193 protein-coding genes, 1 tRNA gene, 1 pseudogene and 2 riboswitches (2 of these 197 only partly in view) are annotated in these 230,686 nt (G+C 37.6%); of the genes and pseudogenes, 129 read left to right on the top strand and 66 right to left on the bottom strand.

What is annotated here, in order from left to right:
- Positions 1–595 carry the 5' portion of an isopenicillin N synthase family dioxygenase gene (locus RM573_RS06005; RefSeq protein WP_311578701.1) on the bottom strand. 245 nt of this gene lie to the left of the window's left edge, so 595 of the gene's 840 nt are visible here — the first part of the coding sequence; its start codon is at positions 593–595; its stop codon lies beyond the left edge, outside the window.
- A gap of 155 nt (positions 596–750) precedes the next feature.
- Between RM573_RS06005 and RM573_RS06000 the strand changes: the two genes are divergently transcribed.
- From RM573_RS06000 to dbpA, 3 genes are all read left to right on the top strand, one after another.
- Positions 751–1,044, top strand: coding sequence for a hypothetical protein (locus RM573_RS06000; protein ID WP_311578698.1), 294 nt, complete (start codon positions 751–753; stop codon positions 1,042–1,044).
- A 97-nt stretch (positions 1,045–1,141) separates the two neighbouring features.
- The gene (locus RM573_RS05995) at positions 1,142–3,712 is read left to right on the top strand and encodes a sensor domain-containing phosphodiesterase (protein WP_311578694.1); all 2,571 of its coding nucleotides are present in this window, start codon (positions 1,142–1,144) and stop codon (positions 3,710–3,712) included.
- A gap of 110 nt (positions 3,713–3,822) precedes the next feature.
- Positions 3,823–5,211 (top strand): ATP-dependent RNA helicase DbpA, encoded by a 1,389-nt coding sequence (dbpA, locus tag RM573_RS05990; RefSeq protein WP_311578691.1) that lies wholly within the window; start codon positions 3,823–3,825, stop codon positions 5,209–5,211.
- A gap of 50 nt (positions 5,212–5,261) precedes the next feature.
- On the opposite strand, the gene RM573_RS05985 is transcribed toward dbpA, so the two are convergent.
- Complete coding sequence (locus RM573_RS05985; protein ID WP_311578689.1) at positions 5,262–6,323, bottom strand: hypothetical protein; 1,062 nt, start codon at positions 6,321–6,323, stop codon at positions 5,262–5,264.
- A gap of 165 nt (positions 6,324–6,488) precedes the next feature.
- Between RM573_RS05985 and RM573_RS05980 the strand changes: the two genes are divergently transcribed.
- Positions 6,489–8,270: an acyl-CoA dehydrogenase C-terminal domain-containing protein gene (locus tag RM573_RS05980; RefSeq protein WP_311578686.1), complete on the top strand. Its 1,782-nt coding sequence runs from the start codon at positions 6,489–6,491 to the stop codon at positions 8,268–8,270.
- Between the two features lie 109 nt (positions 8,271–8,379).
- On the opposite strand, the gene RM573_RS05975 is transcribed toward RM573_RS05980, so the two are convergent.
- Positions 8,380–9,111: a MipA/OmpV family protein gene (locus RM573_RS05975; protein WP_311578683.1), complete on the bottom strand. Its 732-nt coding sequence runs from the start codon at positions 9,109–9,111 to the stop codon at positions 8,380–8,382.
- Between the two features lie 361 nt (positions 9,112–9,472).
- Between RM573_RS05975 and RM573_RS05970 the strand changes: the two genes are divergently transcribed.
- Genes RM573_RS05970 through RM573_RS05960 form a run of 3 tightly spaced genes read left to right on the top strand, consistent with a single transcriptional unit; the run spans position 9,473 to position 10,725 of the window.
- Positions 9,473–10,189, top strand: a complete 717-nt coding sequence (locus tag RM573_RS05970) for a 1-acylglycerol-3-phosphate O-acyltransferase (RefSeq protein ID WP_311578680.1) — start codon at positions 9,473–9,475, stop codon at positions 10,187–10,189.
- Positions 10,186–10,536 carry a ribonuclease E inhibitor RraB gene (gene rraB, locus RM573_RS05965; RefSeq protein WP_311578677.1) on the top strand — a complete coding sequence of 117 codons (351 nt, stop codon included), beginning with the start codon at positions 10,186–10,188 and terminating at the stop codon, positions 10,534–10,536. The genes RM573_RS05970 and rraB overlap by 4 nt, the downstream gene beginning before the upstream one ends.
- Positions 10,537–10,563: 27 nt before the next feature.
- Positions 10,564–10,725 carry a hypothetical protein gene (locus tag RM573_RS05960; RefSeq protein WP_303454866.1) on the top strand — a complete coding sequence of 54 codons (162 nt, stop codon included), beginning with the start codon at positions 10,564–10,566 and terminating at the stop codon, positions 10,723–10,725.
- A 74-nt stretch (positions 10,726–10,799) separates the two neighbouring features.
- On the opposite strand, the gene RM573_RS05955 is transcribed toward RM573_RS05960, so the two are convergent.
- Complete coding sequence (locus RM573_RS05955) at positions 10,800–11,819, bottom strand: LacI family DNA-binding transcriptional regulator (RefSeq protein WP_311578671.1); 1,020 nt, start codon at positions 11,817–11,819, stop codon at positions 10,800–10,802.
- A 222-nt stretch (positions 11,820–12,041) separates the two neighbouring features.
- On the opposite strand from RM573_RS05955, the gene pgi reads away from it, so the two are divergent.
- The 4 genes from pgi (at position 12,042) to RM573_RS05935 (ending at position 20,455) form a co-directional block, all read left to right on the top strand.
- Positions 12,042–13,688: a glucose-6-phosphate isomerase gene (gene pgi, locus RM573_RS05950; RefSeq protein WP_311578669.1), complete on the top strand. Its 1,647-nt coding sequence runs from the start codon at positions 12,042–12,044 to the stop codon at positions 13,686–13,688.
- Positions 13,689–14,048: 360 nt separating this feature from the next.
- Positions 14,049–17,060 (top strand): TonB-dependent receptor, encoded by a 3,012-nt coding sequence (locus RM573_RS05945; RefSeq protein ID WP_311578666.1) that lies wholly within the window; start codon positions 14,049–14,051, stop codon positions 17,058–17,060.
- A 346-nt stretch (positions 17,061–17,406) separates the two neighbouring features.
- Positions 17,407–18,924 (top strand): tryptophan halogenase family protein, encoded by a 1,518-nt coding sequence (locus RM573_RS05940; RefSeq protein ID WP_311578663.1) that lies wholly within the window; start codon positions 17,407–17,409, stop codon positions 18,922–18,924.
- A gap of 16 nt (positions 18,925–18,940) precedes the next feature.
- Positions 18,941–20,455 (top strand): tryptophan halogenase family protein, encoded by a 1,515-nt coding sequence (locus RM573_RS05935; protein WP_311578660.1) that lies wholly within the window; start codon positions 18,941–18,943, stop codon positions 20,453–20,455.
- A gap of 76 nt (positions 20,456–20,531) precedes the next feature.
- Here RM573_RS05935 and RM573_RS05930 read toward each other — a convergent pair whose 3' ends face one another.
- Complete coding sequence (locus tag RM573_RS05930; RefSeq protein ID WP_311578657.1) at positions 20,532–22,049, bottom strand: tryptophan halogenase family protein; 1,518 nt, start codon at positions 22,047–22,049, stop codon at positions 20,532–20,534.
- Between the two features lie 291 nt (positions 22,050–22,340).
- On the opposite strand from RM573_RS05930, the gene RM573_RS05925 reads away from it, so the two are divergent.
- The 6 genes from RM573_RS05925 to RM573_RS05900 all read left to right on the top strand — a co-directional run bounded on the left by RM573_RS05925 (position 22,341) and on the right by RM573_RS05900 (position 30,195).
- Positions 22,341–25,019, top strand: coding sequence for a beta-N-acetylhexosaminidase (locus RM573_RS05925; protein WP_311578654.1), 2,679 nt, complete (start codon positions 22,341–22,343; stop codon positions 25,017–25,019).
- A 215-nt stretch (positions 25,020–25,234) separates the two neighbouring features.
- Positions 25,235–26,128: an N-acetylglucosamine kinase gene (gene nagK, locus RM573_RS05920; RefSeq protein WP_311578651.1), complete on the top strand. Its 894-nt coding sequence runs from the start codon at positions 25,235–25,237 to the stop codon at positions 26,126–26,128.
- A 65-nt stretch (positions 26,129–26,193) separates the two neighbouring features.
- The gene (gene nagB-II, locus RM573_RS05915; RefSeq protein WP_311578648.1) at positions 26,194–27,192 is read left to right on the top strand and encodes a glucosamine-6-phosphate deaminase NagB-II; all 999 of its coding nucleotides are present in this window, start codon (positions 26,194–26,196) and stop codon (positions 27,190–27,192) included.
- Positions 27,192–28,325 carry an N-acetylglucosamine-6-phosphate deacetylase gene (gene nagA, locus RM573_RS05910; protein WP_311578646.1) on the top strand — a complete coding sequence of 378 codons (1,134 nt, stop codon included), beginning with the start codon at positions 27,192–27,194 and terminating at the stop codon, positions 28,323–28,325. The genes nagB-II and nagA overlap by 1 nt, the downstream gene beginning before the upstream one ends.
- Positions 28,326–28,360: 35 nt before the next feature.
- Positions 28,361–29,653 (top strand): N-acetylglucosamine MFS transporter NagP, encoded by a 1,293-nt coding sequence (gene nagP, locus RM573_RS05905; protein ID WP_311578643.1) that lies wholly within the window; start codon positions 28,361–28,363, stop codon positions 29,651–29,653.
- A gap of 320 nt (positions 29,654–29,973) precedes the next feature.
- Complete coding sequence (locus tag RM573_RS05900) at positions 29,974–30,195, top strand: TIGR02922 family protein (RefSeq protein WP_311578639.1); 222 nt, start codon at positions 29,974–29,976, stop codon at positions 30,193–30,195.
- Positions 30,196–30,295: 100 nt separating this feature from the next.
- Here the strand turns inward: RM573_RS05900 and ccmE are convergent, their stop codons facing one another.
- From ccmE to ccmA, 5 genes are all read right to left on the bottom strand, one after another.
- Positions 30,296–30,781 (bottom strand): cytochrome c maturation protein CcmE, encoded by a 486-nt coding sequence (gene ccmE / locus RM573_RS05895; protein WP_311578636.1) that lies wholly within the window; start codon positions 30,779–30,781, stop codon positions 30,296–30,298.
- Entirely contained in the window at positions 30,765–31,004 is a 240-nt protein-coding gene (gene ccmD, locus RM573_RS05890; RefSeq protein ID WP_311578634.1) for a heme exporter protein CcmD, read from the bottom strand. The genes ccmE and ccmD overlap by 17 nt, the downstream gene beginning before the upstream one ends.
- Complete coding sequence (locus RM573_RS05885; protein ID WP_311578632.1) at positions 31,004–31,750, bottom strand: heme ABC transporter permease; 747 nt, start codon at positions 31,748–31,750, stop codon at positions 31,004–31,006. The genes ccmD and RM573_RS05885 overlap by 1 nt, the downstream gene beginning before the upstream one ends.
- On the bottom strand, positions 31,750–32,403 hold the full coding sequence (gene ccmB, locus RM573_RS05880; protein ID WP_432280220.1) for a heme exporter protein CcmB: 654 nt from the start codon (positions 32,401–32,403) through the stop codon (positions 31,750–31,752). Before ccmB ends, RM573_RS05885 begins: the two co-directional genes overlap by 1 nt.
- Positions 32,404–32,486: 83 nt before the next feature.
- Positions 32,487–33,128, bottom strand: a complete 642-nt coding sequence (ccmA, locus tag RM573_RS05875; RefSeq protein WP_311578629.1) for a cytochrome c biogenesis heme-transporting ATPase CcmA — start codon at positions 33,126–33,128, stop codon at positions 32,487–32,489.
- A 319-nt stretch (positions 33,129–33,447) separates the two neighbouring features.
- On the opposite strand from ccmA, the gene RM573_RS05870 reads away from it, so the two are divergent.
- From RM573_RS05870 to hemH, 5 genes are read left to right on the top strand one after another with little or no spacing between them, the layout of a single operon-like run.
- Entirely contained in the window at positions 33,448–35,448 is a 2,001-nt protein-coding gene (locus tag RM573_RS05870; protein WP_311578626.1) for a heme lyase CcmF/NrfE family subunit, read from the top strand.
- Entirely contained in the window at positions 35,449–36,000 is a 552-nt protein-coding gene (locus tag RM573_RS05865) for a DsbE family thiol:disulfide interchange protein (protein ID WP_311578624.1), read from the top strand. It begins immediately after the preceding gene.
- Positions 36,000–36,455, top strand: coding sequence for a cytochrome c-type biogenesis protein (locus RM573_RS05860; RefSeq protein ID WP_311578621.1), 456 nt, complete (start codon positions 36,000–36,002; stop codon positions 36,453–36,455). Before RM573_RS05865 ends, RM573_RS05860 begins: the two co-directional genes overlap by 1 nt.
- Before the next feature lie 3 nt (positions 36,456–36,458).
- Positions 36,459–37,712: a c-type cytochrome biogenesis protein CcmI gene (gene ccmI / locus RM573_RS05855; RefSeq protein ID WP_311578618.1), complete on the top strand. Its 1,254-nt coding sequence runs from the start codon at positions 36,459–36,461 to the stop codon at positions 37,710–37,712.
- 51 nt (positions 37,713–37,763) lie between these two features.
- Positions 37,764–38,795 (top strand): ferrochelatase, encoded by a 1,032-nt coding sequence (hemH, locus tag RM573_RS05850; protein WP_432280214.1) that lies wholly within the window; start codon positions 37,764–37,766, stop codon positions 38,793–38,795.
- 38 nt (positions 38,796–38,833) lie between these two features.
- On the opposite strand, the gene RM573_RS05845 is transcribed toward hemH, so the two are convergent.
- The 5 genes from RM573_RS05845 to pepA form a co-directional block, all read right to left on the bottom strand.
- Entirely contained in the window at positions 38,834–39,514 is a 681-nt protein-coding gene (locus RM573_RS05845; protein WP_311578615.1) for a lamin tail domain-containing protein, read from the bottom strand.
- A gap of 188 nt (positions 39,515–39,702) precedes the next feature.
- Positions 39,703–39,912, bottom strand: a complete 210-nt coding sequence (locus RM573_RS05840; RefSeq protein WP_303454427.1) for a cold-shock protein — start codon at positions 39,910–39,912, stop codon at positions 39,703–39,705.
- Positions 39,913–40,223: 311 nt separating this feature from the next.
- Positions 40,224–43,079 (bottom strand): valine--tRNA ligase, encoded by a 2,856-nt coding sequence (locus tag RM573_RS05835; protein ID WP_311578611.1) that lies wholly within the window; start codon positions 43,077–43,079, stop codon positions 40,224–40,226.
- Between the two features lie 28 nt (positions 43,080–43,107).
- Positions 43,108–43,593, bottom strand: coding sequence for a DNA polymerase III subunit chi (locus RM573_RS05830; RefSeq protein ID WP_311578608.1), 486 nt, complete (start codon positions 43,591–43,593; stop codon positions 43,108–43,110).
- 19 nt (positions 43,594–43,612) lie between these two features.
- Positions 43,613–45,121 carry a leucyl aminopeptidase gene (gene pepA, locus RM573_RS05825; protein WP_311578605.1) on the bottom strand — a complete coding sequence of 503 codons (1,509 nt, stop codon included), beginning with the start codon at positions 45,119–45,121 and terminating at the stop codon, positions 43,613–43,615.
- Between the two features lie 274 nt (positions 45,122–45,395).
- On the opposite strand from pepA, the gene lptF reads away from it, so the two are divergent.
- Entirely contained in the window at positions 45,396–46,526 is a 1,131-nt protein-coding gene (lptF, locus tag RM573_RS05820; RefSeq protein ID WP_311578602.1) for an LPS export ABC transporter permease LptF, read from the top strand.
- Positions 46,527–46,528: 2 nt separating this feature from the next.
- Positions 46,529–47,596, top strand: a complete 1,068-nt coding sequence (gene lptG / locus RM573_RS05815) for an LPS export ABC transporter permease LptG (protein WP_311578599.1) — start codon at positions 46,529–46,531, stop codon at positions 47,594–47,596.
- Between the two features lie 14 nt (positions 47,597–47,610).
- On the opposite strand, the gene RM573_RS05810 is transcribed toward lptG, so the two are convergent.
- The 3 genes from RM573_RS05810 to RM573_RS05800 form a co-directional block, all read right to left on the bottom strand.
- Positions 47,611–48,111 carry an RDD family protein gene (locus tag RM573_RS05810; protein ID WP_311578596.1) on the bottom strand — a complete coding sequence of 167 codons (501 nt, stop codon included), beginning with the start codon at positions 48,109–48,111 and terminating at the stop codon, positions 47,611–47,613.
- A gap of 507 nt (positions 48,112–48,618) precedes the next feature.
- On the bottom strand, positions 48,619–51,663 hold the full coding sequence (locus RM573_RS05805) for an efflux RND transporter permease subunit (protein ID WP_311578593.1): 3,045 nt from the start codon (positions 51,661–51,663) through the stop codon (positions 48,619–48,621).
- A gap of 10 nt (positions 51,664–51,673) precedes the next feature.
- Positions 51,674–52,774 (bottom strand): efflux RND transporter periplasmic adaptor subunit, encoded by a 1,101-nt coding sequence (locus tag RM573_RS05800; RefSeq protein ID WP_311578590.1) that lies wholly within the window; start codon positions 52,772–52,774, stop codon positions 51,674–51,676.
- A gap of 137 nt (positions 52,775–52,911) precedes the next feature.
- Between RM573_RS05800 and RM573_RS05795 the strand changes: the two genes are divergently transcribed.
- The 14 genes from RM573_RS05795 (at position 52,912) to RM573_RS05730 (ending at position 61,195) form a co-directional block, all read left to right on the top strand.
- Complete coding sequence (locus tag RM573_RS05795) at positions 52,912–53,568, top strand: TetR/AcrR family transcriptional regulator (protein WP_311578587.1); 657 nt, start codon at positions 52,912–52,914, stop codon at positions 53,566–53,568.
- Between the two features lie 84 nt (positions 53,569–53,652).
- Positions 53,653–53,737, top strand: a tRNA-Leu gene (locus RM573_RS05790).
- Positions 53,738–54,117: 380 nt separating this feature from the next.
- On the top strand, positions 54,118–54,570 hold the full coding sequence (locus tag RM573_RS05785; RefSeq protein WP_311578584.1) for a hypothetical protein: 453 nt from the start codon (positions 54,118–54,120) through the stop codon (positions 54,568–54,570).
- A gap of 121 nt (positions 54,571–54,691) precedes the next feature.
- On the top strand, positions 54,692–55,450 hold the full coding sequence (locus tag RM573_RS05780) for an abortive infection family protein (RefSeq protein WP_311578582.1): 759 nt from the start codon (positions 54,692–54,694) through the stop codon (positions 55,448–55,450).
- A 126-nt stretch (positions 55,451–55,576) separates the two neighbouring features.
- Positions 55,577–56,008: a hypothetical protein gene (locus RM573_RS05775; RefSeq protein WP_311578580.1), complete on the top strand. Its 432-nt coding sequence runs from the start codon at positions 55,577–55,579 to the stop codon at positions 56,006–56,008.
- Positions 56,009–56,125: 117 nt separating this feature from the next.
- Positions 56,126–56,533, top strand: a complete 408-nt coding sequence (locus RM573_RS05770) for a GFA family protein (RefSeq protein WP_311578578.1) — start codon at positions 56,126–56,128, stop codon at positions 56,531–56,533.
- A gap of 114 nt (positions 56,534–56,647) precedes the next feature.
- Positions 56,648–57,037, top strand: coding sequence for a RidA family protein (locus tag RM573_RS05765; protein WP_311578576.1), 390 nt, complete (start codon positions 56,648–56,650; stop codon positions 57,035–57,037).
- Positions 57,038–57,243: 206 nt separating this feature from the next.
- Positions 57,244–57,468 carry a hypothetical protein gene (locus RM573_RS05760; protein WP_311578573.1) on the top strand — a complete coding sequence of 75 codons (225 nt, stop codon included), beginning with the start codon at positions 57,244–57,246 and terminating at the stop codon, positions 57,466–57,468.
- A gap of 128 nt (positions 57,469–57,596) precedes the next feature.
- Positions 57,597–57,962: a cupin domain-containing protein gene (locus tag RM573_RS05755; protein WP_311578569.1), complete on the top strand. Its 366-nt coding sequence runs from the start codon at positions 57,597–57,599 to the stop codon at positions 57,960–57,962.
- Between the two features lie 122 nt (positions 57,963–58,084).
- Positions 58,085–58,543, top strand: a complete 459-nt coding sequence (locus tag RM573_RS05750; RefSeq protein WP_311578565.1) for an ASCH domain-containing protein — start codon at positions 58,085–58,087, stop codon at positions 58,541–58,543.
- A gap of 107 nt (positions 58,544–58,650) precedes the next feature.
- Entirely contained in the window at positions 58,651–59,031 is a 381-nt protein-coding gene (locus RM573_RS05745) for a VOC family protein (protein WP_311578561.1), read from the top strand.
- Between the two features lie 331 nt (positions 59,032–59,362).
- Positions 59,363–60,007, top strand: a complete 645-nt coding sequence (locus tag RM573_RS05740; RefSeq protein ID WP_311578558.1) for a hypothetical protein — start codon at positions 59,363–59,365, stop codon at positions 60,005–60,007.
- A 90-nt stretch (positions 60,008–60,097) separates the two neighbouring features.
- Complete coding sequence (locus tag RM573_RS05735; RefSeq protein WP_311578555.1) at positions 60,098–60,550, top strand: hypothetical protein; 453 nt, start codon at positions 60,098–60,100, stop codon at positions 60,548–60,550.
- 45 nt (positions 60,551–60,595) lie between these two features.
- Positions 60,596–61,195, top strand: a complete 600-nt coding sequence (locus RM573_RS05730; protein ID WP_311578550.1) for a hypothetical protein — start codon at positions 60,596–60,598, stop codon at positions 61,193–61,195.
- 52 nt (positions 61,196–61,247) lie between these two features.
- Here RM573_RS05730 and RM573_RS05725 read toward each other — a convergent pair whose 3' ends face one another.
- The 4 genes from RM573_RS05725 to ppc all read right to left on the bottom strand — a co-directional run bounded on the left by RM573_RS05725 (position 61,248) and on the right by ppc (position 68,446).
- On the bottom strand, positions 61,248–62,189 hold the full coding sequence (locus RM573_RS05725) for a hypothetical protein (protein ID WP_311578547.1): 942 nt from the start codon (positions 62,187–62,189) through the stop codon (positions 61,248–61,250).
- Entirely contained in the window at positions 62,189–63,877 is a 1,689-nt protein-coding gene (locus tag RM573_RS05720; protein ID WP_311578545.1) for a zinc ribbon domain-containing protein, read from the bottom strand. Before RM573_RS05720 ends, RM573_RS05725 begins: the two co-directional genes overlap by 1 nt.
- Positions 63,867–65,552: an MFS transporter gene (locus RM573_RS05715; protein ID WP_311578542.1), complete on the bottom strand. Its 1,686-nt coding sequence runs from the start codon at positions 65,550–65,552 to the stop codon at positions 63,867–63,869. Before RM573_RS05715 ends, RM573_RS05720 begins: the two co-directional genes overlap by 11 nt.
- Positions 65,553–65,884: 332 nt before the next feature.
- Positions 65,885–68,446 carry a phosphoenolpyruvate carboxylase gene (ppc, locus tag RM573_RS05710; protein WP_311578540.1) on the bottom strand — a complete coding sequence of 854 codons (2,562 nt, stop codon included), beginning with the start codon at positions 68,444–68,446 and terminating at the stop codon, positions 65,885–65,887.
- Between the two features lie 193 nt (positions 68,447–68,639).
- On the opposite strand from ppc, the gene RM573_RS05705 reads away from it, so the two are divergent.
- Positions 68,640–69,572 (top strand): LysR family transcriptional regulator, encoded by a 933-nt coding sequence (locus tag RM573_RS05705; protein ID WP_311578538.1) that lies wholly within the window; start codon positions 68,640–68,642, stop codon positions 69,570–69,572.
- A gap of 12 nt (positions 69,573–69,584) precedes the next feature.
- On the opposite strand, the gene RM573_RS05700 is transcribed toward RM573_RS05705, so the two are convergent.
- Entirely contained in the window at positions 69,585–70,505 is a 921-nt protein-coding gene (locus tag RM573_RS05700; protein ID WP_311578536.1) for a LysR family transcriptional regulator, read from the bottom strand.
- 99 nt (positions 70,506–70,604) lie between these two features.
- Here RM573_RS05700 and RM573_RS05695 point away from each other — a divergent pair, with 99 nt between their 5' ends.
- The gene (locus tag RM573_RS05695; RefSeq protein ID WP_311578533.1) at positions 70,605–72,062 is read left to right on the top strand and encodes an NAD-dependent succinate-semialdehyde dehydrogenase; all 1,458 of its coding nucleotides are present in this window, start codon (positions 70,605–70,607) and stop codon (positions 72,060–72,062) included.
- A 27-nt stretch (positions 72,063–72,089) separates the two neighbouring features.
- A complete protein-coding gene (gene gabT, locus RM573_RS05690; RefSeq protein WP_311578530.1) occupies positions 72,090–73,367 on the top strand; it encodes a 4-aminobutyrate--2-oxoglutarate transaminase in 1,278 nt (425 codons plus the stop codon).
- A 133-nt stretch (positions 73,368–73,500) separates the two neighbouring features.
- On the opposite strand, the gene RM573_RS05685 is transcribed toward gabT, so the two are convergent.
- Positions 73,501–73,851, bottom strand: a complete 351-nt coding sequence (locus tag RM573_RS05685; RefSeq protein WP_311578528.1) for a MazG nucleotide pyrophosphohydrolase domain-containing protein — start codon at positions 73,849–73,851, stop codon at positions 73,501–73,503.
- Between the two features lie 208 nt (positions 73,852–74,059).
- Between RM573_RS05685 and RM573_RS05680 the strand changes: the two genes are divergently transcribed.
- Positions 74,060–76,192 carry a TonB-dependent receptor gene (locus RM573_RS05680; protein WP_311578525.1) on the top strand — a complete coding sequence of 711 codons (2,133 nt, stop codon included), beginning with the start codon at positions 74,060–74,062 and terminating at the stop codon, positions 76,190–76,192.
- Positions 76,193–76,327: 135 nt separating this feature from the next.
- Complete coding sequence (locus tag RM573_RS05675) at positions 76,328–77,452, top strand: PepSY-associated TM helix domain-containing protein (RefSeq protein WP_311578522.1); 1,125 nt, start codon at positions 76,328–76,330, stop codon at positions 77,450–77,452.
- Here the strand turns inward: RM573_RS05675 and RM573_RS05670 are convergent.
- Positions 77,442–78,053: a LysE family translocator gene (locus RM573_RS05670; protein ID WP_311578519.1), complete on the bottom strand. Its 612-nt coding sequence runs from the start codon at positions 78,051–78,053 to the stop codon at positions 77,442–77,444. The genes RM573_RS05675 and RM573_RS05670 overlap by 11 nt on opposite strands.
- 249 nt (positions 78,054–78,302) lie before the next feature.
- Complete coding sequence (locus RM573_RS05665; RefSeq protein ID WP_311578517.1) at positions 78,303–79,415, bottom strand: DUF3083 family protein; 1,113 nt, start codon at positions 79,413–79,415, stop codon at positions 78,303–78,305.
- 246 nt (positions 79,416–79,661) lie between these two features.
- On the opposite strand from RM573_RS05665, the gene RM573_RS05660 reads away from it, so the two are divergent.
- Entirely contained in the window at positions 79,662–80,981 is a 1,320-nt protein-coding gene (locus RM573_RS05660) for an amidohydrolase (RefSeq protein WP_311578514.1), read from the top strand.
- A gap of 105 nt (positions 80,982–81,086) precedes the next feature.
- On the opposite strand, the gene RM573_RS05655 is transcribed toward RM573_RS05660, so the two are convergent.
- The 3 genes from RM573_RS05655 to RM573_RS05645 are packed head-to-tail and all read right to left on the bottom strand — an operon-like array spanning position 81,087 to position 84,546.
- On the bottom strand, positions 81,087–82,484 hold the full coding sequence (locus tag RM573_RS05655) for a sigma 54-interacting transcriptional regulator (RefSeq protein ID WP_311578512.1): 1,398 nt from the start codon (positions 82,482–82,484) through the stop codon (positions 81,087–81,089).
- Positions 82,481–83,053: a hypothetical protein gene (locus tag RM573_RS05650; protein ID WP_311578510.1), complete on the bottom strand. Its 573-nt coding sequence runs from the start codon at positions 83,051–83,053 to the stop codon at positions 82,481–82,483. The genes RM573_RS05655 and RM573_RS05650 overlap by 4 nt, the downstream gene beginning before the upstream one ends.
- A 2-nt stretch (positions 83,054–83,055) precedes the next feature.
- Complete coding sequence (locus RM573_RS05645) at positions 83,056–84,546, bottom strand: sensor histidine kinase (protein WP_311578507.1); 1,491 nt, start codon at positions 84,544–84,546, stop codon at positions 83,056–83,058.
- Between the two features lie 350 nt (positions 84,547–84,896).
- Here RM573_RS05645 and RM573_RS05640 point away from each other — a divergent pair, with 350 nt between their 5' ends.
- From RM573_RS05640 to RM573_RS05630, 3 genes are all read left to right on the top strand, one after another.
- Positions 84,897–85,244 carry an EF-hand domain-containing protein gene (locus tag RM573_RS05640; RefSeq protein WP_311578504.1) on the top strand — a complete coding sequence of 116 codons (348 nt, stop codon included), beginning with the start codon at positions 84,897–84,899 and terminating at the stop codon, positions 85,242–85,244.
- Positions 85,245–85,343: 99 nt separating this feature from the next.
- Positions 85,344–85,670, top strand: a complete 327-nt coding sequence (locus tag RM573_RS05635) for a hypothetical protein (protein ID WP_311578501.1) — start codon at positions 85,344–85,346, stop codon at positions 85,668–85,670.
- A 42-nt stretch (positions 85,671–85,712) separates the two neighbouring features.
- Entirely contained in the window at positions 85,713–86,441 is a 729-nt protein-coding gene (locus RM573_RS05630; protein WP_311578498.1) for a pseudouridine synthase, read from the top strand.
- A gap of 24 nt (positions 86,442–86,465) precedes the next feature.
- Here RM573_RS05630 and RM573_RS05625 read toward each other — a convergent pair whose 3' ends face one another.
- A complete protein-coding gene (locus RM573_RS05625) occupies positions 86,466–87,200 on the bottom strand; it encodes an AraC family transcriptional regulator (protein ID WP_311578495.1) in 735 nt (244 codons plus the stop codon).
- A 162-nt stretch (positions 87,201–87,362) separates the two neighbouring features.
- On the opposite strand from RM573_RS05625, the gene RM573_RS05620 reads away from it, so the two are divergent.
- The 21 genes from RM573_RS05620 to RM573_RS05520 all read left to right on the top strand — a co-directional run bounded on the left by RM573_RS05620 (position 87,363) and on the right by RM573_RS05520 (position 114,032).
- Positions 87,363–88,523 carry a Gfo/Idh/MocA family protein gene (locus RM573_RS05620; RefSeq protein ID WP_432280219.1) on the top strand — a complete coding sequence of 387 codons (1,161 nt, stop codon included), beginning with the start codon at positions 87,363–87,365 and terminating at the stop codon, positions 88,521–88,523.
- 1 nt (position 88,524) lies between these two features.
- Positions 88,525–89,646 carry a sugar phosphate isomerase/epimerase family protein gene (locus RM573_RS05615; RefSeq protein WP_311578492.1) on the top strand — a complete coding sequence of 374 codons (1,122 nt, stop codon included), beginning with the start codon at positions 88,525–88,527 and terminating at the stop codon, positions 89,644–89,646.
- A 41-nt stretch (positions 89,647–89,687) separates the two neighbouring features.
- On the top strand, positions 89,688–90,932 hold the full coding sequence (locus RM573_RS05610) for an MFS transporter (RefSeq protein WP_311578489.1): 1,245 nt from the start codon (positions 89,688–89,690) through the stop codon (positions 90,930–90,932).
- A 28-nt stretch (positions 90,933–90,960) separates the two neighbouring features.
- Positions 90,961–91,599, top strand: a complete 639-nt coding sequence (locus tag RM573_RS05605) for a gluconate 2-dehydrogenase subunit 3 family protein (protein WP_311578486.1) — start codon at positions 90,961–90,963, stop codon at positions 91,597–91,599.
- 28 nt (positions 91,600–91,627) lie between these two features.
- The gene (locus RM573_RS05600) at positions 91,628–93,361 is read left to right on the top strand and encodes a GMC oxidoreductase (protein WP_311578483.1); all 1,734 of its coding nucleotides are present in this window, start codon (positions 91,628–91,630) and stop codon (positions 93,359–93,361) included.
- A 49-nt stretch (positions 93,362–93,410) separates the two neighbouring features.
- Positions 93,411–94,289 carry a sugar phosphate isomerase/epimerase family protein gene (locus RM573_RS05595; protein ID WP_311578480.1) on the top strand — a complete coding sequence of 293 codons (879 nt, stop codon included), beginning with the start codon at positions 93,411–93,413 and terminating at the stop codon, positions 94,287–94,289.
- Positions 94,290–94,357: 68 nt separating this feature from the next.
- A riboswitch (cobalamin riboswitch) is annotated at positions 94,358–94,590 on the top strand.
- Between the two features lie 104 nt (positions 94,591–94,694).
- Complete coding sequence (locus tag RM573_RS05590) at positions 94,695–95,477, top strand: ABC transporter ATP-binding protein (RefSeq protein ID WP_311578477.1); 783 nt, start codon at positions 94,695–94,697, stop codon at positions 95,475–95,477.
- Positions 95,470–96,459, top strand: a complete 990-nt coding sequence (locus RM573_RS05585; RefSeq protein WP_311578474.1) for a FecCD family ABC transporter permease — start codon at positions 95,470–95,472, stop codon at positions 96,457–96,459. Before RM573_RS05590 ends, RM573_RS05585 begins: the two co-directional genes overlap by 8 nt.
- Before the next feature lie 2 nt (positions 96,460–96,461).
- Positions 96,462–97,529, top strand: coding sequence for a nicotinate-nucleotide--dimethylbenzimidazole phosphoribosyltransferase (cobT, locus tag RM573_RS05580; protein ID WP_311578471.1), 1,068 nt, complete (start codon positions 96,462–96,464; stop codon positions 97,527–97,529).
- Positions 97,530–97,540: 11 nt separating this feature from the next.
- Positions 97,541–98,356, top strand: coding sequence for an adenosylcobinamide-GDP ribazoletransferase (locus RM573_RS05575; protein ID WP_311578468.1), 816 nt, complete (start codon positions 97,541–97,543; stop codon positions 98,354–98,356).
- On the top strand, positions 98,356–98,961 hold the full coding sequence (cobU, locus tag RM573_RS05570) for a bifunctional adenosylcobinamide kinase/adenosylcobinamide-phosphate guanylyltransferase (protein ID WP_311578465.1): 606 nt from the start codon (positions 98,356–98,358) through the stop codon (positions 98,959–98,961). The genes RM573_RS05575 and cobU overlap by 1 nt, the downstream gene beginning before the upstream one ends.
- Complete coding sequence (locus RM573_RS05565; protein ID WP_311578462.1) at positions 98,954–99,691, top strand: histidine phosphatase family protein; 738 nt, start codon at positions 98,954–98,956, stop codon at positions 99,689–99,691. The genes cobU and RM573_RS05565 overlap by 8 nt, the downstream gene beginning before the upstream one ends.
- Positions 99,691–101,172, top strand: a complete 1,482-nt coding sequence (locus RM573_RS05560) for a cobyric acid synthase (RefSeq protein ID WP_311578459.1) — start codon at positions 99,691–99,693, stop codon at positions 101,170–101,172. The genes RM573_RS05565 and RM573_RS05560 overlap by 1 nt, the downstream gene beginning before the upstream one ends.
- Positions 101,169–101,771 (top strand): cob(I)yrinic acid a,c-diamide adenosyltransferase, encoded by a 603-nt coding sequence (gene cobO, locus RM573_RS05555; RefSeq protein WP_311578456.1) that lies wholly within the window; start codon positions 101,169–101,171, stop codon positions 101,769–101,771. The genes RM573_RS05560 and cobO overlap by 4 nt, the downstream gene beginning before the upstream one ends.
- A gap of 57 nt (positions 101,772–101,828) precedes the next feature.
- Complete coding sequence (locus tag RM573_RS05550; protein WP_311578454.1) at positions 101,829–102,677, top strand: cobalamin-binding protein; 849 nt, start codon at positions 101,829–101,831, stop codon at positions 102,675–102,677.
- A gap of 43 nt (positions 102,678–102,720) precedes the next feature.
- Positions 102,721–102,857, top strand: a riboswitch (cobalamin riboswitch).
- A gap of 36 nt (positions 102,858–102,893) precedes the next feature.
- Complete coding sequence (locus RM573_RS05545) at positions 102,894–104,813, top strand: TonB-dependent receptor domain-containing protein (protein ID WP_311578449.1); 1,920 nt, start codon at positions 102,894–102,896, stop codon at positions 104,811–104,813.
- A gap of 323 nt (positions 104,814–105,136) precedes the next feature.
- Positions 105,137–107,032 carry a tetratricopeptide repeat-containing diguanylate cyclase gene (locus tag RM573_RS05540; RefSeq protein ID WP_311578447.1) on the top strand — a complete coding sequence of 632 codons (1,896 nt, stop codon included), beginning with the start codon at positions 105,137–105,139 and terminating at the stop codon, positions 107,030–107,032.
- Between the two features lie 27 nt (positions 107,033–107,059).
- The gene (locus RM573_RS05535) at positions 107,060–108,256 is read left to right on the top strand and encodes a hypothetical protein (RefSeq protein ID WP_311578444.1); all 1,197 of its coding nucleotides are present in this window, start codon (positions 107,060–107,062) and stop codon (positions 108,254–108,256) included.
- 14 nt (positions 108,257–108,270) lie between these two features.
- Entirely contained in the window at positions 108,271–110,397 is a 2,127-nt protein-coding gene (gene ovoA, locus RM573_RS05530; RefSeq protein WP_311578441.1) for a 5-histidylcysteine sulfoxide synthase, read from the top strand.
- Positions 110,390–111,532, top strand: a complete 1,143-nt coding sequence (locus tag RM573_RS05525) for a pyridoxal phosphate-dependent aminotransferase (RefSeq protein ID WP_311578438.1) — start codon at positions 110,390–110,392, stop codon at positions 111,530–111,532. Before ovoA ends, RM573_RS05525 begins: the two co-directional genes overlap by 8 nt.
- Positions 111,533–111,821: 289 nt before the next feature.
- The gene (locus RM573_RS05520) at positions 111,822–114,032 is read left to right on the top strand and encodes a carbohydrate binding family 9 domain-containing protein (protein WP_311578435.1); all 2,211 of its coding nucleotides are present in this window, start codon (positions 111,822–111,824) and stop codon (positions 114,030–114,032) included.
- A gap of 24 nt (positions 114,033–114,056) precedes the next feature.
- On the opposite strand, the gene trhA is transcribed toward RM573_RS05520, so the two are convergent.
- Together trhA and RM573_RS05510 are read right to left on the bottom strand one after the other, a co-directional pair.
- Complete coding sequence (gene trhA, locus RM573_RS05515) at positions 114,057–114,692, bottom strand: PAQR family membrane homeostasis protein TrhA (RefSeq protein ID WP_311578432.1); 636 nt, start codon at positions 114,690–114,692, stop codon at positions 114,057–114,059.
- A gap of 133 nt (positions 114,693–114,825) precedes the next feature.
- The gene (locus RM573_RS05510; RefSeq protein ID WP_303449056.1) at positions 114,826–115,044 is read right to left on the bottom strand and encodes an EF-hand domain-containing protein; all 219 of its coding nucleotides are present in this window, start codon (positions 115,042–115,044) and stop codon (positions 114,826–114,828) included.
- Positions 115,045–115,496: 452 nt separating this feature from the next.
- On the opposite strand from RM573_RS05510, the gene RM573_RS05505 reads away from it, so the two are divergent.
- The 11 genes from RM573_RS05505 (at position 115,497) to ribBA (ending at position 128,572) form a co-directional block, all read left to right on the top strand.
- A complete protein-coding gene (locus RM573_RS05505) occupies positions 115,497–118,457 on the top strand; it encodes a TonB-dependent receptor (protein ID WP_311578426.1) in 2,961 nt (986 codons plus the stop codon).
- Between the two features lie 215 nt (positions 118,458–118,672).
- On the top strand, positions 118,673–120,145 hold the full coding sequence (locus RM573_RS05500; RefSeq protein ID WP_311578423.1) for an alpha/beta hydrolase: 1,473 nt from the start codon (positions 118,673–118,675) through the stop codon (positions 120,143–120,145).
- Positions 120,146–120,155: 10 nt separating this feature from the next.
- Positions 120,156–120,902 carry an ABC transporter ATP-binding protein gene (locus RM573_RS05495; protein WP_311578420.1) on the top strand — a complete coding sequence of 249 codons (747 nt, stop codon included), beginning with the start codon at positions 120,156–120,158 and terminating at the stop codon, positions 120,900–120,902.
- Positions 120,899–122,062 (top strand): ABC transporter permease, encoded by a 1,164-nt coding sequence (locus RM573_RS05490; protein WP_311578417.1) that lies wholly within the window; start codon positions 120,899–120,901, stop codon positions 122,060–122,062. The genes RM573_RS05495 and RM573_RS05490 overlap by 4 nt, the downstream gene beginning before the upstream one ends.
- A gap of 36 nt (positions 122,063–122,098) precedes the next feature.
- Positions 122,099–122,743 (top strand): RNA polymerase sigma factor, encoded by a 645-nt coding sequence (locus RM573_RS05485; protein ID WP_311578414.1) that lies wholly within the window; start codon positions 122,099–122,101, stop codon positions 122,741–122,743.
- Entirely contained in the window at positions 122,740–123,453 is a 714-nt protein-coding gene (locus RM573_RS05480) for a hypothetical protein (protein ID WP_311578411.1), read from the top strand. The genes RM573_RS05485 and RM573_RS05480 overlap by 4 nt, the downstream gene beginning before the upstream one ends.
- A 302-nt stretch (positions 123,454–123,755) precedes the next feature.
- Positions 123,756–125,012 (top strand): serine hydroxymethyltransferase, encoded by a 1,257-nt coding sequence (glyA, locus tag RM573_RS05475; protein WP_311578408.1) that lies wholly within the window; start codon positions 123,756–123,758, stop codon positions 125,010–125,012.
- A gap of 135 nt (positions 125,013–125,147) precedes the next feature.
- Complete coding sequence (gene nrdR, locus RM573_RS05470; RefSeq protein WP_311578404.1) at positions 125,148–125,603, top strand: transcriptional regulator NrdR; 456 nt, start codon at positions 125,148–125,150, stop codon at positions 125,601–125,603.
- A 27-nt stretch (positions 125,604–125,630) separates the two neighbouring features.
- A complete protein-coding gene (ribD, locus tag RM573_RS05465; protein WP_311578402.1) occupies positions 125,631–126,758 on the top strand; it encodes a bifunctional diaminohydroxyphosphoribosylaminopyrimidine deaminase/5-amino-6-(5-phosphoribosylamino)uracil reductase RibD in 1,128 nt (375 codons plus the stop codon).
- A gap of 19 nt (positions 126,759–126,777) precedes the next feature.
- A complete protein-coding gene (locus RM573_RS05460; protein ID WP_311578399.1) occupies positions 126,778–127,440 on the top strand; it encodes a riboflavin synthase in 663 nt (220 codons plus the stop codon).
- 22 nt (positions 127,441–127,462) lie between these two features.
- Positions 127,463–128,572 carry a bifunctional 3,4-dihydroxy-2-butanone-4-phosphate synthase/GTP cyclohydrolase II gene (ribBA, locus tag RM573_RS05455; RefSeq protein ID WP_311578396.1) on the top strand — a complete coding sequence of 370 codons (1,110 nt, stop codon included), beginning with the start codon at positions 127,463–127,465 and terminating at the stop codon, positions 128,570–128,572.
- Positions 128,573–128,652: 80 nt separating this feature from the next.
- Here the strand turns inward: ribBA and RM573_RS05450 are convergent, their stop codons facing one another.
- From RM573_RS05450 to RM573_RS05435, 4 genes are all read right to left on the bottom strand, one after another.
- On the bottom strand, positions 128,653–130,194 hold the full coding sequence (locus RM573_RS05450; RefSeq protein WP_311578393.1) for an amidase: 1,542 nt from the start codon (positions 130,192–130,194) through the stop codon (positions 128,653–128,655).
- Between the two features lie 320 nt (positions 130,195–130,514).
- The gene (dxs, locus tag RM573_RS05445) at positions 130,515–132,377 is read right to left on the bottom strand and encodes a 1-deoxy-D-xylulose-5-phosphate synthase (protein WP_311578390.1); all 1,863 of its coding nucleotides are present in this window, start codon (positions 132,375–132,377) and stop codon (positions 130,515–130,517) included.
- A 41-nt stretch (positions 132,378–132,418) separates the two neighbouring features.
- Positions 132,419–133,309 carry a (2E,6E)-farnesyl diphosphate synthase gene (gene ispA, locus RM573_RS05440; protein ID WP_311578387.1) on the bottom strand — a complete coding sequence of 297 codons (891 nt, stop codon included), beginning with the start codon at positions 133,307–133,309 and terminating at the stop codon, positions 132,419–132,421.
- Complete coding sequence (locus tag RM573_RS05435; protein ID WP_311578384.1) at positions 133,309–133,557, bottom strand: exodeoxyribonuclease VII small subunit; 249 nt, start codon at positions 133,555–133,557, stop codon at positions 133,309–133,311. The genes ispA and RM573_RS05435 overlap by 1 nt, the downstream gene beginning before the upstream one ends.
- Before the next feature lie 294 nt (positions 133,558–133,851).
- Between RM573_RS05435 and pomA the strand changes: the two genes are divergently transcribed.
- From pomA to thiI, 3 genes are all read left to right on the top strand, one after another.
- Positions 133,852–134,616 (top strand): flagellar motor protein PomA, encoded by a 765-nt coding sequence (gene pomA / locus RM573_RS05430; protein WP_311578381.1) that lies wholly within the window; start codon positions 133,852–133,854, stop codon positions 134,614–134,616.
- A gap of 11 nt (positions 134,617–134,627) precedes the next feature.
- The gene (locus RM573_RS05425; protein WP_311578378.1) at positions 134,628–135,578 is read left to right on the top strand and encodes a flagellar motor protein MotB; all 951 of its coding nucleotides are present in this window, start codon (positions 134,628–134,630) and stop codon (positions 135,576–135,578) included.
- Between the two features lie 141 nt (positions 135,579–135,719).
- The gene (gene thiI / locus RM573_RS05420; protein WP_311578375.1) at positions 135,720–137,174 is read left to right on the top strand and encodes a tRNA uracil 4-sulfurtransferase ThiI; all 1,455 of its coding nucleotides are present in this window, start codon (positions 135,720–135,722) and stop codon (positions 137,172–137,174) included.
- Positions 137,175–137,216: 42 nt separating this feature from the next.
- On the opposite strand, the gene RM573_RS05415 is transcribed toward thiI, so the two are convergent.
- Positions 137,217–138,134 carry a ketopantoate reductase family protein gene (locus RM573_RS05415; RefSeq protein WP_311578371.1) on the bottom strand — a complete coding sequence of 306 codons (918 nt, stop codon included), beginning with the start codon at positions 138,132–138,134 and terminating at the stop codon, positions 137,217–137,219.
- Entirely contained in the window at positions 138,131–138,487 is a 357-nt protein-coding gene (locus RM573_RS05410; protein WP_311578369.1) for a VanZ family protein, read from the bottom strand. The genes RM573_RS05415 and RM573_RS05410 overlap by 4 nt, the downstream gene beginning before the upstream one ends.
- A gap of 122 nt (positions 138,488–138,609) precedes the next feature.
- Between RM573_RS05410 and RM573_RS05405 the strand changes: the two genes are divergently transcribed.
- Positions 138,610–139,092, top strand: a complete 483-nt coding sequence (locus RM573_RS05405) for a YajQ family cyclic di-GMP-binding protein (RefSeq protein ID WP_311578366.1) — start codon at positions 138,610–138,612, stop codon at positions 139,090–139,092.
- Positions 139,093–139,288: 196 nt separating this feature from the next.
- Here RM573_RS05405 and RM573_RS05400 read toward each other — a convergent pair whose 3' ends face one another.
- From RM573_RS05400 to RM573_RS05390, 3 genes are all read right to left on the bottom strand, one after another.
- The gene (locus tag RM573_RS05400; protein ID WP_311578363.1) at positions 139,289–140,476 is read right to left on the bottom strand and encodes an esterase; all 1,188 of its coding nucleotides are present in this window, start codon (positions 140,474–140,476) and stop codon (positions 139,289–139,291) included.
- A gap of 55 nt (positions 140,477–140,531) precedes the next feature.
- Positions 140,532–142,511: a tetratricopeptide repeat-containing sulfotransferase family protein gene (locus tag RM573_RS05395; protein ID WP_311578360.1), complete on the bottom strand. Its 1,980-nt coding sequence runs from the start codon at positions 142,509–142,511 to the stop codon at positions 140,532–140,534.
- A 130-nt stretch (positions 142,512–142,641) separates the two neighbouring features.
- The gene (locus RM573_RS05390; RefSeq protein WP_311578357.1) at positions 142,642–145,302 is read right to left on the bottom strand and encodes a TonB-dependent receptor; all 2,661 of its coding nucleotides are present in this window, start codon (positions 145,300–145,302) and stop codon (positions 142,642–142,644) included.
- Between the two features lie 229 nt (positions 145,303–145,531).
- On the opposite strand from RM573_RS05390, the gene RM573_RS05385 reads away from it, so the two are divergent.
- Positions 145,532–147,481 (top strand): BCCT family transporter, encoded by a 1,950-nt coding sequence (locus RM573_RS05385; protein ID WP_311578354.1) that lies wholly within the window; start codon positions 145,532–145,534, stop codon positions 147,479–147,481.
- A gap of 388 nt (positions 147,482–147,869) precedes the next feature.
- Here the strand turns inward: RM573_RS05385 and RM573_RS05380 are convergent, their stop codons facing one another.
- The 3 genes from RM573_RS05380 to nhaD all read right to left on the bottom strand — a co-directional run bounded on the left by RM573_RS05380 (position 147,870) and on the right by nhaD (position 150,335).
- Positions 147,870–148,433, bottom strand: coding sequence for a CBS domain-containing protein (locus RM573_RS05380; protein ID WP_311578351.1), 564 nt, complete (start codon positions 148,431–148,433; stop codon positions 147,870–147,872).
- A 63-nt stretch (positions 148,434–148,496) separates the two neighbouring features.
- A complete protein-coding gene (locus RM573_RS05375; protein WP_311578348.1) occupies positions 148,497–148,796 on the bottom strand; it encodes a hypothetical protein in 300 nt (99 codons plus the stop codon).
- Between the two features lie 117 nt (positions 148,797–148,913).
- Entirely contained in the window at positions 148,914–150,335 is a 1,422-nt protein-coding gene (nhaD, locus tag RM573_RS05370) for a sodium:proton antiporter NhaD (protein WP_311578345.1), read from the bottom strand.
- An 805-nt stretch (positions 150,336–151,140) separates the two neighbouring features.
- Here nhaD and RM573_RS05365 point away from each other — a divergent pair.
- A complete protein-coding gene (locus RM573_RS05365) occupies positions 151,141–152,487 on the top strand; it encodes a sodium-dependent transporter (protein ID WP_311578342.1) in 1,347 nt (448 codons plus the stop codon).
- Between the two features lie 60 nt (positions 152,488–152,547).
- Here RM573_RS05365 and trxA read toward each other — a convergent pair whose 3' ends face one another.
- Complete coding sequence (trxA, locus tag RM573_RS05360) at positions 152,548–152,862, bottom strand: thioredoxin (protein ID WP_311578339.1); 315 nt, start codon at positions 152,860–152,862, stop codon at positions 152,548–152,550.
- Positions 152,863–152,972: 110 nt separating this feature from the next.
- Here trxA and RM573_RS05355 point away from each other — a divergent pair, with 110 nt between their 5' ends.
- Complete coding sequence (locus RM573_RS05355; protein ID WP_311578337.1) at positions 152,973–153,854, top strand: LysR family transcriptional regulator; 882 nt, start codon at positions 152,973–152,975, stop codon at positions 153,852–153,854.
- Between the two features lie 47 nt (positions 153,855–153,901).
- Here the strand turns inward: RM573_RS05355 and RM573_RS05350 are convergent, their stop codons facing one another.
- Positions 153,902–154,600 (bottom strand): TIGR01621 family pseudouridine synthase, encoded by a 699-nt coding sequence (locus RM573_RS05350; protein ID WP_311578335.1) that lies wholly within the window; start codon positions 154,598–154,600, stop codon positions 153,902–153,904.
- The gene (locus tag RM573_RS05345) at positions 154,600–155,958 is read right to left on the bottom strand and encodes a Na+/H+ antiporter NhaC family protein (protein ID WP_311578334.1); all 1,359 of its coding nucleotides are present in this window, start codon (positions 155,956–155,958) and stop codon (positions 154,600–154,602) included. The genes RM573_RS05350 and RM573_RS05345 overlap by 1 nt, the downstream gene beginning before the upstream one ends.
- A gap of 313 nt (positions 155,959–156,271) precedes the next feature.
- On the opposite strand from RM573_RS05345, the gene gshA reads away from it, so the two are divergent.
- A complete protein-coding gene (gene gshA, locus RM573_RS05340) occupies positions 156,272–157,846 on the top strand; it encodes a glutamate--cysteine ligase (protein WP_311578329.1) in 1,575 nt (524 codons plus the stop codon).
- Between the two features lie 728 nt (positions 157,847–158,574).
- The gene (locus RM573_RS05335) at positions 158,575–159,192 is read left to right on the top strand and encodes a transglycosylase SLT domain-containing protein (RefSeq protein ID WP_311578326.1); all 618 of its coding nucleotides are present in this window, start codon (positions 158,575–158,577) and stop codon (positions 159,190–159,192) included.
- Positions 159,193–159,927: 735 nt separating this feature from the next.
- Here the strand turns inward: RM573_RS05335 and RM573_RS05330 are convergent.
- The 3 genes from RM573_RS05330 to RM573_RS05320 all read right to left on the bottom strand — a co-directional run bounded on the left by RM573_RS05330 (position 159,928) and on the right by RM573_RS05320 (position 163,286).
- Positions 159,928–161,214 carry an HlyC/CorC family transporter gene (locus RM573_RS05330; RefSeq protein WP_311578323.1) on the bottom strand — a complete coding sequence of 429 codons (1,287 nt, stop codon included), beginning with the start codon at positions 161,212–161,214 and terminating at the stop codon, positions 159,928–159,930.
- A gap of 79 nt (positions 161,215–161,293) precedes the next feature.
- The gene (locus RM573_RS05325) at positions 161,294–162,091 is read right to left on the bottom strand and encodes a cytochrome C assembly family protein (protein WP_311578320.1); all 798 of its coding nucleotides are present in this window, start codon (positions 162,089–162,091) and stop codon (positions 161,294–161,296) included.
- 106 nt (positions 162,092–162,197) lie between these two features.
- The gene (locus RM573_RS05320) at positions 162,198–163,286 is read right to left on the bottom strand and encodes an SO_0444 family Cu/Zn efflux transporter (RefSeq protein WP_311578316.1); all 1,089 of its coding nucleotides are present in this window, start codon (positions 163,284–163,286) and stop codon (positions 162,198–162,200) included.
- Positions 163,287–163,485: 199 nt separating this feature from the next.
- On the opposite strand from RM573_RS05320, the gene ffh reads away from it, so the two are divergent.
- The 5 genes from ffh to rplS all read left to right on the top strand — a co-directional run bounded on the left by ffh (position 163,486) and on the right by rplS (position 167,140).
- The gene (gene ffh, locus RM573_RS05315) at positions 163,486–164,871 is read left to right on the top strand and encodes a signal recognition particle protein (RefSeq protein ID WP_311578312.1); all 1,386 of its coding nucleotides are present in this window, start codon (positions 163,486–163,488) and stop codon (positions 164,869–164,871) included.
- A 273-nt stretch (positions 164,872–165,144) separates the two neighbouring features.
- Positions 165,145–165,393, top strand: coding sequence for a 30S ribosomal protein S16 (gene rpsP / locus RM573_RS05310; RefSeq protein WP_303449102.1), 249 nt, complete (start codon positions 165,145–165,147; stop codon positions 165,391–165,393).
- A gap of 32 nt (positions 165,394–165,425) precedes the next feature.
- On the top strand, positions 165,426–165,956 hold the full coding sequence (rimM, locus tag RM573_RS05305; RefSeq protein WP_311578923.1) for a ribosome maturation factor RimM: 531 nt from the start codon (positions 165,426–165,428) through the stop codon (positions 165,954–165,956).
- Between the two features lie 40 nt (positions 165,957–165,996).
- The gene (gene trmD / locus RM573_RS05300; protein ID WP_311578919.1) at positions 165,997–166,749 is read left to right on the top strand and encodes a tRNA (guanosine(37)-N1)-methyltransferase TrmD; all 753 of its coding nucleotides are present in this window, start codon (positions 165,997–165,999) and stop codon (positions 166,747–166,749) included.
- A gap of 37 nt (positions 166,750–166,786) precedes the next feature.
- Positions 166,787–167,140 carry a 50S ribosomal protein L19 gene (rplS, locus tag RM573_RS05295; RefSeq protein ID WP_311578308.1) on the top strand — a complete coding sequence of 118 codons (354 nt, stop codon included), beginning with the start codon at positions 166,787–166,789 and terminating at the stop codon, positions 167,138–167,140.
- A gap of 94 nt (positions 167,141–167,234) precedes the next feature.
- Here rplS and RM573_RS05290 read toward each other — a convergent pair whose 3' ends face one another.
- From RM573_RS05290 to RM573_RS05280, 3 genes are all read right to left on the bottom strand, one after another.
- Complete coding sequence (locus RM573_RS05290) at positions 167,235–167,645, bottom strand: type 2 periplasmic-binding domain-containing protein (protein WP_311578304.1); 411 nt, start codon at positions 167,643–167,645, stop codon at positions 167,235–167,237.
- Positions 167,646–167,654: 9 nt separating this feature from the next.
- A complete protein-coding gene (locus RM573_RS05285) occupies positions 167,655–168,839 on the bottom strand; it encodes a hypothetical protein (RefSeq protein ID WP_311578301.1) in 1,185 nt (394 codons plus the stop codon).
- 83 nt (positions 168,840–168,922) lie between these two features.
- Positions 168,923–170,542, bottom strand: coding sequence for a methyl-accepting chemotaxis protein (locus RM573_RS05280; protein WP_311578297.1), 1,620 nt, complete (start codon positions 170,540–170,542; stop codon positions 168,923–168,925).
- Between the two features lie 423 nt (positions 170,543–170,965).
- On the opposite strand from RM573_RS05280, the gene acs reads away from it, so the two are divergent.
- The 4 genes from acs to RM573_RS05260 all read left to right on the top strand — a co-directional run bounded on the left by acs (position 170,966) and on the right by RM573_RS05260 (position 176,091).
- Positions 170,966–172,909: an acetate--CoA ligase gene (gene acs / locus RM573_RS05275; RefSeq protein ID WP_311578294.1), complete on the top strand. Its 1,944-nt coding sequence runs from the start codon at positions 170,966–170,968 to the stop codon at positions 172,907–172,909.
- Positions 172,910–173,298: 389 nt separating this feature from the next.
- A complete protein-coding gene (locus RM573_RS05270; RefSeq protein WP_311578291.1) occupies positions 173,299–174,393 on the top strand; it encodes a 3-deoxy-7-phosphoheptulonate synthase in 1,095 nt (364 codons plus the stop codon).
- Between the two features lie 48 nt (positions 174,394–174,441).
- Positions 174,442–175,569 (top strand): bifunctional chorismate mutase/prephenate dehydrogenase, encoded by a 1,128-nt coding sequence (gene tyrA, locus RM573_RS05265; protein WP_432280213.1) that lies wholly within the window; start codon positions 174,442–174,444, stop codon positions 175,567–175,569.
- Positions 175,570–175,599: 30 nt separating this feature from the next.
- Positions 175,600–176,091, top strand: coding sequence for a thioredoxin family protein (locus tag RM573_RS05260; protein ID WP_311578285.1), 492 nt, complete (start codon positions 175,600–175,602; stop codon positions 176,089–176,091).
- Between the two features lie 50 nt (positions 176,092–176,141).
- Here RM573_RS05260 and RM573_RS05255 read toward each other — a convergent pair whose 3' ends face one another.
- The 3 genes from RM573_RS05255 to RM573_RS05245 are packed head-to-tail and all read right to left on the bottom strand — an operon-like array spanning position 176,142 to position 177,751.
- The gene (locus RM573_RS05255) at positions 176,142–176,315 is read right to left on the bottom strand and encodes a DUF3012 domain-containing protein (protein WP_311578281.1); all 174 of its coding nucleotides are present in this window, start codon (positions 176,313–176,315) and stop codon (positions 176,142–176,144) included.
- A 43-nt stretch (positions 176,316–176,358) separates the two neighbouring features.
- The gene (locus RM573_RS05250; protein ID WP_311578278.1) at positions 176,359–176,958 is read right to left on the bottom strand and encodes a hypothetical protein; all 600 of its coding nucleotides are present in this window, start codon (positions 176,956–176,958) and stop codon (positions 176,359–176,361) included.
- A 43-nt stretch (positions 176,959–177,001) separates the two neighbouring features.
- Entirely contained in the window at positions 177,002–177,751 is a 750-nt protein-coding gene (locus RM573_RS05245) for a hypothetical protein (protein ID WP_311578277.1), read from the bottom strand.
- Between the two features lie 525 nt (positions 177,752–178,276).
- Here RM573_RS05245 and RM573_RS05240 point away from each other — a divergent pair.
- A complete protein-coding gene (locus tag RM573_RS05240) occupies positions 178,277–178,678 on the top strand; it encodes a hypothetical protein (RefSeq protein WP_311578273.1) in 402 nt (133 codons plus the stop codon).
- A 115-nt stretch (positions 178,679–178,793) separates the two neighbouring features.
- Here RM573_RS05240 and pheA read toward each other — a convergent pair.
- The 3 genes and pseudogenes from pheA to RM573_RS05225 form a co-directional block, all read right to left on the bottom strand.
- A pseudogene (gene pheA, locus RM573_RS05235) lies at positions 178,794–179,924 on the bottom strand (prephenate dehydratase); the annotation flags it as partial.
- Between the two features lie 289 nt (positions 179,925–180,213).
- Entirely contained in the window at positions 180,214–180,597 is a 384-nt protein-coding gene (locus RM573_RS05230; RefSeq protein WP_311578267.1) for an MAPEG family protein, read from the bottom strand.
- Positions 180,598–180,613: 16 nt separating this feature from the next.
- Positions 180,614–183,019, bottom strand: coding sequence for a penicillin acylase family protein (locus tag RM573_RS05225; protein ID WP_311578264.1), 2,406 nt, complete (start codon positions 183,017–183,019; stop codon positions 180,614–180,616).
- Between the two features lie 293 nt (positions 183,020–183,312).
- Here RM573_RS05225 and RM573_RS05220 point away from each other — a divergent pair, with 293 nt between their 5' ends.
- From RM573_RS05220 to RM573_RS05180, 9 genes are all read left to right on the top strand, one after another.
- On the top strand, positions 183,313–184,578 hold the full coding sequence (locus RM573_RS05220; RefSeq protein WP_311578261.1) for an aminotransferase class V-fold PLP-dependent enzyme: 1,266 nt from the start codon (positions 183,313–183,315) through the stop codon (positions 184,576–184,578).
- Positions 184,579–184,661: 83 nt separating this feature from the next.
- Positions 184,662–185,273 carry a nucleotidyltransferase family protein gene (locus RM573_RS05215; protein ID WP_311578258.1) on the top strand — a complete coding sequence of 204 codons (612 nt, stop codon included), beginning with the start codon at positions 184,662–184,664 and terminating at the stop codon, positions 185,271–185,273.
- A gap of 86 nt (positions 185,274–185,359) precedes the next feature.
- Positions 185,360–185,911: a DUF2058 domain-containing protein gene (locus RM573_RS05210; protein ID WP_311578255.1), complete on the top strand. Its 552-nt coding sequence runs from the start codon at positions 185,360–185,362 to the stop codon at positions 185,909–185,911.
- Positions 185,912–186,057: 146 nt separating this feature from the next.
- Complete coding sequence (locus tag RM573_RS05205) at positions 186,058–186,420, top strand: glutaredoxin family protein (RefSeq protein WP_311578252.1); 363 nt, start codon at positions 186,058–186,060, stop codon at positions 186,418–186,420.
- Positions 186,421–186,539: 119 nt separating this feature from the next.
- Entirely contained in the window at positions 186,540–187,544 is a 1,005-nt protein-coding gene (msrP, locus tag RM573_RS05200) for a protein-methionine-sulfoxide reductase catalytic subunit MsrP (RefSeq protein WP_311578249.1), read from the top strand.
- Positions 187,544–188,155: a protein-methionine-sulfoxide reductase heme-binding subunit MsrQ gene (gene msrQ / locus RM573_RS05195; RefSeq protein ID WP_311578246.1), complete on the top strand. Its 612-nt coding sequence runs from the start codon at positions 187,544–187,546 to the stop codon at positions 188,153–188,155. The genes msrP and msrQ overlap by 1 nt, the downstream gene beginning before the upstream one ends.
- Positions 188,156–188,330: 175 nt before the next feature.
- Entirely contained in the window at positions 188,331–189,713 is a 1,383-nt protein-coding gene (locus tag RM573_RS05190; protein WP_311578244.1) for an amidohydrolase, read from the top strand.
- 17 nt (positions 189,714–189,730) lie between these two features.
- Positions 189,731–190,975, top strand: coding sequence for an amidohydrolase family protein (locus tag RM573_RS05185; protein ID WP_311578240.1), 1,245 nt, complete (start codon positions 189,731–189,733; stop codon positions 190,973–190,975).
- Positions 190,976–191,318: 343 nt separating this feature from the next.
- Positions 191,319–192,203, top strand: coding sequence for a D-hexose-6-phosphate mutarotase (locus RM573_RS05180; protein ID WP_311578237.1), 885 nt, complete (start codon positions 191,319–191,321; stop codon positions 192,201–192,203).
- A 27-nt stretch (positions 192,204–192,230) separates the two neighbouring features.
- Here RM573_RS05180 and mutH read toward each other — a convergent pair whose 3' ends face one another.
- Positions 192,231–192,908 (bottom strand): DNA mismatch repair endonuclease MutH, encoded by a 678-nt coding sequence (mutH, locus tag RM573_RS05175; RefSeq protein ID WP_311578234.1) that lies wholly within the window; start codon positions 192,906–192,908, stop codon positions 192,231–192,233.
- A 185-nt stretch (positions 192,909–193,093) separates the two neighbouring features.
- Between mutH and rppH the strand changes: the two genes are divergently transcribed.
- The 4 genes from rppH (at position 193,094) to RM573_RS05155 (ending at position 197,846) form a co-directional block, all read left to right on the top strand.
- Entirely contained in the window at positions 193,094–193,597 is a 504-nt protein-coding gene (rppH, locus tag RM573_RS05170; RefSeq protein WP_311578231.1) for an RNA pyrophosphohydrolase, read from the top strand.
- A 166-nt stretch (positions 193,598–193,763) separates the two neighbouring features.
- Positions 193,764–196,040, top strand: coding sequence for a phosphoenolpyruvate--protein phosphotransferase (gene ptsP / locus RM573_RS05165; RefSeq protein ID WP_311578227.1), 2,277 nt, complete (start codon positions 193,764–193,766; stop codon positions 196,038–196,040).
- Between the two features lie 59 nt (positions 196,041–196,099).
- Complete coding sequence (locus RM573_RS05160) at positions 196,100–196,891, top strand: sulfite exporter TauE/SafE family protein (RefSeq protein ID WP_311578224.1); 792 nt, start codon at positions 196,100–196,102, stop codon at positions 196,889–196,891.
- A 121-nt stretch (positions 196,892–197,012) separates the two neighbouring features.
- The gene (locus tag RM573_RS05155; RefSeq protein ID WP_311578221.1) at positions 197,013–197,846 is read left to right on the top strand and encodes a thymidylate synthase; all 834 of its coding nucleotides are present in this window, start codon (positions 197,013–197,015) and stop codon (positions 197,844–197,846) included.
- A 50-nt stretch (positions 197,847–197,896) separates the two neighbouring features.
- Here the strand turns inward: RM573_RS05155 and RM573_RS05150 are convergent, their stop codons facing one another.
- Together RM573_RS05150 and trhP are read right to left on the bottom strand one after the other, a co-directional pair.
- Entirely contained in the window at positions 197,897–198,142 is a 246-nt protein-coding gene (locus tag RM573_RS05150) for a YfhL family 4Fe-4S dicluster ferredoxin (protein ID WP_311578218.1), read from the bottom strand.
- A complete protein-coding gene (gene trhP, locus RM573_RS05145; protein ID WP_311578214.1) occupies positions 198,142–199,512 on the bottom strand; it encodes a prephenate-dependent tRNA uridine(34) hydroxylase TrhP in 1,371 nt (456 codons plus the stop codon). Before trhP ends, RM573_RS05150 begins: the two co-directional genes overlap by 1 nt.
- A 240-nt stretch (positions 199,513–199,752) precedes the next feature.
- Between trhP and RM573_RS05140 the strand changes: the two genes are divergently transcribed.
- The gene (locus tag RM573_RS05140; protein ID WP_311578211.1) at positions 199,753–200,595 is read left to right on the top strand and encodes an HDOD domain-containing protein; all 843 of its coding nucleotides are present in this window, start codon (positions 199,753–199,755) and stop codon (positions 200,593–200,595) included.
- A gap of 76 nt (positions 200,596–200,671) precedes the next feature.
- Here RM573_RS05140 and rdgC read toward each other — a convergent pair whose 3' ends face one another.
- Both rdgC and RM573_RS05130 read right to left on the bottom strand, forming a co-directional pair.
- Complete coding sequence (gene rdgC, locus RM573_RS05135) at positions 200,672–201,592, bottom strand: recombination-associated protein RdgC (RefSeq protein WP_311578208.1); 921 nt, start codon at positions 201,590–201,592, stop codon at positions 200,672–200,674.
- Between the two features lie 104 nt (positions 201,593–201,696).
- Entirely contained in the window at positions 201,697–203,436 is a 1,740-nt protein-coding gene (locus RM573_RS05130; protein ID WP_311578205.1) for an ATP-binding protein, read from the bottom strand.
- A gap of 300 nt (positions 203,437–203,736) precedes the next feature.
- On the opposite strand from RM573_RS05130, the gene RM573_RS05125 reads away from it, so the two are divergent.
- The 13 genes from RM573_RS05125 (at position 203,737) to RM573_RS05065 (ending at position 219,240) form a co-directional block, all read left to right on the top strand.
- Positions 203,737–204,663: a porin gene (locus RM573_RS05125; protein WP_311578201.1), complete on the top strand. Its 927-nt coding sequence runs from the start codon at positions 203,737–203,739 to the stop codon at positions 204,661–204,663.
- A 171-nt stretch (positions 204,664–204,834) separates the two neighbouring features.
- Complete coding sequence (gene phoB / locus RM573_RS05120) at positions 204,835–205,536, top strand: phosphate regulon transcriptional regulator PhoB (protein ID WP_311578198.1); 702 nt, start codon at positions 204,835–204,837, stop codon at positions 205,534–205,536.
- A gap of 11 nt (positions 205,537–205,547) precedes the next feature.
- Positions 205,548–206,852, top strand: coding sequence for a phosphate regulon sensor histidine kinase PhoR (gene phoR / locus RM573_RS05115; RefSeq protein WP_311578195.1), 1,305 nt, complete (start codon positions 205,548–205,550; stop codon positions 206,850–206,852).
- 248 nt (positions 206,853–207,100) lie between these two features.
- Entirely contained in the window at positions 207,101–208,060 is a 960-nt protein-coding gene (locus RM573_RS05110) for a PstS family phosphate ABC transporter substrate-binding protein (protein ID WP_311578192.1), read from the top strand.
- Positions 208,061–208,389: 329 nt separating this feature from the next.
- Positions 208,390–209,991, top strand: coding sequence for a hypothetical protein (locus RM573_RS05105; RefSeq protein WP_311578190.1), 1,602 nt, complete (start codon positions 208,390–208,392; stop codon positions 209,989–209,991).
- Positions 209,992–210,065: 74 nt separating this feature from the next.
- Positions 210,066–212,753 carry a TonB-dependent receptor domain-containing protein gene (locus tag RM573_RS05100; protein WP_311578188.1) on the top strand — a complete coding sequence of 896 codons (2,688 nt, stop codon included), beginning with the start codon at positions 210,066–210,068 and terminating at the stop codon, positions 212,751–212,753.
- 297 nt (positions 212,754–213,050) lie between these two features.
- Positions 213,051–213,839: a DUF3450 domain-containing protein gene (locus RM573_RS05095; RefSeq protein ID WP_311578185.1), complete on the top strand. Its 789-nt coding sequence runs from the start codon at positions 213,051–213,053 to the stop codon at positions 213,837–213,839.
- A 9-nt stretch (positions 213,840–213,848) separates the two neighbouring features.
- Positions 213,849–215,225, top strand: a complete 1,377-nt coding sequence (locus RM573_RS05090) for a MotA/TolQ/ExbB proton channel family protein (protein WP_311578183.1) — start codon at positions 213,849–213,851, stop codon at positions 215,223–215,225.
- A gap of 3 nt (positions 215,226–215,228) precedes the next feature.
- Positions 215,229–215,756 (top strand): MotA/TolQ/ExbB proton channel family protein, encoded by a 528-nt coding sequence (locus tag RM573_RS05085; protein ID WP_311578181.1) that lies wholly within the window; start codon positions 215,229–215,231, stop codon positions 215,754–215,756.
- A 67-nt stretch (positions 215,757–215,823) separates the two neighbouring features.
- Positions 215,824–216,237 (top strand): ExbD/TolR family protein, encoded by a 414-nt coding sequence (locus RM573_RS05080; RefSeq protein WP_311578178.1) that lies wholly within the window; start codon positions 215,824–215,826, stop codon positions 216,235–216,237.
- Positions 216,238–216,245: 8 nt separating this feature from the next.
- Positions 216,246–216,890 (top strand): energy transducer TonB, encoded by a 645-nt coding sequence (locus tag RM573_RS05075; protein ID WP_311578175.1) that lies wholly within the window; start codon positions 216,246–216,248, stop codon positions 216,888–216,890.
- 24 nt (positions 216,891–216,914) lie between these two features.
- Positions 216,915–218,201: a tetratricopeptide repeat protein gene (locus RM573_RS05070; RefSeq protein ID WP_311578172.1), complete on the top strand. Its 1,287-nt coding sequence runs from the start codon at positions 216,915–216,917 to the stop codon at positions 218,199–218,201.
- 346 nt (positions 218,202–218,547) lie between these two features.
- Complete coding sequence (locus RM573_RS05065) at positions 218,548–219,240, top strand: PEP-CTERM sorting domain-containing protein (RefSeq protein WP_311578169.1); 693 nt, start codon at positions 218,548–218,550, stop codon at positions 219,238–219,240.
- Positions 219,241–219,455: 215 nt separating this feature from the next.
- Here the strand turns inward: RM573_RS05065 and RM573_RS05060 are convergent, their stop codons facing one another.
- A complete protein-coding gene (locus RM573_RS05060; protein WP_311578167.1) occupies positions 219,456–220,346 on the bottom strand; it encodes a hypothetical protein in 891 nt (296 codons plus the stop codon).
- Positions 220,347–221,156: 810 nt separating this feature from the next.
- Between RM573_RS05060 and RM573_RS05055 the strand changes: the two genes are divergently transcribed.
- Positions 221,157–222,041 (top strand): NAD(P)-dependent oxidoreductase, encoded by an 885-nt coding sequence (locus tag RM573_RS05055; protein ID WP_311578164.1) that lies wholly within the window; start codon positions 221,157–221,159, stop codon positions 222,039–222,041.
- A 421-nt stretch (positions 222,042–222,462) separates the two neighbouring features.
- On the opposite strand, the gene RM573_RS05050 is transcribed toward RM573_RS05055, so the two are convergent.
- Positions 222,463–223,200 (bottom strand): FadR/GntR family transcriptional regulator, encoded by a 738-nt coding sequence (locus RM573_RS05050; RefSeq protein ID WP_311578162.1) that lies wholly within the window; start codon positions 223,198–223,200, stop codon positions 222,463–222,465.
- A 312-nt stretch (positions 223,201–223,512) separates the two neighbouring features.
- Here RM573_RS05050 and RM573_RS05045 point away from each other — a divergent pair, with 312 nt between their 5' ends.
- The 3 genes from RM573_RS05045 to RM573_RS05035 all read left to right on the top strand — a co-directional run.
- A complete protein-coding gene (locus RM573_RS05045; RefSeq protein ID WP_311578159.1) occupies positions 223,513–226,812 on the top strand; it encodes a TonB-dependent receptor in 3,300 nt (1,099 codons plus the stop codon).
- Positions 226,813–226,921: 109 nt separating this feature from the next.
- On the top strand, positions 226,922–229,177 hold the full coding sequence (locus RM573_RS05040) for a polysaccharide lyase 6 family protein (RefSeq protein ID WP_311578156.1): 2,256 nt from the start codon (positions 226,922–226,924) through the stop codon (positions 229,175–229,177).
- 36 nt (positions 229,178–229,213) lie between these two features.
- Positions 229,214–230,686: the 5' portion of a heparinase II/III domain-containing protein gene (locus RM573_RS05035; protein WP_432280212.1), read on the top strand. It continues 735 nt past the right edge of the window; only the first 1,473 of its 2,208 coding nucleotides appear in the window; its start codon is at positions 229,214–229,216; its stop codon lies beyond the right edge, outside the window.

Genomic DNA, 230,686 nt, shown 5'->3' with positions numbered 1-230,686 from the left:
AAGTGCCATCTTTTTCTTGTACTTGTAGTCCAGGCTCATTTGCGGCTGGTAATATAGTTAATAAATTAATATCTTCGTGAGCTGCTGCTCTAATAGCTCCTTCTTCTTCATCACCCGTTAGTGGTGGATAATGAAGTACTCTTAATAAAGTATTAGGCGTGTCTTTAATCATATTTGATAATGGCTCAGAATAATTCTTAGCAACATCAGTGGGACTATATTTTTCAACCCAATCGAGTAATTCGGCCGCTAAATCTGAGGCTTTTTGATAGTAATCAGTAATATCTTTTTTTAATGATTCTGGAACACGGCCCCAAGGATAGATATGAAAATATTCTTTAATATCTTTTTGTTTATGGCCTTTTGCTGTTTCAGAAATTTCAGGTGCAAAGTAACCATCTTGCTTTTCTGGATCAAATGCATAGTTATGTTTATCTTCTTGGCAAAAAAATTCATACCAATCGTGATAAATCGACTCGACTAATGTTTGTTGTATAGGATGATTGGTGAGTACACCAAATCCAGTTTCTCGTAAGCTTTCAACAAAGCGTTGTCCTGCATCTGCAGAAGTATAGTCAACAACTTGAACCTTCATGAGCCTTTCCTTCATATGTCTATGTGATAGTTTACTAGTATAATGTAAATCTTGTCTAAATGGTCAAATAAATAGAGTTTACCTAAATACTATCGAGAAAGGCAATCGCTCGCTATAATCAAATCACTTATCTTTAATTAATTGAACTTATTTATATGAAAATTTCGGCTATTTTTGCAGTAACTGCTGTCAGTGTTTTATCCGCTTGTGCTACACAAGAAAATGCCTGTGAAGATGTCACGTTGGCGTCTGAGCAAATTCAAGAATGTCAGTTATTACAACGAAAAATTACCCAAGCCAAGGGAAAACCTTTAATTCGAACCGAGTTAGAAAGACGGTATCAACAAGATTGTATTGATATAAGGTATTATCGCGATGAGCACCAACAAGGTATTTGTGGTAATAAAAAAAATATCGAAGAAATAAAAAAAACCGGCATTAAACAATAAATGTTAAATCGTTGTTATAAAGGCTAGGTTACGCTGGAAATTTATCTAATTTCCAGTCATTATGCATTGACTATCATAAAGGTTTATAAGTGAAAGTATGGCGGAAGAAATAACTAATTATATGAATTCATTATCAAAAGAAGATGGTGACTTAGCGAAAGAGTCTATTCTTTTGTTGAAAAAATATCGTAAATTAGAAGAGCGTTATACGGCTTTATTTACCCTTAATCAGTTATCAAATGAATGTGCTAACCTCAACACTTTCTACCGTCAAGTTCACCAAGCTATTGCATCCATTATGAATGCAAAAAACTTTTATATCGTGCTATATGATCAAGTTTTTTCTACTTTAGAATTTGTTTATCATGTTGACGAAAAAGATAGTACCCCTCCTGGTTGTGTTGATTTTGATGATCTAAAAGGCTCAATGACCTGTCATGTTATTGAAACAGGTGAACCTTTACTAGCAACGCCAAAAGTTGCCAATGAACTCCAAGAGCAAGGCAAAATTGAAAATATGGGAACCGTGGGGACTGATTGGCTTGGCGTTCCTTTAATGAGCGGTGGTATTGTTATTGGGGTGATGGCCGTACAAAGTTATACCGATTCAACTCGCTATCAAGAAAATGACCTCGATATGTTAACGTTTACAGGACAACATATCGTTGCAGCCATGGAACGTTTACATGATAGAGAACGTTTGCAAAAAGCGGTTGATGCTAGAACTAAAGAGTTGATGAGCCAGATCCGTGAGCGAGAAAAATCAGAGTTATTACAAGAGTCGTTATTTCGAATTTCAGAGTTAACCAATGACTCGAGTATCGATATCAATAAATTTTATGACATGGTGCATAATATTGTTGGTCAATTGATTAACGCCGAAAACTTTTATATTGCCAAATATAACAAAGCGAAAGATCTCTTATCTTTTGTGTATTATTCCGAGCAAGATGAAGGTTCAGATGATATTCGTGGGAAATTTGAACCGAGAAAGTTTTCTAAAGGCTATACTGAACTGGTTATCCAAAAAGGGAAAACAATTCTTCTCAATCATGATGATATGGTGGCTTTAAGCGAACAAGGGAAAACGAATAAACCGGATGGAAAAACCAAGTCATGGTTGGGTGTCCCTTTAATGCAATCGAGCGAAGTGATTGGTGCCATGGTTATCCAAAGTTACCAGACCAATGTTATTTACACTGAGCAAGATGCTGAACTGTTAAATTTTGTTTCGCAACATGTTTCGACGGCGATTAAACGCCGTGAGCTTGCACAATTTGAGCGTAAAACCCAAGAGCTACTAGAGCAGCAAGTTAAATTGAGAACGGCGGAACTTGAAGATGAAATAAAACAGCGGAAACAAATGGAGGAGCAGCTTAAGTATACTGCCTCTCACGACAGCTTAACGGGTTTACCTAATCGCACGGTTTTTCTCGATTTATTGAATCATGCAATTGCTTGCCATAAACGCCGTCCAGATTTTAAATTTGCAGTACTTTTTTTAGACTTAGATCGTTTCAAAGTGGTTAACGATAGTTTAGGGCATCATGCCGGAGATATCTTATTAAAAAAAATTGCCAAAGAACTCTCTGTTATCGTTAGAAATAAAGATACCGTAGCTCGTTTGGGCGGAGATGAATTTGTTATTTTAATTGAAGATTTAGATACCCCGCAAGAAGCCTATGATGTTGCGCAACGTATTACCGAAATATTGTCAGCGCCTTTTATCATTCTTGAACAACCGGTATTTATTGGCACAAGTATCGGCGTGTTATTTAATGATGATCGTTATGAAAGTGCTGAAATTATGCTTCGAGACGCAGATACCGCCATGTATCATGCAAAAGACATGGGTAAAGGTCGTTATGAAGTATTTGATTCCAGTATGCATAAAAAAGTACAAAATGCTTTATTACTGGAAGCTGATATCCGTGAAGCGATTCAAGAAAAAGAGTTTGTGCCATTCTTTCAACCGATAGTGCGATTAAGTGATCATGAAATTGTGGGTTTTGAAGCGTTAGCACGTTGGGCAAGTGAAAAACGTGGTTTTGTTTATCCTAATGATTTTATTCCTTTTGCAGAAGAAACTAAACTTGTCCTCGATATTGATTTCCAGATTTTAGAAAAGTCTTGTCGACAACTAAAAAATTGGCATGTTGAATTCGACCGAGACGATTTGTACGTCAGTTGTAACTTATTTTGTGAACATTTCTTTAGTCCAAATTTAGCCAAAGATATTGCGACTATTATTAAACGAGTAGGGCTGAATGCCCGTCATTTAAGAATAGAGCTAACAGAAAGAGCGTTATTAGAAAATAGCGATATTGTGTTAGATAATATGATGGCATTAAAGAAAATGGGGGTAAGAATCTTACTTGATGATTTTGGTACAGGATATTCAAGCTTAAGTTATCTTCATCGTTTTCCAATTGATGTCTTGAAAATTGACCGCTCCTTTATTAACAATGTTCATGAGCATAATAATCATCAGGCAATTATTAAGACGATTGTTGATCTGGCAACGAATTTACAAATGGCTACCGTGGGTGAAGGCATTGAAAACCTTGCTGATGCCGAGTTATTGACACAAATGGATTGTGTTTATGGTCAAGGTTATTATTTTTATAAACCGATGCCTTCGCATGAAATGAATAATTATTTGGCTTAAAAGCGCCATTATTTTTACTTCATTTTAACTGAAGCTAAGAGAATTCTGGTTCCTTGGAAGCGAGTCCTTGCTATACTTACCCCCTCATTTATATTTAACAGACCATTATTTTGACCGAACTTGATTTTTCCAACACTAACCTAACACCTGAATTGATCGATAACCTCGCTTCTCTTGGTTATCAGCAAATGACTCCTATTCAGGCACAAAGTTTACCAGCTATTATTGCCGGTAAAGATGTTATTGCTCAAGGTAAAACTGGCTCAGGTAAAACGGCTGCATTTGGTTTAGGTTTATTGCATCATTTAAATGTAAAACGTTTTCGTGTGCAAGCTATGGTGTTATGTCCAACCAGAGAGTTAGCCGATCAAGTTGCTAAGGAAATTAGAAAACTGGCTCGTGCTATTCACAATATAAAAGTACTTACTTTGTGTGGCGGTACACCAACAGGGCCTCAAATTGGATCTTTAGAGCATGGCGCACATATTATTGTTGGTACGCCTGGACGTATTGAAGATCATTTACGAAAAGGTCGTTTAAATTTAGATGAGTTAAAGACTCTAGTGTTAGACGAAGCAGATAGAATGTTAGAGATGGGCTTTCAAGATGCATTAGAGCTTATTTTTTCACTTTGCCCAGCTAAACGCCAAAACTTATTGTTTAGTGCAACGTTCCCAAAGCAAATCAAACCAATTACCGAACATATTATGACTGAGCCATTGATGGTGAAGGTAGAGTCTAAGCACGACCATTCGTCAATTAGTCAACATTTTTATCAGGTTGATAATGACGAAGATAGAATTGCTGGCGTAGAAAAGTTATTGATGGTTAATCAACCTGAATCAGCGGTGGTTTTTTGTAATACCAAAGTGGAAACACAAGCGTTGGCCATGGCTTTACAAGAGCGTGGATTTAGCTGTGCTGCGCTAAATGGTGATTTAGAACAACGCGATAGAGATCAAACCCTGATCTGTTTTGCTAATAAAAGTGTTCATGTTTTAGTGGCAACGGATGTTGCTGCACGTGGTTTAGATGTTGATAATTTAGATATGGTAATTAATTATCAACTAGCACACGACCCTGAAATACATGTACATCGAATTGGGCGTACTGGTCGTGCTGGTGATAAAGGGATGGCGTGTACCTTAATCAGCCATAAAGAAGCTCATAAAGTGATAAAACTTGAAGAGTATTTAAATATTTCAATTTCTCCAGAAGACTTATCTGACTTAGTTGTTGAAAATTCGTCGATTAACAAAGCTAAAATGGTGACCTTGCATATTGATGGGGGTAAAAAACAAAAATTACGTCCTGGCGATATTTTAGGTGCACTGACCGGAAATAAAGCCATTAGTGGTGAGCAAATTGGCAAAATTCAAATTTCCGCTATTGCAGCTTACGTTGCTGTGAATAAAAACGTTGCCGATTTAGCCGTGAAAACGCTCACTAATGGCAAGTTAAAAGGCAAAAAATTTCGAGCGAGAAAGTTAAAACTTTAATGGTACTGCTTGAAAAACAAAGGTAGAGAGCTAGTTATTCACAAAGCTCTCTATTGTAGTAAAAACTCATCTTCATCAACTTCATCAATTGATTGCTCTTGTGCTGATTGTTGTGTGCGCACAATATCGTGAAATGTTTCTAACGTATAATGTCCATTGTAAATGGCTTGTTCTGAATCTGGCGCTATTTTTCCTAGAGCAAGCACCGCAGGGCCTGTAGGCTCTGCCAACACATAAGTAATCCCTTGATGTTCCACGGTAATATCATCATTTTGTGGAGCGACTTTTATGCCGATAAAAGCATGATTTTCAATATATATCAGTGCTAACTTTATCCTTGGCATTAATACCCGTAAAAGGGAAGCCGTTAATGTGACTTTACTGTCGCAATCGCCTTGATTTTCCCATAATAATTTTAGTGGCGGACTAAACCCTGCTCCCGAGGATGTGATCCTTGATTCCAATGTTGAATAAGGAATACTTTGGACAAAATTTAAAACATAATTTGACACGATTCGAATATTTTTAACATTTGATTTTTCTAGAATAATTTCTTTAAGAGATTTTAAATCCTTTACGGATTCTAACGCTATTCTGCCGTGATCAGGTTTAATGGCTATTGTTTGGTTTGGTGTTATAAATTGATGATAATATTTTTTGGCTAGGTACTCTTGAGTAAACGTTTGTTCAAGTTGGGCTATTTTTTCTGAAGTGTCTTGCAGTAATTGCGGATTATTACTTTTTATCTCAGCTTGAAAATTATCGTATGCCTCTTTAAAAGTCACTTGAACACCTTGAATGGGGGTTTTATTAAAATGCTTTTTTAATGACTTATTCACATATTCATGAGCGAGCTTAGGTTGATAAATTGAAAATGACCGATAACGATCAAATATTTTTTGTTGAGGAAGTGAAAAGCTGATCGCTTGTGTCTCACCCTTATAATCTCGAAATTGATAACTGAAATGATAGTTAGCGTCGATTAATTTTTTGGAAAAGTGAGTTTGCTCTGCAACAGTATAAACACTGAAGAAAAATGGCATAAAAATAAAACAGAATGCTTTTAGCGCTTCTATAATATAAGAAAGAAAACCAGTCTTTTTAATCATCATTTGAATAATAAGCGTTATGCGTTGCAATATCGAATAATTAGCTACTTTATGCAACCTGACAGTGAAGGACAAGGATTTTACTGTGAAAGACTTTACATTTACTGAAATTACGCTATATTCAAACGATTGTTTGAAATGTACGTTTGAATTTTAAGGGTTAACCACATGGCTGATTACCAAGCACCAATAAAAGATATGAATTACCTGCTATATGACGTTTTCAAAAACGATCAATTGTGGGCAACTTTACCGAATCTAGCTGAGCATGTTGATCGTGATACCTCTGAAGCGATTCTATTAGAATGTGCCAAAATTGCTGAACAGGTGATCGCTCCTTTATCGAGAGAAGGTGATGAAATAGGTGTGAGTTTTGACAATGGTAATGTCACTACGGCACCGGGCTATCAAGCTGCTTTTCAAACTTATGCTGAAGGTGGCTGGACAGCATTAGGTGGTGACGTTAATTATGGCGGCATGGGCATGCCTAAAGTGATCACTTCCTTACATGAAGAAATGCTTTGTTCTGCGGATATTTCATTTTCATTATATCCTGGTTTAACCGCCGGTGCCGGCTTGTCTTTAGCAAAACATGCTAGCGAAGAAATTAAACAACGCTACTTAACTCGAATGTATAATGGTGAATGGTCAGCCACTATGTGTTTAACAGAGTCACATGCAGGTACAGATTTAGGCATGATCCGAACAAAAGCGGTTCCTCAAGCAGATGGTAGTTACCACATAACCGGTAATAAAATTTTTATTACCGCGGGTGAACATGATTTAACTGAAAATATTATTCATTTAGTTTTAGCTAAGTTACCAGATGCACCAGCAGGACCAAAAGGAATATCACTTTTTGTAGTACCTAAATTTTTAGTCAATGATGATGAAACCATTGGCACAGCAAATCATGTATCTTGTGGTTCAATTGAACACAAAATGGGGATTCATGCTTCAGCAACTTGTGTAATGAATTTTGATGATGCAAAAGGTTATTTAGTCGGAGAAGTAAATAAAGGTTTAGCCTGTATGTTTACTATGATGAACTTTGAACGTATCGGGGTTGGTATTCAAGGTTTAGGAGCCGGTGAACGTTCTTATCAAAATGCCCTTGAATACGCCAAAGACCGAGTCCAAAGTCGCTCTCTTTCAGGCGTAAAGTCACCAGATAAATCAGCCGACTCAATTATGGTTCACGGCGATGTTCGTCGTATGTTATTAAATATGAAGGCCTTGAATGAAGGTTCGCGTGCACTCTCTTTATATATCGCAATGCAGTTAGATATTGCGACCTATGGTGAAGGAGACGCTCAAAGTAAAGCGGAGAAGTTAACTGCTTTGATGACGCCATTGGCTAAAGCCTTTTTTACCGATCTTGGACTAGAGAATACTGTTGCAGGTCAACAAGTCTTTGGCGGTCATGGATTTATTCGTGAATGGGGACAAGAGCAGTTAGTTCGTGATGTTCGCATCGCACAAATATACGAAGGCACAAACGGTATACAAGCAATGGATTTATTGGCTCGAAAAATTGCAGGGAGTAAAGGCGAGTTTATGCAAATTTTCATCGATGAGGCGAATGCGTTTATTAGTGCAACGACGGCTGAAAATATGCAAGAATTTATCGCTCCCCTTAAAGTAGCGGTAGATGACTTGCAAAAAACAACGTCAAATATTTTATCGGCTGCCTCTAATAACATTGAAGAATTAGGGACTTCTGCTAATGATTTTCTACATATCTTTGGGTATACCGCAATGGCACTTGTTTGGGCAAAAATGGCGGAAGTATCATTAGCTAAAGTAAGTGAAGATGAAGCTTTCCATCAAAGTAAATTGCATACTGCAAGATATTATTTTGCAAAATTATTACCTCGCAGATTATCGTTAATGGCAGCTATTAATGCCGGTGCTGAACCGTTGTTTAATATCCCAGATGATTTATTCTAATAGAGTGAGTCAAGTAAATTAACATTTGTATTAGCTAATGAAAAAACGCTCAACTTATATGGTTGAGCGTTTTTTTATCCAGCATATTTAATCTGCATTTATCAGATGCTTAAAAAGCGTAGCTGGTACCAATTAATGCCATATGCAGATTGTTATCTTCAACTAATGGGCTGTTTTCTATTTTGTCATCAAGCGTTGTTGAACTTAACATACCCAGTACTTTCCATCGTTTATTAATAGAATAAGTACTCACTATGCCCAGCGTTGTATTGGTTGCGTGTAACTCTTCAAAAATAGAAACATTATTTGAAAATACATCTGTGCCGAAATAGCTTTGGACATTGCTTTCATCTAATGCTTCTACTTTTGCCGTCAATGAAACATTTAATCGATGATTGTCATACAAAGTATAAGCACCTTGAAGGTAAACTTTACCGCTGGATAACAAGTTATTAGAATTTGATATCACCCCAGTTTCAGCACTAAATCGTCCTTTACTGTAAGCAAAATTAACACTACTGATCGGAGTGCTTTGGGCAGTGCTTTTGACCGAAGACAGTCGATACAGACTTGATGAATTATTGCTTGTTAGCCTATCATTATTTACGTGAGTATATGTATTGCTATGTAAGTTTACATTTGATTGTTCTGGAAGAATTAACCCCAATGACTCTGCGCTATTGTCACTGAGGTATTTCGGAATATCGAGGGCATCTAAGCCCCATTGATTAGAAAACTTTTTACTTTTGTCATCAGTAAATTGCTTCGTCAACTCAACCTCAGTAAAGGCGTAACTGTTAAAGCCAATAAGCATAATGACAAAGCATAAAAACTTTTTCATTTAGTCTTTCCTTTTATTTTCCACAGGTCAGTTCGTTATTATTTTTAATTGTGACTCGCTGGCAGTTATTCGCTAAGGGTGGATGATTATTTTAATCACAGCGATAATGTAACTATAGACCTTGAATGGAAAAAAATAAGCTTGTTTAATTGAAAATTTATAAGTCGCTGTTTTTAATTTGTATTTTTTGAGTGTTATCTTGGTAGGAATAATCACTTGAAGGTAACCATGATTGGCTCATTGATGAATATTATTATTTGACCTTAAACAGGTAGCGCTTAGGGGACGGTAAATTGAAAATTCGATCTTCTCAGAAAGATTAGTGTATACTCGCGTTTCTTTAAAAAAGTAGGATGGTAAGTTGTTAGCTTTAATTCGTATCATTTTAATGACTGCTGCCTTAGTCATTATTTGTATATTTTCTTGTCTTTATTGTTTGTTAAGACCCTTTCACCCCAATAATGTTTATATTACGGCAAAAGTCTTAGGGAAAGTGACGAAAATATTTGGATTAGACGTTGAAGTGCGTGTACCTGATTCTGTGAGAAAAATTTCTCCGGCAGTCTATATCTGTAATCATCAAAATAGTTATGACATTTTTACTGCAGCTAATGCTGTCTTGCCAAATACGGTCAGTGTTGGTAAAAAAAGTTTAAAATGGATCCCTTTTTTCGGCCAAATGTATTGGTTAACTGGTAATATTTTAATCGATCGTAAAAATACTAATAAGGCAATGAATACCATTGCATTAACAGCTAAAAAAATCAGAGAAAAGAATCTTTCAGTATGGTTATTCCCGGAAGGCACTCGCAGTAACGGTAAAGGTATCTTATCTTTTAAAACAGGGGCGTTTAGAACGGCTATGCAAGCGAATGTACCTGTAATACCTATTTGTGTCAGTAATATGCATAACAAAGTGGACCTTAACCGCTGGGATAATGGTAAAATTATTATCGAATATATGGAACCTATTTCATTAGAAGGTATTACAAAAGATAATATTCGGACCGTTGCAAATAGTACCCGAGATAAAATGATAGCTCAATTTGAGCGTTTAAATAAAGAGGCTGAACAATGATAGATGAATCGTTACAACAATGGTTTGAGCACACTGAATCACTTGTTTCTGCTTTACTTGAAGATGGCAGTAATGAAGAAGCTCACCATACCATTGAGCATCATTTTTCATCTGCTGATTTTGAGCAATTAGAAAAAGCAGCAGTATCTGCTTTTAAAATGGGCTTTGAAATTGAAGAGCCCGAAGAAGCAGAACTCGAAGATGGTTCCAAAGTTTTCGCGTTTGATATCATCACAGAGCAACCACTTGATGAAGATATTTTAAAAGATGAAACGAAATCAATGTTTGAGTTGGCGAAACAATGCAAAGTTGATTATGATGGATGGGGAACCTACTTTGAAGAATAATAATATCAAGTAAAAAAGGAGTTTATCATGGAGTGGTTAGAGCAATTATTGAAAGCTGAAACATTATCACTATTAATCCCGATAGTGGCAATTGTCGGTGCTTTTGCTGTTGCTGCTTTAAAAGCGCACCATAGGCATCAAGAACGTATTGAGAAAATTAAACAGGGTTACGATCCTGATAATCTTTAATTTTTCGGACACTTGAATCGGCTATAAAAAGTGAAGTTTACCTTCACTTTTTTTATACCCTTTAATTAATAGATTTATTGATTGATTTGACTCGTGGAGTCACGCACCACGAGTTGCGGGGTATATTCTGTGATAATATTCGAAGCTGCTTGTTTTCTTGCTTTTGCTATTAATAAGTTGGCAGCACCTTCAGCAATTTTCGGGTTAGGTTGGTTCGCCGTGGTTAAACGAGGCCAAGTTTGTCGAGAGAATGGGCTGTTCTCAAATCCTGTTATTGATAATTGCTCTGGCACAGGAATTCCCATTAATCTAGAAGCAAATAAAGCCCCCGCAGCTATTTCATCGTTACAAGAAAAAATCGCAGTTGGTCGTACGTCTCCTGCCATTAATTGTTTTGCTCCGTTTACACCAGATTCAAACGAATATTCGCCATCGATGATTAAGCGCGGATCGATTTTTATCCCATTTTCTTCTAGCGCTTGTTTATAGCCTCTTAATCGTTCAACCGTTGACATATGTTCTGATTGTCCGGCTAAAAAGCCAATATCGGTATGGCCTAAATCGATTAAATGCTGAGTGATACGCATAGATGCTTGGTGATCATTCACCATAATACAAGGGGTAAGGTCGTCAGGGGCAATGTCACCAGACATGATCCGAACGACATCTATTTCTAATGATAAAAGATGTTTAACAAATTCCGGCATTTCAGAAAGGGGCGGCGTTAAGACTAAACCAGCGATTCTTGAATGTTTTACCATATTGGTTATTTCATCAACAATGCCTTCAGAATTTGAATTACACGGATGAATAAGTAATTCAAATCCTTGCTGTTTACACGCAGACAAAATACCGTTTTGCATATCAATAACGTAATATGCATTTGGGTTATCATAAATAAAGGCAATACTATAAGCTTTAGTACCAGCAAGATTTCTTGCGGCTAAATTAGGTTTATAATTTAATTCATTAACGGCTTCCATCACTTTTTCACGGGTAGGTTGGCGAACAGAAGGCTCGTTGTTCATCACACGAGAAACTGTTTTAATAGAAACACCCGCTTGTTTGGCTACGTCGTTAATTGTTGCTTTCATCTATCCATACAGCCTTAAATTATAATTGTTATTTTGATAGTATTTTACTGAGATGGGTAGAATATTGCTTTATTGAATAAGCAGCAAGCTTTTATCATAAGCTTCACTTAACTTACATGTTAAAGTACTAAATAGCCTTTGATCATATTTATGGTTTGACAGCGCTGTCATTTTTAAATATGGTTACCTCATCAGATAATAAACTATGCATTAGGAAGAGTTATGTCAAGTCGCCAATCTTTAACTAGTTGGAAAAAATTAAGCCAATTGGCATTAAACAAAAAATCTCAACATATGAACGATTTATTTGAGCAAGATAAAGATCGCTTTAATAAATTTTCAATTGAGTTGCCAAAAATGCTTTTAGATTACTCTAAAAACTTAATTGATAGTGAAACCATGTCAACGTTATTTGAGTTAGCAAATGAATGCGAAGTGGTTGAATGGCGTACTAAAATGTTCGCGGGCGAAAAAATCAATAAAACCGAAGACCGAGCTGTATTACATACTGCTTTACGTCGTAATAGCACAGAACCTCTCATTGTCGATGGCGATAACGTCACCGAAAGCGTGCAAGCTCAATTGACAAAAATGGAAGGTTTTGTCAATCGCGTTAGAGAAGGTAAATGGAAGGGGTATTCAGGAAAACGTATCACAGACATTGTAAACATTGGTGTCGGTGGTTCAAATCTTGGCCCTCAAATGGTCACAGAAGCGTTAAAACATTATAGTGATCACAGTGTCAATGTTCATTATGTTTCCAATGTAGATGGTGCTCAAATCGTTGAAATATTGCGCCCATTAGATCCTGAAAAAGTTCTGTTTATTGTCTCGAGTAAAACATTTACGACAACTGAAACCATGACTAATGCAAAAACAGCGATAAAGTGGTTAACGGCTTCTTCATTTGATGAAAGAGCGGTTGGCAAGCACTTTGTTGCGGTGACAGCCAATAAAGAAAATGCCATGTCATTTGGTATCGAAGAAGAAAATATATTTGGTATGTGGGATTGGGTTGGCGGACGTTTTTCTCTATGGTCTGCCATCGGTTTGGCGATTGCCTTGGATTTAGGTTTTGATAAATTCAAAGCATTATTAGCCGGGGCTGATGAGATGGATCAACACTTTGTTAATGCGCCGCTGGAACAAAACCTACCTGTGGTAATGGCATTGTTAAGTGTTTGGAATACCACCTTTTTAGGCTCTAAATCACAAGCGATTCTTCCTTACGATCAAACATTACATATGCTGGCGGCTTATTTACAACAAGCCGAAATGGAAAGTAATGGTAAATCAGTTTCATGGGATGGCGAAGAAGTTGATTATGCAACGGTACCGTCAATTTGGGGGGAGTTAGGGATTAATGGCCAACATGCTTTTTATCAATATCTGCATCAAAGTAACAATGTCGTTCCTGCTGATTTTATTGGCTCAGTGGAAAGTGTGACACCGGTGCAAGGCCATCATGAAACATTAATGTCTAACTTTTTTGCACAAACACAAGCATTAATGACGGGTGTAAATGAAGAGCAAGTGCGTGCAGATTTAAAGGCGAAAGGTCGTACACCTGAATATATTGATAAAGTAGCACCGCATAAAGTTCATAAAGGCAATCGACCAACCAATACTATCTTGTTGAAACGTATCGATCCTGAAACCTTAGGTAGCCTGATCGCGGCTTATGAGCATAAGATTTTTGTACAAGGAATTATTTTACAGATATGTTCATTCGATCAGTGGGGGGTTGAGTTAGGTAAAGGGTTAGCGGCAAGCATTCAAGTAGAATTAGAGGGTGAAAGCATTTCCGATAAGCATGATTGTTCAACTGAAAACTTAATTAATTTTTATAAACAAGCTAAAAATAAATAACCTTATCGTTATTCTTTTAAAAGGAATGTTTAATCAACATTCCTTTTTTTATGCCTATAAATGTATTTTTATTCACTAAAATGTGGTTTTTATCCTAATATTTAATAAATTAATATAAAAACAATGGTTTCTTTTCGCGATATATGATTTTTTATTAAAAATAAAGTTTTTAATAAACAGTATCTTACAGAAAAATTTAGAATATATTGAGATCAAGTATAGCCATGGATAGATTTTTTGTGTATGGTTTTATCTAACCTATGACAACGCTGTCATGAATTAAAAAGACAGCGCTGTCGTTAATTAAGGTTCCATGAAAATAATTAACATATTTATAAAAACGTGTGTAAGGGAAAGTCGATGTCATCTAAAACATTTAAAAAAGGCGTATTAGCAAGCTCTATCGCTATGATCATTGCAGGTGGTGCTACACCATTAGCAATGGCAGCTGAAGGCGCTGAAAAAGAAATTGAAGTTATTGAAGTAACGGGTATCCGTGGTTCAACGAAAGCAAGTATCAACGGTAAACGTTTTGCTGATTCTCAAGTAGACGGTATAGCTGCTGAAGATATTGGTAAATTACCTGATGTTACTATTACTGATTCACTGCAACGTATTTCTGGTGTGCAAATTGAACGTGTTGCTGGTGAAGGTGGACCGGTACAAATTCGTGGTCTACCTCAAGTAGACACAACCATGAACGGTGAAACATTCTTGTCAGCAACAACTATTGATAGTTCAGGTGCTGATTTAGGTGATTTACCTGCACAATTATTTGGTGGTGTTGATGTCTATAAATCAGCAACTGCTTCAAATACTGCACAAGGTATTGCCGGTTCTATTGATCTTAAAACTCGTCGTCCATTTGATATGGATGAAGGTTGGACATTCGCAGGTGGTGTTGAAGCGACTCGCGGTTCTATTACTAAAGAAACAGATCCAACATTACATGGTTTAGCAGCATATAATAATGGCAAAATCGGTGTATTAATTTCTGCGGTTACTCAAGAAGCGACTTTAGCATCTGATTACAATGGTCATAACGATACATCAGAAAATGGTGGTTTAGGTTGGACGAACAACAACCACACATGGAGTGAGCCGGCAGAAGGTGGTGATGTATATAATATCGTTCCTCATGGTTTTACAGCCTTTAACAAAACAGAAGAGCGTGAACGTGATGCATTACAACTTTCACTTCAAGCTGATTTAGGCGAAGGATTTGTTTTAACGGCTGATTACTTCTACACCCAACAAGATCGTTTTAATGCACGTTCTGGTTTTAACAATAACAACCGCTGGCAAACATTTGCTCAATACGGTTTTGCTACTCATGCAACAGGCGATACTTTCACTGATGCTGCTGGTAATCCTTGGCAAGCTGTTGATGCATTTAAGATGCGTCCATACCGTTTACAAACATTCACTCAAGCGAACGTAAACGAAGAGAAGTCTCAAAATTTCAACTTACAATTAGACTTTGATAATGGCGGTAACTTAACAGGTACTGTCCGTGCAACTCACGCTCGTGCAACCGCTAAAATGCGTCATGCATATGGTGAAGGCGATATCATGAGTATCGACAGTGGTGCTTTAGTATTAGGACCTGGTGGTCTTAACCCTGCACAATACTGTACTAACGGCGAAGAGATCATTGGCTCTGAAGGTGGTTGTAACGCTCAATACTCTACTGGTATTCAAGATAGCGACTTCTTCTTAACGCATGATGCTTCTGGTGAATTCCCTGTGTTTGGTGGTTTCGACCAACAAGTTATGGGCGGTAAAGGCATGATGTCTGTTGCTGATTACATGGCTGATCTTGATTCATACCACATTGGTGCTTTCTCTTCGGAAGGTAACACAGATGATGTTGGTGAATTATCGACTTTCAGCACTAAGTGGAATTATGCGTTAGATGATCATGACTTCATCACAAGCGTTGATTTTGGTGTTCGTTTTAGCCAACGTAAAGTTGATCATGACCAATTTACTTACACGTCTGATTTCGGTAACGGTTGTGATATCGCACAATGGAAAGCAGTTGACCAAAACTACAACGGCGCAGCTGAAGGCACACCTTGTTATGAACAAGAAGGTACAGGTGAGTACGTAGATGGCGTGTGGACACCTTACACGTTATTAGCGCCTACAGCGCTTGATCAATACACAACGGTTTCTTGGCAGACAGATTTTGGTAATGTTCAAGGTATCCCAGGCATTTGGGTTATTGACCCAAGTAACTTCCGTGACCCTGAGCAATTCCATAAAGATACGTTTGGTAATGTTGCTCGTACAGAAAATGGTGGCGCTACCTATAATGTTGGTTTAGATGAAATTTCTTATTTCACTCAAGTTAACTTTGAATACGAAGCATTAAGCGGTAACGTTGGCCTTAAAGTGATTCAAACTGATTTATTTGTGAAACAAAACCTTGTTGGTCCTAACTTACCTCATTCAGGCTTAGGTCCAGATATTGGTGATGTTGTAACAGAGCGTAGCTTCACTGATGAATTATTATCAATGAACTTAGCTTACCAAGTTACAGATGACGTAGTTTTACGTGCTGCTTATTCTGAAAATATGCAAGCGTTGAACTTAGCTCAATGGGGCGCTGGTAAAGTTGTTGGTTCAGTATTTAACGACGAATGTGGCTGTATGCGTGTACAAAACGGTACGCTTAACGGTAATCCTGAGTTAGACCCATGGCGTTCAGAAAACTACTCACTTTCTGCTGAGTGGTATGCTGGCGATGCGTCAATGTTCTTTATCTCAACGTACGGCATTGATATTGCAAGCTTTACTGAAGGCACTATCATCATGGTTGATGAGCCTGATTCAGATGGTATCCGTCGTGGTCCTCATCCATTCAATGCAACAACTCAAGGTGTTGGTGGTGATGTATCAGGTTACGAAGTCGGCGGTAAAGTTGCTTTAAGTGATTTCTTAGGTGAAGACAGCGTTTTTGCTAACGTAGGTTTCGACTTAAACTACACATATGCTGATAGCTCACAAGAAGCTAAAGACGTACACGGCGATGACTTACCGTTTGGTGGCATGTCAAAAGATACATACAATGCTGTTGTATGGTATGAAAACGATACCTTCTCAACGCGTTTAGCATGGAACTCTCGTAGCCCTCGCTTACATACAGCAGGTAGCGCAGGTACAGGTAATCAATCACTTTATCAAGATGATTACTCACAACTTGACTTCAATGCTTCGTATAACTTTAGCGAAACAGTAAGTTTTTACGTGAACGGTTCAAATATTACCGAAGAGTATCAACAAACTTATATCGGCTTTGAAAAGCAAAAAGCATTTCAAAACGTATATGAAGCTCGTTGGACAGTGGGTGCTCGTGTAACGTTCTAATTCGTTAGAATGATATAAAGTATAACGAGTATCGTTAAAAACCGCCGCATTCAATGTGGCGGTTTTTTTATAAATATCCATTGAATAAATCGTTTAAACAGCAAGGTAAAAAATACTGGGAGCTTTGTTTTTAATAAAAATATTTAAATTAATAATCAATATGATAACGCTTTAATATGCGGTAAGAATTTTTTAGCAATATGATATGCTTTGTTAAACATGAAAAAGGTGCAGTGACACTATATAGTAAAATGACCTACTGAGATAAAGTAGTATTTTTCCATAATTTATTGGATCATTGTTCGGTATTTCATGGCTATAATAATGGAGTGTTAAGGTAAAAGTGATGAATAATAAAAACAGACAAATAAAATCAATTGTAATTGCCGGTGGTGGTACATCAGGCTGGATGACTGCAGCAGCACTTAGTCAACACTTTAAAGATATGCCCGTTGAAATTACTTTAGTTGAATCATCACAAATTGGCACAATAGGTGTTGGAGAAGCAACCATTCCTACATTACGTCGCTTTTATAGCAAATTGGGCTTAACCGATCTCGATGTGATAAAAGCAACGGCAGCTACATGTAAACTCGGTATCGAATTTAAAGATTGGTATAAAAAAGGCACATCATTTATTCATCCTTTTGGTATTTATGGTCAAGGTACGCAAGAGGTACCCTTTCATCATTATTGGATGAAAGACAAGATGAGTGGTGGTAACTCAGCATTGGCTGATTACTCATTAGGAGTACAATTAGCTCAAGAAAGTCGATTTACTCTGCCTTCTGAAAAACCTGAAAGCCAATTAGAAATTTTTGATTGGGCACTTCATTTTGACGCGACATTATTTGCTGACTTAATGCGAGAATACTCACTTAATCACGGTGTTAACATTGTTGATAATAAGATCGCGAGCGTTAAATTACTTGATGATGGCAGTATTTCATCTTTAATTTTTGAAGACAATACTAGCATTGAAGGTGAGCTTTTCATCGATTGCACAGGCTTTAGAAGCTTATTAACAAAAAAAGCGTTAAATGTTGAATTTGAAGACTGGAGTCAGTGGCTCGTGTGCGATCGAGCCGTTGCTGTACAAAGTGAAACAGTGGGAGAGCCGCTTGCAAGAACGGTTTCTCAGGCGCATGAGGCAGGTTGGCAATGGAAAATACCTTTACAACATCGCATGGGAAATGGATTAGTGTATTCAAGCCAGTTTATTGATGATGAATCGGCAGAAGCATGTTTATTAACGAACCTTGAAGGTAAGCCACTTCATACTCCCCGTAAGTTTTCATTCACTCCTGGCAGAGTGAAGCAAGCGTGGAATAAAAACTGTATTGCAGTTGGTTTATCTTCAGGATTTTTAGAGCCGCTAGAAAGCACCAGTATCGCGTTGGTCGAAACGGCCATTGAAAAAATTATATTGTCTTTTGAACAACCTCAATATAATCAACAAACTATTGATAAATTTAATGAAGTTACCATTTTAGAATATGAAAGAGTGCGCGACTTTATCATTCTTCATTATAAAGCCAATCAACGAACTGATGCTCCATTATGGGAATTTTGCCGTAATATGGAGCTACCCGAAAAGTTAGCCGAAAAATTAGCAGCGTATCAATCTCGTGGGGATGTTTTGCAATACCCTTGGGAGATTTTTGGTAAAGACAGTTGGTTAGCAATTTTTGATGGTTTTAAAATCTACCCAGATAGTTATGATAAACGAGCGGATGCGATGGAATTGGCTTATTTACAAAAGAATTTACAATACATGAAAGATAGGGTGAAACATTCTGTCGATGCTGCGCCAACGCATGGTGATTTTTTAAAAGCACACTGTCATTTTATCCCTAAAAAGTAATTGCGGTATTTAAACTATGAAAACAACTCAAGAACCCATTGAAAAAATAGTCATTGTCGGCGGCGGCACTGCCGGTTGGATTGCAGCAGCAACCATCAGTAATATTTTTAAAAATACCGATTTAACAATTGAGCTGGTCGAGTCTGACGATATTGGCATTATTGGCGTTGGCGAGGCCACTATTCCGCCTTTGATTTCTATATTAAATAGCTTAGGTATTGATTTAATAGATTTTATTAAAGAAACTCAAGCAAGTTTTAAATTAGGCATTCAATTTGAAGATTGGCACACCATAGGTGAAAAGTACTTTCATCCGTTTGGTACGGTTGGTAAAAGTATTGACGGCTATGATTTTTTTCAGTGCTGGTTAAAATCTAAAGCTGAAGGAGATAAAACCCCCTTAATGGCGCATTCTCCAGAATCTGTACTTGCTGAAAAAGGAAAGTTCTTTTTACCTTTTGCCGCTAAAAATACGCCATTAGAGCGAGCGTTTTATGCGTTACACCTTGATTCAGGGTTAGCTGGTAAGTATTTACGCAACTATGCTGAAAAGTTAGGGGTCATTCGCACTGAAGGAAAAGTTGAACAAGTTATACAAACGAAAAATGGGGAGATTGAGTCGGTTATCTTAGCGTCAGGTCAATCGATTTCAGGAGATTTTTTCATCGATTGCTCTGGATTTCGAGGGCTGTTAATTGAACAAACGTTACAATCCGGGTATGAAAGTTGGGATAAATACTTACCTTGTAATCGAGCGGTAACGGTTCAAACTAACAATGTCGGTGACACCAACCCCTATACGGTTTCTGCAGCCAAAGAAGCGGGTTGGATGTGGCGTATTCCGCTACAACATCGTACCGGCAACGGTTATGTGTTTTGTGATAAATACATCACAGACGAACAAGCAATAAACACGCTCTTAGCAAATATAAAGGGTGAGCCTATTACATCACCAAGGGTGATTCCATTTACCACCGGTTTACGTAATAAACCATGGAATAAAAATTGTTTGTCACTTGGCTTAGCGCAAGGCTTTATTGAACCGTTAGAGTCGACGGCTATTCACTTGGTCTCTAAAACAATTGCTTATTTTATTCGTATGTTTCCAACCAAGCAGCGTGATGAAGTATTAATTAATGAGTATAACCGTCGTGTTAGAGTTGATTACGAAGAAATTCGAGATTTTCTTGTGCTGCATTATTGTACTACACAACGTGAAGATACAGAGTTTTGGCGTTGGTGTAAAAATATGAAAATTCCTGCAACATTACAGAAAAAGCTAGACTTTTTTAAGGCTTCTGGCGGGCTCATCCCTGGTGCAGAAGAGCTATTTCAACCTACGAGTTGGTACGCTGTATTTAATGGTATGAAAGTCGAACCTGATCACTATAATCCCACCATGGACACCTGGGATTATCAAAAGCTAAAAGCTATTCTAGACAAAGGTAAGCAAGGTTTAATCGATATTGCCGATAAACAACCCAGTCATGACGAGTTTTTAAAACAATATTGTGCTGCACCGAAAATGTAAGAGAAGCGGTTTGATGTCAACTTAAAAAAGGCGCTTGAGCGCCTTTTTGCTTATCTTATCAAATCTCACTTTCCTGTTATTTTACTGACGTCATACTAGCTTTACAGTGCATGTCGATAAAAGTTTGATGAGAATTGACTTGTTGAGCGGCATTGTCAATGGATTGTTTCATCTGGGATAAGTTCGTCGCTAAAATATTGAGTGGTACTGTGTTCACGCGTTCATCAAAACGTAAGGGTTTAATGCCAAATGCATTGTACATAGTTAACCAACTGGCTTTTTCAAATGACTCATTTTCACGAATAATAATATGACCGCGACTTTCGAAAAGCGCTATTTTATGCGCTAATGAATCTGGAATTTCCATATCCTTACAGTGTTGCCAAAACGGAGTATCTTCCCGAGCGGTCGCTTTGTAATGGAGTATAAGAAAATCTCTGATATGTTCTAATTCTTCATTGTGTAAGCGATTTACTTCGTTAATGTCGTGCTGATTAAAAGACTTATCAGGGAAGAAAGTTAGTAGCTTGTCGATTGCTGACTGAATTAGCGAAATACTTGTCGATTCAAGAGGCTCTAAAAAACCAGAAGAAAGGCCAATTGCGACACAGTTTTTATTCCATACTTGTTTACGACGGCCGGGTTTAAACTTGAATTTTCGAACCTTGTTAATTGCATTACCTTCTATTGTTGAGCGCAATTCTTCTTCTGCATCTTCATCCGATTGGTATTGGCTAGCGAAAATATATCCATTGCCCATTCTGTGCTGTAATGGAATTCGCCATTGCCAACCATATGGTTTGGCAATGGAACGTGTATATGGTGCAGGCTCACCGACGAGTTCAGTTTGTAAGGCTAATGCGCTGTCACAAATTAACCATTGACTCCAATCTTCGTAACCTGTTTTTAATGCTTCTTCAATTAATAACCCTTTAAAACCAGAACAATCTATGAATAAATCACCTTCAATGATTTCTCCTGATTCTAATGTTACAGAAGATATAAAGCCGGTTTTTTCATCTATATTAACTTTATTGATCAGGGCATCTAGGTGTTTAACTCCCAAATTAATTGCGAAGGATTTTAGAAAGTTAGCATATAAACCAGCATCAAAATGAAAAGCATATTGATAGTCAGCCAAAGGCGTTGGCGGGTTTGGATGTGGTTGAGCAAATTTACCTTTTTTTGCCAGAACTGACGGAAAACAATAATCATTAATATCGAGGTTTAAGCCTTCTTTATTGGCTCGATTAATATAATGATGAAAATCAATATTATTGACTGGCATGCCGTAATCAGAAAAAGGATGAAAAAATTGTTCGCCAACTTTATGCCAATCTTCAAATTGAATCCCTAACTTGAAAGTGGCTTGAGTTGCTTTAATTAACTCAACTTCATCAAGCCCTAAGTTTTTGTTATAGCTAACAATATTGGGGATAGTTGCTTCACCAACCCCGACTGTGCCCATCGCCGTAGATTCAATGATAGTGACATCCGCATTTTTATCGGCTAAAAATTTTCCGAGACTTGCGGCGCTCATCCAACCGGCGGTACCACCACCAACAATTACTATTTTGTTAATTGCTTCTGACATGATTTTTTTCTCTTTTTATTAAATTCAGATGGTTACAGCTATAGCAGCCTTAATATAACAACTAATAAGACGAAACATTGCATAGTATCAAGATTGATTATTTATTAACCCATCAATAAAGATATAAAATTTATTAATAAGAGGTAATTTTTATCTGTGTAATTACTGTAAAACTACTCAGTAAATTACTATATTTTTATAAACTAAGTAAAGAAAGTTTTGACAGCGCTGTCAAAATAGGTGATGTTTACATTAATTTATTGTCTTCATTTAAAATTAAGAGTCGTTTATATGAATAAAAAACTGCTAAGTATTCTCTTTTCTGTCGGTGTGTTTATTATCGGCTGCGAAAAAGCACCTCACACACCGGTTACTTCATCGCAGTCAAAATCCGATGACCAGGTGCTTCATAAGGTACGACAATCTGATTTAGATGAATTAGCGCAACAATTAGATGTATCTTTTTCGTTAATAAGTAATGCGGTTCCCGAGAAGTGTGACAAAACAAAAACAGATGGCTTATGTTTTGAAGCAAGTATTACACTAACGCCACAAAAAACCATATTAGCAACTGACTGGCAAATCTATATTAGTCAAATCGCGCCATTGCATAATTTTGATAGCGAAGAATTTACCTTCACTCATCTCAACGGTGATTTACATACCATAACGCCAACGGAAAAATTTAAAGGATTTATTAAAGGAGAAAGTAAAACCATTGTCTTTCGGGCAAGCTTTTGGTCACTTGCTGAGTCTGACATCATGCCAAACTATATTATAAGCGGCGAAAATTTAACTGCCAGAGTAATTGACAGCACACGAGCAAAAATTGATCCTGATACTCAATTAGAATATGTACCTTATGTAAACGACTATACCGATTATCAACACCATTTTAAACGGACGAAAGACGATAAAACACCTTGGTTAGACAGTGTCGGTTTTTATCAGCGAAATAGTGCCTTAGGTGATACAGTACTAGATGTCAGCAAGGTCATTATTCCCACACCTAAAGTTGTGAAATATTCAGAAAATAACGGACTACTCGACTTATCCGAGGGGATCAATATTGATTTTGGTAATACGGATAAATCATTAGTAATAGCGGCTATTGAACGTTTAGCAATGTTTGGCATAAGTCAACATGCAAAAGGCGCAAACCTAAAGCTCAGTATAGAAGCAGATAAAACGAAAATGATTGGCAGTTATACTGCTGATATTGATTCAACGGGTATCACTATCGTCGGGGTTGACAATAATGGTGTATTTAATGGCTTACAATCACTTGCTAGCTTAGTGTCATTAGCGAAAAAGACGGTGCCTTATCTTCATGTTGAGGATGAACCATTATACGAATTTCGAGGCCTGCTCATTGATACGGCCCGCAACTTTCGCAGTAAAGCTTTTATCTTAAAGCTGCTTGATCAAATGGCGGCATATAAATTGAATAAATTGCATTTACATATGGGAGAAGACGAAGGCTGGCGTCTTGAAATTCCTGGCCTACCTGAATTAACTCAACTGAGCAGTAAACGTTGTTTAGATCTAGATGAACAATCGTGCTTAATGCCGCAATTAGGTGCTGGTGTTGATAGTAATTCTTCAGTGAATGGCTTTTATTCCGTCGCTGATTATACCGAAATTTTACAAGCGGCTACGGCAAGACATATTCAAGTATTACCTTCATTAGATATGCCAGGCCATTCTCGCGCCGCAATTAAAGCAATGGCCGCGCGTTATACTAAATACAGCCAACTGGAAGATAAAGAAAAAGCGGAGCAATATTTATTACACGATCCCAATGACACCACTAAGTATTCATCGGTACAATTTTATAACGACAATACCATTAATGCCTGTCAAGAATCGTCATATCGTTTTATCAAAAAAGTCATGACAGAAGTACAAAAAATTCATGCTGACGCAGGACAGCCGTTAACTCGATATCATATTGGTGCTGATGAAACCGCCGGTGCGTGGTTGGAGTCTGATATTTGTAAAGCGTTTATTGCCAATAATGACTATAGCGTGACAAAAATGTCGCAACTTGGTGCTTATTTTGTTGAACGTGTTTCTAATATGATATCTGACATGGGGATAGAGCCTGCAGCATGGAGTGATGGCCTAGATCATACCAATAAAGAAAATATGCCTGCGGTAGTTCAAGCGAATGCATGGGAACATTTACCTTGGGGTGGTCACATGAAAGTCAACAATCTAGCGAATAGAAATTGGCAAGTAGTTTTGTCTATTCCTGACGTTACTTACTTTGATTTTCCATACGAAGCTGATCCGAAAGAACATGGCTATTACTGGGCCTCTCGTCGAACTAACACTGAAAAAGTTTTTCAGTTTATGCCGCAAAACTTACCGGCTCATGCTGAATTTTGGTTAGATCGTCAAGATCAACCTTATATTTCAGACGATACGGTACAAACCGATGAACAGGGGAAAATAATTCACCAACCTCTTGAACAGGGTCGAAGTTTTTTGGGAATACAAGGGCAGTTATGGAGCGAAAATGTTCGCACCGATAATATCGCTGAATATAAAATATTCCCTCGAGTTATCGCACTTGCTGAGCGTGCGTGGCATAAAGCGTCATGGGCTGTACCTTATAATTATATTGGGTATAAATATAGTCAAGACAGCGACGTGTTTACTCAAGCAATGCAAACTGAACGAGATAAACAATGGCAATTATTTGCTAATGCCTTGGGACAAAAAGAATTTCCAAAGTTAGATGTTGCCGACGTGAAATATCGCTTGCCGACTGTCGGTGCTAAAATTGAAAATGGATTGTTTTCTGCCAATTCTGCTTTTCCTGGTTTAGCGATCGAATATCAAGAACAAGGTAAAGATTGGCAACGATATATCAAACCGGTGAAAGTTAACACTGAGGTGAAAACTAGAACTATGACGGTTGATCAAGCAAGAAAAGGCCGAACGGTTGTGGTTAAATACAACTAAATTGATGATTAATCACAGATTGATTTTTAATAATTTTCGTTAAAAATCAATCTGTTAAATTTTTATGAACGGTAAGTTAGAAAAAAAATGTGATTTTTATGAAAAAAACAAATGACAACGCTGTCATTTGTGGTTAGTATGAAAGCAGTTAAAAATTTTAAGTTTTGATTTTTATCAAATGACTTGTAGATAAATGTAGTAGACATGAGGTCAACATGCTTAGTAGCAGTGACAACAAAGAATTCTTTTTAGGTATTGATGGTGGTGGTAGTAAGTGCAAAGCCATACTCGTTGATGCTAGCAACAATATTTTAGGCACAGGCATTTCTGGACCTGCAAATCCGCTTCATGGCTATGAGCAAGCGATAAATTCAATTACTGAATCGGCAGAATTAGCGATTAAAGATGCGGGATTAAAAGCGGTTGAACTTAAAGATATTGTTGCGGGGGTCGGTTTAGCGGGAGTTAATTTACCGGCTTTATTCGAGCAAATGTCAAATTGGCAACATCCCTTTAAGCAAATGTTTTTAGCCACAGATTTATTGATTGCGTGTTTAGGCGCGCATAATGGTCAAGACGGCGCAGTGATGATCACAGGTACTGGCTCTTGTGGGTTTTCATATGTGAATGGTCACCCCTACACATTGGGCGGTCATGGCTTCCCTCATGGTGATAAAGGTAGCGGTGCTTGGTTTGGTTTTCAGGCGGCAAATCATGTGTTGATGTCTTTAGATGGTTTAAAAGCTGGCTCGTTGATCAATCAAAAATTATTGGCGTTATTAAAAGTGAGTGATGGCTTAGAAATGGTTGAAACTATTGCCGGTAAGCCTGCAGCCTTTTATGCAAAAATGGCCAATTTGGTGTTTGATGCCGCTGAGGAAGGTGATGAAGTTGCCCTTGAAATAGTAAAAGAAGGTGCTGGCTATATCAGTGGTATTGCTCGTCAACTTGAGAAACAAAATCCGCCGAGAATCTCCTTAATAGGGGGGTTAACTCCTCGAATTTTGCCTTGGTTAGATCAAGATGTGAAAAATAAATTAGCAGAGCCTTTATGTCCTCCAGAAGTTGGCTCAGTGATATATGCACAACAACAACTCGCATTGTTGTAAATCCGTAGATTAATGGTTGAATCAATCGATCATTACAAGATTAAAAAATTAACAAAGGTTTGAACATGACACAAACAATTATGGAACAAGAGGCTAAACAAGCACCATCTGTGGTTGAAGGCCAATTATTAGCGAATAAAGCATTAGCAGAAAAAATTGGTGTTAAATTACGTGAAATTGCTCCGAAAATGGTAATGATTATTGGCCGTGGCTCTTCGGATCATGCCGGTGTTTTTGGTAAATATTTAATTGAAATTGAAGCGGGTATTCCAACGTTTGCCGCAGCTCCATCTGTTTCGAGCGTTTATGGTAAACAACTTAAGTTAGAACAAGCATTAGTGATTGTTATCTCACAGTCGGGTCGTAGCCCAGATATTATCGCGCAGGCAGAAATGGCAAAAAAAGCAGGGGCCTATTGTGTTGCATTAGTCAATGATGAAACCTCACCGTTGAAAGATATTGTCGATGAAGTTTTACCTCTGAAAGCCGGGGCAGAAATTTCCGTTGCTGCGACTAAAAGTTATTTAGCTACTTTGTCAGCCTTATTGCAACTTACGGCATACTGGACTGAAAATAACGAGCTTATCTCAGCATTAGATACATTACCGTCTGCTATGCAAACCATTATTGATTCAGCGCCGCAATTAACTTCACAATCCATTGACGGTGTTAAAAATATGGTCGTGCTTGGTCGTGGTTTAGGTTATGCCATCACCAAAGAAATGGCATTGAAACTTAAAGAAGTAAGTTCTATTCACGCAGAAGCATTTAGTAGTGCTGAATTTTTACATGGCCCGGTCACTTTAGTTGAGCAAGGGCTAGCGATATTAAATTGTGAAGTTAACGATGAAAGTGCTCAGTCGCATCAAGAACAAATAAATGAAATGACGGAACGTGGTGCTGATTTAGTTCATTTACGTCAAACAGATCTCAGTGTACATCCTCGTTTAGCACCATTAGTGGTATTACAACGTTTTTATTTGGACGTAGCTGAAGTTTCAGTTTCAAGAGGGTTTAACCCTGATGAGCCAAAAGGCCTTAAAAAAGTGACGCGGACTTTATAATGACTCGTTTACGCATTCATGCAGATAAAATATTTGATGGCCAGCAATTTTACGAGCATCAAGTGTTAACTATTGAAGATGGAAAAGTGCTATCAATTGATGACGATACCACCTCTGTAGATGTGGTTGTTCAAGGCATGATTGCACCGGGATTTATAGATTTACAAGTTAATGGTGGTGGTGGTGTACTGTTTAATGATTCTCCCTCATTAGACAATTTAAAAACCATCATCACCGCCCATTCACAGTTTGGTACCACAGGCATGTTACCAACACTGATCACCGATAAAGTTGAGGTTATGGCTCAGGCTGCTGATGCCATGGCATTAGCTATCAAAGAAGGCGTTCCGGGGATTTTAGGTATTCATTTTGAAGGACCTCATTTATCGGTTGCGAAAAAAGGCACACACGTTCAAGAATACATTCGGGCAATTTCTGAAGCAGAATGGCAAATACTTGAGCGCAAAGACATAGGTCAAATCTTAGTAACTTTAGCACCTGAAACGGTTTCAACAGATGATATTCATCGAATGGTATCGTTAGGTATCAAGGTGTGTTTAGGGCATACCAATGCTGACTTTAAAACAGCTCAAGCGGCGATGGATGTGGGGGCAGACGGTTATACGCATTTGTTTAATGCTATGTCTTCAATTGAAAGTCGGGCGCCTGGCGTAACTGGCTGTGCGTTATTAAATGATCAAGCGAGTTGTGGCATGATTATCGATGGTCATCATGTTGATTATACAACGGCAAAATTGGCACTAAAAACTAAACCTCAAGGAAAAGTGTTTTTAGTCACCGATGCTATGTCAACCATTGGTACCGATCAAACTGAATTTTCATTTTTTGATCGTACGGTATATTTAAATGATGGACGTTTAACCTCAACCACAGGTGAATTAGCAGGTGCTGCTTTAGATATGGCGACAGCGGTTAAAAATACGCATTTAGGTATTGGGATTGTATTAGATGAAGCCATTAGAATGGCTAGTCAATATCCTGCTGATTATATCAATCAAGGAGCTATTCGGGGTAATCTATCGGTTGGAGCGCAAGCTGATTTTGTTATATTAAATGATCAGTTGGGTGTTGAGTCGACATGGATTGGTGGACAAAGAGTTTATACAAAGTAAATAACTATAATAAAAAGATTAAATTTGAGGAAACTATGGATATGACAATGTCACAAGAGAAACCGAGCATTTTGTTACCAATGACGCTGGCCGGCTCAATGTTTTTTATATTGGGTTGTATAACTTGGCTCAATGGGGCTATTACGCCATTTTTACAACAAATGCTTGAGCTGTCGCCCATTCAGGCCTCGTTTATTATTTCATCTTTTTATATTGCGGTTACCATAGCGGGAATACCATCAGCTATGTTGATCAAAAAGGTAGGTTACAAAAATGGTATGGCGATTGGTTGTGGGGTAATGGCGAGCTCTGCATTATTGTACATTCCTGCGGCTAAGCTCCAAATGATTGAGATATTTTTATTTGCCCAGTTACTGATTGGTGTTGGACAAACAATTTTACAGACAGCCGTTAACCCTTATGTAGTTAAAATGGGATCAGAAGATTCAGCGGCGGTGCGTGTTTGTATTATGGGCTTGTTGAATAAGTTTGCTGGCGTTATTGTTCCTATTATTTTTGCCATGGTTACTGTTGCCGCGGTTGCTGGTGAAGGGGCATCTTTAAGCCAAGCGCAAAAAGATACTATGGCCGATAGTCTTGTTTTACCTTATATCGCCGTATCATCGCTGATCTTTATTTTTGCCGCTTTTGCAAAATTCTCACCTTTGCCTGATTTAGTTTTTGAAGATGAAAACCCGAATGCTAAAGGTGAAGTCAGAGAAGCGCTAAAACATCCACACTTAGTACTTGGTGTTATTGGTATTGCTTTATATGTTGCTGTAGAAGTAATAGCGGCAGATACTATTGGCTCATACGCATTAGCAATTGGTGTTGCTGACTTCTCAATGATGACCTCGTATACCATGGCCTGTATGTTGATAGGTTATGCCATTGGTATCGCCCTTATCCCTAAATATATGTCACAACAAAATGCCTTAGTGATGTCGGGTATCGCGGGTATTGTGACTGTTGCCGCGGTTGTCTTTGGTAGCAATGATTCATTTTTAATTTCTAACCTTTTACTCGTCCCATTTGGTGGCCCTGAATTACCAGATCCTTTGTTGTGTATTGCTTTATTAGGTTTTGCCAACGCTATGGTGTGGCCTGCTATATGGCCTCTAGCGTTAAGTGGCTTAGGTCGATTAACCGGGACAGCTTCAGGGTTACTTATTATGGGGATTGCCGGTGGAGCGTTAGGTCCACTACTAATAGGATTAGGAAATGTTGCAGGATTGGGGGCACAAGGGGCCTATGCGCTCATGCTGCCAAGTTATTTATTTATCATTTTCTATGCCTTAAAAGGTCATAAATTAAGAAAGAAAGCCTAAAACTTTATTTCCAGAAAAGCATTTATCCTTAAGGATATCCGAACTCACTAGTTGAGGGTGCGTTAAAAAAGATCGTATTTGATCGCCCTGAGTCTTGTACTCAGGGTTTTTTTTATCTGCACAGTGCGAAAACCAAGTCACAAAATCACTTAGAAAAGTAGTTAGCAGTTTCAGAATCAAACCTAGTGTAGTAGTATCGCTTGAGTTTAAGATGGAATGAAATTAGCAATAACTTTAGGACAGAAGTAAACCATTTATAATTATAAGCCAATAAGTACCACATAGTTTGAGGCTTTATAAGATAAGCAGTAGGGTTATTTATGAGTCGTAATGAAGTTGAGCTAGTCACTATCATTTATTATTGTGACACAGCTTTAGAATTGAAACATCAGGTATGCACATTTGAAAAATCAGTGACAGGAAGAGTCATTATTCCTGAAAATTTAAAAAAAGATAAAACGATTGTTGCAGTTTGTAATGGCGATGTTGAAATTATTAATAAGCTTGGAGAGCGTATTTTACCAACTGATAAAATTGCTTAGCAGAATTTATCACCAACGACGTCAAGTATTAAAAAATAAAAGCCCTTAACTTTGATTAAGGGCTTTTCTATTTCAACGCTTTGTTAATAAGTCAGCGCTATCATCCAGTTGGTTTTAATTGCTCTTCGGTATATTTTGGCGCTTCGTGACCTTCACCTAAGGAATCAGCAATCTCTTTCGGCATATAGTTTTCATCGTGTTTTGCTAATACTTCACTTGCTTCAAGTACACGTGATTGGCTTAACTTACCGTTTGCGATTATGCCTTGACCTTCTCTGAATAAATCGGGCAGTATGCCATCATATTTTATGGTGATGACTTCGCCTTTATTGGTTAGGTCAAATTGTACTTTTAAATTATCGGCGTCGCGTTTTACGCTACCGACAACGACTAATCCACCCACTCTTATTCGTTGACCTACCTTAGGTTTAATTCCTGTATCATCTTTCCCGTGTACCACTTCGTGAGGAGTGTAGAATAAGTCGATGTTTTGGCTTAAGGCATATAAAACTAAACCACTGATAATACTTATTCCGATTAACAAAGATAAAACGATAGTTAAGCGTTTTTTACGGCGTGGATTCATGACTTACCTCTTGAGAAAAATTATCTTTTTGACGTTGTGCTGCTTGTTTGAATTTAGCTTCTCTTTGTTGATGACGCTGTATCTGGTTAATGATATCTTTATTCTTTTTGATGCTTAAAAATACTAATAATATTAATAACGTAATGCTTATCCCATAAGATAACCACACATAAAAACCATGGCCGCCCATAGCTATAAAATCAGCGAAACTCGAAAACTGCATTATTTACCCTCCGTTTTACTGACAAGATCACGTACCCAAGCTCGCATCGCGTTTCGAGCTAAAATCTCATTTCGAAAACGAAGGCATATAATCCAGGTAACAAAGCAGATAAAACCAATAAAGCATACCAAAAATGGCCAATACATACTCGAAGACATAGAAGGTGCGCCTAATTTAGAAACCGTTGAACCTTGATGTAAGGTATTCCACCATTCTACTGAATATTTAATAATAGGGATGTTGACTACCCCAACCAGCGCTAAAATTCCCGCAGCTTTGCCTGAGAGTGTTTTATCTTCAAAAGCATTGTGCAGGGCTATGACACCTAAATATAAAAATAATAAAATAAGCTCTGATGTTAAGCGGGCATCCCAGATCCACCATGTGCCCCAAGTAGGACGGCCCCAAGCAGCGCCAGTGATTAGCGCAATGGCGGTAAATACAGCACCAACTGGGGCCATGGCCGCCGCAGAAGCATCGGCTAATTTAATTTGCCAAACAAGGCTTGATAATGCTGCTATTGCCATTGCGACATAAATACTCATCGAAAGAATGGCTGCAGGTACATGTAAATAAAAGATGCGAAAACTGTTACCTTGCTGATAATCCGCAGGGACAAATAAAAGTGCCCAACTCAAACCGATAAAAAGCAAAATAAACGTTAATTTAGAAAACCACGGAATTAATCGTCCGGCGAAGTGATAAGACACTTCTGGGTTAGCATAAGGATGAAGCCATTTCCACATTAGTTGGTACTCACTTTTAGTGCGGCGCTAACCGCAAAAGGGGATAATGTTATAGAACCTATTAATAGTGCGCCAATTATAGCAAGCTGTCCGCTATAGGGTAAGCTCATTGCCGCAGTATCAATAGCACTGGTCGCAAATATTAATACTGGAATATAAAGAGGGAGTACTAATAAACTCAGTAAAACGCCGCCTTTTTTAATGCCTACAGTAAGCGCAACACCAATAGCACCTAAAAAACTAAGAATCGGTGTTCCTAACAATAAGGTTAACAGTAAAGCTGAATAACTGTTTTCGTCTAAATGCAGCAATAAACCGAGCAAAGGAGCAATAAAAATAATCGGTAAGCCTGTTAAACACCAGTGGGCAATAACTTTGCCTAGCACAATGATAAATAAAGGATGGGGACTGAGTAGCATTTGTTCTAATGAGCCATCAAGAAAATCTGATTTAAACAATCGATCCAGTGATAATAGAGTAGATAATAATGCTGCCACCCAAATAATACCGGGGGCTATCTTAGCTAGTGTGTTCGATTCTGGTCCTATTCCTAAAGGAAATAAAGTAATAACAATAATAAAAAAGAGTAACGGGTTCAAAATGTCGTCTTTATGACGAAAAGCAATAGTTAAATCACGTTTAAAAATCAACATAAAAACCTCTTTATAGGAAATAGCGGCTTTTATTTCGATGGCGATGTCATTGCGTTTATTCATTTTTTTCTTCGATATTTCATTTAAAAGAAACGATATTCTAACGTGACTTTTTTATATAAATTTTGGTCAATCGATAAGTCTTGATGCGTCGTTAAAATAACACAACCGCCATTTTGGGCGTGATTAACCATTAATTCTTCGAGTTTTTTTACACCATTTTTATCAATTGCAGTAAACGGCTCATCTAATATCCAAACAGGCGCTTTACTTTGCCATAATTTTGCTAAAGCGATACGTCGATGTTGGCCTGCGCTTAAGTGAGCCGCGAGTGCATCTTCAAAACCAAGTAAATCAACTTGATCTAATGTTTTTTCGGCCGTTAATAGATCTAAACCACTTAAACTCAAAGAAAATTCAAGGTTTTCTTGTGCAGTCATTTCGCCTTTAATTCCGGCTAAATGTCCAATATAAAGTAAGTTTTGATTGTAAATTTCACGTTCATCACCAATTGCCATATCATTGAAAAATACTTGACCTTCATAAGGTTGAGAAAGTCCGGCGAGAATTCTGAGCAAGCTTGTTTTTCCTGCGCCATTCGGTCCTTCAACTTGAATAATATCACCAGCATTTATGGTTAAATTAAGGTGTTCAAATAGAATACGTTCTTCGCGTATGCACGTTAATTGATGAGCGTTAAGTAATGAAGGTGAGTGTGTTGGCATTTATTTAAATAATGATCTGATCTAATGGCGTTATCTTAACTTTAATTTGAATCATTTTAGAGAAAAATAATTTAAATGGCTTGATCTAGATCCTACTATAGATAATGAATTTATCATACCATTACTGCACTGATACCACTTTGAGCGTTTCAAGTAGTAATTTTGTAATAAGATGTCACTCTTTGATGAAGTTTACCTATAAACAGTGCTAACATTGCTGCAAATTTTTATCGACTTGAGAATAAATCCCTCAAGACGTATTTTGATACTGACGATCACCTTCATACGTGATCAGTACCGATAACATTCGGAGATTTATATGATTCCTGAGCTAGGCCACTTTGCCTTAATCATAGGTTTGGCATTTGCAATTTGTTTGAGCGTTTTTCCGCTTATTGGCGTTTATACTGGCCAAGCTAAATTGACCAGTTACGCTAAACCTTTAACATTTGGCATGTTTGCTTTCACCTCGATTAGTTTAATTATTTTAGCTTACTCGTTTGTTATCGACGATTTTTCTGTCAAGTATATTGCCAGCCACTCTAATTCATTGTTGCCTTATTATTTTAAAATAAGTGCGGTGTGGGGGGGACATGAAGGCTCTTTGTTATTGTGGGTTTTCGCGTTAACGGCTTGGACAATGGCGGTTGCTAAATATAGTAAAGGAATGGACGAAGCTTTTATTGCAAGAGTATTAGCCGTATTAGGAATGGTAGCCGTTGGGTTTATGTTATTCACCTTACTAACCTCAAATCCATTTGATCGATTATGGCCAGTGGTGCCAGCAGAAGGGCGGGATTTAAACCCTTTATTACAAGATGTTGGATTAATTATTCACCCACCCATGTTGTATTTTGGTTATGTAGGATTTGCCGTCAGCTTTGCTTTTGCGATTGCCGCCTTAATGGTAGGGAAGTTAGATGCTGCTTGGGCTCGCTGGGCTAGACCTTGGGTCATTGCCGCTTGGATATTTTTAACACTCGGTATTGCTTTAGGTAGCTGGTGGGCATATTACGAATTAGGCTGGGGCGGTTGGTGGTTTTGGGATCCGGTAGAAAATGCATCTTTTATGCCTTGGTTAGTTGGTACCGCATTAATTCATTCATTAGCAGTAACAGAAAAGCGAGGCACGTTTAGAAACTGGACCGTATTATTAGCCATTTTTGCTTTTAGTTTAAGTTTATTAGGGACATTTTTAGTGCGCTCGGGAGTTATAACTTCAGTACATTCATTTGCTTCTGATCCGACACGAGGTGCGTTTATCTTATTACTACTGGCAATTGCCGTTGGTGGTTCTTTCACTTTGTTTGCCTTTAGGGCCTCGAATGTCGCTAGCTTTAGTCGCTTTTCACTATATTCAAGAGAAACAGCATTATTGCTCTGTAATATTATTTTAGTGGTTGCTTGTGTCACTGTGTTATTAGGCACCATTTACCCTTTAATTGTTGATGCCTTTGCTTTAGGAAAAATTTCGGTAGGCCCTCCTTATTTTAATGCGGTATTTGTACCTATTATGAGTTTGTTATTTATCATAATGGGAATTGGTCCACTGATCCGTTGGAAAAAAGCGAAAAAAGGCGAGCTACGCAAACAAATTGCTAAACCATCAATAATCAGTATTGTGATAGGTTTCATTTTCCCATTTCTATATGACGGCGAACTTAATTTATTAGCTAGCTTTGGTATTATGCTTGCCCTTTGGGTTTCGCTTGTTGTCGTTAAAGATTTAAGAAATCAGGCAAAATCTAAACAAGGTCAATACGCATTTAGTAAAGTCACCTTAAGTCAATGGGGAATGACTATTGCTCATATGGGCATTGCTATTACGATTGTCGGAGTCACTATGGTTTCAAGTTATGAAAAAGAACTTAGTGTTAAAATGTTTGTTAACGACTCCATTAATGTCTCAGGTTACGACGTTACCTTTAAGGGGATTAAGCCGGTAAAAGGACCTAATTACAGTGCTGATCAAGGACAAATTGAAATCCATCAAGCGGGGGATTTTGTTGCTTTGTTAAAACCTGAGCGTCGCACTTACTTAGTACAAACTATGGGGATGACAGAAGCAGGAATTGATCCTGGCTTATTTAGAGATGTCTATGTTGCACTCGGTGATCCACTTGAAGATGGCGCTTGGGCGATACGTGTTCATTATAAACCTTTCGTTAGGTGGATTTGGTTAGGTGCCATCTTTATGGGACTTGGTGGCTTATTTGCGATGTTAGATAAACGTTACCGTCGACGAAAAACAGCCAAATCAGAGTCTAAGCTTAATGTATCAGCTTCCTCAGCAAACACTGCGACCGAAGGAGTTTCATAGATGAATAAAATAATCCGTTTTATACCTTTAATTTTATTTATTTCACTCGGGATCATCTTGTATCGTGGCTTAGCTTTAAATCCGCAAGCACTGCCTTCGGCTTTGGTTGGACAAAAAATGCCTGAGTTTGTTCTCACGCAATTGTTAAAACCAAAGGTAATGCTCACCGAGAAGGATTTAGTTGGAGACATAAAGCTATTAAATGTTTGGGGAACGTGGTGTGTTTACTGTAAGTATGAACACCCATACCTAGTCGATATTGCCCAAAGTGGCCGTGTCGCTTTATATGGCTTGAATTATAAAGATGATCGCGATGATGCCAGACAATGGCTAAAAGATTATCAAGACCCTTACCAGTTTTCTATTTTTGATCCGCTTGGCAAGTTGGGTATTGAATTAGGCGTAACTGCAGCACCAGAAACCTTTGTTATAGATCATAAAGGCATTATCAGAATGAAGCATGTCGGGCCTATCGATGGCAAAGTGTGGCAAGAGAAATTCTTACCTTTAATTATCACGCTTGAAAACGAATTAAAGGGAGAAACATCTTAGTGAAATATCTTATTTTTATTTTACTTTTTACAGTCGCTTTTACAACCACAGCGTGGGAAACAGATACCTATGTTTTTCATGATGAAGTGACTGAAATTAGATATAAATCTTTAGTGAAAGAGTTACGATGTCCTAAATGTCAAAATCAAAATTTAGCCGATTCAAACTCTCCAATTGCTGCTGATTTACGACGTGAAGTATATCAGTTACTCGAGCAAGGAAAGTCTGACGGTGAAATTGTTGATTTTATGGTGAATCGGTATGGCGAATTTGTTTTATATCGTCCTAAAGTTTCTAGCTTGACCTATATTCTCTGGTTTGGCCCCGCGTTTTTGTTGCTGATTGGCGTGATTGTTGTTGTTCAAATATTACGTAAAAAACCAATTAAAAAAGAAACGGTTACTCTCTCCAAAGAGCAAAAAAATAAATTAGCTCAAATTTTAAAAGATAAATAATTTATGTTAGAACTTCTTGTACTTGTTGTTGCCTTTATCCTCTTGTTGCTCATTATTGTTTGGGCACATTATTTAAATCAAAATCGTCAGAATGTGAAAATTGATAATAGTTTTCGTGATGAAACCAATGTGCGTTTATATCATGAACATAAAGCTGAAATTGAGAAAGACTTTCAACAAGGTAGTTTAGATAAAGAAAGTTATGAATATTTAGTCGCTGAGCTTGAGCAAAGTTTATTACAAGATATTCAAGATAATGCTAATGAAGCCAATCAGTCAATCGACAAAAAATCTTCGCTTTCAATTGTCTGGCCAGCAACTATATCGTTATTTATTATTATTTTTAGTGTTGCCCTTTACAGCGAAAGAGGCTCGATGGAGCTTATCGCAAATACACCAAAGGAAAATGGTAGTCATCAAACACTTGATGAACAACAACAATTGATTGTTGAAATTCAAAAGTTAAAGAAAGCGACAGAGCAACAACCAAATAATTCTGATGCTTGGTATAGTTTAGGTCAAGCCTTAGTTGGTATCGGTGAGTTTGATGAAGCTTTAACTGCGTTTGATAAAGTCATTGGGATTGATGGTGAACAAGCCGATTTATTTGGCGCTAAAGCACAGGCGAGTTATTACAAAAATGCACAAAAAATAACGGAAGAAGTGCAATATTATATTGATAAAGCATTGTCGTTAGATGCAAAAGACCCCTCAACTAATATTTTGTTGGGCATGAATAACTTTATCAATAAGAACTATCAACAGGCGATTGATTATTGGCAAACGGTTGTCAATGACAATAGACCTAGTGTGAATAGTGACGCATTAAAAAGTGCAATTGTTGAAGCAAAAAACCGATTAGCATTAACGGGTGGTATGGTGGCTGATAACGCCAGTCTTGCTGGTCCTCAACTTTCTTTACATGTCAGCATCAGTGAAGAAATACTAACGCAACTGAATGCTGGTGAAGATAAGGTAGTATTCATTTATGCTATTCCTAGTGAAGGTGGTCGAATGCCATTAGCTGCGATTAAGGTACAAGCCAGCGATTTGCCATTAGATGTCGTGTTAAATGATCAACGTGCGATGACACCAGCGGCAAAATTAAGTGATGCAGAGCAGGTCAATGTTTATGCCATTATCTCTAATAATGGTGGTGTTGGCATTAAGCCGGGTGATTATAAAGCTGAAAAAACCGGTGTTCGTGTAGATACAACAGACGTTATTGAATTAGTGATTGATCGTCTCGTTGAATAACTGAAGTATTGATTATTGAAAATTTTATTAGTGATGATATAAGGAAGTTTATTGAAATCCCGTTACTTAGGTCGAGATAAGTCGATTCATGATAATCGCAACAATGACCAAAAGAAAAAAACAGCGGTACTGTTAACAAACTTAGGTACGCCTAGTGCTCCAACGGCTGCGGCCTTAAGAACATACCTTAGAGAGTTTTTATCTGACCCACGTGTAGTAGAAATTCCACGATTGTTATGGATGATTATTTTACACGGCGTAATTTTGAGAGTGCGGCCAAAAAAATCGGCAAAACTATATCAGAGCATATGGACGGATGCAGGCTCACCTTTAATGGTGATCAGTGAACAAATCAAATCAAACGTTGCCAAGAGTTTACATGCTACAAACGAAGATGTGGTTGTAGATTTAGCGATGCGCTATGGAAAGCCTGCAATATCTGATGCATTAAATAACTTTCAACAACAAGGAATAGAGAATATTGTTGTACTCCCTTTGTACCCGCAGTATGCCGGGCCAACAACGGGGTCAACATTTGATGCAGTTGTTAATGAAATCAAGAAATGGCGTTGGATCCCATCTTTACATTTTATTAGTGGTTATTATGATCACCCGTTATATATTAAGGCATTGGCCAATAGTATTCAGGAACATTTTCAAGCAAAAGGTAAACCTGAAAAATTAGTGCTTTCTTATCATGGTATGCCGAAATACTTTTTGGAAAAGGGCGATCCATATTATTGCTTTTGTCATAAAACGACTCGGCTGTTAGTTGAAGAACTTGGTTTAACCAGTGATGAATACATCATGACTTTTCAGTCTAGATTTGGCAAAGCCGAATGGCTTCAGCCATACACAGATGCCACGTTGGAAAACTTAGCAAAAGAGGGCTGTCAAAGTGTTGCAATTGTCAGCCCTGCCTTTAGTGCTGATTGTCTTGAAACTCTTGAAGAGCTTGTTCACGAAAATAAAGCGGTGTTTATTGAAGCCGGTGGCAAAGAGTATCACTATATTCCAGCATTGAATGATAGAGCTGATCATTGCCAGTTAATTACAGAACTCGTTACCAAGCAACTTCAATAAATAAGTACCTCAATTTGCATGAAGCAAACCTATTCAAGTTAGCTTGGACATTCACTATCTAAGGGGTTAAATAGGTAGTGTCTGTTGTGTTTAAATAAAACCAAGAGTAATAAGGCAAAAAGTAATAACGGGACCGTTGAAGGCTCTAAAACGGTGACATTTAGCTTAGATTTTATGGTTTGTTGGCTATTAATGGCTCCGGAAGTGTGTGCCATGGCTTGCCAGATAAAATCTTGATAAGTATTGCCTGTGCCTGTCAGTTGTAATGAAAAATGGCTTGGTGTAGAACTGCCACTTTCACTTATGCCAATATCCGTACTGGTTAACCCTGCTGCAGTACCAGAAGTGGCGGTTATAGTGCCCTCATAAGATAAAAATTGTCTGACTTGTCCTACATTATCAATCAGCGCTAGCCCATCTGGAGCACCATTTTGAATATTACTAGGTGAAAACGAGGCAAAACCAAAACCATTATTGGTGTCTGAAATAACGCCGGATAAATGTATGGTATTGCTATAAGTTGAGCCATTACTGCCATTGTACAACTCCACCTGCCAACCTGTTAGATCAGTGCCAGCCTCAGCCATTAATTCAAAAAATTCATGTTGATCAGTACCAATATTATCGTAGTGAATTTCATTGATAAAAATTATACTTGCAGAACAAATAAAAGAGCTAAATAGGGATAAGAGTACAACTAGGTTATGTATTAATTTCATGACTAAATCCTTTTAGTTAATAAACCTCACTTCATGTGAGTGATTAAATTTTAGTCAATAACGTATTTTATGCGAATTTTAATCCGTGATTTTTTCGATAAAAAGGGAAATTTAGCTAAGTGATTAATAACAAGCATAAAAAAACGGAGCAATAAATTGCTCCGTTTTACAAATTTCAATCGTTTAGCTTAAGATGCTACAACGTTTTCAGCTTCAGGACCTTTTTGGCCTTGCTTAACTGAGAAAGATACCGCTTGACCATCAGTCAAAGTACGGAAGCCGTCTCCAGAGATAGCGCTGAAGTGAACAAACACGTCAGGGCCATTTTCTTGCTCGATAAAACCGAAGCCTTTAGATTCATTAAAAAATTTTACTTTACCAGTTACTGTCTCAGACATACCAACATTTCTCGCAGGTTAGATATTAAAAAAAGCTAATTATTTAGCCAGATACGGAGTAAATGCCCTCTACCTAAAGTACAGACAGAGAAAGGTTTCCAATAACACAATTCTAAAGCGTCTAGGTAATTAATCTATTTATTTAAAAATGGATTAATCTTTCCTTCTCCCGAAACGCAAAAACTCAACGCGACAATATGCTAACACAATAGTTCAACAAGATCTTGAAAAAATGTGAAATTTACTTGACTTTTTTATGACAAAATAAAAGCCAGTATATTTACCGGCTTTTATTTTAAGTCTGAGAATGATTAAAGCGCAGCTATTTGAGCTTTTTGCTCACGCATTTTTGTCAGGGTTGATTCCGCATCAGCAAGCTTTGCTTTCTCTTTTTCGATTACCGCAGCCGGTGCCTTAGCAACAAAGTTTTCATTACTTAACTTGCCACGCACTTTTTGAGAGTCTTTCTCTATTTTTTCAATCGCTTTAGTTAAACGGGCAAGTTCAGCTTCTTTATCAATTAAACCAGCCATTGGAATTAATAACGATAAATCGCCGACAACAGCTGTTGCTGAAGCAGGGCCTTCTTCACTGTCACTTAATACTTGGATTGATTCAAGCTTAGCCAGTGCAGATAAAAACTGCTCATTTTCGGTTAAGCGGCGTTGGTCGTTGGCATTCACATTTTTAAGTAATACCGGCAATGGTTTACTTGGTGCAATATCCATCTCACCACGTATGTTACGAATAGCAACAATAAACTGTTTTACCCACTCTAAATCTTCACTTGCTTGATTATCAACAACGGTTTCGTCATATTGCGGAAAGCTTTGTAGCATGATGGTGTCACCACACTTTTCAAACTTAGTTAACGGTACAACACGTTGCCAAATTGTTTCGGTGATAAATGGCATAATCGGGTGCATTAAACGCAATAGGGTTTCTAATGTTTCCACTAAGGTTTGGCGAGTACCACGTTGTTGTGCTTCGCTACCTTTAAATAAAACAGGTTTCGTTAATTCTAAATACCAGTCACAAAATTGATTCCAAGTGAATTCGTATAATGCTTGAGAAGCAAGATCAAATCTAAATGAATCAAAGGCTTCATGCACGGTTTTAATGGTTTGCTGTAATTGGGCTTTGATCCAACGGTCGGCAAGAGAAAACTCAAGGTTTGAATTCGTTAATCCACAATCATGTTCTTCAGTATTCATTAATACGTAACGACTGGCATTCCATAATTTATTACAGAAGTTTCTATATCCGTCTAAGCGTTTCATGTCCCAGCTGATATCACGACCTGTGGAAGCAACAGAGGTTAACGTGAAACGTAAGGCATCGGTACCATGTGCTTCAATGCCATCTGGGTATTCTTTTTTCGTTAATTTTGTAATTTTCTTGGCAAGCTGAGGTTGCATCATGTTGCCAGTTCGTTTCTCTAATAAGTCGTCTAAAGAAATACCGTCAATCATGTCTAGTGGGTCAACCACATTGCCTTTAGATTTACTCATTTTATCGCCATTTTCATCGCGAATAAGGCCTGTTACATACACTTTTTTAAATGGAACTTGCGGCTTGCCATTTTCGTCTTTAATGAAGTGCATGGTCATCATGATCATGCGAGCAACCCAGAAAAAGATAATATCAAAACCTGTTACCAGAACATCGGTTGAGTGGAATTTCTTTAAGTCTTCAACATTATTTGGCCAGCCTAAGGTTGAAAAAGTCCATAACGCGGATGAAAACCATGTATCTAAAACATCATCATCTTGTTTAAGCACGATATTGTCGGCTAAGTTATTGTTGCTACGCACTTCTGCTTCGCTACGACCAACGTATACCTTGCCGCTCTCGTCATACCATGCTGGAATTCTGTGTCCCCACCATAGTTGTCGAGAAATACACCAATCTTGAATATCACGCATCCAAGCGTTGTACATGTTTTCATATTGTTTAGGTACAAACTCAATGTCGCCATTTTCAACAGCTGCAACCGCTGGCTCAGCAAGTGGTGCTGCACGTACATACCATTGGTCGGTTAAAAGTGGCTCGATAATTACCCCTGAACGATCACCGTAAGGCGCAACTAGGTCGTGATCTTTTACGCTTTCTAGCAAGCCTAACTCGTCAAATTTTTCTACGATGGCTTTTCGAGCAACAAAACGGTCTAAACCAGCAAATTCAGCAGGAAGTTCAGTACTGTATACGTCACTTGGTTCGCCGTTGTTTTGATATATTTCTGCACTGGCCAAAATTGCGGCATTTTTATCTAAAATATTAATGAGTGGTAAATTATGGCGTTTACCGACTTCGTTATCGTTAAAGTCATGGGCAGGGGTAATTTTCACACAACCTGTGCCTTTCTCCATATCGGCATGATCATCACCGATAATAGGGATAAGACGATTCACTAAAGGTAATTGAACATGTTTGCCAATTAAGTCTTTATAGCGCTCATCTTTAGGATTAACCGCTACACCCGTATCACCTAACATGGTTTCAGGTCGAGTGGTTGCCACAATTAAGTAATCTTTACCTTCTGCGGTTTTTTCGCCATTTGCTAATGGATAACGTAAGTGCCACATGTGGCCTTTTTTATCTTTGTTTTCTACTTCAAGATCTGAAATTGCCGTATGAAATTTAGGATCCCAATTCACTAAGCGTTTACCACGGTAAATCAGGTCATCTTCAAATAATCGAACAAATACTTCTTGAACGGCTTCTGACATGCCGTCATCCATGGTAAAACGTTCACGTGACCAATCAATTGAATTACCTAAACGGCGCATTTGTTGGCCGATTGTTCCGCCAGACTCTTCTTTCCATTGCCACACTTTATCGATAAAGGCGTCGCGGCCATAATCATGACGAGTTTTTTCTTCTTCAGCCGCTATTTTGCGTTCAACAACCATTTGTGTTGCGATACCTGCATGATCACAGCCCGATTGCCATAGTGTATTTTTACCTTGCATACGTTGATAACGGATTAAGGTGTCCATTATCGTTTGCTGAAAAGCGTGCCCCATGTGCAAACTACCCGTGACATTAGGCGGTGGAATGGCAATACAGTAACCATCACCTGTTCCTGTTGGGCTAAAATAACCTTGCTCTTCCCAACTTTGGTAGAGTGATTGTTCGATGTCAGCGGGATTAAATGTTTTTTCCATCAGGGTAACTACTTTATTCTTAAATGTATCAAGACGTTGTTTGTTTTGAGCTTGCAGGCTGATTACCTACCTGAAAGCCTAATTGGCGATATACTTTAAAACGTTCACGTGCGTTTTGTTTTAAATGTTCATCGCTTGGAACAAAGTCTACGATTTGTGAAAATTGATGAGCAAAGTTTGGCACTGTGCTCGTTAAATTAATTAAAACAGGACGACGATTGGTTGGTGTTTGCCAACTAATTTCAACAGCCGCACCGTTTTTTTGTCCTTCATTCACTAAATTATGTGGGACAAAACTGTCAGGTTCAAATGACCATAATAGCTCATCAACTTGATGAGCTTGGTCTTGGTCTTGACAAAAAATGAAGACACGTTGGTTTTGACGATAAAAATGCGCCGCTTGATAACAGCTATGTAACAAAGATAAATAGTGCTTATCTGGGTTACTGCTAGCTTGTTCTGCTGCATTTTCATCGTGTTCTAACAGATAGAACATTACCTGAGTATTCATCATTTAATAATTGTTAACTCTATTATTCGCCTTGTTCTGCGCCAGAACGATTCAGTAAAAACTGTGTAAGCATGCTGACAGGCCGACCCGTTGAACCTTTATCTTTACCGCCGCTGCGCCATGCAGTACCGGCAATATCAAGATGAGCCCAATGGTATTTTTTAGTAAAACGACTAAGGAAACAAGCCGCCGTTATTGTACCCGCTGCGCGACCGCCTAAGTTGGTAAAGTCAGCAAATGGGCTTTCTAATTGATCTTGATACTCTTCCCATAAAGGTAAGCGCCAAGCTCTATCACCACTTTGCTCAGAAGCATTTAATAATTCATGAGCTAGAGGATTATGAGTACTTAATAAACCCGTCGCATGTTTACCTAGTGCGACGACACAGGCACCGGTTAAAGTCGCTACATCTACCACTAATTCTGGTTCAAAGCGCTCTACGTATGTGAGGGCATCACATAACACTAATCTACCTTCTGCATCAGTATTTAATACTTCAACAGTTTGGCCTGACATTGTGGTCAGTACATCACCAGGTCGGTAGGCGTTACTACTTGGCATATTTTCACAACCGGCTAATACGCCAATAACATTGATAGGCAAATTAAGCTCAGCCAGTGCGTGCATAGCACCTAAAACACCGGCGGCTCCACCCATATCGTATTTCATTTCATCCATTGCTTCACTAGGTTTGATTGAAATACCACCACTATCAAAGGTTAAGCCTTTACCTACTAATACAATCGGGTTTGAATCATCTTTTGCACCGTTATACTTGATAACACTCATCATGGATTCATTCACTGAGCCACGACCCACAGCAAGGTAAGATCCCATACCTAATTCTGTCATTTGTTTTTCATCAACAATATCGGTAGAAACATTGTCGTAATCGTTTTCAAGAATTTTAGCTTGTTCGGCTAAGTACGCCGGATTACAAATGTTTGGTGGCATGTTTGCAACATTTTTACAGGTATTAATACCTTCTGAAATGGCAAGACCGTGAGCAATCGCACGTTCACCTAAAGGTAATTCACGACGAGTAGGCACATTAAAAACAATTTTACGTAACGGGCGACGAGGCTCTTCTTTACGCGTTTTTAAACTGTCAAAACTATATAAGCAATCTTGCGTTGCTTCTACGGCTTGACGTACTTTCCAGTAATTATCACGACCTTTAACATGTAGTTCTGATAGAAAACAAACCGCTTCCATTGAGCCGGTTTCATTTAAGGTATTAATCGTTTTACTGATAATTTGACGGTATTGACGTTCGTCTAATTCACGTTCTTTACCACACCCTACTAATAAAACTCGTTCACTTAAAATATTAGGTACATGATGTAATAACAGCATTTGCCCTGATTTACCTTCAAGATCACCACGACGTAAAAGATTACTAATGTAACCTTCACTGATCTCGTCCAGTTGCTCTGCTATTGTTGATAAACGTCTCGGCTCAAATACACCAACAACTATACAGGCACTGCGTTGCTTTTCTGGGCTGCCACTTTTTACACTAAATTCCATGGGCTCTCCTAATTTTTAGGTAAAACTGAATGATTTCTAAAAAAAATGCAGTTTAACTTGCTTAAATCTACACTTAATAGATAAGCTTACTGTAATACTTTTTCAAATAATTAATCAACTGACTTTCTATTTTATCAAGCTAAAGGCTATAATTATAGGCGGACTCAGCAATTTTATCTTAAGGCGATTAAATTATTTTACTTATGAAAACGACAAGTTTACTTAAAAATTGTCTATATGTCAGAAAAAAACTAAGTTTTTGTAGGATCTCTTTGTGATTATTTTTCGATATTTATTAAAAGAAGTCGCTAAAACGCAATTCGCCGTATTTATCGTTTTAATGACCATCTTTATTAGTAATAAGTTTGTTCGTGTTTTAGATGACGCTTCTGAGGGCGGCATCCCTGGCCAAATGGTCATGGTCTTTATTGGCTTAAAAATTCCTGATCTGGCTGGCATGATTTTACCATTAAGCTTTTTCTTAGGAATTCTGCTTGCATATGGTCGAATATATGCCGATAACGAAATGTCGATTCTTCATGCTTGTGGTGTCAGTGAATGGTATGTGGTGCGGGTCACGTTGTTACTGGCCTTTTTAACCGCAATTATCACCGGGCTTTTTACCCTTTATTTATCGCCGATGGCGGCAGAGTATGAATATCAAGTGAAAGAGCAATTAGCAGCAGACTCTGGCTTAAGTTCATTGATTGCCGGGCGTTTTCAAACCACAGGTAATGAAAAAGCAGTGGTGTTTATTCATGATAAAAATCGTGAAGATAATAGCTTAAGAAAAGTCTTTGTTGCGCAGTTGCCTGATAACGATAAAAAACATACAAATATTATTAACTCGAGCTTAGTATATGCCGCTAAGGGTGAAGTCATTGAAGATGTGACAGGCTCGCAAAAGTTAATTCTTTCTAACGGCACGCGTTATCAAAATGACGTAAAAAATGAAGAATTCCGCCAAGTATCTTTTGGTAAATATTACATTCAAATTCAAGATCAAAAAGTCGAGCACAAGAGCCGTAAACTTAAAGCGATTCCGACGGCCGATTTATTCAATGAAACTCCGGCTGAATATAAAGCAGAAATTCATTGGCGTGTTGCTTTTCCTTTGGCATGCATCATTTTAACCTTTGTTGCTGTTCCCTTAAGTGTCGTGAATCCTCGCCAAGGAAAATTTGCGAAAATGCTGCCCGCGTTATTGCTCTTTTTAAGTTATTTTTTATTATTAACCGCCGTAAAACGCGGCTTAGAAAGCGAGTCGTTACCTAGTCATATTGGTTTATGGCCTGTTCATTTTATCGCACTCTTTTTAGGTGCAAGTTTGTTAATGAAAGGGCGAAGTTTTGGGTTAAAGTTAAAAGCAAAATTGCCGCAATTCCCGCGTAAGGGAGCTGCTTAACTGTGAAAATTTTAGACCTTTATATTGGCCGAATAATCGCGTCAACAACGTTTCTAACGCTAGCTGTATTTGTAAGTTTAAGTGGCATTATTAAGTTTGTTGAGGAAATGAAAGCGGTTGGCAGGGGAAGTTATGATCTGTCTCATGCTGCTTTATATGTGCTTTATTTTATCCCGCGTGATGTAGAAATGTTTTTTCCTATGGCTGCCTTAATTGGTGGTTTGATAGGTATTGGTATGCTGGCGAGTAATTCCGAACTTGTTGTGATGCAAGCCTCTGGATTATCACGTTTAGATATAATTAAGTCGGTAATGAAATCAGCGGCAATATTAATTGTCATCAGTATGACGGTAGGAGAATGGGTTGCCCCTGTTGGCGAGTCATCAGCAAGACAAGTAAAAGCACAAGCCATTTCAGGTGGTAGTTTGATTTCAGCTTCTGGTGGAACGTGGGCAAAGGATGGTGATCTATTTGTACATATTAATGAAGTTGAAGATACTGGCTCACTAAAAGGCGTGCAAATATACCGGTTTAATGACCAGTTAAAATTAACGAGTTGGCTTGCTGCTGATAGCGCGACTTATCATGATGATGCCTGGTTATTGTCTTCAGTGGTGGATACGCAGATCAACAATGGTGAAATTAAAAGTGAAAGTTTAGCAAGCACAACTTGGCAGTCGTCTTTAACGCCTGATAAGTTAGGGGTTGTGACGGTGAAGCCTGAATCACTTTCAGTGAGAGATTTACTTGAATACTTAGATTATTTGAAAGAAAACGATCAAGACCCGAGTCGATATCAGTTAGCCTTTTGGCGAAAAGTGGTGCAACCAATCACAGTTGCAGTAATGATTTTAGTCGCGTTATCGTTTATTTTTGGTCCATTGCGTTCGGTATCAATGGGTGCCCGAATTATGATGGGGGTAGCTACCGGTATACTCTTTTTTATTACCAACCAAGTATTAGGATCATTAAGCTTGGTATATCAACTTCCGGCCATTTTTGGTGCTTTAATGCCTAGTGTTATTTTTACTAGTGTCGCGCTATATTTCATGAAAAGAAAAACACAATAAATATAAGTAGAGGGCTACAAACGCCCTCTGTTAGCTTCTAGTGTCAGTAAAACAACTTCGGTATTTGTTAACTTATCCTGCAAACTCAATTTATTTTTCCAATCGATAAACAACCATAAATTACCTAAGCCAAGAAGAGTTGGCAGCAAACGTTTTAGTCCCGTACTTTTGCTGATTAAGGTGCCATCTTGGTTTTGTACTCTTAAACGCCAGGCTTTCATCCCTAAGGTTTGGCCACTTTTTGCCCAAAAGAAAATAAAGAAATAACTTACCCAACCAATATTCCAAGAATATATCAAGGTACTGTAAAGCAAAGAGGAGCGTTGCGCGTCAATTAAATGTTGATGGCCATTCATATCAACTAAACCAAAGTAAGCAAAAACCGCAAAAATAAGAAAGCCAATAGCACCGGCAACCATATAAACGGCAATAGCGAGCAGTAGGTCATAAACCCAAGATGCAAAACGGCGAATAAAGCCCGCGCGTGGAAAACTGGTAAAATCGAAAGTAGACATAAAAAGCTCAACAAAAATTTTCGCTAGTGTAGCAGACTCGGTTAAAAGAAAAAGTGGTTTCAGTGGAAAGCATCATTTTTCAAGTGTTTTGGGGATTTTCATCAGCACTTTACTTAAGAATATAAGGCTAAAAGTGTCATAGTATTATTCATCGACTATTGAGTTATATTTAATGAGTGATCTAGCTATGCAATTGTTCACTATTCGCTCAATGCACAACAATATAACGAAATAATTTGATCGATTATTGGTTCGTTAGATAAATTGAATACATAGCTATACGTAGACTAAAAATGTTACTTTGATACTAAACGGTCATATTAAAAAAGATATTAAAACTCGATAATACAGCAATATTAATCACCTAGCTTTATAAGTTGACTTATCAGTTGGTTCAGTAAGTTTTTCCTGATAAATACCGCTCAAAATACGAGTGAATTATTGAAAGAAGCGCGAATAAACGTCTTGTTACCGCGCTTTAATTTGTTATTGAACATTCTTGTGATTTTACTTTGCTATTTTATAAAACGACGCATATAAAACAGGGACAACAGCTAAGGTTAATATCGTGCCAATAGCTAAGCCAAAAGCAATGGCGTTTGCCATCCCGTAAAACAGCGGATCTTTATTTAAAATAAGTGGTAATAAGCCCATCACAGTGGTTATTGTTGTCATGGCAATTGGGCGTAATCGTGTTAAGCAGGCATCAACCAATGCTTGGTACTGAGTCTTACCGCTGTCAATTTCAATCTTGATGCGGTCAATAAGCACAATCGCGTTGTTGATAATAATCCCCGCCAAACTATATAAGCCTAAGGTAACCATAAAACCAAAAGGCGCTTGCATCACTAGAAGGCCAATGACGGCACCAATAAAAGATAACGGCATAGTTAATGTGATAATGGCGGCTTTTCTAAACGAGTTAAATTGCGCCACCAGCAAGATTAAAATAAAACCGATCACCATAGGCATACTTGCGCTTAATGCTTTTTGTGCTGCTTTAGATTCTTTAATTGCACCACCATAAGTAATGTGATGATTAATCGGTAAATCAGCTGCTAGAGCTTGAATTTTATCATCAATAATCAATTGTAAATCTTCAGCAGCCATATTGTTATTGCGGGCTTCTACACTAATGGTTCTAAACATATCTTCATGATAAATCACTGAAAATTGATTTACAGGCGCAAACGTTGCTACTTGGAACAATGGCACCGCTTTGCCTGTTTTTTCAGAATAAACATTAAGCGTACGTAATCGGTCTAAGTTGTGACGTTCTGCTTCTTGTGCTCTTAGCACGATAGGAATGATCTCATCTTCTTCTCTAAATTCTGTAATTTGAGCGCCAGAAAAGTAGGTTTGTAAAGCATCAGCAATTTCTGTTGACGTTAAGCCCGCTCTTTTGGCTCTGTGTTGGTCCACTTGTACGTCAATTTTAACAATTAAATTTTCCCAGTTATTGCGAATATTGATGGTGTCAGGGATTTCATGAAGCAAATCCATAATTTGTTGTGCTTTATGATAAATGACATTTTTATCGGGGCCTTTCACTTGTATTTTAATGGTTTTAGCGTCGGAAGGACCTAAAAACATTTTCTTCACTCTGGCGGAAACATTCGGAAAAGTTGCTTCAAGCTGGGTATCTAACGCCATCACTTTTTCAGCGACGTTTGTTCCCTCAATTACATTTAATACTATGAATCCTTTATTTTTTGCTGGATCTTCTGGGTTAAGTGATAACACAAAACGTGGGCCATTAAAGCCAACATAGCCTGAGTAGTTTTCGATAAAAGCAAACTTTTCTTTGTTATCAAGCCATTTGAAAATCTCCTGCATTTGTCGATTAGTTTCGCGTGAAGAAGTCCCGTTTGGTAAGTCGATATACATGAGAATTTGGGTGCGATCAGACTCAGGGAAAAATTGTTTAGCGACAAATTTCATTGCCCCTATTGAAGCAATAAACGTGACCAATATGACACTTATAAAGAAAATTTTATGTTTTAAAATCCAATGCAAAAACGCTTCATAGCTCGAATACATTTTTGCTAATGTCGAGGTGTTCTCTACCGTTTGGCCAGATGGTTTAATAAAGTAATAACAAAGAATAGGGGTTACACAAAGCGCTAGAATCCAGCTGGTCATCAAAGTAATGAGAATAACTAGCGAAATTGAGCGAGTAAATTCACCGGCAACATGTTCAGCCAGCATAAGTGGCAAAAAGAATAAAATAGTTGTAATAGACGAGCTTAATAACGGTATGGCAAGCTCTTTACAGCCTTGTAACATAGCGTCATACCGGCTGATACCATCTTCTATTCTACGTTTAAAATCTTCTGCGATGACAATGCCATTATCTACTAACAAACCCAATGAAATAATTAATGTTGCTAGGCTCATTCGCTCTAATTTCATATCAAAAAATAGCATAATTGAAAGTGTGGCTAACATAACAAATGGCACAATAGCGCCAACAATCAAACCGGTGCGCACACCTAAAAATAACACCACCACTACCAAAACAATGGCTAGTGTTTGTAAAACATTGATTGAAACTCCTTGGACCGTTTTTTCGACTTGCTCCGCCTGATAAGTAGCAATATCGAGTTGATAACCTATAGGTAATGACTGGATAATTTCTTCAAATTTTGTTTTTACTCGAGGAGCATATTTTAAAATGTTGTATTGAGGCAACATGGAAATGGCAAAGAAAATAGCCGGTTTTCCATTGAAATACGCAATTTTATTTGGTGGGTCAATGTAGTCACGCTTAATGGTAACCACGTCTTTTAACGCGATAAAATCTTCCGTGTTTGGAATATTAATATAAGTATTGGCAATATCTGAAACACTGTTAAAGTTTCCCGAAGGCTCAACAATAAAGCTTTTTGCGCCAGTATCTATTTCTCCCCCCGAGCGAATAATATTTTGATTTTGCAATTCATTAATTAATGCTCGTGGAGAAATGCCCAATTGAGATAAGGTGGCATTAGAGGCTTCAAGAAAAATTCGTTCTTCTAAATGACCTAAAATTTCAATTTTTTTCGTACCTTCCACCGCATAAAGTGTATCACGAATATGCTGAGCAATATCGTACATAGCACTCATATCAAAACCGTCGGCGGTTAACGCAAGCGTTACCACAGAAACATCACCAAATTCAGTATTTACATAAGGGGTGCCTGTGCCTGAAGGCATGTTAGAGTGGGCTGCTTGCGCCTTATTTCTAACATCTTGCCAAATATCATCAAGATTAAAATATCGGTCATGAATTTTTACATGAATAGTTGAACTGCCGGTTGTAGATAACGATTTTATTTCTTTTACTTGCGGTATTTTACGTACTTCTTCTTCGAGCTTTTTAGTAATAAGTTGTTCAACTCGCTCTGGTGCCATCCCCGGAAAAGACGTTGAAATTACCGCTTCTCGAATAGTAATAGTAGGGTCTTCTTGCGCAGGTAAAGTGAAATAGGCAAAAACACCGTTTATGAGTAACAACGCAACGATTAAAAATACCGTTTTACGATATTGAAAGGCTATTTGAGTAATGTTCATTGGCCTTCCTTTAATTAAAACGTTGAATGTTTTTATCGAATAGCGTTACTTTTTGACCGTCGCGTAAAAATGCAACGCCTGCAGTGGCAATGATTTCACCATCTTGCAACCCAGATGAAAGAAAAGCGATATTATTCAGGATGTTCTCGGTTTGCACTTGTCGTTGGTTAACGACTTGTTTTTCTGGATCATAAACAAAGACATAACTTTTTTGATTGACGCCAGCTTTTAATGCAGAAAATGGCACACTGATGGTGACGCCTTGATAGCCAGTTTGGCCTATTCCTTCAAAGGTGAAATCGACTTCCGCGGTCATACCTGCTCTTAATAATGGATTCTCTTCTTGTAACACGACGGTTACCGGAAAAGCATTGGCTGTTTCTGCGCGAGTACCAATTTCTGAAATACGACCTAATATGGTTGTTTCGGTTAATACTGGAAACCTGACGGGTAAAATAGTGTCTTGTCGTAATTCCCTTATTAAAGTTTCTGGCACCATTACGTTTACTTCTAAACCGTGTTTACCTTCAATTTGAAACGCTGATTGGCCTGCCGAAATTTGCTGAGAAGGCTCAATTAATCGTTTAGTGATTACACCTTGATATGGTGCTTTTAACGTACTGTCTTGTAGGTTTTTTTGTACTATATCAAGTTGTGCTTGTGCAACACCTACAGCACTTTTACTCGATTCATAATTGGCTTTGGCATTATCGAATCCTGACTGAGCAACCAAGCCTTGTTTAATTAATTGGCTATAGCGAGTAAAGCTATTTTTCGCTTCAATCATGGCAGTTTCTGCTTTATCAAGTTGTGCTTGTGCCGATTTTAACGCGAGTTCAAAGCTGCGATGATTAAGCTGTGCCAACACTTGACCTTCGACTACTTGATCACCGAGCTTCACATCAACAGATTCTACTTTTCCCATCACTTCAAAGCTTAAACTGGTTGCTTCTACAGGGGCTACAATTCCTGATAGGGTTCGTAATTGCTGTAATTTTGTTTCTTCAACTTTGATCCAAGCTATTGGCCTCACAGCTTTTTCAGTTGTTACTGCTTGCTCACTACAACTTATTAGCACGAAAGAAGTTAAAATTATTAGTAAATAACGCATATTAATTCCATTGGTAAAAACTCACCTTTAGTTAAGGTGTTTTATGGTAAAAAGTAAATTGGTACTACCTAGTACCGTATATTTTGGTACTATGTAGTACCGAAGTCAACTCATTCTTAGAAAAGTGTTATAAAAATATGCTCAGTTGTGAAAAACTAGAAAAGCAACAACTTAGCCCGCGTGGGAAATTAATTCTTGATGCCGCTCAAAAGTTGTTTTTAAAACATGGCTTTGATGAAACCTCGTTGGAAATGATCATTACCGAATCAGGAGGCTCACGTCGGTCAATTTATAATGAGTTTGGCAATAAACAAGGTTTGCTGATGGCGGTGCTTCATCAACAAATTTCATTGCAAACTCAAACTATTGCCTCGATCAAAACAACCAAATTAGCCTATCAAGAAGCGTTAAAAGAAATGTGCTTTCGGTTTGTCAAAGGCATGGTGTCTGACACTTTGGTGTCATTGTTTCGCTTAGTGATCCAAGTTGTGCCAAAACTCCCTGAAGTGGGCAGCTTGATTTATGAAAAAGGGCCGTTAAAAGGGATGCAACCATTAACCGAATATTTAATGCAGCTCAACGAGAAGAAAATTCTAGCGATTGACGACCCTGCTTATGCCACTCAAATGTTAATTGAAATGGTAAAAGGGCGTTTACATTTGAAAGTGATCTTGCTCCCAAATAATAAAATTACTGATGAAGAAATTCATCAACATGTTGATACCGCGGTTGATTTATTCTTAAAAGCCTACCGAGTAGAAAATAAATTGAATAAAATATCAGCAAATAGTTAAGCTACCGAGAAAAACTATTGCACAAGCAAAGATATCTCGTATAATGCCAACCTCTTCAAACGCTATGTTTGTAGTCACTGTGTCGCCGGAGTGGTGGAATTGGTAGACACGACGGATTCAAAATCCGTTGCTTTCGAGCGTGACGGTTCAAGTCCGTCCTCCGGTACCATTATTAAAGCCTTATTCTTAATTGGATGGGGCTTTTTTGTTTTTAGGGTTTGAAACTTCTACGCCCGTTGTCATCGGAAACGGATCTTTGTGCTTTTCAATTAATTCCTAGCAATATCAACTTAGTTAGCCAATCACTTCATTCTTTTTTTGCAGAATATTACCGAGAATTCTCACTACAACTCGACATTAGTAACACTAAGGTGAGTAATACGCTGAAATTGATGGTGTGTTTAATGAATTGATTTATTTGAATTTCCTGCTACTTTAAAGGCAAGTTCGTAGGCGGATATTACTGAGACGTCTGCATAATAGACTGTTAGGTAACTCTCTAATTGAGTATGAGTTTTCAACTTTTTATTTTAAAGGAATTAATTAAAAGTGGACGATAATCAAAAGCATGAATATTTTTTCAATCTTTGGTGTAAATACGAAGACATAACCAACCACTTTAATGGGCTCATTTTAAAAATAAGAATTCAAGCATTGGCTCTAGTAACTACACTTATAACTTTAGTAGTTTTATTGGGACATAATGATAAAGGTGTTCAATGGGATGTAGTGTTTGTTGTCTTTCTGTTTTTATCTTTCTTCTGGGTTTCAATAGCGATTCTTGATCTTGGTTATTACAATCGCTTAATGACAAATAGTGTTAAAGAGCTAGAGAAATTAGAGAAATCACGTCCTATCGGTACTGACCTTCCTGAACCAATATTTAGTACTTCACTACATAGAAGTGTTGGTAGTACTTTGCCTGCTTATTCTTTTTATATAGTTGTATTCGTTGTCTTTATAATTTCGACAGCAGTTTCTTCTTGTAATGCATGGGGTTAAAAGTTACCTAACATGAAAATAAACAAGGACAAAAAACAGTTGGTTTTTGCTCCTTCGTCGCTTATTTTAACCAACTATTTTTTGCCTGTTATTTGGGCGTTAAGTTTCTTAAGGAGTTTCGGTGTCGGCGGAAATAGAATTCATAAATGACGACTTTGATAGAGCTGAATACCTTCAGAGCATAGTTTTAACAAAAGCTACAGGTGGTGAGGTTGAAGAACAGCATTATATTCAAATGCGTAATCACTTTATGGGTAACCCTAATTATTCAGAATTAATCCCTCGGTGGATACGTACCAATAGGAATATCGATCAATTCTGGCAATTCATTAAAAACAAGTTCCCTACTTACGCAGAGCGTAGAGTATTTTTAAATGAAGAGTTAAATCCTCTCTTAGAATATATTGAAACAAAGCAAACTTTACCTCCATCTAAAAGCATTGATGCTGTATTAAGTAAATTTGATTCTGACGGTATTCATTTCGCGTGGCAAAAAGCACTTGAGCGTAAAACACAAGATCCTGAAGGAGCAATAACCATATCAAGAACTATTCTTGAGTCTGTTTGTAAACATATTCTCCTTGCCAAAAATATCGAATTTAATGAAACTAATATAGAAATTTCAGACTTATATCGACTTACTGCTAAAGAGCTTAATCTATCGCCAGATCAACATACTGAAAAAATATTCAAACAAATATTAGGTGGGTGTTCCGGCATTATTAATGGCTTAGGCTCTCTAAGAAATAAACATGGTGATGCTCATGGTTCTAGTCCTAGAGCAGTAAAACCAAAGCCTAGACATGCAGAATTAGCTGTCAATTTAGCTGGAACAATGGCGCTGTTTTTAATATCAACGTATGAAGCAATCGAAACTTAACAAGGCACTATAGCGTGACAAGATCATAAAAAACAGCTGGCTTTAGCTCCTTCTTCGCTAATTTTAGCCAACATTTTATTGCCCAATATTAGGGCGTTAGCAATTATACAAATTATGGAGTATTAAATGAGAATAGTATTAGGAATTGTGTTTGTTTTATTAACAGGGATTACCTCTGCCAATACATTGAACAATGAAGAGTCCACTAGAGTCCTTTCAGACAAAATGATTCAGCATTTTTACAAAAAGGAGTTTCAAAAAGGAATAGATTTGGCAAAGCCATATTGGCCTTTAGCTCCTGTAGAGTTAGATAACTTGGTAAATACGATCAAAGGGCAATGGCCAGTAGTAGATCAAAGATTTGGTGAAGCTACAGGTACCGATTTCATTAAAACGGAAAAAATAGGCTCATCATTTATACGTTACTATTATTTACACAAGTTTAATAATCACGCTATTTATTGGCAAATCACATTCTATAAACCGAAAAATGAGTGGAAAGTAAATAACTTGATGTATCTTGATACATTAGATCCACTTTATGAAAGGGTTAACTAAACTGCTATTAAGAAACAGCTGGCTTTTGCTCGTTCCAAGCTAATTTCAGCCAGCGATTTTTCCGCATAACGAGGCGTTTTGTGTATTTATTCAATTTGGCATATTAGGGGGTTTTTAATGAGCATAAAACATAAAGGGTCTTGCCTTTGCGGTGAAGTAAGCTTTGAAGTAGAAGGTGAATTTGAAAGTTTTTTCATGTGCCATTGCCAATATTGTCGCAAAGATACTGGTTCGGCTCATGCATCTAACTTGTTTTCTACAGCAGCTTCTCTAACGTGGTTAACAGGCGAGAACAACGTAAAAACTTATAGTTTGCCATCTACAAGGCATGTGAAGAGTTTTTGTTCGAACTGTGGTTCTGCACTACCAAACGTTCAAATGGGAGGGGCGTTTTTAGCGGTACCTGCCGGAAGTATTGACACAAAAATTTTAAAGAGACCAAACGCGCATATTTTTGTCTCAAGCAAAGCCGATTGGGATCAAGACTTAGAACAGGTGTCTATGATAGAAGGGCTACCAGTTTAAATTGAGGAAACACGTAACAGTTGGCTGTGCTCATGCATCAGAAATTATAGCCAACTGTTACTTTTCGCCTTCTTGTGGGCGTTAGTTGCACATTAACTTAGAGGAATATTAAAAATGGCAATTGAGAAAAAAACTTATCGAAGTGGCCCGTTCAAGGATTTCATTGCACAAGGCACTCGAGTTGGAAATATTCTTTACATGGCAGGACAAGTAGGGATTGATAGTAACGGTTCGGTTCCATTAGACATTGCCGAACAAACAGCTATTGCTTATTCAAATATGAAGGATGTTTTATCACAGTTCGGGGCGGATATGAGCAATATTGTTGATGAAACTTTCTTTGTTACCAATATGGACGAATTGATGGAAAACGTTGAAGCTGTTTATGGGCAAAGGGAATCAGCATATGGCGGTATGCCCGAAGTTAGTCAAACAGTTGTACAAGTGGCGGCACTTGTTCAACCTGAACTCAAAATTGAAATTAAATGTATTGCTCATCTTTAGAATGGGCAGCTAGCAAAAAAATTAAGTGGACACTAAAATAGTTGGCTTTTTTAATTCATCAACATTTTAGCCAATTAATTTAGGCCGCTTATGGCGGCGTTATACGTAAAGGAGATATTTAATATATGGTGAGTTTTCTTCCCTTAATATTTATTTCTGTACTTCTTTTTATTCAAATTAAGATGTTCAAAAACTTGTGTGTTTATTTGTCTGAAAAATATCCTGAAGAATGGAAAAAATTAGAGAATAATCGCATGGGGGGATCTGCATGGTCGGCCGCCACTGCCAATTTTAATGAGTCGCTAAAGTCAGGTTTCTTTTCAACAATAAACGATGCCAAGATAGATCAATTTGCAAAGTTTAAATCGTTCAATTTGGCTTTAATGGGGTTGGTGATTTTTGCGCAATTGCTCTTGGCATTTTTGCAATAATTTACGTATGACAAGTCATTAAAGCAGGAACATTTACAGTTGGCTGTTTTCACTGTGTTCAACATTTTAGCCAACAATATTTTGCCTCTTAACGATGTGTTAGCAGTACTTGAATGTATGGAGTAAGAATGAAGTTTGATGCTATAAACTTTAAAGATAAGTTCTCGAAATTTACTGAGCACTGGTCCCCGCGTGTTGTTGCAGAAATGAATGACTATCAATTTAAGTTAGTGAAAGTTGAAGGCGAATTTGTTTGGCATGAGCACCCTGATACAGATGAAGTATTCATCGTTTTGGAAGGTATCCTTAATATAGAATTTCGTAACGGTATAGTAACGCTAAATTCGGGTGAAATGTTTGTCATTCCCAAAGGTGTAGAACATAAACCTGTTGCAAACAGTGAATGTAAAATCATGATTGTTGAACCTAAAGGGGTTGTTAATACCGGCGATTCAGAAAGCGAACTAACTGCTGAAAATGACGTTTGGGTGTAAAATACAGCTAAACAGAATTTAAAGCGGATCTGCTAACAGTTTACTTGGTTTCGCTTCATTACACATTTTAGCAAACTTTTTATCATCAGCCCGTAAATGGGCGTTATGTGTTTAGGAGTCTTATGCATCCGTCAATAGCAAATATTAGTCAAAAATACTTCGATAAATTCAATCTACCGAAGACAGAGCTGAGTAGTTGGCATTTTTGCGATAATGAAATTGATGCAAATGAGTGCGCTGAGTTGGTTTTGAATAATATAAAAATGGCAACTTCACCTTCACTTTGGTGGCACCAAGCGAATAATGAACCTTTACCTAAGGTCGGTGATCTCAATATAGTTACAAATTGGGAAGGCGAGGCTCAATGTATAATTGAAACGACGAATGTTTCTATAATTCTATTTAATGAAATCACAGAAGAATATGCTGAACTTGAAGGAGAAGGTGATAAAAGTTTGGCCTATTGGAAAAGAGTTCACTGGGACTATTATCATAGGGAGCTTAATGACACATCATTTACTCCAGTTGAAAATATGCCTATTGTCTGTGAGAGGTTTAAGGTCGTGTTCAGAAACAAATAATAAGTTAATTTAATAAGGAAAAAGCCGTTGGTTTTTTTCGTTCATCAACATTTTAGCCAACAGTTAATCAACCCTTTATTCGGGCTTTAGGTGCATAAGGAGGTTCGGTGAATCTTAATCAGGTTACGTTGCCAGTTAAACATATGGATGAAGCTGTTGCGTTTTACTTAACGCTAGGTTTTACTCAGATTGTAGATACACCTCATTATGCTCGCTTCGAGTGTCCTGAGGGTAACTCAACTTTTTCACTTGTACTCGAAGCTGGTGATTTCTCAAATAGTGCAGTAATCTATTTCGAACATGAAAAACTAGATCAATGGGTTTCGGAACTAAAATCTTTTGGTATAAAATTTGACCAAGAGGCAACAGATCAAAGCTACTTATGGCGTGAAGCAATACTACACGATCCTTCAGGTAATAAAATCAAACTATACTGGGCTGGTGAAAATAGGTTAAACCCACCATGGCGCGTAGATAAGCGCGCGTAACAAGCCAATTAGTCAGGACTAAAAACAGCAGACTTTTAATCGTGCATTAAGGTTCATGATTATATGATCTATATAGCCTTTGTAATAACCAACCCAGCAACCAGAGTTTTTATTGAGGTTAGGTGCCAACATGAATAAATAGTAGCGGTGCTGTCTGAATACGAGACACAGGAGTGCAATTTTTGCGAGAATGTTTTGCTTAATTATTTTACAAGTGATTGTACTTTTTGTACCTAAATTGAGTGACTTTCGTTGCTAGTAATACTTGTGAAGTAGTCTAATTTGGTTAATATTAAATCACCCTTTCAAATTTACACAATATTATTTCAAGATGAGAGAGACTTGTTCAAGTTGTCAAGAAAGCTTTTTAACTGAGCATATTCATCATTGTGAATGTGGACGTGACCTTTGTTTTCGATGTATCCAAATTCACAAGCAAGGTGATTGTGATAAAAACACAAATAAAATAGTGCATCCGACTGATTCAATGCAAAATGTTTTTAGCCAAGACTTTCTTCATAAGTTAGATAGTCATATAGAATATCTTTATAAAATTGTCTATGTTTGGAGTGAAGCAACGAACCAAAGCATTACCACGGGCGTGTCTTTTAAGTCTGGATTAGCCATTGGAGAAAGTTTTACCATTAGCCTTGAAGCTGATGAATTTAAACAACTTTTACAAGTTCATGATGGCAATAACCAAGAAGTTTTAAGTGCTTATATCCAAAAAGTAAAAAGTACGGTTAGTAAAAAACTTGAGCAATTTGAAAAAAATAAATTAAAGAAAAGCCATTCAACAGCTAATTCCAATACATATTCTTTTGGTTATACACCCGATGAAGCCAATGAAATGTCTGCATTCTTTGATGGCTTATCAAATGATGACAAAACATTAGTAAAAACGGCTTATCGCAAAAACAATATAAGATCGATCAGTGGCTTTATTGAGTATATTAAGCAACATAAAGTTAAATAATAAAGATATACATAAATGGTGTATGCTTAGTTATACAAACATACAATAGTTAATATTAAATAGTTCACAGTGTTAAAATAGGGAAAGGGTATGTGGTTAATTCTTATAGGTGTATTCATCGTTATTGGCATTTTTTCGCTAGCTAGCGAAAAAAGTGAAGCGAATGAAGTTGAAATGAAAAAATATGCTTTCAAGGAAGTAAAAGAGTATGTTAATAAGCGAGTTGCAGCTTATGCCGATTATTTACGTAGAACTTCATCAGAAAGAGTAGGTGCAATGACTGATAATGAACTACATGATTTAATTGAAAGGGCAATGGGAAGTTATGCTGATGATGTAGCAAAATCTAAATGGTTATCTAATATATCTTTTGCTATTGGGGGAATTTCCTTTATTGCCTTTCTCTCGGGAGATGAAACTGCAAAAGCATTTGGCCCACTGTTTATCGCAGGTGGAATGTTTCTTCGATCATGGAAAAAAGCACGGGTTGATAAGAAATATATTGCTAACGGTTGGGAGCCTGAACGGTTGAAGATAGATTAACAGGTTCAATAAGAATTTAACCTTAGTAGGTGTAACTTTATAACGATGTCATTATCTAGTGCAAAACTTTTCGTTTATAATTTTGTTATTGTGAGTATGAGTGTGAGTGTTCTTTTATACTCACATAAAGTATTGCCTTACTCTAATTTTTCCACTTGTACAGCAGACATCAATAAGTATGGATTTTCATCTTATTGCAGTTGTAACAAAGACCATAGATACGAACTTAAAACAGGTAAATGTGTACTTTTAACCCCTTCTCAAAAGTTAAAAGGTTTACAGCACTTATTAGTTAAAACCGAACTTGAAATTAGTAGCTTACAATCTTTAGATGGTGAAGAAAGCAAAAAAACTGCCATAGATAGATTACCGAAATACCTTACTGGTATTGCTGAATTTATGGAAAATCTTAACGAACACTATCAATTTCCTCCTCTGCTTATCAAAAAAGCTCGGCATGCAGCTAATTTGGCTACTTTTGATATTGAATATTGTTCAAACGACAAGGTTTGTGAATGCACAGAGTTACTTGAACAGTTAAAAGTTACCATTTTAAAGATAAAGAATACCCTTAATTCTCAAGATTTGGATAATATAAATCATAAAGATTCATCAGAAGTAAATGAAGAAAGTCAGTTACCGTAAACTGTTAAATTAGCATAGAAAATACTAGTCTGTTGAGCTGGTATAAAACAACTTAACTTAACGTTATTTGTAAACGAAAAGGTAAAGCGCTAGCGATATCTTTACTCGTTTTTAATCTTACTTGACCTGAATTAAACACCTCGAGTTCCACAACACTAATCGTACAATCAAAATACATTGTTGCTTCATAAATCGAAGAATTTTTACCTTGATGCTTAACTTTAGGAGGTATAAAGCATTCTATTAGGTTAAGTAATTGGTTGTTATGAATAAAATTCTTATCCCATAAAACAGGAGGAATAATGGGATCGTTAACTTCAGGTAAAATATAAAAAGACCCGCCTTCAGACTGAACGAAAAAGCAAAAAAAACAAAGATAATCTAACGTATTGCTTTTAGTTAACTCAACAGGAATGCGGGTATTACAATCATGAATTGGCGCACTTAAACCATTTAAAGTGTAATACTGGTAGTGATTCGGTTTGTCTGTTGCTGCTTCGATAAAATAGCACCATTTTTGATGGTTATTAATATCAGATTGCAAAAAGCTAATCAGTTTACTCTGTTTATAAAAGCTAAGTTCAATACTAAAAAATGTTAATGCTAAGTGATTGTCAATTTTATCAACGAAATGACTCAATGACTTAGCAAGTTGAGCGGCTTTGCTTGGTTCAACAATATGCCAGTTTGAGCTCAAGAGTGAAAAGAGTGGTTGTTTAAGTGCTTGTTCCTGATGGTTTTTTGTGGCGGTAAGTTGTTGTATTTTGGATATTTGTGTAGCTAATAATGGTGCTAAACAAAGCGGTTTTTTTTCAGTGAGATCTTGATTATCTCTGAGTTTTTCAGCCTTAATGAGAAACGAATATCGCCTCCAGTCCGGTTGTAAGAATACATAGCCGTGATAATCTCCATCTTTGAATTTACTGGTGTATTTGGCAACACAAGGTAAGGCTGTAATCGCTTTGTTAAATAACGTATCGATTTCAGTATTCATTATCGATCACCGTTAATAGTATCGTCAGATGTATTAACTAATTGCTTTAGTTTGCTTGAATATTTGTCGTATAAATCTACTTTGCCATGATTGTTTTTAGTGATCGCAAGTACCTTCTCTAAACCTTCGATATAGCAGTTAAGTAGCTCTAATCCTTGAGTAAGTGTGTATTTTTTATGTGCTATTTGGTTATTAAGTTGTTCAATAAGGGCTGTCAAACGTGCAGCTGTTTCACGATCAATTTTTTGAACCGCACCCAAAAGACTTTCGCCGCATAACTGACAAAAGTTAAATTTAGCATCATTAGGTTGACGGCAATGACGGCATTTAACGCGCTGATCTTTTAACATTTTCATGGATTGTGTTGCCATATCAATCACTATTGGTACAAGCGTCAATAATACAACTGCAGGGGTGAAAAGTGCTCCTTGTACGGTAGAAAAATCGTTAGCAGTAAATGTTTGGTTATAGGCAGTAATGGTAAAAAAAGCGGTTAAGGTTAAACATTGTAATATGATGCGACTGAACTGTTTCGTTGACCACGCCGCGAGGAGATAAACTGTTTGTATTAAGATCAAAAAGGCATAAAACACTCCTTCAAGTTGACTGAGTAATACTTCATTTGAAACCCAAGTATTTAATGCGATATAAAAATTAGGTAAAAAACCGTTAGAAAAGTAATCAGATTCAACATACCACTGGCTTATATAACAAAAAATAAAAAAAGACAGTTGAAAAAATAACGTTAATATCAAAAGTGCCCAAAATAAATAGTGAAACATAATTTTGAGAAGTAAGAAGTATTTAATGCCTTCAAGTGAAGAGACGTAACGACTAAATCTAAAGCAAATAGGAAAGAAGGCGAGAAATAGCCACCCTACAGTTAACTCTCTGATATCGATATAATTAGCTAATGCAAAAAAAAGTGGGGAACACAAAATGGCGAGAAATAATTGTTTATTTATGACAAAACCAAAATATTGTTCAAGGTCGAATAGCGCAATCCGTGAAGAAGCCTCACTATTATTGACAAGCTTATATTCAATGGCTAAACGTTGGAATAAACGCCATATTACCTTATAAAAAGAATGTGCCGATGCGGTAATAATCATGATAAGAAATATTGCAATTACACTGACAGGGAACGACATAAAAAAGTATAAGAAACTTTGGTTTGATACACCTAATTGCAATTCAAATAAGTAGGTAAGGTATATAAAAAGTACTACTATAATTAAACCTAAAGCAACAGACACACCTCCAGAAAGTTTTGCTGCTAACATTTTATTGAGATTTCTTACGATTCCCAAACTGACAATTATTGCGACAATAAAATATAAGCCCTCTGTTATTAACGCGTTATTACTTATATAAATAACAAAATAAATACCTGCTATCGCCAAAGAGAAAGAGAAGCTTTTTTCATAAAAGTCAGTTTGTTGAGTTAGGACTGTTTGGGAGAATTCAGACGAGTCTAGGTCAAAATACTGTTGGTAAGTTTTGTTTTTAATTTTAAATATGGTCAATAGAAGATAAATGATTGCCGGAATCAAGACCATGATATTGACGATTTCTGAATGAGTGAATTGAGTCGAGTTAGCCAATAAAACGCTATATTTCACTCCTCCAGCAATAAAGCATAAGCTGATCAGATAAAGGCCCCATAAAAAAATGTTATTATTTTTCATTATTTTTTCTCTGCTTAGCCAACCGAGCAATTTCAATTTTATTTATTTGTTTAGTTAAACCAAGAAAGCTAATCGCTTTAATAATACCTAACTGTTTATATGTTGCTTTCGATATCTCACTTTCATTGTTGGATGCTTTAATACTTGTTTCCACATTATTGTATGCAGCTAATATTCGATGCTTCATAGGTTTTGATATGATTAAGTAACTACCACAGCATGGACAATAAGTAGCAAATTTTGGTGCCTTAAATTGGCATGTATCGCATTTTCGGCTGATACGATAAGGGCCAACTACGGAATTAATAATAAAGAGAATAAGAAATGGAAAGGCAGTGAAAATGAAAATTTCGGGGGGCAAAATCCAAGGCGCAATTTCCGTCACTTTTTCAGGCGTAACCTTATTGTCGTAATACACGGTTAAGCCAAAAATGAACACGGTAAACGCAAACCAAAATAATCTATAGCGCTCTTTGCGAATAAAAATAGCGTAAAGCCAAACAATAATGATTAAACATAATACGCCATAAAAAACCCCTTCGACATAAGACAAAATAAAACTTAGAGAGAGCGTATTGTTAACAAAATACAATAAAAAACCTGGAAGTAAACTTATCGTGGTTGTCGAATCACTGGCGGTCACCCAAACAGACATTTGGTTCAGTAATAAATAAATCACTAAATAAAGCGCATGAGAAAAGGTTATTGAGATGGCGATTGTAGATAACACACTCTTAAACAAGATAAAGAAATACTCGATAGTTAAGTGTTCTAAATATTTAGCTATTTTGATCAAAAAAGGCAGGTTTAATGCAACAATAATAAATAGCAATGTCGACTGAGTGTTAAACGTATATAGGCTATAAAAATAGAGCGGTATAAAGAAAAAGTTAATAAGAAAAGTCGAGTTAGCAAACATCAAAAGTAAATAGTGCTGCCCTTTCACTAGGTTTGCATTACGCTGACTTGTCGCCATGATATGCATTACATCGACATTGCGGTTAAAAAGCCTATCGATAAAGTGCCAAATACTGCTAAAACCTAAGATAAAGCCAATATAAAAAATTGCGACAGTACACAACATGATTAGCGGATCTATCACAACGTTCGTTACCTGCAGTGTTAGCGAAACACCTAACCAAAACTCTAACAACTCCAATGAAGCAAAATAACCCAAAAAGTTAACTAAGACAGTGAAACCAAGCATTAATTTGTATCTTGGCGGTATGGTTTTTATTAATTTAATACTCAATAAAGTAAATGGCGCAAATAATATTAATGACAAGAAGAAAAATATCGCAGCATCTTGTATTGAAATATGGGTATCAAGTAACGCAAAAAATGAATAAGTAAAGAAAATAGAGATAAACCATATAATGCCTGCTTGTTGCCCTATTAACTGGAACATTACCTTATATGTGTCTTTGTTTAGTCTATTTTCAGTTTGAATTGCTTCTCGAAAAGGAACGACTTTTTCGTGGGATTTGAACAGGGATGAAGCTATGTAATATAAAGAAAATACAAGGGTGCAACAGCCAAAATAAGCATCACGTGAAAGCGGATATACATAGTCAACAAAAAAAGGATAACTAATGATACAAACGATGAAGAAAGCAAAAAGTGAAAATGTCACTTTCACCATTTCAAACGATTGCTTAAATATTGGGGGGGACATAATAGTGTTTATCCTTTTTGTTCATTGATTAACATTTAAAAAGCTAAAAAATGAAGTTGTAAACTATTGTCTAAGAGATTATTTTGTATCAAATTTTTAAGGATTTTGCAAAAAGCACGTATGTTGTATTTATGAATGCGAAATAGGATTAATCGTGGATTTAAGGTTAGTAAATGCTCGCTAAGTTAATAGAAAGGGGGATGTTACACCGTAAAACATGAGGTGGCTTTCATTCATAGGTTTATCAACTTAGAATAAACCTATACCTAAAAACAACTTAGGTAATAGATTTATTCTAAAGGTAGGTGCCAGGCTGAAGTTTGTTGCTGTTTTTACCCGGTATTTCTCATCCCTGTTGCTATCCCTGCCATCGAGATCATTAATAATTGTTCGTTATCAGGATGCTCAGGTTGCTGACGTAATCGTTTTAAAGCTTCAATTTGAATTAAATGCAATGGCGCTAAGTATTCTCGACGTAATTCAAAAGAATTATAATTCCATTGATCATTTTTCAGTAAACTGTCTTGCGCTAATAGGTTAAGCAAGGTTTTCTTATCCTGAGATAATTGTTTACGTAGCTCTTCACCCATATACTTTAAATCATCATCGACTAATGCTTCATCATATAACGCGGCAATTTGATCATCAGATTTGGTATACACCATTTCAGTGAGTGAAATACGCGATTTAAAATATGGCCAAGTTGCTAACATTTCATGCATTAATGCTTTGTTTTCTTGATAGGCTTGCTCTATTGCACTTCCTAATCCCAACCAACTAGGCACAACTAACCTGTTTTGACTCCAAGCAAATATCCAAGGTATGGCGCGAAGCGATTCAATACCGCCATCTGATTTACGTTTACTGGGGCGAGAGCCTAATGGTAATGAAGCTAGCTCTTGCTCAGGCGTTGCTTGGCGAAAATATTTAACAAAATTTTCATTGGTTTGCACGTATGAACGATACAAAGCACAACTTGACTCTGCCATGTCATCCATTAGTTTGCGCCATTGTGCTTTTGGCGCAGGTGGTGGGGTCACTAAACATTCTAAAATAGCGGAAGCATATAAATGTAAGCTGCGGGTCGCAAGGCTCGGTAAGCCAAATTTATAGCGAATAGTTTCACCTTGTTCAGTCACTCGTAAGCCACCGTCTAATGTGCCTGGAGGTTGCGAAGCAATTGCCGCATGTGCTGGACCACCGCCTCTGCCTATTGTGCCACCACGGCCATGGAACAGTTTTAAAACAATATCTTGCGCTTTAAAGACTTCCACTAACTTTTCTTGGCATTGATATTGTCCCCACGTTGCTGCTAATACGCCGGCATCTTTCGATGAATCACTATAACCAATCATTACATGATGCTGCTTATCGCAATAAGTTTTGTAACTATCAATTTCTAGCAGGTTATTCATGACTTCTGGAGCATTGTTTAGATCATCTAGCGTCTCAAAAAGCGGAGCGATAGGCATTTTCCAGCTGACACCGGCGGCTTTCAGTAATAAATTTACCGTTAGGATGTCGCTAACTTTACTCGCCATAGAAATAATATAGATGCCAAATAACTCTGCCGGTTGCTTGGCAATCAAGGCAAAAGTATCAAGCACTTCTTGCGTGTCTGCGCTCCATGTTTCATTCGGTAATAATGGTCGAGGGTTTTGTAACTCTTTGATCAGAAACTGTTGGCGAGTTGATTCGTCCCAACTTGAAAAGTCACCCATGTTTAGCGCTTGAGTAATCTCAGTTAAGGCGCTTTCATGTCGTTCACTATGCTGACGAATATCTAATTTAACTAAAGAAATACCAAAGCAGTTTACTTTGCGGATCATATCTAAAACTAATGAGTTGGCGATTTTATCTAAGCCAACGGCTAATAAGCTGTCACGACATGCAATCAATGGCGCTCTAAGTTGCTCTGAATGATTTAGAACCCCTTTGGTTTCGCCATCTTTTAATTGTTCGATACTCACTTTTAATAATTTAATCGTGCTTTGTAATTGGCATCGATAAGGTCCTATGTTATCGGTATCCGCTTCTAATAAAGTATCAGTAGCTTTACGCATTGAAAGTTCTAGAAATAATTGTTCAAAATCTTCCAGGTAAAGTTTGGCGGCAATTAAACGTGCGTTAATTAATGCTTGCTCGCTTAACTTTGCGGTAACAAATGGATTTCCGTCTCGATCACCAGCCATCCAGCTCGCCATGGTAATTGGGTTATAATCAACTGGTAAATCGCGATTGGTCACTTTTTGCGATAATTCATTTAGTTCTTTTAAAAACGTTGGTACCGCAAACCAAAAGCTATCAGCAATAGTATTTAGACCCCAATACGATTCGTTTAAAGGAGTAGGGCGCTGCTGACGAATTTCATCGGTGTGCCAAGCTTGTTGAACTAATTCATTGATGCGAGGATTTGAAGCATCATTAGTTTGGTCGAGGGTTTGCGCTATTTGATTATATTTATGAATAAATGTTCGACGATTGACTTCCGTTGGATGTGCCGTTAATACTAATTCTATATGGAGTTTGTCTAAAGCTTTTTGAAACTTTTCTGGGGAGACATGACTAAGTTTTTCGCTTAAATCTTCAAGAGGATGAGGTAGGTCTAATTCATCAAGGCCTTGAGGACTCGTTGTATATTGCTGCTCAGCAACATTGGCTAAGTTTAAAAACTGACTAAATGCGCGGGCATAAATTAAGAGTTCGGCTTCAGTAGCGTTGGCAATTTTTTGTTGTAATTGCTTAATAACTTCAGGGTTGTTTGGTGAGATCTCTCTACTTGAAAGACGCATTTCTTCAATGTTATCAATCCATTTAGCACCTTGTTCATCGGCAATTGTTTGACCTAACAAAGTCCCTAATTCACGTACGTTCTGTTGAATATTTTCTAGCATATGAATAACTTTACGCCGTTTCTGACGCTGATATTGATTAATGGTGACAAGATAGTAATAAACTGTTTTAATAATTAAAAATATATATATTTAATAGTTTGTATAGATAAATATATATAGCTTGGTTGTGTTCATTGATTCTCTTGATGAAATTTAAAGCGGTTTACTACTTAAAATAAATAACGGTGAATGAATGCCTAAACGCTTACCGACTTTACGGCAAATGCAAATATTACTAGCACTTGCTGAGCATAAAAATATCTCTCGTGTAGCTGAAATTTTACATATTTCTCAGCCATCTGTTTCTATACAATTAAAAAATTTAACGGAAGTGTTTGATAGTCCGCTTTATCATGTCAATGGCCGCAGTCTTGAGTTTACAGAAGCTGGAATTGCTGCGGTTAATACGGCGCAAGAAATGTTTTTTTCTTTAGACAAGTTACACATAGAGTTAGAAGATCTCAAAGGAGCCAAAGCTGGTGTCTTAAAGTTGGCGGTAGTTTCAACGGCAAAATATTTTTTACCGATATTACTTGGCCCATTTTGCAAACGTTATCCATTGATTGATGTACAATTAGATATTGGTAACCGTGAGCAAATTATCCAACGCTTTAACCAAAACAAAGATGATTACTATATTTTTAGTCAATATCCCAAAGCCGATAATTTAGTTGCTGAGCCTTTTTTAGAGAACCCTCTGGTTGTTGTCGCGCCTGTCAATCATGAACTAACGAAGAAAATGCCCATTAGTTTGAATCGTCTATCTCACTATCCATTTCTTTTAAGAGAATATGGCTCAGGCACACGGCACTCTATTGAAGATTTTTGTCAGCAGCATAATATCTCACTGAAAGCTAAAATGACCATTGAAAGTAATCAAGCGATCAAGCATTCAGTAGCGGCTGGCTTAGGTTTAGCTATTTTAAGTAGTCATACCTTAGATTACATGCAAGATGATAATTTGGTGAAGTTAGAAGTTGAACATTTTCCCATTAAAAGTCAGTGGTACTTAGTACGCAACAAAAAACGCCATCAAACCATTTTGGCCGAACTATTTTATCAATATCTGCAAGAAGAAGGCTTAGAAAAACTGAAAAACATTGCAAAAAATCATCGTAGTTTCTAACTAAACAACTAGTTACTGTTGGAACACGTTGTGAAAAACCTCTTGCAAAAGCGTTACTTTTTTCACTTCTCGTGGATACTTTTTAGAGGCTAACGACAAATTAAATGTGTAGGTTAGCTCCCCAGGTTTAATAAGTCTTAACAAGCCTTGATTTAGCTCTTCTTGAATATGACTTTGTGGCATATAACCAATATAACGGCCAGAGAGGATCATTATTTTACGGGTATCAAATTGGTATGACTTAGCCGCTAGATTTAATTTATTTAATTGTTTTAAACCATCAGAAGAAATGTCTATGCCCGGATGAATGGCTGGGGTATTTGCGAGCGTTTCAGCGGTAATTTCACTATCTAACTGATTAAAAAGTACATGTTCTTTGGCACAACATAAATAAATAGGCTCGTTAAACAGAGGTTGATAAGCAAGGCCTTCTATTTTTTTGTATTGTGGAATTAGACCAATATGCGCTTTATTATTTAAAAGATCTCGCTCGATATTTTGTACCGAATCACTGTCTAAAACGATGTGTAAGTTTGGCGAATGATCGTGTATTAGCTGAATGGTTTTGGCGAGTAATGCTTGGTTGGCGTTGTCGAGTTTATCTGCGCATAAAATAACTAATTCACCACTGAGTTCTTTTCCTAATGTACTCACTAATAAAGAGAAATCATTTAGCGAGTCAAATAACTCAATTACCGCTCGATACACCGATTGTCCGTCTTCGGTTAGGGCAAAACCACCGCGACCACGCAAACATAATTTTAATTTCATGCGGGTTTCTAAGTTCGACATATGCACGCTAATGGTTGAGCGGGTTATGCCTAATGCTGATTCTGCAGCAGCAAATCCTCCATGTTCGACAACAGAAACGAAGATACGTAAAAGCCTTAAATCATATTCTGTAATTGGTTTTGGGATAATGGATACTTTCAAAGTTTTACCTACTTAAAACTTTAGGTTTAATGTTTGGTATTTAACCTGAAGCAAATTTATTATTCAATAGTTTTCATTGGTAATTGTAAGGAGAATAAAATGCTAGGCATTAAAGATACTCAATTGATTAAAACATTTTCATATATTAATGGTAGTTGGCATAGCAGCTCATCGTCATTTGAAGTGACAAATCCGGCTAATAACGAAGTGATCACCAAAGTCAGTGACGCGGGTAAAGAAGAAACTGAATTAGCCGTGAAATCAGCCAAAGCCGCGCTTGCTTCGTGGTCGGCAAAATCTGCCAATGATCGGGCAAGCTTATTACGAAAGTGGTTTGATTTAATGATGGCTCACCAAGACGATCTTGGTCGTATTTTAACGTTAGAGCAAGGTAAACCTTTGGCAGAAGCTAAAGGGGAGATAGCTTACGGTGCGGCGTTTATAGAATGGTTTGCCGAAGAAGGTAAGCGAGTCTATGGCGATACTATTCCTGCGCCTGCTGGCGATAAACGAATCGTGGTAATAAAGCAACCTGTCGGTGTAGTTGCTTCCATTACCCCGTGGAATTTCCCTAATGCAATGATTGCTCGTAAAGCCGCAGCTGCCTTAGCATCAGGCTGTACTTTTGTGGTACGCCCTGCCACACAAACGCCACTTTCTGCATTAGCAATGGCTGAATTAGCCGAACGTGCTGGTATTCCAGCGGGCGTTTTTAATGTGGTAACAGGAACTGATGCTAGAGGTATGGGGGAAGTACTGACTCAACATCCTGATGTTGCAAAATTCACTTTTACTGGCTCAACCGGTGTTGGACGTCAACTGATTGCACAATGTGCGAGTGGTATTAAAAAAGTTTCGATGGAATTAGGTGGAAATGCACCTTTTATTGTTTTTGATGATGCTGATATAGATGCCGCAATCCAAGGCGCAATTGCATCGAAATATCGAAATGCCGGACAAACTTGTGTGTGTACGAACCGCATTTTTGTGCAACAAGGGGTGTTAGCTGAGTTTACTGACAAATATATTGATGCCGTAAACGCGTTAAAGGTTGGTGATGGGCTTGAACAAGGTATTAATATTGGTCCAATGATTTCTGATGCAGCGGTTGCTGATGTTGAAAAACTAGTGCAAGACTCGGTTGCTGCCGGCGCTAAAATTGTCTGTGGTGGACAGCGAGATGCAACGGGAGAAAACTTCTACCAACCAACGGTAATGAGTGATGTGACCAATGATATGCCCATTGCAAAGAATGAAATATTTGGCCCCGTTTCGCCGATTATTTCTTTTGCCAATGAAGATGAAGTCATTGCTATGGCAAATGATACAGAATATGGCTTAGCGTCCTATTTTTATACTCGAGATATTGGCCGTGTTTGGCGTGTTGCTGAGAAGCTCGATTATGGCATGGTCGGCATTAACGAAGGTGCAATTTCAAATGCTGCAGCGCCATTTGGTGGTGTTAAGCAATCAGGTAATGGTAGAGAAGGTTCTAAATATGGTTTAGACGATTATTTAGAAATAAAATATTTATGCATGGGTGGCTTAAATAGCTGATCAAAAGTCACAAATGAGGAATTAAAGATGTTAAATAAAACGTTACAAGCAAGAAAAGTTAAAGCTATTGCTAGAGGGCAGGGCAATATTTATCCGGTCTATGTAGATCATGCGGTGAATTCAGAACTCTGGGATGTTGAACAAAATCGATACATAGATTTTGGTACTGGTATCGCGGTATGTAATACCGGGCATAGCCATCCGAAAGTAGTCGCGGCGGTTAAAGCTCAGATTGAAAAATTTAGCCATACTTGTGTGATGGTTAACCCTTATGAAGTGGCAGTAGAGTTGGCGGAAAAGCTCATTGATATTGCTCCTGGGGAAAGTGACAAAAAAGCTATTTTTGTTTCTACAGGCGCAGAAGCCGTTGAAAATTGTGTGAAAATTGCTCGTGCTCATACGAAAAGACGAGGAGTCATTGCCTTTAACGGAGGGTTTCATGGCCGCACTAATTTAGCGATGGCATTAACAGGAAAGATCACGCCTTATAAAAATTTATTTGGCCCGTTTCCTGGTGATATTTTTCATGCTCCTTTTCCTATTGAATGTCACAATATTAGTGTTGAGCAATCGTTAAAGGCATTAGAAAATTTGTTTAAAGTTGATATTGCCCCAAGCGATGTTGCAGCCATTATTGTTGAGCCTGTGCAAGGTGAAGGTGGCTTTTATGCTGCTCCGGCTGAATTTTTACAAGCATTGCGTCAGCTTTGTGATGAGCATGGCATTATGTTGATAGCGGATGAAATTCAAACTGGTTTTGGTCGGACGGGTAAAATGTTTAGCTTTGAACATGCTGGCGTTGAAGCTGATTTAATGACTATGGCGAAAGGCATCGCGGGTGGTTTTCCTATTGCTGCTGTTGTTGGTAAAAGCGAAATTATGGATGCACCTTTGCCTGGTGGTTTAGGTGGTACTTATGGTGGTTCACCGGTAGCGTGTGCAGCAGCATTAGCGGTGTTAGATGTTATTGAAAGTGAAAATTTGATCAAGCGTGCAAATCAAATTGGTGATCTTTTTAATCAACGCTTAACGCAATTAAAAACTGCTTATCCTGAGTTAATATTAGAGGTCAGAAATCAAGGGGCGATGATCGCCTTAGAATTAATTGAGAACGGTGATGCTGAACAAGCAAATACCGCGTTAACTCAAGCTATTATTGCTAATGCAGCTGAGCATGGTTTGATTTTATTAGCGTGTGGTTTTTATGGTAATGTCATTCGGTTCTTACCAGCATTAACTATTTCTGATGAACTTATTCATGAAGGACTTGATAGTTTTGAGAAACTGTTCGCAAGTGTTGTTTAAGAGTAAGTCTCTTAATTCAGTTCATTTAACTGGATAGCTTGCTGTATTGATGAAGCATATTAAGAGGTGACTGCTACTTTGGGCAGTCACGTCTTTCACAATGAATATGAGCTACTTTACATAACTTAGCGATTTATTTTACTCTTCCACGACTACCTCGTTGCTCATTTTTTGCCATTTTGAGTAATAGCGCTTTTTCCATATCTATGCCTTGCCAATGAGCTAAATCAAGCACTCTAAGTACGATATCGGCTAATTCTTCAGAAAAATTTTCACTAGGTTTTTCGTGGCGACATTCGTTAATTGCTTCACCTACTTCAGAAGCGACAAGGGCAAGTGCTTCAAGCGGTGTTTTATTGTGCCAGCCCATTTTTTCTACCCATAAATAGTTTTGCTCGGCTATTTCATTAATCGTCATATTTAATCGCTCATCTTTTTTTGGAATACAGTAACACAATAGCCCTTCTTGGCGAGTGTTAATCAAACTTCTCTAACGGTTCTGGTCAACATGCTTAAATGTGAAAGTTACCGTTAATAATTTGTTGATTATTCACACTAAAGTTTGAAATTTGTGATCTATTAAATGGATGTTTTAACTTAGCATTAAAAACACTAAATATCACTATTGCAAATGATAACGATTTTCATTAGTATTGCGTTTTTTATTTTCTCACATATTTTTCGGAGTACTAATGTTTAAAACTAAGTTGAGCGCACTTACCCTGTTACTTGCTCAAAGCACATCATTAACAACTGTTGCAAATGATGAAATGTCATCGTTCGACGACGTTGAACGTATTGTTGTTACAGGTAGTCGTATCGTTGAAAGTATTGATGAAGTACCCTCTTCAATTACGGTTATCAGTCGCCAACAAATTGAACAGCACTTGAAAGTGTCGTCAGAGTTACAAACATTATTATCTACGTTAGTGCCAGGCTTAGCGCCTAGTACTGGAACATCAAGTAATTCGGGGCAAACATTGCGTGGACGTTCACCGTTAGTAATGATTGATGGCGTACCGCAATCAACACCGTTACGTAATGGCGCGTTAGGCATTAGAACCATAGATCCTAATTCACTTGAGCGTATTGAAGTCATTAAAGGCGCAACTTCTATTTACGGAAATGGTGCAGCGGGTGGCATCATTAATTACATAACAAAACGTGCTGATGGTGACTCGGCCTTTCAAGGTAAAGTTGGTTTATCGAGCCGTTTTAGTGCCGTAAAATTAGAAGATAGTACGGGACAACGTATTGAAGCCGCAATAAATGGTCAGTTAGATAAGTTTAGTTATGTTGTCACCGGAAGTTATGAAGAAAATGGCGTGCAGCGTGATGCTGAAGGGGATGTGTTGGGTTTGAAATATGGTCTATCAGACGCCACAATGCAGAACTACTTTACTAAATTAGCCTATCAAATTGATGAAGATAAGTCGGTACAGTTTGTGTATAACTATTATGAATCAGAACAAAAGAGTGATTTGATAGATGTGGTTGGAAGTGTCAATACAGGAGTTAAAACTTACGCCATAACAGCGCCTGAAGGCACCCATGTTTTAGGTAAACCACAAGGTCCGAACAATAGTAATGCAATGTTTAAGTATACCGACGAAGCATTGTTTTCAAATACTCAACTAGTGATTGATGCTTATGCACAAGCCGTTGAAAATATCTTTTTCTACTCACCAACATTAGCAAACCAGAGTGAAGGTTATTCAGGTGGTCAATCGGTGATCAAGTCTGATAAAAAAGGCTTGCGAGTTACCTTAAATAGCCAGTTTGAATGGGATAATGTAGAAGCGACATTGATTTATGGGGTAGACGCGTTAAATGATATTACTTCACAACCGCTTGTTGATGGTCGCCTTTGGGTGCCTGAAATGGATATGGAAAACCTCGCAGGCTTTGTACAAAGTAAATGGGTTATTAATGATGATCTTATTATAAAAGCAGGTGTTAGACGTGAAGAAATTGACCTAGGCGTGGCGGATTATAGCACGTTAAAACTCTGTAAAACGCCGACATTATGTTCAGTTCCTGTGGATGTCACGGGTGATACCCTAAATTATCGAGCTACTACGTATAATTTTGCTATTCGATACAATTTTAATGAATATTTTCAGCCCTTTGCTAGTTATTCGCAAGGCGCAGACATCTCAGATATTGGTCGTTTATTACGGACAGCAACCGTAACCGATATCGCCGATATTCAAACAGAAGCGTCAATTATTGATAACTATGAGTTCGGTTTTAATTCAAATTTTGAACAACTCAGGTTTGAGTTTTCGGCTTATCGCAGCACATCTGAACTTGGTACAACGAATAGCTACGACCCAACGACCGGTGTTTATATGCCTGTTCGAGCTCCACAAGAAATTTATGGTTATGAAGCTTTAGCCGTTTATAACGTGAACGAGGCATTAGACTTTAGTGCTTCATATTCTTGGGTTGAAGGTAAAGATAAAGCAAATGATGCATATTTAGGTATTAAGCAAATTAGTCCACCAAAAGCTGTATTAAATCTTAATTGGCGACCTCTCGATAACGCTACTGTTGCGCTTACTTATTTATATGTCGGTGAACGGAATAAGTTTACCCCTGAAAATGGAAGTTATGTGGGAGATCTCGGCAATATTGATGCTTACAATATTATTAATTTAAGTGGCAAGTATGCCTTTAGCAATGACTGGTCGGCATTTTTTGGGATTGAAAACTTATTCAATAAAGATTATTACCCAGCAAAATCACAAGGTTATACCTACAGTGGCTACAATGTTAAAGGAATAGGCACTACAGCGAATGTTGGTATTAATTATCATTTCTAGAATGTTTAAACACTAACGCATAAATCTTCAGTATTGAAAGCAAAGCAACCTAACCCTTGCTTTGCTTTTTGTCGGTTGGTTTTTCAATCATTTTGCGGATATGAAGTCCATTTTGTCAGTTAAAAGGTAAGTGTCTTGAAAGTTTGGTTTCGCCGATTACATTTAGTCTTAGCATTATTAAGCGGATTGTTTCTCGTGAGTTTAAGTATCTCGGGCGGGTTATTACTGTATGCCAAAGATATTCAAGCATGGATCAATCCACAATACTGGTTAGTAGAAGATAAGCCAAACCCGCTCAAGAAAGCTTATCTACCGTTAAGTGAACTCGTTGAGCGTATTGAAAACAAAACCCAACAGAAAGTGCTTATTATTGAACAAGCAAGCCAGATTAATCATAGTTGGCAAGCGCGTTTAGCGAATAAAAAGTATCTTAATATTAATCCTTATACAGGAGAGATATTATTAGAACATCGTTTCTACGATACCTTTTATGGCTTTGTGATGTCTTGGCATCGCTGGTTGTTGTACACCGATGAGCAAGGGAAAACACCGATGAAGGTGTGGATGTCGATTGCAAGCTTAATATTAATTATTGAGATAGTTTTTGGTGTTTATCTATGGTTAAAACCAAAACATCGACTTAAACGTTTAAAGGTAAGGTGGCGGGCGAAAAATAGGGTATTACTTCATCAATTACACGGTACTTTAGGTGTGTTATTCGCTTTACCATTAATTTTAATCGCTTTTACGGGTATGACTTTTCAATGGCAAGCGCAAACTAAAGCGATAGTTCAATGGTTAACTTTAGGTCAAGTAGAGCAACATACATTTAAGGGTAAAGTGAGCGATTCAAAAAATAATTTTCAGTTAGATAAAGCCTATATGAATGCAAAATCTGCTTTAGCTGATGGCAGTGTTTATCGTATCTATTTGCCAAAAACAGATCAACAGCCACTTGCTTTGCGTATGAAAATGCCGCAAGAGAGCCATGGTTATAGTTGGAGTTGGGCAAATCCTTATTCAGGTGAAGTATTATCTACTTTTAATGCGGGCAAAGCATCTTGGACAACTCAAGTGTGGAATTTTAGATATAAATTTCATATTGGCGAATTCATTGGCTGGCCAGTAAAAGTATTGTGGTTATTAATCAGTGCATCACCTGTATTTTTTGTTTTTACTGGCATTTATTTATGGTTAAAGCGTGTCAAAGTAAGGCAACATCAGCAAGTAAGGGAAAATTTAAAACGAGCTAAGCGGTAAAGGCAGTAATGGTTTCGCTCAGCATTGGGTACAAAGATGTTAATAATATTATCGCCATTATGCGGTTAAATCGTTTAACGTAAACTTCATGCGTTAAAATATTTTGCAGCCATTTGCCAACCATTAACCATGCGAATGAACACGGAAGTCCAAATACAAAATAAAAGCCTGAAATAATAAGTACTTGTTCGATAACATTATTATTAGGTGTAGAAAAAGCGACTATCGCACTGACACATATAATCCAGGCTTTAGGGTTAACCCATTGAAATGCAGCCGCTTGTAAAAAACTAAAAGGTTTTTTATCGCTATTTAATTCATTATTAACCGGCATAGTGGCAATTTTAAATGCTAAATATAGCAAGTAACCTATACCGAGTATTTGTATCAGTTGATGTAACAAAGGCCATTGCTGAAATAACGACATAATGCCTAAACCGACACAAATTATCATCACTAAAAAGCCAGTGTTTACGCCAAAAACATGAGGTAAACTATCACGGATACCATGATTAACTCCTGAAGTTAAAATCATAATGTTGTTTGGACCGGGTGTACCTGAAGTAGAAAAAACAAATAAAATCAGTGCAATAAATTCCATGTTCTCTCCTTGTTTACGGACGTTAGGTGACATTAAGTCGATGAGACATAGTCTATTAAGTTTATTTGCTTTAAACCATAAACAATATTATAAAAATAAAACCTATACAGTTTTCTTTTGGCAGCTAAAGGGCCTTTAAAGCTAGGCTTAGGGGAGGAAAACTAGGTGAGTGACAAGAAAATAAAACGCCCTAAATAATCGCGTTAGCTTATTAAGGGCGTTATAGGTAATCAGATAGTTATATACAGGCTAGATATTATTGGCAATGTGCTGATGAAATCTTACTTTTAATTCTTCTTTATCGTTGATGTATTCAAGTTTTTCGGCCATCGAACGTAAGGCACTTTCAACTTGAGATAAAAACTTGCCGTGGCCATGACTAGTGATGTTTTTATTTGAAGCGATAAAAATTAATTGTGCGGAATCAACCAGTTTATCGGCTGACCATTTACAAGTGTAACCCCCTGAAGTGTTCTCAGGATTGTAGCCTAATTTTTGTAATTCACCATTGGTAACAACGATTTCGTCTTCGCTGGTTCTAACAAAAGGCACTAGACCATTGGCGATAACCGCGCCATTGTTTAAGTTATGTTGTTTTGCCGCATGAATTACTGCATCGGCGATAAAATTATAAAGTGCGTTATAAGGTTCTGAAGCTGTTTCGTCTATTTCAACCAGTTGCTTGATGCGTTTACTGATTGGCAACTCAACCGTGACATAGCTTAAGCTATCTGACTCTGGTGCAACATCAACGTTAGAGGCTTTATAACGCACGGCTATGGGTCTGAGTTTATGGGTTTGTGTACCAGTAATACCTTTTTCTTTAGCGAATAAATCGTAAGTTAAGTGTTGGTGATCACATAATCGGACACTGCCCTTGGCTAAACCTGTTTGCTCGATAAACTGTTTGACAGCTTGATTTACTTTTTCATGAAGTAAAGGAGCGTCAGCGCGAATATCATTGCTGTTGGTTAAAAATACTAAGTTGATTTTGCGTGCTTTTTTGCTGCCATCAAAATAAGCATTCTGGCTATAGTGATAAACGGGATTATAAAGAAATACAATTTGTTGCTCGGTTTGTGCAGTTAGTTTTTCAGGCGAATAACGCACGCGAGTGAATTTGTCATTGCCGACAAAGTGACAACTTTCAATATTTAAATCATGGCAAATTTTGAAAAACAACTCAGATAGTTTTTGATAAAAATCTTGATAAGGCTGCTCGGCATTCTCATCAATGTTTCCTGACACTTTTTTAATTAAGTCATCGGTGAGGGTAAATTTTGCCAATAAATATTGGTTTTCTCGCACTGAAGCGGGAATATAAACTTTATGCTGCGAACTTCTAATACGTGATATTGACATTATTCTTCCTGTTTGATTAATTTAAATATTACGGGTTAATTCTATGCTATTTTAAATTTAGGAAAAGTGATATTAATCAATATAATATTCGTTTAAAGACTATAGACAATGTGATTTAGCCTTTAAACGTGATAATTTCATTATTAAAGAATAATTTAGCAAAGCAACTTACCGTTTTTTATTGAGCTGTAAGCGGGCACTCACTTCTTTTATAAGTAATATTAAAAAGTCTACTAGGGAAATAATATGAAAAAGTTTACCAAAAGTTTACTCATAACATCACTGGCACTTTTGTGCGTGCAAGTTCAAGCGAGTGATATAAAGTCAGAGATAGCAAAGGACTATAAAGAGCATTTAGCTCCGTTATGGGATCACTTTCACCGTAACCCTGAATTATCATTAATGGAATTTAAAACTGCAAAACGTTTAGCGAAAGAAATAAGAGCGGTAGGCTTTGACGTTACTGAGAATGTTGGTGGCACCGGGATTGTGGCTATCATGAAAAACGGTAGCGGTCCTACAGTAATGATGCGCGCCGATATGGATGGTTTACCTGTTACTGAGCAGTCGGGATTGAAAAACGCTTCAAAAGTGGTGATGAAAGATTGGAATGGCGAAGAAGTTGGGGTTATGCATGCTTGTGGCCATGATGTTCATATCACGAGCTTAGTCGGGACGGCTCGCTATATGGCTTCAATTAAAGATCAATGGTCAGGCACGTTAATGTTGATCGGACAACCTGCTGAAGAGCGTGGCCCAGGCGCATCCGCGATGATGGATGATAATTTATGGCAGCGCTTCCCTAAACCCGATTTTGCTTTTGCATTTCATGTAAGTTCGGGCGACGTAGCGGGTACAGTGACTGTTGATGAAGGCTCACCTTATGCCGGCGCAGACACAGTAGATATAATTGTTCATGGTATTGGCTCGCACGGAGCATATCCGCACCAAGGTAAAGACCCTATTATGATCGGTAGCCAAATAGTCACTAATTTACAAACAATTGTCAGTCGTGAATTAGCGCCAAGAGATGCAGGAGTTATCACTGTTGGAGCGTTTCATTCAGGTACTAAACACAACATTATTTCTGACAAAGCCCACTTACAATTAACAGTACGTAGTTTAAATGCTCGAGTACGAGATCAATTGCTTGCTGCGATAGAACGTGTTGCTATCGGTACGGCTAAAACGGCAGGTATGCCAGACGATAAATTACCTGAGGTAACTGTCAGTGAATTTTCTTTCCCACCAACACAAAATGATAAAGCGCTCGCACAACGAGTAAAACAAACCTTAGTAAATAAAATGGGGGCGGATGCTGTAACGCCACCAAATAATTCTGGTATGGGGGCTGAAGATTTTGGCTTTTTTACCACTGAACCGTATATTCCAAGCGTATATTTTTCGGTAGGTGGTACGCCAAAAGCTGATTTTGAACGTGCTAAAGCAGGTGGCCCTGCTGTTGCAAGTCATCATAGCCCGTTATTTAAAATTAGCCCGGAGCCTGCGGTAAAATCTGGTGTTGAAGCTACCGTTCACATATTGTTAGATATTATGAAAAAATAGCTAACTCGAAACATTGAGTTATCAGCTTTAAAGAAGAAGTAAAATTACCGTTTTACTTCTTCTTTTTATATCCTCTTCTATTTCTGGCAATTACGGCTCTGAAAATTATGTCTGGTCGTCTTCTTTTTTCTCTTCTCTGAACGACTCCGCTTGGAGATGATGTTTATTTAACAATTTATAAAACTCTGTTCGATTTCTTTGCGCAATACGCGCCGCTTGTGACACATTGCCGGCGGTAATATCTAAAAGTTTGGCAAGGTAATCACGCTCGAAATGATCGCGCGCTTCTTGAAAGGACGGTAATTGCGAGGTTTTATCCCGTAAGGCATTGCGAATAAGTGCTTCACTTATCAGGGGCTCTGAAGACAGCGCAACACTTTGCTCAATCACGTTTTCTAATTGGCGAATATTGCCGGGCCATGGCGCGCTAATTAATAACTCCATGGCTTCTTTAGAAAAACCATTAATTAAATGTGCACTTTTGTCTTTACATTTTGACAGAAAGTGTTGGGCTAATAAGGGAATATCTTCTCTTCTGTCTGAAAGTGGGGGTAACTCAAGCTCAACAACATTTAAACGATAATATAAATCTTCCCTAAACGACTTGTTAATAATCGCTTTTTGTAAATTTTGATGGGTAGCAGCAATGATTCGAACATCGACTTTTACGGCAACTGTACTACCTAATGGGCGAACTTCTTTCTCTTGTAACGCACGTAACAGTTTTACCTGAAAATTCATCGGCATATCACCGATTTCATCGAGGAATAAAGTGCCTCCATTTGCCGCCTCAAATAAACCGACATGATTTTTTTCTGCTCCGGTAAAGGCACCTTTGCGATGGCCAAATAATTCAGACTCTAACAATTGTTCGGGAATAGCAGCACAGTTAATCGCAATAAAAGGTTTTTTATGTCGATTACTCGCCAAATGGATAGCTTTGGCTAATAACTCTTTACCTGTGCCACTTTCACTTTGAATTAATAGGCTAAAGTCGCTTTTAGCTACTTGTTTCGCTTGTTGTAACAAGGTTGACATTACCGCACTACGGCTAATTATTTTTTCTCGCCATAAAGTTTCGTCAGCTTGCTGCTGGCCTATTTCATTTTGTGGCTGTAATCGAATGGCTTGCTCTACGGTATCGAGTAATTCTTGGCTTTGAAAAGGCTTAGTTAAAAAGCTAAAAACGCCTTGTTTAGTGGCATTTATCGCATCAGGTATCGTGCCATGTGCGGTCATAATAATAACAGGAAGATTCGGTTGTTGTTGACGTATTTTTTCAAACAGTGCCATACCATCCATGCCATCCATTTTTAAGTCACTGATCACCAACTGGGGTTGAGAACTTTTTAATAACCCTAACGCTTCTTTGGCATTTTTAGCTGGTAGCACATCATAACCCGCGGCTGAAAGACGAATACCGAGTAATCGCAATAAACTCGGATCATCATCAACGATGAGTATGGTTTCTTTTAGTTCAGCAGAATGTTCAGGGGTTATCATGATGACGGCTCTTGGTTGTTGATATCAATTTCAATTTTTTTAAGTTGATTGATTTGTTGTTTAAGTTTTTGAATTTGTGACATTAACGACGACCGTTCAGCTGCTTTGCTTTGCAATAAACTTTGGTTTTCTTGAGATAACTGCTCGGTTAAAATTAACTTGTTCAGGGTTAATATTTGTTGGTTAAGTTGATCTTTCATCATACTAATAAAACCAAAATCTGCCGCTGACATTTGTACCGCTTGCTCAGGGGGGATTGTCAGTTTATTTAATGTGGTTTTTGCTGTGTATGGATTATATATTGGCGAGTTGGGCAGCGCGTACAATAGGGCTAAGTTAACTTCAGCTTTAAAATACCCATCCGTAATATTTTGTTTTTGTTTGTCTGTTTCTTTGAGTAACTCTTGATTCGATAAGCTTTTTAACCACAAATAATAGTGACTATATTGTGAGTCATCGTTACTTTTTTCGGTGAGCTGACAGCCAGTCAAATGAATAAAGAATAATAATAGCAACGGCGTCATTTTTAAGCGTGAAAAGCGAATTGTTTTCATTAAATCAATCATCATTTTTATTTGCCTTGAACATGATATGGAAAGCGTAAGGTTACCATTAACCCATGCTTTGGAGCGGGAAAAGAGGTTAATTTAATATCGCCATTTAGGCGCATTAATAATTCTTTGACAATGGTTAAACCTAGGCCACTACTTTTTATATTACTATCGTTAGGAGGAGGACCTTGATAAAAGGCGTCGAACACTTGTTGTTGAGCACTGCTCGGGATTCCAGGGCCTTGATCGATAATCTTCAATATTATTTCATGACTTTCTAGGTATGACTGAATTGTGATTTTTCCACCTTGAGGTGAGTATTTTATCGCATTTGAGAGAATGTTATCTAATATGACAGACAGTTGTTTCGCATTCGTTTGAACTATCAATGGGGTTAAATCAGAGTCGACAGTGACTTGCTTACTTTGAATGTCTAATTTTCTGTCGTTGATACTTTGTTCAATAATAGATGTTAATTGAGACTTTTCAGCATCTTGCAAACTTGTTGAGTCAAGTACGATATTAAAATCTAATAAATCTTCAATTAAGTTTTGTAAACGAGACACGCTCACTTTAAGAATATTAGTGATTTCTTGTTGGTCGTCGTTTAATGGGCCCACGCTATTATCATACAATAACTCAGTACCTTCACGAATTGCCGCTAACGGGGTTTTCAATTCGTGAGAAATATGGCGAATGAAACTTGATTTTTGTAATTCTAAGGCATGTAACCTTGCTCGCATTAACTCTAACGCGTCGGCTATTTCTTTAATTTCTTTCGAACCCGAAAAAGTGATTTTTTGTTGAAAATGACCTTGTTCTAACCGATAAATTTTAGCTGATAATTGTCTTAAAGGACGAATGATCAATAGAATAAACACCCCTGCAATCACAATTGTCAGCGGAATACTTAACAAACTGTTCAACATGGTTGTTCTTAAGCTATCCGCGGAAATTTTCATCTGTTGGGCGTGTGAACTAATTAACTCATTACTGCGAAAATTTATCATTTGACTGACCGATGACAATGCTTTGAATTCTTCTTGGAGTAACTCTAACGATTTTTTACTGACATTGATTGAATTTGGTTGATGTAGATTTAATTGTTCTATTTCTGTGAATAGTTGCTGGCTTAATTGATTGAGTGGCTCGTCTTGATAGATCACCATTTCTGTTGTGATCATTTGCGTTAATTTATCTTTTTGTTGAATAAATTGTTCGTATAACCCTTGTTCTTCTAACACCACATATTGACTTGCAAAACGTTGCAATTTATTCATTTCAATGCTGAGTTGTCGGTTTATTTTAACTAACTCAGCAACATTGATAATCGCAGAACTACCTTGTTGTGAAAGTTTATTGACTTGATTTGCGCCATATAGCAAGGCAAATGTTAGCGGGATAGCAACTAAACTAAAACCGATAAGGGTAAGTGACTTTATTGACCATTGGCGGATACCAGAAAAATTTAAAACAGTTTCTATCCGCCATTTTTTTATCGGCTTTTTCAATCGGCAACCTTAATGAATATATTTTATGAGTAAAATGATGTCGTTGTATTTTTACGGTATTTCAGCAAAAAAACAACACTGTCTCTAATTGGTGACAGTGTTGTTTTGTGGTTGTTTATCGACCTTACTTATTGATAAATATAGTAAATTTTTATTCTTTAACTCAGTAGTTAGGGGGGAATAATTATAAATTTATTTAACTGTCTCTTATTAGCGACAATAACTGACAATGATTTTTATTTAATTTCTTTATTATCAATTACTTAAATACTTGGTACGTCGTGTGCAATGTCTGTTTGTATGTCTCATGTTAGAGACTGACGTTGATAACAAAAAGAAAGGATAAAATAATGAATACAATTAGTTTAAAAAAAGTAACTGCAGTAGTTTTAACTTGTGCCATCGGTTCTTATGTAGCACATGCTAACGAAGGTGATGCAAAACTAGCGGTTAATAATGACATGAAAGCAGCAGTGAAAACCAGCGAAGTTAAAGTGATTTCTGAAACTAAAGCACCAAGTAAGTTTGCAAGCTTGGTTGAAAAATTTGACGTAAATAAAGATGGTTTATTAAGTAAAGCCGAAATTCAATCAAGCAAAAGTGAGAAATTAGTCGCTCTATTTGCCAAAATGGATCTCAATACCGATTCAGGTATTAGTGAAGCGGAATTTAACCAATATATAGCACAAGTGAAGTAATTTTTTTGATAAAAGACATCAAGTAAGTTTTGCTTATTCCCCCATTTAAGCCGGCTGTTTCTCCCAACCTCAGTCGGCTCTTTTTTTAAGGTAAGACGAATGAATGACATGCAACGTTATATAAAAATGGACGATTGGTTTTTTGAAATTAAAACCGTAAGAGCACTGAGAACAAAAAACTATGGTGATAAATATAGTGCCATCGCCAATATTAATTGTAACGGAGATGCTATATATATTGATGGATTAATGACAGCAGATGATAACCCGTATACTTTTCAAGACCTTCAAACATTTAAGCAGTTTTGCCGTAAAATGGGCGCTAAAACTGCACATTTTGATCGCTTTAAAAACGATCAATTAAAATCACAAAGTGTGATTATTCAACCAGAAAAACCTCAGTCGATATTAAAGTTAGTGAAATAACTTGGTAAACTTTCACTAAACTTTTTAGTGTATTCATTTACTATGTCAATATCACATACTCGCTTAGACCGTTTTATTGGTGAGCATTTGCACATTAGTCGTCGTGACGTGCGATTAATGTTAGCGCAAAAGCGAATTTCAGTAGATGGGCAGGCGATTAATGAAATTGGCTATATTATTAATAAATTTTCTCATGTTCAGTTAGACGGCGAAACACTGCAAAATAATCAAGCTTTTTACTTAATGCTACATAAACCTGTTGGTGTGGTGTGCGCCACGGTTGACGAACAGCATCGAACAGTGATTGATTTAATCAACCATCCGGCTAAAAATGAACTACATATTGTCGGTCGTTTAGATCTTAATACCTCAGGACTCGTATTACTCACCAATGATAGTCGTTGGTCAGAGCGATTAATGTCTCCTGAGCATAAAGTGGCAAAAAAATATCTGGTAACCGTTAAACATGCCATTAACAAAGAGCAAGAACAATCATATATCGATGCTTTCGTTAAAGGGATGTATTTTCAGTATGAAGATATTACCACTATGCCCGCATTTTTAACGGTTATTGATGAACATCAGTTAGAAGTTCAGTTATATGAAGGTAAGTATCATCAAATTAAACGGATGTTTGGCCGTTTTCAAAACCCCGTTATAGCATTGCATCGCAGGTCGGTGGGCTCACTCGAGTTAGATGCGAAGCTCATGCCAGGGGAAAGTCGCTCGTTAACTCGCGACGAAGTGAATAATATATTTAGCAAAGCGTAAACGGATACCGCTGACGCTTCATGGTTATTTGCGACTATTTTTTCTAAAATCAGACGGTAATTCGCCAAAGAACAATTTAAATTGTTTACTGAAATAACTGTGATCAGTAAAACCAGTTTCATCACCAACTTGAGAAATAGGCGTATTAGTTTCTACTAATAAGCGACGGGCATTTTCTAAACGTACTTCATTAATAAACTGCTTGGGCGTTTTTGCCAAATACTTCTTAAAGCGACGCTCTAATGCACTGACTGATAAATGGGCAACTTCTGCTAATTCATTGATGGTGAAGTGTTGCTGATAATGACAGCGAATATAGTCCACAGGTACTTTCACCGCATCAACCCCAGACAGCGCGATGGTTTGTTTTTGTAAATGTCGAGTAATACCATAAGAGCCGATTATTTCTCCTTGGCGATTAGTAATAGGTCTTTTGGAAGTTGCATACCATGCGGCGTCACCGGTTTCTGTCATATTCATTTCAAGTCGTTCGGTGACACTCTGCCCAGCTAAAATTTTATTGTCATCACGAATAAACTGTTTCGCTAAGTGAGGTGGAGAAAAATCAAAGTCAGTTTTTCCGACGATTTTGGGTAAACCTTTCACACCTTTGTGATCGATAAAAGCTTGGTTTGCATGAATAAAGTTATGGTTTTTATCCTTTATCCAAAATAGTACACCAGGCAATAAATCAAACATAGTGATCAATTGTTCACCCCCCATTTGGGCAATAAAACGTGAGACATTGTGCTCAGTCATCGACTTATAATCCTGTAAAGAAAAAACGCTATTAAAATTTAAACGCCGAATTTATTGCATTTAAAACCGATTTATTAATAACACATTTTTCCGACAAGCTCCTATAGTAAATAGCAAGTATTTGAACATTGATTTGGATTTATCAGAGTGAAAAAAATTCGTATGGGCATGGTTGGCGGTGGTGAAGGGGCCTTTATTGGCGCGATTCATCGTATCGCAGCTGCAATTGATGGCGAGATTGAATTGGTTTGTGGGGCGTTTAGTTCAACGAAAGAAAAAAGTCTTTCATCCGGTTTAGGCTTGTATCTTGATAAATCAAGGTGCTATGAAAGTTATCAAGAAATGTTTAAGCAAGAGGCCATGCTACCAGCAAATGAGCGGATGGATTTTGTTGCCATTGTCACGCCTAATCATTTACATTTTCCGGTAGCTAAACTTGCCATGGAATATGGCTTTCACGTCATGTCAGATAAACCAGCTACCTTAAGTTTAGCGCAGGCTTACCAATTAAAAGCGGTAATTGAACAACATGCCATGCTTTACGGTTTAACTCACACCTATACGGGTTACCCCTTAATAAAACAAGCTAAACACTTAATTGAGCAGGGCGAGCTAGGTAATATAGTCAAGGTCGTTGTTGAGTATAGTCAAGGCTGGCTTGCCTCGAAATCTGATGAAAGTAGTAAACAAGCGAGTTGGCGATTAGATCCTGAAAAATCAGGCGTCAGTTGTTGTATGGGGGATATTGGCGTACATGCGGCAAACCTAGCTGAGTATGTTTCTGGATTAACCATCGATAATATTTGTGCTGATATAACCTCCACTATTGCCGGTAGAACGTTAGATGATGATGGCACTGTGATGTTAAAATTTTCGAATGGCGCGAAAGGTGTTTTACTTGCCAGTCAAATATCAATAGGTGATGAAAATAACTTAACCCTGCGTATCTACGGCGATAAAAAAAGTATTGAGTGGTCACATTTAACGCCGAACACTTTATTGCTGAAATCTAATTATGAGCCTACTCAGCAAATAAGAGCGGGTGTTGGAACAATGTGTAATGCTGCGCAAAGTGCAATGAGAACGCCAGCCGGTCATCCTGAAGGTTATTTAGAAGCTTTCGCTAATCTTTATCTTAATTTTGCTAAGCAAATTCGTGCATTCCAAGCGAATGAAGCATGCGACAACCAAACCTTTGATGTACCCGGTATTGATGAAGCAATACGCGGCATGGCATTTATTGAAGGTGTCATAACCGCGAGCCAATCTGAGCTTAAATGGCAGCCTCTATTATCTAACTCCGTTGAAAAAGGAAGCGAGTAAAATGGCTAAAAACACCTCCAATTCGCATTCAGTTACGTCTAAGGGCACAACGCAAGCCGGGCAATCTCATGGCTCACAAATTAAAGGACCCGGCATTTTTCTTGCCCAATTTTGCCAAGATAAGCCGCCTTTTAATAATTTAAAAGCTCTATGTGCTTGGGTTGCTAGTTTAGGGTACAAAGCCGTACAAATACCTACCTGGGATAAACGATTATTTGATTTATCACTGGCTCATGAAAGTAAAGGGTACTGTGATGAAATACAATGTATTGTAAGTGAAGCTGGCTTAAGTATTAGTGAATTGTCCACGCATTTACAAGGGCAGCTTGTGGCGGTTCATCCGGCATATGATAAGCAGTTTGATGGTTTTGCTGTGGATGAAGTAAAAAACAATCCACAAGCTAGAACTCAATGGGCAATCGAACAAGTAGGTATGGCGGCAAAAGTAAGTGCTAACTTTGGCTTGACTGCGCATGCCTCATTTTCCGGTGCTTTGTTGTGGCAAACTGTCTATCCTTGGCCGCAACGTCCTGCGGGTTTAGTTGAAGATGGCTTTAAAGCATTAGCTAAGCGATGGTTACCCATCCTCAATAAGTTTGATGAAGCTGGTGTAGATATTTGTTATGAATTACACCCAGGTGAAGACTTGCACGATGGTGTAACTTTTGAACGCTTTCTTGAAGCAACTGGTAACCACCAGCGTGTCAATATACTTTACGATCCAAGTCATTTTATCTTACAACAGCTTGATTATTTGGCATTTATTGATATTTATCATGAGCGCATTAAAGCATTTCATGTCAAAGATGCTGAATTTAGACCAAACGGTAGAAGTGGTGTTTACGGGGGCTACCAAGATTGGCAAAACCGTCCAGGGCGTTTTCGCTCATTAGGTGATGGTCAAATCGATTTTAAACAAATATTTAGCAAGTTAACACAATACGGTTATCAAGGTTGGGCGGTATTAGAGTGGGAATGTTGCTTAAAACATCCTGAAGATGGTGCTAAAGAAGGCGCACCATTTATTGAAAAGCACTTAATTAGAACACCTGAACATGCTTTTGATGATTTTGCATCTAGTGGGGAAGATGCGTCGTTAAATCGTCAAATTCTGGGGTTGTAGGTCTGAATGAGTCAAAGATGAATTAAAATAGGAATGAAAAAATGTCAGAACACATAAATAAAAATAAGCTTTTTATTGCGAGTTGTTTAGCGCTCACAGTAACAGCAATGACTTTTGCTATTCGTGCGGGAATATTAGGTCAACTTAGTCAAGATTATGCCTTAACAGATACTCAGTTAGGTTGGATAAATGCAATGGCCTTTTTAGGGTTTCCTATTGCTACTATGCTTGGCGGCTTGTTGTATAACTTATTTGGCGCTAAAAAATTAGTAACTATCGCCTTTGTTGGCCATATCGTTGGCTTGATATTAACCATCAGCGCAGACGGGTTTTGGTCGCTATTAATTTCAAGCTTTTGTATTGGTTTTGCCAATGGTGCAGTTGAAGCAGGTTGTAATCCATTAATTGCCGATATGTACCATAAAAACAAAACGACTATGCTTAATCGATTCCATGTTTGGTTTCCTGGCGGCATCGTTGTTGGGGCATTAATATCGAAAATGATGACAGATATGAGTTTTGGCTGGCAAGCGCAAATTGCCGTGATGTTAGTACCGACAGTTATTTATGGTTATCTTATTCTTTCTCAAAAATTTCCAGAATCAGACAATATAGAAACCTCTACCCGTAAAAATATAAAAGCACTTTTTTCACCTCTTTTTATCTTCATGGCCATTTGTATGACACTTACCACAACAAGTGAATTAGGCACGCAACAATGGATAGAGCGAATTCTAGGTTCATCTGGTGCTTCACCAATGTTGATTATGGCGATGATCACAGGTGTAATGGCTGTCGGGCGCTACTTTGCTGGTCCTATTGTTCACAAGTTTAACCCTGCTGGTGTTTTGCTTTATTCCGCGGTAGTGACCACCATAGGTATCTATTCAATGAGTGTTGCAACTGGGAATATGGTGTATGTTTCCGCGCTTTTATTTGCCTTAGGTGTGACTTATTTTTGGCCGACAATGGTGGGATTTGTCGCGGAAAATATTCCTGATTCAGGCGCTTTAGGTATGTCTTTATTAGGCGGAATTGGTATGTTTGCGGTAAGCATGTGGAACCCTGTGATCGGTCGGTGGATAGATGAGGCACGTCAACAAGCGTTAACGCTTAATAGTGATCCTGCACTTGCTGAATTAGCGGCGGGTCAAGCAACCCTTGCAAACTTAAGCATCTTTCCGTTTGTGCTGATTTTTGCCTTTACTGGCTTAGTTTTAGTGATGCGTAAAGCTGCGGTTATCCAAGTATCAACAGACTCTACGGAGGTGGGCATTGAAAAGTAACGTTAATCATTCAAGGCTTGTCAAAAAGATGAAACAACCAAAAGCTACAAGTTCTGAAATATCATCGCAAGTTGAACAAAGTAAGCGACAATTTTTACGTGGCTTAACAGCATTTATGGGAACCGCTGCGGTATCCCCTTTGATCAGCGGTGATGCGTTAGCAGTAGCGTTTAGTTATCAACCAAAAAGCAATAGTGCCCTGCAAGCGGGTAAGCTTTTTACGTTAACACAAATGAAAATTTTACATGATATTTGCGCAGTGGTATTACCGAGAACCGATACACCTAGTGCCGCTGATTTGGATGTTCATGGTTTTTTAGATCATCAATTATCTGTGTGTTTTCCCCAAAAAGACCAGCAACAAGCTGTTGCTATTATTGATAAAATAAACCATCAAAGTACCCGTCATTACAATAAGAGTTTTATTGAGCTAACTGGCTCAAATCAACAGAATTTACTGATTGGCTTAGAAGCCGAAAAGTTAGGATTCACTTCGCAAGATAAACACGCGTTTAAAGCAGTAAAGTCGTTATTAGTCTTCGGTTTTTTTACCACTGAAGTTGGCGCAACTCAAGCGTTAAATTATCAGGCAGTGCCCGGGGGCTTTAAAGGCTCAGTGGCATATTCATCGTTAAAAAAATCATGGGGATCTTTGGCGTATTACTAAGTCAGTAATTGCTAATTGAGAAGAAGTTATGGATCAAGAATTATATATAAATAACAGTACAGAAGAATACGATGCCTTAGTCATTGGCTCTGGGATCTCAGGTGGCTGGGCGGCAAAAGAATTTTGTGAGCGTGGCTTAAAAACCTTAATGGTAGAACGCGGACGGGTGGTTGAACATCGCAAAGACTATATTGGCGAAAACAAAGGTCCGTGGGAATTTGCGAATCGTATGCAAGTTGATAATTTGCTGGTAGAAGAACAATATCAAGTACAAAAAAAGTGCTATGCGTTTCATGATGCGACAAAACATTTCTTTGGTAATGATAAAGACTTACCTTATTCAACCGAAGAAGGTACGGATTTTACCTGGATCAGGGCAAATCAACTCGGCGGAAAGTCGCTACTATGGCACCGTCAATCGTACCGATTTAGTGATAATGAATTTAACGCAAATAAAGCCGATGGTATTGGCAATGATTGGCCTGTACGCTATAAAGATCTTGAAGCTTGGTATAGCCACGTTGAAAAGCATGCTGGGATCAGTGGAAATTATGATAACTTGCCACAAATTCCTAATAGTGAGTTTTTACCGCCTTTTGAGTGGACTAAACCTGAAAAAGATTTACAAAAAAAGTTTGCTCGCCTTTTTCCTGATCGACCAATGATTATGGGGCGAACGGCACATTTAACTCAGCCGACAGCACTTCATATTTCACAAGGCCGCGTACAATGCCAAGCAAGAAATGAGTGTCAAAAAGGTTGTTCATTTGGGGCTTATTTTTCTACGCAAAGCTCTACTTTACCAGCAGCAGCGAAAACCGGTAACTTGCATATTGCTCCAAATAGTGTGGTTCATAGTTTAATTTACGATGAAAAAACTAATCGGGTTAAAGGCGTTAAAGTGATCGACAATGACAACTTAACGACTCGAGAATACTTTGCCAAAGTGATTTTCTTATGTGCTTCAACCCTTGGTTCAACACAAATCATGTTAAATTCCACATCGAAAAAGTTCCCTAATGGCATTGCCAATAGCTCAGGCGTATTAGGTCATTATTTAATGGACCATGTATACAATGCAGGCGCGAGTGGGCGATTAGAAGGCTATGAAAATGAATTTTATTCGGGACGCCGTCCTACCGCGGCATACATTCCTAATTTTCAATTTGAACCTTCAAAATACAAAAAACATTATAAACGCGGCTATGCTTTAGCGGGTAGTGCAGGGCGAAGTAATTGGCAAGGTAATCGTTTTAAAGATGGGATTGGTGCTGATTTTAAACATCAGTTAACGCAAGCTGGAGATTGGTATTTTGGTTTGCATGCGCAAGGTGAAATGCTACCACGTTTCGAAAATCAAGTGTCATTACACGAAAGTAAAAAAGATAAGTGGGGGATCCCACAATTACACATCAACTGTCAGTGGTCAGAGAATGAAAGATTAATGATGGAAGATGCGGCGGAAACGGCGAAAGATATGCTAGTAAAAGCCGGTGTGAAAGACGTCACCAGTTACACATCTCTGGATAAAAATGCGCCTGGATTAGCTATTCACGAAGTTGGAACGGCGCGCATGGGGCGTGATCCGTCTGATTCAGTACTCAATGCATATAACCAAAGCCATGATATTCCGAACTTATTTGTGACTGATGGCTCAAGTTTTTGTTCGACAGCCGTGGTGAATCCATCGCTTACTTTTATGGCGCTAACCGTTAGAGCGGTTGATTATGCCGTGAAAGAGATGAATGCAAAACGAATTTAGTGTCGAAATTAACCTTTGACAAAATACACAGAAATATACGAGAAAAATAATGAAAAAATTAAAAGATATCTTCAATGTGCTTATTGCCGCCAGTGTTCTGATTTTTAACCCTGTAGTGTCAGCGCATGAGGAGCATGAAAAATCTCACGTTACCACTACACCACAGTTGAGTGTGCAACTTTGGTCGGTTAAAGATGAAGTCAAAGCTGATTTTAAAGGGACTCTTAAAACATTAGCAGAAATGGGTTTTGATGGGGTGGAATTTGCCAATGAATTTGGTGAGTTTGCAGGAGATGCCACTGCGATCAAACAAGTGTTAGATTCATTGTCGTTAAAAGGTAGCGGTGCACACGTGTCCTTTGAACAACTCAATGAGAAAAATTTTGCTGACACGGTGAAGTTTTATCAAACCTTAGGGATAGACATGTTAATTGTTGGTTGGGATGAACGAGCTTGGCATCCGCAAGGAATAAAAGAAGTGGTGGGTTTATTGAATCATCTGTCAAAAAAATTAGCGCCATACGGCATGAAAACTGGCTTTCATAATCATGATCACGAATTTAATGCCTTTGCTGGGACTACATATTGGGATTATCTAGCGATGAACACCCCTGAAAATGTAGTGCTTCAACAAGATGTGGGTTGGACAACGTATGCAGGGAAAGATCCTATTGCTTATGTGGAAAAATATCCAGGCAGAACATTAACCACCCATTACAAAGTTAAATTACCTAAAGGTACTCAAGGAAAGCTGCCTATTATCGGTCAAGATACAATTGATTGGTTGAATTTAACTAAGGCCAATATGACAGTTGGCGGTACATTATGGCTGGTCGTAGAGCAAGAAGAATACCCAAATGGTTTAACCCCATTGCAAGCTGTCGCTGAATCAAAGCGTGGCTTAGATAAGGTATTACAACAGTTATAATTTAAAGTTTGAAAATATTTTAGACGTCTATATAGCTAAATGCTAGTCAACGTTATTTAGCTATGATAAAGTAGCGCAAATTTTATGGTGTCTGTGTGTTTATTCAACAGAATACTCAACACGGCTTAAAAGGGAATGTGGTGCATATCAACTATTGACAATAATAGTAGGTATTAGTCCGCAACTGTTCCCGCAACTGTAAGTAGAGCTGAATTTTATTACCACTGGCATAAGGTGCTGGGAAGGATAAATTTGGGTTATCTCTATAAGTCAGGAGACCTGCCATAAAAATAATACGAATATACTGTGCGGGTAACATAGTAGGTATTTTGTTGCACTTTCACGATTTCATTTCTGCACAAAATTTCCTTGCTAATACCACGCCTATTTAACCTTGTGGTATTTATGACAATTATTCACTTACAAGCTGAAAATATATCTTGGCAGATTGATAATAAACACATTATCAAAGATGTTAGTTTTACTGCAAAGCAAGGCGAAACCGTCGGTATTGTCGGTCCAAATGGTGCCGGTAAAACCTCGTTACTAAAATGCTTGTATCAAGAAAATAAAATGACCTCTGGGCAGGTTACGCTGTCTGAAATTTCATTAGATTTATTCGATCGAAAAGAGATTGCCAAAAAAGTGGCGGTGGTTGCACAGCAACATGAAGCAGTATTTAATTTAACCGTATTTGATATTGTGAATATGGGCTTGATCCCTCATAAAGCGTTTTTTGAAAGTAATACCAACTCAGATCGACAATTAATTGATCAGGCGTTAACGCAAGTCAATTTACAACAAAAAAAGTATCAAGTGTTTAATACCTTATCAGGTGGCGAGCAGCAACGCTGTTTAATTGCTCGAGCGATAGTTCAACGTCCAGAAATTCTTATTATGGATGAACCAACCAATCACTTAGATATTTACTATCAACACCAAATTTTATCGATTGTGAAACAACTCGGTTTAACCCTAATTATGACCATTCATGATCTAAACCTAGCTGCGCAGTATTGTGATCGATTGTTATTGCTCTCTCAAGGCGAAGTTCGCGCGTTTGATGATACGGAAAAAGTATTGAATGAAACGTTAATCAAAGAGACTTTTCATATTGACTGTTTGGTCGATAGAAACCCACTTACCCGTAAAATGCGAGTGACTTATGCTGGAGCTTCGCATGACTAATCAAGGAAAATCGTTAAGTAAAATTGGCATTCTAATCATCTTGGTGATGTTTTCTATTCTTCTTTCAATGGGATTTGGCACCGCAGAACTAGGCTATCAAAAGGTTTGGCAATGTTTGACAGATGAGTGTCAACGACCTATTTATCAAACAATTTTATGGGATATACGTTTTCCACGAGTGCTGATGGGGTTTTTAGCTGGCTTTGCTTTGGCAGCGGCTGGCGCACTGATGCAAAATGTTACTCGTAACCCATTAGCCGACCCTTATCTCTTTGGTATTGTTGCTGGCGCTGGCTTAGGCGCTACTTTATCAGGGCTACTCCCACAACACTTACAAGCCATTTCATTACCGTTAGCGGCATTTATCGGCGCATTATTTGCTGTATCAATCGTTGTGGTTGTTTTGATGGGTAATAATTGGCGACGAGTTGAACATTTACTGCTTGCCGGTGTTGCCGTGTCTTTCTTACTCAGCGCCTTTACCAGTTTTATTTTATATTTTGGAGAAGCCTTTGCAAGTAATCGAGTGATTTTTTGGATGATGGGTTCACTAGCTCGCGCTGATTACTACGCCTTATCTTGGGTGATTCCGGTTATTTGTATTTGTTTAATATTAGCTTTGGTTTTTGCTAGACAATTAGATGCATTGTTATTAAGTGACGAAAGCGCAAGAACGCTTGGGGTTAATGTTGATAAATTGCGGTTATTAGCGCTAATTGTATGTGCCGCAATGACGGCCGTGATTGTCTCTTACTGTGGTGGTATTGGATTTGTTGGTTTGATGATCCCACATATTGTTCGACCTTTTTTTGGCTTAACTACCGCAAAACTATTATTAAGCTCTGGGTTAGTCGGCGGCTGCTTTTTAATTTGGGTGGATGTGGTTGCACGAACCATAGTGCCAGGACAAGAGATCCCTATTGGAGTGATAACTTCTGTGATTGGCAGCCTGTTCTTTCTATTTATTATGCGAAAGGTATAGCCGTGTTTTCAATAAAGCCATTTAATACCGATAAATCAGCGGCAATACAACAGGTTATTGATAGCAAAACTAAGCCATTAGGAGCCCTTGGCCAACTTGAAAGTTTGGCGAAACAGCTCATGTTAATTCAAAGCCAAAATTGTGAACTTGCTACAAAGACTCTGATTATCTCGCAACCTACCATGTTGGTTTTTGCTGCTGATCACGGTATGGCTGAACATGGTATCAGTATCGCGCCAAGTGAAGTGACACGTCAAATGGTGTTGAATTTTTTACATGGTGGTGCTGCTATCAATTGTTTTTGTCGCAGTAACAATATTGCGATGAAAGTCATTGATGCTGGTATCAACACCCCTTTAACCTCGGCAGAAAAATCTATAAGTGAACACTTTATTGAGCAGCGCTTAGGGGCTGGCATCAATGATACTTCTACCACGAGAGCTATGACAAGTTCTCAGGTTCAGCAAGGGTTGTTATACGGTAAAAAAATTACCACAGATATTATTAACCAAGGTTGTAATATTTTATTGCTTGGTGAAATGGGCATTGGCAATACGAGTGCGGCATCAGCCATTTTAAGCGCTTATTCTCAACAAGATTGTGAGCAATGTGTTGGCAAGGGTACAGGTATAAATTCGCAACAATTCTCAATTAAAAAACACTTAGTAGCGCAAGCTGTATCAAGGTTAGATCCCGAGAAAATATTCACAGACCCTTATTATCTATTAAAAGAATTAGCGGGCTTTGAAATGGTGCAAATGGTTGGCGCCATTCTCGCAGCCGCAGAACAAGGTATTGCCGTATTAATTGATGGCTTTATTGTCACCAGCGCCGCTTTAATGGCTGAAAAGATCAATCCTAATGTCCGCGATTATTTAATCTTTGCGCATCAATCAAATGAACATGCCCATCAACTCATGTTAACTATGCTTGAAGCAAAACCGTTATTGAATCTAGATCTTCGTTTAGGAGAGGGCACCGGCGCTGCGTTGGCTTTACCTTTATTAAAAGCGGCGGCTAGTTTTTATAACGAGATGGCGAGTTTTGAAAGTGCTGGGGTCACGGTTTAATGCAGGCCTTTTTGTCAAAAAGATATTTGGTTAAAATCCGCTATCAATGGCAGTTGTTTTGTCTTGCTCTGATGTTTTTTAGCCAGCTCCCTGTATCTAAGTCGTTACCTTATTCTGAAAAACGAATGAACCGTGCCAATCGATATTTCTCATTAGTGGGGATTGTTATTGGTTTACTCGTTTGCTTGAGCTATTCCCTTTTTGATCACTTTTTTTCGACTCATCTCGTGATTATATTGACCATGATCACCAGTGTTTATATTACAGGTGCTTTTCATGAAGATGGTTTAGCTGATATGGCCGATGGTATGGGGGGAGGCTACAGTGCTGAGAAGCGTTTAACTATTATGAAAGACAGCCGTATCGGCACTTATGGAACAGTCACGTTAGTTTTATCTTTATTACTAAAATTTCAGTTACTAGTAGAACTTGAGCAGCATTCAATCTTAATGATTTCGGTAGTTTTTGCCTATGCTATGTCTCGAGCTTTTGCGGCAAGCTTAATTTTTGATACCCCTTATGTGGCGGAAGATGACAGCAGCAAAAGTAAACCGATTGCTTGCCAACAATCAGGTATTGATCTCATGATTTTACTCGCAGTAGCCTTTTTACCGGCATTGCTGTTTCCTTGGCTTTTTGTCGGTTTCTGGTCATTACTTCTCACGATTATCGTTATTTTATTACTTTTACGCTTAGCTTTTAGGTATTGGCTAATCAGTAAAATCGCTGGTTATACCGGCGATTGTTTAGGGGCAGCACAACAAGTAAGCGAGCTGATTATTTACTTAGTCTTGATACATCACATCTCAAACACAGGTGTCTTCTAATGTTGCATTTAGTATTAGGGGGCGCGCGTTCTGGAAAGTCGTCTTTTAGCGAACAATGGATACAAGCACAAAGAGGGAAGGAGCAACAGCTTCCTATCTACGTGGCTACCGCACAAGCGTTAGATGAAGAAATGCAACAACGAATTATTCATCATCAACAGCAGCGTATTGCCTTTGAATGGCAGTTGATTGAGTGTCCTTTGCACTTAACTGATTTATTGGTGGAGTTAGATAATAAGCAATTAGCATTAAGCGATGAACCTAGGTTTGTGCTAGTGGACTGCCTGACATTATGGTTGTCGAATCATTTAATGGTGGCGCTTGAACAAAGCCAAGATGACAACCCAATAACTGATTATTTAACCAATAAAATCACAGAGTTAATCGATGTATTAACTGAACATTCAGCGACAATCATGCTAGTTGCTAACGAAGTTGGATTAGGGGTTGTGCCATTGGGAAAACCGTCGCGTTTATTTGTCGATCACGCAGGCTGGCTGAATCAGCAATTAGCAAAAGTTGCTGAGCAAGTTACCTTAGTAACAGCAGGCATTCCGTTGACCTTAAAGTCATCTAAAAACGCAAAGGTGAACTATAGTGGCTAATATTTATTTACTTCGACATGGAAAGGTCAGTGGAGCAGCCGCTTTATACGGTAAAACAGATGTTGCCGTGCTTCCTGAGATAAATGAGCAAATTGCCGAAGAGTTTATCGCGCAGCACCTTAATATTGACGCGGTGATCACCTCGCCATTAGTACGCTGTTCAAGCCTAGCTATGCTTATCGGCGAAAAATTACAACGATCAGTTTCAATAGAAGCGCAATTAAAAGAGATGGATTTTGGTCTTTATGACGGCATTGCTTTTGATCAACTCCATCTAGATAAAGATATTTGGCATCAACTTGAGCGGTTTTGGCAAAACCCTGTTCAGCACCCTTTGCCCAACGCAGAACTGCTCACCGGCTTTTCTTATCGAGTGAAAAACGCATGGCAAGCCATTATTGATGATATTAATAAGCTGCCAGTGGTGGGTGAAAAATCGGCGAAAAATATCTTGTTAGTTTGTCATGGCGGCATTATTCGCATGATTTTAGCGCACTTATTAAATATCGATTTCAGAAATCCACTTTGGTACACCAATTTATCTATCGCCAATGCGAGTTTAACGTCAATTGAAATCAACCAGCAGCCAAGAGTAAAACAGATCGCCAAACCGTTATTACCGGAAGAGAACGATTTGAAATCATGTGATAAACACGCCGTTTCAAGCCGTAAATTCCCCTCTAACTTATTGGCAAAGTCACAATCTGAGTATTTACGGGAGCTCAACTAATGGCCTCACGAACCTTAATGATACAAGGCACAACCAGCGATGCGGGAAAAACCACGTTAGTGGCGGCTTTGTGTCGGATTTATGCCAAACAAGGTATGAAGGTTGCGCCTTTTAAACCACAAAATATGGCGTTAAATAGTGCGGTAACGGCATGTGGTGGAGAAATTGGCAGAGCCCAAGCGGTACAAGCGCAAGCGGCCAAGGTTGAGCTGTCAGTTGATTTTAATCCAATATTATTAAAGCCCCAATCAGATAAAAATGCCCAAGTGATTATTCATGGTCAGGTATTTTCAAGTATGGATGCTCAGGATTATCACGACTATAAAACAATAGCGAAAAATGCGGTATTTGAATCCCATCAGCGGTTAGCACAAAACTTTCAACGAGTTATTGTTGAAGGGGCAGGCAGTCCAGCCGAAATTAATTTACGTGCGGGTGATATTGCTAACATGGGGTTTGCTGAACAAGCCGATTGTCCTGTGATCATTATTGCCGATATTGATAAAGGTGGGGTTTTTGCTCACCTAGTTGGCACGTTGGATTTGTTATCAAAAACAGAGCAAGCTCGAGTTGTTGGCTTCGTCATTAATCGCTTTCGTGGCGACATTAAATTACTTGAATCAGGATTAACTTGGCTTGAAGAAAGAACTCAAAAGCCTGTCTTAGGGGTAATACCTTATATTCATGGTTTACATATTGCAGCCGAAGACGCGGTTTCTGAACAACAACAAGTCGGCCAAGCAAAACTTAAAGTCATTGTCCCGGTAACGCCTCGCATGAGTAACCATAATGACTTTGATGCGTTACGCATTCATAACGAAATAGATTTTCAATTTATTTACGCGTCAGAATTAAAGTCAACGGCTCTGCCTCCTGCTGATTTGATTATTTTAGCGGGCAGTAAAAACAGTCGCGCTGATTTAGCTTTTTTAAAGCAACAAGGTTGGGATCAACAAATTGAAAAACACTTACGTTACGGGGGAAAGGTCTTTGGTATTTGTGGTGGTTATCAGATGTTAGGGCAAACCATTATCGACCCTTTTGGTATTGAAGGCGAAGTAGGGGAAACATCAGGACTAAATCTTTTACCGATGAGTACATCGTTATCAGCAGATAAAACCCTGAAAAATCAGCAAGGGACATTATCTTTAGCCGGAAACAATATTACTGTGCAAGGTTATGAAATTCACCTTGGCCAAAGCCAACACTTTTCAGCATTGACACCTTTATTGTCGATAAATAATCAAAGTCACGGCGCAATCAGTGATGACGAACAAGTGGCGGGTTGTTATTTACATGGCGTATTTGATCAAGCCGATGCCATAGACACCTTAGCTCTTTGGTGTGGTGCAAGTTTACAGAACAGTCAAGATTTAGAAGAAATTCAAGAACAAGCGATAGAAAAATTAGCCAACGTTTGTCAAACCCATATGGATATCGAAAAGCTAGAACACATTTTACAACAGTGGAGAAATTCATGAACGAACAAGATAAAAAAGAAAAACATCAACAGCGCCAACAAAAACTTAAAGAGAAAGTTGATGAGCGTATTGCCGCTGCAACCGACGATAAGGGCTTGTTATTGGTGATCACCGGCAATGGTAAAGGAAAATCTACAGCAGGTTTTGGGGTAGTGACACGTTCTGTCGGACATGGATTAAACGCCGCTGTTTGTCAGTTTATTAAAGGCACATGGGATTGCGGAGAGCGAAATTTATTGGAAAGTCATGGGGTACCTTTCTATGTGATGAATACCGGCTTTACATGGGAAACTCAGAATAAAGAACAAGATATTGCCGCGGCAGAAAAAATTTGGCAAGCAGCTAAAAAATTACTGAAAGACCCTAGCATTAATACCATTTTATTAGATGAATTGACCTATATGCTGAGTTATAAATACCTAGATTTAGATGAAGTGCTTGATGCTATAAGTAATCGTCCTGAAGGACAACATGTGGTTGTTACCGGCCGAGCAGCGCATCGTAAGTTGGTGGAAATGGCTGACACGGTTTCAGAAGTACAATCGATAAAACATGCTTTTGAAAACGGTATTAAAGTACAAAAAGGCATCGACTGGTAGTTCAAGTTATTTAAGAAACACTAAGATATTTACCAATGAAGTTATAGAGAGTTCAAGATGAAAATCAATACAATAATTGCTGTATTCCTTTCCCTAGTTAGTGTTAATTGTTTTGGAAATGAAAGTGTAAAACAGCAGGTTAACGCGGCTAAACGAATCATCGCATTAGCGCCACATATTGTAGAAAACTTGTATGCCATTGGTGCAGGGGATCTTATCGTTGGTACAACCGAACATGCTGATTACCCTGAGCAGGCTAATAGTATCCCTAGAATAGGTAATTATGCCAAGTTGAATATTGAGCAAGTACTCGCGGTGGATCCTGACTTAATTATTGCTTGGAAAAGTAACCCAAGTGATGACTTAGTACGTTTACAAAAACTAGGCTTGAACATAGTGTATTCTCAACCTGAAACCTTGGAGTCTGTTGCACAAGAATTACGTTATTTTGGCGAGTTAACTGGTAATCAGGCATTAGGTGAACAAAAAGCAAAAGAGTTTTTGCAGCAATTAACTAATATTGCTGATCATTATAAGGATAAAGCGGCAATCAGTGTTTTTTATGAGTTATGGCCCAGGCCACTGACCACAGTAGCCAAGAATGCTTGGCCACAGCAACAATTAAGCGTTTGTCGAGCCAGCAATCCGTTTTTTGATAGTGAAACCGATTATCCGCAAATTAATGTAGAAAACGTAGTGTTAAAAGCGCCGCAAATCATTATTCAGCCCAGCTCTTACGGGGTAAGTTCGCCAGATAAGGTGAATTGGCAACAATGGCCAGCAATACCAGCTGTTAAGAACAACGCTTTTTTACATCCTGATGCTGATCAATTACATCGTATGACCTTACGTTCATTAGATGAATTATCATTACTTTGTCAGCAAATAGATCAATTTAGACAGTAAGTTTAATAAGAAAACCAACGTACTATTTTCTTAATAAGTAAATAGTGAAATTACGAATTTAAGTGTTTAGCGAAAAACTGAACATTTTGGGAAACAAGTGAAAAACTTGTACTGCCCCCGCAACGGTAATTCAACCTTGGGTTGATAAGTCCGGAGACCGACTTAAATTCATCATTTTGTTTAACTGATGCGGGTGGCATTGGTGGCGAGGAGATTATGAAAAAAACACTTTTAGCGTCGTCGATTATCGCGACATGTACCTTTAACGCCTACTCTGTTTTGGCAGATGAACTTATTTCAGATGATGTTCAAACTGACGAACAAATGTTAGTGACGGCAAATCGTTCTCAACAAGATAGTTTTTTAGCCTTATCGGCGAATGAAATTATTACCCGTGAAGCGATTGAACAATTGCAAGTAACAAGCGTTAGTGACATTTTGAAAACAGTTGCAGGTATACATGTAGCAAATCAAGGTGGCGCGGGGCAAATTAGCTCTGTTTATACTCGAGGAACCAATAGCAATCATACTTTGGTCATTATGGATGGAGTAAGAGTTGGCTCAGCGACATTAGGTTCGGTAAATTTATCGGCTATTTCAGCGCAACAAATTGAGCGAATTGAGATCGTCAAAGGTCCACGTGCGGCATTATGGGGTTCTGATGCTATTGGTGGTGTAATCCAAATTTTTACCAAGCAACATAGTCAAGGTGAAGGGAGTGTTAGTTTTGGATTAGGCAGTAATGGCTTAATGCAAGGAGCGGCTTCTATTGGTTTTGGTAATGAAACCCATGAGTATACTTTGAACGTATCATCTGAAAAAGCGGATGGTTTTAATGCTTATTTGTCTGATCCTGATAATCCGTATGATATCAATGAGCCTGATGACGACGGTTATAAGCGTCAATCGGTTTCCGTGATAGGAAATAGCCAATTCACTGATACAATATCGATGAAATTAGTTGGCCGTTTTGAAGAAAGTAACAGTGATTACGATGCATCTTATCCTGATTCGCCGTGTTGGGACGATTATACCAAAGTGTGCCCTAGTTTTTATGCCAATCAACAAACCGCTGAAAATTATCATGTGAAAGTGGCAGGGCTTTATCAAACTGATAAATTGTCGTTCGAAGCGTCTATTGCGACAAACCAAGATCAAGGTGCAACCTACGGCAACGGTATATTAAAAGGCGATGCTGATGAAATAAAAACACAACGTGAGCAATTTTCATTAGTGGGTAATTATCAGTTATCGGAGCAAACGGGTTTTTCATTCGGTACCGATTGGTATCAAGAATCGGTTTCAACCAATACGGATAAAGTTTCGTGGCAACCAGGCTTTCAGGCTTGGGAGCTTGATAAACGTGCCGTTAGTGCTGTTTTTCTACAAGCGAGACATCAAGCGAATCAGTTTATTTTTGAAGTAGCGGGTCGTTATGATGATATTGAAAACATTGGCAATGAATCAAACTATAACGCTTCAATAGGTTATCAGTTACCTAAAAACTGGTTAATTAGCATTAATAGCGGAACTGGTTTTAAAGCTCCTACTTTTAATGACTTATATTGGCCAGGATCCGGTAATCCTGATTTACGTCCTGAGAGCTCTACCACCAATGAAGTGTTATTAAGAAAACATGCTGAAAACTCGTTAATTGAAATTAGCATTTACGATACTGAAGTTGAAGATTTAATCGCTTGGAATCCAAATGAATTTGGTCAATGGCAACCGGCTAATATCAACGAAGCTGATATGCAAGGTATTGATATTAATTATTCTGGTAACTATCAAAACTTTGATTATCAACTAGCCTTTACTTTTGTCGAAACGGAAGATAAATCAACAGGTAAAGCACTGCTAAGACGTCCTAAATTTAACACTAACATTGTTGTGAATTACCATTGGCAAGAGTGGTTATTTGGCACTATCGTTAGCTATCGTGATGAAGCAAAAGATAGCGGTAATGTTGATTTAGATGATTACTGGATAGTGGATTTTACCACTAGTTATCAAGTGAACGACGCTTTAAAGTTAGCAGGTAAAGTTTCTAATGCTTTCAATAAAAGCTATCAATCGGCATTAAATTATCAAGCGGATGACACGCAATACCATGTTAGTGTTTCGTATGCTTTTTAATCTCAATTAGCCAAAGAATCGTTGATTGCTAGCAGGTCAATATCTTAAGGGGAAACCGCTTATTTACATGAATAAGCGGTTTTTTATTATATTAAAACGATACTTTTTTGGGTGAATAAACGTATGATATTTCAACCAATAACTGATATTATTTATCTAGAAAATAGGATTGTTTTTATTTCTGAATGGCCGCTCGATAGTTTAAATAGCGCCCTCCTTTTCTGATAGTTAAAGCGTAATTTTAATCGTCATTTTTTGAATGTTATTTACTCAAATTACGAATAATGATTAAATAGACAGGAGTGTGCTTCAAGGATGTTAAATTGTTGAAATTTATTTATATATTTAAATTTGTAATCATTACAATTTTATTTGCTTTTATGGCGAATGGTTCCGCGAATGAACAAGGCCAATTTGACATTAAGTCAATCAGCACGGCAAACCTTGCTACATTAGATGATCAGATATTTATTAATCCTTGGTTATCCCTACAAGCACTTTCACAACTGGCTCCAGAATATCCTAGCATGACACAAGAAGCTAAAATATGGTGGTTGCTTCGCAAAGCTCAGTGTGAAAACTTATTATATTTTTACCAAGATCTTGACCAAACCTTGGCTCAAATAGCACCGTTAATTAACAACCAAACAAATGTTGAACAACAAGCTCGATATCATTATTTTGAAGGACTTTCTCTGCAGCGAAAAGGCGGCTATCACAAGTCGCGAGAATTTTATCGACGCAGTATGGACTTTGCGAAACAAGGAAACTTCAGCCACCTCTATATTAAAGCAAAAAAAGAGTTAGCTTATACCTATAGCTTGGCTGAATTATTTGAAATATCGTTAAAAGATATGCAAGAAGCGTATGTAGAAGCCTATGCGTTAAATGATCGCTTTTTAGTGGCAATCATCAACGAAACTTACGGGGCTATTTATGGCTATATGCTTGAACATGAAAAATCAATCGAGTATTACCAAAAAGCACTAGATAGCTATGAAAGCTTAAATTATAAAGCACATGCGTCAGAGGCAATCTACGGTATCGCTAGTACTTATCGTTATTGGCAAAAATATGATCTTGCTATCGAGTACTTTAAGCGGTATCAAAAAAATGTTGCTTTTACACCGAATGAAAATATTACTTATTTTGGTGCTTATGGCTTAGGTATGTCTTTAGCTGAAAAAGGTAGCTGCAATGAAGCCTTGCCAATGATAGAGCATGCGCTTAATTTAAATGGCTTAGATGATTATGATGCTGAATTGTATAAACGAAAAGCAAGCTGTTTAATTCAATTAAAGCGTTTTGATGAAGCTGAAATTGCTTTAACAAAAGTTAATGAGTTATTTCAGGCTTTACCTGAGTTAATGGGGACGGCTTGGCAGTTAGAATCGTTAAAAATTGCCGCAAAACTAGAAAGTGAACGAGGTAATTTTGAAAAAGGGTATCAACTGCTCTCACGATATAATGATAAATACACAAAATTGTTAATTAAAAATTCTTCTACTCGCGCGATAACCATTCGTTCAGCAATGGAGTTAGAACGTCAAGGTATTGAAAAGGCACTGATAAATCAACGTTCTAAAGCTGAATTATTAGAAATAAAAAATCGGGAACAATCGAACATCCAACAAAGTTATTTAATTATTTTTTTACTGACTTTATTAATGGTTGTCATTGCTGTAGTGACTTTCCAATATCGTAACAATCGTAAAATGGCAGAGTTATCAATCACAGATCCTTTGTCAGGCCTTTATAACCGTCGTTATATTTTTCAATATCTTGATAAATTAATTGCGGCAACAACGATACCTAAGGGCCATTTATCGATCTTAGTTATCGATATTGATGATTTTAAAAAAATCAATGACACTTATGGTCATCCTATCGGCGATCGGGTCATCGAAGTGGTATCAACGCTCGCAAAAAATGCCTTGAGAACGGAAGATGTTATGGGCCGAATTGGTGGTGAAGAATTCCTTTGTGTATTACCAAGAGCTGATACAGACATCGCTGAAAAAATTGCACAACGGATGAAAAACGAAATTAGCGCCTACAAATTTGATGCAAAAGATGACAAATCTTTTTCCGTCACTATCAGTGTCGGTATCTCATGCTACAATGAAGAGGTAAGCGATTCGAAGGCTTTATACGGGCTAGCAGATCAAGCACTTTACCAAGCAAAAGAAACAGGTAAAAATCGTGTGAATGTTTTTTAAATTTAGCCCTCAATGTAATAAAGTTTAATGAACTTATCTCTGTTATTAACCACTGAATTTACCCAACTCTCAAAAGAGATCATCGCGGTATTACAAAATTATCTTACTTCTTTACATTACACCCCGCTAATTCACTTCGAATTAGAGGGGTGTTATCAAATCAATGAGCAAGTAAAAAATCAGACAATTAATTTTTCATTGATTAACCAATCGCTTAAACAATTAAAGATTGATGGTGAAGTAATACCTGAATATTGGCAAAAACAATGGGAATATGTATCTTTATTCAACGGTCAACTACCACTAAAAGAAGCGGAAAATTTAGCGTTAGCTTTGTATCATATCCCCAAACTGTTTGCTCAGCAGGGTATTGAAAAAACCTTAATTAAGCCTGTTGTTTGGGCAGGTGATAAAGGAAAAGTAGCCCTAGGTTGTGACAATGTGTTTAGTGGTGAAACGCGCGATGTACATATCCCTAATGCTATCCAAATGAATGTAAGTGTTAAGAATTCACGTGGTGAAAATATCGTGGCTGAGCGCTATTTTGGTGAATATTTGCAACAATGTTTTTTAAAAACAAGTTTAGGTTGTTGCTTGTTATATTTGCCTGAAGAAGAAGCATTTGAACGCTTTGCTTTAAAAACTAAATATGGTTTGTCGGCAGAATTATGTTCACCAACAGATATTTCAGGTGGTCACCAAGGAAGTATCGCTTTGTACAAAGAGTTGGGTAAACATAATCAAGCGATGGGAGAGCAGCCCTTATTGTATGATCAACATAATAAGGTTTTAGTCAGTGAAAGTTTTTGGCAAAAAACCGCCAGAATAGAACATAGGTTAGGCGCTTCAAGTATGTATTATAATCCTTATTTAAATGTCATATACGGCTTATTAAATGTAATTGATGCGATAGAGGCTTTTGTTGATCATCAGTGCCAAGACAACCTGAATGATAGAAAAATGCCACAATCATTACCGCTATCTTTATATAGCCATGAAAAATCTGAAGGTGCTATTGAGCTTTTTGAAAAAGATAACTGGTTTGCTAAAAGCATTAATCGCATTGATGAGAAAATGCAGCAACATCCAGTTTATTCGTTAAAAGCTCATCAAGCGAATAACGCTGTAAATATGACTTTTCTCAAGAAAGATGAAAAACTAGGAGATAAATTAAAATCGATGATTTTATCTGCTTATCAAATTCAGTCTTTAATTATTAAATAGTTCGATAAAAATTTATGAATAGTACTTTAAAGCAACTAACCACACCTTTATTAATCGGTGAAGACGTCGAGCAAAAAAGGCTAGAATTGAAAAACTATTTTGCCAATACTTGGCAAACTTATGAGTCTTTGTTTGCCTTAATCAATGATGAAAAGGCTTATTACTTAAGACCTGAGCGCTTACGGCATCCATTAATCTTTTATTATGGCCATACGGCTACGTTTTTTATTAACAAGTTGATACTTGGAAAATACCTGTCATCTCGACTGAATGAAAAGTTAGAGGCCGTTTGCGCGGTTGGTGTTGATGAGATGAGCTGGGATGATTTAGATAGCAATCACTACCAATGGCCAACTTTATCTGAAGTAAAAAACTATCGTCAGCAAGTTTTTACTTTAGTCAATCAATTGATTGATAGCATGGAGTTGATATTACCTATCAGTCAAGATTCGCTGGCGTGGGTCATTTTGATGGGCTGTGAGCATGAGCGTATTCATTTGGAAACCTCTTCGGTGATCATGCGTATGTTGCCGTTAAAATATTTATCGAGCACAAGTCATTGGCTTGCATGCAAAGATTCAAGTGAGCCACCAGAAAATGAATTACGTAGGGTGTTAGGGAGAACACTTACATTAGGTAAAGCAGACGATGATTATACGTATGGCTGGGATAATGAATACGGCCAGTTAACCATTGAAGTATCACCGTTTAAAGCCAGTAAATATTTAGTCTCTAATCAAGAGTTTTTACAGTTTGTTGAAGCTGGTGGTTATCAAACAGCTGATCTTTGGAATGAAGAAGGAAAGCAGTGGCTAAGTTATACACAAGCGAAAATGCCCCGATTTTGGCTAAAACGCGGAAATGACTATTGGCAAAGAAATTTACTTGCAGAAATTCCATTACCATTGAATTGGCCTGTCGAAGTTAATTACCTTGAAGCGAATGCGTTTTGTCATTGGAAAGATAAACAGACAAAAGGATTTATTCGCTTGCCAACCGAAGCAGAATGGTATTGTTTAAGAGAGGACATTTCACCAGATAGGGTCGATCGCCATGCACCGTTTAGTAATATAAATTTGGCGCATTATGCCTCTTCTTGTCCTGTTGATAGGTTTGAACATCAAGGCTTTTATGATGTGATTGGGAACGTTTGGCAGTGGACAGAGTCAGCGATCGATGGTTTTGATGGTTTTAAAGTACACCCATTATATGATGATTTTTCAACGCCAACCTTCGATGGTCAGCATAATTTAATTAAAGGTGGTTCTTGGATTTCTACGGGAAACGAAACCATTAAATCATCAAGATATGCTTTTCGCCGTCATTTTTTCCAACATGCTGGATTTCGCTATGTGGAAAGTGATCGAGCTAAAACCCCGATAACTCCGGTTAACCCAATAGAAACGGATAAAATTGTTTGTCAGCAATTAGCCAGTCATTATCCTCACTCAACACATCATGAGGCTAACTTTTCCGTTGAACTTGCAAATGTTGTGCAAGCTGTTTGTCGTGAATTTTCTGATTCATTGACTCCGACAAAATTACTTAATCTTGGTTGCTCTGTTGGGAGAGCCGCTTTTGAATTATCCGCCATGTTTGATCACATTGACGCCGTTGACTTCTCTGCTCGATTTATACAATACGGGGTGAAGTTACAAAATAATGAAAATGTGCGTTATCAATCGATTGTTGAAGGAGATATAGTCAATTTTAACGAAGTGGCTTTGGCGCAATACGTGAAAAATTATCGAGGAAATGTCCATTTTTCACAAGGCGACGCGGTGAACTTAAAACCGATTTTTCAAGGTTATGACGTGGTATTATTACAGCAAGTCTTAGAGCAAAGTTATGATCCCAAAGCGGTATTAGAAAATATTGCCCACCGTCTTAATAAAGGTGCTTTATTGATTGTTGCGACTAATAATACCTTTAATGAACAAGTCACTCAGAAAGACAAATGGTTGGGTGGGGTTAAAATAAATGGCGAAAATGTCACGGTTCTTGATGGTATATCACAAGTATTAATGCCAAATTTTAACTTAGTGACCACAACCAGCCTTCAGCAAACGCTGGCAATTAATGCTCATCAAACTCAACAAAGTTGTATCATGATATCGGTTTGGCAGTTAAAAAATGGTTAGCCATCAACCAACTCAAGATGAGCTACCGGCTCATCTTCAATTTACTCAATCTTTAACATGTCCGATTCACGGCAGTTTAAGTGATTCAACTGCACATAGCTTAACATTAGGTCAGCTTGTGGAAATGTCAGGGCAGGGGCTTGAGAAAATCAATGCGCTTAAACTTGGTTATGCTTCTTTAAAAGGTCGTGTTTCATTACGTACTGCCATTGTTAACTTTCATCATCAATTGAACCATCATCAAAGCCAGTTAAATGAAGATAATGTCTTGACCTTTTGTGGCGCACAAGAGGCTTTGTCGGCAATATATCAGAGTTTACTACAGCCAGGAGATGAAGTTATTGTTGTAACGCCAAATTACCCATCTTTGACTCAAATGGCAGAAAAACTAGGGTGTAAGGTAAAAACCATTGAATTGTCATCGTTGCAAAAATGGCAATTTACAATTGAAGATATAAAAACACAAATCAGTGCAAAAACTCAACTGATTGTCCTTAACTCACCTCACAACCCAACGGGAAGTATTATTGACAGTTCACTTGCCGAACAACTATTAACCCTTGCTAAAGCATATGATTGTTACTTAATTGCTGATGATGTTTCTCAAGCAAGTAACTATAACAACTTGGCTTTATCACATCGGTATTTAGATTATGACAAAGCACTGGTCGTGTCTGTTATGTCGAAAAGTTTTGGCTTAGCGGGAATTCGAATTGGTTGGGTGATCAGTAACAATGAAGCCGTTTTAGAACAACTATTAGTGGCAAAGAGTTTGAGTTCAATTTGTTGCTCTGCCATTGATGAAGAGTTAGCGGAAATCGCCTTTGAACAAAGTGCGAAAATTATCAGGGGTAATAATCAATTGATTCAAGTCAATATTGAGCACTTCAATACCTTTGTTCAGACACATTCTGACATATTTCAATGGCATCCACCTCAAGCCGGGTTGCTTAGTTTAGTTGAAGTCATGACTAAACAACCCATAGAGCTGTGGGCTAGACGTTTAGCTGAACACACAGGGATTTTAGCGTTACCGGCAACAATGTTTGGTCAAAAAGGCCAGTATTTTAGATTAGGGTTAGGAAAAAATAATTTTAAAAACTTATTAACAAAACTTGATAACTATTTAAGATGATAAAAAATACCTCATTTCCCTTTCGCATTAAACCTTTACTACCTATTCCTTCGTAGGTTTGCTTACTTTATACTAATCAGTTAGTTATGCTTTTTGTTTAAAATACACACTTTTAAAATATTTTGTTACATATACAGATAAACTATTTCATCATTTCAAGCGACAATACCTTTAGTTACCTCACCATTAAAAACTATAAAAAGTGAACATAACCATGTCGTTACCTATTCAATTAAAAAATATTATACCTTCGTACTACCTAAAGAAGTCTATATTCGTATTTACACTAATGATGTTATTCAACACTCATTATGCTTTTTCTCAACAAATACAATGTAATAGCCAAGTTTTGGCGGAAATAAATCAATCTATTACAGTGGATGGTGTTTTAGATGAGCCGTCGTGGAAACAGGCGACAAAAATGCTGTTAGCGTATGAAAACAATCCTGGTGAAGGGACGCCAGCTCCAGTAAAAACCGAGGTGTATTTTTATCAAGATGGCACATACCTGAATGTGGCTTTCAAAGCGTATGATCCAAATCCAGAGCTTATCCGTGCTTCATTACGAGACCGTGATGCATTATGGGCGGATGACAATGTTGGAATTATCATTGACACCTTTAATGACGAACGTGGGGCGTATGAGTTTTTCGTCAATCCGTTGGGTGCACAAGCCGATATGAAAATGGATGATACCGACGGTTGGAATGAAGATGATTCCTGGGATGCCATATGGGATAGCGCAGGAAAAATAACAGACTTTGGCTACGTTGTTGAAATGAGTATTCCATTTAGCTCATTACGTTTTGCGGAAACACAAGAAGAGAAAGTATGGAATGTTGCCGGTTGGCGAAATTACCCGCGAGATGTTCGCATTCAAATGGCCACGTATAAACGTGATAGAAATATAAAATGTAATTTGTGTCAATTTCAACAACTTGTTGGATTACAGAATATTAAAGCGGGCAATAACTTCCAGTTAACTCCTACCCTGACGCTTTCCAAGCAAGATGAAAAGCCTGAGGTTCCCGGTGATTGGCAGTCGGGGAGTGTTGATGTAGAGCCTGGCTTGGACATTCGTTGGGGGATCACCCAAGACATTGTTTTAAATGCCACGATCAACCCAGACTTTTCGCAGGTTGAAGCTGATGCTGGACAATTAGATGTTAATAATACTTATTCGTTATTTTTTCCTGAAAAACGGCCTTTCTTTTTAGATGGAGCCTCATATTTTGATACCGCTAATTTTAATTTTGTCCATACTCGCAACATTGCTGAACCTGATGTTGGGGCTAAAGTGACAGGTAAAACTAATGATCATAGTTATGGTGTGATGTTAGCAAATGATAACAATACATCCTTTCTAATGCCTGGTAATCAAGGATCTGACATTGCAACCTTAGATGAAAAATCAGAAGTCGCTATTGCGCGTTATAAAATGGATGTGGGCGAAAGAAATAATATTGGGGTCTTGATGACGCATCGGCAAGCGAGTCACTATAACAATACATTATTATCCGTTGATGGCAGCTATTGGATAAGTCAACGAGATAACATTAGTTACCAAGTTGCGCGTTCAGAAACCGATAATCCTGAGTTGGTGGTTGAAGAGTTTGACGTGAATAAAGAACAAAGTGATCAAGCGTTAAGCATAAATTACTCACATAGTACTCGCGATTATAATTTAAGAGCGAATTACAGCAATATTGGTGAAGATTTTCGAGCAGATTTAGGTTTTGAATCTCGTTCGAACATCGAACGTGTTGTCCTTGGCGGTAACCGTTATTATTATGGCGACGAAGAGGATATGTTTACGCGTTGGGGCTATTTTGGTGATTGGGATAAAACCTATGATCAAGATGGAAATATGCTGGAAGAAGAGTACGAGATCCATGGCAACTTACAAGGCAAGAAACAATTCTATTCAAACTTCGGTATTGTTCATCGCAAGCGACTATATGACGGTGAAATGTTTGATGAAACTCAATTTATGCAGTTTGCCAGATTTAGGCCAAGAAGAAATATTGAGTTAGGTACTTTTTATCGCTTTGGTAAACAAATTGATTTTGCTAATACTCGTTTAGGTGACGTCATTGATGTTGATCCTTATATAGAATGGGATGTAAATGAGCATGTTAAAATAGATCTAAATTATAGTTATAGCCAATTAGATGTGAACGATGACCGTATTTATACGGCGCATCAATCAGACTTGCGAATCGGTTATCAATTCGATATGCGGAGCATCTTAAAGTTTGTTGTGCAATATACTGATATTGAAAGAAATCCTGATCTATATATTTACGATGATATTGAAGATAGACCCGATAGAAATAGTCGCTACTTCTCTAGCCAACTTGTTTATTCTTATAAAATTAATCCGCAAACATTATTTTTTATCGGTTATTCGGATGGCGGCTACCAAGATGATAACTTAGATAGCTTAGAACGAGATCAGCGTACCATTTTTACTAAATTTAGTTATGCGTGGCAGTTGTAACTTTATACATAGTCTGTTGTATCATTACACATAAAACCACATCATAAAATAATGACAGGCGGCACCTGCTAATACAAACAGGTGCCAAATGGCATGGTTAAAAGGAATTTTATGATTAACGTAAAAGATCACGCCAAAGGCGTAAAACCCACCACCTAAACAAAGTAGTATTAAGCCATTAATATCAATAGCATTCGCTAGTTGTTGTAAACAAAATACCGAAACAAAGCCAAGTCCAAGGTAACTCGCTACAGAGAGCGCTTTATTGTGATTTTTACAACATATTTTATAAGTAATTCCTGCAAACGCTAACAGCCATATCAGGGTGAGCATAATAAAACCTAGTCGATTACTCAGTGTGATCAACATCAATGGAGTATAAGTGCCGGCAATTAATAAATAAATTGCGCAGTGATCTAATAACTTAAAGAAACGTTTGGCTTTTGGCGTAACCATCGCATGATAAAGCGTGGAAGCTAAGAAAAGAATGACTAAACTTGTTCCATAAATAGCAAAGCTTGCAGCTCGCAAAAAATCTTGCTGTTGCATGGCGTAAAAGACTAGTAAGGTTAATCCGGCAACACTTAACAGTGCACCAATGCCGTGACTAACCGCATTCGCTATTTCTTCAGCAAGGCTGTATTGGGGAGTTAATTGCATTGAGTTATTTCAGCTTACACATGTTAGCTGAAATGATAGCAGAGTATCACTGAGATAAAAAGAGGTTAGACCAGATTGAAAAAAAGAGCCTTTAAGGCTCTTTTAATAATTTATGACGAAAAATTAACGCTGATTAAAGTGCGAGTTCAATAACCATTTCTTTTAATTCTTCTTTCGAAATCGAATTATCATGATTAGTATCAAATCGTTTGAAGATTGACTCACACATCCGAATGCCTTTGTCTTGAAGTAAACAATCAATCAATTCAACAAATTCACTGCGGTTAATGACGCCGTCTTTATCTACATCAAACACTTCAAAAAGCTCATCTACCCACTGATTAAGTTCCATCAAGAATCCTTAAATTAAAATACATCTTACCTATGACTTTATCGCTATTTGAAGGCGTTGTGAATGTTTAATTCTCTTTTTTGGTATTTATCGAATTATTTCTAATCGATTGTTCTTTTATTGATTGTTTAACTAGCAATGTTAGCTAGATAGATTTAAAAAATTAACAGGAAATATTTGAATATCATAACGATTATAAAAATTTTATTTAGTTTTTACCTTAAATACAAAATAAAAAATGGCGGGGTGGCAAAATAAAAAACTTAAACTGTAAACCTATGATTTATATGGATGTTAATGGAATGTTAGTACTTTTTACTAAATAACCATTGAATGATGACTTTTTGTTCAATAAACTATGGATCCAATATATTGTATACAATATGTTGTTAATAAAAATAAGCTGTAGTTAACAGTAATGAACATAACATTTTTCATATAAGGGTTTCACAATGTTTCAAAACAATAAAAGTGGTTTTCAGCCACGTAAGACCATTGCAGCATTAGCTGTAGGTACTGCAATTGCCTTGAGTTCGCCAAGTGTCCTAGCTACCGATGGTAAAGCGTCTATTCATGGTCATATTGAGTCAGTCGCTGGGACAGACTTAAATAATGTCGTAATCACCATAAAGCATGAAGGGAAAGGGATAGTTAGAACGACCACCACAACCGAAAAAGGTGACTTCTCGTTAAAAGGATTACCGATAGGGGATTACACAATTACGGTAACAAAAGACGGCTTCACTACGGTGAGTGAAGAACATGTCAATATTAATGTTGCTGGTTTAGTCTTTGACGCGACGATGGCAGACACCTCAAATATTGAAAGAATCGAAGTATCAGGTGCAAGAATTAGTCAAATTGATACTAGTTCTACGCAAGCCTCACAAGTTATTTCAACGGAAAGATTAAATCTATTACCTGTTGAACTGAACTCTTCAGCCATTGCTATGTTAGCACCAGGTACGGTTGGTGGTGATGCGTCCTTTGGCGGTGTTGCCATTGGTGGCTCTTCAGTCGCTGAAAATGGTTATATGCTCAATGGCTTGAATATTACTGATGTTCGTAAAGGTATGGGAGATATTGAACTGCCATGGCAAGCTATTCAACAAACTGAAGTGATTACTGGTGGTGTCTCGCCAGAATATGGTCGCTTCATTGGCGGTGTCGTGAACTTAGTGTCAAAGTCTGGTGATAACGAGTGGAGCTTTGGTGGAAAAATTGAGATTGAACCTCAATCGTTACGTGAACCTTACCCTTGGATCAATAACGAAGGCAAAATGATCCAAAGTGACACCACCAATTATGATGAAAAAGAGATCAATCTCTGGGCAAGCGGTGCAATCATTGAAGATACATTATTCTTTTATGGTTTATATAACCCACAAAGCGGTGATGGCTCAAGCGATAGTGATACTAACTATATAGAAAATGAGTGGGAGCGAGATATGTGGTTTGCCAAGTTAGATTGGGAAATCAGTGAAAACCACTCTATAAGTGCGATGGCATTTGATAATGGCGCGACGTATCAATCTAATGAATGGCGCAAAGATACCGATGGTAACTTTAATAAAGCAGATAAGCCGGGTGAAACCTTAGGTAAAGATGGTGGCTTAGTTTGGAACGTCCAATATACCGGTTATTTAAGCGATGATTTTACCGTATCGGCAATGTATGGTCATGTTGAAAATGAAACGGGCGTCCCTTCTGGAACACCTGAATTATCCAGAGTGTGGGATAATCGCGATGGTTACTGGGTACCCTTAGGAGATTGGGTTGGCAGTGGTGATAGTTCCACCAAAGATATGCGTAAAGTATATCGAGTCGATTTTGATTATGTGATGGGTGATCACACCTTTCGATTCGGCTTCGACCATGAAACATTGGAAATCTCAGATTACTATGAGCCCCATGGTGATGGTTGGTACGATTATTACCGTGCAGCCGAAGATGGCGCAGCGGGTTTACCAATTTTAGCCGGAGAAGAATATGCTGATCTGCGTATTTGGGGCAAAGAAAGTGAAACGGAAAACCAGTCAAATGCTATTTATTTCACCGACACATGGGAAGTTAATGATCAACTCGTACTTAATTTAGGTGTACGTGCTAGTGAGTTTAGTAATACAACAGGCTCTGGTGATAAATACGTTGATTTAAAAGATCAAATAGCACCACGAGTTGGTTTTACTTATGATCTGATGGGAGACGGCTCCAGTAAACTTTATGGCTCTTACGGTCGTTACTTCCAACCTGTTTCACCAAATACCAATGTTCGTATGGCTTCAGCCGCTTATGATATTCATCATATCTATCGCTTAGAAGGTGTGAATGCTGACGGTACGCCTCAACTGGGTGAAAAATTACGTACCGACATTGTGGCAGACGGTACAGTGCCAGATGCAGATCAACTTTTTAATAACCAAGCTGAGTCTATGTATTCAGACGAAATTGTCATTGGTTATGAGCAACAAATCAATGATGATTGGGCGGCAGGTGTACGTTTAGTTTCTCGTGAATTAAAGCAATCGATTGAAGATATATCGTTCAACTATGGCATGAATCAATGGATCAAAGAAAATTACGCCAACGATCCTAATCTAAACGACTATTTAGTTGGAGGTTGGTTTCCAACATTAACAAATCCTGGCCGTGACGTGACTATGTCGTATGATGTTGATGGCGACGGAACCAAAGAAAGTGTAACAGTTAATGCTGATATGCTCGGTTTTCCTGACTCTAAACGTCAATATTATGCGGCAGAATTCAATGTTTCAGGTTATGTTACCACGGACTTTTTTATTGCTGCATCTTACACCTGGTCTCATAGTTATGGTAATACCGAAGGGCTGGTTCGTTCTGACAATGGTCAAGCGGATCCCGGTTGGACTACTTCATTTGACTACCCTGAGTTAATGGATAATGGCTACGGTAATTTACCTAATGATCGTCGTCATAACATTAAATCTTATGGTATTTATAATGTGACGGAAGACTTTAGCGTCGGTTATAACTTTTGGGCAAAATCCGGTAAACCAAAGAGTGCCTTTGGTGTTCATCCAGAAGACGATGGCTATTGTGTAACCGCTATCTCTGTTGATGGTGTGTGCTATGGACGTGATTGGTATGGAGCTGCATCCTTTTATAATGACGGTGTCGCGACTGCTCGAGGTAGTTTAGGTACCACTGAATGGGTTTACAACTTAGACCTAAACTTAACGTATCGAGTAGATCTTGAAGACGCTGGACTTTTAACGTTTAAGATGAATGTATTTAATGTCTTTAATATGGATGGTATTGAAGGTGTTGATGAACAATCAGAATTTGATAGTGGGACCAATAACCCTCGATTTGGTTATGCCGATGACTTTCAAACACCGCGTTATGTGAAACTATCGCTTCGTTATGATTTTTAAACGACAATAGTTTTACGTTGTAAAAGCCGCTGTTCTCCCACAGCGGCTTTTTGTTTTTAACCTATTGAAAATACTTTAGTTAATTGCCTTTTGAACTTGATGATTAAGCCATTATTACCTGTTAAAAAGAAGATTATTAAGAAAAATAAATAAAAAGTGTAATAAATATATTTTTCTTAAGACTAAGTAAGGGACATTTTAAAAGGAAGGATAAAATGAAAATAAATCGAAAAAGCATTTCCGCATTAACTATAACAATCAAAAGTGTTATCGCATTTGGTTTACTGTCAGTTCACAGTGCGGTTATAGCCAATGAATCGAACTTATCCCTGAAAGATTGCCATCTTGATGGTATTAAACAACAAGTACAATGTGGCAAATTACTTGTCCCTGAAAATTACGATAAACCTAATGGTGAAAAAATCACGATAAATTTTGCCGTTTTACCAGCAATTGATAAAAGCCAAAAGAAAGAACCATTAATGTTTCTTGCTGGCGGTCCTGGTCAAGCAGCTGTCAGCCTTGCAGGTGGGTTATATAAAGCTTTTAATGAAGTAAGAAAATCACGTGCGTTAATTTTAGTTGATCAACGTGGTACGGGTGAATCGCATCCATTACAGTGTGAAGAAAATATCAAGCAAGATGTTTATAGCACTATACCTGAAGAGTTTTCAGCTCAAGATGTTAAAGACTGTTTAGCGACATTTACCGGTGACTTAAGTCAGTATAATTCTGAAAATGCTATTCGAGATTTTGACGCAGTTCGCGCTGCACTGAACCATGAAAAAATTGCTATTTATGGAGGGTCATATGGCACTAGAGCTGGTTTGGTTTATATGCGCTTATTTCCCGAGTCGTTAAGTAGTGTGGTTTTAGATAGTGTAGGCCCAATTGAAGTACCCATTGGATTGTTTGGCAAAAGTGCCGCACGCTCTTTTTCAATGTTATTAGCAAACTGCCAGAAAGAAGCAAGTTGTCAACAAGCCTATCCCAATTTAGCTAGTGAGTTTAATCAAGTACTCGCTACATTAGATGAGAATCCTCTTTCTATCAGTATTCCGCATCCACGTTTAGGTACTCAAACTCCATTAGTTGTTAATAAAAGCAAATTTTTATCTACCATCTTTATGCAGCTCTATAGTATTGAAGGACGCTCTTTAGTGCCGTTGATTATTCATCAAGCTTCATTAGGAAATTTTGCACCATTTGCTGGATTAACGGCAATGAGTGAAGGTGGTATGAATATGTTTGTTGGCTTAACGTTCAATATCGTTTGTAACGAAGATATGCCAAAAGTCACGGAGGACATGATTCTTGCTGATTCTGATAACAATTTTAACGGTAATTTGAGTCATGTTGCATGGCAAACAGCTTGTCCATTGTGGCCTCAATACCGTCCAAGTGACGATTTTTATAATCCTGTAACTGCTGATATTCCAACCTTGATCATTTCAGGCGAACTTGATCCTGTTACCCCACCAAGTAATGGCGAATACTCTCATAAGACACTGCCTAATAGTAGGCATATTATTATGAAAAACAGTAGTCATACCCCCGGTGTTTCAGGCTGTGCAATTAACGTTATTAATGAGTTTTTAAATAAAAAAGATCCAAATGACTTGGATGAATCTTGTTTAGATGAAATACCTGCTGAGTCATTTATGACTGGCTTAAATGGCGGCATATAGGGAGATAATTATGATTGAAGTAAATAATTTACATAAGAGCTTTACCTCGAAAAAAGATACAGTTAAAGCATTAGATGGTCTTTCGTTTCAAGCAAAAGATGGCGAAATTACCGGCATACTAGGGCCAAATGGCGCAGGTAAAACTACTTGTTTACGTACCCTTTACGGTTTGCTTTCGGCTGATGAAGGTTATGCCACTATTGACGGTATTCACGTAACAGAAAATCCATTGGCGGCACGTGCCAAGTTAGGGATCTTTCCCGATAAATTTGGTTTGTATGAACGCTTAACTGCCTATGAGCAAATTGATTATTTCGCGAGTTTACATGGCTTAACAGGACAGGCGAAAAAACAAGCCATTGAGTCTGTTTTGACAGATTTAGATATGCATGAATTAGCCCATCGTAAAACGGCTGGTTTTTCACAAGGTCAACGGATGAAAGTGACTCTAGCGCAAGCGTTAGTGCATCAGCCGCAAAACTTTGTTTTAGATGAACCAACACGTGGTTTGGATGTTATGAGTACTCGAGTATTGAGAAACTACTTAAGTAAATTTAAAGCGAAAGGTCACTGTATCTTATTTTCTTCACATGTTATGCAAGAAGTTGCAGCATTGTGTGATCGGGTGATAATCGTTGCCAATGGTAAATTAGCAGCGCAGGGCACGCCACAAGAATTATGTGAATTAGCAGGTGAAACCCAATTAGAAGAAGCCTTTGTAAAATTGATTGGTTCAGATGAGGGAGTAGCAGCATGATCCAGTTTAAAGCATTACTTTTTAAAGAATTAAAAGAAGCGTTTCGTGATAAGCGTGCCTTGATGGTGGCATTAAGCATGGGGGTTTTACTGCCAATAATGATCATGGTGATGTCAAAAGTGATGATCAAAGAAGCGGTTGATAACCCCGCTATCTATGTGAAATTTACCGGTGAGCAGTATGCGCCCAAGTTAATAAAAGCGTTTAAAGATGCCAATATTTTGTCATTTAAAGATGTGCCAGATGATGAGAAGCGTAATTGGAATGAACGCAATATTGATTTCATCATTCCCGACACTTTTGCTCAAGACATGAAGGAAGGTACACCGATTGAAATTATTCTACGGGCCGAATACGGGGAAAAATCCTTAGCATCGCCAATTCGTAGAATTAAAGATGTGGTGCGTGATTATTCTCGAACGATTGGCTTTAAACGTCTATTAGTGAGGGGCATTGATGTAAAATTATTGCAACCAGTTGATCTTCAAGAACAAGATACTTCATTACCGACCAGTAATGCTGTGATGATTTCATTAATATTAGGCATGTACTTAATGATGGGTGCGTTTATGTCTGGATTATCAATTTCCATCGACTCCAGTGCCGGTGAGCGTGAACGTAATGTCTTAGAAATGTTGTTATGTCAGCCAGTCAGCACGGTAAAAATCGTTTTAGCTAAGTTATTTTGTTCGAGCATTATCGCGGTGATCTCAATATCTTTGATGTTGACGTTAACCTCATTTTCAATGAATTTTGTCGACTTAGCTAAAATAGGCGCAACCTTTAATATAGACTTAATGACAACCTTGACGTTAATCTTGATGTTGATCCCCATTTGCTTTTTAGCATCATCATTACAGTTGTTTTTTGCCTTTCAAGCGAAAACATTTAAAGAGGCGCAATCGACAGTCACTATGTTAATTATGCTGCCAAGTTTTGTGCCGATGGCAATGATGATGATGGATGACAAGCCTGCTTGGACTGAATGGTTGCCAATTTCTGGTCAATCATTATTGATGGAAGACATCTTTAAAGGTTTGCCGGTGGACTGGATGGTACTTTTAGTGACCAGCGCAGCAACTCTTGCTTTAACAGCAGGACTAGTCATCACGTTAGCAAAAAAACTGACTTCTGAAAAAGTAGTCATGTCGTTAAGCTGATTTAACTTAGAAAGGTTTGTAAATTAATTGTTAAATATGAATAACTCGGTAGAATTCATCAGACAACAAGATCGTTTTCAAACGACATTCACTTATGATGCGAGTTATTCATTGAATCAATCTATAAACCAACAAGCTGATAGCGATAAAAGTCAAAGTCAGCAAGTAAAAAACTTCCAAGAAGTATTTGCTGATTGGATGACGGAGCATGAAAAATTGCTTCGTCACATCATTACAGGTTTTGAAGCGAAACCGGCAATTCAAGATGAGCTTTTTCAAGAAATCGCTTTAAACGTTTGGCGGGCATTACCAACGTTTAGATTCGACTCTGCTGTTAAAACATTTATTGCTCGAATTGCCCATAATGTTTTGGCCACGCATGTAGCAAAATCTGTGCGTACGGTAAAAGCGGATAAAGATTTAGCCGCGGTACCTTCAGAGGCTGAACAAGACTTAACTCAACCCACTCCTTTTCAATCACTTGACCAAAAGCAACGTCAACAGCGCTTAGCTCATGCTATTCGTCAATTGAAGCTTGACCAGCAACAAGTGATCACTCTTGCGTTAGAAGGCATGAGTTATCAAGAAATTGCCGAAGTTTTATCTATTACCACTAACCTGGTCGGCGTACGGTTACAGCGGGCTAAAAAAGCGCTAACGCAGTTATTGGAGTCGAAATGAAAGACAATGAATCATCGTTAAATATGGACAAAGACACGCAAGCGCCTATAGCAGAGCAAACTCAAATGACCGTGACAGACGAGGCTCATCACTATGCCGTTGACGATAATAATGCCGTTGATGAAAACAATCCTGATGAAGCGACAATTTTAGATGAACAATGGCAAAGTTTAAGCCAAGACTGGCAGTCGCAACCTGTTGAAAAAACAGATATTCAAGCTTTGTTAAAACAAACGAAACGCCGTACTACTTGGGCAAAAACTTGTTTTGCTTTAAATATCCTCGCTACTGCAGGGTTATTTATTTCATTTTTTTATGGTGTCATAATTGGCGAGTTTGGCACGCCATGGAATCTATATCTAGGTGGTGCCGGACTTATGTCGCTTATTTTTGTGTATTACGAAATGAAAATTCGGGCAAAAACATGGCGCCAAATTAGTGATAGTCCAGATCAAGCCATAGAAAACGCCTTAGCAGGCTGTGAATCTTCAATGAAATATATGTCGTTAACTAAATGGTCTTGTCTTCCTTTTGGTGTTTTAGCCAATTGGTTTGTGTACTCTGTCGGTAAAGAAGGCGACAAACCTATGTTGGGGGCATTGATATTTATTAATGTCTTTATTGCGGTAATGTTTTTAATCACAGAGTTAATTCATCGAAAACGTAAAAAAGAGTTCAAAGAGCTCAATGCAAAGATTTCAAACTTATAACGGAATACTCATAAGAAAGATAAATTAAATTCGGGATAACTATTGATAGCTGTGTTTTATTTGTTGTTCTTTGGTTTTTTATTCGATATATTATCTTCAAGACGAATTAGATTTCGTTATTAAAAACTTTTACCGCATTTTAACCAATACTCACTGGAATAGCTCAGTACAAAATGAGCTAATTCAAGTGGGTTTTTACATGTACAAATGAGCCTCTTTAGGGCAGAATGTGCGGCATTAAAATTGAACTTAACAAGATAGCCTGTTGGTTTAGCTGCTGGCTCATTACTTGAGGATAAAATATGTTTACACGTGATATGAATATTGCTGATTTTGACCCTGAATTATATCAGGCAATGAGTAGTGAAGTGGTGCGTCAAGAAGAACACATTGAGCTAATCGCTTCAGAAAACTACTGTAGCCCACGAGTGTTAGAAGCACAAGGTTCGCAATTAACCAATAAATATGCTGAAGGTTACCCAGGTAAGCGTTATTACGGTGGTTGTGAATATGTGGATGTTGCAGAGCAATTAGCTATCGATCGTGCGAAAGAATTATTTGGTGCTACTTACGCAAACGTTCAACCACATGCTGGTTCACAAGCCAATGCCGCTGTTTTCCAAGCATTAGTTAAGCCGGGCGGTAAAGTGTTAGGCATGAGCCTTGCTCATGGTGGCCATTTAACTCACGGTTCGCATGTTAACTTTTCTGGTAAGTCTTACGAAGCATTTCAATATGGCCTTCACCCAGAAACTGGTGATATCAATTATGAAGAACTTGAAGCATTAGCGCTTGAGCACAAACCAGAAATGATCATCGGCGGTTTCTCTGCATTCTCTGGTGTTGTAGATTGGGCACGTATGCGTGAAATTGCTGATAAAGTTGGCGCTTACTTTTTCGTTGATATGGCTCATGTTGCAGGTTTAATTGCTGCAGGTTTATACCCGAACCCAGTTCCTCATGCTCACGTCGTTACTACCACAACGCATAAAACATTAGCAGGCCCTCGCGGTGGTTTAATTATTTCAGGTTGTGATGATGAAGATGTTTATAAAAAATTAAACAGCGCGGTATTCCCAGGTGGCCAAGGTGGTCCTTTAATGCACATTATCGCGGCTAAAGCGGTAGCATTTAAAGAAGCGTTAGCGCCTGAGTTTAAGGTGTATCAACAAAACGTTTTAGATAACGCTAAAGCTATGGTTGCGGTACTTCAAGAACGTGGCTATAAAGTGGTTTCAAATGGTACAGAAAACCACTTGTTATTGCTTGATTTAATTGATAAAGATATTACGGGTAAAGACGCTGATGCCGCTTTAGGTCGTGCTCATATAACTGTAAATAAAAATTCAGTGCCAAATGATCCTCGTTCACCATTTGTAACTTCTGGTTTACGTTTAGGAACTCCAGCAATTACTCGTCGCGGTTTTGGTCTTGAAGAAACGAAAGCATTAACGGGTTGGATTTGTGATATTTTAGACGATATTAATAACGAAGAAACCATCGTCAAAGTACAAGAAAACGTGAAAGAATTATGCTCACGTTTCCCTGTTTATAAATAGCACGTCGATTGGCGTATTAATTGATAATAAGCTTAATTGCTATTAACGTTTTTATTATCAATGTATTTAGATTAAAATGGCCGCCTTAGCGGCCATTGTTATTTTTGCGCTGTAATAAAATTTTTGGAGCGTTTCATGTATTGCCCATTTTGCTCGGCTACCGATACTAAGGTGATTGATTCTCGACTGGTGTCTGACGGACATCAAATTCGCCGCCGTCGTGAGTGTGTAGCTTGTCAAGAGCGGTTTACAACCTTTGAATCTGCAGAATTAGTGATGCCTCGCATTATTAAACGAGATGGTTCAAGAGAGCCTTTCAATGAAGATAAAATGCGCAGTGGTTTAGTTCGCGCGTTAGAAAAACGACCTGTAAGCGTTGAGCAAGTTGAATTGTCTATCAATAAAGTGAAGTCGCAAATGCGGGCAACAGGCGAACGTGAAATTAGTAGCGAACTGTTAGGCAATATTATTATGGGGCAATTGAAAGACCTCGATAAAGTCGCCTATGTAAGGTTTGCTTCTGTGTATCGCTCATTTGAAGATGTGAAAGAGTTTGGTGAAGAAATTGCCCGACTTGGCAGCGATAAATAATGCGCTAATTTGGCAAACATATTCCATATGAAGAATACATTTACTCCATCAGATCATCAATTTATGGCAAAAGCTATACGATTGGCTGAACGCGGAATTTATACGACATCACCAAATCCGAGAGTTGGTTGTGTGATCGTTAATCATGGTCAAATTGTCGGAGAAGGCTTTCATGAAAAAGCGGGTCAAGGACACGCTGAAGTACATGCGTTAGCAATGGCGGGTACAAATGCACAAGGTGCAACGGCTTATGTGACGTTAGAGCCTTGTTCACATGTTGGTCGAACTCCACCTTGTGCAAACGCTTTGATTGATGCCGGCGTTAGTAAAGTCATTGCCGCTATGGTTGACCCAAATCCTCATGTTTCTGGTCGAGGGCTAGCTTTGCTTGAACAGGCAGGCATTGAAACTTATTCGGGTTTACTTGAACAAGACGCAAAAGCGTTAAATTTAGGTTTTATTAACCGAATGACTTTAGGTTTTCCTTATGTGCGCTGTAAACTTGCCGCAAGTCTTGATGGTAAAACAGCAATGGCGAGTGGTGAGAGTCAATGGATCACGTCCAAATCAGCACGCCAAGATGTACAAAAATTAAGGGCACAAAGTTGTGCCGTAATTACCGGAGCGGACTCTGTTTTAGTTGATAATGCTCGAATGAATGTTCGATGGTCAGAGTTAGGTGATGCGCGGTTACATTACAAAGAGCAAGCAGTTAGACAACCGGTACGCGTGGTCATCGATACGAAAAATCGTTTAACGCCTGATTTAGCTTTTTTCTCAGAGGCCTCGCCAATTTTATTAATCAGAACTAGCATTGAAAATAATCATCAGTGGCCTCATTTTGTAGAAGAAGTGATCTTGCCAAAAGCGTTGAATAACGAGCACGTTGATTTATCCGCCTTGTTAAATACATTAGCAAAAAAAGAGTATAATGAGGTATTAATTGAATCAGGCATGACCTTAGCCGGTGCTTTTATTGAACAAAACTTGGTTGATGAACTTGTGTTATATCAAGCACCCAAGCTGATGGGACATGAAGGAAAAGGCTTATTAAATATGCCTTTTGTGCAAGCGTTATCGCAAGCAAAAACACTTACCTTTTCAGACATTACTTTAGTCGGTGCTGACTTGAAAATCACCGCAAAATTTACCTAGCAATTATTAGAGACACTACATGTTTACTGGAATTATTGAAGCGGTTGGAAAAATTAAACAAGTTAATATCAGTGGTGACGGCGCGCGTATAACCATTGATACACAATCGTTGGATATGAGTGACGTTAAACTTGGTGACTCTATTGCGACAAATGGCATTTGTTTAACTGTGGTGGCGTTTGATCAACATAGCTTTACTGCCGATGTTTCTAATGAAACATTAACTCGAACGGGCTTTGCGCATTACGGTGTTAATCAACAGGTTAATTTAGAAAAAGCCATGCTACCGACCACTCGTTTTGGTGGTCATATCGTCTCTGGTCACGTTGATGCCGTTGCAACAGTCAATTCGATAAAGCAAAACGGAAACAGTATTGAATATTGGCTCAGCATGTCAGAAGAAATTGCGCCTTATATCGCTGAAAAAGGCTCGATTACTATTGATGGCGTAAGTCTAACGGTAAATAGTTTAACGCAAGACCAATTTAGGCTGACAATTGTACCGCATACCAGTGAACAAACTATTATGCCAAGTTATCAAGTTGGCAGTAAAGTGAATATAGAAGTTGACGTAATGGCTCGCTATATTGAGCGATTATTATTGAAAAAAAGTAATACCCAACAAGCGCCTTCTGGCGTAACAGAAGCTTTGTTAATACAAAGTGGCTTTCTTAAAGGTTAGAAAGAGAAATTAAGAGGAAATCATGAATTTACACTCTCCAAAAGAGATCATCGAAGATATCAAACAAGGTAAAATGGTTATCTTGATGGACGATGAAGATCGTGAAAACGAAGGCGATTTTATTATGGCCGCGGAGTTAGTGACTCCTGAAGCGATAAACTTTATGGCTACTCATGGCCGTGGCTTAATTTGTATGCCGATGTCCGTTGAGCACTGTAAAAAACTTAATTTACCGTTAATGGTCGATAAAAATGATGCGCAATTTTCTACTAACTTTACGGTATCAATAGAAGCTGCAGAAGGCGTTACTACTGGTATTTCGGCTGCAGATCGTGCAACTACTGTGCTTGCTGCAATCGGTAAAGACGCTAATCAGCATTCCATTGTACAACCAGGCCATATCTTTCCTTTAATGGCAAAAGATGGCGGAGTGTTAAATCGAGCGGGTCACACCGAAGCCGGTGTAGATTTAGCTCGTTTAGCAGGGTTAGAAGCCGCAGCCGTGATTGTTGAAATTTTAAATGAAGACGGCACTATGGCACGTCGTCCTGATCTAGAAGTTATTGCTCAAAAGCATGGCTTAAAAATGGGCACGATTGCTGATTTAATTGAATATAGAAATGCTAACGAAACTACCATCGAACGTATTTCTCAATGTAAACTACCAACGGCTTTTGGTGAGTTCGACTTAACAGTTTTTAAAGATACCATCGATGGTCAAGCGCATTTTGCCTTAACGAAAGGTGAAATTAACTCAGAGAAGCCTACGTTAGTTCGTGTTCATTTAGAAAATACTTTCCGCGATTTGCTCTTTAGTCAACGTGAAAGTGTTGCAAAATGGCCAATCGGCAATGCCTTAGAAAAAATTGGCCAAGAAGGCGGTGTATTAGTACTTCTAGGAAAACATGAATCACCAGAAGAGCTTATTGCGACGGTAACTAAGTACGCTAAATTAGATGCTGGTGAAACCGTGAAAGAAGTGCAACGACACGTCGGTTCAAGAAATGTAGGTGTTGGCTCACAAATTCTTTCTAATTTAGGGGTAGGGAAAATGCGTTTGTTGAGCTCTCAAGTGAAATATCATTCGTTATCAGGTTTTGGGTTAGAAGTGGTTGAATATATTTCTGAATAATTGTTCCGCCAGAAAAGCTCACAAAAAAACACGAGTTTACTCGTGTTTTTTTATCTATTTACATTCGCGATAACATCAGCTTATTTATGAATAAAGCTCGGCGGTTTTCTATGTTGTGTCGCTTGTTCATATGAAAAAGCGGCTTCAATTAATTTACCCTCTTGCAATTTACCCCCGATAAAAGAAATGCCAACGGGCAAGTGATGTACAAAGCCCATTGGAACGGTAATATGGGGATACCCTGAAATTGCTGCTGCACTCGATGCGGCACCTAAATAATGATCGCCGTTAATATGGTCTATTTTCCATGCTGGCCCTGTTGTTGGGGCTATCAGCAAATCTAAATTGTGCGTTTTAAGTAATAGATCTATGCCATTTTCTTGTGTCATTGTTTTTGAAGATGTTAGTGCCTCTAGATAGTCTTTATCTGTTAACGGACCTTTTTCATTGGCCATGATCATAATTTCTTGATCAAAGTAAGGCATTGCTAAACTTTTATTTTGCTGATTGTGATTAATTATATCCGTCAGTGATTTAGGTAACCCTTTGGCGGTATTGGCTAAATACTTATTTAAGTCGTTTTTAAATTCATATAATAAAACCGTAAATTCTGCTTCGCCCCACTTCTCCATATTCTCAAAATTTGTGTTATCGACGATAATAGCGCCTTGAGCCTTGATGGTTTCAATAGCTTGCTCAAATTGCGCATCTAACTTTTTATGATACCCCATCAAGTTTCTCACAACGCCTATACGTTTGCCTGATAATCCATCCGTTTTTAAATGAGAAAGGTAATCAATGGCAGAAGAGTTTGCCTCTGGGTCTTGTGGATCTTCGGCTACCATAGCACTGAGTAATATTACCGCATCAGTTACCGTGCGCGCCATTGGACCTGCAGTGTCTTGACTATGGGCAATAGGGATAATGCCGCTTCGACTTACCGTACCTAATGTTGGTTTAATGCCTACTATGCCATTTATTGCGGAAGGGCAAGTGACTGAACCATCCGTTTCAGTTCCAACCGCAACCGTTGCTAAGTTAGCGGCAATTGCAACGCCTGAGCCCGAGCTTGAACCACATGGGGAGGTGGTTAGATCATAAGGATTGAGAGTTTGTCCGTATAATCCGCTCCATCCGCTTGAAGAGGACGTAGAACGAAAATTTGCCCATTCACTTAAGTTAGTTTTTCCTAAAATTATTGCTCCCGCTTTTTTCAATTGTGTGACAAAAAAGGCGTTATTTTCTGGAAAATTGTTAGCTAATGCATGTGATCCTGCGGTATTAGCCATGTTGTCTAGGGTATCTATATTATCTTTTAATAATACTGGAATACCATGTAATGGCCCAACAAAACCGCGCTTAATAAATTGTTCGTCTAACGATTTGGCTTGTTGCAAAGCATGTTGATTTAATTGTGAGACAGCATTTAATGTCGCGTTGTTTTTATCAATTTTATTGATACGGTCAAGGTAAAATTGTACCAGTGCTACGCTGGTCAATTGTCCGTTTTTCATTTGTTGATGAAGATCATTAATTGTCTGTGCATCTCTTATATTAACTTGTGCAAAACAGAGATTACTGACGAAACATGTTACAAAGACCAATCCAAATAATTTGCGCATATGATAGAGCCAAATGATTACTGTAGTGGCTTTTATAACGTGAATTTTAGGCTTAGGTCTAGTGAAAATGTGGTAATGGAATAGATAAGCGTGGGCTGATGTGGAATTTTATTCTTACACTTGTCAGGAGTAACAGGAAAATCATTGGATTGATGACAAGAGATTCATCACTAACAGGGCAGATAAATAATCTATTTATGCTTTATCTCTTGGATGCATGTATATAAAAAATGCCTCATTTGTTAGGTGAAAACATTGTACCTAAATAGTGTGATTTACCACTATTTAGGCTTCATACATTACTTGAAATGACAAATATCTTACTGGGTAAATGCTTTTATTTTTTCAAGGATGCCCGTGCTGTCTAAGCCAAGTTCAAAGTGGATCTCTTGTTGAGTACCATGCTTGATGAAGGAGTCAGGTAAACCAATATTTAATACTTTAATGGCATGGGCTTGACTCAATACGTATTCATTCACAGCAGAGCCAGCACCACCTGCAATGGCATTATCTTCTACCGTGACTAAAAAGGGGTGATTCTTAACTAAATCATCAATTAAGGTTTCATCAAGCGGTTTAACAAAGCGCATATCGACAACGGTTGCATTGATTGCTTCTGCTGCTTTGCTTGCTTCTGCTAACGTGGTACCAAAATTAACAATCGCAATATTTTTACCTTCAACAATGACTCGGCCTTTGCCTATTTCAATCGTTTCATTTATGTCAGGTAATGCTTCACCTGTACCATTACCGCGTGGATAACGCACGGCAGCAGGGCCCTGTGCTTTATGCCCGGTTGTTAACATTAATTGGCATTCACGTTCATTTGCCGGTGTCATGATCATCATATTGGGGATACAACGCATAAAGCTGAGGTCAAATGCTCCTTGATGCGTTGGGCCATCCGCGCCAACGATTCCCGCTCTGTCTATAGCAAATAAAACCGGTAAATTTTGTATGGCGATATCATGAATTAATTGGTCGTAACCACGTTGTAAAAAGCTAGAGTAAATCGCCACAATTGCGTTATGTCCTGCAATGGCTAAACCCGCGGCAAAAGTAACGGCGTGCTGCTCTGCAATCGCCACATCAAAATATTTTTCCGGGAATCTTTGGCTAAACTCTACCATGCCTGATCCTTCACGCATTGCTGGAGTGATAGCGACAAGTTTTTCATCTTGTTCTGCCGTTTTACATAACCAATCACCAAATATTTTTGAATAGGTTGGCAAGCTAGGCTTACTGGCGGGCAGATTCGTGTCATCGGGATTAAACTTAGGTACAGCATGATACTTGATAGGGTCTTGCTCGGCAGCGTGATAGCCTTTACCTTTTTTGGTGGCAATATGCAGTAATTGTGGACCTTTTAGGCTACGCATATTACTGATGGTGTCCACTAAACCATTAACATCATGGCCATCAATAGGCCCGATATAATTAAAGCCTAACTCTTCAAAAAAGGTGCTTGGTACAACCATACCTTTTAAATGTTCTTCCGCACGACTGGCAAGTTCTTTGATTGGCGGAATATTTTTAAGTATGCGCTTACTGCCTTCTCTAATTCCGGTATATAAACTACCAGAAAGCATTTTTGCTAAATGATTATTTAATGCGCCAACATTTTCAGAGATCGACATTTCATTGTCGTTTAGCACAACTAACATATCTTTATGAATATCGCCGGCATGGTTCAATGCCTCAAATGCCATGCCAGCAGTCATCGCACCATCACCAATAACCGCAACTGTTTTACGATTTTTGCCTTCTTTTTCAGCCGCGACTGCCATACCAAGCGCCGCAGAAATTGAAGTACTTGAGTGACCGACACTTAAAACGTCGTATTCACTTTCTTCGCGCCAAGGAAAAGGATGTAAGCCATCTTTTTGTCTTATGCTATGCAGTTGGTCTCGACGTCCCGTAAGAATTTTATGAGGATAAGCTTGGTGGCCAACATCCCAAATGACATGATCAAATGGCGTGTTATACACATAATGTAAAGCAACGGTTAGTTCTATAGTGCCTAGCCCTGAAGCAAAATGACCACTACTATTACTAACGGAATTTAATAAATAACGACGCAATTCTTCACTTGCTTGCGGTAAGCTGGCTTGATCTAATTGACGTAAATCAGCCGGATAATTGATTTTCGAGAGTAAAGGGTAGTCGTTCAGGTTTATAGTCATAGTTATTATTTTCAGCAACTGTACTTGTACTTGGCAGCAACTTAGCTAGTTCTGCTAATGATAAAAGTCGCAAATTCCGATAGATTCTGTGTATTGTAAGGCAAATGATGTAAAGCTTGTAGTGCTTGTTGATATAAGTTGTCAGCTTTTTGCTGTGCACCCTGTAAACCAAGCAGTGCAGGGTAGGTACTTTTATTCGCTTCTATATCAGAACCTGCGGGTTTACCGAGTACTTCTTCGCTAGAAGTAATATCGATGATATCGTCACGCACTTGATAAGCTAACCCGATTAATTTAGCAAACGTTGAGAGTTGTTCTTTTTCTTGTTCGGTTATCTGGTGAGAACATTCCGCTGCCATTAACACTGATGCTTCAAGCAAAGCACCGGTTTTTAGCGTGTGTAGTTTTTCTAATTCATCTAAAGAAATAGTTTTGTTAGTTGCCGAAAGGTCAAGCGCTTGACCACCACACATACCTTGATAGCCACTAGCTTTTACTAACTGTTGGATCAGATGGATACGCTTGCTTGCAATCGCTGAGGAGAATGGGTGATTCGCTAAAATATCAAATGCTAAAGTTTGTAAACTATCGCCAGCTAAAATAGCCGTCGCTTCATCAAAAGCAATATGACATGTTGGCTTACCTCGCCTGAGATCATCGTCATCCATCGCAGGAAGATCATCATGTAATAAAGAATAAGCATGAATGCATTCTAATGCGCCAGCTATACCATCAAGGTCATTTTCACTGACGGATAAAGATTCGCCGGTAATATAAGCAAGGTATGGACGCATCCGTTTTCCGCCAATTAATAAACCATAACGCATCGCTTCAAGCAGTTTTGGATCATTAATAGGTAAACTGTCTAGTTTTTTTAGTAAAAACTGGTTCGTTCTTTCTTGAAAATATTCAAGCTGCGCTAGCTTAGTCACTACTGAGAGCTCTCATCATAATTAAAGTCTTCGAGTTTGCTTACGCCTTTATTGTCCATTAAAATTTGGACTTTTTGCTCAGCCTCTTTTAGTTTGGTTTGACTGACTTGGCTTAAACTAAGTCCTCGTTCAAATAAGGTCATCGAGTCTTCTAAACTTAACTCACCTTTTTCGAGGCTTTGGACAATATCTTCAAGCTCATTTAAAGAATCTTCGAAGCTTAAATTTTCAATTTTTTTACGTGCCATTAGGAAAAATATATCACTATTTTTATAGGTAACGCGCAAGTTACCTTAGCTCGTCTAATTGGTCAATGGCGCTTATTTTTATTCGATAAAAAAAATAATCTTCAATTAGGGTTAAGTTATTGACAATATGGACGATAATAACTGTATAACAAAGAAAAATACCAACTTCACTTTTCAACTTAATTACGTCGTTTATGTTTAGCTGAATTTAGTATTTGTATTCGCGTATCCTAAAACCTTGAGGTATTATCAATTTAAAGGTGTAGGATTTAGTAACATATTTTGGAGGCTTATGTGGATTTAGCTACGCTACTGGGAATATTAGGTGCCATTGGTTTTATTGTCATGGCAATGATTTTAGGTGGCGATATCAGCATGTTTGTGGATACTCAATCGGTTCTGATTGTATTCTGTGGTTCCTTATTTGTTGTTTTGTCTAACTATAATCTCGGACAGTTTTTCGGTATTGGTAAAATCATGGGCAAAGCGTTCATGTTTAAAATTGAACAACCTGATGAATTAATTGAGAAATCTGTTGAAATGGCGGATGCTGCTCGTAAAGGGGGGTTTTTAGCTCTTGAAGAAGCTGAAATCACCAATGCTTTTATGCAAAAAGGGGTTGATATGCTTGTTGATGGTCATGATGCCGATGTGGTGCGTGGCACATTACAAAAAGATATTAATCTCACTACCGAACGCCATGAAACGGGTATTGGTATGATGATGGCCTTAGCGGATGTAGCACCTGCTATGGGCATGATAGGTACCCTGATAGGTTTAGTTGCCATGTTATCAAACATGGATGATCCAAAAGCGATTGGTCCGGCAATGGCAGTTGCACTTTTAACAACTTTATATGGTGCATTTTTAGCGAACGTGATTGCCATTCCTATTGCGAATAAATTAAAAATTCGTTTAAGCGAAGAAAAGCTTAACCAAGAACTTATTTTGGATGCGGTGTTAGGTATTCAAGATGGTCAAAACCCAAGAGTCATTGAAGGTTTACTGAAGAATTATCTTGCTGAAGGTAAACGTAAAATTGACACTACCGAAGAGTAATTGAGGGATTTATGGCTGATCAAGAATGTAAATGTCCACCACCGGGGTTGCCAGCGTGGATGGGTACTTTTGCTGATTTGATGTCGTTACTGATGTGCTTTTTTGTACTGCTTTTATCTTTTTCAGAAATGGATGTTTTAAAGTTTAAGCAGATTGCCGGTTCAATGAAGTTTGCTTTTGGTGTGCAAAACAAAATTGAAGTCAAAGATATTCCTAAAGGCACTAGCATTATCGCGCAAGAATTTAGACCAGGTAAACCTGAGCCAACGCCTATAGAAGTAATTCAACAGCAAACCGTTGAAATGACGCAACAAATGTTAGAATTTCAAGCGGGAGATGAAACATCTGCCGGTGGTCGTCAAGAGCAACGAGGTACAGAACGCGGTGGTCAATCGCAAAGTACCGCTGATGAAATGTCAGCTCAAGCAATGCAAAAAGCAAAAGATGAGCTGGAACAAGCTTCGGAAGAACAAGTTAACGACTTAGCGAAAAAAATTGCACAACAATTAGAACAACAGATTCAAGATGGCGCGATAGAGCTGGAATCCTTAGGTCAACAGGTGATCATTCGTATTCGTGAAAATGGTGCCTTTCCATCTGGCTCAGCATTTTTACAGCCTAAGTTTAAGCCTATTGTGAGAGAAATAGGCGAGTTATTAAAAACAGTGCCTGGTGAAATCATGGTCTCAGGTCATACTGATAATCAAGGGATTAGCTCTGAGTTATTTACCTCTAACTGGGATCTATCGAGCAAACGTGCTGTAGCAATTGCTCATGAGTTAGTGAAAGTGCCGGGATTTGATGATTCGCGTATGTTAGTAGCAGGCCACGCAGACTCTCGTCCTTTGGTGCCAAATACCAATGCGCTAAACAGACGTCGTAATCGTCGTGTTGAAATATCGATCAATCAAGGTAAGCCTAAAGAAACCGAGCCATTTTCAGTGATTAAAAGTGATAATTAAGTAAGTAATTGAAAATTTAAGCTATTTAAAAAGATCTCAGTTGAGATCTTTTTTTGTGCGTCAAATTTTGTACATATCGCTAAGGCATAAGGTATAATGCGCGCCAATTATTTTCTTGGGTTTTCAACATCGGTATTATTTATGAAGTTTATTGTGAAGTTACAGGCAGAAATTGCGATAAAAAGTCGCCCTGTACGTAAGCGTTTTACCAAAATATTAGAGTCTAATATTAAAAACGTTTTACGCCGTGTTGATGAGCAAGTGACCACCAAGATTAACTGGGACAGTATTGAAGTTAATACTAAAAATCTTGATGAAAAAAATCGCGAACAATTAATTGAAACACTGCAATGTATTCCTGGTGTAGCTCAATTTATCGAAGTGAAGCGCACAGAATTTACTGATTTACATGATATTTTTGAGAAAACTCTCACGGTGCATGCCGATACAATTGCAGATAAAACTTTTTGTGTCAGAGCGAAACGAAATGGCGATCATGACTTTAGTTCACTACAAATTGAACAATATGTTGGTGGTGGTCTTAATCAAGCCGTAGAGAGCGCAAAAGTTAAGTTAAAAAAACCTGAAGTGACAATTAATTTAGAGGTTAAACATCAAGAGCTCTTTATCGTGACTCATAAGTTTAAAGGTTTAGGTGGCTTCCCTATTGCGACTCAAGAAGATGTTTTATCGTTAATGTCAGGTGGTTTCGACTCAGCGGTTTCCAGTTTTCAAATGATTAAAAAAGGGGCGCGCACGCACTTTTGTTTTTTCAACCTTGGTGGCTCTGCCCATGAAGTTGGCGTCAAAGAAGTTAGCCATTATTTATGGAATAAATTTGGCGCATCACATCGCATTAAGTTTTTTGCTGTTGATTTTGAACCGGTTGTTGCCGAAATTTTAGAGAAAATTGAAAACGGTCAAATGGGGGTTGTGTTAAAGCGTATGATGATGCGTGCTGCGGCAAAGGTCGCTGAAAAACGTGGCATCCAAGCACTGGTAACTGGTGAAGCCTTAGGGCAAGTATCGAGTCAAACTTTGACGAATTTAAATGTGATTGATCGTGTCACCGATACTTTAATTTTACGTCCTTTGGCGGCATATGATAAACAAGATATTATCGATATCGCCCGTGAAATTGGCACCGAAGACTTCTCAAAAACGATTCCTGAGTATTGTGGTGTTATTTCGAAAAAGCCGACAGTAAAAGCTGTTTTATCGAAAATTGAAGCAGAAGAAGAAAACTTTGATTTTTCTATTTTAGATCAAGTTGTTGAAGCTACTAGAATCTTTGATATTCGCGATATTGGTGATGCTGCGGAAGAAGAAATTCATGCTGTTGATGAGGTCGCTAATATTGGTGACAATGCCATTGTTCTTGATATTCGTAGTCCGGAAGAAGAAGACGAGAACCCGTTAGAATTAGACGGCGTAGAAGTAAAGCATTTACCTTTTTATAAATTATCAACGCAATATGGCGATTTAGATCAATCTAAAGATTATTTACTCTATTGTGACCAAGGGGTGATGAGTAAACTACAAGCACTTTATTTAATTGATAATGGCTTTAAAAACGCGAAAGTATATCGTCCTTAAGTTACGTTTTTAGCAATAACTAACAGTCATTATTTAATGAAGCTAGGAGCTATATTCGGTTTCTAGCTTTTTTATTTGTTGCCACAGAGCCGTGTTATGCGGGGTTGATATGTGATATATCAGGCCTTGCTGATGAATAAAACCGTTAATATGATCGATTTCAGTTTTTCTACTGGTAAGGATATCACTGCGCATTGATGAACAGTTTAATGCCGTATTGTTTGCGACATTTAATACCGTTTGGATTAATTCGGTTAACGATAAAGAGACATTATGCTTGCGCGCAATCATTACCACTTCATGTAAGATCCCTTCAATTTTTTGCTTAAATTTTTTGTTGGTTACCTCACCATTATTGCAATTATTAATAGCGGTTAGTGGATTGATCACGCAATTTATGGCGAGCTTAATCCATTGCTGTATTTTGATATCTTTTTGCCAAGTCACTAACGGTAGGGCTTTATCTAATGTATCTACTAATTTGATGCGTCTTTTTTCTGGAATATTACCCGCTATTAAACCTATATCACTCTTTCCCTCACCGGTATGAGTAATATTAAAATTATCATTTTTTAAACTACCATGTGTCATTAACATTGCAGCTATCGCTTGGTCACTGTTCACTTGTACGTCGAATGATTGAACGTTTAGGAGGCCATTATGAGAGAAAATGAGAGCGGCATTTTTGTTAAAGAATGTTTGATATTGCTGATGTGCTTGCTCAAGTGCATAAGCTTTTAAACAATAAATGATCAGCTCAGCTTGTTGTAAGTGTTCATCACTTGCAAGGGTCAATATTTGTTGGTGTTGCTGTTGTTTGCTATCGGTAAATGTCATGCTGTTTGGTACATTGTTGACATTGCCTGAACATCGCAGAGTTACGTGATTATTCGCGCATTGACTAAGTTTAAAATACCATAATAAGCCAATAGCACCTTGACCAATAATAACAATATTCATCGTGGCTCTTTTTTATGTAATGGACGTTTAAGCCAAACTATCGTCAAATAAAGTGAAATGCCGACAACATCTGCAATAAAGTCACTCATTTCCCCCTTTCTAAAACCTAAATACATTTGACTTAACTCTGTTACGGCAGCATAAAAAATCATGCAAAGACAGATATTTAACAAAGGCAGTGATAAGTTTTTATGTAAAAACCAGGTTAAAAAATAAAAACCTAGAAAATGACCGATAGTGTCTAATTGTAAGCTTTGTTCAATAATAACGTGGAGATCAAAAGATGCGAAGGTGAGTAACATTATCGTGAAGATAATAAGCAGTAAAATTATAAGAGGTTGTCGGGTTTTCATTACCAAATCATAACATGAGAATTTGACTACATGCTATGAGGATTATTAGTTTTTCAAAGATATACTTTTTGGTATTATAGCCTTCTAAACGTTGTGAATTAGTAAAGTTAAGCGAGAATAAAATGCCTTCAATGGATATTGTGTCAGAAATTAATATAGAAGAAGTTCGAAATGCAACTGAAAATGCCAGCAGAGAATTAAGTACCCGTTTTGACTTTAGAGGTGTTGAAGCTAGTTTAGAATGGAAAAAACCAAATGTTGTGGTGAAAGCTGAAGCGGATTTTCAAGTAAAGCAATTAGTTGATATGTTGAGATCGCAATTAACAAAACGTCAAGTAGATGCTAAAGCAATGACTGTTGGTGAGCCTGAATTTTCTGGTAGAAATTGTTCTGCAACAATTTCATTTAAAGAAGGCATTGAACAACCGGTTGCTAAAAAATTGGTGAAAATTATCAAAGATAGTAAGCTTAAAGTGCAAGCGTCAATTCAAGGTGAACAACTACGAGTGACAGGTAAAAAGCGTGATGATTTACAAGCGGTTATGCGCTTGGTTAAAGAGTCTGATCTTGAACAATCCTTTCAATTTAACAATTTCAGAGATTAACTGAATCGGTTAATCAAGTTTAATTGTAAACTATTATACGGTCCTCATCATAAACGCCGATAACTTTCATTCTCGGCGTTTTATTCGTTGAGGAAAATATTCATGTCATTGAAAATAGGTCGCTATTTATTTACTTACCTCAATAGGGTAAATACACGCTGCTTATTAATCCGTTATCGGTGTTTATGTTAAGCTACTATTGAAGTTGATTGACTAGGCTTTCTTGGTATTGTTCTAAATATTTTTGGTGTTTTTTTTGATGCCAGATAATCATTGATTTTGACTTATCTACCGCAAGCGTTTGATATTTTATCGCTTTGTTAATGTCATTAAGATCAGCATATGCTTTTGCTAACGCCGATAAAGCATAGGCCGATTCAGGGTATAATTCGGCTATTTTTTGGTAGATGTTTAACCCCTTTTGACTATCTTTTTCCGTTACTGACTTCGCTAATGCTTTTAATGAACCTTCTGCGGATACTTTAAAACCATATTTTTTCTCAGATATTCGTTCGTAATACTCAATAATCGCTTGGACACCTTTTTTCGATATTTCAGAGTCTGCTTTAAGATCATTATGAATATCACTAAAAAGTGCTTCAATACCATTTATCATTGAAATGATAGGTTGCGACATATAATGATTGTTATTATTGCGATGTACCTGCCAATCGAGTGTGCTCGGGGCTGAAGTGTTAAGTGCTTGTTCAAATAACCCAAAAGCAGGCAGGTTCGCTTGTTCATATTGGTGCTCACCTGTTGAGAGATACAAAAATCGCATGTTGTCATCTTTTTTGGTGAGCTTTAGTTTGGCTTGAGAGGTTATCAAACCAAAGTCATTCGCTAATGAAGGACTAGAAATAATATAGGCATTAAATAATGTAGGACGATTAAGTAAAGCAAATAACCCTAATGCGCCGTTGCCCATAAAGCCGCTATAGATTCTAAAACCATTAGTTCTATATGTTTTATCAATAGTTCGTAACAGGTCATTCTCAAAATAATCAAGCATTGTATGGTTATTTGGATCTGCTGCTATTTGTTCAAATAACTTGGCAAATTCAGCATTATAACTTGCGGGTGTTACAACAATCGATTCAAGCCAAGGCCAATCACCATTATGGCTTAACCAATCATGTAAGCCGCTTAAATAAGGCTGGCTGCGTGGATGTAAATCGAAAATAACGAAGTACTTTTTATCTTTGGTTTTGGGCTCATTATAGCTTTTCGGTAAAGTAATATTGTATTCTATGGGATTTTTAAAAAATTTAGAGGTGACTTTTAGTGATTGAATGGGATTGAGCGCTTTGATATCTGTCGCTGCTACTGAAAATGATAGTGCGCTAATTACAACACTTAGGCTAATTACTAGTACTTTTATCATTGTGTAATCCCTTTTCTTAAAATGTTTTTTATAAGTGGCTAACGGAATTTTAAATTTATTTCAGCGCTTTTTTCAGTGGTGTTAAAAATTGCTCGAAGTGCTGCCATTGTTCGGTAGCATTTTTATAAATAGGCTGGCGCACTTGTTCAGAGCTTGGAGTTTTTATATTTCGTTTAGTTTTATGAAAATCTACGCATGACTGTTCAAACGTTAAGCCACAATAATTCAGTATTCTACGTACTTGTGTTTCTAAATCCTCAACGACATCTTCGTGGTGAACGGTTAAAACTTGGTTAGGTAATACTTGATCCCAATGTGACATCAATTTTAAGTACGCTTGATAATATCGGCCTAAATCTTCAAGGTTATAACTAAAGTCTTGGCCTTCCGCGAAGAGTTGTTTAAAGCCACTAAAACAACACGCCATAGGTGAGCGGCGTGCATCAATTATTTTGGCATTCGGTAGAATTAGCTTGATCAGGCCAATATGGAGAAAATTATTCGGCATTTTATCGATAAAAAATGGTGCATGTTCTCGGTATACCTTTGTTTCGTCAATAAACTGTTGTCCAAAGCGCTGGAAATAATCGTCTTTTATTACGTGTAAATTTTTAGGATATTGATTGTCAGCTCTATTTCTTCCTCGCAGTCGTGATGCTAAACCTAAAATATTATGAAGTTCCATCGTGCCGTCGACTTGACTATGTGATGCGAGTATCTGTTCGAGCAAAGTGGAGCCTGCTCGGGGTAAGCCAACAATAAAAATAGGATCAGGTACATCTAGTCCTAAGTTGCCACGGTTTTTAAATAACTCGGCAGTACAATATTTTATTTGATCATTGACTTGTTGCTCTATTTTATTGATATCAAAATTATTATGGCTTGATTGTAATGCATTACCTTGTTGGTATGCTTCAAAAGATTTTTGGTATTCCTTCCTGTCTTCAAATGCCTTACCTGTGGCAAAATGCAGTTGCACACTATCAACGAGCGATAAGCCTTTTTGCGCTTGTTGTGTTTGCATTTGGTTAATTTCTTCATCGCTAAAACGATAAGTTTTGGTATTCGCTAAACTCCAATAAGCATCGCCATAATTTGGTTTAAGCTGGTAAGCGGTTTGATAGGCAGAAATAGCCTTCGAGATATCACCTTTTGCTTTAAGTGCATGACCTAATTGTAAATGAAACTCAGCGACATTATTGTCTTGAGCAATGGCTTGCTCAAATAAGGCGATAGCTTGTTCTATTTTTCCTAAACCCGTTAAAATATTGGCTTTAGCGACTTTAAAACTAAGATTGTTAGGTTGTTCTTTTAATAGTTTTTCAACCTGTTGCTCAGCTACTTTGTATTTTCCAATTTTAATCAGTAGGTTAAGGTATTGTGAACGTGCATAAATATGTTTAGGAGAGAGTTCAAGAGCACTCGCTAATAAAAACTCAGCGTCATCATATACTTTTAATTGGATGCCAATTTCCGCGAGTAGACACATACCTTCAATATGTTGCTTATTTTGTTGTAGAAAGTGACGACAAATTTGGTCGGCTTTGTGGAAATTTCCTTCATGCATGAGCTCGGTAACGGCTAATAAGGGCGGCGGTAATTGTTTTAACTTTGCAAGTTGATTGGCAGCGTTTTGTACTTCTTCTAATTGCTTGTCGTCTCGATACAAGTTTATTAATTCTTGCCAACTGGCCACTAAGCTTGGGTTGAGTTTTACTGCTTGCTCAAATGATACCTTTGCTTGTGAGTTTTTGCTTAAGGCAAGGTTATTGTAACCTTGTTCTTGATAGGCTCTGGCGTGTGAGTCATTGAGTTTTAATAATGCTTGAATGCTGTTATTGGCCTCGATAAATGCTTTTTTGTAGCGCTGAGCAACGGCCGTTAAATACCACAACTCAATGAGATGAGTGGTTTCAATTGATTCTTGGTGTAATTGCTTTGCTAATGAAATAGCATCGTCGAATTTTGCCGTTTGAATGAGTTTTTGTATTGACTTTAGTTGCTGTTCAATAGCGGAAAATTTTGGGGTATTCAACGATTAAGCTCCATTTACGTTTTAACGTGGACATTTTTAGAGAAAATACTTTAACAATAAAAAGCCGCTTGATACAGACATCAAACGGCTTTTGTTTACTCGCTATAATTGCTGTTAGCGTTTCGACGATTTAATAAAAATCGTAAGAGAACCTAAAGCCAATAGTACGAGGTCTATTCGTTACAACTTTCGGGGTAAATTGTTGCGTATCAATATTTAAAATGGCATGTTCATCGGTTAAGTTATCGATAAAAAGCTCTGCTTTCCATTCATCATTTGTTACGCCAAAGCTTAAATTGGCCAAAATGTAACTATCTGCCACATATCGACCGCCTTTGTAGGTATTGCCATTGCGGTCTTGGTAATTAACGCCTGAATAGACATTCGCTTCATTCTCAATACTTAAACCGGAGCCTGTGCCATAAATTAAATGACTGGCATCTTCTACCACATTAGCATTCATGGTCATACCCGTTAATCTATCGCCAGTATAACTGATAGAACCGTTGATATAGCCCGACATATCTCCTTTGATAGGGTAGTAGTAATTTGCTTGTAAATTCCCTGAAAACTCAGCGGTAAAAGGTAAGCGACTACCCACTGGTGGTGCAATACCGACGAGTTCATCATTGACTGAAGTCAGTTCGGTATCAATCCAGCTAAATGCCCCCGATATCATTAAGTTATCTGTTGCAGCCCAAGTAAAGTCACCGTCAATCCCTCTAATTTCTGCATCACCGACATTATCGGTAAATACTAAGAAGCTGATATTGGTAGGGTCAAATCGCGAGGTTTGTAAGTCAGATATTTCTGAATAATACGCGGTAGCATTAAAGCGTAGCGTTTGATCGAATAAGCTTGATTTAATGCCAAATTCAATATTATCTAAGCTATCCGTCGTTGAGTAGACAGGTATGCGAAAGCCTTCAAATGCACCTTCTTGAGACGTGGCTGAGCCACCACCAACTCGGTTAGTAACCGGTGGTCTAAAACCTTCTGAGTAAGACGCAAATACCATGACATCTTCTGTTACTTTCCAGTCAATCGATGCTTTAATAATAGTATCATCTACCGTCAGAACACCGTTATCATCAAGTAAGCTAGTTTCTAATTGACCACTGGCAATAGCTGCTTGAATTGCAGCGGCTTCATCAGCACCAAAAAACTCAGTTAATGCGGCGTCACTTCCATCACCAAATGCACGTAATCGACCACTGACATCTACGGTAGACGTTGAGCCTTTATAAATATCATCGATTTGATACCAACGGGCACCAAAGCTGGCAGTGACCGTGTCGGTTAAGTCATATTCATACTGGCCAAATACGGCTATTTGATCAATGGTGTGAGTGACATCATTAATGAAGCTAACTTCAGACGAGAAAGGTCCACCATCACTGTTAATGCCTTCATTACCTGGCAGTGTGCGTTGTAAGTTAGTAAAAAGAGGTAAATCAGTATTCGCTATATTAAATTGACCAACGGTAGATAACTCTTGAGAGTCATAAAAAATACCGGCAGTAACACGCCAGCGATTTTCCGCCGAAGTATTTGCCCGTAACTCATGCGTGATACGCGATGCACTGGTCTCTTCTTTATAATATTTTGTCGGATCAAGACATTCTTGAGCTTCAGGTGCTGCTGAATAGGTACAAAGGTAATAAGTAGCAAATAAGCCGCCATTGGTATAACCCGTGTAATCAATCGTTGAGTTAATATCTCTATCTAAATAGCCACCGGTATAAACAATATCGAGTTGCTCAAGGCGTCCTTCTAATGTCCAAGTGGTTAAACCAAAGTCGTCATTGTTATTTTCAGGTTGAAAACGATTGGTTGATTCCTCACCTTCAAGGTTTGGATCATAAGCAAATACCCCTTCAGTATCGAGAGATTGTTGCGTGTGCTGTACAAGCAATTCCCATTCATCATTGATTAAATAAGATAAACCGAAACGTGCACCCGCATAATTGGTGGTATTAAAGTTTTCTTCCACTAAATGATCATTTTTGGGTGTTACTATTGGCGTATTTTCAGGATCGGCTAACTTGCCCCAACCTGCAGAAATTCTATCTACAACAACGGCACTCCCAATATAGCCACCTTCACCAGGAACATTGAGAATGTTATCAATCCAACCACCCGCATGATCATTATAGGCGGCAACACGTACCGCAATATCATCTGATAAAGACATATTAAAATAAGCTTCAACAGAGTTACTCATGTCGCCGCCTTTCGTGCTGCTAATGCTAGTATCAAAACCGGCAGCAAAGCCATCATGAGTGGGTTTATTCGTGATTAAACGTACTGTACCTGACTGAGAACTTGCACCAAAGAGCGTACCTTGCGGACCAGGAAGTACCTCAACACGTTCAACGTCAGTTGCGTACACATCTAAATTACGACCTTGCATGGAAACGGGTTGCTCATCCAAGTAAAAAGCCACGGATGGTTGTAATGCTTGCACTGAAGATACGGAAATATTCGTTTGGTTTGTTGCCGCGCCGCGCATGATTATTTCATTTTGTCCAGGGCCTGTACCCTGAAAAGACACGCTAGGTAAAAACTCAACATACTCATCAAAATTGGCTACGCCAAGCTTTTCCAAACTATCACCGGTTATCGCGGTCACGGTAACAGGCACTTCTTGAATGGATTCGGCTCGTTTTGTCGCCGTTACTTCGATGACTTCAATCGCTGATTTGGCTTTTTTTGTGACTTCTTCAGCACTGAGAGAGCTCGACGCCGCTATTGCAGTTAAAACTGCGCAGTGTAGCTTAGTGAATTTCATATTATTTATCCCTAATAATTATATCTTCAGTTTTAGTAAATACTGTTAGAGTTCTAACTATATTTGTTGTTTTCTGTAGTTTAGCAATATAAGTGAATTTATTCAAAAGCTTGGCTTTATTGGTTTTTTTTGATAAACCAGTAATGCTCTATTTGTTTATGTGCTTGAATGTTTACATGGCGCTTTATCGATATATAATATCAATTCAAATTAAATTAAGGGAAATGCTTTGTCTGTAGCCGCCAATAGCCAATTAAATAAGAAAGTATTTGTCAGTGCCTCTTCCGTTATTATTGCACTGCTTATATTTACTACTTTTTTACCTAGTCAGGCACAGTTGTTATTCAACTTTATGCAAAAAAGTATTGTTGATAATGGCAGTTGGTTTTATGTACTGACCGTAGCGTTTATTTTCTTTTTCGTTATTTTTTTAGGCTTCTCCCGTTATGGAGACATTCGCTTAGGCCCTGATCATGCGATTCCCGATTATTCACTGCTAACCTGGCTTTCAATGTTGTTTGCTGCAGGTATGGGCATAGGACTAATGTTTTTCGGTGTAGCAGAGCCGCTTATGCATTATTTGTCACCACCTACTGCTGAAACAGGTACAGTGGCGGCAGTGCAAGAAGCCATGAAAATGACCTTTTTTCATTGGGGACTTCATGCATGGGCTATCTACGCGATAGTGGCTCTAGTATTGGCATATTTTAGCTATCGTCATAATTTACCGTTAACATTACGCTCAGCTTTATACCCGTTAATTGGAGAACGAATTTATCAATGGCCGGGGCATTTAGTGGACATTTTTGCCGTGGTAAGTACTGTTTTTGGTGTGGCTACTTCACTTGGTTTAGGCGCTTCACAAGTGAATGCGGGTTTTAGTTATTTATTTGATATTGATGTTTCTATCCCTAATCAAATCGTGATCATGGCAACGATAACCTTGTTGGCGGTTATCTCTGTTGCAACAGGTTTAGATAAAGGGGTAAGAAGATTATCAGAAGCCAATATGGTTTTAGCGGTGATTTTGTTATTACTTGTTTTTATTGTTGGCCCTACCGTGTTTTTATTGCAAGCATATTTGCAAAACATTGGTGAATACTTGGCAGATATTGTTCACAACACCTTTAATTTATTTGCCTATAAAAAAACGAATTGGATAGGTGGTTGGACTATATTTTATTGGGGTTGGTGGCTTGCTTGGGCACCTTTTGTTGGCTTATTCATTGCGAGAATTTCTCGAGGTCGCACGATAAAAGAGTTTATTGTGGGGGTGATGCTGATACCTACCGTGTTTACCTTATTTTGGATGACAGTATTTGGAAATAGTGCAATCGATCTTGTTTATAATCAAGGTGTGGCTGAACTGGGTGAGATGGTTAGTAAAGACACGTCCGTAGCGTTATTTGTCTTTCTTGAAAACTTCCCGTTAACTTCCGTACTGTCATTTTTTAGTGTGTTAATGATAGTGATTTTCTTTGTAACTTCCTGTGATTCAGGGGCCATGGTAGTTGATATGCTTTGTTCGCACGGAAAAAACGATACACCATTGTGGCAGCGTGTTTATTGGGCGGTTGGCATTGGAATAGTGGCAGCCATTTTGTTGTTAGTAGGCGGGCTTAATGCCTTGCAAACTATGACCATCGCGAGTGCTTTACCTTTTGCAATTGTATTAATACTCGCCATTATTGGTTTAATCAAAGCATTAAGGGTAGAAGCGTGTAAACAAGAGAGTCAACAATTAACGGCAATACCACATACGACTAATGAGCATAATAATAGTTGGCAAATGCGCTTAAAGAGTGTTGTTGATTACCCTAATAAAGCCAATGTAAATAAGTTTATTAGTCAAACGGTTGCTCCGGCTTTTGATTTGGTTGCAAAAGAATTACAAGCAAACCAAATCAAGGTAAAAATATCAGATGAAAACGGTTTGAGTTTAACGATTGAACATGGTGAAGAACAAACGTTTATTTACCAAGTGATCGCTCAAAAGTATTCGCAGCCTGACTTTGTTGTAGAAGACGATGATGATGAACAAAGTTATTATCGAGTAGAAGTTCATTTAGTCGAAGGTGGACAAGATTATGACATTATGGGCTGGTCGAAAGATGCGGTGATCAATAACATTATTGATCAATACCATAAACATCTGCATTTTTTACATTTATTACGTTAACGATTAAGGCGACAGGGTATATATTTACTGGTGCTTTATCCCAATTGTTTTCCTGTTAGATCATGTGTAAAGCGCATAATGTTGTGTGCGCTTTATACCAATCTGTATAAGTAAGTGATCGCTTAGCGAGAATTTAAAGGTTCAGAGGCAAGGCTTTGATTGCAGAGAATGGTTATTCCCTTATCAAAATCAATAACGCAGCATATGAACCTTTAAAACTCGCCCTTTAGGAACATATGAACACCATGATAACTGCACAAAATTTTCTTGATGTAGAATGACTATATCTTCATCAATTTTGTTTGTTCTAATGTCGTTCATATAGTTCTAAGTGAGCACTTCTTTATACGGAATGGTATTAAACATATATCGTTGGCTTTCGTCGGAATTATTGAATATATGCCTCTTCATAAATGGTGTTAAATGAAAATTCATTATCGTTACCAGCATTCATTTGGAGTTTTCTGGCAATATCGCTTGAAGAGATAACACCTCGAATGTGATGATTATATTTATCTAACACCACACAATGCCTTAATTTATAATTTCCCAATGTTGTAACAATATCTCCTACGGTAGCGTTGACAAGATCATTCAGTTCAAAAGCATGGAGTTGAAATTTTGGGATCATTAAATCTTTCACTAAAATATCATCTCGATGAATACCTTTTGAAAGTCTTGCAATAATATTTTGTTCTGATATTTCATTGGTACTGATAATACCTAAAAAATCTTCTTCATTTGAAATGGCGACTTTCATTCGAACATGGGACTTTTGCATTAATTGTAATGCTTGAGTTGCCGTAGTATCCGCTTCAATAACCTGTGCTTTTTGATATTTAAAGTCGGTAAATACGGACATGGCTGAAGAGGAAAGGTTGATATTTTCATTGTAATTGGGCGATAAAATATTATCGACCGCTGTCAAGTTGACTAAGGGTAATTTTTTCATGATGACCTCGATTCTTGCTAAATTTAGTGCAAATAATTAATGGGTATTGAATGTAAATAACAACTAAATGTAACGAGGCGGAGCGCGAGTATAATTTAACGCTAAGTAGGTACGAGGAACAAAAGGTGATTGATATTGAGGTTGTTGAAAAACTCTTTTGGCTTGTTGAAATTTCAGCCAAGAAGATACAATCACATCAGCATCTTCTGAGTTAGGGTCTTCGATATCTGTAAAAAATGCTAACTCAGCATAACTATTTTCATTGTCTGAAAAGAGCGGATGATCAGATCCAGCGCTATTTATTTCACTTGAAGAAATAATCGCCTGTAGAATAAAGAGTACTTTTAAGTATCTATAAATCATTGATCATGCTTTTCATCGAAACCTTATACTTATTAAGTAAGGTCAAGTTTTCTCAATTTAAAGGTGAGAACTAAAATTAACGCCGATTTTTTAATGCTCGGCGTTAATTTTATGGTTTTAGCCATTGATCAAAAAGTGCACCGCGATACTTGCTATATAGCCTAAAACAATTGCCCAAGACCATTTTAGGTGACCAAGAAATGAATACACGCCTTTCGTTTGTCCCATTAAGGCAACACCCGATGCCGACCCGATAGATAATAAGCTTCCACCTACACCGGCGGTCATAGTCACTAATAACCATTGTTGTAAATCCATGGTTGGATGCATACTCAATACCGCAAAAACAACAGGGATATTATCGACAATAGCAGATAATACGCCTACCGCGACGTTGGCATAAGTTGGGCTCCAATGGCTATACATCGCTTCAGAAACTAAACTTAAGTACCCCATAAAACCTAAACCGCCAACACACATAACTACGCCATAAAAGAAAAGTAGCGTATCCCATTCTGCACGGGCTACTTTTTCGAAAATATCAAACGGGATAATATTTCCATGCATTTTCAATGCTTTTTCATCGTTATTCGCTTGGGCTTTTGAACGTTTTTTGTCAAGTGAACGAGGTAGGCTTAATCGTAAGTAATAGCCAAAAAATTTCAAATAACCTAAGCCCATCATCATACCTAAAACGGGTGGCATATTGACAAAGCTATGACACATTACCGCTGTAGCTATGGTTAATACGAATAAGGCAACAATCCTTTTTGCTCCGCGTTTTAATTGAAATGATTCATCAAGTATCGCTTCTGATTTTTCGTTGGAAATAAAAAAGCTCATGATAATGGCGGGTACTAAAAAGTTAACTAATGAAGGAACAAATAACACGATAAACTGTTCAAACTTAACTAAACCTGCTTGCCATATCATTAAGGTGGTTATATCGCCAAAAGGACTGAAGACCCCGCCAGCATTTGCGCCAATCACGATATTTATACATGCAATGTTGATAAATTTTTTATCTTTATTCGCCACTTTAAGAACTATGGCACACATTAGCATGGCTGTTGTCAGGTTATTGGCAAAGGAAGAAATTGCAAAAGCTAAAATACCCGTTAACCAAAATAACGATCTAAGGCTTAACCCTTTTGCGACCATCCAAATGCGAAGTCGGTCAAAAATGCCTCTTTCTTCCATCGAGTTAATATAAGTCATCGCAACAAGTAAAAATAACAGGAGTTGCGCATACTCTAAAAGATTATGATTAAAAGCATGCTCAGCTTCATCTGGAATGCCATTTTGGGTATAAATCCAGCCGATGATCAGCCAAATTATCCCTGCTGCGACTAATACAGGTTTAGATTTTCTAAGGTGAATTAAGTCTTCACCAATTACCAGTAAATAGGCGATAACGAATAAGCTTAGTGCAGTGAAACCAAAAATAGAGTTGGTTAAGTCAATGCTACCCGGCTCAGATGCGAATGAAGAAAAAGAACAAATGAAGTATAAAAAACAAAATAACAATGGTTTGAACATGAGGAGGTATTCTCAAAAACTATAAATATATCGTAGATAAACGCGATTTATAGGCTCTGTATCTACAAGGATTTATATTATTAACGTTATGTTAACTATTATATAAATAACCTTGTCGCAAAGCATGCTATTTTGAAGACTAAATAAGTCTTTCTTTAATTAAGTTATTTCAAATCTATCTATTGTTATTTATTCGATAAATTAACGAATGATTGGTAGACATTTCTATTTTCAAATAAAATGACTCAATAATTAAAGTGGAGGCGCTGGGTATAAGTCTATCCAAAGATTTTTACGAAACAAGGGCGTTTTTTCGGATAAATACGGGTTCTTTAAAGAAATGACGTTTCGCCTTGTTTTACGAACCGCGCTGACGATTTCACCATAGTGTTTATTCAATATTGTATTAAAACTGCCATCGGCAATGGCGCGCTCTAAACCTAATAAAATATCATTTGCTAACCATGAGTTATTTTTTCCTACATAAAAATAATAGGCGGTTGGATAATGAATAAGAATATTTTTGTCGATGGATACATTTAAATCTTGCAGGGCTTGATATTCAGCATTGCAATTCTGTTTGGTTAAATTATTGACGGAACATAGTTTATATCAAAGATATCGTTAAGTACGTTAATCTAATGGTTGTAATTTGTATGAAAAACCATCGTTTTGGTAATTCCTTCTTTACGTTTTGATCTTAGGTAGAAAAAATTAAACCATGAAAAGAAGTTGAAAATACTATTTTTCTTGCGCCAGATTAAGTAAATTAAGGCGATATTAATAATAACAAAGATGAATTTCAATGGCAGCTTCAAGAGGCGAGTTTAGTTCTCGTATTGGTTTTATCATGGCAGCAGCAGGTTCTGCTGTTGGACTGGGAAATATTTGGGGATTCCCAACACAAACGGCAAGTAATGGTGGTGCTGCGTTTGTGCTTGTATATTTAGTTTTAGCTTTTTGCTTAGCTTACCCTGCGTTTATGGCAGAATTATTAATTGGTCGATATGGCCAAGCAAACGCCGTAACTTCATTACAAAAAATGTCTCGGACCTTGTTCCATAAACGTTTTGCCTTTTTAGTGGGCTTTGGCGGGGTAATATGCGCAGCGTTAATTCTTAGTTTTTACGGGATATTAGCGGGCTGGATGGTTTCTTATGCCATTGAGCCCATAGCCAAAGTAATTGGCAGTGATACCACGGCCACTTGGGTGATCTCTCAATCATTAGCGAGAAATGTTTTATTTACTGCAATTTTTATGTTCTTAACGGTTTTTGTGATTCGACGAGGCGTTGAAGACGGCATTGAGAAATGGTCAAAGCGGTTAATGCCTTTGCTTATTACTCTGTTAATCATTTTGATCGGCTATGTTTTCACCTTAGACGGTGCAACAGAGGGGTTAAATGCTTATCTAAACCCTGATATTTCGCGTGTCTTAGAACCTGATTTATTAATTAGCGCACTGGGACAAGCATTCTTTTCATTGTCATTGGGTACCAGTGTTATGGTGATTTATGGTTCATATATCTCTAAAAAAGAAAATTTAGTCACACTAGGTGCACAAGTGACGTTAATTGATGTTTCTATCGCCTTCTTAGCTGGCTTGCTGATTATTCCTGCAATGTATGTTGCACAAGCGCAAGGTGTTGCTATCTTTGCTGAAGATGGTAGTTTGATTTCTGGCTCAGGCTTAGTGTTTACTGTTTTGCCGAGTTTGTTTGAAACGATGGGGGGAATGGGGCTATTTGTCGCTTTTGCATTTTTCATTTTAATGTCGGTTGCAGCGTTAACCTCATCTATATCTATGCTTGAAGGTCCCGTTTCTTTTGTTGTAGAACGCCATAATGTTGAACGTAAAAAAGCGACCACTTTTATCGGTATTCTTATTTTCATAATGAGTACAGCTATTATCAGTAATATCGGTGTGATGCTAGATTTTGTTGCTACGCTGGCTACTGAATATGGACAACCTATTATTGCCATGCTGTGTTGTGTATTTGTTGGTTGGATTTGGCATAGAAGTGAAATTTTAAAAGAACTTCAAGAAGGTAATGAAACAGTTGAAAATAGCTTGTTTTGGAAAATTTGGCCGTGGTATACCAAGTTTATTTGTCCTACTGCTATCTTAATTGTTTTTATTCATTCACTTTAATTCACTTAATACCCTAAAAAAAACCAGTCATTTAATGACTGGTTTTTTTATGATTGGTGTTTACTGTAAAACAAATTCTTGTACTTGTTTTACTGAAGCGGCACCAACTTTTCTATCAATCACTTCCCCGTCTTTTACTAGTAATAAGGTAGGGATCCCTCGAATAGAAAATTGACTCATCAGTGTTTGTGCTTGATCCGCATCAATTTTTACCACTTTAATATCTTGATGCTCATTCGCTACTTGTTCTACAACAGGAGCTATCATTTTACAAGGTCCGCACCAAGGAGCATAAAAATCGACTAAAACTTTGCCAGTATGCTGACTAACTTCTTCATTAAACTGCTCTGCTGTAATTTCGCTAACTGTACTCATATTTTTCCTTTAATTACTTTGTTCATCTTGATCAGTAGTGTATTTCGGTTGCTTTCATATGATTAGTCCGGTTAAATGAAAAAGATTGTTTTAAAAATAGGATAATAAAATTGATTGATGCTTTAAATGGTTATTTATACTTTGTTACGATTGTCGAACAAGGCTCGATAACGAAAGCGTCTCGTGCGTTATCAATACCTAAATCAAAACTAAGCCGACGTCTAGCTCAGCTAGAGCAACAATTAGGTAGTCAATTATTAATAAGAACTACCCGAAAACAACAGTTAACAGAAAGTGGATTATTACTGTATCAGGCCTGTAAACCACATGTTGAAGCCTTGAATGTTATGGAGAGTTTAGTGCATGACAAACAAAATAAAATTAAAGGGAAATTGAGTTTATTACTGCCGTTAGAGTTTTTTAATAAAGTGATCAGTGCATTGATCACAGAGTTTGCTTTTAAATATCCTGATATTGAGATTCATTGCCATCATTATTCAGATGCCTATCCTGAATTTGATCACCAATATGATTTAGTGTTTGTTTTACATGAAAAAGCTTTACCTACCTCACATTGGATTGGTAAAACCTTATTAAGTTTTCCTCAATCCATTTATGCATGTGAAAATAGTCAATTAGCTGATAACAACAATACGGTTGAAGAATTGCTTATTCATAAAGCGATCACTGCATCTGAAAGCGAACAATGGCTATTTAGACACAACAATAGTGTACAAGTGTTCACACCCAATATTGCCATGGTGCTTACCAGTAATGAAATGCGGTTAGAGGCTTGTCAGCGTGGTATGGGAATTGTCAAATTACCCGATTATATTGCGAAAAATAATCATAAAATTAAAGCGATTTCTGTTGAGCATAATGTGATGGCGCAGCAGTTGACTATATTATTTCAGAGTCGAAATATACCGGCAAAAACGCGTACATTTATTGATTACTTTCAAAGTAAACTTGGTTGTTTAACAAATGATTAGCAGACTAAAAGGCCTTATAAATAACAGTTTTATGTTTATCTTTGATTCTAGATTTTGGGCCAAGCTAAAGCCCATGGAATGATTATTTTTGTTAAAACGTGATGTGTGCGCTCATCAAGAAATTCTTTCCCTATTGAAGGGGGTAAAACATACTGGTACTCCTGCTCATCTAAAACGAACTTTAACGCGTAGGCATGCAAATACCCACGATCTGAGCTTGAATTTGCATAGTAATTAGGATCACCGATAATCGGGGCTCCTAAGCTGTTCAGCGCAACCCTTATTTGATGAGTTTTTCCTGTGTAAGGTTTGACAATAAACAAACGTTTCCCTTGCGTAAGGCCAAAACTGAAAAATTGACTGATGGCTGGGTTATGTTGACTTCGTGCGAGTCTCCACGTGCCACGTCGACTTTTCTCCATATCTCCTTTGATTAAGCCCTGTTTTTTACTGGGTTTTTTATCACTAATGGCAAGATAGTATTTTTCGATATTTCTACTTTCGAATAACTGCTGAAATTGGCTAGCAGCCTTTTTGTTTTTAGCAAAAATGAGCAAACCAGATGTCATTTTATCTAATCGATGGACTGGATATAAATTGTCTAAAGATAATGTAGATTTTATTTGATTAAAGAAACCTTGTTGGTTCGCTTCGTCATGAAAACCAACGCCCGGCGGTTTATTAGTAATAATAAAGTCAGCTTGCTCATCAATGATTTCAAGATCATAGTTTTGCTTAGTCTGCATTAAAAAGTGAAGCCTATGAGTGTATATATGATGAGCGTCATTCCCCCGCCAACAAGCGCATAGGGTAATTGTGTTTTCACATGTTCAAAATGATCACAACCACTGGCAATTGAAGCAACAACTGTCGTATCTGAAATTGGAGAGGCATGATCACCAAAAATACCACCACCTAATACAGCAGCGACTAAAAACTCAATCGGCAAACCGGTTTGTTGGGCGATAGGAATTGCAATCGGTATTAAAATCGCAAATGTGCCCCATGAAGTTCCCGTAGCAAACGCCATAAATGCTGCGGCAATAAATAAAATAGGGGCGAGTAAATATTGAGGCACTTCGACATTCAATAATTGACTCACATAAACACCGGTACCTAACTCTTTAATGGCATCACCGAAAGCAAAAGAAAGCACTAAAATTGCCACGGCTGGTGCCATATGCTTAATCCCAGTCCACGAATGATTTAAGATGCTGTTAAATGTCATCAGTTGATATGATTTAATCATTGTAACTAAAATAATCAACGCACTTACGATGGCCCAAAATACTGAAAATGAACCTGAGCCTCTGCGCATATCTCCATCACCTGTGATCCATAATAAGATTAATGTGATAACTAATAAGGCTAACAAAGGTAACCACATGATCACTGCTGGGGCGTGATGCTCAACATGGTGGGTGTTGTCTTTATTAATAATCGATTGAGCATGTTTCATAGGGCCAAATACTCTGCCGCTAAAAGCTGTGTAATAAGCCATAAGTACGGCAATAATCGCGTAAAAATTATAGCCTACCGTGCCAATTAAAATTCCAACGGGATCATCAAAACTATAGCCATCGAGTAAACCTAATACATAAGCTCCCCAACCGTTAATCAATAATAAAATGCTAATAGGAGCACATGTTGAATCAACTAAATAAGCTAATCGAGCCCGGCTAAGATTATGTTGATCAAATAACTTTTGACTCGCCATTCCGGCAGTAAACATACTTAAATTCGTATCAGTAAAAATACTGGTACCTACCACTGTTGGCAGTATGGCGGCTTGGCGTGAATTTTTCACAAGATTTAACCGTGCTAATAACGCGATAAAACCATTTACCGCACCGGATTGGTTCATTAGCGCAACAAGGGCACCAATTAATAAACTAAAGGTGACAATATAAACATTGCCAATAGACGAAAATACTTGAATAAGCCCTACAGCGCTATTGGTTATGCCCGCAATAGGTTGCCAATTAGCGATCATCAAAAAACTGAGCAACATACCACTAAATAAAGCGAGTAATGCATTCTTTCGCCAAATAGCAATGATAATAGCAATGACAGGAGGTAAAAGGGTTAAAGGACTATCTTGCATATTAGGTTAATTCTACACGTTATTATTTCGCTAAACTTTACCTGATGTTCTATATATTAGAAATAGCTCATGCAAAAATTACTGGTTAAAACGACAAGTAAGAAACAATTTCAATCGAAAACATTGATAGAAATATATTTTATTAATGTTCGGTCTAATTGATCAATAGCATAATCGATCTGGGTATTTGATAGTATTTTAGTTATATTCTTAGAAGAAAATAACACAATAAAAAAATTCAATGGCCATTGAAATATCAACCATTACCCCTTAAATAGGTAATCAGTAACTGCTTCATGCAACAAGGATTATTTTGACATTATCTTTTCAACAATATATCAACACACTAAGTGATGATACACACATTCAAGCTTTAACTGGCATTGGAAGAGGCATAGAACGAGAAGGGTTACGAGTGCTTTCTCAAGGAAGATTATCGGAGCACGATCACTATCACAACCTAGGTGCAGCGCTGACTCATCCCAATATCACCACAGATTACTCAGAGTGTTTATTAGAATTTATTACGCCGGTAAGTCATTCGCCAGAAGAGGCAATCGCTCAACTAAGAGATACTCAGAAATTTACATTGTCACAAATTAATGACGAATTAATTTGGCCGATGAGCATGCCTTGCTTCGTAGACGACGATGATAAAATAGTTCTAGCTAAATTTGGCAACTCAAATGTTGGTAAAATGAAAACGGTATATCGTCAAGGTTTAAAAAACCGTTACGGTAGTATGATGCAAGTTATTGCCGGTATTCATTTTAATTTTTCGTTTTCAGATAGCTTCTGGCAAACACTTAAAGTCATAGATGATAATCATGATGAAATGCAAGATTATGTTTCTGCAAGATATTTTTCGCTTTTAAGAAACTATAAACGTTACTGCTGGTTGATCCCATACTTGTATGGCAGCTCACCAGCTATTTGTCCGTCATTCTTACAAAATAAAGCCACTACATTACCCTTTAAAAAATCTAAAAGTGGTTATTTGTACCTTGAACATGCCACATCACTAAGAATGAGTGATTTAGGTTATACCAACAGCGAACAATCATCTTTGCATATTTGTTATAACAACCTTGAAGGTTATCTCAATGGCGTAAAAGAAGCGATTAATATCAAATCAGAAGAATTTGAAAAAATAGGAATTAAAGTTGATGGCAAGTACCAACAATTAAACAGTAATGTTTTACAGATTGAAAATGAACTTTATGCACCTATTCGCCCTAAACAAGTTGCCAATTCTGGTGAGAAACCATCTCAAGCACTGCAAAGTCGAGGCGTTCAATACATAGAAGTGAGAGCGTTAGATGTTAACCCTTTTGCAGATACCGGAATTGATCAACAGCAAATATACTTCCTTGATATATTCTTAACGTTTTGTGCATTGATGGAAAGTCCGACATTAGATTGTGATAAGCAAAATATTTGTGAAGAAAATATGGATGAAGTGGTAGTGAGGGGACGAGATCCTCAGTTATTACTATCAGATGAAGGTATTGAAAAATCGATTGAAACGTGGGGAGGAGAGCTTTTTTATGATATGGAAAAAGTGGCAAGATTACTGGATAAAGCCTATCAGTGCGATAAATATAGCGAAGCCATCGCCATTGAAAAAGCGAAACTGACAGATTCAAGCTTAACCCCTTCTGCTAAAATTCTTGCCATTGTTGTTGAGAAAGAACAAAGTTTGACTCAATTTGCATTAGCGAAAGCAAAAAGCTATCGAGCAGAAACCTTAAAAAATGACTATCAATATTATTCTCAACAGTATTTTATTGATCAGGCTGAAATATCCCACCAAAAACAAGCCGAAATTGAGCAAGAAGACAAAGTTGATTTTGATACGTTTATACATGAGTATTTTAAAGAAGTTTAACTGTCTAAAATAGTAGACGTTAATGGCTCTATTACATTAACGTTTCCTTGACTTGTAGGCAAAAAAAAGCGCGTTAGGGTAACGCGCCGTAATAGTAAGAAAGCAGTCCAGGGAGGTTTGCGCTCTCATAATTTATGACAGACGCTTTTTTTAATAGTTCATTATTTATTCAGTTTTTCATTTCTTTTTTAAGCTCGCTTTGCTATCTAACTCTTTTATTTGTATTTTTCTAATAAAAATTTGAGATAAAAAAAACGCGTTAACTTAATAAAGTAACGCGTCTAAAACATGAAACACTAAGGGAAAATAAAAGTCTCGTATAATAAGAGCCGTGTTTTTTTGAAAAGTTCAAATAAATTGTTATTTAAATTAATAGACAAAAAAAGATAAAAAAAACGCGTTAACTTAATAAAGTAACGCGCCTAAAACATGAAACACTAAGGGAAATAAACCTCTCATTAAATAAGAGTATAAGTTTTCAATTAAGTTCAAAATAAATTAAAGAAAAATGATCCCATTCAATTGAATAAAAAAAAGCGCGTCACTTGTTAAAGGAACGCGCTAAAAAAACAATCTAAGGGAAACATAAAATAAATGCTTATTACTAAGAGGAGAGGATTGTCTAAAAGTTCAAAAAATTGAGAGAATTATAATTCTTTGCTGAGTTTTGTTACCTAATTTCAAAATTTCTGGCATGATAACTTTATTGTAAAATATGTATGAATATTATGAACAAACTTTCTTTTTTCGTTGCGCTTTTGAGTGCGTTTCTCTTAAGTAGTTGTGCAACACCTCCTCCTAAGAACCCTGAAAACTTATGTGAAATATTTAATGAACACCGAGATTGGTATTTTGCAGCGAAAGACGCACGCGAGCGCTGGGGCGTGCCTATCCATGTGCCAATGAGCATGATGTATCAAGAAAGTTCTTTTAAAGAAGATGCCTTACCACCACGAGATTTTTTGTTGGGGTTTATCCCGTGGGGAAGAGTAAGTTCCGCTTATGGCTATTCACAAGCGAAGACAATGACTTGGGATGACTATATTAAAGAAACAGGCAATGGTGGCGCTGATCGAGATGATTTTGACGATGCTATCGATTTTATGGGCTGGTTTATTTATAAAACGCAAAAAATTAATAAAGTGTCCAAATGGGATGCTTATAACCAATATCTTAATTATCATGAAGGTTGGGGTGGTTTTAAACGAAAAACCTATAAGAAAAAAGCTTGGTTGGTTAAAGTCGCCCGTAAAGTTGATAATCGAGCGAGACAATATAGCCGTCAGTTGAAAAGTTGTGAGGCTGATTTAAATAAAAGTTGGTTCTGGCGTTTATTCTTCGGTTAACGGCTGACATTAGTCGCCTTGTTCACAGATTTATCCTTTGGATAACTTTCGAACGATATACAAAAAAACAGTCAAATTAGGGCTGTTTTTTTGTTTCAACTAGGTTAGTTAAGGCTGAGATACATGAATCAGCATGTAACCTTTTTTTGAATTTTTTCACTACGAATACTTTCATAATGATTTCTAATTAGACGTAAAAAAGTAGTTTGTAATCAATAGCATTTTTCTTGCCAAAATGTCCAATTTTATAGGAATTTATTGCTAAGCCACGCCCTCTTTGATGTTTAAAAAAATGTAAAAAAAACTTCATTTTTTTAACAAAAATTGTTTGCAAAATCAGAAGTCGTTATTCTATTGGTCTTGCAATTGTTATCCACAGAAATTGTGGAAACATGATTTTTGTATAATTGCCTGTGAATAACTTTGTGAGTAATTTAAGTCCATGTCAGTATTATCCACATTAACGCACGGATAAGAAAAATAGTTAAAACTATCACATCGCTAATTTCATCAATTAAATGCCATTATTCGCAAGTAAAGTTTTAAAACACGGAGCGTGTTTAATGAAACAATCAATTAACAAACTGGTGGGGCGTACAAAAAGATTAAGGAGATTTATTTTAAGGTTTTTCAGAAATAAAAACCTGGCCATAAAAAAACGACTTTAAGTCGATTAAGTCGTTTTCTATATTTTAAGAACGGTTGTCGATAAAAATCTAAGCTAGGCGATATTGCTTAGTCATGATCTCTATGTTGAGATTGATAATAATCAGGCAATATCCTTACCGTTTTGATCATATTATCATTCACGTCAATTATCTCTACCGGATAACCTGCGATTCGCACACTTAGGTTCGCTTCAGGGATATCTTCTAAATATTCCAAAATTAATCCATTGAGTGTTTTTGGCCCATCGGTTGGAAATGCCCAGCCCATTTCTTTATTAATATCTCGAACGGTAGCACTGCCATCGACTAAAAAGCTCCCATCAGGCTGTACATTTACTTCATCGCTCGCGGCCGGTGTCATGGTCGTTGTAAAGTCGCCAACTATTTCTTCTAAGATGTCTTCTAAGGTCACTAAGCCTTGAATGTCACCATATTCATCTACGACTAAGCCTAAACGTTCTTTCGCGTCTTGAAATTTTAATAATTGCACGTTTAATGTTGTGCTTTCAGGAATAAAATACAGTTCACGTACCGCACGAATAATGGTGGTTTTATTAAACTGATTTTTTGACAGTAATTTTAACGCGTCACGCATGTGAATGTAGCCCACTACGTCGTCTATCGTGTCTCGATAAAGTAAAACACGGGTATGAGTAGATTGCGTGAGTTGTTTTTGAATTTTCTTCCAGTCTTCGTTGATATCAATCCCAACGAGTTCACTGCGAGGGATCATAATATCCTCAACGGTTACTTTTTCGAGATCTAAAATACTAACGAGCATGTCTTGGTCGCGATCAGCTAGCAGCGCGCCTGATTCGTTTACTACCGTGCGAAGCTCTTCCGAACTTAAACTATGATGTTCACGTTGTTTATGACTAATCCCTATCAGGGCTAACATGCCGTTTGTGATCCAGTTAACGGCAACCACGAACGGGAATAACACTTTCAACAATAACGACAGAATAATCGAGCTAGGAAAAGCCACTTTTTCTGGATATAAAGCCGCTAATGTTTTTGGGGTTACTTCGGCAAAAATTAAAATGATTAAGGTGAGTGCGATAGTGGCGATTAGTACGCCCATATCACCAAATAATCGTAAACCAATTATTGTCGCAATAGCAGATGCAGCAATATTCACTAGATTATTGCCGATAAGGATCAAACCAATAAGGCGATCAGGTCTGCCAAGCAATTTACTGACTCGCCTAGCACCTTTATGTTTTTGTTTTTCTAAATGACGTAATCGATAACGATTAAGTGACATCATGCCTGTTTCTGAACCAGAAAAATAGGCAGAGATTAATACGAGTATACCAAGGATGGTAAACAGCATATTCGTTGATATGTTATCCAAAAAAGGGATCCTATATGACTAAAAAAATAACTTAATTCAACACAACATTAAGTTAAGGGTAGTTATACCTTAAAAAGTGTTATAAGAGAAACTCTTTAACAAATCGACTGCCAAAATAAGCTAATGTTAATAAGCTAGTAGCAATAACGGTTAAGCTAAGAACACGGTGTCCGCGCCAACCTTGCTTGTAATGTCCCCATAAAATCACCAGATAAAATAATAACGCTAAAAGCGACAATACCGTTTTATGAGCGGTTTCTTTTGTTAGAAAGTTTTCTAAAAAAATAAAGCCCGTTAATTGACTTAATAACAGGCAAGCTGTGCCGATAAATAAAATAATGAAAAGTTGAGTTTCTACTTGCATTAATGGCGGGAGATGACTCACTGCCGCTAAGTTTTTACTTTTGAGTTTCATATTTATATACGCAACTTGAAAAGCAAAGAGCATGGCAATGACTAAAACACAATACGCTATTAAAGCAAGTGTAATATGGCTAAGTACGGTGAAGTCGGCACTAATAACTGGGGCAGCATGGCCTTGTGGCGTAAATAACATAATTAATTGCCACAAACCAGCAAATGCATAAGTAACAGGAATTAATAAATTAACTTTGAAACGTAAGGCTAATGAAGTCACGGTTAAGGTAATAATTAAACTAACTAATGAAACAACATTAGGTAAAGAAAAGTTGATATTATCTTGGTTAAAAAGGTACTCAACGGTATTTAAAGTATGAGCAATTATTGCCAGACAACCTAAAGTTAAAATAGTAACAAGATGGGGACCTTTAGGGTGAAATAAACGAAAGACGACGGCTAAGGTTGCTGATATGTAGCAAATAAACGCCGTTAAAGCACCAAAATGAGAAAACTCCACCAATCACTCCATTTATATGTTTGTTTTACAGGCAATAATATCAAACTTTTACCAAGGAATATTTGATATCACGTAAATTTACTCGATCTTATCAGAAACTCCTAGCTTAGCTAGTCTTTAAGAAAAATTGGCTAGTGCTATGTCTCAAGGGTTTAATGGCAAAAAATGCAATAATTCCAGCACAGGATAAACCAAACCAATAGGGTAGCATTTCATGATTGTGCTGCATCTGTTGACTAATATTTATTGCAAAATAATCGATACCCCAATCAAGCAATAAGCCAAAAGCAATTGCTGAACTAGCAATACCTATTAAATAACGTATTAATACACTCATGCCCATTTCTTTTTTGATGATCCCTAATGTGGAAATATTAGTGGCTGGACCCGCCATCATAAAAACTAACGCAGTGCCTGGTGAAATACCCGCTAATATAAAACCTGCCGCAATTGGTGTTGAAGCCGTGGCACAAATATACATAGGGATAGAAATCGCAATCATCAATAACATGGCAGGTAAACCACTGCCATAGCTCAAGAGAAAAGACGTTGGCACAAAGGTTTTTACTAACGTAGCAAATATAAGCCCAATGAGTAACCAAATGATTAAATCATCAATTAATTGTGTAACTGCATAACGTAAACCGTTGAATGTTTTACTGATAAAAGAAACTTGTTTGGTTTCTGATGAAGTACCACAACAGCTTGGTTTTTCTTGTTTTGTTTTACTTGCACAACATGACGTTGATGTGTCGCTGGATGTTGGTGCTATTTTAGCTGTTGTTACTAATAATCCGGTAAAAATAGCGGATATAATTGCTGAAATTGGTCGGTAAATTGCAAAAATAGGTCCTAATAACGCATAAGAAACGGTGATTGAATCGACACCTGTTTCAGGTGTTGCGACTAAAAAAGAGGCGGTTGCTGGAGACGAAGCGCCACTTCTTTTTAATTCGGTGGCTACGGGGATCACCCCACATGAACAAAGCGGCAAGGGGGCACCGATCAATGCTGCTTTGACTATGGCTAATTTACCTTCACCTAAATGATGACTTAATATATTGGTGGGCGTCCAAGCTTTCATCATACCCGCAATAATTAAGCCTAATAAAAGCCATGGACTCGCCTCGGCACTTAAAAATAGAAAGTTACTTAATAGTTCATTCATTGTTTGCGTTAGATTTGCCAAAGCCATGTTACTCTATATCTATCTTGTCGATAGCTTATCATAGAATTTAAAAAGGGAAGGATAGAGTAAACCATATTTCTACGTGCTTTCACCCTTGAAAATTAAAAATGACAAGCCATATCTTTAAGAATATTTTATACTTATTACAATTATTCACCGCGCAATAAATGCGTTGTTTATTACTTAGCTAACATTCGAGTATTACATGTTTGAAAATCTTTCTGATCGTTTAACCAAAACGCTAAAAAATATCAGTGGTCGTGGCCGACTTACTGAAGACAATATTAAAGATACCCTGCGTGAAGTGCGTATGGCATTACTCGAAGCCGATGTTGCTTTACCTGTTATTCGCGAATTCATTGCTAAAGTAAAAGAAAGTGCTGTTGGCACTGATGTATCTAAAAGCTTAACACCAGGTCAAGTTTTCGTAAAAATTGTTCAAAAAGAACTTGAAGCTGCGATGGGTGAAGTCAACGAAGCACTTGACTTAAAAGCAACACCTCCTGCTGTAGTCTTAATGGCCGGCTTACAAGGTGCGGGTAAAACCACATCAGTGGCAAAGCTGTCTAAATATTTAAAAGAGCGCGAAAAGAAAAAAGTGTTAGTAGTTAGTGCTGACGTTTATCGTCCTGCAGCTATTAAACAACTTGAGACATTAGCAAATGAAATTGAAGTAGGTTTTTTCCCAAGTGATATCAAACAAAAGCCAATTGATATTGCCAAAGCTGCCATTGATCATGCCAAAAAACATTTCTTTGATGTACTAATTGTCGATACAGCCGGTCGTTTACATGTTGATGAAAGCATGATGGATGAAATTAAAGATCTTCATCAAGCTATAAATCCAGTTGAAACCTTATTTACTGTAGATGCCATGACAGGTCAAGATGCGGCAAATACAGCAAAAGCATTTAATGACGCTTTACCACTAACAGGTGTTATTTTAACCAAAACAGATGGTGATGCCCGTGGTGGTGCTGCTCTTTCTATTCGCCATATCACTGGCAAGCCCATTAAATTTATGGGTGTTGGTGAAAAAATTGAAGCATTAGAACCATTTCATCCTGACCGTATTGCTTCTCGAATATTAGGAATGGGCGATGTTTTATCGCTTATTGAAGAAGTTGAGCAAAAAGTTGACCGTAAACAAGCCGAAAAATTAGCCAAGAAAGTTAAATCAGGAAAAGGTTTTAGCTTAGAAGACTTCCGTGACCAGCTTGTACAAATGAAAAATATGGGCGGTATGATGGGCATGATGGATAAGTTGCCTGGCATGGGAGGAATGGCAGATAAAGTGAAAGACCAAATGGATGATAAAGTGACCATTCGTATGGAAGCGATTATTAACTCTATGACACCTGGTGAACGTGAGCGCCCTGATATTATCAAAGGTTCACGCAAGCGAAGAATTGCCGCTGGCTCCGGTACTCAAATTCAGGACGTGAATAAATTATTAAAACAATTTACTCAAATGCAAAAAATGATGAAAAAAATGTCAGGTAAAGGTGGCATGAAAAAAATGATGCGTTCCATGCAAGGCATGATGCCTCCAGGAGGCATGGGCGGTGGCGGCGGTATGTTTGGCCGTTAAGCGAATTTTGTAAAAGTTACGTTTTATAGAGGCAACATACGTTGCCTTTTTTATTGTTTTTTTACCTTGTTCTTTTTTGAACAGCTAACTGTTTTGCTTCGTTCAACTGAGTTTTACAGTAGCAGCAAAAAGAAATTTTCAATTAGCTTGATAGTTTGCGTTAATACTTGCGTTTTTATTAAAAAAGCGTAGAATACGCGAGCTTTTCTGTCACCCCGGTGTCAGGAAATGTCTGGAAAATTCGTTTTAACACTTAAATATATAGAGGACGATATGGTTACCATTCGTTTAGCTCGAGGCGGCGCTAAGAAGCGTCCATTCTATCAGGTTGTTGTTGCAGATAGCCGTAATTCTCGCGATGGTCGTTTCATCGAAAGAATTGGTTTCTTCAACCCGACAGCACAAGGTCAAGCGGAAAAATTACGTTTAGACCTAGACCGTATCAACCATTGGGTTGGTCAGGGTGCAACGGTATCTGATCGTGTGGCCAAGTTAGTAAAAGACGCTCAAGTAGCAGCTTAATAGCTTAGTTATAAAAGGTAGGTTTAGGAGCAATCGTGGCAGAAGTAAAAGAAATTATCCTTGGCAAAATAGGCGCAGTCTATGGCATCAAAGGTTGGTTGAAAATACATTCATTCACTGATGAACCCGAAGCCATACTTGACTATTTTCCTTGGTCGTTAAAATTAGGAAATAAAACACAATCAGTAGAAATTACCGATTGGCGCAGACATAACAACGGACTCATTGTTAAAGTTGGTGGAATTGATGATCGTGATGAAGCGCAAGCTTTTGTCGGCTCAGAAATTTTAACCACTGAAGACGCTTTGCCAGAGTTACCTGAGGGTGACTTTTATTGGCGAGATTTAATGGGAATGGCAGTTGTGACGGCCAATGGTTACGATCTTGGCGAGGTTTCCGATATGTTAGAAACTGGTGCCAACGATGTATTGGTTGTAAAAGCAAACCGAAATGATGGCTTTGGAAAGAAAGAACGATTAATTCCGTATCTTATGGACCAAGTAATTAAATCGGTAAGCATTGAAAATAAACAAATTTGTGTTGACTGGGACCCAGGTTTCTAACTTGAGTGACGGCGTTAAAAATAATCTTAGTGATAAGAAAATGTGGATTGGGGTAATAAGCCTTTTTCCCGAAATGTTTGACGCAATAACTGAGTATGGGGTGACAGGCCGAGCGATCCGAAACGGGTTAATTGAATTTCATAAATGGAATCCAAGAGACTTTACTCATGATCGACATCGTACCGTTGATGACCGTCCTTATGGCGGAGGTCCGGGCATGTTGATGATGGTTCAACCGTTACGAGATGCCATTCATGCTGCACGAGACGCAGCAGAAGGGAAAGCTAAGGTCATTTATTTATCACCTCAGGGACGTAAATTGGACCAAGCTGGTGTACGCGAATTAGCACAGCATGACCGACTGATATTTATAGCAGGACGTTATGAGGGCATAGACGAAAGACTAATTGAGTCGGATATCGACGAAGAGTGGTCTGTCGGAGATTATGTTTTAAGCGGAGGGGAACTTCCTGCGATGAATGTAATTGATGCCGTAGCACGCTTTGTACCGGGTGTATTAGGACATAATCAATCTGCTGAGCAAGATTCTTTCTCAGATGGTTTGTTAGATTGTCCCCATTACACAAGGCCCGAAGTTTTTGATGATGGAACCGAAGAGGGGAAGTCAGTACCAAAAGTGCTACTTAGTGGTAATCACGAACATATAAAGCAATGGCGACAATATAAGTCATTAGAAAGAACATGGACTAGAAGGCCAGAACTTTTAACTGACCTAGCTCTGACAGCAGAACAAGTTAACATGCTTGAAACTATTAAAAATAGTAATAAGTAATATTGTTGATGACTGTGAACTCTAGGAAGAAGGTATTATGAGTAAAATTATTGATATGCTCGAACAAGAGCAAATGAAAACAGACTTACCAGAATTCGCACCAGGCGATACGGTAGTTGTACAAGTAAAAGTTACAGAAGGTGATAAAACACGTCTTCAAGCATATGAAGGTGTAATCATCGCTGTTAAAAACCGCGGCATCAATTCTGCATTCACGGTTCGTAAAATTTCGAGCGGTGTTGGTGTAGAACGTGTATTCCAGACACATAGCCCAATCGTTGACTCAATTGAAGTCAAACGCCGCGGTGATGTTCGTCAAGCTAAACTTTACTATCTTCGTGAACGTTCAGGTCGCTCTGCACGTATCAAAGAGAAATTGGCAAAAAGATAATCTCTTTTTATCAAAAGTAGCTTAATAAAAATGCCTGAATAATTCGTTATTCAGGCATTTTTGATTATAAAATTAATTAAGTATTAACAAATCTTTAAAACTTAGCTGCAACCTTTACCGAGTCGTTAACCGCACCATCACTTACGTAGCCGATAAAGCTAGGGTTTTGGCTTATTAACTTGATAACTTCTGCTTCATTATCAACTGATTTCGGCGCTTGACCCTTGCCTGTGAAAATCAATTTTGACCAATAAGCTTTTAATTGACTTTCAGATTTACCAATAACGCTGTCTAAAAATTGATTTCTCGCATCTCCATTTGTTAAGTCGATAGGAATAACTTCGTTACCGTCAGGAAACTTTTTACTTTTTCCTAAAAATATTTTTTTAAATGCTTTTTTATTTAAAGTATTAGAGTTACTGGGATGCACGATTACTGTTACTGCCTGTACATTCAAAGCGATTAAGCTTAATGCTAAAATTAATATTGAATTAACATATTTCATCACTTTCTCCTAAAAGACTAAGTCAACGCCAATTGACATTATTTGATAATCACCAATATTGGTTAACTGGTGCTCGCCAGTAAAGTAATCAACTTTTAATGCTGCGCTTGGATGAAAGTCATACCTTAATGAAAGACCATAACCGTCAAACTCACTTTCTGATATAGCTTGTTGTAGCCCTTTACCTGTCGCTTGCAAAACAGGGTGATTAACTCCATTTAGAAAACCATAATCTGCTGGTTGTTCTGATTCTTCGGCGTGTATCGTTATTACATAACTATCGAATCGACGACCTAATGCCAAATACCAGTTTTTGTTTGCTGCATCTACTGAATCTTTCACACCGTAATTTGTGTATTCAAAGTCGAGTAGCCAGTCATCATAATCAAGGCCAAAGCCGGTAAACCAATAAAGACCATCCTTTTTATTCCAGATAACAGCATCAGTAAATTTAGTGACATCACTTTGAGTTGCGCCTAAACTTAATGCTGCTTGAATGCCAGGCTGAATAGCAGGTATATAAAAATTGGCGTCTACTGACTCTGCTTTCATTTCTGTTGTAAATGCCCCAGTAAATACTTTCCACCAGTCGCCTGACAATGTAACATTTACTGATAAAATATCTTTGATCCCTAATTCTGTGGTGCCAATACCGCCTAAACTGATATCTCCATTCCAACTACCATAGAGTAACTTAGTATCTAATGTGTAATCCCCGTCGGCTAACTCAAACTGGCTATTTAAGGCAATGCCTTCAACCGTAGAAAACGGAAATTCTTCATAAACAGCCTTCGGTAAACGAGAAAAGTTATGGGCATAACCTACTTTTTGATATTCTGATTGGTGAAATGTTGGGTTTGCTAATTTACCCACACTAATAGAATGATTATCTGCCAATTGATAATTGATATAAGCCCATCTTGCTTCAACATCAAAATCATTCAGCCCATCAGCGTAAAATTGAATAGTCGCTGTTAAACCTTCACTTAAATCAGCAGAAGCCTGTAAGGCAAATAAAGATTCATCTTTAAATGAAATTTCACCATCTTGAAAGTTACCAAAAGGGACACTTCCTCCATCTGAGTTAATTTGACTGGCCCGTATTGAAGCAAAGCCATTAAAGGTAATATCCGCAAAGCTTTGCGGCATATAGAGAAGTGACAACCCTACGGTGCATAATTGCAGTTTTTTCATATACTAAGCTCCCTGAGTGTTAGTATTATTAATAATGTGTCATTTTCAGATAGTGCTTCAGTTTTATTATTTATTAAAATGATCTAAACCTTAAAACCTTTAGCGATAATGCCTAAATCACTTGCTAAGCAAGCTAATTTCCCACTTACGCCGGCTAACTCTTCAGAGGCCGTATGCGTTTGTTGGGTGCTGTGGCTAATTTCATCAACATGAGAAACGATTTGTGCCGCGGACTCCGATTGTGCTTCTGTTGAATTGGCAATATCTTCGGTCATGGCGTTAATTTGTGCGACAGAGGTGGTAATTTCATCTAAAGACTTGCCTGCTTCACTGACTTGTTCAACGCTATCATCGGCTAACTGTTTACCACTACTCATAGCGTTAACGGCTTCTTTAGCTGCAGCTTGAAGTTTCTCTATGGTGGTTTGAATCTCAATGGTTGACTCTTGAGTACGCGAAGCAAGAGTTCTCACCTCATCAGCAACTACGGCAAAGCCTCTACCTTGCTCTCCCGCTCGAGCGGCCTCTATTGCCGCATTTAATGCTAAAAGGTTTGTTTGATCTGCAATTGAACGGATAACATCTAACACTGCGCCTACTTGATTCGCATCACTGTCAAGTTGGTCAATAACGTCAGATGATCTTTCAACAGTTTGTGCGAGTTGATGGATAGTATTAACGGTAATTGAGACAACTTCTGCTCCTTCGGTAGATACTTTCGAGGTTTGAGTTGCTGCCACTGCGGCTTGAGCTGCATTGTCTGCCACACTACGAACACTAATGTTTAAGCTTTCAACAGCATCCTTGGTGTTTTGAGTGCCTTTTTGTTGTTCCATGGTTATTTTATTAGTTTCTTCAGCAGTAGAGCTGACCGTAGATGCCATATCTGATAATGGTAGCGCTATTTCAACAACTTGCTTGATGGTAAGTTGAAGCTTTTCTATAAATCGATTGAAACATTGAACAAGCTCACCAACTTCATCATTCGTTTTGGTCTCAAGTCTTGCCGTCAAATCACCTTCGCCATCGGCTAAATCACTTAAAGAGGCAATAACATTAGAAAGTGATGACTTGATACCTAAAATAATAGGGACTGCGGTACCAAATAATAGTGCTATGGTAATAAAGCCCATAATAAAACCTGTGGTCACCAAGCTTTCGGCAGAATCATTCGCTTCTTTTATACTATTTTCAAATGCAGAAACATTCTTTATATTGAAATTTTCGACAGTGCTTGTGACTTTCTCATAAGCTTGATTCATCGACTTCCCCATTTCTGGAAGCTTTGAAAAGTCTATCGTTTCATTAATCATGCCCAATGAGAGGGCTTTAGCTTGTGCAAAATAATCATCAAACTGCTGTTGCATTTGCCGTTTATCTGATGAAAATTTAGCATGACTTTTACCTATATCATTTATCCGTGCGGAAATTTGCTTAGATAATTCGTCCGCTACTTCAATTGTTTCTTCTTCTCCTGTGGTGACCGCACTATTAAGCATCTCAGATATACGCACAATAGATACTGATACTTCTTTTGAATATTGCACAACAGGAAATTGTACATCTCTAGCTTCAGAAAGCAGTTGAACATTGTTTTTGGCTGTAATTGTCGAAAGTGATAAATAAAAAATAAAGCTGATTGTTCCAATTATAGGGATCAAGTATATTTTTTTTGATATAGATAATTGATTGAGAATATTCATAAATTACTTTTTAATCTCATTGTTTGGACATCTATTATCAAATGTAGGACAAAATGTTTAAATATGTAAAAGAATTAGCAGGCATTTTTCAAACTTCCCCTAATTTAATTGCCTATAAATGAATGAAGTTATTTTATTATGTATTTTTATCAATGTAATAAGGGTATTTTAAGGATTGTGGTATTCATGATTTGTATGACAGCGTTGTCATCGTGTTGTTAAAGTGCTAATGTTTGAAAAATTTAATATATATTGTGCTTTTATTCGACTTTAGTTGAGTAGGCGAACGAATTTAGTTGCTATATGATAATAGCCATCTAAAAAATAATTTTAAGCTTTATTTGCTCTCCCTTTACTATTCATTAGGTTTAGCAAATAAAAAGCAACGTACAGATCTTATAAATAAGAATTGAAGGACATAACATGCAAGAATTAAAAAGCCTTTATCCGATTTTAGAGCAAGCCAAAGCTCATACTCACATTGATACTGCAACCTATGATGCAATGTACAAACAATCAATTGAACAACCGGATGTGTTTTGGGCTGAACAGGCTGAAAAGTTTCTTGATTGGTATCAACCTTGGGACAGCGTTTCAAAAGTTGATTTAAAAACCGCTGATATTAATTGGTTTTCAGGTGGTAAGCTTAATGTTAGTTATAACTGTATTGATCGTCATCTAGCTACAAAAGCAAACGATACCGCCATTATTTGGGAAGGAGATGACCCGAGTGAAGATCAAAAAATAACCTATCAAGAATTACATGATCATGTTTGTCGTTTTGCAAATTTATTAAAAGAACGCGGTGTTAAAAAAGGGGATCGTGTTTGCATTTATATGCCTATGATCCCAGAAGTAGGTTACGCCATGTTAGCCTGTGCACGAATAGGTGCCGTTCATTCTGTGGTATTTGGTGGTTTTTCTACAGAAGCCATTCGTTCAAGAATTATTGATGCCGATTGTAAAGTTGTCATTACCTCAGATGAAAGTCTTAGAGGCGGTCGTGTCATTCCATTAAAAACAAATGTAGATGAAGCGGTTGCTGAATGTCCGAATGTTAATACCGTTATCGTTGTAGAACGCACTGGTGGTGATGTCGCATGGAATGACCAAATAGATGTTAAATACCAAACGGCGGTAGCCAACCAATCACCAGTGTGTGAGCCTGAAGTGATGGACGCTGAAGATCCATTGTTTATCTTATACACATCAGGTTCAACAGGTACGCCAAAAGGTGTTCTTCATACTTGTGGTGGTTATTCACTTTATGCGGCGATGACTCACAAATATGTTTTTGACTATAAGGACGGAGAAATATATTGGTGTACTGCAGATGCTGGTTGGATCACAGGTCATTCTTATATCTTTTATGGTCCATTAGCCAATGGTGCTACGACTTTAGTTTTTGAAGGCGTACCAACTTATCCAGATGCAGGGCGTTTTTGGCAAGTGTGTGAAAAGCACAAGGTCAATGTGTTTTATACCGCGCCAACTGCCATTCGTGCTTTGATGAGTGTTGGTGATCAGTTAGTTAATCAATCTGACTTATCATCTTTACGTATTCTAGGTACCGTTGGTGAGCCAATCAATCCTGAAGCTTGGCACTGGTACTATGAAGTTGTTGGTAAGTCTAATTGTCCAATTGTAGATACGTGGTGGCAAACAGAAACTGGTGGCATTTTAATTACTTCTTTACCAGGTGCTGTGGATATGAAACCAGGTGCAGCAGGTAAACCTTTCTTTGGTGTAAAACCCGCTTTGTTTGATAAAGACGGTAACACCCTAGCAGGAGAGAACCAAGGATTGTTAGTTATGACGGGCAGTTGGCCAGGGCAGTTGCGAAGTGTTTATGGCGATCATGATCGTTTTTATCAAACCTATTTAAGTCAATATCCAGGTAATTATTTTACTGGTGACGGTGCGAAACGTGACGAAGATGGTTTCTATTGGATCACTGGTCGTGTTGACGATGTACTTAATGTTTCTGGTCATCGCTTAGGAACGGCTGAAATTGAAAGTGCATTAGTACTTCACCCCGCTGTTGCAGAAGCGGCAGTTGTAGGTTATCCGCATGAAATTAAAGGACAAGGAGTTTATGCGTACGTTACGTTAATGGGGAATGCGGCTGAGTCGGATGAATTGTTAGCAGAACTTACTGAGTTTGTTGCTAAAGAATTAGGCCGTTTTGCAAAACCAGATTACATTCAATACGCGCCAGGGTTACCTAAAACTCGTTCAGGTAAGATTATGCGCCGAATCTTGCGTAAAATTGCCGAAAATGAAATTGATACTTTAGGTGATACCTCAACGTTGGCAGATCCTGCTGTGGTCGATAACCTTATTGCAAATCGAATTGTACATAGTTAATGGATTAATTTTTATTCATGTTAAAAGCGCTATTTTTAGCGCTTTTTTTATATCTAAACATCAATGTTCACTGATGTATTTCAGCTACTCGTGTAATTAATGCCCAATCAGCCATTATGGTAAAAATGAAATTACTTGTTTTTCAATGGAATTATTTTCAGACAACAATATTTATATCTGAATGTGAAAAAAACTTTGCCTTCACTAAAATTCGTGTGTAAGATATTCATTACAAATCGAGTAAAGTTAAGTTTACAAAATTAAAGTTTAGAAAATGTTTAATCATAAATCACAATATTATTATTACCTCCCTTTCTTTTGCTAAGCGTAAGCTTTAGCACTTTTTACTCTATATTTATAAAATCATCGCTGTAACAACTGGAAAAATTATGTCTAACACCACAACACCTAATACTCAAAAGAGTACATTAAACGATATTCATATTAATGCTGAAGAAGTATTAATTACTCCTCACGCTTTACGTGCCGAATTACCGATGTCTGTAGCAGCGCGTGAGTTTGTTAAACAAGCTCGGCAAGATATTTCTAATATTATCCATAAAAAAGATCATCGATTGTTAGTGATCAGTGGACCATGTTCTGTCCATGATGTTGAATCAGCGAAAGAATATGCGAGAAAACTGAAAACACTACAAGAACAGTATCAGGATAATTTTTATGTGGTGATGCGTGTTTATTTTGAAAAACCTCGTACAACTGTCGGTTGGAAAGGTATGATAAATGACCCGCATATGGATGGCTCTTTTGATGTTGAAGGTGGATTACGTAAGGCGAGAGAATTACTCATTTATCTTACTGAACTTGGTTTACCGCTGGCAACAGAAGCACTTGACCCGATTAGTCCGCAATACTTAGCTGAATTATTTAGTTGGTCAGCGATAGGAGCAAGAACTACAGAGTCGCAAACTCATCGCGAAATGGCATCTGGATTATCCATGCCTATAGGCTTTAAAAATGGTACCAATGGTAGTTTAGATGTTGCGATTAATGCATTGCAGTCTGCGGCGTCATCACACCGTTTCATGGGAATCAATCGTCAAGGACAAGTTGCTTTGATCAAAACATCAGGTAATCCTGATGGTCATGTGATATTACGTGGCGGTAAAAAACCTAATTATGATGCAGAAAATGTCGCAATTTGTGAACAAGATCTGGCTAAACATAATTTAGAGTTAGGTATAGTGATTGACTGCTCTCATGGTAATTCTAATAAAGATTATCAACGTCAGCCTTTGGTTGCACACGATGTTTTTAAGCAAATTACTCAAGGCAATAAATCTATTATTGGTATAATGTTAGAGAGTCATATAAATGCAGGTAATCAAAGTGCTGATTTACCACAAGAACAGTTAAAATATGGTGTTTCAGTCACCGATGCTTGTATTGACTTTGCAACAACAGAACAGCTTTTTGTCGATGGCGAAGTGATATTACGTGACGTGTTAAAAAATAGAATTGCTTAATTATTTATAGATTAAATAGTGCAGCATCAGCAAAGATAGATGGAATCAATGAACATCGAACTTCAATTAAAAGCGCTAAGAGACGACATCGACATTATTGATAGTCAACTTGTCGAGTTATTGGCGCAACGTCGAGCAGTTACCAGCAAAGTTGGTGAGTTAAAAAGCCAAGTAGGTATGCCAATTTATGCGCCTGAACGAGAAGATCAGTTAATCAAGTTGCGTCGAGAGCAAGCTGCTAAGGCAGGTATTTCTCCTGAGTTGATTGAAGATGTGTTACGTCGTGTAATGCGAGACTCTTATATTAGCCAAGATGCGAGTGGTTATCGATGCGTTAATCCTGAGTGTAAAAAAGTTGTTGTGGTGGGAGGAAAAGGTCAACTAGGAAAAGTATTTGTTGATTTGTTTTATCGTTCTAATTATCGCGTTGTTACCTTAGAACAAGAAGATTGGGTTAATAGTGAACAGATATTGACTGATAGCAGTGTCGTTATTGTTGCGGTCCCCATTCGTTTAACAACCGAGATCATTCAACAACTCAATCACTTACCAAGTGATTGTATTTTAGCGGATGTAACGAGCGTTAAAGAGCAACCCTTGGCCGAAATGTTGAAAATACATTCAGGCCCTGTCATTGGATTACATCCGATGTTTGGTCCTGATGTCTCTGGCTTGATAAAACAAACGATCATTGCGTGTCAAGGTAGAGCGCCTGAACGTTATCAATGGTTACTTGATCAGTTTCAAGTTTGGGGAGCAAAAATTTATCAGGTTGATGCCAAAGCACACGATCAGGCAATGGCGATGGTGCAAGTGATGAGGCATTTTTCAACCATTGCTTACGGCTATCATTTGATGACTGAAGGAGCAGATATTTCACAATTAGTTGAGATGAGTTCTCCTATCTATCGCTTAGAATTAGTCATGGTTGGTCGGTTATTTGCTCAAGATCCTATTCTTTACACAGACATCATTTTTTCAAACCGAGAAAACATTGCCATGATGAAGCGTTTTGCTCATCGGTTTCTTGAGTTATTAGCTGATATAGAACAAGGAGATAAAAAGTCTTTCGTTGCTATGTTTAATGAAGTGTCAAACTGGTTTGGTGATTATGCGGATATTTTTTTACAAGAAAGTAAAGCTATGTTATTAAAAGCTAACGAATTAAAAAAATAAACCCGATAAAATTTTTACTATTGAGACTCTATGAACAAAGTGATAACAAAACTGATTTTGGTGGCTTCATTCTCCTTTTTATTAGGCTGTGTCCACACAACTGAACATGACGCGTTAGCTGTTGGGAAGATTGACGCTCAAGCGTTGTTATCTAATTATCAAAGCTTTCACACACCACATCGACAATTTAGCCTTTCTGACCGACAAATAGCTTTAGTTAAGCAATGGCCTCGTTCGGTACATATTGAAGTGTATTTTGGCACTTGGTGTCATGATAGTCAGCGAGAAGTACCTAAATTATTGAAGATACTAAGCCATAATCAAGCGGTAACCTACAATTTAATCGCACTTGATTATCAGAAAACAGAACCGACAGGTGTGGCGATAAAAGATGATATTAAGTTCACGCCAACTTTTATTGTTTTTCAAAATAAAAAAGAATTGGGCAGAATAATTGAACGTCCAAAGACGACATTACTTAATGATCTTGATGAGATTATACAATTAAAAGGTAAGTTGTAGAGTATCGAACTACCCTACAACTTGTTGATTATGATTATAGGTAAGAAGGATTATTCATCGTCGCTTTTGAATAAACAGTGCTTTGCGTAATCTTTAGCTTCAGTTGCCGTCCAATCTCCCTTTGGCTTTTCTTGCAATTGCGCACACCAGTCTTTACTACCAACTTCAGGTGCACAGGCGGAAATGAGTATTAAGCTAAAAATTGAAATTAATATTTTTTTCATTGTTTTCTCTGTTTCATTAGTTAGTAAATAAAAAGTAATCACTTTAAAATTTTATCGCTAAGCCGATAGAAATATTTGATTCCATCCATAAAGAGTTTTCAAATTGGGCATGGCAAATGTCGTTTTCACAAAACATATTATCATCGGCGTCCACTAAAGTGGCGTAACCTCTTAATTCGGTGATCATCGCAACGGTTTCAGAAAACTCATATCTTGTACCAAAAGCTAAAGTTGCTGAAGGATATAACTCTTCACTAATATTGCTATCAAAGTATGCGCCACCTAAGCCTAAAGAAACGGTAGTGACATAACTTTGCTGACGAAATTGTGCTACCCCATTAAAGTGAGCATACATAATATCTAAAGAGTAATTCTGCTCAGTCGCTTCACTTTTAAAATCATGACTGACTACATTTAGCATTATCTGTCCTTGACCATTCGGGGAGTCTTGCCAAGCGACAGCCACACCAACATTACCACCGGCATCAACTGATAAGGCATCCTCAGTGGAAATTCCGGTTAGATCAGAGCTATACATTTGACCTAAAAAAGCTGAAACCTCAAACTCAGTAGCAACGGCTGATAATGAGAATACAGATAAATATAGCGCCAAAGCTTGCTTTAAAAACCGTTGATAAATCATTGATTTATTCCTTTTTCATTAAGTATATTTTGCATCATTAAGCTTAGGATTTATTGAACAATTCTGAAAGTTTTTTCTTCGCTTTATCTTTCAACTTATCGGTAGCTTGTTTTTTTAATTGTTCTTTTTGGGTATTTTTGGTTTCTTTCCAAATGGCGGAAAGCGCTTCTTTTACAATAACCCCCCCTAATTCACTTGCCGGTAAACCGTCTTTTCCTCCAATATCATTTAGGATGATATCAGGTAGTGTTGCACTATGTTCTTTGTTGCCAAGTGCAGAAAGATCGACGGTTAAAGCTGTACCGGCTAATACTACTTTACTTACACTTAGTTTTGGCTCAGCTTTTGTTGAAGCTGACTCTGTGTCGGCATTTTTTTGGCCAGCATTAGGAATATTTTTCTGAATGGTATCTATTAAGTCTTTCATATTTGAAGCACCAGAAGCGGTAAACTCTACAAACGCTTTTGGATCTTTAATAATAATCGCATCTATAATTATTGGCTCTTGGGTTAAACTTTCTACATTAATATCTAAAGTCACTTCCCCTAAAGTAAAAGCATGGGGATAATTGTACTCACTGCCATTGGCTAAACTGATACCAATAATACTGCCCGCACCTTGGGTTAATTTGATATCAACTGAATTAACGGCAACTTTCTGCTCTGTAATTTGTTTACCAACGGTCTCAATTTGACCTTTTACAAACTCATTTAATGAGCCTCCTGCTAAAAACCATAATGCGCCACCACAAGCAAGTAAAATGACGACGACAATTGACGCTAAAAATTTCATATTTTATTTCCTATAAAATTGATAAATGTGAAGAAAGTTGTGATGTAAATAATTATATATTAATAACATGAAAGTATGGAAAAAATAATAAATTTACTTATGACTATTGAATTTAGGGGGGAATGCAGGCTTATAAAGTAAAAGGTTGCAGATTGGGCAAAATGGGAAGTTTGGCTTTTTATACTGGTTTGAATCGTTCAATCTGTTTTTCGAACAATGGAAGCAAAAAGTGCCATAAATAATAAAAGATTTATCGGCCTTTTAATCGCTTTACTTAACTTTTTACGATTACGAACTAAATATCGTTACTTCATAATATTAAAGCTAGTTTTACAATAGCTTGAAATTTTCTTAATTATTTTTCTATAGGTGTTTTTATCGGGTAACTATTAACGTGTTCTAAAAATTAAACATCTTTAGATTGTTTTGTATTCGACTTGCTTAAAAAGTGAACTTGAGATATAAAAACTGAGTTATAAAAAATAACAATAATAAACATAATTATAATAAATAGGGGAATGAGTTTTGCTGAAGGTAAATAAAAAGCTCTGGTCGTTTAATTTTGGTTGTTTAATCGCGTTTTCATTTGTTTGGTTAGTCAGTTTTGGTAATACCGCTCCAGTACCTGAGGTATTGCATCCTCATACATTTTTTATTCTAGATTATTATTCAGGCCTTGTGACGGCTCTAAGCGCAATAATGATCACTGCATTAATGGTGATTATCATGGGAAAAGGATTTAATCTTTGCGCCAGTGAACATCCTTTCTGGTTAATATTACCATCGTTATGTTTTATTGCATTAACGACGCTTTCTGCATTTGAATTATTAACGTCGATGTTATTTGCTGTTATTCCGGCATTAATGGTGATGGTTTCAACGGCAGTAGTCTTTAGGCTAACCAAACGTAAATTGAAAACCATATAAAAAAGAAAAAAGGCTTTGCAATGTCAAAGCCTTTGTTGATTGAACGGGTTTTAGTGGCGATGGACTAAGATCACAATTTATCACTTGGCACATTGGTTGGGCTGATATGCTCAATAGGGTAACAGCCTAACACTTTAATAAAATTAGTTAATTTTGTGATTTCATTAATTGCTTCTTGTAAAGCCATATTCTTGATATTCGCTTCTACATCAATATAAAACATTTCTTCCCAAGGACGCCCTTGGATCGGTCTTGATTCTAGTTTACACATATTAATACCGTTGTTTTTCAATACTAATAAACATTCAACTAGTGCACCTGGCTTTTGCCCTGTTGCTAAAATAAGAGCTGTTTTGGCCGGAATTTGTTCAGCAACATCAATGGGTTTTCGGGCAACAAGAATAAAACGACTATGGTTTTCATTTTGGTTAGCAATTGACTTTTCTAATGCCGCTAACTTGTATAAATGACCGCCTTCTTCACTGCCAATAACCGCCACGGTTTCATCTTGCAGCTCTGCTGCTTGCGCCATAGCTTCTGCAGTGCTTTCACAGTATTCAATGCGTATGTTTTGTTGTTTATCAAGGAAATTACTGCATTGTGCCAATGGTTGGCCATGGGCATAAATGGTTTTAATTTGACTGAGCGTGGTATTAACGGCAGTTAATAAACAATGCTCGATTGGCTGGGTAATTTCACCAACAATTGATAAGTTAGTATGTTGTAACACATCGTAAACTTCGTTAATACTGCCAGAGCTAGTATTTTCAATTGGTAACATACCGTAATCTACGTGTCCTGATTCAACTTGCTGCATGATATCGGCAAAACTTTGGCAGCCACATTCAATAATATTTTCGGCACGTCGAGAAAAATAACGATGACTGGCTAAATAACTATAAGAGCCTTTATTACCAAGAAAAGCGACACTTACAGTTGGTAACTCTATTGCTGGATTGGCTAAGGTTTGTAAATAAGCTTGCTGGTTTAATACCGAGTCTTCAATGATCATTTGAAAAACACTGGTAACATAATGAGCATCTAAACCGTACTCTTTACCTTGTTTGATAAGACGGATTAATAACTCTTGTTCTCGTTGTTGATCTCTGACAGGGCGAACTTGATGAGCTTTACTTTTTGCGACATTTAACGTTAATGAACGACGTTCAGCAAATAGCGCTAAAAGCTGTTGATCAAGTTTAGTTATTTTTTCGCGTATTTTATTTAAGTCTAATTCTTCGTTCACATGACACCTACTATAAATTGATACTTTACTGATTTCGGTTTTAATATTCGTATGATGCTAGGTTACGAATACCTTAAAGTTCGCTCAAAAAAAAACCTCCTAATGGAGGTTTTTATCGTGAAATAAACGACACTAACGCTCCCTACTTAAATAGTAGAAACAAAAAGAGAAATATAAACGTGCGGTTAGTGTTTTTCATAGTTTAACTCTATCTAGCTGAAGGTGATCTTTCAAGCAATTGTTTATACCATTTTTATTTACTTTGTTGCTTTATTCTTATAACTAATCATTAAATACATTGCCATATAATGGTAAATGAGCAAAAGATACCAACGCCCCATACTAATGATCTTAACGTCCCTTTGTTATACAAATATAACGCATTATAAATGACGCGTGCGACAACATGTGTGATAGCAAGTTGCTGAATAAATTCACCAGTATGTTGAGTGATTATCGCTAATAAAATTGCAGGAGCAAAAATGATCACCGACTCAAAAGCGTTTTGATGTGCCGCCAGTGCTCTTGCACCAAAGCCGGTAAGTTTGTCCTGTTGACTGCGAGGGTGTTTGTTGTCATAGCCATTGAGTTTTTGCATGGCAAGTGCCACAGGAAGTTTTGCGATAAAGGGTAAAAGTAACGCAATAAATAAACAAATGATCAATGTAGTCATAAATTTCTCTTTTATGTTAATAGCTTAATAAGGTTAATGAATATTTTGTTTCACCGGGCAAAAATGCAGATGGTTTGCCTTGCTCCCAGTCTTTATGTCCTAAACCATAATAAGGGCTTAAAGGGTGACCTGCTTGACTGGTTGGCATATGTAATATTCCTGATTCTTCATGTCCTGGTGAAACAACCATTCTTTCAGAAGCACCAAATGCTTTCCCTTGCACTAATGGCATGTAACTGTCGCCTGGCAGAGCGGTGGCTGGCATATTTAACCATGAAGATAATAATGGCACTCCATTGGTGATAGGATGGCGAATATCTGTGGTATTTTGTTGCCCCCAGGTTGCAGCTGAAAGAGGTTGATTAATGGTCATTTCTTGATAAGTTTTTGCAAGGGCAGCTTGAAAATAACCTTGCCAGGTTTTATGTTTTCCATTTAAAAAATGCTTTGGCTGCTCATTAATTAATTGCCATAAAGGTGTTTCAATTTGATGGCGAATAGTATGAAACTTAAAACCTTTATCTAATTGAATTAACTGCTTATTTAGCTCATCAAAGACCGCGTCTCTTAAGTTGATTCGAAAATTTCTAACGAAGCGGTAAGCCACCGAGTCTGTTGTCGCTCTTAAGTCATTGGCAGCAAGAATTTTGTTAATTTCTTGCCAGTCTTTGTCGTTTACTAGTGATGCTTGTTGTTCAGTTTTTTTATTCAGAACATTTTCAAGAATAAATTGTTGCCAGCGTTCTAAAAACTTCGCTTTGTCATCAAGCGCTATCGCTAGTAAGGCTTTTTCATCAAAGGTTTCTTTCGCGAATAAATTATCTCTAATTTGTTGTGATCTTGCCCCTAAAGCGTAACCGCCATTTCCTATTTTAGCTAACATTTCACCACCAACAACCCGTGAATTTGCAGTCCATAATCGATGTTGTTGTGGTTGTTTGATCTTAGGATATTGCGCCGTTGTCAAATAGCCCTGCCAATGATTTTTTTCTGTTGCCCAAGACGTTGGAACTTCACCAAAATCTGATGATTTTTTGGGAATTGGGCCGGCGATTGTCCAACCAATATCGCCCGATTTATCGCCAACCATCATATTTTGAGCGGGTATGCCTGATTTACTGGCGATAATAAACGCTTCGTCTACATTGGTGGCATTTTCGAGTTGTTGAGCATAAAGATTAACTGCTTGAATATCGTGTGCTACCCAGCGAAATGCGAGTAATTGTTTTTTTTCATTACTGCCAATTACGGGGCCCCAAATAGTTTCTTTAATTGTTATCTCTGCTGAGGGTTGACCTTTTACCGCTATCATTTGCTTGTGATAAGTGAAATATTTATAACCGTCAGGTGTCAGGTACTGGCTGTTATCATCATTTGTTTCTAAAATAATGACATCATTCCAATCACCATAACTATTGGTAAATCCCCAAGCTATATTTCCGTTTGAGCCAGTGACCATTAACGGGGTGCCTGGAAGGGTTAAACCGGTAACCTTTATTGCTTGTGCTTTAGTATTTGGATATTCAAATGAAGCGCGAAACCAGGTGTTAGGTACTCGAATACCTAGATGCATATCATTAGCAACAATAGCACTTCCTGTACTACTAATTTCACCTGAAACGGCCCAATTATTTGAACCTGGAAATTCTTCACAAGAATAATCAGTATTTGTGTTTAATGAAGTTGAAGGTGAGGGGAGGTTAGCTTGTTGTGCAAACCATGATACCTCTGGTAGCGGGGCAGGTGAATATTGACTATTATCAATGGCGGCATCCCAAATACTGCCTTTAGGATTTAAAAAGGCATAAATGGCAGGATCAAAGGTGGATTGAATTAAGCCTAAAGCTCTTTCTCTGGCGCCGTCTTTATATTGTAAATCCAAATACATACTTAATACGGTAAGAATGCTATCTTCTTCTCGCCAACCAACAGGCTCTTGCTGAAGTAATAAATATTCAAAGGGTTTGGCTTTGAGTGCTCTTAATCCTTCATTGACTCCCACTGTATAAGCTTTAATTAAGGCTAATTGTTCTTTTGGAAGTTGGTTAAGAATGGTTATGGCGCGATCACGAAAACGGTGTAATCGAATCGACTTATCGTAATCTATCGCCATTGCACCAAACAGGCTGGCAAGTTCACCAGCAGAATTTCTTCTCAGTAAATCCATTTGAAAAAAGCGCTCTTGGGCATGAATAAAACCGGTAGCTACGGCTAGATCGAATCTACTTTCTGCTTTGATTGTCGGTATACCTTGAATATCTCGGTCTACTGTCGCATTACTTGATAATCCCATAATGGTGGTTTTCCCTGTTAGTACAGGTAAGGCACTATCAACTTGGCTATAAATCCAAGTAGCAAACATTGAGAAAATTAATAATAAAACTAGTAAGCTACTCAACAGCACTTTTTTTATTTTTTTCATCGAGCTTTTACCTTGAAAAGTTATGATCTGAAAAGAGATTAAAGAGTACCCTAAAAACTTAGGGTTAACAAACCTCGTTAAGTTTATTCAATCTTGTTGCAGATTATCTAACTAATTGTTTTATTTATTATTTAAATTATTAATCTTGCCGTGATGAAAAAGTTGTTCACCGAGGTAAACGTTGAAATGTTTCTAACTGTTTAATCTGTCATTATCCGTTACACTTGTCCGATTGTTACAACATTTTTAGCTTGATACTTTAACGATAACTTTTCGCTGGTTAACGTTTTATTATGTCAAATCTAAGTCCATGGAAGAAAGACTTCTCTATTTTTGTACCACAAGCTCAACCTTATTTATGCTATTTAGATACTGCAGCCACTTGTTTAACTCCTAAACATGTGGCTGAAGCAATGTTTCATTATCAGTGTTATTCACATGCCAATAGCCACCAAGAAAAAGATCAAATTAATTCATCTGAAATAGATAAATTGGAGCAAGCTCGTGAAAAAGTAGCCTGTTTTATCGGGGCCCAGCAAAGGCAAAGCATTGTTTTTAATACAGGTGCAACTGATGGGGTTAATCAAGTCGCCTATGGTTATGTTGAACCAATAATTGTCGCTGCATTAAAAAAAGGTCAACATTGTAATATTGTTATCTCAGCGGCTGAACATCACTCGAACATACTGGCTTGGCAACGATTAGTAAAAGCGTATCAAGTAGAGCTGAGAATAGCTCCTTTAGCCATTGATGGTTTAATTGATATCGCAAGACTAGCCTTATTGCTTGATGAAAATACTTGTATCTTAGCTTTTAGTCATTGCTCAAATGTTATTGGAAAAATGAATCCAGTAGAAAAGATTTGTCAATTAGCAAAAAGTAAAGGTATTGCAACGTTAATTGATGGAGCACAAGCTGTACTTCGAAGTCATTGTACCGTGGCAACGATTGATTGTGACTTTTACGTTTTTTCTGCTCATAAAATTTATGGTCCTACCGGGTGCGGTGTTTTATATGTTAAGCCTGACATTCTAAGGGAAATGCTCCCATCTCAATGGGGGGCAGGCATGGCGAAAAATGTGAATTATAAAGAAAGTGAGTTTTTCAGTGGTCCCTCTAGGTTTGAATCAAGCACACCTAATATGGCAAGTATCGTAGGTTTAGTCGAAGCGATTGATTATCTTAATGACTTATCGCTTAAAGAGATTAACTTATACCTTGATGATCTTGCGATGTATATGCACAAATCACTGAGTGAATTAGCTTTTTATCGGCCCGTTGTCGATAAAAAAATCACGTTAAGGCAAGCTAAAATGTCAACGTTGGTAAGTTTTCAGTGCCAAAATATACATTGTCAGGATGTAGCAAGCTTATTGAGAAGTGAAAATATCGCTTTAAGTTGTGGCAATCATGCTGCGCAACCCTTACATAGTGCCTTAGCTATAGAAGAAACACTGAGAGTATCCCTTGGCATATATAACGGATATGCTGATATTGACAAACTCATCGCGAGTTTGAGTCATTGTCATCAAATGATGGCATTAGAAGATTTCGTGTAAGCCATATATTGCTTTGCAGTTGAGGTATTCGTCGTTACTATCTTTATTCTTATGTATTAAGCTTTGATTAGTAAATATTGTATATGTCAGAAAAACTCGAAATTATCATTCTTGCCGCAGGAAGTTCTTCTCGATTAGGACAAGCTAAACAACTAGTCACGTTGAACGGTGAAAGTTTACTGTCTCGCCAATGTAAAATAGCCAAACAATTGAGTGAGCATGTCAGTTGTGTTGTAGGTTTTCAAGCGCAAGAAATGATAAATCAGATTGATGACGCGAATATCAAGGTTGTGGTGAATGACCATTGGCAAGCAGGGCTTGCTTCTTCGATTGCTAAGGGGGTGTCCGAACTCGACGAAGATACCGATGCCGTGATGTTAATGTTAGTTGATCAATGGCAGCTAGAGGTGAAACATTTTCTTCGTATTAAAAATCTGTGGCTTAAAAATCCTGAACATATCATTAGTGCCGGACAATGTAGTCATGATAAAAAGTTAACCTCTCCACCCGTTATTTTTCCGGCTTATTGTTTTTCCTTACTGTCTCAGTTACATAGCGGCAGCGGAGCAAAGTCTGTGATCAAACATTTCCACCATCAATTAATTTCTGAAATAATGCCTGAGGCTTTTGTTGATTTAGATGTTCCAGAACAATTGCAAAAACTAAAGGACAACGAAATGAGTCAAAAATTTTGAATAAACCTCGATAGGTGCTATTAAATCTAAATTTACTTGATAAAATAACGGCCATTAAATTTTAACTAAGCGTTGATGGGGTCGAGATGGCATCTCTACAAGAGCAATTACTGAAAGCAGGGCTTACTACAAAGCAAAAAGCACGACAAGCCAACAGTGATAAAAGAAAAAAGAATAAACAAAAGCGTAGTGGCGTTGAAGTTGAAAAATCATTACAAGAAAAAATCAAACAAGATTTAGCCAAAGCTCAGCAAGAAAAACAAGCGAAAGACCAAGCGCTTAATGAAGAGAAAAAACTCCAACTCGAGAAAAAAGAACAAAAACTAAGAATTCTGCAAATTTTACAACATCACCAGTTAAAAAATTGCACTGGTGAAAGCGAATATAATTACACTTTCGACAATAAAATTAAAAAATTATACCTTGATGAAGTAACACACCGAGCCTTAGTTAACGGGCGTTTAGCGTTATGTGGGCAAGATGATATTACTTACATAGTGACAAGTGAAACCGCCGAGAAGTTAGCGGAGTTAGATGCTTCGGTCATTCTATTAAAAAATGAAAAAGTACAATCAGATGAAATTGAAGCAGATGATCCGTATGCAGATTATCAAATTCCTGATGATTTGATGTGGTAATAGCTTTACTGCTTTTGATGATTCGTGCACTTTTAATAGTAACTCAGTCATTGTTTTGTTAAACTCGCGCGCTTAATTTTTATGCTGTTTTAGTCGGTTAACACATTATTCTGTTTTTACTGGCTTGCGATTTCTAGGATGTTGTTATGTTTATTATTCGATGGGTGCTTGGCCGAATTATTTTATTTTTTGATTTTATTTTTTCGCCTTCAAAACCTAAAAGAGCCGCTCAGGAACAAGCACAAATTGATGCAAGTACAGAGCACTTAAGTTTATATCAATTACCTGCCTGCCCATTTTGTGTGAAAGTTCGCCGTGCAATAAAACGTGGTGGTTTGAATATTGAGCTAAGAAATATTAATCAAAATGAAAATTATCGTGCAGAGTTGATTGCTCAAGGCGGTAAGAAAACGGTGCCTTGTTTGCGCATTGTTCAAGAGGATCAAACCGTCAATTGGTTATATGAGTCATCTGAGATTAATCAATATCTTCAACAATTTGTTCGTTAAAAATACCAACTTCTTGGTGTTTAAAACGGAGTTTAATCACAAAAAATCGAATTATTTTGCTACTTTAATGGTCTAGCTTTAAAACGCCTTTATGTTTTAATTACCGGTAAGTAGCAATTATGTTCAATAATATCACTCGAAAGTCATCGCCATGGCAACTGTCAGAGAGTCAAGTTACCGACGAAGCCTTTTATGTAAATCGCAGGCAAGCACTTAAAAAAATGGGATTTGTTGGCGCTGCAGCACTTTTATCCACCAATTCCCAAGCAGACTGGTTTTCTAAAACACCAATTAAACCGTTTGCTAGACAAGTATTATCTGCTCAACAAACAATTGTCACAGATGAGATGCTTACCCCTGAAGCTAAAGTGATCAGTCATAATAATTTTTATGAATTTGGAACCGCTAAAAACGATCCAGTTGAAAATGCACAACAATTTAAAGTCAATCCTTGGCAATTAAGGGTTTCTGGAGAAGTTGATAATGCCATTACCTTAGATTATGACGACTTATTTAAAAGCTTCACTCTCGAAGAGCGAATTTACCGATTAAGGTGTGTGGAAGCATGGTCTATGGTGATCCCATGGATTGGTTTTCCATTAGCGGATCTCATTAAAAAAGCGAAACCAAATAGTAAAGCTAAGTATGTCGCTTTTGAAACCTTATATGATCCCAAACAAATGCCCGGACAATCTAGTCGAAGAATAGGGGGCGGGATAGATTACCCTTATGTTGAAGGATTACGCCTTGACGAAGCGATGAATCCGTTAACCTTATTGAGCGTTGGGCTTTATGGTAAAACATTACCGGCACAAAATGGTGCCCCCGTTCGGTTAGTAGTGCCGTGGAAGTACGGTTTTAAAAGCATAAAATCGATTGTTTCTATCAAACTTGTTGAAAAAATGCCGCCAACTACATGGAATATACTAGCGCCTCGTGAATATGGCTTTTATGCGAATGTTAACCCTAAGGTTGATCACCCACGTTGGAGTCAAGCGAGTGAACGTCGCCTTACTTCAGGAGGTTTATTTGCTCGTAACCGGATCGATACATTGCCGTTTAATGGCTATGGTGAACAAGTTGCGCACTTATATAAAAATATGGATTTACGGAAATATTACTAATGGCGGCAACAGTCAAAACTCGCCAGATCGTTTTTAGCTTAAAATTAGCGATTCACTTTATTAGCTTATTTTTATTGGCAAAGCTTTATTTTCAAGCATTTAATGACCGGTTAGGTGCTGATCCTGTTGAAGCAGTATTACATTTTACCGGCATAGGGGCCTTTAATTTATTACTATTGAGCCTGTTAGTTTCACCGTTAGCGCAACAATTTAAATGGTCTTTTTTGCTCCAAGTTAGACGATTAATCGGCTTGTATAGTTTCACATATGCCTTGTTTCACTTAGTTAGTTTTTTAGCGTTTGAAGTGCAATTTGATTGGTCATTATTTTTAAATGAAATTATCGACCGACCTTACATCACTGTGGGCATGTTCGCTGTAGTGATTTTATTTTTACTAACGATTACTTCGGTTTCATCAATTAAAAAGACCATGGGACGAAACTGGCAAACCTTACATAACGCGGTTTATGTTGCATTATGTTTAGTGGCGCTGCATTTTTATTGGTCTGTAAAATCTGACATTATCGAACCGAGTATCTATATTGTCATCAGTGTATTTTTGCTTTATCTAAGAAAAAATAAAATACGTCGTTGGTTCCGCTCGTTTTAAATTTGTATCCTTCACATGGTTATTCATCGTTACAAAATTGCTTTTCGTCGCAGCCAAACAGGTTTAATGATGAATAAACTTGTCGAAATGTTGCAATCGTAATAATGTAATCTGGTGAAATAATTAAAAACTCATTGTTACATGAGTAAAAACACCATATTACTAGGAACCTCAAATGCAAAAGTTTATACCAACACTCTTGGTGGCGGCTATTTCAGTGTCATTAAGTGCGTGCATGCAGTCAGAAAAACAAGATGAAAAAGTTGTTTTCAATAAAAACCCTTACCCAAGCACCTATCAAGCAATACCAAGTAAAACGGTTTTGATCAAAAATGCCACCGTATTAACTGGGGCTGGTGAACGTATCGATAATGCTGATGTATTAATGAGTAATGGTAAAATTGAGCAAGTGGGTCAAAATTTATCCGCTGAAAATGCCATGGAAGTTGATGGTAGCGGCAAATGGGTAACACCTGGTGTTATTGACGTGCATTCTCATTTAGGTGTTTATCCAAGTCCTTCGGCCGAATCACATTCGGATGGTAATGAAGCAACTCAACCAAATACCTCTGAAGTATGGGCAGAGCATAGTGTTTGGCCACAAGATCCTGGTTTTCAAGCAGCACGCGCAGGTGGTATTACTACATTACAAATTTTACCCGGCTCAGCAAATTTATTTGGTGGCCGTGGTGTAACACTTAGAAATGTCCCAAGTCATACCATGCAAGGTATGAAGTTTCCTGAAGCCCCATATGGATTGAAAATGGCGTGTGGTGAAAACCCGAAACGTGTTTATGGAAGTCGTAAAGTGTCTCCTGCTACACGAATGGGCAACATGGCTGGTTACCGTATGGCATGGAGTGAAGCTACCGAATATAAGCGTGCTTGGGATAAATATGAAGCCGATTATGCAGCAGGTAAGAACCCTGAAGCGCCAAAACGTGATATAGAATTAGATACATTAAAAGGTGTTTTAGATGGTGATATTTTAATTCATAACCACTGTTATAAAGCAGAAGAAATGGCGATGATGATTGATTTAGGTAAAGAGTTTAATTATCACTCGGGTACTTTTCACCACGCCATTGAAGCATATAAAATTGCAGATATATTAGCTGAAAACGGAAACTGTGCTGCCATGTGGCCAGATTGGTGGGGCTTTAAAATGGAAGCCTACGATATGGTACAAGAGAATGTTGCCATCGTTGATGCTAAAGCGAATTCTTGTGCGGTTGTCCATTCTGACTCAGGAACGACGATTCAACGATTAAACCAAGAAGCGGGCAAAGTGATGTATCGTGCCAATGAAAATGGTTTTGATATCAAACCAGAGCATGCAATTACTTGGATCACGTTAAATTCTGCGAAATCTTTAGGTATAGCTGATAAAACAGGTAGTTTAGAGAAAGGAAAAAATGCAGATGTTGTGCTGTGGAACCAAAACCCATTTAGTGTTTATGCCCAAGCAGAACAAGTGTTTGTCGATGGCGCCAAAGTATACGATCGTTTTGATGAAAAATATCAAGCGAAAAGCGATTTCATGTTAGGTCAGAAGTAAGGAAAGGGGTAAAAATTATGAAACTATTTAAATCTTCACTTATCGCTTTAGCACTTGCTTCAGCATCATCGGTTTATGCAGAAAGTATTGCTATTACCAATGCCACCGTTCATACCGTGACCGAACAAGGCACGTTAACAAATGCGACTGTTGTTATGGACAACGGCGTCATTACGGCTATTAATCCTAAAACAGTTACGGCTGATTCAACTATTGATGCTCAGGGTAAAATTTTAACGCCTGGCTTAATTGGGTCAATGAATACGCTGGGTTTAGTTGAAGTCTCGGCGGTTTCGCGAACACGTGACGCCAGCGATAAAAAAGCAGATATTACTTTTGATGCCAGCACGGCGTTTAATCCGAAATCAGCTGCTATTGCTTACAGTCGCAAAGGTGGTATCACGTCCAATATTGTGACACCTAGAGGCGGTGAAAGCATGTTCAAAGGACAAGCTTTTATTGCTGATCTTTCAGGTGAATTCGATAGTATTGTTGAAACTAATTCTGCCGTTTTGCTAAATGTAGGCTCAAAAAGCAAAGGTTCTCGTGCCTTAGCTTTACAAAATCTTCGAAATAAACTTGAAGATGCAAAATCAGCGTTAGCAAAAGCTAAATCAGAAGCTAAAGCAGATAAAAAGAAAGACGCGAAAGAGCCAAAACGTGATGAAAAAATTATCAACGCTTTGTTAGCGGGTGAAAAGCCTTTGATTGCGAAAGCAGATAGAGCGACAGATATATTAGCTTTGATTAAATTAAAGCAAGAGTTTGGACTTGATTTAGTGATTGCCGATGCAGGTGATGCGGTGAGTGTTGCAAAACAAATAGCCGAAGCGAAAGTACCGGTCATTATTGCGACGATTGATAACTTACCAAGTTTCGATGCCTTGCATCAGTCATTAAAAAGCGCAACTGTGTTAATGGATGCCGGTGTTACCGTTGCTTTTAAAGTGAATGGTGATACACATAATTTATATCAATTACGTTATGATGCTGGCGTTGCTATCGCTAATGGTGTGTCAAAAGAGCAAGCGTTAGCGGCAGTAACAGCTAATGTTGCCGATGCTTTTAATTATGATGCCGGTCGAATTGCGGTGGGTAAAAAAGCGGATTTAGTACTTTGGAGTGCAGACCCATTTGAATTAAGTAGCCGTGTTGAAAAAATGTGGATTGATGGTGTTGAGCATGATACTCAAAGTCGCCAAGATGCGTTACGTGACCGTTACATTACTGAGAGTGATATGCCCAGAGCATATACTAAATAGTAAGTATTTGCTTACTAACTAACACTCTATTAAAAAGCCAAGAGTTCACTTTAATTAATACTCTTGGCTTTTCTATTTTCTCAATATTTCATTTTTTGTTTACGCTGAGTGCACTAGTAAATCACGACTAACTTTGACTGGTTTTATAATCGAATGTTTTGTGGTGATATTTTACCATGCAAGTAGGTGAGTGAAATAACTCATAACGCAAATCGTTTGGTCACTCAAAGAGGCTTAAGCGACTTCTCAATAAAATTAGTGAATGCTGGTTGGATACTTTTATGCTTTATTACCAAAAGGTGTTTGGTTAACATATTGTTTTTTCACATCGAGTAATGGCCTAATGTCTGATCAAATTTTGTTTTCTACTGCTTTCGCGACGATTTCTCAACGCTCATTAAATCAAGATATGGTGATTCTCGAAATTGAACATCCGTTATTTACTGCGTCATTAAGTTTATATGGTGGGCAAGTTTTATCTTGGCAACCAAGGGGACATGAAGAGGTTTTTTGGCAGAGTAACAGCACAGAATTTAAACAAGGAAAAGCAATACGGGGAGGAATTCCGTTGTGTTGGCCTTGGTTTGGGGCATATATTGATAAAAATGGTAATCATGGTGGTAACCATGGTTTTGCCCGCAATAATCATTGGCAACTCATCAGTCAGCAAATTTCTGAAAATGATGTGATTTTGACATTAGCATTTATTGGCGAGCGAGTGCATGAATTATGGCCGGCGAAATTTAAAGTCATACAGACATTAACTTTTTCTTCGACGTTTAATCAGCAACTGACTATCAGTAATTTGTCTCAAGAAAGCGTCAATTATTCATCGGCTTTACATAGTTATTTTAAAGTCAGTCATCCGAACAATGTACAAGTACCAAATCTTCATTCGGTATGTTTTGACGATAAAATAACCAATCAAAAACAGCAGAAAAATCAGTTAGCCGATTGTGTTGGACCGATAGATCGCATTTATTATAGCGCTGAGCAACAAGTGCTTATCGATTCGGGGTTAAAAAGAAAAATCACGCTTGATTCCACGCATTGCCAACAATGGGTGTTATGGAATCCAGGACATGAAATAGCCAAAACAATGCAAGATATTCATGATGAAGGTGAAAATGAATTTGTCTGTTTAGAAGCCGCGAATACACAATGGCAAACTATTGGAGCGGGCGAACACGCCGAATTTTCACAACGTATATCTGTAGATAAGTTTTAACCAGCTTTTTAATTGAGTTTGTTTAAGTCAATTAATCCTTAAAAATCGGTTAATTAATTGTTGAGTGAATGCTGTTTTTAAGTAGAACCCTCTAGGTAATGTCATAAAAGGTTTACCGTTTTTATTAAAAGCTTTAGTTTTCGCTTGGCTATTGGCGGCCTTTGGACGTAATTGTAGAATTTGACCGTGTTTGCCATGGATGTTTTCTACTTCACCTAACACTATCATATCGGTTAATTCTTGCCAGTCTTGAGCTAATAACTGCTCTTCTTCCACTGATGGACTCCATAAAAAGGGGGTGCCCACAATGCGATCGGCAACTGGGATAATACGCTCTGAGATCACTGGCACCCAAAGGACTTTACTGAGTTTATTTTTGATATGACTGTTTTGCCAAGTTGCGCCAACTAAGCCCGTTAAAGGGGCAACACAAACAAAAGTTGTTTCAAGTGGCTTTCCATGACGATCAATCGGAATCGTTTTTAATTCAACACCTAGATGGGGGAAGTCGGGAATAGGTTTTGAGCCAGCACTGGCTCCTAAGACTTGTTCGAGTAATAAGCCTATCCAACCTTTTTCTTTATTTAAATTCTTGGGTATTTTAATCTTTTCTTGACGAGCAATTTCTCCCAAAGTTAACCCCGCTAAAGCTTGAGCTCTGGCAATTAATTCTGCTTCACTTTCAGGAATTTTAGTCGTTATCATTAAAAAGGTTTATGATGGCTTTATTGCTATTATCTTTTGCCTGTAATCGCGAAGCAAGTGGTTTTTAGCGTTATGGAAATTAATAACTGACTGAAATATTATCAAAAATTTTAAGCAGTTTTTATTTGCTCACAAGGGCAGATTATGGAAGAATCAGGGTATATAGAAATTTTTTAGGAAAACCTGTGATAGATGCCGAAGGCTATCGAGCTAATGTCGGCATAGTAATAATCAATGACAGGGGACAAGTTTTTTGGGCAAGGCGTTATGGGCAACATTCTTGGCAATATCCTCAAGGGGGCGTTGACGAGGGAGAAACACCAGAACAAACTATGTATCGGGAGCTTCGTGAAGAAGTCGGTTTAAAACCTGAACATGTTAAAATAATTGCTTCAACAAAACATTGGCTAAGGTACAAATTACCAAAACGATTAATCAGACATGACAGCAAACCTGTGTGTATTGGACAAAAACAAAAATGGTTTTTGTTAAAACTAACAGCGAAAGAGTCAGCGGTTGATTTACTTCATACTAAACATCCGGAATTTGATGATTGGCGATGGGTAAGTTATTGGTATCCTGTCAGGCAAGTTGTTTCATTTAAACGCGAGGTTTATCGTAAAGTAATGAAAGAGTTTGTCGCAAATAGTTTACCTAATTATCGACATGAACGTCGAAAAAAGCGGTAATTGATTATCACTGTGTTGTCATCATTATTTTGTTAATCAGTGAATAAAAATAGCTCGCAAAAATTATGTGAGCTATTTTTTTCTAAAAAATACCAAGATATTTCAGCGTATTTTTCTCGAGAAATGGACATTATTCAGCGTATTTTTAAACACCTGTAGGGATCTCATGTTAACTAGTTTACGTCGCATTGTGCTTGAGTTTAGCCAGAATACTGAGCTAGAAAGTGCTTTACGTCGTATTGTTAGTCAAATAAAACAAGTGATGAAAACCCAATGTTGCTCAATTTACTTGGCGGATCATCAAAAACAACATTTTATTCTAATGGCATCCGATGGTTTAGATGAAAAGTCATTAGGCCAAACGACTATTGGTTTTACGGAAGGGTTAATTGGGTTAGTTGCGCAACGAGAAGAGCCACTCAATATTGCCAACGCTCGTTCACACCCTCATTTTATTCATGCCCCTGAAGTTAAAGAAGAAAATTTAAATGCCTTTCTAGGTACACCAATCATTCATCAACGAAAAGTCATTGGTGTCATTTCTATTCAACAAGAAAAAGCTCGTTTTTTCAATGAAAACGAAGAAGCCTTTCTAGTTACCTTGGCGGCACAAATTGCCACCGCCATGGCCAATGCAGAAGCGACAGGCTTAATCGCTCAACATCAGGGCAATAATCATTGGACTAAAGCCATTCAAGGAGCGGCAGGTTCATCAGGCGTTGCTGTCGCACCAATGTTATTAGTGCAGCCTCATGCAGATTTAACGGCGATCGCACTGACTAAAACGCAAGATGTTGCTTTAGAGCGTGAGAAGTTTGAGCAAGCGGTTAATCAAACACGCGAAGACTATACTCAAATGGCAAGTAAGCTTGAAGCCATTATTGTCGATAACAGTTTAGATATTTTTGAAATGTATAAACAGTTACTTGATAACGCTAATTTAGGACGTGAAGTTGCTGATAAAATTAATGAGCGTTGGAATGCTGAAAGTGCATTAAAAATAATTATTGACAGTTATGTCGTTCAATTTGAGAGTTTAGAAGATAGTTATTTGCGTGAAAGAGCGAGTGATATTAAAGATCTCGGCAACCGTTTATTATTTAATATTCAATCTTTTAGTAAAATCCCTAAAGCTGTGCCTGAAGAGTTTATTCTCGTGGCGGAAGATGTCACCGCTTCTATGGTTGCAGAGTATCAACACCAAGGTTTAAAGGGCATAGTTTCTCTTCAAGGGTCTAATAACTCGCATGCAGCAATATTAGCTCGTGCATTAGCTTTACCTGCGGTGATGGGGATTGAACGAATACCCTTAGGCAAACTTGATAAACATTTGTGTATTATCGATGGCTATAGTGGTGAATTATTTGTTGATCCTAATGAAGCATTAATTCGGGAATATGAACACTTAATTGCAGAGGAAAGCGCGCTCGCTGATAAAGTAAAGCAAGTACAACTTTTACCTGCTATTACGCCTGATGGTAAAGAAATCGAACTCTTATTAAACGCGGGGTTATCATCAGGTTTTGAGCACTCAAAGAACTCAGGCGCAGCAGGAATCGGATTGTACCGTACCGAAATTCCGTTTATGAGCAAAAGTTGTTTTCCGTCTGAGCTTGAACAAACGGTACTTTATCGTCAGGTGTTAGAAGCATTTCCTCAACAACCTGTCACTATGCGTACGCTTGACGTTGGCGGTGATAAATCTTTACCATATTTTCCTATCCATGAAGAAAATCCCTTTTTAGGTTGGCGTGGTATTCGCATTACTTTAGATCATCCCGAGATTTTTTTATTACAAATACGCGCTATGATCAGAGCAAGTGTAGCCTATCAAAATTTAGAAATTATGCTGCCAATGATTTCTAGTGTCGCTGAAGTAGATGAAGCGATAAGGCTCATTAACCAGGCGTATTTTGAGTTGTCTTCTGAGTTAGCAACTGACCAAAACACTGTATTAGCTCGTCCACGCATTGGTATAATGATTGAAGTGCCAAGTGTTATTTTTCAATTAGAAGAATTAGCTAAGAAAGTCGACTTTTTCTCGGTGGGAAGTAATGATTTAACCCAATACTTATTAGCGGTAGATCGCAATAATTCGCGTGTTGCCAGCATATATAGTTCGTATCATCCTGCGGTATTAAAAGCGTTGCAAATGATCGCCCAAGAGTCAAAAAAATATGCAGTGCCGTTAAGTTTATGTGGTGAACTTGCCAGTGAACCTGCTGGCGCACTGCTATTATTAGCAATGGGCTATGATAAATTAAGTATGAACCCTCATAATATTTCGAGAATTAAATGGGTGATAAGGCATGTTGAGTTTAAGAAGGCTCAATCTATTTTGGCAAAAGTATTAACTTTATCCAATGCAAAACAGGTACATAATTATTTAAATGAACAATTAGAACTACTCGAGTTAGGGGGATTTGTTCGCGCCGGTATGTAGTGACTGCTTATTCACTAAAATTTTGTGCCGGTTTCTTCGCATCAATTTAGGATAAATTTATGTTTATCAGTGTATTACTTGTATGTGCAGCATTAGGTTGCTTAGCCGGATTTTTGGCGGGCCTTTTGGGAATTGGTGGTGGCTTAGTGATAGTGCCCGCCTTAGTTTATTTATTACCAAGTTTAGGCTTTTCACCTGAAGTAGTTATGCCTGTTGCTATAGCTACATCACTCGCTTCTATCGTTTTTACTTCTGCATCCGGAACTTTTGCTCATCATAAAAATAATAATATTCCTTGGGCTATCGCAAAACAATTAATGATTATGATTGCGATTGGAGCGTTATTTGGTGCCTATATCGCCGATTCATTATCAAGTGAATTATTGACTTATATATTTGCCGTAGCGGTAACTATTCTTGCCAGTTACATGTTATTTTCTGTTCGAATTGAAAAAAGTAAGCCTTTACCTAATCACTGGGTAATTAAAGCCATTGGTTTAGGCACTGGTTATATTTCTAGTTTGATGGGGATCGCCGGTGGGGCTATTTTGGTTCCCGTATTAACTTATTATTCATTGTCACTACGAGAAGCGATAGGTACCGCTACGGTTTGCGGGTTTGTCGTGGCCTTGTTTGGCGCTACCGGCTTTATTATCACAGGGTTAGATCAAGCTAGTTTACCTTCGTGGAGTCTAGGTTATATTTATTTACCTGCTTTATTTGGCATCATTTCTACCTCTTCTTTACTCGCGCCTTTTGGTGTGAAAATGGCAGAAAAACTTCCGGTAAGATATTTAAAACGTATTTTTTCTGGCTTCTTAATTTTAGTTGCGATAAAAATGGTTTTATAGCTCGAAAATTCTGTTTATTTGAGTGTTGCCTAATCATTTTTCATAGTATTCATCAGATATTTTCGGCATAATTTACACGTATAAATTGCGTCATTACCGTTATCAATTTTAGGAAAAATTAATGAAAGCTTATTTAGATTTAATGCGTCATGTTTACGAGCATGGGGTAGAAAAGTCAGACCGAACAGGCACAGGGACAAAAAGTATTTTTGGCCATCAAATGCGGTTTGATTTATCTAAAGGTTTTCCCTTAGTAACGACGAAGAAATGTCATTTAAAGTCAATCATTCATGAATTGTTATGGTTTATCAAGGGCGAGTCGAATATCGCTTATCTGAAAGAGAATGGCGTGAAAATTTGGGATGATTGGGCTACACCTGAAGGCGAATTAGGACCTGTTTACGGAGTACAATGGCGTAATTGGCCAGCAGCCAATGGTGAAACGATTGATCAGTTAGCGCAATTAATTGATGATTTGAAAAACAATCCCGATTCACGTCGCCATATTATTACCGCTTGGAACCCTGCATTATTACCTGATACTTCTATTAGCCCTGATGCCAATGCAGCTATAGGCAAACAAGCATTACCGCCGTGCCATACTCTTTTTCAGTTTTATGTGCTTGAAGGTAAATTGTCATGTCAGTTATATCAACGCAGTGCTGATATTTTCTTAGGCGTACCCTTTAATATTGCCAGTTACGCATTATTTACTATGATGATCGCCCAAGTCTGTGATCTTGAGTTAGGCGACTTTGTTCATACCTTTGGTGATGCGCATTTATATTTAAATCATATGGAGCAAGTGCAAGAGCAACTTTCGCGTGAGCCATTACCGTTACCAACTATGGCGATTAATCCAGAGGTTAAAAGCATCTTTGATTTCACTTTTGAAGATTTTGAATTAAAAAACTATCAATCGCACCCACACATTAAAGCACCGATATCTGTTTAAGCATTAAATGATAAAAAGGAGCTTAGCTCCTTTTTTGCTTAGTGGCCTCGTTAACCATGCATCTGCATAAACTTTGCCAGTAACATATCTTTATCTTCTAAATAGTTAGGGTCTTTTTTAATACAATCTATCGGGCACACTGACACACAAGTTGGTTTATCATAATGACCTAGACATTCAGTGCATTTTTCTGGATTAATTTCATAGACGTTCTCACCTAATGATATCGCTTTATTTGGGCATTCTGGATCGCACATATCACAATTAATACAAGATGCTTCAATTAGAAAGGCCATTATGCGGTTGCCTGCTGATGGTGTTTCTGGGGATATGGATGACGAGTTGTTCCTCCTGGTTTTAAGTAACGCAGGATAATCGCGAATTTCAACTCGAGTTCTGTAGCCAGTTTAATGTACACCTCATGTCCAGAGCCTTTAGCATCAGTAATTTCTTCATTGTTGATATTGGTCATATATTCAAGGGTAAAGGATAAATTACCTGAAGGTGTCATCAGCTCTAAAGTATCCCCCGTTAAAAACTTATTTTTAACGTCAATTTTTATAAACTTTTCATCTTCACTTTTGCCTATAACTTCTCCAACGAATTGCTGAGTATCACTTTTTGAATAACCATATTCATAGTTTTGTGTTTCACCATGACGGTGTCGTTGTAAAAAACCTTCGGTATAGCCTCGATGCGCTAAATGTTCTAAATCAGTGTTAAGGGATTGATTAAAGGGCTTATTCGCAAGTGAATCTAGCATTGCTTGATTATAAATTTGTGCGGTTCTGGCGCAATAATAAAAAGACTTAGTCCTACCTTCTATTTTGAGTGAATGCACTCCTATTTTTACCAGGCGATCAACATGTTCTACCGCGCGTAAATCTTTTGAGTTCATAATATAGGTGCCGTGCTCATCTTCGAAGGCGGGCATGTACTCACCGGGGCGACCTTGTTCTTGCAAAAGAACAAGGTCATTAAAAGGAGACTGATCAGGCTTATAAATATCTACAGGTCGTGCAATAACATCACCCGTTTCAGTTTCTTTCGCTGCATGGGCCTGATATTTCCAACGACAAGAATTTGTGCAGGTGCCTTGATTTGGATCTCGTTTATTGATGTAACCTGATAATAAACAACGCCCTGAATAAGCCATGCAAAGCGCACCATGAACAAATACTTCTAACTCCATTTCAGGACACTGAAATCGTATTTCTTCTATTTCATCTAATGATAATTCTCGCGATAAAATAACGCGTTCAATTCCTTGTTGGTGCCAAAATTTGACGGTTGACCAATTAACCGCATTAGCTTGCACTGATAAATGTATTGCCATATCTGGAAAGTTTTCTCTAACGAGCATAATTAATCCAGGATCTGACATAATTAATGCATCAGGTTTCATGGCAATAATCGGTGCAATATCGGTTAAAAAAGTTTTAAGTTTACTGTTATGAGGTGCAATATTATTGACTAGATAGAATTTTTTGCCGAGTTGATGCGCTTCATTTATGCCTTGTCTAATGGTTTCAATATTAAATTCATTATTTCGAACCCGTAATGAGTAACGAGGTTGTCCGGCATAAACCGCGTCTGCGCCATACGCAAAGGCATAACGCATGTTTTTTAAACTGCCTGCAGGTGAAAGTAATTCTGGTTTTATCATATAAAGCACTCGATTTTTAAAAGCAAACATTTTAAAAATCGTTGAGTGAGCATTCAAACTGTCTGATCAAGAAAACATTAAATAATGGGAGAAAATGCTTGTATTTTTTTTCAATATTTTATTTTGCAAAACTGGAAATAACAATTAACAAAATATTTTGTTTAAAATTTATTTTTTCCAGTTTTATCAGAAATATGTGCTACTTTTAAAAAAGAGAAATAATTTTTTAAGAGGTTCTTTATGGGAACGGAAAATGCGCTTTACACCATATTGGTGGAAAAAATTAAACAAGAATCTTTAGTCTTACCGACATTACCTGAAGTTGCTTTAAGAGTGAGAGAAGCAGCAGATGATCCAGAAATTAATCTTGGCCAGATGAGTGAGATTATTTCTCATGATGCTGCTTTATCAATGGGTATGCTAAAAGTTGCTAATAGCGCTATGTTAGGCCGTGGTATTAAAGTTGAAACTGTGAATCAAGCCGTTACAAGAATTGGCTTAAGGCAAATAAAAAGCATTGCTACCGCAATGGCATTAGAACAAGTATTTATTTCTGAAAATGAAATAGTTTCCATGTATTTGAAAAAATCATGGTCTAAAACTGTTGATGTCGCTTCAGTCGCTATTTCTTTAATGACGTTTTATTTAAAGAAAAACAAACATTCTCCATTAATGTTAGAAACGGTTACCTTAGCTGCATTAATTCATAGTATTGGTGTTTTACCCATTTTAACGGAAGCAGAAAGTCATCCTGATGTGTTTGCTAATCCAACCTTTTTACAGCAAGCTATTATCAAGCTTTCGAGTCGTGTTGGCGCTGAGGTTACTAAAGCGTGGGGATTATCAGAAGATTTTACAGAAATTGTACAAACTTGGAGTGACTTAACGATATTACCTGAAGAAGTTCATTATTTAGATTTTATTCGTTCAGGGGCAATTTACCATAATATATTTAAAAACGAATCGACGAAAGAGACTTTACTTAAGCGTTACGTCGCGAAAGGGATCATGCCTGATGTTAACTTTATGGAGAGTGATGAGTTTAAAGCCATGGTTTCTGATGTGAAAACCATGTTTAGTTAAAGTATATTAGAGAACAATCGTTTTGACATAAATAAAAAGGCGCCGATGAAGCGCCTTTTTGATGTTTAATGATTGGTTAGTCTTCTAAATAATCGGTAGTTTTGACAGAAAATTCTGCTAATAAATCATGAATGAAACGATTTATTTCACCGGCCATTAACGCAAAATCAGCATCTAGACGAGCCACTATGTCATCTTTATCAATATCTTCATTTTGTTCATGAATAACATCAAAAAACTTGACGCGTTTTATTGCCAGATCGTCACATAAAATACACGACATAGCATCATCCCATTCTAAAGCAAGCTTAACAACAAACTTTTCGGCATCTAAATGCGCTTTAATTTCATCACTATCAAGCTCTTGATTTTTAACACGGACAACGGCGCCATCATCACCTAAACCATGAAGTTCAGCTTCTAAACCTAATTGAAAATTATCACCGAGGTTATGCTCGGTAAGCCAATCGGTCATCATTTCATCGGGTGCTTTTTCAGGAGATACACTCGTAACAGGTAAGGTGCCTAAGACTTTTCTTAACAAGGCAAGAAAGTCTTCTGCTTTACTTCTACTACTGGTATTGATCACAATAATATTGTGTTCAGGATTAATATAAGCATGAGTGTCTGTCACTCGAGAAAAAGCGCGCGGTAATAATTCAAAAATAATATCTTCTTTAAATTGTTCTTTTTCTTTTTTAGTTGCACTACGCGACTGCTCTGTTTCTAACAGGGCTATTTTTTCTTCAAGCATATCTTTAATTACTGGTGCTGGTAAAATTTTCTCTTCTTTTCTTGCACACAATAAGTGATTGCCATTGACTGAGTGGACAGTACTGCTGCCATTTTTTCCAAGCGCATTTACCCAACCAAAATGTGACATTTCAGTTGAACCACAAGGAGTAAATAGATGCTCACCAAGGTGTTTTTCGAGATCTTGTTCTGACCATTCAAACGGGCGAGTAAAGGCGAAAAAGTAGAGGTTTTTGAACCACATTAAAGCTATCCTTCGGCCATTTTTAGGCCGGTAAACAAAAAGGAAACTATCTTAACTTAATTCATTTAATGAGTCATACATTTCATGGTGAGATAATGGTTTGTTTAGCGCATATCTTTAAAGGTAATGAGGTAACTTAAACCTTGGTTTTCTTCTGAACTCGCAACAATAGTGCCGTTTAACGTATCTGTAACTAAATTTTGAACAATATGTGTGCCTAAACCGCTACCACCTCTACCTGATTTAGTTGTAAAAAATGGGTCAAATAATGAGGGTAAAGATTCTTTTGGAATGCCTAAGCCGTTATCAGCATAGGTAATTTGTACTTCATCATTTTGCATCTCAACTTTAATATTGATTTCACCTTGTTCAATACCTTCAAAACCGTGAATAATTGAGTTAATGATTAAGTTAGTAAAAATTTGCGAGATAGCGCCAGCATGACAATAAACTTCGATAGTATCAGAACAATCAATGTTGATTTCATGCTTGGTTTTTTTCAGTTTAGGGTGTAATGATTTGATTATTTCATTGATATATTTTGCCAGATTTATATGACGGATCTTGTCGCTCGTTTGGTCAACGGCAACTTGTTTGTAGCTACTAATGAGATCGGAAGCTCGATTGAGATTATTAATTAATAATTCAACGCTTTGATTAGCATTTTGTCTAAATTCATCTAGGCCACGCTTACTTAACTTATTACTGTCTATTTCATCATTAAGTTTAGTCAGTAGATCAGATAAGTAACTCGTTGAAGTAATACTTACTCCAATTGGGGTGTTAATTTCATGAGTAATCTCAGCAGATAAGGTTCCAAGTGTCGCCATTTTTTCGGCATCTAATAATCTTTCTTGGGCTTTCCTAAGCTCTTGAATCGAACTCTTAAGTTCATCATTGGTATTGGTTAATGTTTTTTCTGTTTGGCTTCTTCGACTATTTTCTGCTTTGAGTTGCCCTTGTTGAGCGAGTAACTCTCTTTGCTGCATTTCCATTTTTAACATAGTGGTACTTAATGAAGAGGTTTTTTTCGCAACTTCTTGTTCTAACATTAAGTTTTGTTCATCGAGTTTGTTATTTGAGTCAATAATCTCACTTTGCGCAGTGGCGAGCTCTTCTTTATAGCGGGATAATTCGGATAAAAGATTATTATAGGCATTTTGTAAAATACTCAATTCGTTTCTTTCATAATTGACAATATGAAGTTTGGATGCTTCTGGATCGTCGATATCGAATTGGTTAATTTGTTCAGTTAATTCATTAAGCGGGTTGGTTAATAGTTGTGAAAAGGCAATCGAAAATAAAAAGACTAATGCGGCCGTTTTCACCATGGCGTTGCCAATAAGGAAATATATCCCGATTTCAATACGATCAAAAATTACCTGATTACTCGAAAGCAATGTCACCGTACCGACTTTGGTAGTACGACCAGAAAACTCAAAAATCAGTGGGAAACTATAGCCAAAGAGCCCTTCAGATAATGAACTTATATTAAAATAACTTTTTTCTTTATTATCTAATTTAATGTCGCCGTCTTGTGTTCTATTCTCACCTAATTGCGTAATGATTTGATTGTTTTCATCAGTAACTTTTATCCCTTTTATCATTGGGATCGCAACTAAACCTTCAGCAATGTCGATAGCTTGTTGCGTGTTTAACTCCCATACGGCGCGAGTTAAACTACTACTAAAGGTTTTTTCTAAGGTGAGTAATTCGCTATTGATATGACTTTTGGTATTGATATATTCAGCACCAATTTGAACACAGGTCACTAAAAAGGTTAAGACAAAATAAAATGACAATACACGAGTTAAAAGCTTTCGAGAAATGCTAGTTACTTTCATTTTATTTTCTTTATAGCCCCGTTGATTATTTGATAATAGCGCTTTTGATAGATGATTAAAGTGTTTTTTTGTTTTTTTGGCAAAAATTAGTAAAAAAAGACTTAGTTTTCCATACTATAGACTATACTTTTAAAAATTAAAAATGGCTGATATGTCATAAAAGTGAAATAACACTGACATAAAAATATCTCTATTATTTCACTTTTCTGTAAAAAAACGTACATATTGTCACAAAAGTGTCATCTTTGGTCGGCACAATATGCGGTAAATAAATACTAAGCAAATTTTAAGGGTTTAGATATGAAACTTTCATATAGCACTTTGGCTACAGCATTATTAGCCACATTATCTGTGTCGTCATTGGCTGCCGATGTTACTATTTATGGTAAAGCCAATGTTTCAGTTCAATCTTCTGATGAAGGGGAAGGTTCGTTTACTGAGGTTAAAAGTAATGCCTCTCGCATTGGTTTTAAAGGCACCCATGAATTGTCAGACGATTTAACGGTCGTTTATAAAGCTGAATTTCAAGTTGACCTAGATGGTGATTCAGCGAAAGGTGACAGCATCACAGATAGGAATCAGTACATTGGCTTAAAAGGAAATTTTGGTCAAGTATTGCTTGGAAACAATGATACTGTGTTAAAACAGTCTCAAGGAAAAGTTGATTTATTTAGTGATTTAAATGGTGATATTAAAAGTTTATGGAAAGGTGAAAACCGTATGTCTGATTCCATTACTTATAAATCTAAGAGCTTTAATCACTTTCAAGTGGGTGTTACTTATGTCGTTGAAGATAGCGTAGATGGTGATGATGCTACCTCTTTTGCTGTTACTTACGGTGATGCAGCACTAAAAAAATCGCAATGGTATGCTGCTTTAGCGTTTGATTCTGAAATGAAAGGATACGATGTCACTCGTGCAACGGTTCAAGGTAAGTTAGCAGGGGTTACTTTAGGCGCAATGTTACAAACTCAAGAAGAAGTGTCTTCTGGAAAAGAAATGGATGGTTTTCTTGCCTCAGCTAAATATTCTATCGATAGCTGGGTATTAAAAGCGCAATTACAAACCGCGAATTTTGATGGCGGTGATGATAAGTCAGGTGTGACTCTAGGTGCTGACTATAAACTTGCTAAAAATACCAAACTATATGGTTTTTATACTACATTTGATATGGACAGTGGTGCTGATGAAGACTACTTAGGGGCTGGGATTGAGTATAAGTTTTAATCTCTTTTTCTAATATCTGTAATTAAAGCGACTTTAGGTCGCTTTTTTCTTGCCTTAAGTAACTTGATAGTGAATGATTAACTAAAATTTCAAGTGTGTAATAAAATTGTCACAAAAACTTATCACAATGTTCATTAGCAGTTGTCGATAGACCATCAGGAAATTTTTTACATGAACAGACAGATTTTAGTTGTGGAAGATGAAACACCGATCAGGGAAATGATCACCTTTGTGTTAGAGCAAAATGGTTTTAATACCATTGAAGCAGAAGACTATGAGGAGGCAAAGTCAAAGATTGTTGAACCCTATCCAGATCTTATTTTACTTGATTGGATGCTTCCTGGTGGAACTGGCGTTAAGCTAGCAAAAACCTTAAAACAGAATGAATACACCCGTTCAATTCCTATTATTATGTTAACCGCACGTGCGGATGAAGATGATAAAGTAAAAGGTTTTGATGTCGGCGTTGACGATTATGTGACGAAACCATTTTCGCCGAAAGAATTAATCGCACGTATTAAAGCGGTTATTCGTCGAGTTTCACCAACGGCACTTGAAGAAGCGATTGAATTTCATGGCATGAAGCTTGACCCTGTTGCTCATCGAGTATCCATCAATGAACGCGCATTAGATTTAGGGCCCACAGAGTTCAGACTTTTACATTTCTTTATGACTCATACAGAAAGAGTTTATAGTCGAGAACAATTATTAGATAATGTTTGGGGTACCAATGTGTATGTTGAAGATAGAACGGTAGATGTTCACATTCGTCGATTACGAAAAGCGATTGCAGGAGAAGGTCATGAAGACTTCATTCAAACGGTACGTGGCTCAGGATATCGATTCTCTGGCAAAATAAAAATGAGTCTATAAAGTTCGAATATATGTATTTTCGTTTATCGGTTAGATCTATTCTAAGTCGTTTAATCATAACCTTAGTATTAAGTGCTATTGTTGGCTTTCTATTTGGCCAAACCTTTCTCTTTATTGCCCTTAGCTCTCTTACTATGCTTATTTGGCATTATCACCATTTATTAAAGTTAATTAAATGGTTATGGCGTAGTAAAACCATTTCACCTCCGGTTGCTCAAGGTGTGTGGGGAAGAATATACGATGGCCTTTACCGACAGACTAAAAAGCACCGTAAAAAACAAAAAATCCTGAACGCAAAAATACGACAATTTAGAGATGGTGCTGAGGCTTTACCTGATGCTGCGCTTGTTTTGTCAGATGACTTAACCATTGAATGGGGCAATAAAAAAGCACAACGTTTACTTGGTATTCGCTGGCCAGGCGATATTGGTCAACGAATTGATAACTTATTAAGATTTCCAGAGTTTAGCCAATACCTAGAAGATGCAAATTTTGAATCCCCTTGTCATATCCCTTCACCGATTAATGCTGAATTGGTTTTAGAGTTACGTTTAATGGCCTATGGCAGCGAGCAAGTGTTATTTCTTGCAAGAGATGTCAGTAAAGTGCATCGCCTTGAAGAAATGCGTCGTGATTTTGTTGCTAATGTTTCTCATGAATTAAAGACGCCGCTGACTGTGGTGCGTGGTTATGTAGAAATGGTACAAATGACGGAACATGCGTTAGATCCTTATTGGCAAAAAGTCTTCAATACCATGGATACTCAAGTATCGAGAATGGATCGTTTAGTTGAGCAGTTACTGATACTTTCTCGGGTAGAAATAAATATTGATGAAGATGATAAACAGTTAATTGATATGCCTAAGTTGATTCGTGCCTTAGTTGAAGACAGTAAATGGCTTAATCAAGATAAAAAACATCATATAACAGCAAATATTGATGATCACCTTGCGATAGAAGGCATTGATAACGAAATTAAAAGTGCCTGTTTAAATTTAATATCCAATGCAATTAGTTATACACAAGCCAATGGCAATATTCATATCTCGTGGCAAATGGATGGAAATAAAGCTAAATTTTCAGTGAAAGACGATGGCCCTGGTATTCGCCCTGAAAACGTTAATAGAATTACTGAACGATTCTTTCGAGTCGATAAATCGAGATCTCGTGACACCGGTGGGTCAGGTTTAGGGTTAGCGATTGTTAAGCACGTCTTGAATCATCATCATGCTGAACTTTCAATTAATTCTAAATGGGGAATGGGGAGTGAATTTATTATTTACTTTGATCCTAAATGTATTCGAACAGTCCCTTAAATCCTTTTATCTATCTAAACGATTTCTTCACCTTTTATGGTTTCCCTCACTGAAAAATACTGACTAGCAAAGGTTTTTCAATCAAAGGTAACAATACTTCAAATTTATGACAGTTATTTTACCTTTGTCATATAAGTGTCACAAACCTTAAATATAATTGTCATATTAGCTTTATATAGTGTTCACAAATTAACAAGGTTATACCATTGAATAATCAATTTGGTATACAAGTCTCATTGGAGAAAATTATGAGTATCAAACGTGCCTTAGGCATCATTGGTTTAGCAAGTATGGTGAGTTTTTCATCTGTCGCGGTAGATAAAGATTTACCTGTTTACAAAAAAGTAAGTGGTGTTTCAGGTAATGTGTCATCAGTTGGCTCTGATACCTTAGCGAATATGATGACCTTTTGGGCAGAAGAGTTTAAACGTACTTACCCTAACGTTAATGTACAAATTCAAGCGGCCGGTTCTTCTACTGCTCCACCAGCATTAACTGAAGCAACATCAAACTTAGGGCCAATGAGTCGTAAAATGAAGTCTCGTGAAATCGAAGCATTTGAAAAGCGCTACGGTTATAAGCCGACTGCTGTTCGTGTTGCAATTGATGCATTAGCGGTGTTTGTTCATAAAGATAATCCATTAAAAGGGTTACGTATTGACCAAGTAGACGCCATTTTTTCTAACAACCGTAAGTGTGGTGCGTTAAAAGAAGTAGATCGTTGGGGCGATTTAGGTCTTTCTGGTGAGTGGACAGGTAAAGATATACAGCTTTACGGTCGTAACTCAGTTTCTGGTACTTATGGTTACTTCAAAAAGAAAGCCCTTTGTAAAGGTGACTTTAAAAACAATGTCAATGAACAACCTGGTTCTGCATCAGTTGTGCAATCTGTTTCTGCTTCATTAAATGGTATTGGCTATTCTGGCATTGGTTACCAAACATCAGGTGTACGTGCTTTACCTTTATCAAAGAAAGGTGATAACTTCGTAGAAGCGAATATGGCGAATGCCGTATCGAAAAAATACCCATTATCTCGCTTTTTATATGTGTATGTTAACAAGCACCCAAATAAGCCTTTAGCACCGATGGAAGCAGAATTTTTGAAAATGGTTTTATCTAAGTCAGGACAAAAAATAGTTGAAAAAGATGGCTATATTCCATTGCCAAACTCTGTTGTACAAAAAGAATATAAAAAGTTAGGTTTGTAAACTATTTACTAACTAAAGTTTAATTAACTCATTGAAAGGTCTAGCATTTTCTAGGCCTTTTTTTGTATTCTTGTACAAAAATCATCATTTTAGAATAGGCGTATGCCTTGTCATATTACTGTCATTCTTTAGCAACAAAAACTACATATTTCTAAAACATTTCTGTCATTTTTCCCCAGTAGGATAGCTACAACTTTTAGTCAAGCTGTCTAAATGAAGTTTTTTTGATGTCTTTGTTACTAAAAAAAACAAAGAGAGAAAACCATGATAAATCTTCATTTAGCCAGTTTGAACACATTTAAAACTATATATCTTCGGAGCAAAAAGAAATGCAAATGAAATCACTATTCAAAGTAAGCGCGATAGCATGTGCTTTAACATTAGTTGGTTGTGGTGGCGATATTCAGATCACCCCTACAGTAAATGACAATAGTTCAACAACTGACAACAGTGTCAATAACTCAAATAATACTGTTGATAATGGTGCAACTGAAACCGTTGAATGTACAAGTTATGAAACTGAAGCCGGTACAGTAGAAGGTGCTTTTGACGGTTTAGATTGTTTATACAATGACTCATTTGCCAGCAAAAACATCTCTATTACAGCAAACCTTACGTTTGAAGAATTACCTAATGGTGGTATTCATGTGTTTGAAGATGCGTTATTAATTGGTGCTGATGGCCGTAAATCAGAAGGTTTTGAAGTGCCAGTAAATGGTCCTACTATGACGGTTAAACCTGGTGCTACATTAGCATTTAAATCGGGTGAAGCGATTATTCGTATTGCACGTGGCGCGAAAATTCAAGCGGTAGGTACTGCTGCTAAGCCAGTCACTTTTACTTCTGCATTTGCTTATGATCGTCATGATCTTGAAGGTAATGGTGCACAATACGCTGATTGGGGCGGAATCATCATTAACGGTAACGGTTTAACGAACCAATGTACTAATGCTCAACGTGCTGCAAGCACTTGTGATGTTGGTTCAGAAGGTATTACGAGTTACTTTGGTGGTAATGATAATACTGACGGAAGCGGTAACATCAAATGGGCAAAAATTTGGTATGCTGGTTCTGGTCCTCGCGTAGGTGGTGAAGGTGATGATTTGAACTCATTAACACTAAACGCTGTTGGTTCAGGTTCTTCGTTTGATTATCTTCATATTCACCAAGGTTTTGATGATGGTATCGAGTTTTTCGGTGGTGCTTCAAACATCAAACATATCGTAGTAACAGATACGCAAGATGATGCCATCGATATCGATGCAGGCTGGCAAGGTAGCGCTCAATTCTTATTTATTCAACACGGTACAGTAACTACACGTGATGGCGCGACTGCATACATGGGTAACAATGGTTTTGAAACAGATGGTGAGAAAAATGGCGGTGACGATTACAGTGACGCACCTGCATCTTTCCCAACTATTGCAAATGTAACGGTAATTACTACCGATGGTTCGTCAGTACGTGATGGTGACCCTTCAACAGCTCATAAGTTTGATGATTCAATCAAAACGAATTATTACAACGTGTTAGATGTTAAAACTGATGCTTCAAATGGTACAGACTGTATCGCGTTTTCATCAGACGGTTTGAAAAATGCAGCTGAAATCACTTTCAACAACTCAGTATTAGCTTGTGCATCTGAATTTGCTGACGCTACTCAAATGCCGGCAAATATGTCAGTTGAGCAATGGTATGAAAACGGTGGTGTAAACCAACGTGTAGGTGGCGATGCTGATGTAATTTCTGCGGATGGTTTCTCAACTAACACTAGCTCTACCGATGTGACTATTTCAGCTAACGATTTATCTGGTTTAGATTCAAGCTTCTTCGATACAGTTGACTATATCGGTGCTGTATCAGACCAAGACACTAGTTCAGCTTGGTATCAGTGGGTTGAAGCAGCAGTTACTGCAGCTAACAACGACTAAATACCAACCATTTAATAAGGCGCCACTTAATTTATTAAAGGCGCCTTTTTATTGAACTGAATTAGGAAAAAGAAATGACAAATCAATATAAACTCCAAAAGCTCGCTGTTGCTGTGGGGCTAGGTTTGTTCAGCTATACTAGCGTTGCTATTGCTCAAGAAGAAGAGCAACAGGTGATGGAAGAAGTTGTAGCAAAAGCAACTCGTTTGCAAGGTAGTGCTGCTGCGGTAATTGCTGAACGAAAAAACCAAGCTTTTGTCGCTGACATTCTTGGCGCAGAGCAGATGTCTAGAACGGGTGATAGTGATGCCGCTTCAGCGCTTAAACGTGTTACTGGTTTAACACTGGTTGATGGCAAGTTTATTTATGTACGTGGTTTGGGTGAGCGTTACTCAAGTGCTCGATTAAACGGCGCTAATATCCCAAGTCCTGATTTAACACGTAATGTGGTACCGCTTGATATTATCCCTTCAAGTATCATTGAAAGTATGGCGGTTCAAAAAGCATTTTCAGCCAATATGCCGGCCGCTTTTGGTGGTGGTGCTATTGATATCCGAACTAAATCAGTACCAAGTGACTTCACCTCAAGCATTGAAATTGGTTTAGCACATGATACCAGTGCCAGTGACGGCTTAACGTATAATCGCCCAAGCGGTGGTATTTCAACAGCCTTGAAGAATGCGATTGTTGATTATCGTGGTCGTTTTACCATTGACAATATTATCAAGCGTTCAAATTTAACTGATACTGAAAGCCAAACCGTTTCAGAACAAGCTATTGCAATAAATAATGGCTTGTTAAGTTCATTACCAAGAGATTTAGTGATTTCAGAAGAATCATTAGATCCTGCTTACAATATAAAAGCACATATTGGTAATAGCTTTGATGAAAATTATTTTGGTGGTCAATTGGGCTTCCTAGCATCTATCGCTTATGAAACTAAGTGGGATTCAGCTGAAAAGAAAACTTCGGTAATTGCACAAGATGTTGAAGCGGATTGTTCCACTACCTTAGCCACGGCAGAAGATGTTGCAAGTTCTTGTTTCAATACCGTTAAGCATTCAACAGAAACCACTGAAAATGAACGTTATAGCGGCGTATTAAACTTAGGTTATAAGCTTGATAATCATTCAATTTCTTGGAACAACCTCTATTTAGTTGATAACGAAGATGAAGTAGAAGTTTCACAAGTTGAAAGTGCTGGCGGTAGTACCATTTATACCGTGGCAGTTGACGATAGAGCAAATCGTGTTCATGAATTTGATTATGAAGAACGCACTTTACATGTTTCTCAATTATTGGGTCAGCATACCTTTGTTGATTATTGGGGATTAGGTTTTGATTGGCAATATACCCGGTCTAAAGCTGAAACAGAAATCCCGTTTAGCAGTAAATATAATTTTAGAGATAACTTCACCAATGGTAGCTATGCAAATTCAACCATAACCGGTGATGACAACAGAGCTGTATATTCATATACGGATATGGAAGACAGAGTTAATTCATACGGCGGTAACCTTACGTTACCTATTTATGCAAAAGGTTTTGAATTAGAATTTAAAGCCGGTTATGACTTTTCAGACCGTGGCCGTAATTATACAACGTCAAGTTTTGCTGTTCATAATAAATCAGGTTCTGGTATCGAAATTAATGATGGTTCACAATCGCCACTCTCAAATAGTGGCTATTTAAGTGACTCATTTATTTCGGGTCAACGTATATTAGTTGATTTTAACGAACCTTCAGCCCCTGATGCTGATGACTATATTGCTGCGCAAAAGATTGATGCGGCATACGGCGCTTTTGATGTCATTATTGATAATAAGTTTAGAGTCAGTGGTGGTGTCCGTTATGAAGAGTTTAAACAAACTTCGGTGGGTACCTCTAGTTTAATTTTTGGTCAAGAAGATCTCAATATCTTTTGGGCGCCAGAGAAAATTGAAGCCGGTAGTATTTTTACGGATGATTTATTTTCATCGCTTGCGTTTACATATTTGGCGAATGAAAAATATCAAATTCGCGCGAGCTACGGTGAAACTATCGTAAGGCCTGATCTACGTGAAGTTGTGCCGGTAGCCTACTATGATCCTCTAACTGATATCAGAACCTTTGGTCGTGTTGGCTTAGAAAGTAGTCCAATTAAAAACTACGATTTACGTTATGAATATTACGCTGATAATGGTAACAGCTATACCGTTGCTGCGTTTTATAAAGACATTGAATCTCCCATTGAAACCGTTTTACAAGTAGGTGATGAAGATTATTCAGCCACCTTTGTTAATGGCGAAACAGGTGAAGTGCAAGGTGTTGAGTTTGAATGGATGGTTGACTTAGTGAAAGTTGCCGACGGATTCTTTACCTCAGGTAATATTACCTTAAGTGATTCAGAAGTCAGCATAGATCCAGCCTTAGCAGGTAACTTAACAAACCCTACTAAACGTATGAGTGGTCATTCAGAATACGTAGTAAATTTACAATTAAACTATGATTCAGCTGATGGTAATCACTCAGGTTCATTGGTTTACAATGTTTTTGGTGAGCGCATTATTGCTTCTGGTGTAGGTGGTCGAGAGGACGCTCTTGAACAACCTTTCCATGCACTGGATTTAGTATATACGTACTACCCTGATTTTAACTCACAGATCAAATTAAAAGTGAAAAACCTTTTAGATGAATCTCTAGAAGTGACTCAATCAGATATTGCCGTACGTGAAAAAGAAATAGGTACATCAATTAGTTTAAGTTATACCTACGACTTTTAAGTTTATCGCCAGATAAATTTAATGAGTAAAACCCGTCGCATGACGGGTTTTTATTCGATATCGATCTTTTATGTCAGCTATTAAATATTGCACGGCATGCTTTTAACTGTAAGAAAAATGTCACTTTTTTGTCATTTAATAAAGTTGCAATATTAGTGAAACATTAGTGTAACACTTCGTTATTAAAATTCATCCCCAGTAATCTATCAAACTAGTAAAGATAATATTTTTACTAGTAATCGCGCTATCAAAACAATGTATCAAATAGTGCAGAACATCTACTTTTAGGGTTTTAATATGAAAGTCACAAAATGGGCACAAACAAGTTTGTTTATAAGCATGTCAGCCTTTTCAATGTATGGATATTCAATGGGCTACACTTCTTCAGACGAAGAATTAAACAAAGTGGTTAATGCCGGTAAAAAAATTAATCAATCGGCCAATGTTTCTCAGCAAAAGGTCGACAAAATCAATGAACAAATTCAGTCAAAACTACAACAATTTAAAGTAGTTAATAAAGAAATTGATGGATTAAATGTTTACAACAAACAGATGCAGGCGCAATTAAATAATCAACTAACCGAACTTCAACAGTTAGCAACCTCGATGGAGCAAGTCAGCATCATTGAACGCCAAATCTCTCCTTTAATGGCAAGAATGATAGAAACCTTAATTACCTTTGTACGCTTAGATGTGCCTTTTTTACCCGAAGAGCGCAGTAAAAGAACGGCAGATTTAGAAAAATTACTTGAACAAGCTGATGTCTCGGTTGCTGAAAAATTTCGCAGAGTTTTAGAGGCATATCAAGTAGAAGTAGATTATGGCCGCACTATCGAAGTTTACAGTGGTACTCAATTAGTGGATGGCATAGAAAGAGACGTTGATTTTCTTCGTATTGGTCGAGTGAGTTTTGTTTATCAAACGCGAGATGGTGAAAAAATGGGTATGTGGGATAAAGCTAGCCAGTCATGGAAGCCTTTAGCCGCTGATTACCGTACCGATATTAATAAAGCACTTCGTATTGCACGTAAGCAGCTTGCCCCCGATCTTATTATTGTGCCAATCGCACAAGATTCAGCAGAATAAGGCTTTATCATGAAAACACTTAATAAATTTTTTACATCAATTGCGCTATGTTCTTTTGTTTTAACGGCCAATGCACAACAAGCCACAAACCTAGATGACTTATTAAAGCAACTTGAAAAAGGTCAAATTGCTCAAACTCAGCAAAATATCGAACGTGAAGCTGAGTTTATGGCAAAAAAATCGCAACAAGATCAACTGTTAAAACAGGCTATTACCTCAAGAGAGCAAGCGGTTGCAAAAAGTACTGAACTTGAAAATACGTATCAAGTTAATGAAGTAGATATTGCCAATAAAACCGACGCGTTAAATAAGCGAATGGGTGAATTAAAAGAACTGTTTGGTGTACTGCAACAAGTGGCCGGCGATACGAGAAGTAAATTTCAAACATCTACTATTTCTGCGCAAATTCCTGGTCGAGGGAAGTTTCTAGATGAATTTGCACAAAGTATGGGTTCAAGTTCAAAGCTTGCTTCTATCGAAGAAATTGAGCGCTTATGGTTTGAGCTTCAACGTGAAATGACTGAAAGCGGTAAAGTGCATAAATTTAGTGCACAGGTTGTGGCTGCAAATGGTGAAAAAGTTCAAAGTGACGTGATTCGCGTTGGTGGTTTTAACTTAGTCTCAAACGGCAAATATTTAGAATATATTGATGAAACAGGTTCTATTGCTGAGCTTATTAGACAACCATCAAATCGATATTTAGAGAGCGCAGCCGAGTTAACACAAGCCAATACTGGCGCCGTTCCATTTGCTTTAGACCCAACAGGCGGTTCGATTTTAGGGTTGTTAGTTCAAGCTCCTGATACACAAGAGCGTATTGAACAAGGTGGTCCGGTAGGTAACGTGATTATTGCGTTAGGTGTTATTGGACTTCTCATTGCTTTAGAGCGTTTTATTTCATTATTCTTCATTGGCAATAAAGTAAATCGTCAATTAAAAACATCAGTTGCCTCAGACGATAACCCGTTAGGTCGTGTGATGCTCGTTAAAGATAATAATCTTGATGCGGATACTGAGACGCTTGAATTGAAATTATCTGAACGTATTTTAAAAGAAGTGCCTGTACTTACGAGCCGATTAACCTTGATTAAAATAGTTTCTGTTGTCGCGCCTCTAATTGGTTTGTTGGGTACCGTGACCGGGATGATCAATACTTTCCAAGCCATCACATTATTTGGTACGGGTGATCCAAAATTAATGGCAGGCGGCATCTCACAAGCGCTTGTTACTACAGTATTGGGTCTAGTAGTGGCAATTCCAATGGTATTTATTTCTACGCTGCTTAATACTCGTTCACGCGGCATCATTAATGTTTTACAGCAACAAAGTGCTGGCATTATTGCAGAGCGTGCTGAAATGGCAGAACCTGCTGAGAAAGGAGCGTAAGTCATGGTTTTATTCATCGACATGATGAATAGCATTCGTGAGTTTCTTGATACGGGCGGTCAAGTATTGACCGTCATCGCAGGTGTTATTTGTTTAATGTGGTTGCTCATTTTTGAACGTTTATATTTCTTTTTGAAAAGTTATAAAGATATTAGAAACGAGATGATTGCCGATTGGCAAAATAGAGCAGAGCGACATTCGTGGAATGCGGAACAAATACGCATCGCCCAAGTGTCTCGCATCACAGAATTACTCAATAATAATGTCGCCATCATTCAAAGTTTGGTGGTGTTATGTCCACTACTGGGTTTATTGGGAACAGTGACTGGCATGATTGAAGTGTTTGATGTGATGGCAATTTCGGGCAGTGGTAATGCTCGTTCTATGGCATCAGGTGTTTCTCGTGCCACTATTCCAACTATGGCAGGTATGGTGGGATCATTATCCGGTGTTTTTATGGTGACTTGGTTACAAAGAAAAACTAAACGTCGTACTGAACAAATGGAAGACTCATTGCCAATGGCTCACTAATTAGCAAGTTAGTCAAAGTAGAAGAGCCATTAATAAAAATAGTTAACAAAGTGTAAGGATTAAGAACATGCGTTCTCAATTATCAAAAGTGTTACAAGAGCAAGAAGAAGCTGAAGAAATAAATATGACGCCGATGTTGGATGTTGTTTTCATCTTATTGATCTTTTTTATTGTGACCGCGTCTTTTGTCAAAGAAGCCGGTATTGAAGTGAATCGCCCAGAAGCGGCGACTGCTGTTAAGAAAGAACGAGCAAATATATTAGTTGCCATTAGTGATAAAGGCGATATTTGGATCAATAAGCGAAAAGTCGATGTACGTGCTGTACAAGCTAATATCGAGCGATTAAAAGCAGAAAACCCACAAGGTACGGTAGTGATTCAAGCGGATCAAAAAGCCACGACCGATATCTTGATTAAAGTGATGGACTCAGCAAGAGCGGCCGGTGTATTTGACGTTTCTATTGCCGCACAAGAGGTTTAACAAAACCGATGAATACTAACTTAAACAATATTCGCTTAAATAATATCGGGCGATATGGCATTAGCTTCGCGTTATCTATTGCAGTTACGTTTGCCTTGCTGTGGAGTATGCAAGCACTGATTGCTGGTGGCAATGATGTGCTTACTGAAGCTCCACGTGGCAACGTGCTAGATTTTATTCGTCTGAAAAAAGAAGAGTCGATCGTGAAAAAAGATCGTAAACCACAAAAGCCACCGCAACCCAAACAACCACCGCCGCAAATGCAACAACCGCAAATGCAGCAAGCTAATCCTAATGTCAATGCCGTGAGCACCAACTTTACCGCACAAGTTGATACTGCGTCAGGATTAACGGGTGGAATTAGTTTAGGTAGTAGTGATGGCGATTATTTACCGATAGTAAAAGTTGCGCCTATATATCCTCGACGTGCTCAATCACGAGGCTTAGAGGGGTATGTCATTGTTGAATTTACCGTGACAAAAAATGGCTCAGTTCGAGATCCTATCGTCATTGAAGCACAACCTGAAGGGGTTTTTGACAGAGCGGCGCTTGATGCTGCACTTAAATTTAAATATAAGCCACGTGTTGTTGATGGTACGCCAACTGAAGTAGCCGGTGTACAAAATAAAATTTCTTTTGAAATTGATGGCTAAATAAAAATAAACGGAGGAAAACGAATGAAAAATTTATATATTTCAATGTTAGCTCTGGGAAGCTTGTACCTATTACCAGTGACAGATAACAATATTTCAGCAAGTTATGCCGCTGAGCCTGTTAAGCAATCGGTAAAAGTTCCGGCGATGCGTAATCGCGTATATGCGCAACTTGCCAGAGCGCAAAAGTTGGCAGATGAAGAAGGAAAGCAAGCAGGTTTAGAAGTACTTGGTGAAGTAGAAAACCGTATTGACAGCTTAAATAGCTATGAAAAAGCCATGTTATGGAATTTCTATGGTTTTATGCATTACGGCAATGAAGATTTAGATGCTGCCATTGACAGTTTTGAGAAAGTGATTGCTGAAGTTGCGATCCCCGAGCCATTAAGACTATCAACATTATACTCATTAGCGCAGTTATCAATGCAGCAGCAAAAATACCGTGAAACATTGACTTACCTTAAGCAGTGGCAACAGGTGAACACCAAAGAATTAACGGCAGATCAACATATCTTGTTTGCTCAAGTTTATTATCAAGACAAGCAGTTTGCGCCATCACTTGCGTCAATAAACAAAGCGATCGATGAAGCTAAGTCAAAAAATAAGCTACCTAAAGAAAATTGGCTAATTCTTCAGCGTGCGAATTATTATGAGTTAAAACAGCCTAAGAAGGTGACAGAAGTACTTGAGTCATTAGTTAAGTATTATGAAAAACCTGAATATTGGTTACAACTGAGTGGCATGTATGGTGAAATCGGTCAAGAAGCTAAACAATTAGCAGCTATGGAAACTGCATGGCAGGCAGGATATATCACAAAAGCACAAGATATTGTCACGTTAGCGCAACTCTACCGTTTCAATGGCATTCCTTACAAAGCAGCAACCTTGTTAGAAGAAACCATTGCTGATGGTCGAATTGTTGCGAATGAACGTCATTATGAAATGTTAGCGCAAGCGTATTTAGCCGCTAAAAATGATAGAAAAGCGATTCCTGCCTTAATTAAGGCCGGTGAAATTAATGAAACCGGTAAGTTTGACGCTCAACTGGCGCAAGCGTATCTAAACCTTGAAAATTGGCATTTAGCGATCAAATCAGCCGATAGTGCCCTGACAAAAGGCGGTATTGATCGAGTCGGAGATATGCATCTTATTATAGGAATGAGTTATTTTAATTTAGCACAGTTTGAACAATCGTTAGCGGCGCTAAAAGAAGCGGAACAAATTACCAGTTCAGCAAAAATGGCCAGCCAATGGTATAAATATGTTAAGCGTGAACAAGTGCAGCATAATCAATTAGCCATGTTAAATTAGATTGACACTTATTACTTATCAATCAATTTAAAGTTACTTGTGTAGAAGAGAAGTTAGTATTCACTTTTCTTCACAAGTAACGGCGATGTTCATCAAGTTTTCTCACTTCTCACGCTTTCACAATATCTACTTAAATTCATTGATTAATCAGATAATTAATTCACCTAGTGTCGATTAATTTTACAGTATCTGTCTTTGTGCATTCCACCTAACTTTTAAGTTATTGTAAATTATATATATTTGCTTTTTGGTATATTCTTTGTATTAAAGTACAAAAAATCAAAGTAATTATTTAAAGTGACTCTCTAGTTTGTTGTTTATAAAGGGAGAAAATGAGGGGAAATAAATGAAATTTAATTTTATAAATTCAGCAATAGCAGGCACGGTGATGATATTAAGTGGAGCAGCTAATGCTGGCTTACTTTATGATCAAAATTTAGTCAATGGTGTTCACTTTGGCTCTGGTAACCAAAATGGCAGTTTTACTGTTGACACAAATAACGGTATTGAAATAGGTATTCGTGGAAAATTACGTTTTGATGAAAATAATAATCCTCAGCCTATATATAATAGTAACGGGGATGGGACATACTCTTTTGCTAATATAGCACCGCCGTCTGGTTTTGGCTGGGCTCCAAATGCCTCGACCACTTCCATTTGGAGTTGGGATTGGAGTATCGACATTTCAGGCACTCAATTTGAGTTTGGAGAGTTGAGTTATTTAATGGAGATTGATTTTGATCCTTCAGCGTCAACCAACTTTTTATCTTTTGATCCAATTAACAGCCCCAACGATAATGCTAACTCAGGAGCATCACAACAAAACTCTTGGAACATGGAGTTTTTTGACGGACCTTTAATTTATAATAATACTGATATTGGCGTATACACCATTAAACTTTCAGCATTTGACGGTTCTACACTGTTGGCCTCATCAAGTATTGATATTATCCAAGGTGTTGAAGTACCAGAGCCTTCAACTATCGCGATCTTTGCATTAGGATTGATAGGTTTAGCCTCGCGCAAAATTAAACAATAACTGGCTTTATTTAAATTCAACAAGCTAAAAAACACTAGTTTTAAACCTAGTGTTTTTTATTTCAACTGAATTAAATATTTAGTGTTGGTAAGGGGGAATTGTTCAATACTTTGCTTTTCTTTGCCAATAAAAATCTTGCTCATCAATAACAAACCGCAATCGTATAATTTAGTTTGTCGCCAATTTTTCCAAAGGTATTCATTACCGTTAATGTTTTACAAGTAATTTTTATACCAATATAAGTTTTCCTTAAGCACCGCCTTATCGGTAAAGTTTGGATTGGGGATTTCAATAATAGTGCGATTTTTCAAATCCGCTCGTTTAATATCTTCTTGATAATATTTATCTAAGATGGTTTTTAATTCACCACTGACTAACAATTTCTCTAAGCCTATTTTTAACCGTTTTGCTAAACGGGGCTCAGTTTTAGACACGTAAACATAAGTCACCATAGGCAAGTAGAGGGCGATGTTAGGCTCAATCACGACATTGGTTAAATGTCCTTTGCGAATGTCTAATTCATCAAATACTTCGTAAATAGCGCGTGGTAAGTAGTCAAACCGCTGCTTATTTAACATTAAAAATAACCCTTCAAATGTATGTGACTTAACTAAATTCATTTCAAGTTCAGTAAAAATTTCAGTCGTCACCCAACTTGATTGTAACCCCGCTGTTAGCTGACTTAATTGCGCAAACGTTTTTACCTCTTTAAATACAGAAAGTTTATCTTTATTCACTAAAAGTAATCGGTAACTAATTAAACCAAGACGTAGTGGTATCTTTATCGGAATTGCGTATTCATCCCATTTTGAATTACTAGGATTAATGAATGTGTTGAGAATTTTACCTTCTTGAATATACTGCCGCGCACGATCAGGGGTTATATCAACTTGTAAAGTTTCAAATTGATAGTCGCCAAATTCAGGCTCTGTTATTTGTAGTGCACGCAAGATGACTTCATCTTTATGTAACGTTCTTTTTTCATGGCCTTTTAAAGGTTTTAAAAATCTAACCGTATCGGTTGCATAAACTTTTATCGGTAAGCCAATTTGTATTAGGCAAAATAAAGTGACGAGTAAGATTTTAAATAAAGAATAAATAGTCATTTTCTTTTCTGAACACTGATATTTCAAGTGTAGACCTACTTTTTTTAAACACCAAAACCCATTTTTCATTGTTTAGTAATAAAGTTAACGAAATAAAATAGAAAATGCTCTGTGGTAAAATAGAGGTTCTTACCAATTTAGTGTTGCGTACCAGCAAAGGTTTGTTTGCATTTAACCGTTACAAATTGAAGAAATTGCATATTAAACACTTAGCATTAGCCGTAGAAGAGTCTAATAAACTTGAATCAAGCGGATATTTAATTAACGGCTAATGTAGCAATCGAGTAGGGCTAAGTTAACAGGTTACTTATCTTCTGTGCTGATTGAGCCATAAAAGCTCTGAATAAAAAATCGACTTTTACATTGGCTAGTCAAAGAAGCCTATTAGTCGAGGAGCCTTCTAATGTTTTTCTTTCTTAATGAAATGTTAATTTTGTCATGCAATTAAACCTTCTAAAAGGTGGTTTTAAATTATTCGTTATTTTGGTAAGTAATATTTATAAAATTGGTTGACAATAACTCTTTGCATTGGTTAGTATTGTTTCGGCAGTTTGATAACAACTTAATCAGCAATATCAAACTCAGCATAATTTAGAATTTAGAGAAGTAGTTTCACAAGAGTAGTCGTTATCATTTTAATGGCATGGTTTTTAAAACTGCTTCATAAAAAATTAATGTTCTGATTATTATTATTAGACATTGATCTGAGTATTAATTAAGTAATTGTTTTGATTTGTAAAAAGCCTTAATTAATAAAGTGAGCATTTCTCATACTCAGATAAACAAACAGCAAATATTTAGGAGTTAAACATGACAAAACCTACAATAGGTTTCATCGGCCTTGGTCTTATGGGCGGTAACATGGTTGAGAATCTTCAAACGCGTGGATTTAACGTAAACGTAATGGATCTAAATAAAGATGCTGTTGCAAAGGTGCTTGCTCGCGGTAATGCTACAGAAGTATCTTCTGGTAAAGAGCTTGCTGAGAAGAGCGATATCGTAATGCTAGCGCTAACGACATCCGCTGTTGTTGAATCAGTTGTCTATGCAGAAGATGGTATTTTAGCCGGTATGTCTGAAGGTAAAACCTTAATTGATTTTGGTACGTCTATTCCCGCGTCTACCCGTAAAATTGGTGCTGACCTTGCTAAAAAAGGTGCTGGCATGATTGATGCGCCACTAGGTCGCACTCCTGCACACGCTAAAGATGGTTTATTAAACATTATGGCTGCTGGTGATATCGAAACTTTCAATAAAGTTAAACCAGTACTTGACGAGCAAGGTGAAAATGTTTTTCATCTTGGTGCGCTTGGTGCCGGTCATACAACAAAATTAATTAATAATTTCATTGGTATGACAACGGTGACAGCTATGTCACAAGCGTTCGCGGTAGCTAAAGCTGCAGGGGTTGATGGTCAACAACTATTTGACATTATGTCTGCGGGTCCTTCTAACTCTCCATTTATGCAATTTTGTAAATTTTATGCGGTAGATGGCGATGAGAAATTAGGTTTTTCAGTGGCAAATGCTAATAAAGACTTAGGTTACTTTAACCAAATGGTAAAAGATTTAGGTTCAGAATCGCTTATCGCACAAGGTACTTCTGCAAACTTACAAGCAGCTGTTGATGCTGGTTTAGGTCAAAATGATGTACCGGTAATTTTTGACTACTTTAATAGTCAGTTAGAAAAGTAGAAGGTTAAAATCCTTATTTCTGGAGTCATGAATATATTTCAGAACTAAGGTGATTTAGGTGCTCGCGTACTATAAAAACTGATTTCGATGTATTTCAGTAAATTGTTTAGATGATTAGAATTAAATGGATTTAATTTTGTTATAGCCTCTCATTGAGAGGCTTTTTTTATGCTTTTTTCGCACAGTGGTATTTGACATTTTAGTGTTATCTCAAAAAATATCGACAGGATTGATTCGCTTCGTTTCCTGGCAATATTAGACGTTTCTTAGTGAAAAGTTCGCAAAAGGAGGCGTTAGTAAGTTAATACTGACAGGGATAAACTACAATTGCCTAGAGAGCAAAGTGTTATAAATAGTTGTTAGGCCGCGTTAACGTTGAACTTAAAATGAAAACGAGGAAAGTAAGAGCTTAATAGAATGATTAAACTCTTGGTACTAGATTTTCAATTGAATAAAGACCGCGCTTTTCACTATTTTTACGCTTTATTTCTTCCAGAGCTCTGGTTTCTTCAGCGTCAAATAACTTATTGATTAAGCGGTTAAAATGACCATGCATAGCGTGTCTAGCTTTGGTAGCGTCGCCAGATTTCAGTGCTTGATAAATAGCGCGATGTTCAGCAATAGTTTGAGAATTACTCTTGCTACAAACACTATCATAATCACGGATAATTTCTTGAGATGAACTTCGTAGCGCCCATAAATTTTGTACGGAGGCTATCATTGCGGCATTACGAGTTGATGATGCGATAATGTTATGGAATTTTTTATCTGCTTCTGGGATATCTTTACCATTTTCCATATCCACAAGTGTTTGATGCAAATCAGCAAGCTCTGGTTCAGTGATGGTTGTCGCACTTAGTGCTGCCACTTCCCCTTCAATAAGTGCTCTGGCTTGTGTTACTTCAAAAGCATTGACTTTGTTTTTAGCTAGGGTGGTATTTGCAGTATCAAGTACATATACCCCAGAGCCAGTTTTTACTTCAACTTTCTCTCTCGCTTCAAGGGCAATAATAGCTTCGCGAACGGTTGGTCTACTTACCTGAAAAGACTCTGCTAATTCTCGTTCTGGCGGTAAGCGGCTGCCTGCAGGATATTCACCGGCATTAATAGACGCTTCAATTTTATCAACAATTTGCCAAAACATACGACGGTTAGCCATGATAGTACCTTCTTATCTCTGAAATTCTATTTTCACAACAAAGACACATAATATCGCCATAGATCAACATTGGCAAAATATATCTGTTCATTACCTTGCTTAAATAAGCATTACATTACATATTTTTAATACCATGTAAAGACTACAATAAATTATTGGTAATAACAAATAATATTGAGTAAGAAGTAATTGGTCAAATGAGTGGTTGACAATCTGATGTTGTATTGGTTAAATTTAGTCAATAATGCTGTTATAAGTAAATTACGCAGCGAAATAAAATTAAAATATAAAATTTAACTGGGGGAGATGAACGTGAAACTTAATAAAATTAGTAACGCTCTAAGAAAAAACCGAACATTTATTGCAAGTACTGCAATAACTGCTTTGCTTGCTGGACCGGCTCATGCCTTTCAAGAAGCAGAGCAAAGTGGTGATGATGCAACAACGATAGAAGTAGCGAGCAAAACTGGTGAAATAGAAGTTATTGAAGTGCGCGGAATGCGAGGCACTATGACTCGTTCACTAAATGAAAAGAAAAATACAACGGCTATTGTTGATGCCATCGCAGCGGCAGATTTTGGTGATTTACCGGGCTTGTCTCTTTCTGATGTTATTGAAAATGTTTCGGGTGCCTCTGGTCATCGTTTAAAAGGTAGTCAAAACGAAATTTCAATTCGTGGTCTTGGCTCTTATTGGGGCTACGCTACGTTTAATGGTCGAACTATTACCAATGCTGGCCCTGGTCGTGCAGTTAACTTTAAAAAATTCCCCTCTAGTTTAGTTGATAAAGTTACTATTTATAAATCACAACAAGCTAATTTAGTTGAAGGTGGTACCTCAGGTACTATCGAAGTGGGTTCGTTACGTGCCGTTGATTACGGTAAAAGCAAAACCACGGTAGAAGCACAAGTGGCAAATAACAGCTATTACACTGCGGCTGATAACCAATCAGAATGGGGTAATAAATTTACCCTTTCTACCGTGCAAAGTTTTGAAACCGAATCGTTTGGCGATATGGGTTTCAGTTTAGGTTTTGTACAAAGTAATTCTGCCAATCCAGAAGAAAACTACGGTAGTAGTACCACGTTAGCCGCTTGTAGTTTTAGAGCCGCTGACGGATCTCCCCTAACTACTAACAATGGCGATAATGAACGTTGTGGTGATCGTGATTTAAATAGCAGCAATAACAATATGCCTGATAATGACTCTATGGTAAGTCCAGGTCGTTCTGCTGATTTAGTGACCTTAGGTCCAAACGCTGATCCTGATAGATTTGGTGTTAATGGTGCGGATCATTTAGCGAAATTTGATCCCGATTCAATTTTCTTTATCCCTGATGATTCATATTGGCGTACAGGCCATGATGAAGATGAACGTCGTAATATAGTCGGTACTTTCCAATGGGTACCTAATGAGCAATGGGATATTAATATAGACTACGCTTCTTCTCGTCTTGAATATACAGAAAATCGCATGGAGCTCGCTCAAGAGCGCGGTAAAAACTTAAATCCAGATACATTAATTATTGATGATCACGGTAACCTTATCTATGAAGAAGGTGAAGGTAAACTGACGCTTCAAGGTGAAAACCGTTATCAATTAGATGAGTACGATGGCTTTGGCTTAAATGTTGATTTTGAGCCTAATGATAACCTTGTACTTTCATTTGATGCTTCTTACTCAAAATCTTATCGTTACCGTTTACGCCAACGAGCGAAATTCCGCCATGAATCAACCACTGCGTATTCATTAGATTCTCGTGGCAGTGTACCTAAATTGTATCTCGGTGATCACGAACAAATTGAAAACGCCAACTTCTTCTATACATCACAAGGTGGCACGTTAGTCGAAAACCCGAATTACGGTGGCGCAGCTTTTGATGTTAGCGATATGGCTAGTTTCATCGGCAGTGATGGCGGTGCTTATTTAGAATATGGCCGTGAGAACGATGAACGTGAAGATGATATTTGGGCGGTAAAATTTGATACTCAATATTCTTTTGACGATTACAACATTTTCTCATCTATAGAAGCAGGTGTTCGTTATTCACGTGAACACTTATATGATTACTCAGGTATTCAAACCGCATTTAATGTAGATGACGGTTCTCGACGTCCTATTGACGACAACTGGAATTCAGATGATCATGTTGATAGAGATGGCGCAAATAATGACTTTGACAGCTTATATCCTGATGAGCATGCGCAAGTTACGGCCGCGGCAGCTGCGTGTGGAGATAATGGTCATAGCCTTGAAGGATTTATGGCGAATTCTGGTGGTGCAGCCGACGCAGGCAATTTCTTAACGTTTGATGCCCAATGTTTAATTGGAGCTTATTTAGGTCAAGTGGGTTTCCTAACACCAGGCGGTAACAACCCGAATATTGGTTATTACGATATTGGTGAAGATCCTGATAAACGAAGTGGTCAGTTAGTTGATGTTCGTGAAGATACTACGGCTTTATATGCAATGGCGTGGATTGATACTGAATTTTCGGGTATTCCTGTCACAGGTAACGTAGGTTTACGTTATGTTAAAACAGAAACTAGCTCTAAATCTTGGGGTGAGAAAGCGATTTTAACTCAATCCTTTTTAACGGATGATCCCACGACGCTTGATATTGATGAAACAGGTCTTGAAACGTGGAATTACTCTTCAGAAACCGGTGAAGTCTTTTTAGAAGATGACTACTCAGAATTCTTACCTAGCCTTAACCTTACGTTCCACCTTAATGACGAAGTATATTTAAGAACTGCTGTCTATCGTTCAATGTCTCGTTTTGCGATGAACGCTATGTCTGCAGGACAAAACCTTACTGACTGTAACTCTGCTGATACCAGTGAGAGTGCAACATGTGATAGCTATGATTCACAATTAGTCTCGGGTTATGCACAAGGTAATATGATGAATCCATTTACCGCGACTAACTATGACCTTTCTTTAGAGTGGTATCCTAGTTTAGATATGGCGGTAACCTTAGCCGGTTATTGGAAAAACTTCACTGGCGGCACTAAGTTAGTGATTGAAAATCGTGTTCCTACAGTGACAAATGTTGCGGCAGACGGCACAGTAACGGTTGGTGAATATTCACATGAAATTCCTTACAGCGTGAATCAAGTGGCTGAAGATGAATCAACCATTAAAGGGTTTGAATTAACCTTCCAAAAGCATTTTTCTGAATTGCCTGGTATTTGGAGTGGTTTAGGGATTAAAGGGGCATGGAACCATGCGGTTTCGGACTTTAATTCTGAAGAACCTGCTAACTGGGGTATTAGCCCAGATGCAAACTTAATGGGTTTTTCTAAAAACGTAGCTTCAGGTTCTATTTACTGGGAAGGTGATAGCTTGTCTATGCGTTTAATGTATAAATATCGTTCACGTTATTTCCAACCAAACAACTTACCTTTTCCTCATAAAAGTAATCGTTGGGTAGAAGATAGCGACTATGTTGATGCGGCGATTAAGTACAAAATCAACAAGAGAGTTTCAGTATCGTTAAAAGCACTGAACTTATTAGAAGAAGCACAAGTGATGACACGTGGCCCTGGAACAGTATCTGATTACTCTTTCTCTGGTCGTAAATTCTTCCTAGGTGTTAAAGCAAGCTTTTAACCTTAGCTTATATTGAAAGTTATCAATCAATTTAAGTGAAATTGGAGTTCTCTTTTGCGGAAGTAATTGAGAACTCAATATTTTTAAGTAGGACTCTTTTGAGGTAATTATGTACAAGTCTAAAATTTTTCAATCGATATTTTTATCAAGTTTATTATTATTGGTCACTGCTGCTTGTCAGCAAACAACGGCAAAATCATGGTTAGTGACTACCCAAGCGGAATATCAAGCTGCCCTTGATAAAGTATCAGCCGGCGATGAAATTGTTTTGTCTGATGGTACATGGAAAAATTTTGAGATCTTATTTAAAGCTCAAGGTACTCAAGAAAACCCAATTACTTTAACTGCGCAAACTAAAGGTAAAGTATTTTTAACGGGTCAATCGAACTTGAGATTGGCGGGAGAGCATTTGATCGTTTCAGGTCTAGTGTTTAAAGATGGCTATACGCCAAGTAGTGCTGTTATTGAATACAGACAAAATAAAAATAATTTAGCCTATCACTCTCGAGTTACCGAAGTAGTGATAGAAGATTATTCCAACCCTGATAAAGCTGAAAATGATTATTGGGTAAGTTTATACGGGAAACATAATCGTTTTGACCATAGCTATCTAGCGGGTAAGCGCAATAAAGGCGTAACCATGGCGGTGCGTTTAAACACTCAAGAGAGCCAAGAAAACTATCATCAAATTGATCATAATTACTTTGGACCACGCCCTATATTAGGTTCAAACGGTGGTGAAACACTTCGCATTGGAACCAGTCATTATTCGTTAAGTAACTCATTTACAAAAGTTGAGAATAACTATTTTGATCGATGTAACGGTGAAGTTGAAATCATCTCGGTTAAATCAGGAAAAAATCAATTACTTAATAATACCTTTTTTGAATCTCGCGGCACATTAACCTTACGTCACGGTAATGGTAATGTCATTGAGAATAATGTTTTCTTTGGTAATGGAGTTGACCATACTGGCGGTATTCGCGTGATCAACAAAGATCAAATCATTCGTAACAATTACATGGAAGGATTAACGGGTTACCGCTTTGGCAGTGGTTTTACTGTGATGAATGGTGTTCCTAATTCTCCTATCAATCGTTATCACCAAGTAGAAAATGCTCTCATTGAAAACAACTCAATGGTGAACGTTGATCATATTCAATTAGCGGCAGGTAGCGACGCTGAACGTTCAGCAGCACCGTTGAATAGTAAAATACAAAACAACTTAATTTTTAATGAAAATGGTCAACAACCTTTTACCTTGTTTGACGATGTTTCTGGTATTGCCTTCAAAGGTAATATCACTAATAGTAAACCATTAGCAGAAATTGCTGAGGGCTTTCAAGTCAAAGAATTACGCTTAGAGCGAGCTGAAAATGGCTTGTTATATCCTGTTGGCGAATCGATTGGAGCGGATAAAACGATACAACCAATCGCTAAGTCAGCCACAGGACCAAGTTGGTATGCTAAAAATGTCGAAGAAACAGCGTTTGGTTCAGGAAAAGAAATTCAAGTTAAAGGCAATGGCGACGATTTATTTGATTCTGTTATCGCGGCGGAAGATGGTGATGTTCTTGTACTTGCAAAAGGCAATTATAACGTAAGAAAAACCCTGAAAGTTGCGAAAACTTTAACGGTGAAAGCCGCGAAAAATACTGACGTAGTCATTACCTTTGAGCGTGGCACCTTGTTTGAAATCTCTGATGGTGGCAGCTTAAAAGTTGAAAACCTGACGATTGATGGGGTTAATAGCCCTGACTCTTCTGGCAATACTTTAATAAGAACCCAAAAGTGGGGCATGACTCAAAACTATCGTTTTGTGATGCACAATAGTGTCGTGAAAAATTTAGACATTAACCACTCATTTCACTTTTTTGAATCAGGTAAAGGCGCTTTTGCTAACTTAATTGAACTAAACGGCAATACCTTTACTAATATCACCGGTGATCTTTTACGTCTTGATAAAGAAATAGAAGACTTAGGTATTTATAATGCCGAATACGTGACACTTGCAGATAACCGTATTGAAAACGTATCTGGTGCATTAATTAAATTATACCGTGGTGGAACCGATGAAAGTACTTTTGGTCCACACCTGAACATGTCGAATAACCAATTAACCGCCATCGGTGAAGGGAAAAGAAATAAAACTAAGGCTAGTTTGTACTTACATGGTGTTCAAGTTACGAATATAAACAACAACACGGTGGTTAACAGTGCGCCGATTAAAGTTGAGCACACGGTGGGCGAGCCGAAAACCAGTATTGCAAATAATCAACTTTCACAAGCGGTGAGTGTCGTTGAACTTAGAGTCGAAGGCCCGCATACCGCTGAACTTTCTGATAATAAAATTGTAAATAAGTAGGGCTTTCTAAGCATGTTATTGGCTTTTTTCAAAAAAATGAAGATTCATTTGGCGCTTGCTGTCGTAGTTTGTTGGTCTGCACTATTTAGCATAAATAGTGTGGCGAGCGATACGCCCAATCTTGTGATCAGTCATACTGATGTACCTGCAATGAAAAAAGCCTTATCCTCGAAAGGACGCTTTACTGAGGCTTTTGAACAAGTTAAGGCTAAGGTCGATTCTCAGATAACGCAAGCTATTAATATTCCGGTACCAAAAGATTCAGGTGGCGGTTTTACGCATGAGAGACATAAGAAAAACTATCGCTTGATGTATGATGCGAGTATTGTTTATCAATTAACGCAAAACAAACGTTATGCCGACTATGTGCGTGACATGCTACTTAGTTATGCCGAGTTATATCCTACCTTGCCTTTGCATCCGAAAAGAAAAAAAGGCAAAACAAATCCAGGCAAACTATTTTGGCAAAGCTTAAATGAAGCCGTTTGGTTAGTGTATACCAGCCAAGCATACGACATGATTTTAGCGTCATTAACTCATGCCGATAAAAAGAAAATTGAAACGGGCCTTTTTCGCCCAATCGTTAAGTTCTTATCTGTTGATTCGCCAAAAACATTTAATAAAATCCATAATCATGGCACATGGTTAACTGCCGCCGTCGGTATGACTGGCTATGTTTTAGGAGAGCTTGAATGGGTTGAACAAGCGCTTTATGGTTTAGATAAATCTGGAAAAGGTGGCTTTTTAAGACAGTTAGATGAATTATTCTCACCAGAAGGTTATTACAATGAAGGGCCTTATTATCAGCGTTATGCTTTGATGCCTTTTGTTACCTTTGCCAAAGCGATCGAAAACAATCAACCAGAGCGAAAAATATTTGCTTACCGTAATGGCATTATTTTAAAAGCTATTGATACCACAATTCAGCTGAGCTACAACAAATTGTTCTTCCCAATTAACGATGCGATCAAAAGCAAAGGCATTGATACCATTGAGTTAGTGCATGGGGTAACTATCGCTTACGGTTTCACCCAAGATACTGATTTACTTGATATTGCTAAGCAACAAGAGCAAGTCATTTTAACGGGAGATGGTCTGAAAGTTGCACAAGCATTAGATGATAATTTAGCAACACCTTATCCATTTAAGTCCAAGGCGTTTGGCGATGGTGCCGATGGTAAACAAGGCGCTTTGGTGATCATGCGGCAAAAATCTCATGACAAGCAAGCATTGTTATTTAAGCCGGCAGCACAAGGATTGGGGCATGGTCATTTTGACAAATTAACCTGGCAATTTTATGACAAAGGTAATGAGATTGTTTCTGATTATGGCGCTGCACGCTTTTTAAATGTCGAAGCAAAATCGGGTGGAGGTTATCTACCTGAAAACAAAACGTTTGCTAAACAAACCGTTGCGCACAATACCGTCGTAGTAGACGAAACTAGTCACTTTAAAGGTAAGGTGAAAACAGGCAATAAGCATCATCCAGAATTATTATTTTTTGCTAAC

The sequence above is a fragment of the Thalassotalea castellviae genome (assembly GCF_031846185.1).
GTDB lineage: Bacteria > Pseudomonadota > Gammaproteobacteria > Enterobacterales > Alteromonadaceae > Thalassotalea_H > Thalassotalea_H castellviae.
The sequence above is the reverse complement of the archived record's forward strand: the minus strand, read 5'-3'. Positions and strand labels throughout refer to the sequence as shown.

Bases quoted from the DNA above. Each gene is read 5' to 3' on its own strand.
- RM573_RS06000 (WP_311578698.1), top strand. From the start codon at position 751: ATGAAAATTTCGGCTATTTTTGCAGTAACTGCTGTCAGTGTTTTATCC.
- RM573_RS05995 (WP_311578694.1), top strand. From the start codon at position 1,142: ATGGCGGAAGAAATAACTAATTATATGAATTCATTATCAAAAGAAGAT.
- RM573_RS05985 (WP_311578689.1), bottom strand. From the start codon at position 6,323: ATGATGATTAAAAAGACTGGTTTTCTTTCTTATATTATAGAAGCGCTA.
- RM573_RS05980 (WP_311578686.1), top strand. From the start codon at position 6,489: ATGGCTGATTACCAAGCACCAATAAAAGATATGAATTACCTGCTATAT.
- RM573_RS05975 (WP_311578683.1), bottom strand. From the start codon at position 9,111: ATGAAAAAGTTTTTATGCTTTGTCATTATGCTTATTGGCTTTAACAGT.
- rraB (WP_311578677.1), top strand. From the start codon at position 10,186: ATGATAGATGAATCGTTACAACAATGGTTTGAGCACACTGAATCACTT.
- RM573_RS05960 (WP_303454866.1), top strand. From the start codon at position 10,564: ATGGAGTGGTTAGAGCAATTATTGAAAGCTGAAACATTATCACTATTA.
- RM573_RS05955 (WP_311578671.1), bottom strand. From the start codon at position 11,819: ATGAAAGCAACAATTAACGACGTAGCCAAACAAGCGGGTGTTTCTATT.
- pgi (WP_311578669.1), top strand. From the start codon at position 12,042: ATGTCAAGTCGCCAATCTTTAACTAGTTGGAAAAAATTAAGCCAATTG.
- RM573_RS05945 (WP_311578666.1), top strand. From the start codon at position 14,049: ATGTCATCTAAAACATTTAAAAAAGGCGTATTAGCAAGCTCTATCGCT.
- RM573_RS05940 (WP_311578663.1), top strand. From the start codon at position 17,407: ATGAATAATAAAAACAGACAAATAAAATCAATTGTAATTGCCGGTGGT.
- RM573_RS05935 (WP_311578660.1), top strand. From the start codon at position 18,941: ATGAAAACAACTCAAGAACCCATTGAAAAAATAGTCATTGTCGGCGGC.
- RM573_RS05930 (WP_311578657.1), bottom strand. From the start codon at position 22,049: ATGTCAGAAGCAATTAACAAAATAGTAATTGTTGGTGGTGGTACCGCC.
- RM573_RS05925 (WP_311578654.1), top strand. From the start codon at position 22,341: ATGAATAAAAAACTGCTAAGTATTCTCTTTTCTGTCGGTGTGTTTATT.
- nagK (WP_311578651.1), top strand. From the start codon at position 25,235: ATGCTTAGTAGCAGTGACAACAAAGAATTCTTTTTAGGTATTGATGGT.
- nagB-II (WP_311578648.1), top strand. From the start codon at position 26,194: ATGACACAAACAATTATGGAACAAGAGGCTAAACAAGCACCATCTGTG.
- nagA (WP_311578646.1), top strand. From the start codon at position 27,192: ATGACTCGTTTACGCATTCATGCAGATAAAATATTTGATGGCCAGCAA.
- nagP (WP_311578643.1), top strand. From the start codon at position 28,361: ATGGATATGACAATGTCACAAGAGAAACCGAGCATTTTGTTACCAATG.
- RM573_RS05900 (WP_311578639.1), top strand. From the start codon at position 29,974: ATGAGTCGTAATGAAGTTGAGCTAGTCACTATCATTTATTATTGTGAC.
- ccmE (WP_311578636.1), bottom strand. From the start codon at position 30,781: ATGAATCCACGCCGTAAAAAACGCTTAACTATCGTTTTATCTTTGTTA.
- ccmD (WP_311578634.1), bottom strand. From the start codon at position 31,004: ATGCAGTTTTCGAGTTTCGCTGATTTTATAGCTATGGGCGGCCATGGT.
- RM573_RS05885 (WP_311578632.1), bottom strand. From the start codon at position 31,750: ATGTGGAAATGGCTTCATCCTTATGCTAACCCAGAAGTGTCTTATCAC.
- ccmB (WP_432280220.1), bottom strand. From the start codon at position 32,403: ATGTTGATTTTTAAACGTGATTTAACTATTGCTTTTCGTCATAAAGAC.
- ccmA (WP_311578629.1), bottom strand. From the start codon at position 33,128: ATGCCAACACACTCACCTTCATTACTTAACGCTCATCAATTAACGTGC.
- RM573_RS05870 (WP_311578626.1), top strand. From the start codon at position 33,448: ATGATTCCTGAGCTAGGCCACTTTGCCTTAATCATAGGTTTGGCATTT.
- RM573_RS05865 (WP_311578624.1), top strand. From the start codon at position 35,449: ATGAATAAAATAATCCGTTTTATACCTTTAATTTTATTTATTTCACTC.
- ccmI (WP_311578618.1), top strand. From the start codon at position 36,459: ATGTTAGAACTTCTTGTACTTGTTGTTGCCTTTATCCTCTTGTTGCTC.
- RM573_RS05845 (WP_311578615.1), bottom strand. From the start codon at position 39,514: ATGAAATTAATACATAACCTAGTTGTACTCTTATCCCTATTTAGCTCT.
- RM573_RS05840 (WP_303454427.1), bottom strand. From the start codon at position 39,912: ATGTCTGAGACAGTAACTGGTAAAGTAAAATTTTTTAATGAATCTAAA.
- RM573_RS05835 (WP_311578611.1), bottom strand. From the start codon at position 43,079: ATGGAAAAAACATTTAATCCCGCTGACATCGAACAATCACTCTACCAA.
- RM573_RS05830 (WP_311578608.1), bottom strand. From the start codon at position 43,593: ATGATGAATACTCAGGTAATGTTCTATCTGTTAGAACACGATGAAAAT.
- pepA (WP_311578605.1), bottom strand. From the start codon at position 45,121: ATGGAATTTAGTGTAAAAAGTGGCAGCCCAGAAAAGCAACGCAGTGCC.
- RM573_RS05810 (WP_311578596.1), bottom strand. From the start codon at position 48,111: ATGTCTACTTTCGATTTTACCAGTTTTCCACGCGCGGGCTTTATTCGC.
- RM573_RS05805 (WP_311578593.1), bottom strand. From the start codon at position 51,663: ATGAACATTACTCAAATAGCCTTTCAATATCGTAAAACGGTATTTTTA.
- RM573_RS05800 (WP_311578590.1), bottom strand. From the start codon at position 52,774: ATGCGTTATTTACTAATAATTTTAACTTCTTTCGTGCTAATAAGTTGT.
- RM573_RS05795 (WP_311578587.1), top strand. From the start codon at position 52,912: ATGCTCAGTTGTGAAAAACTAGAAAAGCAACAACTTAGCCCGCGTGGG.
- RM573_RS05775 (WP_311578580.1), top strand. From the start codon at position 55,577: ATGAGAATAGTATTAGGAATTGTGTTTGTTTTATTAACAGGGATTACC.
- RM573_RS05770 (WP_311578578.1), top strand. From the start codon at position 56,126: ATGAGCATAAAACATAAAGGGTCTTGCCTTTGCGGTGAAGTAAGCTTT.
- RM573_RS05765 (WP_311578576.1), top strand. From the start codon at position 56,648: ATGGCAATTGAGAAAAAAACTTATCGAAGTGGCCCGTTCAAGGATTTC.
- RM573_RS05755 (WP_311578569.1), top strand. From the start codon at position 57,597: ATGAAGTTTGATGCTATAAACTTTAAAGATAAGTTCTCGAAATTTACT.
- RM573_RS05750 (WP_311578565.1), top strand. From the start codon at position 58,085: ATGCATCCGTCAATAGCAAATATTAGTCAAAAATACTTCGATAAATTC.
- RM573_RS05740 (WP_311578558.1), top strand. From the start codon at position 59,363: ATGAGAGAGACTTGTTCAAGTTGTCAAGAAAGCTTTTTAACTGAGCAT.
- RM573_RS05735 (WP_311578555.1), top strand. From the start codon at position 60,098: ATGTGGTTAATTCTTATAGGTGTATTCATCGTTATTGGCATTTTTTCG.
- RM573_RS05730 (WP_311578550.1), top strand. From the start codon at position 60,596: ATGTCATTATCTAGTGCAAAACTTTTCGTTTATAATTTTGTTATTGTG.
- RM573_RS05725 (WP_311578547.1), bottom strand. From the start codon at position 62,189: ATGAATACTGAAATCGATACGTTATTTAACAAAGCGATTACAGCCTTA.
- RM573_RS05720 (WP_311578545.1), bottom strand. From the start codon at position 63,877: ATGAAAAATAATAACATTTTTTTATGGGGCCTTTATCTGATCAGCTTA.
- RM573_RS05715 (WP_311578542.1), bottom strand. From the start codon at position 65,552: ATGTCCCCCCCAATATTTAAGCAATCGTTTGAAATGGTGAAAGTGACA.
- ppc (WP_311578540.1), bottom strand. From the start codon at position 68,446: ATGCTAGAAAATATTCAACAGAACGTACGTGAATTAGGGACTTTGTTA.
- RM573_RS05705 (WP_311578538.1), top strand. From the start codon at position 68,640: ATGCCTAAACGCTTACCGACTTTACGGCAAATGCAAATATTACTAGCA.
- RM573_RS05695 (WP_311578533.1), top strand. From the start codon at position 70,605: ATGCTAGGCATTAAAGATACTCAATTGATTAAAACATTTTCATATATT.
- gabT (WP_311578530.1), top strand. From the start codon at position 72,090: ATGTTAAATAAAACGTTACAAGCAAGAAAAGTTAAAGCTATTGCTAGA.
- RM573_RS05680 (WP_311578525.1), top strand. From the start codon at position 74,060: ATGTTTAAAACTAAGTTGAGCGCACTTACCCTGTTACTTGCTCAAAGC.
- RM573_RS05670 (WP_311578519.1), bottom strand. From the start codon at position 78,053: ATGGAATTTATTGCACTGATTTTATTTGTTTTTTCTACTTCAGGTACA.
- RM573_RS05665 (WP_311578517.1), bottom strand. From the start codon at position 79,415: ATGTCAATATCACGTATTAGAAGTTCGCAGCATAAAGTTTATATTCCC.
- RM573_RS05660 (WP_311578514.1), top strand. From the start codon at position 79,662: ATGAAAAAGTTTACCAAAAGTTTACTCATAACATCACTGGCACTTTTG.
- RM573_RS05655 (WP_311578512.1), bottom strand. From the start codon at position 82,484: ATGATAACCCCTGAACATTCTGCTGAACTAAAAGAAACCATACTCATC.
- RM573_RS05650 (WP_311578510.1), bottom strand. From the start codon at position 83,053: ATGATGATTGATTTAATGAAAACAATTCGCTTTTCACGCTTAAAAATG.
- RM573_RS05640 (WP_311578504.1), top strand. From the start codon at position 84,897: ATGAATACAATTAGTTTAAAAAAAGTAACTGCAGTAGTTTTAACTTGT.
- RM573_RS05635 (WP_311578501.1), top strand. From the start codon at position 85,344: ATGAATGACATGCAACGTTATATAAAAATGGACGATTGGTTTTTTGAA.
- RM573_RS05630 (WP_311578498.1), top strand. From the start codon at position 85,713: ATGTCAATATCACATACTCGCTTAGACCGTTTTATTGGTGAGCATTTG.
- RM573_RS05625 (WP_311578495.1), bottom strand. From the start codon at position 87,200: ATGACTGAGCACAATGTCTCACGTTTTATTGCCCAAATGGGGGGTGAA.
- RM573_RS05620 (WP_432280219.1), top strand. From the start codon at position 87,363: ATGGGCATGGTTGGCGGTGGTGAAGGGGCCTTTATTGGCGCGATTCAT.
- RM573_RS05615 (WP_311578492.1), top strand. From the start codon at position 88,525: ATGGCTAAAAACACCTCCAATTCGCATTCAGTTACGTCTAAGGGCACA.
- RM573_RS05610 (WP_311578489.1), top strand. From the start codon at position 89,688: ATGTCAGAACACATAAATAAAAATAAGCTTTTTATTGCGAGTTGTTTA.
- RM573_RS05605 (WP_311578486.1), top strand. From the start codon at position 90,961: ATGAAACAACCAAAAGCTACAAGTTCTGAAATATCATCGCAAGTTGAA.
- RM573_RS05600 (WP_311578483.1), top strand. From the start codon at position 91,628: ATGGATCAAGAATTATATATAAATAACAGTACAGAAGAATACGATGCC.
- RM573_RS05595 (WP_311578480.1), top strand. From the start codon at position 93,411: ATGAAAAAATTAAAAGATATCTTCAATGTGCTTATTGCCGCCAGTGTT.
- RM573_RS05590 (WP_311578477.1), top strand. From the start codon at position 94,695: ATGACAATTATTCACTTACAAGCTGAAAATATATCTTGGCAGATTGAT.
- RM573_RS05585 (WP_311578474.1), top strand. From the start codon at position 95,470: ATGACTAATCAAGGAAAATCGTTAAGTAAAATTGGCATTCTAATCATC.
- cobU (WP_311578465.1), top strand. From the start codon at position 98,356: ATGTTGCATTTAGTATTAGGGGGCGCGCGTTCTGGAAAGTCGTCTTTT.
- RM573_RS05560 (WP_311578459.1), top strand. From the start codon at position 99,691: ATGGCCTCACGAACCTTAATGATACAAGGCACAACCAGCGATGCGGGA.
- cobO (WP_311578456.1), top strand. From the start codon at position 101,169: ATGAACGAACAAGATAAAAAAGAAAAACATCAACAGCGCCAACAAAAA.
- RM573_RS05550 (WP_311578454.1), top strand. From the start codon at position 101,829: ATGAAAATCAATACAATAATTGCTGTATTCCTTTCCCTAGTTAGTGTT.
- RM573_RS05545 (WP_311578449.1), top strand. From the start codon at position 102,894: ATGAAAAAAACACTTTTAGCGTCGTCGATTATCGCGACATGTACCTTT.
- RM573_RS05535 (WP_311578444.1), top strand. From the start codon at position 107,060: ATGAACTTATCTCTGTTATTAACCACTGAATTTACCCAACTCTCAAAA.
- ovoA (WP_311578441.1), top strand. From the start codon at position 108,271: ATGAATAGTACTTTAAAGCAACTAACCACACCTTTATTAATCGGTGAA.
- RM573_RS05525 (WP_311578438.1), top strand. From the start codon at position 110,390: ATGGTTAGCCATCAACCAACTCAAGATGAGCTACCGGCTCATCTTCAA.
- RM573_RS05520 (WP_311578435.1), top strand. From the start codon at position 111,822: ATGATGTTATTCAACACTCATTATGCTTTTTCTCAACAAATACAATGT.
- trhA (WP_311578432.1), bottom strand. From the start codon at position 114,692: ATGCAATTAACTCCCCAATACAGCCTTGCTGAAGAAATAGCGAATGCG.
- RM573_RS05510 (WP_303449056.1), bottom strand. From the start codon at position 115,044: ATGGAACTTAATCAGTGGGTAGATGAGCTTTTTGAAGTGTTTGATGTA.
- RM573_RS05505 (WP_311578426.1), top strand. From the start codon at position 115,497: ATGTTTCAAAACAATAAAAGTGGTTTTCAGCCACGTAAGACCATTGCA.
- RM573_RS05500 (WP_311578423.1), top strand. From the start codon at position 118,673: ATGAAAATAAATCGAAAAAGCATTTCCGCATTAACTATAACAATCAAA.
- RM573_RS05495 (WP_311578420.1), top strand. From the start codon at position 120,156: ATGATTGAAGTAAATAATTTACATAAGAGCTTTACCTCGAAAAAAGAT.
- RM573_RS05490 (WP_311578417.1), top strand. From the start codon at position 120,899: ATGATCCAGTTTAAAGCATTACTTTTTAAAGAATTAAAAGAAGCGTTT.
- RM573_RS05485 (WP_311578414.1), top strand. From the start codon at position 122,099: ATGAATAACTCGGTAGAATTCATCAGACAACAAGATCGTTTTCAAACG.
- RM573_RS05480 (WP_311578411.1), top strand. From the start codon at position 122,740: ATGAAAGACAATGAATCATCGTTAAATATGGACAAAGACACGCAAGCG.
- glyA (WP_311578408.1), top strand. From the start codon at position 123,756: ATGTTTACACGTGATATGAATATTGCTGATTTTGACCCTGAATTATAT.
- nrdR (WP_311578404.1), top strand. From the start codon at position 125,148: ATGTATTGCCCATTTTGCTCGGCTACCGATACTAAGGTGATTGATTCT.
- ribD (WP_311578402.1), top strand. From the start codon at position 125,631: ATGAAGAATACATTTACTCCATCAGATCATCAATTTATGGCAAAAGCT.
- RM573_RS05460 (WP_311578399.1), top strand. From the start codon at position 126,778: ATGTTTACTGGAATTATTGAAGCGGTTGGAAAAATTAAACAAGTTAAT.
- ribBA (WP_311578396.1), top strand. From the start codon at position 127,463: ATGAATTTACACTCTCCAAAAGAGATCATCGAAGATATCAAACAAGGT.
- RM573_RS05450 (WP_311578393.1), bottom strand. From the start codon at position 130,194: ATGCGCAAATTATTTGGATTGGTCTTTGTAACATGTTTCGTCAGTAAT.
- dxs (WP_311578390.1), bottom strand. From the start codon at position 132,377: ATGACTATAAACCTGAACGACTACCCTTTACTCTCGAAAATCAATTAT.
- RM573_RS05435 (WP_311578384.1), bottom strand. From the start codon at position 133,557: ATGGCACGTAAAAAAATTGAAAATTTAAGCTTCGAAGATTCTTTAAAT.
- RM573_RS05425 (WP_311578378.1), top strand. From the start codon at position 134,628: ATGGCTGATCAAGAATGTAAATGTCCACCACCGGGGTTGCCAGCGTGG.
- thiI (WP_311578375.1), top strand. From the start codon at position 135,720: ATGAAGTTTATTGTGAAGTTACAGGCAGAAATTGCGATAAAAAGTCGC.
- RM573_RS05415 (WP_311578371.1), bottom strand. From the start codon at position 138,134: ATGAATATTGTTATTATTGGTCAAGGTGCTATTGGCTTATTATGGTAT.
- RM573_RS05410 (WP_311578369.1), bottom strand. From the start codon at position 138,487: ATGAAAACCCGACAACCTCTTATAATTTTACTGCTTATTATCTTCACG.
- RM573_RS05405 (WP_311578366.1), top strand. From the start codon at position 138,610: ATGCCTTCAATGGATATTGTGTCAGAAATTAATATAGAAGAAGTTCGA.
- RM573_RS05400 (WP_311578363.1), bottom strand. From the start codon at position 140,476: ATGATAAAAGTACTAGTAATTAGCCTAAGTGTTGTAATTAGCGCACTA.
- RM573_RS05390 (WP_311578357.1), bottom strand. From the start codon at position 145,302: ATGAAATTCACTAAGCTACACTGCGCAGTTTTAACTGCAATAGCGGCG.
- RM573_RS05380 (WP_311578351.1), bottom strand. From the start codon at position 148,433: ATGAAAAAATTACCCTTAGTCAACTTGACAGCGGTCGATAATATTTTA.
- RM573_RS05375 (WP_311578348.1), bottom strand. From the start codon at position 148,796: ATGATTTATAGATACTTAAAAGTACTCTTTATTCTACAGGCGATTATT.
- nhaD (WP_311578345.1), bottom strand. From the start codon at position 150,335: ATGTTCAAACCATTGTTATTTTGTTTTTTATACTTCATTTGTTCTTTT.
- RM573_RS05365 (WP_311578342.1), top strand. From the start codon at position 151,141: ATGGCAGCTTCAAGAGGCGAGTTTAGTTCTCGTATTGGTTTTATCATG.
- trxA (WP_311578339.1), bottom strand. From the start codon at position 152,862: ATGAGTACAGTTAGCGAAATTACAGCAGAGCAGTTTAATGAAGAAGTT.
- RM573_RS05350 (WP_311578335.1), bottom strand. From the start codon at position 154,600: ATGCAGACTAAGCAAAACTATGATCTTGAAATCATTGATGAGCAAGCT.
- RM573_RS05345 (WP_311578334.1), bottom strand. From the start codon at position 155,958: ATGCAAGATAGTCCTTTAACCCTTTTACCTCCTGTCATTGCTATTATC.
- RM573_RS05335 (WP_311578326.1), top strand. From the start codon at position 158,575: ATGAACAAACTTTCTTTTTTCGTTGCGCTTTTGAGTGCGTTTCTCTTA.
- RM573_RS05320 (WP_311578316.1), bottom strand. From the start codon at position 163,286: ATGGCTTTGGCAAATCTAACGCAAACAATGAATGAACTATTAAGTAAC.
- ffh (WP_311578312.1), top strand. From the start codon at position 163,486: ATGTTTGAAAATCTTTCTGATCGTTTAACCAAAACGCTAAAAAATATC.
- rpsP (WP_303449102.1), top strand. From the start codon at position 165,145: ATGGTTACCATTCGTTTAGCTCGAGGCGGCGCTAAGAAGCGTCCATTC.
- trmD (WP_311578919.1), top strand. From the start codon at position 165,997: ATGTGGATTGGGGTAATAAGCCTTTTTCCCGAAATGTTTGACGCAATA.
- rplS (WP_311578308.1), top strand. From the start codon at position 166,787: ATGAGTAAAATTATTGATATGCTCGAACAAGAGCAAATGAAAACAGAC.
- RM573_RS05290 (WP_311578304.1), bottom strand. From the start codon at position 167,645: ATGAAATATGTTAATTCAATATTAATTTTAGCATTAAGCTTAATCGCT.
- RM573_RS05285 (WP_311578301.1), bottom strand. From the start codon at position 168,839: ATGAAAAAACTGCAATTATGCACCGTAGGGTTGTCACTTCTCTATATG.
- RM573_RS05280 (WP_311578297.1), bottom strand. From the start codon at position 170,542: ATGAATATTCTCAATCAATTATCTATATCAAAAAAAATATACTTGATC.
- acs (WP_311578294.1), top strand. From the start codon at position 170,966: ATGCAAGAATTAAAAAGCCTTTATCCGATTTTAGAGCAAGCCAAAGCT.
- RM573_RS05270 (WP_311578291.1), top strand. From the start codon at position 173,299: ATGTCTAACACCACAACACCTAATACTCAAAAGAGTACATTAAACGAT.
- tyrA (WP_432280213.1), top strand. From the start codon at position 174,442: ATGAACATCGAACTTCAATTAAAAGCGCTAAGAGACGACATCGACATT.
- RM573_RS05260 (WP_311578285.1), top strand. From the start codon at position 175,600: ATGAACAAAGTGATAACAAAACTGATTTTGGTGGCTTCATTCTCCTTT.
- RM573_RS05255 (WP_311578281.1), bottom strand. From the start codon at position 176,315: ATGAAAAAAATATTAATTTCAATTTTTAGCTTAATACTCATTTCCGCC.
- RM573_RS05250 (WP_311578278.1), bottom strand. From the start codon at position 176,958: ATGATTTATCAACGGTTTTTAAAGCAAGCTTTGGCGCTATATTTATCT.
- RM573_RS05245 (WP_311578277.1), bottom strand. From the start codon at position 177,751: ATGAAATTTTTAGCGTCAATTGTCGTCGTCATTTTACTTGCTTGTGGT.
- RM573_RS05230 (WP_311578267.1), bottom strand. From the start codon at position 180,597: ATGACTACATTGATCATTTGTTTATTTATTGCGTTACTTTTACCCTTT.
- RM573_RS05225 (WP_311578264.1), bottom strand. From the start codon at position 183,019: ATGAAAAAAATAAAAAAAGTGCTGTTGAGTAGCTTACTAGTTTTATTA.
- RM573_RS05220 (WP_311578261.1), top strand. From the start codon at position 183,313: ATGTCAAATCTAAGTCCATGGAAGAAAGACTTCTCTATTTTTGTACCA.
- RM573_RS05215 (WP_311578258.1), top strand. From the start codon at position 184,662: ATGTCAGAAAAACTCGAAATTATCATTCTTGCCGCAGGAAGTTCTTCT.
- RM573_RS05210 (WP_311578255.1), top strand. From the start codon at position 185,360: ATGGCATCTCTACAAGAGCAATTACTGAAAGCAGGGCTTACTACAAAG.
- RM573_RS05205 (WP_311578252.1), top strand. From the start codon at position 186,058: ATGTTTATTATTCGATGGGTGCTTGGCCGAATTATTTTATTTTTTGAT.
- msrP (WP_311578249.1), top strand. From the start codon at position 186,540: ATGTTCAATAATATCACTCGAAAGTCATCGCCATGGCAACTGTCAGAG.
- msrQ (WP_311578246.1), top strand. From the start codon at position 187,544: ATGGCGGCAACAGTCAAAACTCGCCAGATCGTTTTTAGCTTAAAATTA.
- RM573_RS05190 (WP_311578244.1), top strand. From the start codon at position 188,331: ATGCAAAAGTTTATACCAACACTCTTGGTGGCGGCTATTTCAGTGTCA.
- RM573_RS05185 (WP_311578240.1), top strand. From the start codon at position 189,731: ATGAAACTATTTAAATCTTCACTTATCGCTTTAGCACTTGCTTCAGCA.
- RM573_RS05180 (WP_311578237.1), top strand. From the start codon at position 191,319: ATGTCTGATCAAATTTTGTTTTCTACTGCTTTCGCGACGATTTCTCAA.
- mutH (WP_311578234.1), bottom strand. From the start codon at position 192,908: ATGATAACGACTAAAATTCCTGAAAGTGAAGCAGAATTAATTGCCAGA.
- ptsP (WP_311578227.1), top strand. From the start codon at position 193,764: ATGTTAACTAGTTTACGTCGCATTGTGCTTGAGTTTAGCCAGAATACT.
- RM573_RS05160 (WP_311578224.1), top strand. From the start codon at position 196,100: ATGTTTATCAGTGTATTACTTGTATGTGCAGCATTAGGTTGCTTAGCC.
- RM573_RS05155 (WP_311578221.1), top strand. From the start codon at position 197,013: ATGAAAGCTTATTTAGATTTAATGCGTCATGTTTACGAGCATGGGGTA.
- RM573_RS05150 (WP_311578218.1), bottom strand. From the start codon at position 198,142: ATGGCCTTTCTAATTGAAGCATCTTGTATTAATTGTGATATGTGCGAT.
- trhP (WP_311578214.1), bottom strand. From the start codon at position 199,512: ATGATAAAACCAGAATTACTTTCACCTGCAGGCAGTTTAAAAAACATG.
- RM573_RS05140 (WP_311578211.1), top strand. From the start codon at position 199,753: ATGGGAACGGAAAATGCGCTTTACACCATATTGGTGGAAAAAATTAAA.
- rdgC (WP_311578208.1), bottom strand. From the start codon at position 201,592: ATGTGGTTCAAAAACCTCTACTTTTTCGCCTTTACTCGCCCGTTTGAA.
- RM573_RS05130 (WP_311578205.1), bottom strand. From the start codon at position 203,436: ATGAAAGTAACTAGCATTTCTCGAAAGCTTTTAACTCGTGTATTGTCA.
- RM573_RS05125 (WP_311578201.1), top strand. From the start codon at position 203,737: ATGAAACTTTCATATAGCACTTTGGCTACAGCATTATTAGCCACATTA.
- phoB (WP_311578198.1), top strand. From the start codon at position 204,835: ATGAACAGACAGATTTTAGTTGTGGAAGATGAAACACCGATCAGGGAA.
- phoR (WP_311578195.1), top strand. From the start codon at position 205,548: ATGTATTTTCGTTTATCGGTTAGATCTATTCTAAGTCGTTTAATCATA.
- RM573_RS05110 (WP_311578192.1), top strand. From the start codon at position 207,101: ATGAGTATCAAACGTGCCTTAGGCATCATTGGTTTAGCAAGTATGGTG.
- RM573_RS05105 (WP_311578190.1), top strand. From the start codon at position 208,390: ATGCAAATGAAATCACTATTCAAAGTAAGCGCGATAGCATGTGCTTTA.
- RM573_RS05100 (WP_311578188.1), top strand. From the start codon at position 210,066: ATGACAAATCAATATAAACTCCAAAAGCTCGCTGTTGCTGTGGGGCTA.
- RM573_RS05095 (WP_311578185.1), top strand. From the start codon at position 213,051: ATGAAAGTCACAAAATGGGCACAAACAAGTTTGTTTATAAGCATGTCA.
- RM573_RS05090 (WP_311578183.1), top strand. From the start codon at position 213,849: ATGAAAACACTTAATAAATTTTTTACATCAATTGCGCTATGTTCTTTT.
- RM573_RS05085 (WP_311578181.1), top strand. From the start codon at position 215,229: ATGGTTTTATTCATCGACATGATGAATAGCATTCGTGAGTTTCTTGAT.
- RM573_RS05080 (WP_311578178.1), top strand. From the start codon at position 215,824: ATGCGTTCTCAATTATCAAAAGTGTTACAAGAGCAAGAAGAAGCTGAA.
- RM573_RS05075 (WP_311578175.1), top strand. From the start codon at position 216,246: ATGAATACTAACTTAAACAATATTCGCTTAAATAATATCGGGCGATAT.
- RM573_RS05070 (WP_311578172.1), top strand. From the start codon at position 216,915: ATGAAAAATTTATATATTTCAATGTTAGCTCTGGGAAGCTTGTACCTA.
- RM573_RS05065 (WP_311578169.1), top strand. From the start codon at position 218,548: ATGAAATTTAATTTTATAAATTCAGCAATAGCAGGCACGGTGATGATA.
- RM573_RS05060 (WP_311578167.1), bottom strand. From the start codon at position 220,346: ATGACTATTTATTCTTTATTTAAAATCTTACTCGTCACTTTATTTTGC.
- RM573_RS05055 (WP_311578164.1), top strand. From the start codon at position 221,157: ATGACAAAACCTACAATAGGTTTCATCGGCCTTGGTCTTATGGGCGGT.
- RM573_RS05050 (WP_311578162.1), bottom strand. From the start codon at position 223,200: ATGGCTAACCGTCGTATGTTTTGGCAAATTGTTGATAAAATTGAAGCG.
- RM573_RS05040 (WP_311578156.1), top strand. From the start codon at position 226,922: ATGTACAAGTCTAAAATTTTTCAATCGATATTTTTATCAAGTTTATTA.